Source organism: Cellulomonas fimi, assembly GCF_028583725.1.
Taxonomy (GTDB): Bacteria; Actinomycetota; Actinomycetes; order Actinomycetales; family Cellulomonadaceae; genus Cellulomonas; species Cellulomonas fimi_B.
Window position 1 is genome coordinate 979,387 of record NZ_CP110680.1, and the last position, 224,978, is coordinate 1,204,364.

The following is a 224,978-nucleotide window of genomic DNA, read 5'->3' on the forward strand; positions in this document are numbered from 1 at the left end:
CCTGTCCGGTACCCGTCCGAGGGGTCCGGACGCCTGCTCGTCCCGCATCCTTCCTACGGGTCCGGGCGCCCGCCCGCGCGTCACCGGTCGAGACGCCTGCGGGGGCGACGGCAGCACGCGATCGACCTCGTCGGCACGCTGCACGACACGGCCGCCCGGCTGCGCAGCGGTGCGCCGCCCGCGACGGCCTGGTCGGGCGCCCTCGGGCGACCGGCCGTGCGCGACGTGCCGACGGTCCATGACCTTCTCGGGCCGGGCACGCCGCGCCGCGAGGACGTCGCACGGGCGACCGCCGTCGTCGCGGCAGCACGGCTGGCCGCCGACCTCGGAGCCCCGCTCGCCGACGTGCTGGAGGGGGTCGCGGCAGCCGTCGCCGCGGACGAGGAGCACGGCGCCGACGTCGCGGCCGCGCTCGCGGGACCCCGAGCGACCGCGCGCGTGCTGCTGGTCCTCCCGGTCGCCGGGGTGCTGCTCGGTGCGCTCCTCGGCGCCGACCCCGTGGGTGTCGTGACGGGCGGCGGCGTCGGGACGTGGTCCGCGGTGCTCGGGGTGATCCTGCTGCTCGTCGGCCGGTGGTGGACCGCTCGACTGCTCGCCCGCACCGCGGGTGCGGGACGGACGCCCGCATGAGGTACCTCGCGCTCGCCGCCGTCCTGATCGTCGCTGTCTGCGGGAGCGCCGCCCGGGCGAGGCTGCGTGCGCTCGCGCGCCCGGCGGACGGTCCGCCGGGGCCGGGGCCGGGGCCGGGGCCGGGGCCGGGGCCGGGGGGCGGGCCAGGGCTAGGGCCGAGGTCGAGGCTCGGGCCGGGGCGGGGGATGGGGTCAAGTCCGGGGCGGGGGCCGTCGCCCGGCCGTCGTCGCCGGGGCCGCGGGCCGGCGACGAGCGGGAACGGCTCGGAACACACTCGCGTCGCGCGCGGTCAGGGTGTCGACCGCCGCGTTGGCGGAGGGGCCGCCGACGTCCGTGGCCGCACCGTCGTGCCGTTCGCACGCCCGGACGCCCCCGTGGAGGTCGACGCGGTACTGGTGCTCGCGCTCGTCGAGGCGGCGCTCACGACGGGCACCGCCATCTCCACGGCGCTCGGGGCCGTCGGGCGCGCGACCGGGGGCACGTCGGGTGCCGCGCTCGAACGTGCTGGATCGGCGCTCGTGCTCGGAGCCGCCTGGTCGACCGCCTGGGCGGGGGCACCACCGTCGGTCCGGCCCGTGCGGGACGCGCTCGAGAGCGCGTGGACCGCGGGCGCACCACCCGTCCCCGGGCTTCGTGCGCGGGCGGACCGGCTGCGCCGGGAGCGCCGACGCGCGGTGCGGACCGCAGCAGCGCGTCTCGCCGTCCACCTCGTGCTGCCGCTCGGCGCGTGCTTCCTCCCCGCGTTCGTGCTGGTGGGGCTCGTGCCGATCGTGCTGTCGCTCGCGGGCGGACTCGTCGTGCTCCCCTGAGGGACGATCGTGCGGTCGCCGTCGCTGCGGGCCGGTCTAGAAGTGCACCACCCACATCACCTGGTCCGCGCAGCCGGCTGGCACCTGCGCGAGCCAGCTCGTGTCCTGCCCGCCGAGCTCGCCGCCGCGCCACTGCACGCGGTCGCCCAGCCGGTACCGCTGCCCGCCCACGACGAGCTCGTCGTCCTCCCACCGCGCGCCGACCGGCAGGACCGGGACCACGACCGACGCGGGCTCGTCCAGCCGGACGACGACGCACCCGTCGGTCCGGTCCAGCACGCCCGCGAGCTGGGCGTCGTCGCCGCCCTCGCCCTCAGGCTCGTAGAGCGCGACGTCGGTCGCGGACGTCGTCGGCGATCCGGACGCGTCGGCGCACGCACCGGTGACCACCGCGAGCGCGAGCGTGACCGGCACGAGGAGACCGCGGCGTGGCACCTCAGCAACCTCCTCCTCCAGCAAGCGGCGCTGGCCCTCGCGCGCTGCCGCTGCTCGGCCGAAGCGTCCCAGCGGTCTGCGCCCGCGTCCATCCCTCGGTGGGTGGACGAGACGACGGCGCGGCCGGCGCCTGTCGTCCTCCCGCCCGCGCACCGCCACCGTCTGCTGCCCGGCGGGCGTCGCCATGCGGTGCGTAGGTGTCGGGTGGGCGTCGGCACGCGGTGCGCGGGTGCCGGGTGGGCGTCGCCACGCGGCGCGCAGGTGTCGGGCGCGCAGGTGCCGGGCGCGTGGCGACGCGGCGCGCAGGTGCACGGCCGCCCGGGGTCCGAGGTGGCGCAGGAGTGTCTCGATGTATGCGGGGTGCGCGCAGCCCGAGGACAGCGAGCCGTCCACAGCCGCGCGTGCGGGCGTGTCCGTCCACGACATCTCGGGCCGCGCCCCTGGCGGGCCGCGCCACGGTCCAGCGTGGGCACCGCCGCAGGGTGCGGCGAGCGGGCCCACCCGGCCCGACGACGAGAGGACGGCTCACATGACGACGACCACGGCCACGAGCGCGGGCAGCGCGTCGGACGGCACGGACACGACGGCAGCCCTGCCGGGGCGGTCGGGCGCGGGCCCCGTCCCCGGGAGGCGGCGCCTCGTGGCAGCCCGGGCGCGACAGCGTGTCCGGGCGTGCGGTCGGCTGGGCGCGACGGTGTCACGCCGCGTGCGGGAGGTCGGGGTGGACGCCGGCATGGCGACCGCCGAGTACGCGATCGTGACGTTGGCGGCGGTGGGCTTCGCGGGTCTGCTGGTCGTGATTCTCAAGGGCGGTGAGGTGAAGAGCCTGCTCACCGGCATCGTCCGGCAGGCGCTGTCGCAGTGACCGGGCGCGCATCGCCCGTGGGCGACTGCCGGTGCCGGCGTCGTCGTCGACCGGCACCCGCGCGGCACACCGGGGTGTCGTCCGCGGGGAGCACGGGTCCGTCTGCGTCGCCGCAGGCGCGGGTCGGGAGGGCTGGGCCCGTGCGATCGGCTCGCGCCGACACGGCCGTGCCCGTGCCGGGCGGCGGAGCTGCCGCGGGCGGAGCCGTGCGGGACGGTGGCGTCGACGCCCTCGGCGCGGTGCGGAACGGTGGCGTCGACGCCCTCGGCGCGGCGCGGGACGGTGGCGTCGTCACCGCCGGCGCGGTGCGGAACAGTGGCGTCGACGCCCTCGGCGCGGCGCGGGACGGTGGCGTCGTCACCGCCGGCGCGGTGCGGAACGGTGGCGTCGACGCCCTCGGCGCGGCGCGGGACGGTGGCGTCGTCACCGCCGGCGCGGTGCGGAACGGTGGCGTCGACGCCCTCGGCGCGGCGCAGGACGGTGGCGTCGTCACCGCCGGCGCGGTGCGGAACGGTGGCGTCGACGCCCTCGGCGCGGCGCAGGACGGTGGCGTCGTCACCGCCGGCGCGGCGCGGGACGGTCGAGTCGACACCCTCGGTGCCGTGCGTGACGGTGGCGTCGACAGCCCCGGTGGGGCGCGGGACGCCGGGAGCGTCACCGCCGAGCTCGCGATCGGGCTGCCCGTCGTCGTGCTGCTCCTCGTCGTGGTGCTGGCCGTCGTCGGTGCCGGGCTGACGCGCGCGCAGTGCCTCGACGGAGCGCGCGCCGGCGCTCGCGCGCTCGCGCTCGGGGAGTCACCCGCCGACGCCGCCGCGACGGCGCGACGGGTCGCGGGCGACGGCGCGCGCGTCCGGACGACCCACGACGGCGACTGGGTGACGGTCGTCGTCGAGGCGCAGGTCCCGGTCGGCGGGCTGCGGCTGGGGCCGCTGGAGGCGCGCGGGTCGGCGACCGCGCGGGTCGAGCCGTGAGGTCACCGGCTCACGTCGAGCGACGCGACGACGCGATGCCGACGGGCGGGCGGCGGCACGGTGGCGGCCCGGTGCGTCGACGACCGCACGGTGACGACGGGGCCGTCACGGTTGTGCTGGCGGCGGTCGTCGCCGTCGCGCTCGTCCTGGCGGCTGTGCTGGGGGCCGTGGCGTCGGCGCACACGGGTCGGCTGCGTGCGCAGACGGTGGCCGACCTGGCCGCCCTCGCCGCGGCGGAGGAGGTGCGACGCGGCGGAGACGCCTGCGCGACGGCGCGTCAGGTCGCCGCGCGCAACGGTGCGCGGGTCGTGGCGTGCTCCACGGAGGGGAGCGGTGTGGTCCGCGTCGACGCGGTCGTCCGGACGGGTGCCGGCGACGCCGTCGCGACGGCGTGGGCCGGACCTCGTCCTCGCGGTGCCCGATGAGCGTGTCAGCCCGGCTGGGGTGCGTGCGCGAGCACCACGTCGAGCAGCCGCACGGCAGCCGCCTTGTCGAGCGGGTTGTTCGCGTTGCCGCACTTCGGCGACTGCACGCACGCGGGGCAGCCGCTCGGGCACGGGCACGACGCGATGGCGTCGCGCGTCGCCCGGAGCCACGTGGCCGCGACGCGGAAGCCGTGCTCCGCGAACCCGGCGCCACCGGGGTAGGCGTCGTGCACGAAGACCGTGGCGTGCCCCGTGTCGGCGTGCAGGGCCGTGGACAGGCCGCCGAGGTCCCACCGGTCGCACGTCGCGAGGAGCGGCAGGAGCCCGATCGACGCGTGCTCCGCGGCGTGCAGGGCCCCGGGCGCCGCCTCGACCGTGACACCGGCGGCCTCCAGGACGTCGGCGGGTGCGGTCCACCAGGCGGCGGCGGTCCGCAGCGTGCGGGGCGGCAGGTCGAGGTCCGTGGAGCCGAGCACCTGGAGGTCGGGGATGCGTTTGCGCTGGTAGCCGAGGACCTGGGTCGTGACGTCGACGGCCCCGAACCCCCACGTGACCGGCCCCCACGACGTCTCCTCGTCGACCGAGACGATCTCCGTGGAGGTGACCCACCGCGCCCACGTCCCGTAGTCCACGTCGCGGCGGGTGACGAGCGCGACGCCGTCCTCCAGGTGCAGCTCGTCGACGACGAACGTCGCCCCCTGGTGCACGTAGACCGCGCCGTCGTGCACGGTCGCGTCCGCCGACGCCGCGTCGACGGTCCCGAGCAGCCGGCCCGTGACCGACTCGACGACGCGGACGGGGTCGCCGCCCGAGCCGCGAAGGTCGGTCAGGCGGGTCGCCGGCTCGGCGTGCGTCCAGTACCAGCCCGACGGGCGGCGGCGCAGCGCCCCGCGCTCGACGAGCTCGGCCAGCAGGACGGGTGCGGACGCCCCGAACACGTCGAGCTCCTCGGCGCGCAGCGGGATCTCCGCGGCCGCGGCGCACAGGTGCGGCGCCAGGACGTACGGGTTCCCGGTGTCGAACACGGTCGCCTCGACAGGAGTGTCGAAGATCGCCTCGGGGTGGTGGACGAGGAACGTGTCGAGCGGGTCCTCGCGCGCGACGAGCGCGACCAGCCCGTCGGCGCCGGCGCGGCCCGCTCGTCCCGCCTGCTGCCACAGCGACACCCGCGTGCCCGGCCAGCCCGCGACGAGCACCGCGTCGAGCCCGGAGATGTCGATGCCCAGCTCGAGCGCGTTGGTCGTCGCCAGCGCGCGCAGGTCGCCGGAGCGGATCGCGCGTTCCAGGCCACGGCGCTCCTCCGGCAGGTAGCCGCCGCGGTAGGCGGACACGGCGCGCGCCAGGTCGGGGTCGACGTCACGCAGGTGGTCCCGCGTCGCCGCGGCGACCGACTCGGCCGCCCGCCGCGACCGGGTGAACGCGAGCGTGCGCGCGCCGGCGACGACGAGGTCCGTCAGGAGGTCGGCCACCTCCGCGGTCGCGGTGCGGCGAGGCCCGTCGTGCGGCTCGGTCACCACGCGCTCGCCCGTCCCGGACGGTCCGGACGCCGACGGGTCGACGACCGCGTCGGCCGTCTGCGCACGCGCCTCGACGTGCGACACCGCGGGCGAGACGACGACGGCCGGTCCGCCGGCGTCGCCGGCCGGCCAGACCTCCGTGGGGGCGGCGGGGTCGTCGACGGTCCACGGGTCGTCCGGTGCGGGCGGGCCGGGAGCGTCGGGGCGGACGGCACCTCCGGGCGGGCCGACCGGAGTCGCCCACGGGTCCTCGTCGGGCAGCAGGTCGCTCCACGGTGCGTCGCCACCGGGGAGCAGCGGCGGCTGCCACAGCACGAACGTCTTGCGACCGGCCGGCGACGCGTCCTCGGTGACCGCGGTGACGTCCTCGGCGGGCACCCCGACGAGGCGCGCGGCGCTCACCGCGGGGTCGGCGGTCGTGGCCGACGCGAGGAGGAACACGGGGGAGGCGCCGTACGAGCGCGCGACGCGTTGCAGCCGTCGGAGCACCAGGCCGACGTGCGCGCCGAACACGCCGCGGAACGCGTGGCACTCGTCGACGACCACGTACCGCAGCGCGCCCAGCAGGCGCGCCCACCGGCGGTGCTGCGGGAGCAGCGCGAAGTGCACGAAGTCGGGGTTCGTGAGGACCACGTCGGCGTGCTCCTGGACCCAGCGCCGCTCGTCGAGCGACGTGTCACCGTCCGCGGTCGCGACGCGCACGTCGCGCAGGCCCGCGGCGCCGAGCAGCGCGTCGAGTGCGGCGAGCTGCCCTGCCGCGAGGGCCTTCGTCGGGCACAGGTAGAGGGTGGTCGCGCGCCGGGCGACGGTCTCGATGCGACCCGGGTCGAGCGTGCTCGCCGCGCTCGCGCCGCGGGCGGCCGTCAGCGCGGGCAACCAGAAGGCGAGCGACTTGCCCGAGCCGGTCGACGTGGAGAGCACCGTGTGCCGTCCGGCCCACGCCGCGTCGGCCGCGACCGCCTGGTGCGCCCACGGCTGCTCGACGCCGAGCTGCCGGTACCCCCGGACGACGTCCGCGTCGGCCCACGCCGGCCACGGCGCACGGACGCCCTCACGGGCGGGGAGATGGCGGACGTGCGTGAGGCGGTCCGCTCGCCGTCCTCCGGCGAGCAGCGCGTCGAGCAGCTCACCGGTCCGGACCACCGGCCCATCCTCGCACCCGCGGAGGGCGCACCGGACGGCCGGGAGCGGCGTGCGGCGAGGCCGGCCGCGGACGACGACGCGCGATCGGTGGGATCGCCGCGCGACCGACGCCGGACGGCCGGCGAGGCGGGTCGCCGCAGCCGCGAGGACGCCCGCACCGACCGGCGGCCGGGACCGCACGGCGACTGCGGGACGCGCTGTGCCTGCGGGACGCGCTGCGCGTGCGGGACGCGCTGCGCCTGCGGGACGCGCTGCGCCTGCGGGACGCGCTGCGGGACGCGCTGTGCCTGCGGGACCGCACGGCGACTGCGGGACGTGCTGCGCCTGGGGGACGCGCTGCACCGGCGGCCGCGCTGCGCGCCGACTCCCGCGGTCGCGGGGGAGGATCGGCGGTATGGGTGCGCGCATCGACCTCAACTGCGACCTCGGCGAAGGCCTCGACGACTGGGTGCCCGGCGTCGCGGGGCTCGAGTCGCGCCTGCTGGACGTCGTCACCAGCGCCAACGTCGCGTGCGGGTTCCACGCGGGCGACGAGCGGGTCATGGCCGCCGTGTGCAGGGCGGCGGCCGAGCGGGGCGTCGCCGTCGGTGCTCAGGTGTCGTACCGCGACCGGGAGGGCTTCGGGCGACGGTTCCTCGACGTCCCGCCCGACGTCCTGCGGGCCGACGTCCTCGAGCAGGTGCGGGCGCTGCGCCGGGCGGCGGCGGCCTCGGGGGCGCGGCTCTCCTACGTCAAGCCGCACGGCGCGCTCTACAACGCGGTCGTGCACCACGCGGAGCAGGCCGCGGCGGTCGTGGACGCGGTGGTCGAGTCCGGCGGCGACGACCCGCTGCCCGTCGTCGGGCTGCCGGGGGCCGTCGTGCTCGACCTCGCGCGCGACCGCGGGCTGCGAGCGGTGGCGGAGGCGTTCGCGGACCGCGGCTACCGCGCCGACGGCACGCTCGTGCCCCGCAGCGAGCCCGGGGCGCTCGTCGTCGAGCCCGACGAGGTCGTGCAGCGCGTGCTGTCGATGGCGGTGCGGCGACAGGTCGTGGCGGTGGACGGGGCGGTCGTGCCGGTCGACGCCGAGTCGGTGTGCGTGCACTCGGACACCCCGGGGGCCACCGTGCTCGCGGCGGCCGTGCGGCGTGCGCTCGACGACGCGGGCGTCGCCGTCGGGCCGTTCGTCTGACGCTCGCGGTCGTCGGGGGCAGGATCGGCGCATGACTACCGCGCTGCACGTCGTGCCGTTCGGCGACGACGCGCTGCTCGTCGAGGTCGCGGACCTCGCCGCGGTGCGCCGGCTGGACGACGCGCTGCGCCGCGCCCGCGAGGGGGCCGGGGGCCGCACCGACGCCACGGCGGGTGCGGCCGACCGGGGGTCGGCGGCGGGGGCGGCCGACCGGGGGTCGGGGGACACGTCCGGCGGGTCGTCGGTGTGGCGCACGGTCGTCGACCAGGTGCCCGCGGCGACGACGGTGCTGCTGCGGACCGCGCCGGGCGCGGACCTCGCGGCGCTCGCGGCGGCGGTGCGGCGGGTCGGGTCGGACGCCGGTGCTGTCGACGTCGCCGGTGGCGCCGCGGCGACGGAGGTCGTCGAGCTGCCCGCGGTCTACGACGGCGCGGACCTCGCGGAGGTCGCGGCGATGGCCGGGCTCACCGTCGACGAGGTCGTCGAGCGGCACAGCACGGCGACGTACACGGTCGCGTTCGGCGGGTTCATGCCGGGCTTCGCGTACCTCGTGGGGCTGGACCCGGTGCTGCGGGTGCCGCGTCGGGCGACGCCGCGCGAACGGGTCCCGCGCGGGGCGCTCGCGGTGGCGGACGAGTTCACCGCCGTGTACCCGGCGGCGACGCCCGGCGGGTGGCGGCTGCTGGGACGGTGCGACGTGCCGCTCTTCGACGTGACCCGCACCCCGCCGGCGCTGCTCGCGCCCGGCACCCGCGTGCGGTTCGTGCGTGCGCCCGCGCCGGAGCCCGACGCATGACGGGGGGCACCGACGGCTCGCCGACGCTGGAGGTCGTCGACCCCGGGGTCCTCACGCTCGTGCAGGACCTCGGCCGGCCGGGGTGGGCGCACGTGGGCGTCGGGCGGTCGGGGGCGGCGGACGCGGCGGCGCTGCGGCTGGCGAACCGGCTCGTCGCGAACCCCGACGGCGCCGCGGGTCTGGAGCTGCTCATGGGTGGCCTGCGGGTGCGGGCGCGCGGGCCGGTGACGGTGGCGCTGGCCGGTGCTCCGGCGCCGGCGTGGGTCGGGGGCGTCCGGGTCGGGATGCACGCGCCCGTCGAGGTGCCGGACGGTGCGGAGGTGCGGGTCGGCCCGCCGGTGCGCGGCCTGCGGACGTACCTGGCGGTGCGCGGCGGGCTGGACGTCGTCCCGGTGCTCGGGTCGCGGGCGACGGACCGGCTGGGCGGGATCGGTCCGGCGCCGCTCGCGGCGGGCGACGTGCTGCCGGTGGGGCCGCCGCCGTCGGAGGGGCCGCCCGTCGACGTCGCGGCGGTGCGCCCGTGGCCGGAGGGTCCGCGGCGGCTCCCGGTCGTCCCGGGTCCGCACGCGGACTGGTTCGACGGCGGGATCGACGCGGTGTGCGGCGCGGACGGCTTCCGGGTGACGCCGTCGTCGGACCGGGTGGCGTTGCGGCTGGACGGTCCCCGGGTCGTGCGCGTCCCGGCCCGGGAGGGTGCGGAGCTGCCGTCGCTGGGGCTGGTGCCCGGAGCGGTGCAGGTGCCGCCGGACGGGCTTCCGGTGGTGTTCGGCGTCGACCACCCGGTGACGGGCGGGTACCCGGTGGTGGCGGTCGTGCGGGCGTCGGCTCTGGGGGTGGTGGCGCAGGTGCGACCGGGCGAGCCGGTCCGGTTCGTCCGGGCCTGACGGGTTCGCCCGGACACGCCGCGACGGCTGCCGCGAGCGACACGCCGGAGGGTGCGGACGGGCTCGCGCGCGACACGCCGCGCGACCGGGCGAGTTTTGCGCGCGGCGCTCCGTGCCGCCTCGCACAGGCGGGACCTAGGTCCCCCGCGAGACCCTGCGTCGGGCATAGAACTGCCACATCTAGTCCTCCGGGGACGCCGCGACCACAAGATGTGGGGTCGCAGAGGCGGGAGGGCGACACGGACGAAGGGGATACCGCACATGACCGAGCAGGTCGTCGTCGAGGTCGGCTCGTCGATCGACGAGTACCTCGACCGCCGCGACTGGCGCGTCAACGCCAACGCCAACCAGGGCTACTCGCTGGGTGGGCTCATCCTCAACACGGCTGGCAAGGTCGTCGCGAACTACTGGCTGAGCCACGTCTACCCGGCCGAGGTGGGTCGGGCGCACCGCGAGGGCGACCTGCACATCCACGACCTCGACATGCTGTCGGGCTACTGCGCGGGGTGGTCGCTGCGGACCCTCCTGCAGGAGGGCCTCAACGGCGTGCCGGGCAAGGTCGACGCGCGCCCGCCGAAGCACTTCGGGTCGGCGATCGGCCAGATCGTGAACTTCCTCGGCACCATGCAGAACGAGTGGGCGGGTGCGCAGGCGTTCTCGTCGTTCGACACCTACATGGCGCCGTACGTGCGGCTCGACGGCCTCACGTACGAGCAGGTCCGGCAGGGGGTCCAGGAGCTCGTCTACAACCTCAACGTGCCGTCGCGCTGGGGCACCCAGACGCCGTTCACGAACCTCACGTTCGACTGGACGTGCCCGGAGGACCTGCGCGAGCAGGTGCCGTTCGTCGCGGGCGAGCCGTGCGACTTCACGTACGGCGACCTCCAGCACGAGATGGACCTCATCAACCAGGCGTACATCGAGGTCATGACGGAGGGCGACGCGAGCGGGCGCGTCTTCACGTTCCCGATCCCGACGTACAACATCACGCACGACTTCGACTGGGAGAGCCCCAACGCGGACCGCCTGTTCGCGATGACGGCGAAGTACGGGCTGCCGTACTTCCAGAACTTCCTCAACTCCGAGATGAACCCGGGCGACGTGCGGTCGATGTGCTGCCGGCTGCAGCTCGACCTGCGCGAGCTGCTCAAGCGCGGCAACGGCCTGTTCGGGTCCGCGGAGCAGACGGGCTCGCTCGGCGTCGTGACGATCAACTGCGCGCGGCTCGGCTTCCTCAACCCGGGCGACGAGCACGGCCTGTTCGACGCGCTGTCGCAGCTGCTCGACCTGGCGCGCACGTCGCTCGAGCTCAAGCGCACGGTCATCCAGAAGTACATCGACGAGGGCCTGTTCCCGTACACGAAGCGGTACCTCGGGACGCTTGACAACCACTTCTCGACGATCGGCGTCAACGGCCTCAACGAGATGGTCCGCAACTTCACGGGCGACGAGTTCGACCTGACCGACCCGCGCGGGCACGCGCTCGTCGTCCGGGTGCTCGACTTCGTCCGCGCGCGGATGGTCCGGTACCAGGAGGAGACCGGCCACCTCTACAACCTGGAGGCGACGCCCGCGGAGGGCACGACGTACCGGTTCGCCAAGGAGGACCGCCGCCGGTTCCACGGCATCCTGCAGGCCGGCACGGACGACCACCCGTACTACACGAACTCGTCGCAGCTCCCCGTCGGCTTCACGGACGACCCGTTCGAGGCGCTCGCGCGGCAGGACGACCTGCAGACCAAGTACACGGGCGGCACCGTCCTGCACCTGTACATGAGCGAGCGCCTGTCGACCCCGGAGGCCGCGCGCGAGCTGGTGAAGCGGTCGCTGTCGACGTTCCGTCTGCCGTACCTCACGGTCACGCCGACGTTCTCCGTCTGCACGCGGCACGGCTACCTGTCGGGCGAGCACCCGACGTGCCCGCGCTGCGCCGACGAGGGGTACGGCGAGGTCGTGTGCGAGGTGTGGACGCGCGTCATGGGCTACCACCGGCCCGTGAGCTCGTTCAACATCGGCAAGAAGGGCGAGCACATGGAGCGCACCCCGTTCCAGGAGCGCGCTCTCGCGACGGCCGGCGCGGAGCAGCGGGCCTGATGACGGACCGCACGACGACGGCGGCGGCGGACGGGCTCGCGATCGCGGGCCTGACGCCGCTGTCGTCGTGCGACTGGCCGGGGAGGCTGGTCGCCACCGCGTTCCTGCAGGGCTGCCCGTGGCGCTGCACGTACTGCCACAACTCCTCGATCCTCGACCCGCGCACCCCGGGCGTGGTGCCGTGGTCCGACGTGCGCGACCTGCTCGCACGACGCCGGGGGCTGCTCGACGGTCTCGTCTTCTCGGGCGGTGAGCCGACCCGGCAGGCCGGGCTCGTCGACGCCGCGCGCGAGGTGCGCGCCGACGGGTTCGCCGTCGGCCTGCACACCGGCGGCGCCTACCCCCGCCGGCTCGAGGCGCTGCTGCCGCACGTCGACTGGGTCGGGTTCGACGTCAAGGCCCCTGCCCGGCTCTACCGGGCGATCACCCGGGCCGGTGGTCCGACGGCGAGCGCCGACGCGACGTTCGCGTCGCTGCGCCTGGTGCTCGACGCGGGTGTCGACGTGCAGGTCCGCACGACCGTCGACCCGACGGTCCTCACGACCGCGGACGTCGACGAGCTCACCGCGACGCTCGCCGGTCTCGGCGTGCGCGACCACGTCCTGCAGGAGGTCCGGCCCGACGGCACGACCGACGAGTACCGCCAGGCGCTCGCGACCGCCCGACGGGTCGCCGCGACCGCCTGATCCCGGGCTCCGTGGGACGTCCCGCGCAGGCTGACACGATTCAGGACGCACCTCCGTCGTCGAAGCGCGTCGAATTCCGCCGCCCGGGTGAAAACACGCCGCTCGCTGCGCTCGTCCCGGACCTGTCGGGAATGTTTGAATTTCCGACGAGGGACGGGGGAGCACGGGTGCGCGTGACCAGCAGGGACGTGGGGACGCGGACGGTCGTGGAGGTCGACGGCGAGGTCGACGTGTCCACGGCCGACGCGCTGCGCGAGTGCGTCCACGACCTGCTCGACCGCGACCGCACCGACCTCGTCGTCGACCTCGGGCACGTCACCTTCATGGACTCGACGGGTCTCGGCGTGCTCGTCGGGTCGCTCAAGAAGGTGCGGCTCCTCGGCGGACGCCTCCAGCTCGTCATCTCCACCGAGCGGGTCGAGCAGCTCTTCCGCATCACCGCGCTCCTGCCCGTGTTCACGGTGCACGGCACGCTCGACGACGCGCTCGCGGACGACTCGGTCGCCTGAACGCGCGCGGACACGTCCCGGCCGGCCGCGCGGTCCCTCCACCGCGCGACCGGCGGGCGGTCAGCGAGGGTGCACGAGGTAGTGGACCGTGTCGACGCCGTCGACCTGCGACGCCTTGACCTCCACCGTCCAGTCCGGCAGGCGCGTCCCGAAGAACGCCGACCCCGGCCCGCTGAGCCGGTCTCCCGCGGACGGGTCGAGCAGGACGGCGGCCTGCCACACCCGGTCGTCGGCCGACGAGGCCAGCTCGACGAACCAGCCCCCGTCGTCGAGGCGACGGACCTCGAGCAGGCGGCCCGGCACCAGCGGCACGTCGTCGGGGAAGTCGGCGGGCAGGCCGGCCACGACCGGCCGCTCGACGACCTCCACCGTCCACGGCCCGGCGACCGACGCGACGGGGGCCGTGAGCGGTCCGGCGTCCGGCGCGACGTACACCTCGTAGTCGCCCGGGGGCAGCGGGTGCCCACCCGGCCGGCCCGGCACGTCGCAGGTGACGAGCGGGACCTGCACCGGGTCCCAGCCGGTGGGCGAGTAGGGGATCCCGGCCGTGGCGGCCGCCGCGAGCGACGTCCCGACGACCGTCCCGTCGTGCGCGACGACGACCCGCACGAACGGCGGCGTCTCGACGTCGGGGAGCGGCACGACCGGGTACGCCTCCGGGTCCACGACGTCGCCGAACTGCGGCCACAGCCACAGCGTCGGCCCCAGGACGTGCGTGAGCGGCGTGCTCCGCGGCCCGACGGCCGTCCAGCTCGCCGCGTCGCCGCGGTCGTCGCTCAGCGCAGCGAGCGCCAGGTCGTCCTCGGTGCGGAGGTCCCGCAGGTCGGCGGTGTCCGAGCCGCAGGTCCCCGCCGGCGCGCCCGGCACGGCCGGCGGCAGGACGTCCGGGTCGCGCCCGGCGACCTGCACGGCCCCCAGGGTGACGGCACCGGCGGCGCCGACCCCGACCGCGCCACGCGTGACCCGGCGGGCCGCGCGACGGTGCCGCGCGCGCGTCCGGACGCGCGTCATGTCGAACGCCGCCGGGACCCCGGCCGGTTCGCCGTCGATCGTGGCGTGCAGCGTGCGGGACAGGTCGGTGCTCATCGTGCCTCCCGGGTTCTCACGAGCTCGATGTCGGTGGTGCGGTCGGCGCCGACCGGGCCGAGGACCCCTTCGAGGGCGTCCATGGCGTCGGAGAGGTACCGCTTGACGGTGCCGTCGGCGACGCCGAGCGTGCGGGCGATCTCCGCGACGGTCAGGTCGTCGTAGAAGCGCAGGACGACGCACGCCCGCAGCCGCGGCGACAGCGTGGCGAGCGCGGCCTCGACGCTCGCGCGCTCGACGGCGGACGTCTCGGGCGACTCGACGCGCTCGCCGCGGGCGACGAGGTGCCGGACGCTGCGCCACCGGGTGCTGCGGCGGTGCCCGTCGAGGAGCTCGGACAGGATCGCGCGGCGCACGTACGCCTCGGCGGCGACCGCGTCGCGCAACGGGCGCGTCCGGCCGAAGCAGCGGACGAGCGCCTCCTGCACGAGGTCCTCCGCCGACCGCCGGTCGCCCGTGAGGTACGTCGCGTACCGCACGAGCGCGTGCCCGCGCACCTGCACCAGGTCGTCGAGGACCTGTTCCCACGCCGCCATGCGTCGCCTCCCGTCCGATCGTCGCGCACAGGACGCTCGGGGGGCCGAGAACGTTGGGTGGGAGCCGGAGACGCGCGCGGTGGGACGGTCGGCCGAGCGGGCGGAACCCCCGGACGGCCGACCGCCGGACGCGTCAGCGGGGGCGCACCTCGTAGACGAGGGTCGTCGCGTCACCCTGCTCGCCCGGGGTGACCTCGACGGACCAGCCGGGGACCTCCACCCCGGTGCCGAACGGGTCGAGGTACTCCTCCCGCGCGCCGTCGACGCCCGTCAGGAGCGCGTTCGCCACGACGAGCCGGTCGACGCCCGTGACCTCCGCCTCGACGGTCCAGCCGCCGGCGGCGTCGCCGTCGACCGACAGGAGGTGGCCGGGGGGCATCGGGACGGCGTCGACGGGGAAGTCGTCGGGCAGTCCGGGGACCACGCTCGCGTGCGGGGGGACGGTGAGGGTCCACGGTCCCGCGGCGCCCGTGAGCGGCTCGCGGTCGCGCACGACGAACAGGTCGTAGGTCCCCGAGGGCAGCGGCTCCCCGCCGTCGTCGGCGCCGTCGACGGCGCACGTGACGAGGTCGAGCCGCACCTCCTCGGTCAGCAGGCCGCTCGTCGCCCGTGCCCACCGGGCGGCGGCGTCGGACGTCCCCGCCGCGGGCAGGACGGTCGTCGCGACGACCCGGTCGTCGTGCGTGACGAGCACCCGGAGCCGCGCGACCTCCGGCGTCGGCGGCGGGACCTCACCCCGGGCGAGCGCCTCGTCGACGGTCGCCCGGAAGCCGGCGATGATCCGCGCGCGCTCGTCGAGCTCGTCCTGGGTGACGTCCTCGCCCGCCTCGCGCGCCGCGACGAGCTCGGCGTAGCCCTGCTCCAGGACCGCGAGGGTGTCCTGCGCGGACGAGAGCTCCGTCGCGTGCGCGCCGGCGCCGTCCTCGGGGAGCGCGCTCACGGCCTGGACGTACACCTCGCGCCCGACGTAGGTCCCCAGGTCGCCCGGCCGGGGCATCGGCCAGCCCTCGAACGCGCTCCCGGGGGACGACCACGACGACGGCGCGAGCCCCAGCGTCGGGTCGGGTGCTCCGCGCACCGCCGTGACGTCCGACCCGCACTCGCCGGGAGCCGCGTCGGGGTCGGTCGGCAGCACGACGCGGTCGTCACGCGTCGACGCGAGCGAGGCCGCCGCGAGCGCGACGGCACCGGCGGCGCCGACGCCGACCGCTCCGCGTGCACCGAGGTGCACCGCGCGGCGGCGCCGCGCGCGCGACCGCACCCGCGCCACGTCCACGGGCGGCGGACCTTCCGGCCGCGCGCCGTCGACCACGTCGTGCAGGGCGGTGCCCAGGTCGATGCTCATCACGCCTCCTCCACGGCGACGGTCTCGCGCGGGTGACCGGACGACACCGGCCCCAGCACGTCCTCGAGCTGCCCGACGGCGTCGGACAGGTACCGCTTCACGGTGCCCTCGGCGACCCCGAGGCGGCGGGCGATCTCCGGCACGGTCAGGTCGTCGTAGTACCGCAGCACGACGCACGCCCGCAGCCGGGGCCGGAGCGTCGCGAGCGCGGCCTCGACGCTCACCCGGTCCACGGTCGCGGCCTCGGGCCCGTCGACCTGGTCGCGCCGCGCGGCGAGGTGGCGGACGGCCGCCCATCGCGCGCTCCGGCGGTGGCGGTCCAGGAACACCGACAGGATCGCGCGGCGGACGTACGTCTCCGCGGCGACGACGTCGCGCAGCGGTCGCGCCTGGCCGAAGCAGCGCACGAGCGCGTCCTGCAGCACGTCCTCGGCGTCGCGCCGGTCGCCCGTCAGCAGCGCGGCGTACCGCGCCAGGGCGTGCCCGCGGACCTGCACGAGGTCGTCGAGCACCTGGTCCCACGCCGCCATCGAGCCTCCTGTCCCACGTCGTCATGGTCCAGGACGCGGCAGGTGCGCGGATCGTTGGTCACCCGGTCGGTCGGCCGCGCGGTCCCTCCACCCGCGGCCGACCGACCAGGGGGTCAGGCGGGCGTGAGGCGGTAGACGAGCGTGTCCCGACCGTCGGGGTGCTGCGACGGGGCGACGCGCACGGTCCAGGCGCCGTCGGTGCTCGGTCGCTCGACGGGCGTGGTGGTGTCGTCGAGCGGGCGGGCTCCGGGCACCTCGGGGAGGAGCTCCAGGGCGCGCGTGAGCCGGTCGTCGCCGTCGACGGCGACCTCGAGGGACCAGCCCCCGTCCGCTTCGCGGGTCGCCTCGACGACCGTCCCGCCGGGCATGGGCACGGCGGCCGACGGGAAGTCGTCCGGGAGCGCCGAGACCCCGTCGACCGCGGGCAGCAGCTCGACCTGCCACGGGCCGGCGACGTCGAGCAGGGACTGGTCGGGTCGCAGCACCCCGGGGGCGGCGTACAGCGCGTAGGTGCCGGGTGCGGGCGTGCCGCCGTCACAGGACTCGACGGCGGTGGCGACCGACGAGCCGGTCACCGACACGTCGCCGTCCCACAGGTCGCTCTGTCGCATGGCCGTGGTCCACCAGGAGATGTTCGCGCTGTCGGGCGCGAGGTCGTTCGTCTGCGCCCACCCGACGACGACGCCGTCCGACGCGAGCAGCAGCCGCGCCGACGGGACGTCGGACGAGTGGCCGCCGGACGCGGTGGTGAGCGCGAGCAGCTCGAGCGTGCGGCCCCCGAACCGGCCGAGGGTGGAGCCGAGCTGCTGGTCGCCGCCGGCGGCGAACGCGTCGAGCGCGGCGACGGCGTCGCCGGGGCCGACGAGCGTGTAAGTCGTGTCGGGGTGGGCGGTCGCGTAGGTCTCGACGTCGAGCCCGCACCCGCCGAACCCGCCCGTGGGGCTGCCTGCGGGAGCGGCGGGGGAGCTGTCGGGCTGCCCGAGGGTCGTGGTCGCGAGGGCGACGGCTCCCGCCGCCCCGACGCCCACCGCGGCCCGCGTCCCGGTGCGGACGGCGCGGCGACGGCGGATGCGGCCGACCAGGTCGTCGGACGTGAACGGCGACGCGTCGCCGCCGCCGTCGATCGCGCGGTGCAGGTCCGTGCGCAGGTGGGTGCTCATCGTGCGCTCCTCTCGGGGGTGGTGCCGACCAGGTGGATGTCGTCGTCCGCGTCGGCGAGCGGGCCGAGCAGTCGCTCGAGCCGCTCGGTCGCCTCGGACAGGTAGCGCTTGACGGTGCCGTCGGCGAGACCGAGCGTGCGCGCGATCTCGGGGACGGTGAGGTCGTCGTAGAACCGCAGGACGACGACGGCGCGCTGGCGCGGCGCGAGGGTCGCGACGGCGGACTGCACGTCGAGCCGCGCGGCGCTCGTCGGCTCGGGGCCGGGCTCGTCGTCGGCGCGGGCCAGCAGGTGCCGGACGGCGCCCCAGCGCCGGCGGCGGCGGTGCTCCTCGACGAAGAGCGTGAGGATCGTCCGGCGCACGTACGCTTCGGCGGCGTGCGCCTCGCGCAGCGCGTACTGCCGGCTGAAGCAGCGCACGACGGCGTCCTGCACGAGGTCCTCGCCGCTGCGGGCGTCGCCCGTGAGCATCGTGGCGTAGCGGACGAGCGCGGCACCGCGGGTGCGGATCAGCTCGTCGAGCACCTGTTCCCAGGCGGGCATCGGACCTCCCTGTCGTGGCCGTCATGGTGCACGACGGTCGGGGAGCCCCGGATCGTTGTGGCGGCGCTCCCGGTGTGGCGTCCAGGGGCGTCGTCAGGGGGGTGGGACGGCCCGTGCGTACCGCGCGGACAGGACGCGGAGGTGCTCGACGAGACCGGCTGGCTCGTCGACGTGGAAGTCGAGCCCGAGCATCCCGATCCAGACGGCGACGACCTCGACGCTGTCGCCGCCCGTGACGAGCACGCTCCTGCCGTCGTCGGTGGCCTCGACGGTGCCGACGGTGGGGTTGATGCGGGCGAGGACCTCGTCGGGCGGCGCGTCGACGGTGATCCGCGCGTGCACGGCCCACCCGGTGCGCGCGACCTCGCGCACGGTGAACTCGGTGACGTCCTCGGGGAAGGCGCTGGGCGTGAAGCGGCGACCGCCCGGCGTGCGCAGCGTGAGCCAGTCGACGCGGTACGGCGCCCACGTGCCCGTGGCGGGTGCGCGTGCGACGAGGAACCAGCGGCGCTGCCAGGCGACGAGCCGGTAGGGCTCGAGCTCGACGGGCTCGTCGCGGTAGAAGGCGCGCAGGCCCTGGTGGTCGCGCACGGCGTCGGCGAGCGCGGCGAGGGTGGCGGTGTCGACGACGGGGTCCTCGACGTTGGAGTCGGTGTTCTCCGGTCCGCTGGTGCTCGCGTCGCGGATCGCGGCGAGCCTGCGGCGCAGCCGGTCGGGCATGACCTGCTCGAGCTTCGTGAGGGCGGAGCGCGCGGGCTCCTCGATCCCGGCGGTCGCGGTCGTGCGGCGCAGCCCGACGGCGACCGCGACGGCCTCGGCGTCGTCGAGCAGGAGCGGGGGCAGGCGCGCACCGGCGCCCAGGCGGTAGCGCCCCCCGGGTCCGCGGACCGCGTCGACGGGGTAGCCGAGCTCGCGCAGACGCGTGACGTCATTGCGCACGGTGCGGTCGGTGACGTCGAGGCGCGCAGCGAGCTCGGCGCCCGACCAGTCGGGGCGGGACTGGAGCAGGCCGAGCAGCGTGAGCAGCCGGGCGGAGGTCGTGGCCATGTGCCCTCCTGGGCGGCGTGCGAGGCGGATCAGGAGAGGTCCGAGGTCGGCCGCAAGAAGCGGAAAGAACCGTTCCGGAACGCTGCCTAGCGTGAGGGTACCGAGCAGGGCGACGAGCCCGCTCACGGACCCGCGGAGAAGACCATGAACGCCACCTCGCTCACGATCCGCCCCTTCGTCGTCCACGTCCCCGACGCCGACCTCGACGACCTGCGCGAGCGGCTCGCCCGCACCCGGTTCGCGCCCGCGGCACCCGAGGACTCGTGGGAGTACGGCACGCCGCAGTCCTACCTGCGGGACATGGTCGCGCGCTGGACCACGTTCGACTGGCGGGCCGTCGAGGACCGGCTGAACGCGTACCCCGGGTTCGTCACCGAGGTCGACGGCCAGCCGCTGCACTTCCTGCACGTCCGCTCGGCGCACGCCGACGCGACGCCGCTGCTGCTCGCGCACACCTACCCGGGGTCGGTGCTCGACTTCCTCGACATGATCGACGCGCTCGTCGACCCGGTCGCGCACGGCGGCAGCGCGCAGGACGCGTTCCACCTCGTGATCCCGTCGATGCCCGGCTTCGGCTTCTCGACGCCGCTCGTCGGCGCCGGCTGGACGATGGCGCGGGTCGCGCGCACGTACGACACCCTCATGCGCGGGCTCGGGTACGACTCCTACGGGGTGCACGGCAGCGACGGTGGCGCGATGGTCGGGCGCGAGCTCGCGATCCTCGACCCCGAGGGGTTCCTCGGCGCGCACGTGCTGCAGCTGTTCTCGTTCCCGACCGGCGCGCCCGGCGAGATGGACGGGTTCGGGCCCAAGGAGTACGCCGCGCTCGGGCACATGCAGTGGTTCCAGTCCGTCGGCGCGTACAACACGATGAACGCGTCGCGCCCGCAGACGGTCGCCGCCGGCCTGGCCGACTCGCCCGTCGCGACGCTCGCCTACCACGAGCTGTTCGAGAGCTTCGGCAACGGCACGTCGCTCGTCACCGCCGACCAGGTGCTCGCGCAGGCCAGCCTCTACTGGCTCACGAACACCTACGCCACGGCCGCGCGGTACCACTACGCCGAGCAGCGGTCCGGCGCCGAGCCGGTCGTCAGCACGGGCCGCATCGGCGTCGCGGTGTTCAAGGACGACTTCCAGACGATCCGCAGCCTCGCCGAGCGGGACAACGCGCGGATCGAGCACTGGTCCGAGCACCCGCGCGGCGGGCACTACGCGGCGCTCGAGGTCCCGCAGGACGTCGTCGCCGACCTGCGTGTCTTCTTCGGCTGAGCCCCGCGTGCCGCAGGGGCGGCGGTCCGCGTCGAGCGGCCGCCGCCCGCTGCCGTGTCAGGGCACGTCGACGCGCCGGCCCGACAGCCCGGCGAGCGTCGCCGCCGTGCGTGCCTGCTTCACGCGGTACATCGCCGCGTCCGCGTCCCGCATGACGTCGTCCGCGGTCCCCGGCACCCGCGCGCTCGTCGCGATGCCGATGCTCACGCCGACCTGCACCGACGTCCCGCCCACGGCGAGCGGCTCGAGCAGCGCGCGGCTCAGGCGTTCGGCGACCCGGGTCGCGTCGGTGGTCGACGACATGCCGTCGAGGAGCACGACGAACTCGTCACCGCCGAGCCGCGCAGCGAGGTCGTTGGCGCGCACGGCACGGCTGATCCGCCCCGCGACCGCCACCAGCACCTGGTCGCCGACGGCGTGACCGAGCGAGTCGTTGACCTCCTTGAACCCGTCCAGGTCGAGGAACAGCACGCCGAAGTGGTAGTGCGTGTGGTGCTGAGCGCGGCTCACGCAGCGCTGCAGCTGCTCGGTGAACAGCGCCCGGTTCGCCAGCCCCGTGAGCGGGTCGTGCAGCGCCGCGCGACGCAGCCGTTCCTCGGTGTCGCGCAGCTCGAGCGCGACCGTGAGCAGCGCGGTGCACTGGTACGGGCTCTCGCGGCCGTTCTCGACGCCCGTCTGCAGCGGACCGACGAACGTGAGCAGACCCCAGTCGCTGTCGTTGACCTTGGCGGGCACGACGAGCACGACGTCCTCGGGCTCGCGCGCGAGCGCGATCACGTCGCGCGGGGGGAACGACCGGACGGTCGTGCGGCGGACGACGGCGCCCGACGGGGCGGTCCGCACCGCGTCGCCGTCAGGGGCGCGCTCGTACGTCCCCGTGACCCGCAGCAGCCGCTCGTCGGCGTCCGTCGACGACCGCTCGTCCGTCGCCCACAGGCCGAGGCAGCCCGCGCGCGCGAACGTGTGCCGCATCCAGCGCAGCGCGGCCGGGTCCTCGTCGGGCGTGTGGAGCAGGTCCATCGTCAGCTCGTAGTGCATCGCGACGGTCCGGCCGAGCGCGCGCGCCCCGGCGAACGCGCGCTGCCGCGCCGACTGCGACGAGGCGTCCTCGGCCGGTCCGGCGGGCGCGCCCGTGCCGACGGGACACCCGCACGACTCCCGGGGGACGAACGTGGTCGGCACGCGCAGGGTCTCGTCGTCGCGTCGGCCACCGTCGCGGCGGTCGCGCAGAAGCTCGACCGCGGCCGCGCCCATCGCCTCCATCGGTTGCGCGACCGACGCGAGGCTCGGCGACTCGTAGGCGGCGCGGTCGATGTCGTCGAAGCCGACGACGGCCTGGTCACGCGGCACGACCCGCCCCGCCTCCCGGAGCACCCGGACCAGACCGATCGCGTTGAGGTCCGTTCCGCACACGACCGCCGTCGACGGCAGACCCGCCGCGAGCAGCGCGCGACCGGCCGCTTCGCCGCCCTCCTCCAGGTTGTCGGACGTGTCGACCACGAGGTCGTCGTCGGGCTCGATGCCCGCGGCCCGCAGACCCTCCTGGTACCCGGCGAACCGCTCGGCGACGTCCGGGACGTCGCGGAACCCGGCGAACGCGATCCGGGTGTGCCCGTGCTCCACGAGGTGCGCGACGGCCGCCGCCACGCCCGCCGCGTTGTCCGCGCGCACCGACGGCAGCCCCGGGAGCGAGTGCCCGACGAGGACCACGTCGGTGGCCGTCGCGCCCAGGTCCCGGACGTAGCGGTCCGCGACCGCGCCGACCGGCACCACGAACCCGTCGGCGTGGTCGTGGGCCACCGGCGGCAGGGCGTCGGGGATCGTGTGGGCGTCGGTCCGGAACGACGCCGCGTCGAGCGTCTGGACGACCAGCAGCCGGCTCGACGTGCGGCGCGCGCCGCGCTGCATGCCGTTGAGCAGCCGGCCGTAGAACGGCCCGCCGATGAACGGCGACAGCACCGCGACGAGCGGCTCCCCGGAGAGTCGGCCGCCGTCGCCGTCCTCGCGCTCGCCTGCCATCCGTGCCGCCGCTCGTCGTCGCCCCGTCGCGCTGTCGCCCGTGCGTATCGGTCGCCCGGGGCACGTGCTGAGGCACGGGCCGCGCCGCCACCCGCCCGGCGCAGCGACGCCCCGGACGGACCGGGGCGCCGCGACGTCGCGCGGTGCGCCCGGTCAGCGCACGACGACCTCGAACCCGTCGCCGACGACGGCGACCCACTCGCCGCGCGGCGTCAGGCCGGTCGCGGGCGTCCACGTCGAGGACACGACGCCGTGCGCGACCGGATGGACGGTGTAGGTGCCGGCCGGGAGCGGCTCGCCGGGTGTGAAGTCGTCGGGCGAGCAGGCGGTCAGCGTGGCCGCGACGCCGGCCGGCGACGCGGTGGCCGTGCCGAGGTCGACCACCGCCGTCATCCCGTCACGGAGCACGAGCGTGGAGCCGACGACAACCCCGTCCCTGCTCACGACCAGGACGGTCTCCCGCGGCGAGAAACGGACCCGTCCCTCGCCGTCGTACCGCAGCCACGCCTCGAGGGCGATCTCGTCCCCGACGGCGACCGTCGCGGGCGGTCCCGAGGCGGTCTCCAGCCGCAGCCCGCCGGGCGACGCGGTCGTCGGCGCGGGGTCGCCGCACGTCGGCACCTGGCCGGCCGTCCACGGCGCGACGGCAGGAGCGGGCGTCGCCGCGGTCGGCGCGCGGTCCGAGACCGTGAACGGCACGGGCTCGCCGCGCGCGACGAGCCACCGCAGGCCCTCCTGCTCGACGTACTCGGTCGGGGTCATGTCGCCGTACAGCTCCGCGGGCAGCTCGGAGGTCCCGAGGTCGACGACGGGTGTCCAGGCCACGAGCTCGTAGTCGCCGGGCGGGAGCGCGCTGCCGACCGACGCGGTCGTGCCGGTGCCCGGGTCGCACACGACGAGCGCGACGTCGCCGTGGTACGGCACGACGTCGGCGCTCTCCGACCACACGGGGTCGAGCGCGACACCGAGGTCGGTCCCGCGGTAGAGGTCGACGCCGCCCGCGACGACGACACCGTCGCGGAGCACCGACAGGCGCGGTCCCGCCGCGTCGAAGCCGACGATCGTGGACGTGACCTCCGGGGCCAGCAGCCACGCGCTGACGCGCAGCGCGTCGCCCGCAGCGACGACGGCGGCGTCGAGCGGGTCCGCCTCCCCGTCCCCGAGCTCGGCGTGCGTGCGCCACGTCGCGGCGAACCCGCCCTCGGCGGGCGCGTCGGCGAGCGCCCCGCACGCGCCGAAGGGCGCGGTCGGGTCACCCGGCGGCAGCACCACGGAGGTGGTCGTCGGCGCCGGCTCTGGGCTCGTGCTCGCGCTCGGGCCGGGTGACGAGGTGGGCGACGGCGTCTGGGCCGGCGGAGGCGGTGTCGGGAGGCGGCTCGCGAGCGCGGCGCCCGCCGCGAGGACGACCGCCGCGGTGGCCGACGCGGCGGCGACGGCGGCCGCCCTGACCCGCCGCCGGCGCCGCGTCCGGCCGGTGAGCGCGGCGACGTCGAGGCCACCGTCGGGGACGGCCGTGCTGTGCCGGGCCGCCAGGTCGTGCAGGTCGTGGAAGAGGTCGCGGGTCATCGCCGGACTCCCTTCGCGATCGTCGGGACGTCGTCGAGCAGGTCAGGCTGCGGGCCGAGGAGCGGTTCGAGACGTCGTCGCGCGTCCGACAGGTACCGCTTGACGGCGCCGTCGGACACGCCGAGGCGGTGCCCGATCTCCGGGAGCGTCAGGTCGTCGTAGAAGCGCAGGACGACGCAGGCGCGCTCGCGCGGGGACAGCGCGTCGAGGGCGGCGGCGACGTCGGCGCGGTCCCCGGCGGCCGACGTCTCGTCGGATGCGTACGCACCGGTCGCGACCAGGTGCACCACCTGGTCGAGGCGCCGGCGGCGCCGCCAGCCGTCGAGGTAGGCGTTGAGGATCGCGCGACGGACGTACGCCTCGACCTCGTCGACCGGGCCGCGCCGGTGCCGGGTGAACGCGTTGACGAGCGCGTCCTGCACGAGGTCCTGCGCGGCGTGCAGATCACCGGTGAGCAGGCGCGCGTACGCGACGAGCGCGCCGCCGCGCTCCGCGACCACGCGACCGAGCTCGTCCTCCCACGTCACCGGTGCGCCTCCGTCCCTCGTCGATGCCTCATGACCGTCCTGACGTACGGGACATCGGAACGGTTGGGGTCGGGCTGCAACCCGGTGTCCACCTCCCGGTGCGATCCAGGTCACATCGCGTGGCTAGACTCTGCGGGTCCGGCGGCAACGGGGCCGACCGGACATGCGTGGTCGAAGGGGCGGCCGCGCGGCACCATCCGGGGAGGATGCATGGTCGAGCTCGGTTCCACGAGCATCACGATCGTCGTGGTCATCGCAGCGGTCGCGGTCGCGTCACTGATCGTCGCCGCGGTGCTGCGCCGTCAGGTGCTCGCGGCCGGTGAGGGTACGGCCTCCATGCGCGAGATCGCGCGCGCGGTCCAGGAGGGGGCGTCGGCGTACCTGAGCCGGCAGTTCCGCACCCTGGCCATCTTCGCGGTCGTCGTCTGCGCCCTGCTGTTCCTGCTGCCGGGCGACTCCGGCGTCAAGGTCGGGCGGTCCATCTTCTTCCTGGTCGGCGCGGTGTTCTCCGCGGCGATCGGCTTCCTGGGCATGTGGCTCGCGACGCGCGCGAACCTGCGCGTCGCCGCGGCCGCGTCCCAGCCGGGCGGCCGGGCCGAGGGCGCGCGCATCGCGTTCCGCACCGGCGGGGTCGTCGGGATGAGCGTCGTCGGGCTCGGCCTGCTCGGTGCGGCGGCGGTCGTGCTGCTGTACCGCGGCGAGGCGCCCGGCGTGCTGGAGGGCTTCGGCTTCGGCGCCGCGCTGCTCGCGATGTTCATGCGTGTCGGCGGCGGCATCTTCACCAAGGCCGCCGACGTCGGCGCCGACCTCGTCGGCAAGGTCGAGCAGGGCATCCCCGAGGACGATCCGCGCAACGCCGCGACCATCGCGGACAACGTCGGCGACAACGTCGGCGACTGCGCGGGCATGGCCGCCGACCTGTTCGAGTCGTACGCCGTGACGCTCGTGGCCGCGCTCATCCTCGGCAAGGCCGCGTTCGGTGAGCACGGCCTCGTCTTCCCGCTCATCGTGACGACCGTCGGCGCGCTCGTCGCGGCGCTGGGCGTCGCGATCACGCGGGTCCGCGGCAACGAGAGCGGCCTCACCGCGATCAACCGCGGCTTCTACATCTCGGCGCTCGTGGGCGTCGCGCTCGCCGCGGTGGCGGCGTTCGTCTACCTGCCGTCGTCCTTCGCCGACTTCACCGGCGGGACCGCGGGGCTCGAGACGCACGCCGGCGACCCGCGCCTCATCGCGTCGGCCGCCGTCGCGATCGGCGTCGTCCTCGCCGGGATCATCCTGTGGGTCACCGGCTACTTCACCGGCACGACGAGCAAGCCCACGTTGCACGTCGCCAAGACGACCCTCACCGGTGCGGCGACCGTCGTCCTGTCGGGCATCGGCGTCGGGTTCGAGTCCGCCGTCTACACCGCGGGCATCATCGCGGCCGCGATCTGCGGCGTGTTCCTCATCGCCGGCGGCAACGTCGCGCTCGCGCTGTTCCTCATCGCGCTCGCGGGCTGCGGCCTGCTGACCACCGTCGGCGTCATCGTCGCGATGGACACGTTCGGGCCGGTCAGCGACAACGCGCAGGGCATCGCCGAGATGTCGGGCGACGTGACGCCCGAGGGCGCGCAGATCCTCACCGACCTCGACGCGGTCGGGAACACGACGAAGGCCGTCACCAAGGGCATCGCGATCGCGACGGCCGTGCTCGCGGCGACCGCGCTGTTCGGGTCGTACGCGGACGCGGTCCGGACCGCGCTGAACGACATCTCCGGGTCGGTCGGGAACGATATCGTCGCCGCGATGCTGTCGTACGACATCATCAGCCCGGTCACGCTCGTCGGCGTGATCCTCGGTGGCGCGACCGTCTTCCTGTTCTCCGGCCTGGCGATCGACGCCGTGACCCGCGCCGCGGGCGCGATCGTCTTCGAGGTGCGCCGCCAGTTCCGCGACTTCCCCGGCATCATGACCGGCGAGACGCGGCCCGAGTACGGCAAGGTCGTCGACATCTGCACGCGCGACTCGCTGCGCGAGCTCGCCACCCCGGGTCTGCTCGCGGCGTTCGCGCCGATCGCCGTCGGCTTCGGCCTCGGCGTCGGGCCGCTCGCCGGGTTCCTCGCCGGGGCCATCGGCTCCGGTGTCCTCATGGCCGTGTTCCTCGCGAACGCGGGCGGCACGTGGGACAACGCGAAGAAGATCGTCGAGGACGGGCACTACGGCGGCAAGGGGTCCGACGCGCACGCCGCGGCCGTCATCGGCGACACCGTGGGCGACCCGTTCAAGGACACCGCCGGCCCGGCGATCAACCCGCTCATCAAGGTCATGAACCTCGTGTCGGTGCTCATCGCCCCGGCGGTGGTCGTCATCTCGGTCGGCGACGACGCGAACCACGTCGCCCGCCTGTCCATCGCGGTCGTCGCGGCGCTCATCGCGTTCGGTGCCGTGATCGCGTCCCGCCTGCGGGCCGCACGCGTGGACCGCGAGGAGACCGTCGCGCACGAGGCGGAGCGCGCCCTGGCCCGCTGACCCCGCACCACCCGGACGCCGTCCGTCCCCTCGTGGGGCGGGCGGCGTCCGGCGTCCGGGTTGAGCGCGCGTGCCCGGACGTCCATGCTCGTCGGGCACGCGAGGGCCGCCGGCGGAGGCGGCGCGCGACGACGAGCAGGAGGCAGCGTGGCGCAGGTGGTGGTCCTCGTCGGACGCGACCGGTACGGCGACCCGTGGCACGACCACGCGGCGACGTCGGACGCGGTCGCGACGCTCCTGCGGGCCGAGGGCCACGACGTCGCCGTGCGCAGCGTCTTCCCGGACGCGCTCGACGGCGTCGACCGCCCCGACCTGCTCGTCGTCAACTGCGGTCAGGGGCCGCTCGACCCCGCGGCCGCGGAGGAGTGGCGGGGTTTCCACGACCGGCGCGCCGCGCTCGTCGACGGCGGCACCGCGGTGCTGGGCCTGCACCAGGCGGCGAACACGTTCAACGACGACCCGCGCTGGGCGGCGACGCTCGGCGGCCGGTGGGACGACGACGTGTCCTGGCACCCGCCGCTCGACGAGGCGCGGTTCCGGGTCGTCGACCGAGCGCACCCGGTCACCGACGGGCTCGACGAGGTCGTGGCCCCCGACGAGCGGTACGCGGACCTCGTCGTGTCCGGCGACGTGCGCGTGCTGCTCGTCGCCGACGTCCCGGACGGCGACGGCGCGACGCGCCCCCACCCGGTCGTGTGGGTCGCGGGCGGTGCGGGACGCGTCGTGTACGACGCGCTCGGCCACGACGTGCGCTCGTACGCCTCGCCGTCGCGGCGCGCGCTGCTGCGACGTGAGGTCGCGTGGCTGCTCGACGCGTGATGCGCTGGTCGCCGTGACGCTGCGCGTGATGTCCTACAACGTCAAGGGCCTCCAGCTCGACGGCCGGGCCGTCGCGGCGGTCGTCCGTGCGGAGGCGCCGGACGTGCTGGCGGTGCAGGAGCCCCCGCGCGGGCTGCTCGGCCGGTGGCGGCTGCACCGGTTCGCGCGACGGGCCGGCCTGCGGGTGGTCGTCGGCGGGCGGGGCGCCCGGACGACGTCGTTGCTCGTCGCCCGCGGCACGGCCGTGACGCACGCGCACGCGCTCGCACTGCCATGGCAGGCGGGCACGGTCCGGCGCGGGGTCGCGCTCGCCCGGGTCGGCGGGGTCGTGGTCGTCGCGGTCCACCTCTCGCTGGACCGGGCCGAGCGGCTGCGGCACCTCGACGTGCTCGACACGCACCTCGCGCGGGCCCCGCGGCCGCTCGTCGTGGTGGGCGACCTCAACGAGCCGCCGGGCGGCCCGACGTGGCGCCGGCTGCTCGACGCCGTCGTGGAGGGGACGGCGCGGACCGTCCTCGGGGGGCTGCTCGACGCCGCCCCCGACGGCCCGCCCACCTACCCGGCCGTCGACGCACGCCATCGCATCGACGTCCTGCTGCACGACCCCGCGCTGCGCGTCGTGGACGCACGCGTGCGCGACGACGCGCTCGTGCACGCGGCCAGCGACCACCGGCCGCTCGTCGTGGACCTCGCGCTCGGCCCGGACGCGGCGGCGCGGGCGGGCGCGGACGGTCAGCGCGGGTCGACGTAGAGCTCGACGTCCGCGGGTCGCAGCACGTCGGTGGTCGTCGCCCACCCCGACGCGTGCACCGTCGCGACCGTGCCGAGGTACTCCGGGGTGGGGGCGGGCCGCGCGTGGCACACGACGTGCAGGTCGGGGTCGAACGGGTCGCCCGCCTGCACGGGGAGCTCGCGGATCCCGACCGCCGCCAGCACCCGCCGCAGCTGCAGCGCGGCCTCGTCGGTGGTGAGCAGGTCGGCGAGCCCGAGCAGCTCCTCGACGGCGGCGTCGTCGAGCTGCGGCCACTGCCCGGCGGCGTGCGCGCGCTCGGCCGCGTGCGCCCGCTCCGCCGCGAGCGCGCGCTCGACCGCGAGCGCCTGCCCGACCTGCAGGGCGGGCTCGACGGCCCGCGCCTGCTCCTGCGCCCACGCGCGCTCGTCCTCGAGGGTCTTCTCGGCGGCCTTCAGCGACGCCCACGCCTGCTTGAGGCGTGCCGTCGTGAAGCGGTCGTGGCGGCGGGCGCGGCGACGGCCGACGAGCGCGGTCAGCGTGACGAGCGCGAGGAACCCGGCGACGGCCCACGGCAGCCACACGGGGGCCGCCTCGGCCCAGGCGGTGACGTCGGACCACGACGGCAGCCCGCCGACGGAGAGGTCTGCTGCGCGCGATCGTGCGCCCAGCGCGAGTTCGAGTGCCATGCTGCCGACGTACCTTCTGCGTGCGACGGTCCCGGGCGGGGGACAGGGGCGGAGCGGCCCCAGGGCGTCATCGTGGCGCACAATCCGGCAGACCGGGACGGATCGGTCGTGGCGCGCCTCGGACGGCGCAGGAGGACCGCTCGTTCGGGTGACACGTGCCGTGCACGGTCGCGCGGGTCGACGTGTCCGGCGCCGCGGGCGCGAGGCGCGGCACGGGCGTCCGGGCGGGGAGAATCGAGGGCATGAGCGTCGCCGTCCCGCAGCCGGACCCCGCCCTCCTCGACCACCTGCGCGACGACCTGCGCGCCGCGTCTTTCACGGTCGGCGCGGTCGAGGCCCTGCTCGGCCCGGTCGCCGCGGCCGCCCTGCACCGCGAGGAGCCCGTGCCCGCGCTGCGCGCGACGGCCGTGTCCGACGAGCCCGTCGCGACGCTGGTGCGGGCGTTCCTGCTCGGCTGCCGGGTCCGCCGGGGAGCGCTGGACCGCGCGCTGCCGACGCTGGGGTCGCGCGGGGCGCACGCGCTCGGACTCGTCGACGCGACCGGTGCGGCGCCTGACGACGACGTGCGGGCGCTCGTCGACCTGCGCCCGTACGCGGCGTCCGACGGGTCGGGCGACGTCGACTGGTGGGTCGCGTCCGACCTCGGCGAGCTCGCGACGGGGACGGCGCTGCGGACCGACCACGTCCTGGGCGTCGGCGGTGCGTCGACGACGCTCGCGCAGGTCACCGTCCGGTCGCCGCGTCGGCGCGTGCTCGACCTCGGCACCGGCTGCGGGGTGCAGGCGCTGCACGCGACGCGCCACGCCGACGCGGTCGTCGGCACGGACATCTCCCGGCGCGCGCTCGCGTTCGCGCGGTTCAACGCGGCCCTCGCGGGCGTCGGCGACCGGGTCGCACTGCGCGCGGGGTCGATGCTCGAGCCCGTCGCGGGGGAGCGGTTCGACCTCGTCGTGAGCAACCCGCCGTTCGTCATCACGCCCCGGTCCGCCGACGTGCCGGCCTACGAGTACCGCGACGGCGGGCGGGCCGGGGACGCGATCGTGCGCGAGCTCGTCGAGGGCGTCGGCGACGTCCTCGAGCCCGGCGGGGTCGCGCAGCTGCTCGGCAACTGGGAGGTGCGGCGCGGCGAGTCGTGGGACGAGCGCATCGGTGCGTGGGTCGACGCGTCCGGGCTGGACGCGTGGGTCGTGCAGCGCGAGCTCCAGGATCCCGCGCAGTACGCCGAGACGTGGATCCGCGACGGCGGCACGACCCCCGACCGCGACCGTGACGCGTGGTCGGCGCGGTACGGCGCGTGGCTCGACGACTTCGCGAGCCGCGACGTCGAGGCCGTGGGCTTCGGGATCGTGACGCTCCGGCGTCCGCTCGACGGTGCCGACCGGTCCTTGCGTCGCCTGGAGGAGGTCACCGGGACCGTCGCGCAGCCCCTCGGACCCGTGATCGGCGCCGCGCTCGACGCGCACGACTGGCTCGCCGGCCGCACCGACGCGGACCTGGCCGACGCCCGCCTGGTCGTCGCGCCCGACGTCACCGAGGAGCGCTACCTCACGCCCGGCGACGCCGACCCGCAGGTCGTCCTGCTGCGGCAGGGCGGCGGGTTCGGGCGCACGGTGCAGGCGGGCACCGCGCTCGCGGGGTTCGTCGGCGTGTGCGACGGCGAGCTCACCGTCGGCCAGATCGTGAACGCCCTCGGCGCGCTGCTCGACGTCGGCGCCGACGCGGTCGCGGCGGACGTCCTGCCGTCGGTGCGGGGACTCGTGACGGACGGCCTGCTCGTCCCGGCGTGACCCGCGCGCGGCGCGGGCCGGCCACCCCGGGTGCGGGTGACCGGCCCCCGGCCGGGTGTCGCGTCCGTCAGCGGAGCTCGACGTCGTCGATCACGTGCGTGCCCGCGTTGAAGTAGAGGTTCACGCGCTTGACGTCGGACAGGAGCGCGCCGCACTCGGCGGTCAGGGTCGTCAGGTCGACGACGAGCGGGTCGTCCCCGGTCCGCGGCCCGGAGACCCAGCCGACCTGCGCCGTCTCGCACCACTGCCACGACGACCCGAGCTGGATCGCGGCCTTGGTGTCGAACCCGGTCGTCGAGACGACGTCGAGCGCGAGGGCCGTGCGCCCGGTCCAGTCGGCGACGGACGGGGTGAACGAGAACCACCCGCCGTCGGGAGCGACCGCCTCGATGGCGAGCGCCCCGCCGGACGCCGTCGCCGACCCCGGACCGTTGTCGAGCGGCCCCCAGCCCTGCGCGCCGTCGGCGAAGTCCGAGAGCACCACGGGCTCGAGCGGCGACGGGAGCGCGTCGAACCGGTAGAGGTACCGGGCGACGTCCTGCCGCTGCACGGGCTTGAGCACCCCGAACGTGTACGGGGAGGCGGGGTCGATGACGCCGACCTCGGTCGCCCACGTGATCGCGGTCCGGTACGGGTGCCACGTCGGGACGTCGCGGAACGCCGCGGTGCCCTCGGGCTCGGGTGAGCCGGCGAGCCGCCAGAGGAGCTCCGCGGACGACGACCGGTCGAGCGGCGCGTTCGGCAGGAAGAGGAGCCCGTCGTCGACGAGGCCCTCCGCGACGAGCCACTCGACCGCGGTGTACGAGGCGTTGCTCTTCTTGACGTCGAGGAACGACGGCTTCGCGGGCGGCGTGAACGACGCCTTCTCGTACGCGTAGAGCAGCCGGGCCGCGTCGCCGCGCTTGACGACCTTCGTCGGCTTGAACGTCCCGTCCGGGTAGCCGTCGTCGAGACCCTGGGCGTGCAGCCAGAGGATCTCGGTCTCGTACGGGTGGCCCTTCGGGACGTCGGAGAACAGCGGCGGCGGCTCGACGCCGGGCAGGGCCGCGATGTCGTCGACCACGATCGACCCGGACGCGGCGCCGCCGTCGACGCTGTTGACGTAGATGTTGAACGACGTCAGGGCCTGGAGGTCGGCGTCGGAGATCCGCCGGTCGGCGTGCGCGGTGTCCCACGGTGCCGGTCGCCAGTCGACGAACGGGATCGTGACGCGCTGCGGCTCGTCGCCCGCGAGCGACGGGTACGCCTCGTAGGCGACGCCGCCGGCGTTGAGCTGGAGCACCATCTTGTTGTTCGACCCGTCGGGGTCGACCCAGATCGCGAGCTCGTTGAAGTCCGACCAGTCGCCGCTGATCTGCTTGCCCAGGCCCGTGTAGGTCTGGGTCGCGAAGTCGTAGTCGAGCCGCAGCGCCTTCGCGCCGCCCCCGACCGACCCGGTCTCGAGCGAGATCGTGTTCGCGCCGTAGGTGACGTACTCGGCGCGCAGCGCGGTGTCGTCGCCGTAGCCCTCGAAGTCGTCGACGACGCCGGGCGCGAACGTCGGCTTCGGTCCGAGGACGACCTGGTTCGTGACGTCGAGCGTCCCGCCGCCGCCGGCGGGCGTCGCCGTCGCCGACACGGTGTAGGTGCTGTTGTCGAGCTGCGCGGCGGTCGGCGACCACGGCGCGCTCCACCAGAGCGACCCGTCGTACGTGAGGTCGAGCGTGTCGACGACCGTGCCGCCCTTGGCGACCTCGACGGTGACGGACGTGGCCTCGGCGTTGGTGACGCGGACGCGCACGGTCGACGGCGACGTGGCGACGCGCGCGGCGTCGGCGGGCGACGCGATGTGCACGACGGGCTGCGCGGGTGCGGCGTCGACCGTCCGGTCGAACGCGCCGGAGACCTCGGACGCGAACAGCGTGAACGGGTCGGCCGCGTACGCCTGGAAGTCCTCCAGCAGCGCGTCCCCGGGCACGGGCACGAAGTGCTGACCGGCGTCGAAGTTGGCCCACGTCTCCATGTAGGCGTTGCGGCTCGCGACCGGGTCGGCCTTGATCGCGGCGAGCACCTTGGTGAACCACTGCGCGGGCGACGAGCCGTTCGTACCGACGCCGCCCGTCACGCCGAACTCGGTGAACGCGGAGATCTTGCCCTTCTCGTCCGCGATCTCGGCGATCATCCGCAGGTCCGCGACGAGGCCCGTGAGGAACGCGTCGGACGCGGTGTTGTCGTACGTGTCGAGCCCGAGCACGTCGACGAACTGGTCGCCCGGGTAGGTGCGCAGGTAGACGTCACGGTTGCCGCCGAACCCGCCGCCGGGACCCCATGCGTACAGGAAGTTGCTCACGCCCTTGACGTCGCGCAGGTACTCGACGGTGAACCGGTAGAGCTCCTGGTACTCGCCCGGCGAGCCGAAGGCCGCGCCCCACCAGAACCACGAGCCCGCGTTCTCGTGCCACGGCCGGAAGATGATCGGGATGAGGTCGCCCTCGGCGTCGCGCGACTGGTCCGCGAGCTCGGCGATGTCGTCGAGGTAGGCGACGAGGTCGGCGTGGTGCGAGCCGCCGGGCAGGACGGCCCGCAGCGTGTCGCCCGAGGTGTCGTAGAACGACCCGCCCGTCACGAAGTTCTCGACGTGCGCGCTCACGGTGTTGATCCCGCCGAGCGCGTCGGCCTTCGCGATGTAGTCGGCCATGACCGCGATGTTCTGGTCGCGCGTGTTCTCGGCGACGCCGGGCCGCTCCTTGCCCTCGATGATGAGGGTGTCCCAGCCGAAGACGGCGGGGAAGTCGCCCGTGACGTTCTTGACGTCCGAGGTCGTGCCGTCGGTCGGGCCGGTCGTGAGGCCGAACGACGTCGTGTGCTGGTGGCCGAACAGGATGCCGTCGCCACGGACGTCGTCGAGGTAGGAGAAGAGGGACCGGGTCTCGGCGGTCGCGCCGGTGTCGACGATGTGCACGGTGTCGTCGGCGGGTGCCGCCGGTGCGGGCGGGGCTGACTGGGCGGGGAGCGCGGACAGCCCGGTCACGGCGAGCGCCGCGGCCGTGGCGGCCAGGGTGCGGGCCGCCGACCGTCCGCGCGCGCGGCGCGGCAGGCTGCGGTTCGTCATTGAACCTCCAGGTGACGGTCGGGCCGAGCACCGGTGCTCGACCCTCCAGGGGCCGCGGCCGTCGCGAACCGGACGAGCGCGGACAGACTTCGTCAAGTTACCAAACTTAGTCGGAGCGGCCTAGACCGGACGGGCGCCGACCCGCGCCGCCTAAGCGATTCGCCGCCGCCGAGGGGCCGCCGGCGGGTGCACAGGTCGTGCACAGCCTCGCGACAGGTCGGCGCCAGGACCCGTCCCTAGCGTCGCCAGCGCCAACCCCGACACACGAAGGACACCCGCATGCTGCGCGCCTGGAGAGGGACCCGTCGGTGGGTCCGGGTCCTCGTCGTCGCGCTCGCCGTCGCAGCGGTCGCCACCGGCACCTGGTGGTTCACGCTCCGCGACGCGAGCAGCGCCGCCGCCGAGGAACCCGTGACCCGCACGGTCACCGCGAGCCTCACGACGATGGAGAAGACCGTCGACGGGACCGGCACGCTGACGCCGGCCGTGCAGGAGGACGTGTCCTTCGCGGTGAGCGGCACGGTCACCTCGGTCGCGGTCGCGCAGGGCCAGACCGTCACCGCGGGGCAGACGCTCGCGACCGTCGACACGCTGCGCCTCGACGCGGACCTGCTCGCGGCGAAGGCCACGCTCGCGACCGCGCAGGCCCGCCTCGACGACGCGCAGGACGCCGACGACGGCACGTCGACGTCCGACGCCCAGATCGCGTCCGCGCAGGCGCAGGTCGAGGTCGCGCAGGCACAGGTCGACGACGCGCAGGCCGCGCTCGCGGACGCGACGCTCGTCGCGCCGGTCGGCGGCCTGCTGACGGCCGTGAACCTCGAGGTCGGGGACGCGGTCGCCGGAGGCGGTGACACCGGTGCGACGAGCCCGCAGGGCGGCGACACCACGTCGACCGCGCAGTTCACGATCGTCGGGACGGACGCGTGGCAGGTCGAGATCGGGGTCTCCGACGCGGACGTCGCGCTCGTGGAGGTCGGCGACCAGGCCGAGCTCACGGTGGACGGCGCCGACGGCACCGTCTTCGGGACGGTCGCGTCCGTCGGCCTGCTGTCGACGAGCGAGGACGGCGTCCCGTCGTATCCCGTGACGATCGACGTCACCGGCGACCAGGACGGGTTGCACGACGGCGTCTCCGCGGACGTCAGCATCGTCTACGAGCGTCGCACCGACGTCCTGACGGTCCCGAGCATGGCGGTGTCGACCGTCGACGTGCAGACCGTCGTGACGAAGGTCCAGGCCGACGGGACGCAGGTCGAGACGCCCGTGACGACCGGCGAGACCTCCGACAACCTCACCGAGATCACCGACGGCCTGGCCGAGGGCGACTCCGTGGTGCTCGCGGTGCTCACTCCCCGCGCGACGCAGGACGGCGGCGGTCAGCAGTCGTTCCCCGTGCCCGGCGAGGGCGACATGGTCTTCCAGGGCGGCCCGGGCGGCGTCGCCCCCGGCGGCGGCACGTTCCAGGGCGGGCCGATGCAGGGCGGCGGCAATGGCTGAGCCCACGACGCTGGCGGCGCCCCGGCCCGCGGGCGCGGACACGCCGGCCCCCGTCATCGAGCTCGCGGGCGTCCGCAAGACCTACCGCACCGGCACCGTCGAGTTCGAGGCGCTGCGGGGCGTCGACCTGCGCATCGACGCGGGCGAGTACGTCGCCGTCATGGGCCCGTCGGGCTCCGGCAAGTCGACGCTCATGCACATCCTCGGCTGCCTCGACGTCGCGACCGAGGGCACCTACCGGCTCGCGGGCGAGGACGTCGGCGACCTCGACGAGGTCGACCTCGCGGACATCCGCAACCGGCGCATCGGCTTCGTGTTCCAGCAGTTCCACCTGCTGCCGTCGCTGTCGGCCTGGCGGAACGTCGAGCTGCCGCTCGTCTACGGGCAGGTCGGGGCGGCCGTCCGGCGCGACCGCGCGGTCGCCGCGATGCAGCGCGTAGGGCTCGGCGACCGGCTCGACAACCGCCCGGGCGAGCTGTCCGGGGGCCAGCAGCAGCGCGTCGCCGTCGCGCGCGCGCTCGTCGGCGAGCCCGACCTGCTGCTCGCCGACGAGCCGACCGGCAACCTCGACTCCGTCTCGACGCGCGACGTGCTCGCGCTGTTCGACGAGCTGCACGCGCAGGGCCGCACGATCGTCCTCATCACGCACGAGGAGGAGGTCGCGCAGCGCGCCGAGCGCGTCGTGCGCGTCCTGGACGGGCTGGTCCGCACCGGCGCCGGGGGTGCGCGGTGACCTGGACCGAGACCCTGCGCACCGGCTGGTCCGCGATCCGCACGCACGTCATGCGGTCGACCCTCACGGTGCTCGGCATCCTCATCGGGATCGCCGCCGTGATCCTCACCGTCGGTCTCGGCCTCGGCACGCAGAAGGACGTGTCCGCGCAGATCAGCGCGCTCGGCAGCAACCTGCTCATCGTCCGCCCGGGGTCGTCGACCGACGCCTCCGGCATGCGCGGCGGGTTCGGCACCGGCACGACCCTGACCCGCGCCGACGCCGAGGCGCTCGCGTCCGACGTGAACGCGCCCGACGTCTCGGGCGTCGCCGCCGAGAAGTCGTCGGGCGCGTCGGTCGAGGCCGGTGACACCAACTGGACCACGCAGGTCGTCGGCACGACGACGTCGTGGCTCGACGTGCGCGGCCGTGAGGTCGCGTCGGGCGAGTTCTTCACCGCCGACGACGAGGAGGACGGCGCCGCGGTCGTCGTGCTCGGCCCCGAGACCGCGACCGAGCTGTTCGGCACGACGCGCGTCGTCGGGCAGACCGTGACCGTGAACGGGACGGACCTGCAGGTCGTCGGGGTCCTGGCGGCCGCCGGCGCGAGCGGGGACAGCGACCTCGACGACGTCGCCGTCGTGCCGATGTCGACCGCGGCCGACACGCTGTTCGGCGGGACCGACCGCAACGCGGTCTCGACGATCTACCTGCAGGCCGCGTCGGCCGACCGGCTCGGCGCCGCCTACCAGGAGGCCGAGCAGACGCTGCTCAACCTGCACGGCATCACCGACGCCGACTCCGCGGACTTCACGATCAACAGCCAGGACGCGCTCGTGTCGACCGCGACCGCCGTCTACCGGACGCTCACCGTCCTGCTCACCGGGATCGCCGCGCTGTCCCTGCTGGTCGGCGGCATCGGCGTCATGAACATCATGCTCGTGTCCGTCACCGAGCGGACCCGCGAGATCGGCCTGCGCAAGGCCCTCGGGGCGCCGCCGTGGGCGATCCGGCGGCAGTTCCTCGTCGAGGCCGGGGTCCTCGGGCTCGGCGGCGGGATCCTCGGCGCCGTCCTCGGGATCGTCGGCGCGCACGTCCTGCCGGGGCTGCTCGACACGTCCGTCGTGGTGTCCGGCGCCGCCGTCGCCGGGTCGATCGTCGTCGCGCTCGCCATCGGGCTCGTGTTCGGCGTGTACCCCGCGACGCGCGCCGCGCGGCTCGCCCCCATCGACGCCCTCCGGGCGGAGTGACCGTGCCCAGCCGCCCCCGCCCACCCGCCGTCCCACCCACGACCCGGCACGCCGTCCGGCCCGCCGTCCGCGCCGCCGAAGGAGCCCTCGTCATGACCGCTACCGCGCTCGACCACCGCGACCGCCCCGCACCCGGCCGGGCCGCGCGTCCCGAGCATCCCGCGACGGCCCGTCGCCGGACCGCGCTCGCGCTGCCCGCCGTCGGCCTCGTCGTCCTCCTCGCCGCGTGCTCCGGTGCGGCGGGTGACGTGGGCGCCGACTCGTCCGCGAGCGCGCCCGCCGACGGCGGTGGTGGTGGACCGCAGGGCCAGCGCATCGACGACCCCGGCCGCGTGGTCGGCGAGATCGTCGCCGTCGACACCGCGCTCATGCAGGTCCGCGCCACCGACGAGCAGACCGCCGTCACCTGGTCCGGCACGACCACCTTCACGCAGACCGTCGCCGGCACGCTCGCCGACGTGACCGTCGGGTCGTGCGTCGTCGCGGTCGCGACCCCGACCGGCGACACGTCGGCCACGGACGGCACGTCGGACGCGCCGCTGGACGCCACGACCGTCACCATCACCGCGGCCGCCGACGACGGCACGTGCGGCGTGGGTGGGTTCGGGGGACCGGGTGGTCGGGGCGGCGGCACGCCCGGAGGCGCGCCCACGGAGCTGCCGACCGACCTCCCGTCCGGAGCCCCGTGGGGCGGCGACGGCGAGCGCCCCGACGGCGCGCCGACCGACCTGCCCTCGGGGGCCCCGACGACGCGGGCGTTCGGCGGCGTCGTGAGCGGGCAGGTCACGGCCGTCTCGGGCACGACGCTCACGGTGTCCGTCACGTCCGGACCGGGGGCGTCCGACGACGACGGCTCGTCCGGCGAGCCCGTCGACCGGCAGGTCCTCGTCTCCGACGCCACGACGTACACGCGCACCGTGGACGCCGACGCGTCCGCGCTCACGGTCGGTCGCTGTGCCTCGGTCCGTGGCGACGCCGACGACAGCGGCAAGGTCGCCGCGACGTCCGTGCAGGTCAGCGACCCCACCGACGGCGGCTGCTCGTCCGCCCTCGGCGGCATGGTGGTGCGCGGCGGCCCCGGCGGCATGCCGGGCGCGCCCGCCCAGGACGAGGACGGCACCGATGCGTGACGCCACCCGACCGGCCGGCGACGCCGCCGTGCCGGGCGTCGACACCGCGCCGCGTCCGTCGCTCGCACGGTCCGCCCGTCGTCGTGCCCGCCGCCGCACCGTCGCGCTCGCGACCGCCGGAGCCGCCGTGCTCTGCGGCGTCGGCGGGGGAGTGGCCCTCGCGCTGGGCGGCGACGGCACCGGGCGGTACCGCACCGCGACGGCCGAGACCGCGTCCGTCGAGCAGTCCGTCGACGCCGTCGGCTCCGTCGCGTCGGCCACGCGACGCGACGCGTCGTTCTCCGTCGCGGGCACGGTCGCGACCGTCGACGTCGCCGTCGGAGAGCAGGTCGCCGCGGGCCAGACGCTCGCCACGCTCGACACGGCCTCGCTCCAGGAGGCGGTCGGCGACGCCGAGGCCTCGCTCGCGGACGCGCAGGACCAGCTCGACACGGACCTGGCGTCGCAGACGTCGCCCAGCACGGACGAGACCGCCGCCCCCTCCGGCGCGACCTCCCCCACCGGCACGGTCACGCCGTCCCCGTCGACGGACCCGACGGACGACTCGTCCGCGACCCGCCCCGACGGCTCGGACACCTCCGCCGACCCGGCGGTGCAGGCCGCCGTCGCCGCCGTGCGCACGGCACAGGAGGACCTGCTCGCGCAGGCCGTGGCCGCGCACGACGCGCTCGCCGCGAGCAGCAGCAGCGTGGAGGCGTCGCGGGCGGCGTGCACCGCGTTCCTCGACCTGGTCGCGGACGACGAGGAGCCGCAGCCCACGCCGTCGACGCCGACCGAGCCGCCGACCGAGCCGTCGACCGACCCGACCGGCGCGGCGACCGGCGAGCAGGTCGTGCCGGAGCCGGTGACGGACGTCGTCGCCGACGACGAGGACGGCGACGACACCGCCGTCACGGCCGCGCTAGCGGCCTGCCAGGACGCGATCTCCGGGACGCTCGACGCGCAGGAGGCGACCGACGCCGCCCAGCAGGCGCTGACGGCGCTCGCGACGAGGCTCGACGAGGCGGTCGCCCGGCTGCGGGAGGTCGTGACGCAGGCGCTCGCTGGCCAGGGGACGACGGGTGAGCCGACGGACGCGGGCCCGACCACGGGCGGCACCGTCGACAGCGCGCGCGACACGACCGGCACGACGGGCACGAGCACTCCGGGCACGACGGCCACCGACCCCTCGGTCACCTCGGACACCCGCCCCGACGGTTCCGACACGACGAGCGGCGTCGCGTCGGCGGCGACGATCCTCGCGGACCAGGCGGCGGTCGCCGCCGCGCAGGCGGAGGTCGCCGTCGCGCAGGCTGCGCTCCCGTTCGGCACGCTGACGAGCCCGATCGCGGGCACGGTCGCGGCGGTCTCCCTCGCGCCGGGCGACACGGTCGGCGCGTCGTCGTCGACCGCGGTCGTGACGGTCCTCGCCGGCGACGGCCACACGGTGACGACGACCGTCGGCCTCGCGGACATCGACCTCGTCTCCGTGGGTCAGACCGCCACCGTGACGACGCCGAGCACCGACGCGCGTCTCACGGGCACGGTCAGCAGCATCGGCGTCCTCGACGTGTCGACCACGTCGGAGCCGTCCTACACGGTCGAGATCGCGCTCGACGCGACGCAGGAGCGCCTGTTCGACGGCGCGTCGGCGCAGGTCGTCGTGCAGGTGGCAGGCGTCGACGACGTGCTGACCGTCCCGACCTCCGCGGTCCGCACGGCCGACGGCGCGACGACGGTCCAGGTCCTCGACGGCGACGCCCCGAGCACCGCCGAGGTCGAGGTCGGCGCCGTCGGGGCGGAGCGCACCGAGATCCTCTCGGGCCTGTCGGAGGGTGACGAGGTCGTCCTCGCGGACCTCGACCAGCCGGTCGAGGGCGCGTCGGGCAGCACGTCGACGGGCCTGTCGGGCCTCGGCGACGACCAGCGTGGCCCGGTCGTCCTGCAGGGCGGCCCTCCGGCGGGCTTCCAGGGCGGCCCCCCGTCGACCCGCACCGGCGGCTGACCGCCGACCACCGCGCCGACGAGGGTGCGAGCCGTCACGGTCGTCGTGGCGGCGAGGCCCCGCGTCGCGCCCGCACAGGACGCACGGCTCGTCGTTGCGCCCGCGGACCGAGCGTCGATCGGGGGCGGCGACGAGGGCGCGCCGCGGGCGTCGGTAGGCTCGCCGCGTCGCCCGACGTCGGGCGCGAGGGAGGACGACGATGACGGACGCAGCGGGCGGCACCCCGCGAGTGGCGGTCATGGGCGGCGGCGTGATGGGCGAGGCGCTCCTCGGCGCCCTGCTCACCGCGGGCTGGACGCCCGAGCAGGTGGAGATCACGGAGCAGGCGACGGCGCGCGCGGACGAGCTCGCGGGCCGGTACGCGGTACGGACAGGGGCGTCGAACGCGGACGCGGCGGCACGCGCGGACGTCGTGCTGATCGCGGTGAAGCCGAACGTCGTCGGCGCGGTGCTCGACGAGATCGCGTCGGCGCTGCCCGGGGGCGCGCTCGTCGTGTCGGTCGCGGCCGGCCTCCCGATCGCGTTCTACGAGCAGCGGCTGCCGGTCGGCACGCCCGTGGTCCGCGTCATGCCCAACACCCCGGCGGTCGTCGGCAAGGGCGCGAGCGCGGTCGCGGGCGGCGCGCACGCGACCGAGGACCACCTGGTCCTCGTCGAGAAGCTGCTCGCGGCGACGGGCCTCGTGGTGCGCGTGGCGGAGAAGGACCTCGACGCGGTGACCGCGATCTCGGGCTCGGGCCCCGCGTACGCGTTCTACCTGGTCGACGCGATGGCCGAGGCGGGCGTGCTGCTCGGGCTGACGCGCGACCTCGCGACGCGGCTCGCGGTCGCGACGGTCGAGGGCGCGGCGGCGCTCGCGGCGCAGTCGGGCGACCATCCGGTGGTGCTGCGGGAGCGCGTGTCGTCGCCGGGCGGGACGACCGTCGCGGCCGTCGCGGAGCTCGACGCGCACGGCGTCCGGGCGGGCGTGGTCGCGGCCGCACGGGCCGCGGCGGAGCGGTCGCGGGAGCTCGGCGCGCAGTACGCGGGCTGACCGCGCGCGGCACGCCCGTGCGCGGGCGGAGTCGGGCGCGTGAGCCTCTCGGGCTCCGAAACGAGTCGGCGACGGGACACCCTCCGACAGGGCGCCGGGCCGCCTGCACCGGGCCGGATCAGCCTGCCGACGGGGCGTGAGGGCGGCCACAGGGGCGTCCTCGACTATCGAAACATGGGCGCGACGAGGCGGGTCGTCGCGATCGGGCCTCCCGGGAGCCGGTGAGGCGGTAGGACTGACGGGACGGACGTCGCACGGCGACGGACGACGTGCGGGGACGGACCCCGGACGAGCACGGGAAGACGAGGCGCGGTGGCCGAGATCGGGACGGACGGGGCGCCGAGCCGCCCCGCCGCTGCGCGCAACGGGACGACGAGCCGTCCACCCGCGATGAGCGACGTCGCCGCGCTCGCCGGGGTGTCGCACCAGACGGTGTCGCGCGTGCTCAACGACCACCCGTCGGTGCGTCCGGAGACGCGGGACCGGGTGCTCGCGGCGATCGCGGAGCTCGGGTACCGGCGCAACAGCGCGGCCCGCGCGCTCGTGACGCGCCGCACGGGCACGGTCGGCGTCGTGACGCCCGCGACGGCGCTCTACGGTCCGACGAGCACGCTGGTCGGCGTCGAGGAGGCGGCGCGCGTCGCGGGCTGGTTCGTGTCCGTGGCGACGCTGCGGCAGTTCGACGGAGACGCGATGCACCGCGCGTTCGAGCACTTCCTCGGGCAGGGCGTCGACGGCGTGGCCATCATCGCGCCGACCGTGCAGGCGGTCGACGTGCTGGCGGCGCTCGACTCGCCGGTGCCGGTCGTCGTGGTGTCGTCGGCGGCGGACGTGCCCTCCGAGCCGCACCTGCACGCGGTCGGCGTGGACCAGCAGCAGGGCGCCCGGCTCGCGACCGCGCACCTGATCGACGCGGGCCGCACGGGCGTGCTGCACGTGGCGGGTCCGCAGGACTGGTTCGACGCGCAGGACCGGCTCGTCGGGTGGCGTGCGGAGTGCGCGGCCGCGGGGGTACCGGTCGACGAGCCCGTCGTGGTGGGCTGGGCGGCGTCGGACGGCTACGACGTGGGGCGGCGTCTGGTCCGCGAGGGGCTGCCCGACGCGGTGTTCGCGGCGAACGACCAGCTCGCGCTCGGGCTGCTGCACGCGTTCTGGGAGGCGGGCGTGCGCGTGCCGGAGGACGTCGCGCTGGTCGGTTTCGACGACGAGGTCGGGTCGGCGCACTACGTGCCGCCGCTGACGACGGTGCGGCAGGACTTCTCGGCCCTCGGGGCGCTCGCGATCGACACGCTCGAGACGGCGATGACGGGCGGGGAACCGGGGCACCGGCTGATCCCGGCGGAGCTCGTGGTGCGGGCGAGCAGCGGTGCCCGTGGGTGACACGGCGAGGCGGCGGGCGTCGTCCGACCCGTGCGGGTCGGGCCTCGGGAGGCTGCGCGTCTGGGACCTCGGGGCTGGACCCCCCACCCGATGTGAGCGCTAACATTGGCTCACGCACCGCGATCTGACGGTGTGCGAGCGAGGGGTGCCGGCACGCCGTCGGCACCCGCCACCAGCGACGAAGGAGCCGCGACGATGGTCGACCCCGCCCAGGCACGAGACGCGATCAGCGCAGGCGAGACGACCCTCGGCATCGAGCTCGGCTCCACGCGCATCAAGGCGTGCCTCGTCGCCGCCGACGGCACGGTCCTCGCGACCGGCAGCCACGCGTGGGAGAACCAGTTCGTCGACCGCACGTGGACGTACTCGCTCGACGCCGTCTGGACCGGTCTGCAGGAGTCCGTCGCGGCGCTGCTCGCGGACGCCGAGGAGAAGCACGGCGTGCGGCCGACGGCCCTGCGCGCGCTCGGCGTCTCCGCGATGATGCACGGCTACCTCGCGTTCGACGCCGACGGCGAGCTGCTCGTCCCGTTCCGCACGTGGCGCAACACGTCGACCGAGGCCGCGGCCACCGAGCTCACCGGCCTGTTCGGCCACAACATCCCGCTGCGCTGGTCGATCGCGCACCTGTACCAGGCCGTGCTCGACGCCGAGCCGCACGTCCCGCAGGTCGCGTTCGTGACGACGCTCGCCGGGTACGTGCACTGGAAGCTCACCGGCAGCCGGGTGCTCGGCGTCGGCGACGCGTCGGGCGTCTTCCCGATCGACCCCGCGACGCGCGACTACGACGCACGCATGCTCGCCCAGTTCGACGACCTCGTCGCGGAGCGCCAGCCGGGGCTGCGCCTGGCCGACGTGCTGCCCGAGGTGCTCGTCGCCGGGCAGGAGGCGGGCCGCCTCACCGACGAGGGCGCCGCGCTGCTCGACCCGTCCGGCACGCTGCACGCGGGCGTCGCGTGCTGCCCGCCCGAGGGCGACGCGGGCACGGGCATGGTCGCGACGAACGCCGTCGCCCCGCGCACCGGCAACGTCAGCGTCGGGACCAGCATCTTCGCGATGATCGTGCTCGAGAAGGCCCTCGAGCGCGTGCACACCGAGATCGACCTCGTGACGACGCCCGCGGGCGACCTCGTCGCGATGGTGCACTGCAACAACGGCGCGAGCGAGCTCGGCGCGTGGGCCGAGGTGTTCCGCCAGTTCGCCGTCGCGTCCGGCCACGACACCGACGCCGACGCGGTCTTCGGCACGTTCCTGCGCGCGGCGCTCGACGGCGACGCCGACGGCGGCGGCCTGCTCGCCTACAACTTCCTGTCGGGCGAGCCGATCGCCGGGCTCGTCGAGGGGCGCCCGCTCGTCGTCCGCACGCCCGACAGCCGGCTCACGCTCGCGAACGTCGCGCGCACGCAGGTCTACGGCGCGTTCGGCACCCTGAGCCTCGGCATGCGGCTGCTCGCGGAGGAGGGCGTCGAGGTCGACGCGCTGTTCGCGCACGGTGGTCTGTTCCGCACCGCGGGCGTCGCGCAGCGGCTCCTCGCCGCGGCCGTGGACGCGCCCGTCGCCGTCGGGGACACCGCGAGCGAGGGCGGCGCCTGGGGGATCGCGGTCCTCGCCGCGTACCTCGACGCGTCCGACGAGCTCGACCTCGGCGCGTACCTGAGCACGCGGATCTTCGCCGACGCGAAGGTCGACGTCGTCGAGCCCGACGCCGACGACGTGCGCGGGTTCAACGCCTACCTCGAGCGCTACACGGCGGGCCTGGCGATCGCCCAGGCGGCCGCCACGGCGGTCTGACGGGCGCGCCGCCGGTCCCACGAACCCGCACGAGCCCGGCCCGACGACGAGCCCCGCACGACGACGAGCCCCGCACAACGACGAGCAGCACGACGAACCGCACGACGACGAGACACGGAGCGAGACCCGCATGACGACACCCCTGGACGCCTACCCCGACGACGTGCGCGCCGCCGTCGCCGCCACGCGCGAGGTCGTCGCGCGCCTGCACGCCGAGCTGCCGCGCTGGGGGCTCGTCGTGTGGACCGCGGGCAACGTCTCGCAGCGCGTCGTCGTCGACCCAGCGGGCCCGAGCGCGCGCGACCTGTTCGTCATCAAGCCGTCGGGCGTGACGTACGACGAGCTCACGCCCGAGTCGATGGTCGTCTGCGACCTCGACGGGAACCTCGTCGACGGCACGCGGGCCCCCTCGTCCGACACCGCCGCGCACGCGTACGTCTACACCCACATGAGCGAGGTCGGCGGCGTCGTGCACACCCACTCGACCTACGCGACGGCGTGGGCCGCACGCGCCGAGCCGGTGCCGTGCGTGCTGACGATGATGGCCGACGAGTTCGGCGGCGACATCCCGATCGGCCCGTTCGCGCTCATCGGCGACGACTCCATCGGCCGCGGCATAGTCGAGACCCTGCGCGAGTCGCGCAGCCCCGCGGTGCTCATGCGCAACCACGGCCCGTTCACGATCGGCCGTGACGCGAAGGCCGCCGTCAAGGCCGCGGTCATGGTCGAGGAGGTCGCGCGCACCGTGCACATCTCCCGTCAGCTCGGCGAGCCGCTGCCCATCGCGCAGGAGCACGTCGACTCGCTGTACGACCGCTACCAGAACGTCTACGGCCAGGGCACCGCCGCCCCCGCCGCCGGCACCACCACCGACACCGAGCAGGAGAACGCCCGATGACCAAGCCGTACGCCGACCGCGAGATCTGGTTCCTCACCGGCAGCCAGGACCTCTACGGCGAGGAGACGCTGCGCCAGGTCGCGGAGCAGTCGCAGGAGGTCGCGCGCCTGCTGCAGGACTCCGACGAGGTCCCCGCGACGGTCGTCTGGAAGCCCGTCCTCAAGGACTCCGCCGCGATCCGCCGCGCCGCGCTCGACGCGAACGCCGCCGACAACGTGCTCGGCGTCGTCGTCTGGATGCACACGTTCTCCCCGGCGAAGATGTGGATCGCGGGCCTCGACGCCCTGCGCAAGCCGCTCTTGCACCTGCACACGCAGGCCGACGTGGAGCTGCCGTGGGACACCATCGACATGGACTTCATGAACCTCAACCAGGCCGCCCACGGCGACCGTGAGTTCGGGTACATGGCGACGCGCCTCGGCACCGCGCGCAAGACCGTCGTCGGGCACGCGTCGAACCCCGCCGTCCGTGCGTCGATCGGCACGTGGGTGCGCGCCGCCGCGGGCTGGGCCGCGACGCACGAGCTCCGTCTCGTCCGGTTCGGCGACAACATGCGCAACGTCGCCGTCACCGAGGGCGACAAGACCGAGGCCGAGCTGCGCTTCGGCGTCTCCGTCAACACGTGGGGCGTGAACGAGCTGGTCGCCGCGGTCGAGGCCGTCGACGACGCCGCGGTCGACGCGCTCGTCGCCGAGTACGAGGACCTGTACGACGTCGTCCCGTCGCTGCGTCGCGGTGGCGACCAGCACGAGTCGCTGCGCTACGGCGCGCGTCAGGAGATCGCGCTGCGCACGTTCCTCGAGTCCGTCGGCGCCAAGGCGTTCACGACGAACTTCGAGGACCTCGGCGCCCTGCGCCAGCTGCCCGGGCTCGCCGTCCAGCGGCTCATGGCCGACGGCTACGGCTTCGGCGCCGAGGGCGACTGGAAGACTGCCGTCCTCGTGCGCGCGGCCAAGGTCATGGGCCAGGGCCTGCCCGGCGGCGCCTCGCTCATGGAGGACTACACCTACGACCTCACGCCCGGCGACGAGCGCATCCTCGGCGCCCACATGCTCGAGATCTGCCCGACGCTCACCACCTCGAAGCCGACGCTCGAGATCCACCCGCTCGGCATCGGTGGCAAGGAGGACCCCGTCCGCCTGGTGTTCGACACCGACCCGGGCGTCGGCGTCGTCGTCTCGCTCGCCGATATGCGCGACCGGTTCCGCCTCACCGCCAACGTCGTCGACATCGTGCCGCCGACCGCCGCGCTCCCGAACCTCCCGGTGGCCCGCGCCGTCTGGCAGCCCCGCCCCGACTTCCGCACCTCCGCCGAGGCGTGGCTGACCGCGGGCGGCGCGCACCACACGGTGCTGTCCACGGCCGTCGGCATCGAGGTGTTCGAGGACTTCGCCGAGATCGCCCGCACCGAGCTGCTCGTCATCGACGAGTCCACGACCCGCCGCGGCTTCCGCGAGCAGGTCCGCTGGAACCAGGCCTACTGGCGGCTCGCCCAGGGCCTGTAGACCGCGGTCCGCGGCTCCGCACCGCGCACCGCTCCCGGCGTCGCACCGGCGCCTCCCGGACGGGTCCGACCCTCGTGGTCGGGCCCGTCCGTGGCGTCCGGCCGGCGGAATGCCGCACCCACGCCGCGCGTTGTCGCGGAGGACCCACCGCGAGGCGTCTGCGGTGGTCGCGAGGAGGGACGGACGATGAGCGAGGCACCCGGCACGACGACGGCGGTCGACCTGGACGACCCGCGCACCCTCATCGAGTTCAGCGTCCTGCTCGCCAACGGCCGCCTCGCCGGCCGGAAGTTCGCGTCGCGCGCCGACGCCGAGGCCTGGGCCCGGCCCGACGAGGGCGACGAGGTCGTCGAGTACAACCTCGTCTGCGAGTGCGCCGTCTGACCTGATCCCACCGGCGACGCGGGCCGATCGGCCGTTCCCGCGCCGTCACGCATGGCCTGGCGTCGGCGCTCCGCTGGTCCGAACGGGTGACGCCTCCGGCGCGTCCCCGCGCGCGTCTCGTCGCCGAGCGACGGCGGTCGGAACCGTGCCGACCTGCGCCGACGCCGCGGGCGGGCCGGCGGTCGCGCAGTCGCTCCCGCGCCCACGGCCGGACCGTACTGCGGTTGCTGGGCGCAACCGGTGTTCGTACGGTCGGTCGCACGGAGAAGTTGCTCAGGGGGAGTGACGACGATGTCGACGACTCGCAGCGGTGCGACGGCCACAGGAGCCACGTGGCTCCTGCGCGGCCTCCTCGCACTCGTCGGCCTCGCCCTCGTCGTCCTCGTGCAAGCGGTCGTGTCAGCACCGCGCGCTCATGCCGCCGAACCGTCGTCCCCTGACGTCGTCGCCGATCAAGCCGCGGCGGCCGGCGGTGCGCCGACCGGGCTCGCGGGGGTCCTACCCGCGCTGGTCGAGGACGTCGTGACGCCCGTCGCGCAGCCCGTCGTGGAGAGCGTGGTGGCGCCCGATGCGCAGCCTGTCGTGGAGCGGGTCGTGGCGCCGGTCGCGCAGCCTGTCGTGGAGCGGGTCGTGGCGCCGGTGGCGCAGCCCGCGGTGGAGGCCGTCGTCGCACCGGTGGCGCCCCCGACCGACCAGGTCACCGCGCCCGTCGCCGTAACCGTCGTCGCACCCGTCGCCGACGCGCTCGCGCCGACGGTCGACGCCGTCGACACGGCCGTCGCACCGTTGCGGCCCGCGGTCGGGGACCTCGCACCGGTCCTCGACGGGCTGACGCCGCTCGCGGGCCCGCTCGCCCGCACACTCGGACCGCTCGTCGACGTCGTCGCACCCGTCGGTGCGGCGCTCGCGCCCGTCACCGACCGCCTGGACGTCCTCGACCCCGTCGTCGACCGCCTGCGTCCCGTCATCGGGCCCGCCGTCCCGGGAGTCGCCGCTCCCGACGGCCGCGCGACCGGGGGCGCGCCGCCCGCGTCGACGGTCCCCGTGCCCGCGCCCCTCGCGACCGTCGGCCTCGCCGGCCGTGCGGCCCCGGTCGACGCCTCGACCGGTTTCACGCGGGCCGGCGTCGCTGTGCCCGCGGGCCCGTCGACAGGCCCGGCGGTGACCGACCCCTCGACCGGCACGCCGGTGCCGCTCGACCCGGCCGGCCCCGGCCTGCCGGACGCACCCGGCGGTGCGCCGACCACGCCCGCCGGCGCGTCCGGTCCGCGCGGCGGGGACGCCCCGGCGGTGCTCGCCGGCGCCTCGCACCGGCCCGGCGCCGGGCGCTGCGTCCTCGGCGGCACGCTCGCTGTGCCCGCGACCCCGCCCGCCGACGAGGTCCCCAGCTCTCCCGCCTGACGGGGGACCGGCCGCGCACGTCGCGGCACGCGTCCACGGCCCGCACGGGCCACCCGTATCAGCACGGAGGAGCACCACCATGCACACGTTCGTCCGTCGAGCGCTGCAGACAGCGCTCGTGAGCGGCGGCATCGTCGTCGCCGGGGCCGGCCTGGCCCATGCTGCCGAACCACCCGCCTCACCCCTCACCCTGACCGTCGACGTGGACCTCGGCGGTGACGCCGGGCTTCTCGGGCTCGCCCCCGACGGCGGCACGCTCGTCCACGCGCCGATCACCGCGCCGGTCGACGTCTCCGGCATCGCCGTAGGCGTTGGCGGCGATGCCACGTCGTCCGGCGCGGCGCCGGCCGCCGGATCGACGCCGGCCGCCGGGTCGACGTCGGCCTCGTCGGGGCCGTCCACGTCGGGGTCGGTCGTCGACGCGCCCGTCGTCGCGCCCGTCTCCGTCGAGTCCGTCGCGGTCGGCCTCCTGGGCGACGCGACCGTGACCGACCACGCGTCCGCGGCACCGACACCCGGGGCGGCCCCGGCGACCTCCGGTGACGCGGGCCTCGTGTCTGCGCCGATCACCGCCCCGGTGCACGTCTCCGGCGTCGCGGTGGGCGTCCTCGGTGACGCCGTCGTCACGTCGCCCGGAGCGACGACGGGATCGGGCGGCTCCCGTCCGGACCCGGAGGGTGACGACGAGACCCTCGTCGCGGTTCCGGTCACCGCGCCGATCACGGTGTCCGGGCTCGCGCTCGGGGTCCTCGGCGACGCCGCTGTCGACGACGTGCCGGGGCCCGCCACGTCGAGCACGTCCTTGGCACCCGCTCCGGACGCTCTCGTCAGCGCGCCGGTGACGGTGCCGGTCGACGTGTCGGGGGTCGCGCTCGGCGTGCTGGGGGACGCGGCGGTCGAGGGTGCGTCGGCGGGTTCCTCGACGGGTCCGGGGTCGGTCGGGGCGACGTCGGACGACGCCCTGGTTTCCGTCCCCGTGACCGTGCCGGTCGACGCCTCGGGGGTCGCCGTCGGCATCGGCGGTGACGCGACCGCTGGTGTGGCAGCCGGGTCGGCGCCGGGCACGGTGCCGGGCTCGACCGGCTCGACCGGCTCGACGGGCTCGAACGGGTCGGTGTCCGGCGGCGGCACGGTCGGCACGGGCGGCAGCGCGGTGGGGACGTTGCCGACCGTCGCCGGCGGCGGGGCGACGGTCGCGGCCCCGGCGTCCACGGCCATCGGTGCTGGATCGGCCTCCTCGGCGACGAGCAGCCCGGCTGCCGTGGCGGCGTCCGGAGCGCGATCGGCTCCGGTGGTTGCCGCCGCCGGCGTGCCGTCCGCGCTCGCCGCGACGGGAGTCTCCCCGTGGCTAGGCGGTCTCGCCGCGGTCGCCCTGCTCGGCGTCGGCCTGACCCTGCGTCGGGCCGCGACGTCGTCGACCCGCGGTCACGGCCGCCGAGAGCTGCTCGACCACGTGCCGACGCAGCGTCAGGCGCCACCGACGCGGTGAGCCAGAGCTCGTGGGGCGGCCGGAGGACGGTCGCCCCACGGGTGTGCCCCGACCCGTGCCGACGCGTGGCCGGACCGCTGTCGCTCCCGTCGGCCGACCGCGTGCCGCTCGGCGCCGGCGATCTGCCGCCGCGTTCGCGCTCGCCGGGGCGCGGCTGTCCCGGGTGGACCGCCGGACGGTCCACGGTGGGTGCCCGGGTAACGTCACGGCCCGTGACCACGACGCTCTCGGGTGGCGCCGTCCTGCGCCCCGCCCGCCCCGGTGACGAGCCCGGCATCCTCGCCTGCATCCGCGAGCTCGCGGAGTACGAGCGCGAGCCCGACGCGGTCGAGACGACCGAGGCCGACCTGACGGCCGCGCTCTTCGGCGCGCACCCGGCGGTGTTCGCGCACGTCGTCGAGCGGGGCGGCGCGGTCGTCGGGATCTCGGTGTGGTTCCTCAGCTACTCGACGTGGACCGGCCGCCACGGCATCTACCTCGAGGACCTGTACGTGCGCGCCGACCAGCGTGGCCACGGCTACGGGCAGGCGCTGCTGCGCAACCTCGCGGCGATCGCGGTCGAGCGCGGCTACGCCCGGGTCGACTGGGCGGTGCTCGACTGGAACGCGCCGTCGATCGCGTTCTACCGCTCGCTCGGCGCGTTCCCGATGGACGACTGGACGGGCTACCGCCTCACGGGCGACGCCCTCGTCACGACGGCGCAGGTCCGGCCGCGCACATAGGCCGTCGAACATCTGCGTAGCGTCAGGTGCGAGCCGAGCCGCGCCCCCCGGGGCTGCCGTGGCCTCTGGCGGCGGTTGGGCGACGGGCGGCGGCCGATGCCGCCAGCGCGATCTGTGGATAAGTGCCCTGCGGCCGGCCACATGGGATGCTCGGCTGCATGGTGGGTTGCTGATGGCCAAGTCGCCGCCGACGGACGGCGTCCGCGAGCTTCCCACCGAGGTCGGGAAGCCGCTCTACGACGCGGCAGCCAGAGCGCATGCGGAACACAAGGCGTTGTGGTCATGCGTCGTGGTCGTAGCCGTCTTCGTCGGCGCTCCGATCAAGGCGGCGCATCGCCCGACCAATGTGGATCGCGTGTCGACCGACGAACTGCTCGCGGCGGTCGAGAGCCTGGGCTGGCGACTTGAGAACATCGATCACGTCTACGTGCAGACGACGACGTCGACCAACGGTGGATTCGCTGGAGTGTCGGTGGCGGGTGTTTCAGGGCACATCGAAGCGCACTACCTGTTCCGCCGAGCCAGCCGGTAACTCCGATTCCTACGAGCACCGGGCGATCCGTACGCTCGCGAGCGGCGCACCGGCCGGGCCATCGCGAGGCGCTCAACTCAGCAGCCGGGCCTTCGGCCGCCCCGGTCTGGACACGCTCAACGTACTGCTGAGCGCATGTCTGGCTGGGGGCACGGAGAAGGAGCGGCCCGCACGGTTCTGTCAAGACGTGGCGTGGAGGGAATCCTTGCGGCTGTGCCGGCCGAGGCCGGCGCCAGGAGGGAGGACTGAGCGGTCAGCGCCCACTCAACCGGCAATCGGCGGACACCACCATGCGACCACCCGACGGGCAGCGCAGGCCTCGGTCACAGGGATTCGAAGCCCGATCACGCCATCAGCCGCTCGCGCCGCGGCGACCCGCCAGGACAGCAACGCCGTGACAACCGCTGCGGCGTCGTCTCGCCGCGATCCTTCGCTGTCTCCGCTCGTGACGAGGAATCGCCGCGATACGACCGCCATGACGCGAGGCTGGTCGCGACTACGGTGGCGCACGTGGGCTCATCGTCTGACGTGCCAATTGAGTCGGCGTTCGCGGCCGCCCTGGACGAGCGGCGCCGCAACACCGATGAGGGCCCGCTTCCACACCTCCTCGAGCTCCAGCGCCGTGCGACCGAAGAGGTCTTCGTCTTCGCTCTGCGGTGGACCACGAGCAAGGATCCCGAGGAGCGCGAACTCGGCATCGACGTCGTGCGCGAGTTGGGGCCCGCCGACACCGACGGTCGGCGTCCGTTCAGCGACCGTGCCATCCCGCACCTGCTCGCGATGCTCCGCGCTGAGGACGATCCGGTCATCGAGCGCCGTCTGCTCCAAGCGGTGGCCTTCAACGGCGCCACGGAGGCGCTCGGAGAGTTCCTCGACCGGGCCGATCACCCCGACGACGGCGTGAGAAGGACGATCGCCTTCCTCCTGCCCGGCCTGACCGACGCCGACGCGCCGGACCCGGACGCGCTGGACGCGTTGGCGCGTCTGACCCGCGACGTCGACGCCGACGTCCGGTACTACTCCCTCTACGCGCTCGTGGCCGAGGAAGGCTTCACCGTCGACGTCACACGCGCCGTCGGTGCGGCACGTCGACTCGTCGACGATCCGGATCCGCAGGTCCGCGACCTGGCCCGCGCCCACAGCGGCGAACGCGTCCTCACGCCGTTCGGCCCGCTCGCACTGAGCCTGACCACCGGGTCGGCGGCTCTCGGTGTGCCGACGGCGAGGTCGGTCCTGACATCAGGTGCGCGCTCGGCGCGGTGGGAGGTGGCCGGCGGTCTGACGGTGGAGACGCTCGTGGTGCCGTACGCCTATGAGAACGCCCTGCTCGAGCACCCCCGGTGCAGCTGCTGGGGGGTCGAGTGGCGGTTGCATGCGACGAGCGACACCGCCCCGATCACGATCGCGGCTCACCTCCCCGACTCAGTCGCGGGCAGCCGCGGGGGTGGGTGGCATCTCGCGACCGTGGAGTTCGAGAACGACAACTATCACCTCGCGATCGGTGGTCCTGCCGACGACGCGCTCGATGACGAGCTCGAGGCAGGGCTCCACGCGCCGTCCTGGCGAGGTCAGTTCGCTTCGGATGCCGCGCGCGCGGAGGTGGCGCGACAGGCTCCGCATGGACTCACCTGGCACCTTCCGCGCCTGCTCGCTGGCGAGAGCGCCACCACGCACGTCGCTGTCGCATGGACCGTCGCGGGCCCAGCGGAGGCTGGCGACGCCACTGCCTGGGCCGTCGACATCACGCGGACGCGCCTGCGCGAGCACGCCGGCATCCCCACCGGTTCCACACAGCACTCCCGGCACCGACGCGGTCCGGCGCCCCGACGCAGCCAGTCAGCCCCGGACGCAGACCCAGTGGTCACCTCCTCGGCCTCCGACGACGTACCCGGGTCGAGCGCCCAGCTCGAACGGGGAGACAGGGCCTAGCTGTACTGACCCGCAGCGTTGTTGACGCGGTCGATGGGTCGTAGGCCGCCGATGCCGAGGTGGGGTCGGTCCAGGTTGTAGCGGTCGAGCCAGTCGGGCAAGACGGCGGCGCGTTCGGCATTGGTGGTGAAGACGCGTGAGTATGCCCACTCGGCGGCGAGGGTGCGGTTGAGTCGCTCGACCTTGCCGTTGGTCCACGGGCAGTAGGGCCGGATCAGCTTCAGGCGGATGCCGAGTTGCTCGGCCGTCTCGAGGAAGTCCCGGGAGATTCGGTAGTTCCTGGCGTTGTCGCTGATCACGCGCTCGACCGTGATGCCGTGAGAGGCGTAGAACGCCGCTGCACGGGTCAGGAACCCTGCGCAGGTCGTGCCTTTCTCGTCGTTGTGGATCTCGGCGTAGGCCAGCCGGGAGTGGTCGTCGATCGCGGTGTGGATGTAGTCGTAGCCGACCCCGCGGCGGCGGTCTCGTCGACCGTCGGCTCGGCCCAGTGCCCGATGCCCGCCGCCGTCCGGGATGCGCCCGAGCTTCTTGACGTCGATGTGGACCAGCGAGCCGGGATAGGCGTGCTCGTAGCGGTGCGGTGAGCGCCGCGAGGCACGAATCGGCAGGCCGGTCAGGGGGTCGCACTCGCGCAGCAGGGGTGCGCCGTGACGGGCCAGGACGCGCCCGACCGTGGAGGCGGGAAGACCCAGGTGATAGCCGATCCAGACCGGCCCTCGCCGCGAGAGCATCCGAGCGATCCGCACCCGGGTCTCCACGCATGCGGGCGTGCGACGCGGATGGGTGCGTGCGCAGCTCGGCCGGTCCACCAGGCCTGCGCGGCCCTCGATCCGAAATCGGCGCCACCACCGCCACGCGGTCGTGCGCGAGACGCCCATCTCGGCGGCGACGTGGGCGACCGGGCGGCCAGCCGCGATGCGCTGGACCATCACGAACCTGCCGGCAGGTGTCAGCCGGGCATTAGCGTGAGACACGAGAGACCTCCGTGGTCCGAGTCGGTTCCTAGACAGCTCCAACTCGACCCGGAGGTCTCTCGCTACGTCAACAACGGTCTTGGTCAGTACACCTAGCGGAGCCAGCCACTTGGCGACGCTCTTACTCTGGGCTGGTGCAGCCCGCCCCCAGGAGCGAGCCCGAGCGCGGGCGTCACCCCGACCCCAGCGCTTCGTCCTCCAGCGCATCGCGCCCGCGCGGGCGGCGACCCGCCGGCGAGGACACACGCGGGGCGATCGTCGTGGCGGCGCGCGCGGAGTTCGCCGAGAAGGGGTTCGACGCCGCGAGCGTGCGCTCGGTGGCACGGCGGGCGGGCGTCGACCCGGCGCTCGTGCGGCACTACTTCGGCGACAAGGCGGCGCTGTTCGCGGCCGGCGTGATCCCGCAGGGCGTCGACCCCGGACGCGTCGCGGCCGGGCTCGTCGCCGACGGCGTCGGCGGGTTGGGCGAGCGGCTGCTGCGGACGGTGCTGGGCGTGTGGGACTCCGACGACGGGGTGACGTTCCGGGCGGTGTTCTCGGCGATCGGCTCGGAGGACGTCCCGCCGCACCTCGTCATGGGCTACGTCGGTCGGGAGGTGTTCGCGCAGGTCGCGCAGGTCCTGCCCGGCCCGGACCAGGCGCTGCGGGTCTCGCTCGTCGCGTCGCACGTCGTCGGGGTGCTCGTCGCGCGGCACGTGCTGGGCGTGGAGCCGGTGGCGTCGCTCGACGTGGACCGCCTCGCGGCGCTCGTCGGGCCGACGCTGCAGCGGTACCTGGTCGACCCGCTGCCTGACGCGTAGGTTCCGCTCGTGCTGCCCGACATCCCCACCCTGGCCGCGAGGCTGCGCGCCGCGGGCTGCGTGTTCGCCGAGGACGAGGCCCGCCTGCTGCTCGACGCGACGTCCGACCCGCCCGTGCTCGAGGCGATGGTGGCGCGTCGGGCCGCCGGGGAGCCGCTCGAGCAGGTCGTCGGGTGGGCGGAGTTCTGCGGGCTGCGCGTGGCGGTCGCGCCGACGGTGTTCGTGCCGCGCCGCCGCACGGAGCTGCTGGTGCGTGAGGCCGTGGCGCTCGCCCCGGCGCGCGACGCGGTCGTGGTCGACCTGTGCTGCGGCACCGGTGCCGTGGGTCTCGCGGTGGTGTCGTCGCTGGTGGACGGGGTCCTCGTCGCGGCCGACGTGGACCCCACGGCGGTCGCCGTCGCGCGCCGCAACCTCGACCCGGTCGGCGGGGTCGCGCTGCTCGGCGACCTCGACGCGCCGCTGCCGGACCACCTGCGCGGCTCGGTCGACGTGCTGACCGCGAACGCCCCGTACGTGCCGTCCGACGAGGTGCGGCTCATGCCGCCGGAGGCCCGGGACCACGAGGCGCTCGTCGCCCTGGACGGGGGCGTGGACGGGCTCGACGTGCAGCGGCGGGTCGCGTCGGCGGCACCGCGCTGGCTGCGTCCCGGCGGCCACCTGCTGATCGAGACGAGCGAGCGTCAGGCGCCTGCGACCGCGGCGGCGATGTCGTCGGCCGGGCTGGTGCCGCGGGTCGTCGAGGACGACGACCTCGGGGCGACGGTCGTCATCGGCCAGTGGCTGGGTCCGCTGCACGACTGACGGCGACCGCCCACGCGACGAGCGGCACCTGCAGCGGCAGCCGTCCCCACGCGACGACGGGCGTGCGCGACCAGCGCCGCGCGCCCCGGTGCGAGCGGACGGCCATCGTGACGTTCCCCGGGAAGACGCCGACCAGCAGCGCTGTCGACGCGAGACCGCCGACGCGGCGCGTGGCGGGCAGGACGAGCGCGGCCGCGCACGCGAGCTCCGCGACCCCGCTGCCGAGCACCCACGGCTGCGGATCGCCCAGCGCACGGGGGATCAGCGACGTGAAGATCGCGGGTCGGCGCAGGTGCAGGACGCCCGCGGTGCCGAGGACGGCGGCGAGCGCGAGGGCGGGTCCGTGACGGCGGACCGGGTCGGGGAGCACGCCTCACCCTAGGAGCGAGGCCGACGCACGGCACCCGCGCGGCCGGCGCGCGTCCGTCGGCGGCGGGTCGCGCTGTCGGTGCGGCTCGCTACTGTCGCGCCATGACGACGTCGTCGAGCGCGTCCCCGTCCCCGCTGCCGTTCGCCGAGGTGATCCGGGAGGAGTCCGCCCGCGCCGCCGACGCGCTGGCCGCCGCGCCGCCCGACGCGCGCGTCCCCGCGTGCCCGGACTGGTCGGCGGCCGACCTCGCGTACCACCTGGGCGAGACGCAGGACTTCTGGTCGAGGATCGTCGGCCTCGCCGCGCCGGACGCGGTGGTGGACGTGGGCGGCGACCCGCCGGGCGGCTTCGACGGCCCGGAGCGCGAGCCGGACGACGCGCTCGTGCCGTTCCTGCGCACGCGGACCGGGGCACTTCTCGACGCGTTCGCGGGGCACGACCCGTCGGAGCGCTGCTGGTCGTGGTCGCCGAACGGCGGCGACGTCGCGTGGGCGCTGCGGCGGCAGGCGCACGAGGCGCTGGTGCACCGGGTGGACGCGGAGCAGGTCGCGGGGCTCCCGGTGACGGACCCGGCCGTCGAGGTGGCGGCCGACGGGGTCGACGAGATGCTCGCGGTCATGATGAGCGGGCTGCCGCCGTGGGCGACGTTCACGCCGGACGACGCGGGCCGGGTCCTGGTCGTCGCGTCGGACGCCGGGCGCTCGTGGTTGGTCGAGCTCGGCCGCTTCACGGGGACGTCGCCGCGGACGGGGAACACGTACGACCTGGACGCGGGTGAGCTGGTGGCGCGCGACGTCACGGCCGGCGACGCGCAGGTCGCCGTCACGCTCACGGGCTCGGCGTGGGACCTGGACCGCTGGCTGTGGGGCCGTGGCCCGCTGGACGCCGTCACGGTCGAGGGGGAGCGCGCCGTGGTCGACCGGTTGCGGGCCGTGCTCGTCGAGTCGAGCCAGTGAGGGCCTTGTCCTGAGCCGCCGCGAGGAGCACAATTCCTCACATGGGGAATAACGCACCGGCGATCGAGGTCGTCGCCCTGCGTGTCGTCCGCGGCGGGCGGCCCGTGATCGCGTCGCTCGACCTCACCGTGCCGCGGCGCCAGGTCGTCGGGCTGCTCGGTCCGAGCGGCAGCGGCAAGACGACGCTCATGCGGGCGGTCGTCGGCGCGCAGGTGGTCGCGGGCGGCGAGGTGCGCGTGTTCGGCGAGCCGGCCGGCACGCCCGCGCTGCGCCGCCGGATCGGCTACGTGACCCAGGCGCCGAGCGTCTACGCCGACCTCACCGTCACCGAGAACCTCCGGTACGCCGCCGCGATCCTCGGGCTGGGGCAGCGCGAGGTGGACCGCGCGCTCGACGAGGTCGACCTGGCGGCGCACGCGAAGCAGTCGATCGGCACCCTGTCCGGCGGCGAGCGGTCGCGCGTGTCCCTCGCGGTCGCGCTGCTCGGCCACCCCGACCTGCTGGTCCTCGACGAGCCGACCGTCGGCCTCGACCCCGTGCTGCGTCGCGACCTGTGGGACCTGTTCGGGCGCCTCCGCGACGCGGGAGCGAGCCTGCTCGTGTCGAGCCACGTCATGGACGAGGCCGTCCGCTGCGACCGTTTGGTCCTCATGCGCGAGGGCGACGTGCTCGCCGACGCCACGCTGCCCGAGCTGCTCGCACGCACCGGCGCCACGGACGCGGAGGGTGCGTTCCTCGCGCTCGTCGACGCGGCGAACGCGGCGCACGTCGCCGGCCAGCCCGGGGCGGCCGGTGCCGGGGGCCGGCACGCGAGGCCCGGCGGGACGCCGGGCGACGGCACGGACGCCGGCTCGAGGAGGTCGTCGTGAGCCCCCGCCTGACGGCCGCGACCGCGCAGCGCGTCCTCACCCAGCTGCGCCACGACCACCGCACGATCGCGCTGGTCCTGGTGCTCCCGTGCCTCCTCATCGGGCTGATCGCGTGGATGTTCGACGGCACGCCCGTCCTCGACCAGTTCGGGCCGCTGCTCGTCGGGCTGTTCCCGCTGCTCGTGATGTTCCTCGTGACGAGCGTCGCGACGCTGCGGGAGCGCACGTCCGGCACGCTCGAGCGGCTCATGACGCTCCCGATCGGCCGCGCCGACGTCGTCGTCGGGTACGCGATCGCGTTCGCGGTGCTCGCGTCGGTGCAGGCGCTCGTCGTGGTCGGCTTCGCGGTCGGGGTGTGCGGCATGGACGTGGCCGGGCCGATCGGCCTGGTGATCCTCGTCGCGGTGCTCGACGCGGTGCTCGGCTGCGCGCTGGGTCTCGGCGCGTCGGCCCTCGCCCGGACGGAGTTCCAGGCCGTGCAGCTGATGCCGGCGGTGATCTTCCCGCAGATCATCACGTGCGGGCTGCTCATGCCCCGCGACGAGATGCCGCAGCTGCTCGAGTGGCTGTCGCGCGTCTTCCCGCTCACGTACGCGCTGGACGCGATGCAGAAGCTCGCGGCCGGGTCCGGCTGGGCGGACGTCCGCGGTGACGTGGGCGTCGTGGCGCTCTTCATCGTCGGCGCGCTGGTCGTGGGCGCGTCGACCCTCCGCCGCCGCACGCCCTGACGTCGTCGAACGCGCGATCGGCGACCATGCCCGGTGGCGACACGGCGCTGACGGCGCGCTCGTAGGGCGGCCCGGCGCGGCGCGGCCGTGGGAGCGCGACCGTCTCTGAATCGTCATAATCCTGTGATCCACGCCACTTGACTACGTAGTCATCCAGTGGTTTGACTACGTAGTCATCGGGCAGAGCCGACCGAAGGGACAACGCCGTGGCCGTGGAGCGAGCAGTCGTCGCGATGGACGTCGCGCGCGCCGCCGGCGTCTCGCAGAAGACCGTGAGCCGCGTCATCAACGGCGACCCCCACGTCCGCCCGGAGGTCCGCGACCGCGTCCGGCAGGCCGCCGCGACCCTCGGCTACCGGCCCAACCGCGCCGCCCGCCAGCTCGTCTCGGGGCGCAGCAGGACGATCGGCGTGCTGTCCGTCGGCTCCACCGACTTCGGGCCCGCGTCGATCATGGTCGGCATCGAGCGGGCGATCCGCGAGGCCGGCTACGCGATGTCGGTCGTCAACACGCTCGAGGGCGACCCGGAGAGCATCACGGGCTCGCTGCTGGACCTCGTCGAGCAGGGCGTCGACGGCATCGCGGTCAACGAGCCCGTCGGCGTCTTCACGCTCGACGCCGCCCAGGTCGGCGACCTGCCGATCCTCAGCCTCTCGGGCCGGTACGGCATCTCCACCAACGAGCTCATGGTCGACGCGGACCAGTCGGGCGGCGGCTTCGCCGCGACCGAGCACCTCCTGGCGCTCGGCCACCGCACGGTCCACCACGTCGCCGGCCCGGCCGGGTGGCGGTCGGCGGGCCTGCGCGCGGACGGCTGGCGGCAGACGCTCGCCGCCGCGGGCGCGCCCGTCCCCGAGGTCCTGCACGGGGACTGGAGCGCACCGTCGGGCTACGCCGTCGGGCAGCGCCTCGCCGCCGACCCCGATGTCACCGCCGTCTTCGTCGCGAACGACCACATGGCGATCGGCGTCCTGCGCGCGTTCGCCGACGCGGGACGCGACGTCCCCGGCGACGTGTCCGTCGTCGGCTTCGACGACATCCCTGAGGCCGCCTACCTGACGCGCGCCCTCACCACGATCCGCCAGGACCTCACGCACCTGGCCTCGTTCGGCGTCCGGCTCCTGGTCGACGCCGTCGAGAACCCGCGACGGCAGGACCGTCGCGAGGACGTCCCGGTCGAGCTCGTGGTCCGGGAGACGACAGCAGCACCCCGCGGGCGGGGCTGACGAGGCCCCACCCGCACCACCGGCCCACCAGGCCGTCCCGGGCGTCCCGCGACCGATCGCAGCGGGACGCACGCACCGACCGGACCAGCACGACCTTCACGAAGGAGTGGAGCATGTCGAGGACGATCACGTGGCGGCGCAAGGCCGCCGGGCTCACCGCGGGCGTCGCCGTGGCGGCGCTCGCCCTCACCGCCTGCAGCAGCGGCGGCGGGAGCGACGGCGGCGGCGAGACGACCGGTCCCGTCAGCCAGGCCGACATCGACGAGGCCATGACGACGCCGACCAAGCTGACCTTCTGGACGTGGGTCCCCGACATCGAGAAGGAGGTGAAGCTCTTCGAGGACGCCTACCCGGCGATCGACGTCGAGGTCGTCAACGTCGGCCAGGGCGCCGACCACTACCAGAAGCTGCGCAGCGCCCTGAAGGCGGGCGAGGGCGCGCCGGACGTCGCGCAGGTCGAGTTCCAGCACCTGTCGTCGTTCGCGCTGGGCGACAACCTGCTCGACCTCACGCCGTACATGCCCGAGGACATCGGCGACGACTACGTCCCGTGGGTGTGGGAACAGGTCAAGTCCACCGACGGCGAGAAGGTCTGGGGCGTCCCGCAGGACTCGGGCCCGATGGGCCTGCTGTACCGCGAGGACCTGCTCACGCAGCACGGCATCGAGGTCCCGACGACGTGGGACGCGTTCGCCCAGGCGGCGACCGACCTGCACGCGAAGGACCCGAACCTCTACCTGACGAACCTGCCGGGCAACGACATGGGCCAGTTCACCGCGCTGCTGTGGCAGGCCGGTGCGCGTCCGTTCGGGTGGGACGGCAAGGAGACGGTGACGATCGACCTGATGTCCGACGAGGCCACGCAGGTCGCGCAGTACTGGGGTGACCTCGTCGCCGCCGACGCGGTGTCGGTCGACCCGGACTTCACGGACGCCTGGTACCAGGGGCTCGCCAACGGCAAGTACGCGTCGTGGGTGGCCGCCGCGTGGGGACCGGTGTTCCTGCAGGGCACGGCCGCCAACACGTCCGGCCTGTGGCGGGCGTCGACGATCCCGCAGTGGGAGGACGGCGCGAACGTGTCCGCCAACTGGGGCGGCTCGTCGGACGCCGTGCTCGCGTCCACCAAGAACCCGATCGCCGCGTCGCAGCTCGCGCTGTGGATCAACCACGACAAGGCGTCGGCGATGACGATGGCGACCGAGCAGTTCCTGTTCCCGACGACGACCGAGGTCCTCGAGGACCCGGCGTTCGCGGACCAGCAGGCCGAGTTCTACGGCGGCCAGGAGGTCAACAAGCTGTTCGCGGAGATCTCCTCGACGGTCGAGCCGGACTTCGGCTGGCTGCCGTTCATGGACTACGCCTACTCCGCCGGTGAGGAGACCGTCGGCAAGGCCATCGCGGACAAGACCGACCTGGTCGAGGCCATGCAGGCGTGGCAGGACAAGCTCACGACCTACGCCGAGCAGCAGGGCTTCACCGTCGCCGACTGAGGGACCGCCGGTCCCGCGGCACTCCGCAGGCCGCGGGACCGGCACCCCCCACCGACCCCGGGAGACACCGATGACCGACGTCGTCACGCCCGAGCGCACCCTCGCGCAGCCCCGGAAGCACCGGCACTCGTCGCCGATGCGCCGCAAGCAGAACGCCACCGCGTACCTGCTCATCGCGCCGTTCGTCGCGATCTTCGTCCTGTTCCTCGTCACGCCGCTCGTCTACGCGGGCTACCTCAGCCTGTTCCGCGAGCAGCTCGTCGGCGGCACCGCCTTCGTCGGGCTCGAGAACTACACCCGCGCGCTGTCCGACCCGTCGTTCCTGTCGGGCGTCGGGCGCATGACGCTCTTCCTGCTCATCCAGGTGCCGGTCATGCTCGGCCTGTCGCTGCTGTTCGCGCTCCTGCTCGACGCGGGCGTGCTGTACCTGCAGCGGTTCATCCGGCTCGGCATCTTCGTGCCGTACGCGGTGCCCGGCGTCGTCGCGGCGCTCATGTGGGGCTACCTCTACGGCCCCGACTTCGGGCCTGCCGCGCAGATCGCCGACGCGGTCGGCGTCGCGGCGCCGCCCTTCCTGTCAGCCGACTGGATGCTGTTCTCGATCATGAACATCGTCACGTGGGAGTTCGTCGGCTACAACATGATCATCATCTACGCCGCGCTGCGGGCGATCCCCGCGGAGCTGTACGACGCGGCGTCCGTCGACGGGGCCGGCGCGGTCCGCACCGCGTGGAGCATCAAGATCCCGGCCGTGCGCCCGGCGCTCCTGCTGACGCTGATCTTCTCCGTGATCGGCACGTTCCAGCTCTTCACCGAGCCGAACCTGCTGCAGTCGCTCGCGCCCAACGTGATCGGCACCGACTACACACCGAACCTCTACGCGTACAACCTCTCGTTCATCAACCGTGACCTGAACTACGCCGCGGCGATCGCCTTCGTGCTGGGCATCGTCATCATGATCGTCTCCTACGTGGTGCAGCTGTCGGCGCAGCGCAGGGAGCGCAAGGAGCGTGCCCGATGACCACGACGACGATCAGCACCCCCGCGGACCGCCGCGCGTCCGGGCCCGCCGAGCCGGCCGCCCCGCGCAGCCGTCGCCGCCGCGCGTACTCGAGCGACCAGCCCCGCCGCAGCCCGCTGCTGACGGTGCTCATGCTGCTCGCCCTGGTGTACTTCCTGCTGCCGCTGTTCTGGCTGGTGGTCGCGTCGACCAAGTCGAACGCCGACCTGTTCTCCTCGTTCGGGCTGTGGTTCGCGCAGTCGATGTCCCTGTGGGAGAACATCCAGGCCGTGTTCACGGCGCAGGACGGCGTGTACCTGCTGTGGATGCGCAACACCGTGGTCTACGCGGGCACCGCCGCCGTCGGCGCCGCGTTCCTCGCGACGGCCGCCGGGTACGCGTTCGCGAAGTACCGGTTCCCCGGCAGCAACGCGATCTTCAGCGGCATCCTCGGGTCGATCATGATCCCGACGACGGCCCTGGCGATCCCGACGTACCTGCTGTTCGCCAAGGCCGGCCTGACGAACACGCCGTGGGCGGTCATCCTGCCCTCGCTCGTCAGCCCGTTCGGGGTGTTCCTCATGCGGGTCTACGCGGCCGACGCGGTCGACGACACGCTCATCGAGGCGGCCCGCGTCGACGGTGCCGGCGAGCTGCGGATCTTCTTCCAGGTCGCGCTGCGGCTGCTGGTCCCGGGTCTCGTGACGGTCCTGCTGTTCACGCTCGTGGCGACGTGGAACAACTACTTCCTGCCGCTCATCGTGCTCAACAGCCCGGACCTGTTCCCGCTGACCGTGGGCCTCGCGCAGTGGCAGGCCACCGCCGCGGGCGGATCCGGCTCGCGGCCCCTGTTCTCCAGCGTGATCACCGGGTCGCTCATCTCGATCATCCCGCTGATCGTCGCGTTCCTGTTCCTGCAGCGGTACTGGCAGTCCGGGCTCGCGACGGGCTCCGTCAAGGGCTGACGCGCCCATCTGTTCCTGCCGCCCGGCCGGCGCGGCACCCCTGATCCACCGGTACACCCGGCTGAGGAGACCTCATGTCCGTGCAGCACGACCGCGTCCGCTTCGGCGCCGCGTACTACCACGAGTACCACGGCCCCGGCGCCGACCCGACGCCCGGCGACCTCAAGCGCGACCTCGACCTCATGGCCGCCGCCGGGTTCACGGTGATCCGCGTCGGCGAGTCGGTCTGGTCCACCTGGGAGCCGTCCGACGGGCGGTTCGACCTCGACTGGCTCGAGCCGGTGCTCGACGGCGCGCACGAGCGCGGCATCGACGTCGTGCTCGGCACCCCGACGTACGCCGTGCCGCCGTGGCTGGTCCGCCGCTACCCGGAGATCGCGGGGGAGTTCGCGACGGGCCGGCCGATGGGCTGGGGCGCGCGGCAGGAGGTCGACTTCACGCACCCGGTGTTCCGCTGGTACGCCGAGCGCGTCCTGCGCCGGATCGTCGAGCGCTACCGCGACCACCCGGCCGTCGTCGGGTACCAGGTCGACAACGAGCCCGGCCTGCACCTGCTGCACAACCGCGGGATCTTCGAGCGCTTCGTCGACCACCTGAAGGACACGTACGGCGACGTCGAGACGCTCAACCGCGAGTGGGGCCTCGTCTACTGGTCGCACCGCCTCTCGACGTGGGCGGACCTGTGGACGCCCGACGGCAACGCGCAGCCGCAGTACGACCTCGCGTGGCGGCGGTTCCAGGCATCGCTGACGACGGAGATGATCGACTGGCAGGCCCAGGCGGTCCGCGCGCTCGCGCGCCCCGACCAGTGGGTGACCACGTGCATCGCCTACGAGCGGCCCGCCCTGGAGGACGCCGACCTCGCGTCGGTCCTCGACGTGACCAGCGGCAACGCGTATTACACGATGCAGGACGGCCTCGCGCACCCGTCGGCGGCGGTCGTGCCGCAGTCGTGGACCGCGACGGGGACGTGGGCGCTGTTCCAGGTAGCCGACGTCATGTGGTCCTCGCGCGACGAGCCGTTTCTCGTCACCGAGACCGATGCGCAGGCCATCGGCGGCCCGTCGACCAACCTGCCCGCCTACCCGGGGCAGTGGCGGCAGGCCGCGTGGGCGCTCGTGACCCGCGGCGCGCGCATGGTCGAGTACTGGCACTGGCGCACGCTCCACTACGGCGCCGAGACGTACTGGGGCGGCGTGCTGCCGCACAGCGGCGTGCCCGGCCGGGCGTACCGCGAGCTGGCCGTGCTCGGGGCGGAGCTCGGACGCGTCGGCGGGCTGCTCGCCGACGCGACGCCCGACGCCGACCTAGCGATCTGGCACCACGGCGCGAGCCGCTGGGCGCTCGCGGGCCAGCCCCCGCTGCAGACGGCGTCCGGTGAGGGCGACCCGCTGTCGTACCCGCGGATCGTGGCGTCGTTCTACCGGGGCGCGTTCGACGCGGGCCTGCAGGTGCGCGTCGTGCGACCGCAGCACCTGGGCACGGAGGACCCGGCGGCCGTCGCCGCGCGTCTCCCGGTGCTCGTCGCCGCCGGGTTCTACGCCGCGTCCGACGACGAGCTCGACTGGCTGCGGCGGTACGCCCGCGCGGGCGGGCACCTCGTCGTCGGGCCGCGCACCGGCTACGCCGACACCGAGGCGCGCGCCCGGGCGACCGTCCAGCCCGGCGGCCTGTCGGAGGCCGCGGGCGCCTGGTACGACGAGATCGCCAACCTCCCGACGCCGGTCCCGGTCGTCGCCGCCCCCGGCTCCCCGCTGACCCTGGACGACGACGCGACGGCGACGGCGTGGGCGGAGTCCCTGACCCCCGGCACGCCGCCCGAAGGCGACCTCACGGCCGCGGCGGGGGACGGGGAGGCCGACGTGCTCGCGCGGTACGTGCACCCGCACCACGGGGCGTGGGCCGCCGCCACGACGCGCGCGTACGGCGAGGGGCGCGTGACCGTCGTCGGGACCGTGCCGGGCGCGTCGTTCGCCCGGTCGCTGGCCCGCTGGCTCGTGCCGACGCCGCTCGCCGGCTGGTCGGACCTGCCGCCGAGCGTCACGGTGCACACCTCGACGACGGCCGACGGCCGGCGCGTGCACGTGCTGCACAACTGGTCGTGGGACGCGGTCGACGTCGTCGCCCCGGCCGACCTCGACGTGCTCGTCGCCGCGCGCGGCGACCGCCCCGCCGACCCGCCCCCGCCCGACGAGCCAGGAGGCCCGCTCGACGCGGGCGCCACCGTGACGCTCGGTGCGTGGGACGTGCTCGTGGCGGTGACCCGATGAGCGCGCGCTGGCCCACCGACGGCCTCGCGTTCGGCGGCGACTACAACCCGGAGCAGTGGCCCGAGGCGGTCTGGCACGAGGACGTCGCGCTCATGCGCGAGGCGGGGGTCAACCTCGTGTCCGTCGGGATCTTCTCCTGGGGCGAGCTCGAGCCCGAGGAGGGGGTCTACCGGTTCGAGTGGCTGGACCGCGTGCTCGACCTGCTGCACGAGAACGGCATCGGGGTCGACCTCGCGACGCCCAGCGCGGCACCGCCGGTGTGGCTCCATCTGAAGCACCCGGAGATGCTGCCGGTCGACGCGGACGGCCTGCGCTACACGCAGGGGAGCCGCGAGTCGTGGTGCCCGAGCAGCCCGGTGCTGCGCGAGCACGCGCTGCGGATCGCGCGCGTGCTGGCCGAGCGGTACGGGCAGCACCCCGCGGTGCGGATGTGGCACGTGTCGAACGAGCTCGCGTGCCACAACGGGCGCTGCTACTGCGACGTGTCCGCGGCCGCGTTCCGCGACTGGCTGCGCACGCGCTACTCCGACGACGTCGACGCGCTCAACGCGGCGTGGGGCACGGCGTTCTGGGGTCAGCGGTACGCGTCGTTCGACCAGGTGCTCCCGCCGCGGCGCACGACGACGATCCCGAACCCGGGGCAGCGGCTCGACTTCGAGCGGTTCTCGTCCGACGCGTTCGTCGACCACCTCGCCGCGGAGGCCGCCGTCCTGCGCGAGGTCACGCCGCACCTGCCGGTCACGACCAACTACATGGTGATGGGCGAGTTCCACCAGCTCGACTACGCGGCCACGACACCGCTGGTCGACCTGGTCTCGAACGACCACTACCTGTGGGCGGCCGACCCGGACGGCTGGGCGGAGCTCGCGTTCAGCGCCGACCGCGTGCGCGGGCTCGCCGGGGGTGAGCCGTGGCTCGTCATGGAGCACTCGACGAGCGCGGTGAACTGGCAGCCCCGCAACCTCGCGAAGAACCCCGGCCAGCTGCTGCGGAACTCGTTGCAGCACGTCGCACGCGGCGCCGACGGCGCGCTGTTCTTCCAGTGGCGGCAGTCCCGCGCAGGCGCCGAGAAGTACCACTCCGGGATGGTGCCGCACGCCGGCCGCGACTCGGCGCTGTTCCGCGACGTCGTCGACCTGGGCGCCACGCTCGGCCGGCTCGCGGAGGTGCGGGGGAGCGTCGTCGAGAAGGCGCGCGTCGCCCTGCTGTGGGACACGCAGGCGTGGTGGGCGTCCGAGCTGGAGGCGCACCCGACCGTCGACGTCCGCTACCTCGACCAGGCGCGGCGCCTGCACCGCGCGCTGCTCGACGCGGCCGTCCCCGTCGACGTCCTGCCCGCGACGACGGCTGCCCAGAACGGGCTCGACGGGTACGACGTCGTCCTCGTGCCGACGCTCTACCTGGCGCCGGACGGGCTGTCGGAGCGGCTGGAGGCGGTCGCTGCCCGCGGCGGCCAGGTCGTCGTGACCTACTTCTCGGGCATCGTCGACGAGCACGACCGCGTGCTGCTCGGCGGCTACCCGGGCGCGTTCCGGGACCTCCTGGGCGTGCGCGGCGAGGAGTTCGCACCGCTCGCGGAGGGGGCGCACGTCACGCTCGACGACGGGTCCGTCGGCGAGGTGTGGTCCGAGCGCATGACCGTGCCCGACGCGACGGTCGTGGCGTCGTTCGCCGACGGGCCGTCGGCCGGGTTCCCGGCGATCACGCGGCGCGACGTGGGCGACGGCGCCGCCTGGTACGTCGCGACCCGCCTCGACCCGGCGTCGACGTCGGCGCTGCTCGACAGGGTGCTCGGCGCCGCAGGTGTCGAGCCGCTGGTCCGCGACCTGCCCGCGGGTGTCGAGGTGGTCCGGCGCGTCGGCGCCGACGCGGCGTGGCTGTTCGCGATCAACCACACCGACGCCGACGTGCGTGTCGACGCGCCAGGGAAGGACCTCGTGGCGGGCGGCGAACGGACGGCGGGCGCGATCGTGCCGGCGCGCGGCGCGGTCGTCCTGCGGCAGGCGCGGTGACCTCGCTCCGATCAGCCGGACGGCACGAGGTCAGCGTCGGCACCGACCTCCTTCACGCCGGTGGGGCATGCGGAGTCCTCCATGCGGACGAGCGGGGACGCGTGCCGGTCCGCGGTCACCTCCAGGCAGATGACCACGTACTCGACGTTCGACAGCCACCCGGCGAGGACCTCGACCTCCTGGCCGACGACGTGGGTGCGCCACGCGACGCGCCCGTCGCCGGACCCGCTCACTTCGTCCTCGCGGCCGCGGTCGACCAGCGTCAGCATGGCTGCCTCGAACTCGGCGTCGGGCTGGTCGCGCGCCCGTGCAGCCGCACCCGTCAGCTCGCGAAGGCGGGCGTCCGCCTGGGCGAGCGCGTCGCGGCGGGCGGACGCCTCCAGCGTGTCCGGGCGTTCGTCGTGGACCGTCCGCCAGGCGAGCAGGCCTCCGACGACGCACACGACGACGCCGACCGCCACGGCGATCAGCGAGCGTCGACTGCGCCGACGACGCGAGCCGGCGGCCGCGTCGTCGGCCACCACCGCGGTCACGGCGTGGTCGCGCTGAGCGTGTGCGTCATCGCCTGACCATAGGCGACGTTGCCGTCCGCGTTCGGGTGCAGGGTCTGCGCCGCGCTCATCCGGACCTCGTCCGGTCGAGGGTGTCGAGGACCGGGCCGTTGATGAGCGGGGCAGCGCTGCAGACTTCGCGGTTGCGGGCGAGTGTCCACCCTCACGGGCGATCGCCCGTGAGGGCCCTGCTCGACGATCTCAGGGCATCGGTGTGGCCGACCGTCGCCCACGATCGGTTCGGACGTGACCGGATCGCAACAAAAGGGGTGCCCCACGTGCCCGATGTGAACGCTAACATCGCGCTTGACCGAGGGGTCCGGTTCGCACCGAGGGGTGCACGCCGCCCCGCCCGGCAGTGCCGGGCGTGCACGACCGCGGTCCGGCCAGCGTCGGCCGGACCGGGGGTGAGGTGGGTTTCTCGAGGAGGAGAAGCATGGCCAGCACGACGTTCCACAAGCGCGCGATCACGGCCGGGCTCGCCGCCCTGGTGCTCGGCCTGTCGGCCTGCGCCGGCGGCGACGGTGACAGCGGCGGCGACGAGACCGCAGGCGGCGACGGTGGGGGCGACCTCATCTCCGTCGGCTTCGCCCAGGTCGGTGCCGAGTCCGGGTGGCGCACCGCCAACACGACGTCCATCAAGGACGCGCTGACGAAGGAGGAGGGCTTCGACCTCAAGTTCTCCGACGCCCAGCAGAAGCAGGAGAACCAGATCCAGGCGATCCGCTCCTACATCGCGCAGGGTGTCGACTACATCGCGTTCTCGCCCGTCGTCGAGTCCGGCTGGGACGCCGTGCTCGAGGAGGCCAAGACCGCGAACATCCCCGTGATCCTCACGGACCGCGCCGTCGACACCGAGGACGAGTCGCTCTACGTGACGTTCATCGGGTCCGACTTCGTCGAGGAGGGGCGCCGGATCGGCAAGTACGTGTCCGACACCCTCGCGACCGAGCCGATCAAGGTCGTCGAGCTCCAGGGCACGACGGGCTCGGCGCCGGCGATCGACCGCAAGACCGGCTTCGAGGAGGCCACGGCGGACAACCCGAACGTCGAGATCATCGCCTCGCAGACCGGCAACTTCACGCGCGCCGAGGGCAAGACGGTCATGGAGGGCTTCCTCCAGGCGTACCCGGACATCGACGTCGTCTACGCGCACAACGACGACATGGGCCTCGGGGCGATCGAGGCGATCGAGGCCGCGGGCAAGGTCCCGGGCCAGGACATCAAGGTCGTGACGATCGACGGCGTCAAGGACGGCATGACGGCGCTCGCCGAGGGCAAGATCACGTACATCGTCGAGTGCAACCCGCTGCTCGGCCCCGACCTCGCCGAGATCATCAAGACGCTCGACTCGGGCGGCACGGTCGAGAAGCGCATCGTCACGAAGGACGAGGAGTTCGACCAGGAGGGCGCCAAGGCGGTGCTGGCCGACCGCAAGTACTGACGGACGTCCACCGCCCGCTCCCGGGACACGGCCCTGCCCGTGCCCCGGGAGCGGGTGCCGCACGCCGGTACCGTGAAGACGCAACCGGCAGGTAGAGAGGTCGACGATGACCGACACCCAGACGGCGACCGCCACCGCGACGCTCGACGCGCCGCGCCCGGTCGTGACGATGACAGGGATCTCCATCGGCTTCCCGGGCGTCAAGGCGCTCGACGGCGTGGACTTCCGGCTGTTCCCCGGCGAGGTGCACGCCCTCATGGGCGAGAACGGCGCCGGCAAGTCCACGCTCATCAAGGCGCTCACCGGCGTGTACCAGGTCGACGCGGGCACCGTCCTCGTCGACGGCGAGCCGGTGACGTTCACCGGGCCGGCGCAGGCGCAGGCCGCGGGCATCAGCACCGTGTACCAAGAGGTGAACCTCTGCGAGAACCTCTCGGTCGCGGAGAACATCATGCTCGGCCACGAGGTCCGCCGGTTCGGCGTCGTCGACTGGCCCGCGACGCGCCGCGAGGCGCGCAAGCACCTCGCCACGCTCAACCTCGACGTCGACCCGCGCTCGCAGCTCTCGTCCCACTCGCTCGCGGTGCAGCAGCTCGTCGCGATCTCGCGGGCGATGGTCGTCGACGCGCGCGTCCTCATCCTCGACGAGCCGACGTCGAGCCTCGACGCCGACGAGGTCGCCCGGCTGTTCGACGTCGTGCGCGCGCTGCGCGACCGCGGCGTCGCGATCCTGTTCGTCTCGCACTTCCTCGAGCAGGTGTACGCGCTGTCCGACCGCATGACGGTCCTGCGCAACGGCACGCTCGTCGGGGAGTACCGCACGGCCGACCTGCCGCGCGTCGAGCTCGTGCAGAAGATGATCGGCCGGTCGCTCGAGGTGCTCGAGCGGCTCGAGGAGTCGCCCAAGCCCGTGATCGCGGCGCGTGACGACACCCGCCCGTACCTCCAGGCGATCGGCCTGGGCCGCAAGGGGTCGATCGAGCCGTTCGACCTCGACGTGTACGCGGGCGAGGTCGTCGGCCTCGCGGGGCTGCTCGGGTCCGGCCGCACCGAGCTCGCGCGGCTGCTGTACGGCGCCGACCACGCCGACCGCGGCGAGCTGCGCGTCGAGGACCGCCCCGCCCGGCTGCGCACCCCGCGCGCGGCGCTCGCCCGCAAGATCGTCTACTCGTCCGAGAGCCGCAAGACCGAGGGGATCATCGCCGACCTCACGGTGCGCGAGAACATCGTCCTCGGCATCCAGGCCCAGCGCGGCTGGGTCCGGCGCGTGCCCAAGAAGAAGGCCGACGAGGTCGTCGACCGGTACGTCGAGGCGCTCGGCATCCGGCCCGCCAACCCGGACGCGCTCGCGGGCAACCTGTCCGGCGGCAACCAGCAGAAGGTGCTGCTGGCCCGGTGGCTCGCCACGCAGCCGAGGCTCCTGCTGCTCGACGAGCCGACGCGCGGCATCGACGTCGGCGCGAAGGCTGAGATCCAGCGGCTCGTCGCCGACCTCGCGTCCCAGGGCATGGCGGTCGTGTTCATCTCCGCCGAGCTCGAGGAGGTGCTGCGCCTGTCGCACCGGATCGCGGTCCTGCGCGACCGGCGCAAGGTCGCCGAGCTCGTCAACACCGACGACGTCACGACCGACGACGTCGTCGACCTCATCGCGAGCGGCAGCGCCACCGAGCCGCCCGACGACGGCCCCCCGGAGACGAGCACCGAGGACGTCCAGCTCTTCACGAAGGGGGACCGCGCATGAGCGTCGTGCAGTCCGTCGTGCGGCACCGGCTGTTCTGGCCGATCGTCGCGCTCGTCGTCCTGGTCGTCGCGAGCACGCTCAAGTCGCCGACGTTCCTCGACATCACCGTCCGCGACGGTCACCTCTTCGGGGGGCCCGTCGACATCCTGCGCCGCAGCAGCGTCCTGCTGCTCGTCGCGCTGGGCATGACGCTCGTGATCGCGACGCGGGGCATCGACCTGTCCGTCGGCGCGGTCATGGCGATCGCGGGGGCCGTCGCGCTCACGCAGATCGCGGCGTCGCCCGACCCCGGCTCGGTCGCGACGGTGGCCGCCGCGATCGGCACGGCGCTCGTGATCGCGCTGCTCATCGGCCTGTTCAACGGGTTCCTGGTGGCCGTGGTGGGCATCCAACCGATCATCGCGACGCTCGTGCTCATGACGGCCGGCCGCGGCATCGCGATGCTCATCACGGGCGGCAACATCACGACGGTCACGAGCCAGCCGTACAAGACGCTCGCGTCGGGCTACTGGCTCTCGCTGCCCGTCGCGGCGATCATCGCGGGCGTCGTCTTCGCGGCGACCGCCCTCGTCACGCGCCGCACGGCGCTCGGCGTGCTCATCGAGTCGGTCGGCATCAACCCGTCGGCCTCGCGGCTCGCGGGCGTGCGCGCCCGGACGATCATCTGGACGGTCTACGTCGTCTGCGCGCTGTTCGCGTGCCTGGCCGGGTTCATCCGGTCCGCCGACACGATGGCCGCCGACGCGAACAACATCGGCCTGTTCATCGAGCTCGACGCGATCCTCGCGGTGGTCATCGGCGGCACGTCGCTCGCGGGCGGGAAGTTCTCGCTCACGGGCACGCTCGTCGGGACGCTCGTCATCACGACGCTCACCCTGTCCATCACCATCCTCGGCATCCCGGCCAACGCGGTGTCGCTGTTCAAGGCCCTCGTCGTCATCGCGGTCTGCCTGCTGCAGTCCCCGGTCGTGCAGCACCGGATGCGTGCCCGCCGACGTCGTACGGCCTCCGTCCCGGTGGAGGTGCCGGCGTGATGTCCACCGACCAGCTCACCCGCCGTCTCCGCGGCCGCACGACCGACCCGGGCGAGGCGCCCACGACCCGGCGCTGGCGGCTCGACGACCGGTACCTGCCGGTCATCGGCACCGTCGTCGTGCTCGTCGTCATGCTCGTCGTCGCGGGCTCGCGCTACGACAACTTCCTCACCGGGCGGGTCATGGCGAACCTGCTCATCAACAACTCGTTCCTGGTCGTCCTCGCGGTCGGCATGACGTTCGTCATCCTCACGGGCGGCATCGACCTGTCCGTCGGGGCGGTCGTCGCGCTGTCGAGCATCGTCGCCGCCTGGATGCTCACCAACGGCTGGGACGCGGTGGTCGCGATCCCCGCGGCGATCCTCACGGGCACGCTCATCGGGCTCGCGGTCGGCGTCATGGTGCACGTGTTCGAGATCCAACCCTTCATCGCGACGCTCGCCGCGATGTTCCTCGCGCGCGGCCTGTGCTACCTCGTCGCGCCCGAGTCGATCCCGATCGCGGACCCGACGATCGTCGCGCTCGCCCGCACGCGCTGGGGCCCCGAGGACGGCTTCGTCCTCACGCCGTCCGGGCTCATCGCGCTGGTCGTCGTGGCGGTCGCGTTCGTGCTGCTGCACTACACGCGGTTCGGTCGCACGGTGTACGCGATCGGCGGCGGCGAGCAGTCGGCGCGGCTCATGGGTCTGCCCGTCGCGCGCACCAAGGTGCTCGTCTACGTCATCAGCGGCACGTGCGCGGGTCTCGGCGGGCTGCTGTTCGCGATCTTCTCCCGGTCCGGCTACGCGCTCACGGGCGTCGGGATGGAGCTCGACGCGATCGCGGCGGTCGTCATCGGCGGCACGCTGCTCACCGGCGGGTCGGGCTTCGTGCTCGGGTCCGTGCTGGGCGTGCTCGTGCTCGGGCTCATCCAGACGGCCATCACCTTCGAGGGCACGCTCTCGTCGTGGTGGACGAAGATCGTCATCGGCGGGCTGCTGCTCGTCTTCGTCGTCCTCCAGCGCCTGCTCGCGCTGCGGCGCACCTGACGCGGCGGCCGGTGGTCCGCGGCGGGGCGCACCGCCGCGGACCACCGGCCTGCCCCCGGCGCCGGTCCGGCAGCGCCGGTCCTGCGCGCCGCTGAGACGGCGCTGCCGGCACGTCGGCGCCGGTCGCTACCCTCGCGACCATGCCCGGGACCGACCTCATCGCCCAGCGCCTCGTGAGCGCGGGCTACGACGACGTCACCGACGTCACCCTGCTCGACGGCGGGCTGATCGCCGTCGCCGGTCTCGCGCAGCGCACGTCGGGGACTCCCGTGTTCGCCAAGACGCTCGAGACCGCGGGCGGCGACGGCATGTTCGACGCCGAGGCGGAGGGCCTGCGCGTCCTGCGCGAGCGCGGCGGGCTGCGGACGCCGGACGTCCTGCACGCCGGCGCGGACCTGCTGGTCCTCGAGGCCCTCGCGCCGCGCGTCGACACGCCCGACCTCTGGGAGCGGCTCGCGCACGCGGTCGCCCACCTGCACACGTCCACGACGGGCGACCGGTTCGGCTGGCACCGCGACAACTTCCTCGGCCGCATGCGGCAGGACAACACGTGGGAGGACGACGGGTTCGAGTTCTTCGCCCGACGACGCCTCCTTCGGTGGCTGCCCGAGCCGCGCGTGCAGGCCGCGTTCGACGAGCAGGACCGCCGCGCGCTCGAGCTCCTGTGCGACCGCCTTCCCGAGCTGCTGCCGCCCGCGCCGCCGTGCCTGACCCACGGCGACCTCTGGTCGGCCAACGTCATCGCGACGCCCGACGGCGCGCCCGCGCTGATCGACCCCGCGGTGTCGATGACCTGGGCCGAGGTCGACGTCGCGATGCTGTGGAGCGAGCCCCGCCCGCCGGAGTCCGACCGGTTCTTCGACGTCTACGCCGAGGTCGTCGGCCTCGACGCCGGCTGGAAGGACCGCATGCCGCTGCTGTTCCTGCGGCAGGAGCTCGCGCTGGTCGCGATGTTCGACCACGACTGGGGCGCCGCCGAGCGCGTCCGTGCGCTCCTCGCCCCGTACCGCCGCCGCCTGCCGTCCCGCGTCGCGCCCGCCCCGGCCGACGCGCCCGCCGCCCCCTGACCGTCCCGCCCGACCCCGGAGAACCATGCCCCCGGTCTCGTACGTCCTGTTCCCCGGACGCCACCACCTCGTCACGCGCTTCCAGGTCGACTACCTGCGCTCGCTCCTGTCCGGCGACGAGGTCGACGACGCGGGCCGCCCGATCGACGTGGCGCCGGACGCCGAGGTCGTGTGGGCCGTGACCTCGGCGACGCACACCGGCACGCGTCGCAACCCGCTGCCCGCGCACCGCCGCGAGTCCCTCGTCGAGCGCGTGAGCGTCGCCGCCGACCTGCCCTCGGTCGTCGCCCCGGTGGCGGACGTCCCGCCCTCGGACCGCTTCGCCACGACGGTCCTCGCGTCGGTCGAGCTCAGCACGTCCCGCCGCCTCACGCCGCAGGACACCGTGGTCGCGTGCTCGACGCCCGAGGTCGCCGCGCTGTACGCGAGCGCGGGATTCCGGATCGCCCCGGTCGAGGCCGGTGCCACGCCCGCGCCGCCGCGGCCCTGGGACGTGCTCGAGCTCCTCGTCGCGGGCGACGCGTCGTGGCGCGACCTCGCGCACGCGCAGACCGTCGCGTTCTACGACCGCTACCGGCTCGTCGACCAGATCCGCCTGGTGCACACCGACCCGACGGTCGGCTCCGAGGGGGACCTGACCGAGACGCGCGACTACCGGACGTACACCGCGGCGTTCGACGACGCGTCCGACCGCAAGTGGGCGCAGGTCGCGCCGCACGTCGTGCCCGGCCGGGTCGTCGACCTCGGCTGCGCCGCCGGCGGCCTGCTGGAGCGCGCCGCCCGCGACCCCCGCCTCGTCGAGTCCGACCTGTACGGCGTCGACGTGTCCCGCCACCTCGTCGCGGAGGCGGAGCATCGCAAGGCGCAGGGCGTGTTCGCGAACCCCAACGTGTTCTTCGCGCAGCGCAACCTGCTGCGCTCGTCCGTGTTCCCGGAGGCGTCGGTCAACACCACGACGACGATCGCGCTCACGCACGAGATCGCGTCGTACGGCGACGGCGTCGCCGACCTGCGGCTTCTCGCCGAGCGGATCTTCCGGCACACCGCTCCGGGCGGCGTGTGGATCAACAGCGACGTGCTCGGCCCGGACGACGGCGACCGGCTCGTCGACCTGGTGCTCGACGGCCCCGTGCGCCCCGACCGTGCCGTCGCCGCGGACCTGTCCGGGCTGGCGCGCACGCAGGTGCACGACCACGTCGAGGCGCTCACGCCCGCGGAGCGCTTCGTGCAGTTCGCGCACGACTTCCCGGCCCTGTCGGGTGCCGACCTCGCGGTGAAGTCGACCGACCTGAGCGGCCCGCGGGCCACGGTCACGCTTCCCCTGCGCGGGGCGATGGAGTTCCTCACGACGCGCGACTACGTCGACTCCTGGCTGTCGGAGTGCCACGAGCGGTTCTGCGACATGGCGTGGTCCGACTGGGTCGACCTGCTCACCGACGTCGGCTTCGAGGTCGCCGTCGGCTCCGCGCCGTGGACCAACGACTGGCTCGTCGAGAACCGCCTGTCCGTGGGGGCGGCGCTGCGTGACCCGGCGACGGGCGACCCGGTCCCGTGGCCGGTCACGCACCTCCTGATGGTCGCCCGCAAGCCCCGCTGACCGGCACCGACGCGAGGTCCGGCTCACCGCGGGTCACGCGAGGTCCTAGGGGCGGGCCGCGAAGCGCTCCAGGAGCTCGGCGTGGCCCGACACGATGATGATGTCGTTCTGCGAGATGCGGGTCTCGGGCGTCGCGTAGACGAAGTCGATGCCGGGGCTCTTCACGCCGATGACGGTGACGCCGTAGCGCTCGCGGATGTTCGACTGCGCGAGCGTGAACCCCTGCGTCTCCTTCGGCGGGCGCATCTTCACGACCGTGAACCCGTCCTCGACCTCGATGTAGTCGAGCAGCTTCCCGGACACGAGGTGCGCGACACGCGACCCGGCGTCGGCCTCGGGGAGGATCACGTGGTGCGCGCCGATGCGCTGGAGGATGCGCGCGTGCTCGGCGGAGATCGCCTTGGCCCAGATCTGCGGGATCCCCATGTCGACGAGGTTCCCGGCGATGAGCACGGACGCCTCGATGTAGGACCCGACGCCGACGACCGCGACGGGGAACTCGCGCGCGCCGAGCTGCTCGAGCGCCTCGGGGTTGGTCGCGTCGGCCTCGACGAGCGCGACGCGGCCGGCCCACTGGGCGACGAGCTCGGGGTCCCTCTCGACGGCGAGCACGTCCTGCCCGAGCCGGTCGAGGGTCGCGGCGATCGCGGACCCGAACCGGCCGAGCCCGATGACGAGCACGCCCGCGTCCTTCTTGGGGGTGCGGGGCGCGTTGCGCGTGGTGGTCGACGTGTCGCGCAGCTTCTCAGCCAATGATCGGCCTCTCTTCCGGTAGCCGGATCACCCGACGACGGTTGCGCAGCGCGAGGGCTGCCGCAAGCGTCATCGTGCCGGTCCGGCCGATGAACATGAGCACGGTGAGGACGTACTTCCCCGAGTCGGGCAGGTGGGGCGTCAGACCGGTCGACAGACCGCACGTCGCGAACGCGGAGATGACCTCGAACAGGACGACGTCGAGGGTCTCGCCGGTCATCGCGAGCAGCAGCAGCGACGAGATGAGGACGAACGTCGCGGACACGAGCGAGACGGCGATCGCGACCTGCAGCGCCTCGCGGGGGATGCGCCGGCCGAACGCCTCGACGTCCCGGTCGCCGCGCGCCTCGGCGACGATCGCGAGCAGCATGACCGCGAGCGTCGTCACCTTGATGCCGCCCGCGGTCGACGCGGAGCCGCCACCGGCGAACATGAGGGCGTCCATGAGGAGCCAGGTGCCCTCGTGCATCTGCCCGACGTCGACCGTCGAGAACCCGCCCGACCGCGGCATGACACCGGCGAACAGCGACGCGAGGAACGTGCCGGCCCAGTCGAGCGGCTTGAACGTCTCCGGGTTCGTCCACTCGAACGCGGCGACGAGGACGGACCCGGCGACGACGAGCGCGAGCGACGTCGTGATCGTCAGCTTGGAGTGCAGGTTCCAGCGCCGGGGCTCGCGCAGGTGCCCGATGATGTTGAGGATCACGGGGAACCCGAGGGACCCGACGAACACGCCGACGATGATCGGCATGAGCACCCACCAGTCCGACACGTAGGGGTTGAGCCCCTCGGGGGTGGGCACGAACCCGGCGTTGTTGAACGACGAGATGCCGTAGAAGATCGAGTGCCACGCGGCCTCGCCCCAGTCCTCCTCGTACATGTGGAAGCGGGGGAGCAGGATCAGCGCGATCGCGACCTCGAACGCGGTCGACGTGATGATGACCGTGTTGACCAGCGAGCCGACCTCGCCGAGCCGCGTGAACTTGGTCTCCGAGGACACGAGCAGCCGCTGCGTGAGCCCGAGGCGCCGGCTCACGGCGAGCCCGAGCAGCGACGCGAGCGTCATGACGCCCAGGCCGCCGATCTTGATCGCGACGAGGATGACGACGAGCCCCCACGTCGACCAGTACTCGCCGGTCGGCACCACGACGAGACCGGTCACGGTCGTGGCGGACGTCGCGGTGAAGAGCGCGTCGACGAACGGCGCCGGCTCGCCGGACACGGTGGCCCACGGCGCGAGCAGCAGCAGCGTGATGAGGGCGATCACGGAGCCGAACACGCCGAGCGCGAGCCGGGCCGGGGACTGACGGGCGGCGCGGTCGACGAGCTCGCGCGCGTGCCATCTCACGCCCGGGCCGCCCCGCGCCATCGCACCTCCACCTCGTGCCACCGGCGCCTGCCGGACGGGCCAACTCTGGCACGCCCGACGCCGCACCTCGACACGTGCCCGTCCGGGAGGGTGGTGTCGTCCGCCGGTGCACCCCGCTCGGGGGACGTGGCGGGTCGGATCGACACGGACGGGGGCCGGGTGCGACGGTGTCCGCATGACGTCGCGGGGGCTGCACCCACCCGTCCGGGCACGGGTGGTGTGGTCCGCCGACATGCTCGCGTACGACTTCGGCCACGGGCACCCGATGACGTCGGAGCGCGTCGAGCTGACGATCCGCCTCGCGGAGGAGCTCGGCCTGCTCGACGGTCCCGACGTGGCCCTCGTCGACGCCCCGCCCGCCGCGGACGCGCTGCTCCTGACGGTGCACGACGCGGACTACGTCGAGGCGGTCAAGGCGGCGTCGGAGCACGGCACGCGGGACCCGCTGCGCGGCCTCGGCACGACCGACGACCCCGTCTTCCCGCGCATGCACGAGGCCGCCGCCCGCGTCGTGACGGGCACCGTGGACTCGGCGCTCGCGGTGTGGGAGGGCCGGGCGGAGCACGCGGTCAACGTCACGGGCGGTCTGCACCACGCGATGCCGGGCGCGGCGTCGGGCTTCTGCGTCTACAACGACGCGGCGGTCGCGATCCGGTCGCTGCTGGCCGCGGGCGCGACACGCGTGGCGTACGTCGACGTCGACGCGCACCACGGCGACGGCGTGCAGACGGTGTTCTGGGACGACCCCCGGGTGCTGACGATCTCGGTGCACGAGACCGGCGCGGGGCTGTTCCCGGGCACGGGGTTCGCGCGGGAGATCGGCGGCGCGGACGCGATGGGGTCGGTGGTCAACGTCGCGCTGCCCGCGGGGACGGGCGACACGGGCTGGCTGCGCGCGATCGAGGCGGTGGTGCCGGCGGCGGTGCGCGAGTTCCGGCCGGACGTCCTCGTCACGCAGCACGGCTGCGACTCCCACCTGCTGGACCCGCTGACCCACCTGCGCGTGTCGGTCGACGGGCAGCGTGCCGCGGCCGAGCTGCTGCACGACCTGGCGCACGAGGTCGCGGGCGGCCGGTGGGTCGCGCTCGGCGGCGGCGGGTACGCGGTGCTCGACGTCGTGCCGCGGTCGTGGACGCACCTGCTCGGCATCGCGGCGCACCGGCCGGTCGCGCCGGAGGTCGACGTGCCGCTGTCGTGGCGCGAGCTCGTCCGCGACCGTTACGGCCGGCTTGGACCCGAGCGGATGACGGACGGACGGCCGGTGCGCACCCGCCCGTGGTCCGCGGGCTACGACCCCGCCGACGACGTGGACCGGGCGATCCGGGCGACGCGGGCCGCCGTCTTCCCGTGCTGGGGTCTGGACCCGGACCTCGACTGAGCCGACCGGGTGGGGACCGGACGGGGGAGTCCCACGCGTCTCCTCTTTCACACCAGTCCCAGGCGGCACTATCGTGGTCCGGCACCCGAGAGGGGAGCGCGAGAGCCCGGCGCGCCGCCGGCAGGACGAGAAGAGCCGAGCATGAGCGACCAGCCGGGCCGCACGCGATTCCTCACCGTGGTCGAGGTCGCCGACGTCATGCGCGTCTCCAAGATGACCGTCTACCGGCTGCTGCACTCGGGTGAGCTCCCCGCGGTCCGTGTCGGTCGCTCGTTCCGCGTCCCGCAGGACGCGCTCGACCACTACCTGCGCACGGCGCGTGTCGAGCCGGAGCAGCAGGACCACGGCCGCCTCTCGTCCTGACCGCACGGACCCGGCGGGACCGCGCGTCGCGTCGAGGGCCGTCGATCGCGTAAGGTAGGGCCTCGGACTTTCCCGTGCGTGGGCTCGCGGCCGTTGGCCGATGGACGGCACCGCGCGTCGATCGACCACCAGCAGGGCCCGTGCCGGGCCCACACCCGGAAGTGAGTTGAGGACCCATGGGCTCCGTCATCAAGAAGCGCCGCAAGCGGATGGCCAAGAAGAAGCACCGCAAGCTGCTGCGCAAGACGCGTCACCAGCGTCGCAACAAGAAGTGACCTGTCGCCGGCGTCGCCCTCCCGGGGCGTCGTCGGTGCGACCGGCCTGACGGCCGGACATCCTCGGGCCCGGCACGTGCCGGGCCCGACGTGTGTCCCGACCTGCGCCAGGACGTTCGTACAACGATGTACGATGGTCGGTGCGCAGGTGTCGCAGGGGACTGCGCGCGTCGCTCTGCCACTATCGGTGAGGCGAGGTCGGCGGGTGCACGGGAGGCAGGCATGAGCAGGCGCAGCGGTGCGGTCACGATGCACGACGTCGCGGCGCGCGCGGGCGTGTCGATCAAGACCGTCTCGAACGTCCTCAACGGGTACCAGTACATCCGCCCTGCCACCAAGGAGAAGGTCGAGACGGCGATCGCCGACCTCGGCTACCAGGTCAACCTCACCGCGCGGAACCTGCGCCGCGGCCGCACCGGCCTCATCGGGCTCGCCGTCCCCGAGCTGTCGCTTCCGTACTTCGCCGAGCTCGCCGACTCCGTCATCCGCGCCGCCGAGGCGCGCGGCCTCACCGTGCTCATCGAGCAGACCGGCTCGGTGCGCGAGCGCGAGCTCGAGGTCCTCACCGGCCAGCGCCGCCACCTCACCGACGGGCTGATCTTCTCCCCCCTCGAGCTCGGCCCCCAGGACGTCGACGCCCTCAAGGTCGACTACCCGATGGTCCTGCTCGGCGAGCGCATCTTCGGCGGCCCGGCGGACCACGTGACCATGAGCAACGTGGACGGCGCCAAGGCCGCCGTCCAGCACCTGCTCGACCAGGGCCGTCGCCGCATCGCCGTGGTCGGCGCGCACGAGGGCGAGGCCGTCGGCTCCGCCGCACTGCGCATGCAGGGCTATCGCGAGGCGCTCGAGGACGCCGGGCTGGGCGTCGATCCTGCGCTCATCGGCGAGGCCGGGCTGTGGCACCGCGCCACGGGGGCCGAGGCCATGCACCGGCTGCTCGACTCGGGCGTCGAGATCGACGCCGTCTTCGGCCTCAACGACGCGCTCGCGCTCGGCGCGCTGCACGCCCTGCACGCGCGCCGGGTCGACGTGCCCGGGCGGATCGCCGTGATCGGCTGGGACGACATCGAGGAGACCGCCTACTCGTCGCCCACGCTGTCGACCGTCTCGCCCGGGCGCGAGCAGATCGCGCGCACCGCCGTCGACCTGCTGCTCGCACGGATCGACGACCCCGACTCCGAGCGTCCGTACGAGCGGGTGATCGCCGACTTCACGATCGTCGGCCGCGAGTCGACCCTCGGCGACGCCGCCCCCGGGATCACCGCCTCGTCCACCGCCGGACGCTGAGCGGACGACCGCCGGGCGACGTCAGCCCGTGCCGAGACGCGCGGTGTCGTGCGCAGCAGGCTCGACAGTGTCGCCCGCCGGCCGACCGGCCTGGCGGGACGCGAGCCGGCGGTCGTCGAGCGCCAGGACGAGCGCGGCCGCGCTGGCCACGGCGCCCATCGCGGGGACGGTGCCCACGCCCCACGACGCGAGCAGACGCCCGCCGACGAACGCGCCGGTGGCGATCCCCACGTTGAAGGCGACGCTGACCGACGCCATGGCGATGTCCGTGTTGCCGGGGGCGAGCTGCAGCCCGCGGTGCAGGAGCGTCGCGCCCAGCGCCCCGAAGCACCCGCCGCACAACGCGACGGAGGCCACCACCAGCGGGACGCGGTCGCCGAGCGCCCACAGCCCGAGCTGAGCCACGCAGAGCCCGACGAGGACGACGACGAGGCACTCCCACGCGCGACGGTCCAGGAACCGGCCGACGAGCATCGTCCCGACGACCCCGGAGGCGCCCGACACCGCGAGGACGAGGCTCAGGGACGACTCCGGGAGCCCTGCGTGGTCGAGCACGTACGGCGCGAGGTAGGTCAGGACGCCGATGCCTCCTGCGACGGCGACCCCCGTCGTCGCGAGGAGCAGGGCGAACCGTGGCCTGCTCGGCGTGAGTCCCCGCGCCGCGCCACCGGCCTCCGGCGGGTAGCTCGGCAGGAGCGCCAGGACGCCGAACGCCAGCACGACGCTGACGCACCCCAGGATCGCGAACGCGACCCGCCACTGCGTCTGCTGGGCGACCCACGTGCCGAGCGGCACCCCGAGGACCGGCCCGAGCGAGCTCCCGACGGCGAGCCGTGCAACCGTCCGGCCCCGCACCTGCGGCGGGAACAGCCCGGTGGCCGCGGCGGCGGCGACCGACCAGAACAGCGCGTGGGTCAGGCCGGACAGCAGCCGTGCCGCCGTCAGCACCGCGAACGTCGGCGCGACGGCGGCGAGGAGCGTGGCGACGCTGAACACCCCGAGCGTGACGGTGAGCAGCCCCCGTCGAGGGACCCGCGAGGTGAGGCGCGTGAGAGGCAGCGAGAACACGACGACCACGAGGGCGTACGCGGTCACGAGCTGCCCCGTCGTGGAGACGGACGTCCGCAGCCCGTCGGAGATCATCGTGAGCAGCCCGCTCGGCAGCGTCTCCGTGGTGACGAAGCAGAACGCGCCGGCCGCGAGGACGGTGAGCGCGGCGAGCGCGCGACGGGGGGAGACCTGCGCGGCTGCGCCTGGCGCGGGAGAGGGCGGCATCGTGCTCCTCGGTCCGGCCGGCGCTGGCCGGCGGCGACGGTGGTCGGGTCAGCGGACGGGCTCCAGCGCGCGCGCCCGGCGCAGCGCCCGGCCCCACCAGAGCAGCTGGTCGAGCACGGTCTTCGCGGCGGCCTCGTGGCGTTCCGGCTCGACCAGGGAGCCGGACGCGTCGAAACGCTCCCACACGCCGGAGAACACGATCGCCTCCCGGATCGTCGTCACCTGGAGCTCGGCGAACACCGGCCGGAGCTGCTCGACGGACCGCGCGCCGCCGGCGAGCCCTCCGTAGGACACGAAGGCCAGCGGCTTCGCCGCCCACTCGTCGAGCACGGCGTCGACGGCGATCTTGAGGTAGCCCGGGTATCCGTGGTTGTACTCGGGCGTGACGAGCACGAACGCGTCGGCGGCGCCGATCCGGTCCCGCAGCCGGTCCGTGTCCCCGGAGCCGTCGAGCGTCACCGGGAGAGAGAAGTCCGCGAGGTCGACGACGTCGAGCTCGATGCCGCCGTGCGCCTCGATGCGCTCGCGGCTCCACGCGGCGACGACCGGGGCGAACCGCTCGGCGCGCACGCTGGCGATGATCAGTGCGACCTTCAGGTCGGTCGGCGCGTCGTCCATGTGTCCCCCGGCGTTGGTGTGCGGTGCGGTCTCAGTGCGCCGACGGACCGGTGCTGGACCGGACGACGAGCTCGGTCGGGAGGGTGACGCGGGTGTCGGAGACCTCTGGGTCGAGGAGCATCCGGGCCATCACGGCGCCCTTCTCGCGCACCGGCTGGCGCACCGTCGTGATGCCCCCGGCGGCCGCGTCCAGGATGTCGTCGAAACCGGTGACGGACACGTCGGTACCGGGCACGAGGCCGCGGGCGCGCAGTGCGTCCACGACCCCGAGGGCCAGCACGTCGGTCGTCGCCGCGACGGCGGTCGGGCGCGGGCTGGTCGCGAGGGCGGTCTCCGCTGCCCGCCGGCCGCTCTCACGCGTGTTCTGCCCGGCGGACACGACTGCGAGGTCGGCCTCCTCGCCGAGCCCGGCCCGGAGTCCGTGCGCGCGCAGGCGGGCGTACGGAAACAGCCGGGGGGCCTCCGGGGAGACGAGGACCGGGTTGCCGTCGTCCATGCTGTCCGCGACGACGACGACGCGACGGTGCCCGAGCGCCCGCAGGTGGGCGCCGACCCGGAGCGCGGCGTCGTGGTCGTCCACGAGGACGCACCGGCCGCCGTCGTCGACGGTCGACACGACGGGGATGCCGCGCTCGGCGAGCACCCGCAGCACCGGGTGGCTCTCGTGCACGCCGTCGGCGAGGGCACCGTCGAGCGCGGCCTGCCGCACGTTCTGGACGAGCCGCAGCTCCTCGTCGCGCGAGTACGTCCGCGACACCGAGTGCGGACCGACGGGCATGAGCAGCACGTTCGTCCTGGCCTCGGTGGCGACCTGGGCGACCCCCGTGAGCAGCTCGGTGCAGTAGGGGTCGGAGAACGCGTACGTGAGGTCCTGGGCGAAGAGCACGCCGATCGACCCGGTGCGCCGGCTGCGCAGCGAGCTGGCGACGGGGTCGGGACCTGCGTAGCCCATCTGCGCGGCGAGGTCGAGGATCCGCTCGCGGAGCGCGGGGGAGAGCTGGTCGGGGCGGTGGTACGCGTTGGAGATCGTCGAGGGCGAGACGCCCGCGGCGGCGGCCACCGACTTCAGGCTGGGCTTCGTCGCCACGACCTCCCCCTTCTGGATCGTTCTAGTCGCCGTGTGTCTAGATCGTTCCAGAAGCCGGATCGGTGCGTCAAGACGCGTCCGGGTCCGCCGGCCGGGCGTGACGTCGTCGAGCGCCTACGACGGCGTGACGCTCCGACCGCGCCTCACGGTCCGGTGAGCCCCTGTCGGACCTGGACCGCGGTGAGGTGATCGTCGACGAAGGTCAGCTCGGCGAGCCACGAGACCGAGACCCATGGCACCCGCCCGCGTCCCTGCGCCCGGCACGTCATCAGCCCGTCGCTCCCGTCCGAGCACTCCAGGCCGGCGTCGGAGGTGATGACTCTCGCGTCCGTCAGCGACGTGCCCAGGGGCAGGCGCGCACGAAGTGCGGCCTCCGCTTCCTCGGCGGACCGGACCGCCTTCCAGCGGATGGGCGCCGTCACAGGATCGTTCCCCAGCCGGGCGCGACCCAGACGGGCTTGGCCTGCGGGACGCCGGCCGTGCTCAGGATCGTCCGGGCCACCGAGTTGCTGTTCGGGCCCGTCGGTTGGTACGGGATCGATGCCCCGTCGATTCGCGCCAGATCGGTACGGAACGTCGCGTCCTTGCCGATCGCCGCCGGTCCTTCCATGACGCGTTCTGACGGTGCGCCTGGTGCCCAGTCCACCGTTCCGGGCTGGTATCGACCGTGCTGGGTCACGATGCGGCCGAAACCGGCAGCGCCGCCGGCCCGCTCCGGTCCGCCACGGAAGTAGTAGGGCGTGGCGTGCTCGTCGGTGTAGACGACGAACAGGTGGTACACGGGGAGGCCTCGCAGACCGGTGATCTTCGTGGCGCGGACATCGATCTGCGCGGCCGGGGCGACCCCCGACTCGATGTCACCGCCCTCCGGGCCTGGGACACCTGCCACGGCACCCGCGTCCTGCGGGCCGGGGCCGTCCGCTGCCTCCTCGCTGACCGGCGAGGAGCGCTGGGCGACGACAGATGCGACGGCGCGGTTGCCGGCCTGCCGTTGCAGTCGGAGCAGGGCGTGCTCGGCATCCCCGCGTGAGCTCGTGCGATGGACCGGGACGGACCTGCCTGCTGCCGTCGCCGCGGACTCCAGACGCTCCATGCTCCATGTCTAGCCGGGGAACAAGGGTCACCGGCAGCCCTTTCGAGCAGCATCTGAGGGCAGTCGGCCGTCCGCGCCAGGACGTGACCGGCTCGTCAGGCGGAGCGGGCGTCCAGGGTGTCGAGGCGGCGGTCGACCAGCCAGCCACCGGCGAGCAGCGGCAGCGCGATCCCGACGAGCGGGCCGAGCACCGGCAGCGCGAGCACGGACAGGGTGACGGCGGCCAGCACCACGAGGACCGCGACGGCCGTGCCGGGGGACAGCAGCGGGAAGAGGGCGACGAAGCGCCACGTCCGGCCGGGCGGCTCGTCGTAGCGCCGGACGACGGCGACGAGCGTGAGCAGCGCGACGGAGAACCACGCGCCGAGCGCGAGCACCCCGGCGGCGAGGACGGCGGCCGCCGGCCCTTCGACGACGCGCACGACGGCCGCGTCGACGGACAGGAGCGCGCCGATCGGCCAGACGGGCGCGCCCAGCAGGTTGGCGCGTCGCCAGCCGGAACGGTACGTGGACCAGAAGTCGTGCCACAGGTGCTCGGACGGCGAGCCGTCGGCGAGCCGGGCGAGCAGGCGGCCGCCCGCGTCGAGCGCGGGGAGCAGGCCGAGGACGACCAGGCCCGCGAGCGTGCCGAGCAGGACCAGGGCGTTGACGCCGACGACGTGCGTGACGACGCGCAGGACGCCCATGACGCGGCCGGCCCAGCCGCCGACCTCGCCGGACGAGCCGTCCGTCGACCCCGCGGAGCGCCCCGCGGGGTCGACGGGTCCGGAGGTCGTGCCCGCCGGACCCGTGGCGTCGTCCCGCGGCAGCGCGGTGAGCGCGCGGCGGGCCTCGGCGTCGCGGTCGTCGACGGGCACGACGGTCATCATGCCGTCCGGGTCCCGAACACCGTCCGGCCGGTGTCGTCGGTCGCGGCGAACGACAGCGCGGCCCGGCCGCGCACGGCGTCCCACGACGGGAAGACCACGGCGTGCAGCGGTGCGTCGGGCTCCGCGAGCGGCCAGGTGCCGACGAACCGGCCGGCGCCGAGCGCCCGCACACCGGCGAACGCGTCGGGCGTCGCCTCGACGACGTGCGACGCCGTGACGCCGCTCGCGGCGGACTGCGCGAACGTCACGACCTCCCACGTGCCGACCAGGTCGGCGACGTCGGACGGCCACGAGGACTCGTCGTTCGACTCGGTCGGGCCCGCCCACGGCTGGGGCGACACGAGCGGCCAGCCGTCGTCGGTCCACACGAGCCGGCGGACCTGCACCTCGTGCCGGGTCGGGTCGTCGCCGTCGCGCACGTGGTGCACGAGCAGCTGCACGTCGCCGTCGGTGAGGACCGAGGCGTGCCCGGGGGCGAGCCAGGTCCGCCCGCCGTCGAACCGGTGGCCGGCCAGCACGGGGGTGCCGACGGTCGCGGGGTCGGCGTCGAGGTCCCGCAGGTCGCGGCCCGCGCGGTCGACGTACGGGCCGGTCACCGCGGACGAGACGCCGACGCGCACGTGGTAGGTCGAGAACAGCGAGTCGTAGGAGACGACGAGCGCCCACCCGCCCCCGGGCCGCGGCAGGACGAACGCGCCCTCGATCGCGCCCTCGACGGACCGTGCCCGTCGTGCGACGAGCCAGCCGGGACCCCACGCGGGGCGGCCCGGTCCGGGGGAGTCGAGCGCGCCGCCCGTCGCGGGGTCGAGCTCGAGCACGTGGATGCCGCCGAAGAACGAGCCGTAGACCATCCAGTGCCGGTCGCCGTCGACGACGACGTTCGCGTCGATCGCGTTCGGGCCGTCGGCGTCGTGTCGCGACGTGACGACGAGGCCCCGGTCCTCCCAGGGGCCGGACGGGTGCGGCGCGACCGCCAGACCGATCGCGGACGTGCGCGAGCCGAACGTCGACGCCGACCAGTACATGCGCCACTCGTCGCCGACCCGCACGACCTCGGGCGCCCACAGGCCCTCGGCCCCGGTCCACGCGGCGCCGTCGGACGGCACGCCGGGCAGCGCCCAGCCGTGGAACTCCCACGTCACGAGGTCGGTCGAGCGGCGGACCTGCACACCGGCCCGGACCGGGCCCTCGCTGAACGCGTCGGTCGAGAACAGCCAGTAGGTGCCGTCGTCGTCGCGGACCGCGGTCGGGTCGTGCGCGTGCCGCCCGCCCCACGCGCTGGTGTCGGGGACCGCGGGGTCCACGGCAGGGTCTCCGAGGAGCGTCACGGCTCAGCCCTTCGTGCCGGTGAGGGCGACGGACTCGATGATCTGCCGCTGGAAGATGAGGAACACGATCAGGATCGGCAGCAGGGCCACGAACGACGCCGCCATGATCAGCGGGTAGTCCCGCTGCGTGGCGAACTCGACGTTGAGGTTGGCGATGACGACCTGCAGCGTCTGCCGCTCCGGGGTGTTCAGGTAGAGGATCGGCGCGAGGTAGTCGTTCCAGATCGTCATGAACCAGAGGATGAACTGGGCGGCGATCGCGGGCCGGATCATCGGCAGGATCATGATGCGGAAGATCTGCGGGTAGGACGCGCCGTCGATCTTCGCGGCCTCGATCATCGAGTTCGGGACGGACTCGAGGTACTGCCGCAGGAAGAAGATCATGATGATGTTGCCGAACAGCAGCGGCACGATCAGCGGCAGCAGGGTGTCGACCCAGTGCAGCCGGGAGAACATGACGAACTGCGGGATCATGATCGTCGGGTAGGGCACCATCAGGCCCGACAGCAGGCCGATGAAGATCGCGTTCTTGTACGGCAGCCGCAGCTTCGCGAGCGCGAAGGCGGCGAGCGCGGAGGTGAACGAGCCGACGACGGTCACCGTGCCGGCCACGATGAGGCTGTTCATGAAGCCCGACAGGATCGGCGCCTCGGTCCACATCCGGACGTACGTGTCCCACTGCGGCGCGTCGGGGATCCAGACGGGCGGCAGCGCGAAGACCTCGGCCTTCGTCTTGAGCGACGTCGAGAGCATCCAGACCAGCGGCGCGAGCATCGCGGCCGAGCCGAGGACGAGGATGACGAAGGTGATCGCGTCGGCCGTGCGGCGCGAGCGCGTGCGGCTGGTCGGGGTGCGGCCCTCGGGCTTCGCGGCGGCCGGACGCGCGAGCGGGGGCAGGGTGGTCTGAGTCATGGCGTGTCTCCTGCCCTCAGTCGATGGCGAAGCTGTTGCGCCGGTTGAGGCGGAACTGGATGAGGGTGATGACGAGGACGAGGATCCCCAGCACGATCGACATGGCCGTCGCGTAGCCCATCTGCTGGTACTTGAACGCCTTGCGGACGATGTACCAGACGACGGACGCGGAGCTGAACTCGGGGCCGCCGGTGGGGGTCATGATGTTGATCTCGGTGAAGATCTGCGACCCGGCGATGACGTTCGTGACGACGAGGAAGAACGTCACGGGACGGACCATCGGCATGATGATCGACCGGAACCGCTGGAAGGCGTTCGCGCCGTCGAGGGCGGCGGCCTCCAGCAGCGACGCGGGCACCGACTGGATCGCGGCCAGGTAGAGCAGCGTCGAGTACCCGAGGCCCTTCCAGATCGCCATGATGATGATTGCGGGCTTCACGGTGGCGGTGTTCTGCAGCCAGTCCGGGCCTTGGATCCCGAACCACGCGAGCACCTGGTTCACGAGGCCGAAGTCGCCGTTGTAGGCGAACTGCCACACGATCGCGATGGCCGCGAGCGACGAGATCACGGGCACGTAGTAGATGGTCCGGAACGCGGTGCGGCCGGGGATCCGACGGTTGAGCGCGAGCGCGAGCAGCAGCGAGAGCGCGAGGCCGATCGGGATGCCGATCATGTAGAAGAACGTGTTGAACAGCGCCTTGTGGAAGTACTCGTCGGAGATCAGGTCGACGTAGTTCTCCAGCCCGACGAACCGCATCGGGCCCAGGCCGTTCCAGCTCGTCAGCGACGCGTACACCGCGAAGCCGATCGGGTACAGCGTGAAGAGCAGGTAGCCGAGGACCGGGGCGGCGACGAAGACGGCTGCCCACCGGTGCTCGGCGCGGTGCAGGCGCAGGATGTCGCGCTTCGAGCGCGTCGCGGGTGCGGGGGAGGCGGCCGTGCCGGGCGCCTCGGGCGGGGTGTCGACGGTCGCGGTGCGCGGCATCCCAAGCTCCTTCTCGTTCCGGGTGTCCCCGCCGCCCGGCGGAGCGGCGTCGGGCGGCGGGGACGGGTGGGGCAGGATCAGCCGGCCTGCTCGGCGTTCGCGATGGACTCGTCGAGGAGCGCCTGCATCTTCGGCTGCACCTCGGCCAGGTAGTCGGCGGCCGTCTGCTTGCCGTCGAGCACGGGCTGGATGTTCGTCCAGAGCTCGTCGTACCACTCGGCGCCGTAGGTGAACGCGGCGGGCATGGCACGGCCGTAGTCCTGCGCGATGTCCAGGAACTCCTGGCGGTTCGCGGGCTCGGCGCCCTCCTCGGCGGCCCACTCCTGGGCGACGTCGATGAGGTTGGGGATCTGGATGTTCGCGTCGACCAGCGTCTGCTGCGCCTCGGGGTCGGCGCTCAGGTAGGTCACGAGCTTCGCGGCGTCGTCCGGGTGCTTCGACGTCGCGGAGACACCGATGCCGAGCGAGCCGATCCACGTGGCCGGGCCGGCGTCACCGACGGTCGGCCAGGGGATCAGGTCGTAGTCGAAGTCCAGGTCGTTGTAGACCGAGACGTCCCACGGGCCGACCGGGAAGAACGCGATCTCACCGGCCATCCAGCGCTGGTAGGTGTCCAGCGTGGCGGCGTCGGACGCCGACGGTGTGACCTTCTCGACGTTGGTGAGGTCCGCGAACTTCTGCAGCGCCTCGGCGAACTCGGGGGTGTCGACGGTGACCTTCGTGTGGTCCTCGTTCGTCCAGTCGCCGCCGTTGCTCCACACCATCGACTGCAGGTTCCACTGCACGTTGAGGCCGGTACCCCACTGGTCGAGCGTGCCGTCGCCGTTCTTGTCGACCGTGAGCTGCTTGCTGATGTCGACGAACTGGTCCCACGTGAGCGGGGTGTCCTTGTCGGGCAGCGGGATCCCCGCGGCCTCGAGCATCGTCTTGTTGTAGCCGAACGAGAACGGGCCGATGTCCTTCGGCAGGCCGTAGAGCGCGCCGTCGGGCGTGCCCTGGACCTCGCCGTCGAAGCGGTAGGAGTTGACGCCGTACTCCCAGATGTTCGAGAGGTCGACGTCGCTGTTCTCCACCTGGTCGGTGATGTCGAGGAGGACGCCGGAGGCGACGTAGGACTGCAGGCTGGCCTGCTCGATGTAGAAGACGTCCGGCACGTTGTTGCCGGCGACCGCGGCCTGCAGCTTTGTCGCGTACTGGTCCGCGTCGGTGACGATGACCTTGACCTTGACCCCGGTGTCCTCGGTGTACTTCTTGATGGCGGCCTCGTAGGCGGACTTCTCGTCCGGGCCCCCACGGAACATGAACGTGATGGTCTTGTCGCCGCCGTCACCGCTGGCGTCGCCGCCCCCGCTGCACGCCGTCAGCGCGAGGGTCCCGGCCACGGCGAACGCCGCCGCGGCGAGGAGCTTCCTCCTGGTGGTCATCTGCCTGCCTCCCGTTTCCCGAGGATCGGTGAGGTCGTTGCCGTCGTCGGGACCGCGTCCGCCGGTGGGCGGGGCGCCGGAGCGGCTGCGGTCCGTCGTGGTCGTCGTTGACCTCTGTTCGCTTGTCCCAACGTCGTTCCTACAACGTTGATCTACAACGTTGCACAACATCGCACGAAGGTCGGCGTGCGGTCAAGCCACGAACCGGTAACGGTCGTCGGCGTCGTGCGGCCGGACGCGTCCGGAGCTGTTTGACGCCCCCAGGGGTGCCCGTGCACACTGCCGTCTACAACGATGTAGAACAGTCGACCACAGGAGCTCGCATGTTCCCCGTCCGTCTCACCCTCGACCCGGCCTTCACCGTCGGTCCCGTCCGCCGGCGCACCTTCGGGTCGTTCGTCGAGCACCTGGGCCGCTGCGTCTACACGGGCATCCACGACCCCGCGCACCCCACCGCCGACGCCGACGGCTTCCGCAAGGACGTCCTCGAGCTCACGCGCGAGCTCGGGGTCTCGACCGTGCGCTACCCCGGCGGCAACTTCGTCTCCGGCTACCGCTGGGAGGACGGCGTCGGACCCGTCGAGCAGCGCCCCGCGCGCCTCGACCCGGCCTGGCACTCGCTCGAGCCGAACACCGTCGGCGTCGACGAGTTCATGCGCTGGGCCGCGCTCGCCGAGGTCGAGCCGATGATGGCCGTCAACCTCGGCACGCGCGGCGTGCAGGAGGCCCTCGACCTGCTCGACTACTGCAACGGCACCGCGCCGACGTACTGGGCGGACCAGCGCCGGGCCAACGGTGCCGCGGACCCGTACGGCATCCGCATGTGGTGCCTGGGGAACGAGATGGACGGGCCCTGGCAGATCGGGTCCAAGACCGCGCACGAGTACGGGCGCCTCGCCGCCGAGACCGGCCGGGCCATGAAGATGGTCGACCCGACGCTCGAGCTCGTCGCGTGCGGCTCGTCGGGCGTCGTCATGCCGACCTTCGGCGAGTGGGAGCGCATCGTGCTCTCCGAGGCGTACGAGCAGGTCGACTACGTCTCCGCCCACGCGTACTACTGGGAGGAGGACGGCGACCTCGGGTCCTTCCTCGCGTCCGCCACGGACATGGACCACTTCGTCGAGTCCGTCACCGCGACCGCCGACGCCGTCCGGGCGCACAAGAAGGTGTCCAAGCGCATCCACATCTCGTTCGACGAGTGGAACGTCTGGTACCAGAAGCGCGCCGAGTCGAAGCCGCCCACCGGCGACGACTGGCCGATCGCTCCCGTCCTCCTGGAGGACCGCTACAACGTCGCCGACGCGGTCGTCGTCGGGAACCTGCTCATCTCGCTGCTGCGGCACACCGACCGCGTGCACGCCGCGTCGCTCGCGCAGCTCGTCAACGTCATCGCGCCGATCATGACCGAGCCCGGCGGCCGGTCCTGGAAGCAGACGATCTTCCACCCCTTCGCGCAGGCGTCCCGGTACGCCGCGGGCGACGTGCTGCAGGTCGCGATCGAGGCCCCGGCGTACGAGACCGCCCGCTACGGGGACGCCGCACTCGTCGACGCCGTCGCCACGCGCGACCCCGAGACCGGCGCGACGACGCTGTTCGCCGTCAACCGGTCGCTCACCGAGCCCGCGCTGCTCGAGGTCGACACCCGGTCGCTGCCCGGCCTGCGCGTGCTCGACGCGTCCACGCTCTCCAACCCCGACCACACGTGGGCAGCGACCGCCGACGACGACACGTCCGTCGCACCGCGCGCCAACACGACCGCCGAGATCCGCGACGGGCGCCTGGTCGTGCAGGTGCCGCCCGTGTCGTGGAACGTCGTCCGCCTCGGCGCCTGACGTGACCGGCACCGGTCCGTCACCCGTCGCCCCGCCCGTGCCCGCACCCGCGCCCGCGGGCACGGGCGGCCGGCGGCGGGGCCGCGCCCTCGTGGCCGGTCTCGTCGTCGGCGCGCTCCTCGTGGGTGCGGGCGTCGCGTGGTGGCTGTGGCCCGAGCCGGCCGTCGCGGCGACCGACCTCGAACCGTCGGGCGACCTGCGCGCGCACGACCCGGCGCTCGTCGTCGGCGACGAGGGCGAGCCCTGGTACGTCTTCAACACCGGCGACGTGCGGCAGGGGCTCGGCGCCCCGCAGATCCGCCGCTCGCTCGACGAGGGCCGCACCTGGGAGGAGGTCGGCACCGTGTGGGACGCGTCGACCCGGCCCGACTGGGCCTACGAGGCCGTGCCGGGCGTGCAGAACTTCTGGGCGCCCGAGGTCCTCGAGCACGACGGCACCTGGTACCTCTACTACTCCGCGTCGACGTTCGGCTCCAACCGCTCCGCGATCGGCCTGACGACCAACACGACGCTCGACCCCGACGACCCGGACTACCGGTGGGTCGACCAGGGGCTCGTGTGGGCGTCGACGCCGGGGGAGACCGACTACAACGCGATCGACCCCGGTGTCCTCGTCGACGACGACGGCCGGGGGTGGATGGCGTTCGGGTCGTTCTGGGGCGGGATCCAGCTCGTCGAGCTGTCGTTCCCGTCGGGCATGCCCGTCGACCGCGACGCCGAGCCCGTGGTGCTGGCGAGCCGCACCGGCGCGCCCAACCCCATCGAGGCGCCCTACCTCGTGCACCGCGACGGCTGGTACTACCTGTTCTTCTCGCGCGACTTCTGCTGCCAGGGCACGGACTCGACGTACAACATGGCCGTCGGGCGCTCGCGCTCGGTCGAGGGGCCGTACGTCGACCGGGACGGTACCGACCTCGTCGACGACGGCGGCACCCCGCTGCTCGCGACGACCGGCGACATGATCGGCCCCGGCGGGCAGTCGGTCTCGCGGGGCGTGCTCGCGTTCCACTGGTACGACGGCGCCTCGGGCGGCGGCATCACGCTCGGGCTGCGCGAGCTCGGCTGGGACGACGAGGGCTGGCCCGTCGCGACGACCGCGGAGGAGCAGGCGGCCGCGCACGCGGGCTGACGGCACCTGACGCGCGTGCCGCGGGAGCCCGGAGGTGGCCGCCCGCCGCACGCGCGTCGCGGGGCGTCAGTGGTGGTGGGCGTGCCGCCCCAGCTCCGTGACGGGCGTCGCTCCCGGACGCGTCCACTGCGGTGTCGGGCGGCTCGCGTCCCAGTCCTCCCGGCCGTCGGCGGTCGTCCGCCAGTACCAGCACGGCCCGTGGCCCTGCGGCCAGCCGTCGGGCGTGTCCTGCCACGACTCGCGCCGGCCGTACGGGGTCAGGTCGAGCAGCGCGAACACCGGGTTGGCGATCTCGACGCCGCGGCCCGTCGACGTGTACGTGAGGAACACGCGGTCGCCGTCGCGCAGGAACGTCGTGAGGCGCCCCATGTCCTCGCCGACCGGCCACGCGACGCCGCGCACCGAGTACCAGGGCTCGGTGTAGCCCATGAACTCCCGGTACGGCGGCACCTCGTCCCACGGGCCTTCGGTGAGCACCGCGAACGCCACACCGGCCGCGCGCAGGTAGACGCTGTCGCGCAGCGCCCACGCCGAGACCGTGCAGCCCTCGCACTGTCCCTGGAAGGGCGCGCCGTCGTGCCACATGTGCTGGTAGACGAGCAGCTCGTCACGGCCCTGGAACACCTCGACGAACGGCACCGGCCCCTCCGCGCCGACGACCTCGACCGCACCGTCGATCTCCACCATCGGCAGGCGGCGGCGCTCCGCGGCGAGCGCGTCCGCGGCGTGCGTGTGCGCCTTCTCGCGGACCAGCAGGGCGTCGCGCGCCTCCTGCCAGGTCGCCAGGTCGACGACGGGCGGGCGGCCCGTGCCGGTCGTCGTGCCCTGCGTCGCGCTCGTCATGGCGTCTCCCGTCGTGCCGCGGCCGGACGTGGGTCGTCCGGCGGGTCGCTACGGGGGCGGACCGGCAGCGCGGCCGGAACTCATCGGGTGCGTCAGTCGAGGCAGAACTCGTTGCCCTCGACGTCCTGCATGACCAGGCACGACTCGTCGAACCCGTCGGCGAGCATGAGCCGGACCTTGCGCCCGCCGAGCGCCGTGAGCCGGGCGCACTCCGCCTCGAGCGCCGCGACGCGCTCGTCGCCGACCAGCCCCGTGCCGACCCGCACGTCGAGGTGCACGCGGTTCTTCACGACCTTGCCCTCGGGCACCTTCTGGAAGAACAGCCGCGGCCCGGCGCCCGTCGGGTCGACGATCGCGAACGCGGCGTCCCGGCGCTCGGGCGGCAACGACTCGACGAACGCGTCCCACGAGTCGAAGCCCGCGGGCGGCGGTGGGACCACGTAGCCCAGCACCTCGCACCAGAAGCGGGCGACGCGCTCCGGCTCGGCGCAGTCGAACGTGACCTGAACCTGCCTGACCTGTGCCATCGGCCCAGGCTAGGGGCGGCCGCCCGTCAGAGCGCGCGCTCCAGCACGAAGTCGTCCTCGACCCGCGAGCCCACCGTGAAGTGCTTGGTCCCGACGACCGCGAACCCCGACCGCTCGTAGAACGCGCGCGCCCGGCCGTTCTGCTGGTTGACGCCGAGCCACATGCCCGCCGCCCCGCGCCGGCGGCCCTCGTCGAGCGACGCCGCCATGAGCGCGTGCGCGATCCCGGCGCCGTGGTGGTCGGGGTGCACGTAGCACTTCGACAGCTCGATCGTCGGGCGCACCGTGAGCGCCGCGCGCACGTCCTCGTCGGTCGGGTCGCCGTCGACGAGCATCGTGTACCCGGTCAGCGTGCCGTCGTCGTCCGCGACGAGCACCGCGCGCCCGCGGTCCACCACGTACTCCGTGAACCGCTCCGGCGAGAGCACCCGCCCGATGAACTCCTGCTGGTCCGCGGGCGTCGACCCGGGCGGGCACGCGAGCGGGAAGGTCAGCGCCGCGAGCGCGGCGAGCGCGTCGACGTCGTCGGGCGTGGCGGGGCGGACGGGCATGCGCGCCAGCATAGGCAGCGGGCGGCGACGGCCGGACGGCGTCCCGACGGGCCGGCGGCGGCGGGCGCGACGGCGGACCGGGTCAGGAGCCGCGCAGGGAGCGGCGCACGGCGCGGACGACGAGGCCCACGGCCCAGGCCAGCCCGGCGAGGCTGGCGGCGTTGATGCTGCGGCGCGCGGTCCGGCCGCGGCTGCTGCGGAACTCGCGCACGGGCCAGCCGACCGACGCGGCGTGCCGGCGCAGGCGGCGGTCCGGGTTGATCGCGCACGGGTGGCCGACCTCGGACAGGATCGCGACGTCGTTCGTCGAGTCGCCGTACGCGTAGGAGGCTGACAGGTCGATGTGGTCCCGCTCGGCGAGCGCCCGGACCGCGTCGGCCTTCGCCTGCCCGTGCAGCAGGTCGCCGACGAGCCGCCCGGTGTAGAACCCGTCGTCGTGCTCCGCGACGGTCCCGAGCGCCCCGGTCACGCCGAGCCGTCGCGCGATGACCTCGCCGATCTCGACGGGCGTGGCGGTGACGAGCCACACCTCGTGCCCGGCGGCGATGTGGTCGTCGAGCAGCCGCTGCGTGCCGGGGTAGATGCGCAGGCAGAGGACCTCGTCGTAGACGTCCTCGGCGATCGCGGTGACCTCGGCGACCGAGTGCCCGCGCATGATCTCGAGCGCGCGTGAGCGCACCTCGTCGATCTGCTGCTTGTTCTCGCCGAACGCCAGGTACCGCGCCTGGTGCACGCCGAACCGCACGATGTCGCGCTTGCGGAAGAACCCCCGCCGGTACAGGCCGACCGCGAGGTGGAACGCGGACGCGCCGCGGATGATCGTGTTGTCGACGTCGAAGAACGCGCCCGCGCGGACCTCGGTCGACCCCGGCTCGGCGGCGGCGACCGGGACGTCCGCCGGAGCGCCGGCGACACCGGCCTCCGCGATCGCGCGCGCGGCGGGGGAGGGATCGCGGACCGGACGCACCCCGCCACTCTACTGAGACGTACGCCACCCCCGCCCCACCCGCCCGCCCGCCCACCCCTCGCCCGGCACCGACCGACCCAGCCGGTCGCGGTGGTCGGGAGGCGCACCCGCGATCGCGCCGGTCGCCTAGCGTGGGGCTGTGGGAGACGCGAGGGTCGTGCTGTTCGGGCGGGCGGGGTGCCATCTGTGCGAGGACGCGCGCGCGGTGGTCGCGGACGTGTGCGGCCGGACGGGCGACACGTGGGTCGAGGTCGACGTCGACGACCCGCAGGGCGCGGGCGAGGGCCGTGACCTGGTCGGCGAGCTCGGCGAGCTGGTGCCGGTCGTCCAGGTCGACGGCGTGACGCAGGGGTACTGGCGGATCGACGCGCGACACCTCGAGCGGGCCCTTTCCCGCCCCCGCGCCACGCCCTAACCTGTCCTGCACGGTCCGACCCCGGACCGTTCGGGGGCTTGCGGGAGTCGACGTGGACACGCACGGCACGACGCCCCGGGCGCGCGGTGCGGCGACGGAGCCGACGGCGCCCGGTGCGGGGCGCGCACGCACGGTGCCGCCGGCGACGGTGGCGCGACTGCCGGGGTACCTGCGCGCGCTGCACGCGCTCGCGGCCGAGGGGGCGGTGCTGACGTCGTCGGACGAGCTCGCGGCGCGCGCGGGCGTGGGGTCGGCGCAGCTGCGCAAGGACCTGTCGTTCCTGGGCTCGTACGGGCGGCGCGGCGTGGGGTACGACGTGGCGCACCTGTCGGAGCAGGTCGAGGTGGTGCTGGGTCTGACGACGCAGCGTCGCGTCGTGATCGTGGGCGTCGGCAACCTGGGGCACGCGCTCGCGAACTACTCGGGGTTCGCGGAGCGGGGGTTCGCGGTCGTGGGGCTCGTGGACGCGGACCCGGCCGTCGTGGGGACGACGGTGGCGGGGCTCGTGGTGCAGCCGTTCGACGACCTGCACGCGCTGGTCCGGGCGAACGGGGTGTCGATCGGGGTGATCGCGACGCCGGCCGCGGGCGCGCAGGCGGTGTGCGACGCGCTCGTCGAGGCCGGCGTGGTGGGGATCCTGACGTTCGCGCCGCGGGCGCTGCACGTGCCGGCCCACGTCGACGTCCGCGCGGTGGACGTGGCCTCCGAGCTGCAGATCCTCGCGTTCCACGACCACCGCCGCACGGGGACCTGGGAGGCGTGACGGCCCGGGCGCCGCACACGACGGAGCCCCGCCGACCCGGGTGGGGTGGCGGGGCTCCGTGCGGGGGTCCCGGGGTGCGGGACGGGGCTCAGCCCTGGCGGATGGCCGAGACGTCGAGCGCGATGACGACCTTGTCGGCGACCAGGACGCCGCCGGCCTCGAGGGCCGCGTTCCAGGTGAGGCCGAAGTCCTTGCGCGAGATCGTGACGGTGGCCTCGAACCCGGCGCGCGTGTTGCCGAACGGGTCGACCGCGGTGCCGTTGAACTCGGTGGCGAGCTCGACGGACTGCGTCACGCCGTGGATGGTGAGGTCGCCGACGATGACGTAGTCGCTGCCAGCGCCGCGGATCTCGGTCGAGACGAAGGTCCACTGGCCGAACTTCTCGACGTCGAAGAAGTCGCCCGACTTGAGGTGGCCGTCGCGGTTCGCGTCGCCCGTGGAGACGGTGGCGGGGTCGAGCGTGACGGAGACCGAGGTGTCCGCGAGGGTCTCGCCGACGGTGATGGTGCCCTCGGAGACGGCGACCGAGCCGCGGACCTTGGAGATGCCGGCGTGACGGACCGTGAAGGAGGCCTCGGTGTGGGAGGCGTCGACCGCCCAGGTGCCCGTGGTGAGGCCGGCGGGAAGGGCGGTGGTGGCGGTGGCGGTCATGGGGAGCTCCTCAGTTGTTGAACGGTCAACCACTCTCGTTAGTTGACGATTGAACTACACTCGTCGGCAGAGCGCAACACATGTCCGGGATGGAGAACGTGATGAGCACCACCGAGCCCGCGCCGCGCAGCGGCTGGCTCACCGCCGAGCAGCAGGTCCACTGGCGGTCCTTCCGGTCCGGCGTCGCCCGCCTGACCGCCGTCCTCGAGCACGAGCTCGAGGCGCGCACCGGCCTGTCCACGCACGAGTACGAGGTGCTCGTCCGCCTGTCCGAGCAGCCCGGCCGCACCATGCGCATGTCCGAGCTGGCCGACGGCGTCGTGCACTCGCGCAGCCGCCTCACGCACACGATCCGCCGCATGGAGGACGCCGGCCTCGTCCGCCGCGCCCCCTGCGCCGAGGACGCGCGCGGCGTCAACGCGACCATGACCGAGGCCGGCTGGCAGCGGCTCGTGAACGCGGCGCCCGAGCACGTGCAGTCCGTGCGCGACCACCTCGTCGACGTCCTCACGCCCGAGCAGTTCGCCGCCCTCGGCGACGCGATGCAGGTCGTCGCGGACCGCATCGTCGGGGGCGGGTGCGACGACGACCCGGGTGTCCCGTGTCACGTCGCCTGACGGCCCGATCCGTCCGGGGCACCCAGCCAGGTTTGCGACACTGACCCCTATGGTCGCCACCACCGTCCACCTGCTGCGCCACGGCGAGGTGCACAACCCCGAGGGCGTGCTGTACGGGCGCCTGCCGGGCTACCACCTCTCCGAGCGCGGGCACGCGATGGCGCGCGCCGTCGCCGACGCCCTCGCCGGTGAGCCCGCGACGGCGGGCGGACCGGCCCGGCCGCGGCACGACGTCGTCACCGTGATCGCGTCCCCGCTGCAGCGCGCGCAGGAGACGGCCGCGCCGATCGCCGCCGCCTTCGGGGTGGAGGTCGGCGTCGACGAGCGGCTCATCGAGGCCGCCAACCACTTCCAGGGCAAGACCTTCGGCGTCGGCGACGGGTCGCTCCGTCACCCCGAGCACTGGCCCTACCTGCGCAACCCGTTCAAGCCGTCGTGGGGCGAGCCGTACCAGGAGCAGGTCGACCGCATGCTCGCGGCCGTCGCCGACGCGCGCCGCCAGGCCCGCGGTCACGAGGCCGTGCTCGTCAGCCACCAGCTGCCCGTGTGGGTCACACGCCTCGCGCTCGAGAACCGCCGGCTGTGGCACGACCCGCGTCGCCGCCAGTGCAGCCTCGCCTCGCTGACCACCCTGCGCTACGAGGACGACCGCCTCGTCGGCGTCGGGTACTCCGAGCCCGCCGCCGCGCTGCTGCCCGGTGCGTCGCAGGTGGCGGGCGCATGACCGTGCGCCGACACCCGCGTCCCGCCCGTCGGGCCCGCGCGTTCGCGCGCACCGCGGCCGCGGTGGCCGTCGTCGCCGCGCTCGCCGCCGGCTGCACGTCGCAGCCCGACGACGACACCCCCGCCGACGTCGTCGACCAGGGCTACCAGTCCGGCGACGGCAGCGCGACGACGTGGCCCGCCGCGGACCGCAAGGGCCCGGTCGAGATCGCGGGCACCGCCTACGACGGCAGCGCGCAGGCGGTCGCGGACTGGCGCGGCGACGTCGTCGTCCTCAACACCTGGTACGCCAACTGCCCGCCGTGCCGCGCCGAGGCGCCCGACCTCGTCGAGCTCGCGAACGACTACGCCGACGACGGCGTGCGCGTGCTCGGCATCAACGGGACGGACGCCGCGGGCGCCGCGGAGGCGTTCCAGCGCCAGTTCGACGTGCCCTACCCGAGCATCGAGGACACGGACGGCACGGCGATCGCCGCGCTGCAGGGCGTCGTCCCGGTGAACGCCGTCCCGACGACGATCCTGCTCGACCGCGACGGCAAGGTCGCCGCACGCATCCTCGGCCTGGCCGAGGCGTCGACGCTGCGCACGCTCGTCGACGACCTCCTCGCCGAGCAGCCGGAGGGCGCCGCGCCGTGACCGCCGCCGTCGTCCCCGCCCTCGCCGCCGGCGTGCCCGTCCCGGCGGACGTCGGCGACGTCTTCGGCCAGGCGGTCGTGTCGGGCTCGCTGCTGCTCGCGGTGCCGGTCGCGCTGCTCGCAGGGCTCGTGTCCTTCGCGTCGCCCTGCGTCCTGCCGCTCGTCCCGGGCTACCTCGGCTTCCTCGGCGGCATGTCCGGCGCCGGGGCGTCGCGCTCGGGCCGGGCGGACGCGACGGCGGCGGTCGCCGGCACGGGCACGACGACCGCGGCCACCGAGGCGGGCACCGACGCCGGCGGGACCGCCCGCACGGCCACGACGACCGCGGCGCGCGTCGCCCCCGCCCGCTCGCGCGTGCTGCTCGGCGTCGGCCTGTTCGTCGCCGGGTTCACCGCCGTCTTCGTGGCGTACGGCGCGCTCGCGGGCTCGCTCGGCGGCCTGCTGCTGCGCTGGCAGGACCCGGTGACGCGCGTGCTCGGTCTGGTCGTCATCGTGATGGGCATGGGGTTCCTGGGCCTCATCCCGTTCCTGCAGAACGAGCGCCGCCTCCACCTCGCCCCGCGCGCGGGGCTGTGGGGCGCCCCGCTGCTGGGCGTGACGTTCGGCCTCGGGTGGACCCCCTGCATCGGCCCGACGCTCGCCGCGATCCTCACGCTGTCCCTCGACGGCGGCTCGGCCGGACGCGGTGCGCTGCTCGCGGTCGCGTTCTGCGTCGGCCTCGGGCTGCCGTTCCTGCTGGTCGCGCTCGGGCTCGAGAGCAGCAGCCGCATGGTCGGCTTCCTGCGTCGGCACCGGCTCGCGATCATGCGCGTCGGCGGCGCGATGCTCGTCGTCCTCGGCCTCGCGCTCGTCACGGGCGTGTGGGGCACGTGGGCGTCCTGGCTGCAGGGCGTCCTCACCGGCTACGACCCCTTCGTCCCGGTGGTGTGACGTGACGACCTACCGCCCCGAGGGCCTCGACGACGCGTTCACGCAGCCGACCGACGCGACGGAACCGGCCGCCGACGCGACCGCCGGCCCCGTCCAGCTGCCGACGCTCGGCTTCACCGGCTGGGTCCGCTGGGCGTGGCGCCAGCTCACGAGCATGCGCGTCGCGCTGCTGCTGCTCATGCTGCTCGCCGTCGCCGCGGTGCCCGGCACGCTGTTCCCGCAGCGCGCGCAGGACCCGGCGAAGGTCGCGCAGTACCTGCTCGACCACCCGACGACGGGCCCGTGGCTCGACCGGCTCGGCTTCTTCGGCGTGTACTCGTCGGTCTGGTTCTCGGCGATCTACCTGCTGCTGTTCGTGTCGCTCGTCGGCTGCATCCTGCCGCGCACCACGGTGCACCTCGCGGGGGTCCGCGGCCGCCCGCCGCGCACGCCGCGCCGCCTGGGCCGGTTCCCCGCGCAGGGCGGCGGGACGACGGACGACGACGCGCGCACCGTCGCCGAGCGCGCCGCGGCGACCATGCGCCGCGGCTGGTCGTGGCTGCCGTTCGTGCCGACGTACCGCGTCGACGTGCACGACGAGGGCGGCGGCACGTGGTCGGCCGCGGGGGAGCGCGGGTACCTGCGCGAGACCGGCAACCTGGTGTTCCACCTCGCGCTCGTCGGGCTCCTCGTGTCCGTCGCGACGGGTCAGCTGCTGCACTACCGCGGCCAGGCGATCGTCGTGCAGGGCCGTGGGTTCGCGAACGCGCAGGTCGACTACGACACGTTCGAGAACGGGACGGGCTTCGACCCGTCGACGCTCGTGCCGTTCACGCTGCGGCTCGACGAGTTCGACGCGCGGTTCGACCCCGAGACGCTGCAGTCCCGCGACTTCACCGCGCACGTCACGCTGACCGAGCCGGGCGAGGAGCCGCAGGAGCGGACCATCAAGGTCAACCACCCGCTCACGGCGGGCGGCGCGAAGGTGTATCTGCAGGGCAACGGGTACGCGCCCGAGCTCACGGTCCGCGACGCGGCCGGCGAGGTCGCGTTCGCGGGTGCCGTGCCGTTCCTCCCGCAGGACGAGGTCTACACGTCGCGCGGCGTCGTCAAGGTGCCCGACGTGTCCGGCGACCAGGAGCAGGTCGGCATCGTCGGCTACCTCCTGCCCACGGCGAGCCAGGTCTCCGACACCCTGTACCGCTCGACGGACCCGCAGCCGGGCGACCCGCTGCTGGTGCTGTCGGTGTGGTCCGGCAACCTGGGGCTGGACACGGGCGTGCCGCAGAACGTCTACGAGCTCGACGAGTCCCGCATGGAGCAGGCCGTCGACGCCGACGGGAGCGCCGTGACGCTGTACGTCCGCCCGGGCGAGACGGTCGAGCTGCCCGACGGCCTCGGCACCCTCACGTTCGACGGCCTCCCGCGGTTCGTCGCGCTCGACCTCCGGCACGACCCCGCGCTGGCCTTCGTGCTCGTGTTCTCGCTGCTCGCGTTCGCGGGCCTCGCGGCCAGCCTGTTCGCGCCCCGCCGCCGCGTGTGGGTACGTGCCACGCCCGGGGCCGGCGACGACGCGGGCCGTACAGTGGTCACCGCAGCCGGTCTGGCCCGCGGGGACGACGTCGGTCTCCAGCCCGAGCTCGACCGCCTGCTGGCCGCCACGCTGCCGCCCGTCCCGACCCGACCGCAGGCACCCGACGCCCCGGCTCCCGCCGGCCCGGGAGCCGTCCCGCCCAGCCCGTCCGCCCCGACCGTCCCCCGAGGAAGCGCGACATGACCACCGGTGACATCTCCACGCTGCTCGTGTGGGCCGCGACGACCGCGCTCACGATCGCGCTGATCGCGTACGCCGCGGACCTCGCGCGCATCGCCGACGCGACGCAGCGCCGTACGGCGGCCCAGGCCGAGGCGCGGACCGCGGTCGCCGCAGGCGGCGGCTCGGTGGCCGTCGCCGTGGCGCCCCCGGCCGCGCCGGCGGGCTCGGCGAAGGCCGAGGGCATCGCGCGCTCGACGACCTACCTCGGGATCGCGCTGCTGTTCGCCGGCATCGTCCTGCGCGGGGTCGCCGCAGGCCGGTGGCCGACGGCGAACATGTACGAGTTCACGATCGTCGGCGTCTTCGTCGCCGTGACGGTCCACGCGGTCGTGCAGCGTCGCCGCGTCATCGCGTTCCTCGGCGTGCTCGTCACGGGCATCGCCGTCCTCGCGCTCGCGCTCGCGCTCAACGTGTTCTACATCCAGGCCGACGCGGTCCAGCCCGCCCTGCAGTCCTACTGGCTCATCCTCCACGTCGGCGTCGCGATCATCGCGACCGGCATCTTCACCGTCGCGTTCGCCGCGTCGGCGCTGCAGATCGTCGCGGACGTCCGCGCCTCCGGCCCGAAGCCCGTCGACGCGCCCCGTGCCTGGACCGACGGGATGCGCCGCGCCGTCGTCGGCCCGAGGTTCGCGTGGGTCGACCAGGTGCCGGCACCGCGCGAGCTCGAGGCGCTCGCGTTCCGCCTCAACGCGCTCGGCTTCGTGCTGTGGACGTTCACGCTCATCGGCGGCGCCATCTGGGCGGAGCACGCGTGGGGCCGGTACTGGGGCTGGGACCCCAAGGAGGTCGGCACGTTCGTCGCGTGGGTCGTCTACGCGGCCTACCTGCACGCCCGCACGACCCGCGGCTGGAGCGGGCGTCGCGCGGCGTACTTCGTGTTCGTCGGTTACGCCGTCGTGATCGCCAACTTCACCGTCGTGAACCTGGTCTTCAGCGGCAAGCACTCCTACTCGGGCCTCTGACGCGGCCGACCGTGGGGACCGCGCCGCGCTGGCTCCGACGGTACGTCGACGGTGAGCACGACGCGGTCTGGCACGAGCTGCGACAGCTCGGCGCGCGGGTCCGCGAGGCCCCGTACGCGTCCGAGGCCCAGGCGGTGTGCGACGAGATGGCGCGCCGGGCGCGGCACAACGTCGAGGTCCTCGTCGACCGTCTGACGGACCAGGGCTACCGGTTCCACGAGAACGACGACGGGCAGGCCGCCGTCGGGCCGCTCGCCCGCCCCGCTCCCGACGCGGACGAGTACGTCGCCTGGCTGGAGCAGACCTTCGGCGCGGTGCCGATGGTCCTTTCCTCGTGGGTCCGCGTCGTCGGCGACGTCTGGCTGGTCGGGACGCACCCGGCATGGGAGACGTCGGCGGCCGGCGACCCGCTCGTGGTCGAGATCGCCGGGACGCGGTACCCCGGGAGCGACGTGCGCGCCTTCCTGCTGGACGAGCGGGAGCAGTGGCGGGAGTACGCGGACGGCGCGCCGTTCCAGCTGCCGATCGCGCCGGACCACCTGCACAAGGACAACGTCAGCGGCGGTCCGCCCTACGGCGTCGTGCTGCCGGACGCCTGCGCGGACGCGCACGTCGTGACCGACGTGGGGATGCCGTTCGTCTCCTACCTGCGGCGCGTGTTCGACCACGGCGGGTTCCCGCGGTGGACCGGCGACGAACGTCAGGGAGCCGTGACCCGGTCGCTGGCCGCCGGCCTGCGACCGATCTGACCCGGGTCCTCGCCGCACGAGTGCGCGCGGGGCGTCGCCGTGCCGCGCGGGCGGCGTCAGGACGTGGGGGAGCCGTCGCCCGTGCCCTGCTCACGGCGGCGGCGGTCCTCGTCGAGCTTGCGCAGGAAATCGGGGTCGTCGTCGGGTGCGACCGGTCCCGTGCGGCGGCGCGGCGTCCACGTCGACCCCCCGGACGCCGGTGAGCCGCCGCCCGCCTGACGGGCTGCCGCACGGCGGCCGCGGCTCACGAGGATCCAGATGATCGCGCCCAGCACGGGCACGAGGACGACGAGCGCCATCCACAGCAGCGGGTGCACGCCGAGCCGCTCCTCGTCGGAGCTGCGGGAGATGTCGAGCACGCTCCACACGACGAGGCCGACCACGATCACGAACGCGAGGTAGCGGGCCATCCACCCACCCTAGGCGCGGAGCGGCCCCGGTGCCGTCCTAGGCTGGTGGGGTGCCCGTCGCGCTCTACACCCTGTACCGGTTGCTGCTGTTCGCCGCGTTCCTCGGCCTGCTCTGGGTCGCGGGGATGCGGTCCTGGCTGGCGGTGATCGCTGCGGCGCTGCTCGCGTGGATGGCCGGGTACGTGCTGCTGCGCACGCCGCGCGACGCGGCGGTCGCCTGGATCGCGGCGCGCGAGCAGCAGCGCGCCAGGTCCGGCGCGAAGGCCCGTTCCCGGGCCGAGCAGGACGCCGACGTCGAGGACGCGGCCGTGGACGCGGCGGGCGGGACGCCCGCCGACGACGACCCGGCGGGCGGTCCGAGACCGGCCTGACGCCGCCGGGTCAGATCGCGAGCCCGAGCCCGAGCAGCACGCCGAACGCGAGCTCGAGCATCCCGGTGCCCGCGAGCACCGGGACCAGGGCGCGCCCGCGGGCGCCGAGCAGGACGACACCGGCGAGGACGCCCGCGGGTGCGAACAGCAGCCCCACCATGAGCGCCCACGGCGCGACGACCGCGCACGCGACGCCGAGCGCGACCGGCAGCAGCACGAACGCGGCGTAGACGCGGCGCGCCTTGTGCTCCCCGAGCCGCACCGCGAGGGTCCGCTTGCCGACGAGCGCGTCCGTGGGGACGTCGCGCAGGTTGTTCGCCATGAGCAGCGCGCACGCGAGCAGCCCGACCGCCACGGCGCCGACCCACGCGGTCCACGGCAGCTCCAGCGCCTGCGTCCACGTCGTGCCGAGCACGGCGACGAGGCCGAAGAACACGAACACGCCGACCTCGCCGAGCCCGCGGTACCCGTACGGGGAGCGCCCGCCGGTGTACGTCCAGGCGGCGGCGATCGCGAACGCCCCGACGGCGAGCAGGAACCACTGCGACGTGACGACCACGAGCGCGAGGCCCAGCAGGCCCGCGACGGCGAACGCACCGAACGCCGCCCCCCGGACCGCTCGGGGGCTCGCGGTGCCGGACGCGGTCAGGCGCAGCGGGCCGACGCGGTCGACGTCGGTGCCGCGGATGCCGTCGGAGTAGTCGTTGGCGTAGTTGACGCCCACCTGCAGTGCGAGCGCGACGCCGAGCGCGAGCAGCGCACGCCCGAGGTCCGCCTCGTCGAGCTGCGCGGCAGCACCCGTGCCGACCAGCACCGGCGCGGCCGCCGCCGGCAGCGTCCTGAGCCGGGCTCCGGCCACCCACTCGCGTGCGGTCGTCACGCGCCGCTCCTTCCGGTCGGTGCGGGCGGGGCGCCCGCGTCGTCGTGCACGCCCGGCCGGGTCGTGCGGTCTCGTGCGGTCGGGCGGTCGGTGCGCAGCGTCTGCGCCGCCAGCCGGGTGACGGCCGTGCGGTCCACCTTGCCGGGGCCGCGCAGGGGCAGCGCGGGGACGGTCACGAGGTGGCGCGGCGCGCTGGGCGCCCCCAGCCGGCTCGCGACGGCGTCGCGGACCCGGTCCAACGTCGGTGCGCCCGCCGGACGCGGCACGACGACCGCGACGACGGCCTGCCCCCACTCGGCGTCGGGCACACCGACGACGCACACCTCGTGGACCCCGTCGAGGCCGCCCAGCACCGCCTCGACGGCCGCGGGGGCGACCTTCGCACCACCGGTGACGAGCACGTCGTCGGCGCGACCCAGCACCGTCAGCACGCCGTCGTCGAGCCGTCCGAGGTCGCTGGTCCGCAGCGCGCGGGCCCCGTCGGGGAGAGTCGTGAAGGCGTCGGCGTCGAGGTCGGGGCGGTCGCGGTAGCCCTCGGCGAGCACGGACCCGGACAGCAGCACGCGGCCGGCGTCGTCGAGCGCGACGGTGACGCCGTCGAGCGGGAGGCCGTCGTACACGCAGCCGCCGCACGTCTCGGTCATGCCGTACGTGGTCACGACCTGCACGCCTGCGGCGCGGGCGCGGGCGAGCACGTCGGGCGCCGTCGCCGCACCGCCGAGCAGCACCGCGTCGAACGTGGCGAGCGCGGCGGTCGCGGCCGGGTCGTCGAGGAGCCGCACGAGCTGCGTCGGCACGAGCGACGTGTACCGGCGGTCGGTCGCGGCGAAGCCCCTGACGGCGTCGACGACGGCGGCGGGACGGAACGGCCCGGGTGCGACGGCCACGGGAGCCGTCCCCGCGAGCACCGAGCGGACGAGCACCTGGAGCCCGGCGACGTGGTGCGTCGGCAACGCGAGCAGCCAGCGTCCGGGCCCGCCGAGCCGGCGCTCGGTCGCGGCGGCCGACGCGCGCAGCGCCGCGGCGGTGAGCAGGACCTCGCGCGGCTCGCCGGTGGACCCGGACGTCCGGACGACGACCGCGACGCCGTCGTCGACGGCCGCGCCGGGACCGGCAGCGGGTGCGGACGCCTGCTGCGCGCGGTCGGGGCCGTCCGCCTCGACCGGGCCGGCACCCGACGGTCCGCCGGGGTGCCCGCCGGGAGCGACGGGCCGGACGGCGGGGCCGGTGCCGTCGAGCGCCCCGGCCAGCGCGTCGAGCAGCGCGTGCGCGGGCACGTCGCGCAGGAGCCGGGTCACGCGCCCCAGCCTAGGCGCCCGCCGTGCGGGTGCCCGACGCGCGGCCCGGACGCACGGCCCCGGGCGCACGGCTCCGGCAACTAGAGTGACCGCGGTCCGCCCCCGAAGGAGCCCTCCGTGCCTCACGCCCCCGCCCGCCCGACGCTGCGCCTCGGCGCCGTCCTCGTCGTCGCGGTGCTCGCCGTCGGCGCCTGCGCGTCCGGCCCGACCGCGCCCGAGCGCACGACGCTCACGCAGGAGCCCGCCGTCGAGGTCGCGAAGGCCGCACCGCCCGCGGTCGTCGTGCCGCCCCGCTGGCCGCTCACGGGCGAGACCGCCGACGCGGTCGTCGACCGGCCGGCGATCGCGGTGAAGATCGAGAACCCGCGCGAGGTGCGACCGCAGACGGGTCTCGACCAGGCCGACGTCGTCTGGGAGCAGGTCGTCGAGGGCGGCATCACGCGGTTCGTCGCCGTCTACCACTCGCAGGTCCCGGAGGAGGTCGGCCCGATCCGGTCGATCCGGCCGATGGACCCGGCGATCGCCGCGCCGCTGCACGGCGTCGTCGCGTTCTCCGGGGGCCAGCAGGCGTTCGTGCGCGAGCTCGGGCAGTCGGGCGTGCAGATCATGAGCCAGGACGGCGGCGCGGCGGGCTTCTACCGCAAGAAGGGCGTGAAGCCCGCACCGCACAACGTGTACGGCACCCCGGCGACGTGGTGGGAGAACGCCGACGCGGGGCACCGCGCGTCCCCGCCCGCGCAGTTCACGTTCGCGCGTCGCGCCGAGCAGGCGACGGTCCTCACGGCGGGAACGCCCGCGACGCTCCTCGACCTGCGGCTGTCGGGGTACTCGCACCCCCGCTGGTCGTTCGACACCGCGAGCGGCACGTGGCTGCGGTCCGAGGGGGACACGCCCGCGACCGCGCGCTCGGGCGCCCGGCTCGCGGCCCGCAACGTCGTCGCGCTGCGCGTCCAGCTCGTCGACTCGGGCACCAGGGACCCGGCGGGCAACCCGGTGCCGGAGACGGTGCTGGTCGGGACCGGCTCGGGCACCGTCGTCAGCGGCGGCAAGGCGCTCGAGGTGACGTGGTCGAAGCCGGCGACGGACGCCGTGCTCGCGCTGACCGGCCCCGACGGCGCGCCTGTCAGCCTCGCTCCCGGCGTGACGTGGGTCGAGCTCGTCCCCGCGGCGTCGGGCAGCGTCACCGTCTCCTGACGCGGCACCCGCGTCCCGGTGCGCCGCCCGGGGGATCGTCGGGCGGATGACGGGGCACGCCCGCCGGGCTCAGGAACGTGCACGACGCTCCGTGACACAGTGGTCCGCGTGACGAGGACGACGCGGAGCGCGACGACGACCGGACGTGGACGACGCGGGAGCGCGCTGCGGTGGGGTCTGCCGCTCGTCGGTGCGATGCTCGCGCTCGCGGCCTGCGGCACGTCCGCCGAGCAGACGCCCCCGCCGACACCCGTCACCGAGCGCCCGGCGATCGAGCCCGACAAGGGCGCCGCGCCGGCCCCGGTGGTGCCCCCGACGTGGCCGCTGACCGGCGTGCCGGGCGAGCCCGCGCAGCGTCCGGCGCTGGGCGTGAAGATCGAGAACACGGCGGTCGCGCGGCCGCAGACCGGCCTCGAGCAGGCGGACGTCGTGTGGGAGACGATCGTCGAGTTCGACGTGTCCCGGCTGATCGCGGTCTACCACTCGCAGGTGCCGGCGGAGGTCGGGCCGATCCGGTCGGTGCGCCCGATGGACCCGGTGATCCTCGCGCCGACGCACGGCCTGCTCGTCTTCTCGGGCGGGCAGCCGGGCATCCTCGCGCTGGTCAAGGACAGCGGGTTGCAGATGATCTCGCACGACGCGGGCGCCGACGGGCTGTACCGCACGCGCGACCGCGCCGCGCCGCACAACGTCTACGGCACCCCGGAGGTGTTCTGGGCGCAGGCCGACGCGGCCCACCAGGCCCCGCCGGGGGAGCAGTTCACGTTCGCGCGCAGCGCCGACCGGGCGGCGGCGGTGGCCGGGGGCACGCCGGCAACGGTGCTGGACTTCCGGCTGTCGGCCGCGTCGAACCCGCGCTGGTCGTGGGACGCGGGCTCGGGTACGTGGCTGCGGTCGGAGGGGCAGACGCCCGCGACCGCGCGCACGGGTGCGCGGCTGTCGGCGGTGAACGTCGTGTCGATCACCGCGGCCCACCCGAACACGCAGTTCGGTGCCCAGGGCGGCGCCCCGGTGCCGACGTACGAGCTCGTCGGGTCCGGCGACGGCGTGGTCGCGACGGGCGGGAAGACGGTCGCGGTGCGGTGGCAGAAGGACGCGCAGGACGCCCCGATGCGCCTGTTCCTGCCCGATGGCCGCCCCGCCGACCTGGCGCCCGGCAACACGTGGGTCGAGCTCGTGCCGGCCGGCTCGGGGTCGCTGACCGTTGGCTGAGTCCGCCGGAGGGAGGGCCGCCGCGCACCGGGGTCAGCCCGTGGGCGGAACGTTGTCCCCCCACGGGTGGGTTTCCTGCCGGCGGGTTCCCGACGTGAGGGCGACGCGCGCGTGGGGGTCGCGCCGACAGGCTTGTCGGCATGGCCACCGAACACCTGCCCGCCCGTGAGCACAGCACCTCGTCGCTCGGCGCCGTCGTGACGTCGGTCGTGATCCTCGTGGGTCTCGTCGTGGGCGCGTCGCTCGCGATCAGCCAGGTCGTCGACCTGGCGGCGTGGGCGTTCGGACGCCAGTGAGCGCCGGCTCCCGCGCGTCTGCTGACGGGGTGGAGGGACCTCGTCAGTAGGCGTACGGGAAGCCGGACCAGTCGGGATCGCGCCTTTGGAGGAAGGCGTCGCGTCCCTCGACGGCCTCGTCGGTCATGTAGGCGAGCCGGGTGGCCTCCCCGGCGAACACCTGCTGACCGGCGAGGCCGTCGTCCGCCAGGTTGAAGGCGAACTTGAGCATCCGGATCGCCTGCGGCGACTTGGTCGCGACGACCCGGGCGTACTCGAGTCCGGCCTCCTCGAGCGCGTCGTGCGGCACGACGTCGTTGACCGCACCCCACGCGTACGCCTCGTCCGCCGAGTACTCGCGCGCGAGGAAGAAGATCTCGCGCGCGCGCTTCTGCCCGACCTGCCGCGCGAGCAGCGCGGACCCGTAGCCGCCGTCGAACGAGCCGACGTTGGCGTCGGTCTGCATGAACCGGCCGTGCTCGCGGCTCGCGATCGTGAGGTCGGCGACGACGTGCAGCGAGTGCCCGCCGCCCGCGGCCCACCCGCCGACGAGCGCGACGACGACCTTGGGCATGGTGCGGATGAGCCGCTGGACCTCGAGGATGTGCAGCCGTCCGGCGCGTGCGGGGTCGACGGCCTCGGCGGTGTCGCCGTCCGCGTAGCGGTAGCCGTCGCGGCCGCGGATGCGCTGGTCGCCGCCCGAGCAGAAGGCCCACCCGCCGTCGCGCGGGCTCGGCCCGTTGCCGGTGAGCAGGACGGTCCCGACGTCGGACGTCGTCCGCGCGTGGTCGAGCACGCGGTACAGCTCGTCGACGGTGTGCGGGCGGAACGCGTTGCGGACCTCCGGCCGGTCGAACGCGACCCGGACGACGGGCAGGTCCCGCCCCGTGGCACCGGCGGCGCGCTGCTCGGCGTCGGGCCGGGCGTAGCCGCGGTGGTACGTGAGGTCGGTGAGGTCCTCGAAGCCCTCGACGGTCCGCCACCGGCGGGGGTCGAACGTCGTGGAGACGGGATCGGGCAGCGGGGGCTCGGCGGTCGGGGAGGCGTGGCTCACGACGTCACCCTAGTTCCCGACGATTCTGGTACGGTCGTACTAGAACGTGCGCGGGACGGCGGACCTGACACCCGGCGCGCACGCCCCGCCGACGACGGCGGGACCGCACGGAGGTGCTCTTCCCCATGGCCTGGATCGTCCTCGTCCTGTCCGGCGTGCTCGAGGCGGGCTGGGCGCTCGCGCTCAAGCAGTCGAGCGGCTTCACCAAGCTCTGGCCCAGCGTCTGGTTCGTCGTGCTCGCCGCCGCGTCGTTCGCCGGCCTGAGCTTCGCGCTGCGCTCGCTCCCCGTCGGGATCGCCTACGGCGTGTGGGTCGGCGTCGGCGCCGCGACCACCGCGGTGGCCGCCGCGGTCATGCTGCACGAGCGGATGTCGGTGCTCACCGTCGTCTCGCTCGTCCTCATCGTCGCGGGCGTCGTCGGGCTCCAGCTGTCCGGCAGCAGCAGCCACGCGTGACCCGCACGACCAAGGGCGCGCGACGCCGCGACGAGCTCGCCGCCGCGGCGGCCGACGTCGTGCTGCGCGAGGGTCCGGGCGCCCTCACGCACCGCCGGGTCGCCGCAGCGGCCGGCGCGTCGCTGTCCGCGACGACCTACTACTTCGCGGACCTCGACGAGCTCGCGGCCGCTGCCGGGACCGTGCTCGCCCGGTCCTGGGCGCAGAACGCGGCCGCCGTGCTCGCGTCGCTCGACGTCAGGCAGGCCGCGGACGCCGACGCCGACGCCGACGTGCCGGGCGTGCCCGCCCGCGGCCGCGCCGCCGCTGCCGACGCGGTCGTCGCCGCCGTCCTGCCCCCGGGCGACGACGACGCCGTGCGCGCGCAGTACGAGCACCTGCTCGGGTCCGGTCGCAACCGCGCGCTCGCGCACGCCTTCGCCGACGGGCGCGCCGAGGTCGACGACGTCGTCGCGCGCGTCCTCGCCGCCGTCGGGCTCGACCTGGCCCCCGACGTGGCGGTCGCGCTCGTCGACGGGGCCGTGGTCAGCGCGCTCTCGGAGGACCGGCCGGTCCGGCCCGCCGCACGGGCCCTGCTGCTCGCGGTCGTCGGCTGACGCGCGGTCCCGGGCCGGCGGGGACCACGCGGGGCCGTCGTACGCTGGCCCGATGCCCGTCACGCCGTCCCCGGTCGTCTGGTCCGTGCCGATGCGGACCCGCTTCCGTGGCCTGACCAGCCGCGACGGGGTCCTCGTCCGCGGCGACGCCGGCTGGGGCGAGTTCAGCCCGTTCTGGGACTACGACGCCGCCGAGTCCGCCGCCTGGTGGCGCGCCGCGCGCGAGGCCGCCGACGAGGGCTGGCCCGACCCGGTGCGCACGAGCGTCCCGGTCAACGTCACCGTGCCGGCCGTCGACGCCGAGACCGCGCACCGCCTCGTGCGCGCGTCGGGGGGCTGCCGCACGGCCAAGGTCAAGGTCGCCGAGCCGGGGCAGTCGGAGGCCGACGAGGTCGCGCGGCTCGAGGCGGTCCGTGACGCGCTCGGCCCGGGCGGCGCGATCCGCGTCGACGCCAACGCCGCGTGGGACGTCGACACCGCCGCCGCCCGGCTCGCGGTGCTCGACCGCGCCGCGGGCGGGCTGGAGTACGCCGAGCAGCCGGTGCCGACCGTGGAGGACCTCGCCGCGCTGCGGCGTCGCACGACCGTCCCGATCGCCGCCGACGAGTCCGTCCGGCGCGCGACGGACCCGCTCGCCGTGGCGCGCGCGGGCGCCGCGGACGTGCTCGTGCTCAAGGTCCAGCCGCTCGGCGGCGTGCGCGCGTCCCTGCGGATCGCGCACGAGTGCGGGCTGCCCGTCGTGGTGTCGTCCGCGCTCGAGTCGTCGGTCGGGCTCGCGGCGGGCGTCGCGCTCGCGGCCGCGCTGCCCGAGCTGCCCTACGCGTGCGGCCTCGCGACGGCGCAGCTGCTCACCGCCGACGTCGTCGTCGACCCGCTGCTGCCCGTCGACGGCGCGATCCCCGTACGACGCCCGGTCCCCGACGAGCGGCTGCTCGCCGCGCACGCGGCGGACGCGGCGCTGACCGCGCGCTGGCTGCGCCGGCTCGACGACGTCCTGGCGGTCGCCGGGTCCGGCGGCTCCGCGGGTGACCCGACCGGCTCCGGTGCGGCGTGGACGGCATGATGTCCGACGTGACGACGCAGCCGCCCGACGCGAGCCCGGCCACCACGGCGGCGCGCGTGCTCGTGCAGGCGCTCGCCACCCTCGGCGTGCGGGACGTCGTGCTCGCCCCCGGGTCGCGCAGCGCACCCCTCGCGTACGCCCTCGCGGACGCCGCCCGCCCCGACGGGGAGCGCCCCGCCGGTGCCCCCGCGGTCCGCCTGCACGTCCGCGTCGACGAGCGGTCGGCGGGGTTCCTCGCGCTCGGGCTGGCCCGTGCCGCCGCGCACGACGAGCACGGCGGGCCCCGGCCCGTCGCCGTCGTCACCACGTCGGGCACGGCCGTCGCGAACCTGCACCCCGCGGTCCTCGAGGCCCACCACGCCGGGGTCCCGCTGCTGCTGCTCACGGCCGACCGACCGCACGAGCTGCGCGGCACCGGCGCCAACCAGACGACCGTGCAGCCGGGGATCTTCGGCCCGGCCGTGCGCCTCGCCGCCGACGTCCCTGCTCCCGTCGGGCTGCCCGACGAGGCACGCGACCTGCGGCACCTCGTGTCGCGCGCGGTCGCCGCGGCCACCGGCGCGCGCACGGGCGACTCGGGGCCGGTGCACCTCGACCTCGCCTACCGCGAACCCCTCGTCCCGCCGCCCGGGCCGTGGCCCGAGCCGTCGGCGGTCGGGCTGGGCAACGTGCAGGCGCGCACCGCGGGCGCGCCCGGGACGGCGACCGCCGCGCTCTCCGCGGTGGTCGACTCACGCGCCGCCGCGGCGACCCCGGCGTCCGGTCCCGGCGGCACCGGGCCGGGCGGCCGACGCCGGGGTGCCGTCCCGACGGTCGTCGTCGCCGGGGACGGCGCCGGGCCGGTGGCCCGCCGGGTCGCGGAGGCGTGCGGCTGGCCCCTGCTCGCCGAGCCGTCGTCGGGCGCGCGCGGCGGACCGAACGCGATCGCCGCGTACCGGCTCCTGCTCGCCGACCCGCGGCTCGGCGGCGCGGTCCGGCGCGTCGTCGTGCTCGGCCGCCCCACCCTGTCCCGCCCGGTGCAGCGGCTGCTCGGCCGCCCGGACGTCGAGGTCGTCGTCGTCGCGCCGCAGGGCGGCGCCTGGCCCGATGCCGCGCGCAACGCCGCCGACGTGCTCACCGAGGTACCGACGCGCATGCTGCGCGGACGCCTGCACGCGCCCGCGGGCTGGCTCGAGGCGTGGCAGACGGCCGGGAAGGCCGCCGACGCCGCCGTGGACGCGCTGCTCGACGGACCGGGCGAGCGGGACGCGCGCCGCTCGCGCAGCGGCACGCGCGTCACCGGTCCCGCCCTCGCCCGTGCCGTCGCGGGCGTGCTGCAGCCCCACGACGTCCTCGTCGTCGGCTCGTCCAACCCCGTCCGCGACCTCGACCTCGTCGCGCGCTGGGACACCGCCCCGCTCGTGCTCGCGAACCGCGGCCTCGCGGGCATCGACGGCACGCTCTCGACGGCCGCGGGCGTCGCGCTCGGGCTGCCGCGCCGCAACGTCCGGGCCCTCGTGGGCGACCTGACGTTCCTGCACGACGTCGGCGGGCTGCTGCGCGGGCCGCTCGAACCCGTCGTCGACCTGCAGGTCGTCGTCGCGAACGACGACGGCGGCTCGATCTTCGCGACGCTCGAGCCGGGCGAGCCCGACCGCGCCGCCGTGTTCGAGCGCGTGTTCGCGACCCCGCACGGGGTCGACGTGGCGGCGCTCTGCGCGGGCTATGGCGTCCGGCACACCCGCGTCGTCGACGCCGAGGGCCTGCTGCCGGCGCTCGCGGCGCCGGGGCCCGGGCTCAGCGTGGTCGAGGTGCGCGTCGACCGGACGGGGCGCCGCGCGCTGGGCGAGCGTCTCGCGGCGGACGTCGTGCGCGCGGTCGACGGTGCGCTCGGCTGACCTTCCTGCCGGGCGCATGAGGAACTGACAGCAAGTTCCCAGGTTCGTCTGAGCCTCCCTCCAGCGCGACGTCCTTTCATGGATCTCGACCAAGGAGGGACCCACATGACGACCACCCCGGAGCACGGCTCGGGCGACACCCACCCGCAGGCGCAGCCGACGCAGCCGATCCCGCCGATCGGCGCGACGCAGCCCCTGCCCACGCAGCCGGCCCACCCGACCAACCCCTTCACCGCCCCGCACCCCGCCGCGCCCGGCGAGGTGCACGCGCAGGAGCAGGCGCGCCGCCAGGCCGCGCACGAGGAGGCGGTCCGGGCGCGCGCCGAGCGCGACGCCGCGTACCACGCGCAGTGGACCGCGGCGCAGCAGGCGGCCGCGCAGCACGCCGCCGCGCAGTCGTTCGGCCAGCACCCGACGCAGCAGCACCCGACGCAGCAGCACCCCGCCCAGCAGCAGCCGGTCCCGCCGAACGCCCCGCAGGCCGCGGCGCACCAGCCGCAGGCCGTGCACCCGGCTCCGTACGGCCCGGTCCGCACCGCCCCCGCGGGTGCGGGCGTCCCGCCGTACGGCCCGACCGCGACGCACCCCGGCGGCACGGGCCCGCGCAAGCGCCGCACGTGGGTCCCGGTCGTGTCCGCCGCCGCGGTCGCCGCGGTCCTCGGCGTCGCCGCGACCGGCGCCGCCTTCACGCTCGGCGACGAGCGCGCGGACGGCACCCGGCCCGCCTCGCTCGCCGAGATCGGCCGCGACTCGACCGACACGGTCCCCGTCGCGGGCTCCACGAACGACGCGCCCGACTGGCAGGCCGTCGCACAGGCCGTCGCGCCGTCCGTCGTCGCGATCGAGGTCAGCACGGGCCAGGGCGGCGCCCAGGGCTCGGGCGTGATCGTCGACGACCAGGGTCACATCGTGACGAACAACCACGTCGTCGCCGGCGCCGCGGGCAAGGTCCAGGTCACGCTGACCGACGGCCGGCTGTTCGAGGCGACCGTCGTCGGCACGGACCCCACGACCGACCTCGCGGTGATCAAGCTCGACGACGCGCCCGACGACCTCGTCGCGGCCGCGCTCGGCGACTCCTCCAAGGTGGAGGTCGGCCAGTCCGTCATGGCCGTCGGCAACCCGCTGGGCCTCGCCAACACCGTGACGACCGGCATCGTCTCGGCGGTCGACCGCCCGGTGTCCACGTCCGCGGAGGACGGCAGCCAGGCGACGGTCACCAACGCGATCCAGATCGACGCGGCGGTCAACCCCGGCAACTCCGGCGGTCCGCTGTTCGACGCGCAGGGCCGGGTCATCGGCATCAACTCGTCCATCGCGACGATGTCGCAGCAGTCCGGCTCGATCGGCCTCGGCTTCGCGATCCCCGTCGACCTGGTGAAGAACATCGCCACGCAGCTCATCGACGACGGCACCGCGGAGCACGCGTTCCTCGGCGTCAGCCTGTCCGACGGCACGGCGACGGCCGACGGCGTGACCCGCCGCGGCGCGGTCGTCGAGGAGGTCAGCCCCGACTCGCCCGCGTCGAAGGCGGGCCTCGAGGTGCAGGACGTCGTCGTCGCGATCGACGGCAAGGCCGTCGGTGGCGCCGAGTCCCTCACCGCGTACGTCCGGGCGCTCGCGTCGGGCGACGAGGCGACGCTCACCGTCGTCCGCGACGGCAGGACGTCGGACGTCGACGTGACGCTCGCCGCCCGGCAGGAGACGGCCCCGAGCCCGCAGGACCAGCAGGGCGGCCAGGGCCAGGGCGGCGGCCAGGGTCAGGGCCAGGACCCGCAGGGCCCCGGCGGCCTCCCGGGCGGGATGACGCCCGAGGACCTCTGGAAGTGGTTCCAGGGCCAGGACCAGGGCTGACACCCCGACCCGCACGGGTCACCGCGTCACGGCCGCGTCCCCCCGCTCGTGACGGCGCCCGTGCGACGCCGGGGGTCGCCCTCCCCGGCGGCCCCCGTGCCCGCGGTCACGCGACCGCGTCGACGCCCCCGGCCCACGGACGGCCGGGGGCGTCGTGCTGCCCGCGGGCTGCCCGGGTCGGGAGGGGTTCAGGCGTCGCGACCGAGCGCGTCGCGCATCGGCACGAGCTTCGCCTCGGACTCGGCGAGCTCGGCGGCCGGGTCGGACGCGGCGACGATGCCGCAGCCGGCGAACAGCCGGACGGACCGGGGGTCCTGCGCGTCGACCTGCGCCGACCGCAGCGCGATGCCCCACTCGCCGTCGCCGTCGGCGCCCATCCACCCGACCGGCCCGGCGTACCGGCCCCGGTCCATGCCCTCGACGCGGGCGATGAGCGCGCGCGCCGCGGTCGTCGGGGTCCCGCACACGGCGGCGGTGGGGTGCAGCGCGGCGGCCAGCGCGAGCGACGACGGGTGCGCGGCGTCACCGGCGGGCGCGGTGAGCACACCGGTCACGTCGGACGCGAGGTGCAGGACGTTCGGCAGGTGCAGCACGAACGGCACGTCGGGCACGTTGGTCGACGAGCAGAACGGCTCCAGGGCCCGGGCCACGGACGACACCGCGTACTCGTGCTCCTCGAGGTCCTTGGAGGAGTGCGCCAGGATCGCGGCGCGCGCCATGTCGGCGGCGTCGTCGCCCGTGCGGCGGATCGTCCCGGCGAGCACGCGCGACGTGACGAGGCCCTTCTCGGACCGGACGAGCAGCTCGGGCGTCGCGCCCATGAGCCCGTCGACGCTGAACGTCCAGCAGGACGGGTAGCGCCGCGCGAGCCGCTGCAGCGCCCACCGCACGTCGACGGGGTGCTGCGACCGGGCGCGCACGTCGCGCGCGAGGACGACCTTCTCGACCTCGCCCGCACGGATCGCGGCGACCCCGGCGGCGACCACGTCGCGCCAGTCGTCGGCCGCGACGGCCCCGTCGCGGTACTCCACGTCGCCGGGGGCGACGGGCGGCACGCGCGGGCCGAGGACGTCGGCGAGCGTGGGCGCGGCGCCGAGGCGCGGTCCCGCGGTGATCGTGGTGAGCCAGGTGCGCCCGCCGCGACGGCCGACGACGACGCGCGGCACGACGACGACGCCGCCCGCGGGGGAGTCGTCGTCGAACGCGAACGACGCGAACGCGACCGGTCCGGTGCCGGGCACGCGCACCTCGTCGCGGACCACCGCGTGCGCGAGGACCGTGCGCCACGCCTCCTCGGCGCGCGCGAACCGGTCGGCGCCGGTCACCTCGACGCGCAGCGTCTCGCCCCACGCCACGATCCCGTCGCCGCGCCGCACCCACGCGAGGGGCGCGTCGGAGGGCAGCAGGTCCAGCAGGTCCGCGGGGTCGGGGGTGCCGGCGTCCGCGTCGTGCGGCCGGCCGAGGTCGTCGAGGGGGACCGTCCGCACCACGAGCGGCTGGGGGACCGCGTCCGCGGGCGCGGCGGTCTGCGTGGTCATCACGTCCAGGGTAGGCGTCGGCACGGGTGCTGCTCGTCGGCGGCGGTGTGACGTACGCGGCACCCGCGTGCGGCGCGGCGCGCGGGACGCGGCTCGTCGGGCGACGGCGGACCTGCGACGATGGGCGCCATGTCCCGTGCCTCGCTCGAGAAGGACCCCCGCGACGTCGCGCGCATGTTCGACGCGGTCGCGCACCGCTACGACGTCACGAACGACGTCATCTCGCTCGGCCAGGACCGGGCGTGGCGCAAGGCGACGCTCGCGGCCCTGGCCGCGCAGCCGGGGGAGACGGTGCTCGACCTCGCGGCCGGGACGGGCACGTCGGCGGAGCCGCTCGCGGACGCGGGCGTGCGGGTCGTCGCGTGCGACCTGTCCATGGGCATGCTGGAGGTCGGCAAGCGCCGCCGCCCGGACCTGGCGTTCGTCGCGGGCGACGCGCTGCACCTGCCGTTCGCGGACGCGTCGTTCGACGCCGTGACCATGTCGTTCGGGTTGCGCAACGTGTCCGACGTGCCGGCGGCCCTCGAGGAGCTGCTCCGCGTCACGAAGCCCGGCGGGCGGCTCGTGGTGTGCGAGTTCTCGACGCCCACGTGGAAGCCGTTCCGCACGGTCTACTCGAACTACCTCATGCGTGCGCTGCCGCCGGTCGCGCGGGCCGTCTCCAAGGAGCCGGAGGCGTACACCTACCTCGCGGAGTCCATCCGCGAGTGGCCGGACCAGCGTGCGCTGGGGCTCATGGTCAAGCGCGCGGGCTGGGACCACGTGGCGTTCCGGAACCTGTCCGGGGGGATCGTCGCGCTGCACCGCGGGACCCGTCCGGAGTGATCCGGTGGCGTCGCGCGACCGGGTGACGGCGGCGGCCTGGCAGGTCGCGAGCGCCGTGGTCGATTCTCACGGCCCGCGGGCGGCCGTCCGGCGCGCCCGGAACGCCCCGGTCGCTGCCGCGTCGACGCGGAGCCGCAGGCCAGGAGCCCTTCTCCACGTCGTCTCCACAGGTTAGGCACACCTTCGGAGACACCGTCAGAAGCCGTGGTTACACTCGCGCTGATCGCACGTGAACATCGTCACAAGTGGGGAGCCGCTCGTGGTGGGGACGACGACGGATGACGCGGACGTCATCGTCGTGGGTGCGGGGCCGGCCGGCTCCAGCGCCGCGTTCCACTGTGCCTCCGCGGGCCTCGACGTGCTGCTGCTCGAGAAGGCGGCGTTCCCGCGCGACAAGGTCTGCGGCGACGGCCTGACGCCGCGCGCGGTCGCCGAGCTCGTGCGCATGGGGCTGCCGCTGCGCGAGCAGGACGGCTGGATCCGCAACCGCGGGCTCCGCGTGCTCGGCGGCGGCCACCGCCTCGAGCTGCCGTGGCCCGAGCTGTCGTCGTACCCGTCGTACGGGCTCGCGAAGTCGCGCATGTCGCTCGACCACACGCTCGCGTCGCACGCCCGCGCGGCCGGCGCGAAGCTCGTCGAGCGGACGTCCGTCACGGGCCCGGTGCGCGACGAGCGGACCCGTCGCGTCGTGGGCGTCACGGCCCGCCCGGTCGACGACTCGGGGCACCGCACGGGGGACGAGGTCGTCTACCGCGCGCCCGTCGTCATCGCGGCCGACGGCGTCTCGACGCGCCTCGCCACGTCCGCGGGCCGCACCAAGCGCGACGACCGCCCGATGGGCGTCGCCGTCCGCACCTACTTCCGCACGCCGCGCCACGACGACCCGTGGATGGAGAGCCACCTCGAGCTCTGGGACGGCGAGCCCGGTCGCTCGAACCTCATGCCGGGCTACGGCTGGATCTTCTCCCTCGGCGACGGCACCGCCAACGTCGGCCTCGGCTCGGTGAGCTCGACGGCCGCCGCGACGAAGGTCGACTACAAGGCGCTGTTCGCCGCGTGGATGCGCAACGCGCCCGCCGAGTGGGAGTTCACGCCCGAGAACCAGGTCGGCCCGGTCCGCGGCGCCGCGCTCCCGATGGGCTTCAACCGCGGGCCGCTCTACGGCGACGGCCTCATGCTCGCGGGCGACTCCGCGGGCATGATCAGCCCGTTCAACGGCGAGGGCATCGCGTACGGCCTGCAGGCCGGCCGGGTCGCCGCCGACGCGATCGCCCAGGGGCTCGCGCGCGGGACGGCAGCGGGCCGCGAGCGCGCGTTCGCGACGTACCAGCGCCGCATGAAGGACGACCTCGGCGGGTACTACACGCTGGGTCGCGTGTTCGTCCGGCTCATCGAGCACCCCGAGGTCATGCGGGTCTGCACCCGCTACGGCCTGCCGAGGCCGCTGCTCATGAAGTTCGTGCTCAAGCTCCTGTCCGACTGCTACGAACCCCGTGGCGGTGACATGGTGGACCGGGTGATCGCCGGCCTGGCGAGGATCGCCCCCGCCGCATGACCTGTCCGCCCCGCACCCGCCCCCGGCTCGGCCTCGACGAAGAGGAGTGACGTCCTGATGGACAACCCGTACGCCCCGCTGCTCGTCCTCATGGGCATCGCGGCCGTGCTCGCGCTCGGCGGTGTCGGCGCCAGCGCGATCCTCGGACCGAAGCGCTACAACCGCGCGAAGCTGGAGGCGTACGAGTGCGGCATCGAGCCGACGCCGCACGCCATCGGCGGCGGCCGGTTCCCCATCAAGTACTACCTGGTGGCGATGACGTTCATCGTCTTCGACATCGAGGTCGTCTTCCTCTACCCGTGGGCCGTCGCGTTCGGCGACCTCGCGGTGTTCGGGCTCGTCGCGATGCTCGTGTTCCTGGTGCTCATCACGGTGCCGTTCGTCTACGAGTGGCGGCGCGGGGGCTTCGAGTGGGACTGACGTCACGGACGGGGGCGCGACGGCCGGGGCAGGCTCCCCGGGGCGCGCGCACAGGCAGGGCCACAGGCACCACAGCACGGCGACGGACGGAGGGCTGACGCATGGGGATCGAAGAGGCTCCCTCGGGATTCCTGCTGACGACGGTCGAGGACCTGGTCGGCTACTTCCGCAAGGGTTCGCTGTGGCCGGTGACGTTCGGCCTCGCGTGCTGTGCGATCGAGATGATGGCCGCGGGCGCCCCGCGGTACGACCTGTCGCGGTTCGGCATGGAGGTGTTCCGCGCGTCGCCGCGCCAGGCCGACCTCATGATCGTCGCGGGCCGCGTCAGCCAGAAGATGGCGCCCGTCGTGCGGCAGGTCTACGACCAGATGTCGGCGCCGAAGTGGGTGCTGTCGATGGGCGTGTGCGCCTCGTCGGGCGGCATGTTCAACAACTACGCGATCGTCCAGGGCGTCGACCACGTCGTGCCGGTGGACATCTACCTGCCGGGCTGCCCGCCGCGACCCGAGATGCTCATCAACGCGATCCTCACGCTGCACGAGCAGATCCAGAACGAGCCGCTCGGCGTGAACCGTCGTGAGGCCGCGGCCGCCGCCGAGGCCGCCGCGCTCGCGGCGACCCCCACCTCGCACATGACGGGCCTGCTGCGATGACCGACGAGACGAAGGACGCCGCAGCGGCCGCGAAGCCGGGCGACGCGGGCACCGGGGCCCAGGCGACCAGCGAGGCCGCGCTCGAGGCCGGCGGGCAGAACGTCCCGGCGAGCCCGCGCACGCCGCTCGAGGTCGTCGACGTCCGGCACGGCATGTTCGGCGCGCACGGGACGGGCGACACCTCGGGGTACGGCGGTCTCGTCGTCCCGGTCGTGCTGCCCGGGCCGAGCGAGCGGCCGTACGGCGGCTGGTTCGACGAGGTCGTCGACGTGCTGACCGAGGTCCTCGACGAGAACGGCACGGGCTTCGCGAACGCCGTGGAGTCGGTGGTCGTGGACCGCGAGGAGCTCACGCTGCACGTCGCGCGCGAGCACGTCGTCGCGGTCGCGAGCGCGCTGCGCGACGACCCGGACCTGCGGTTCGAGCTCAGCCTCGGCGTGAGCGGCGTGCACTACCCGCACGAGACGGGCCGCGAGCTGCACGCCGTCTACCACGTGGTGTCGGTGACCCACGGGCGTCGCCTGCGGTTCGAGGTCACGGCGCCCGACGCCGACCCGCACATCCCGTCGACGACGTCCGTCTACCCGGCCAACGACTGGCACGAGCGCGAGACGTACGACTTCTTCGGCATCGTCTTCGACGGCCACCCCGGCCTCGCGCGCATCGAGATGCCCGACGACTGGCCGGGCCACCCGCAGCGCAAGGACTACCCCCTCGGCGGCATCCCGGTCGAGTACAAGGGCGCGACCGTGCCGCCCCCGGACCAGCGGAGGTCCTACTCATGAGCACCCCCCACGCGACCGCGCACCTGGTCGACGACGACACGACGGGCGTCCCGACGTTCGAGGCGTCCGGCGGCGACTGGTCGGACATCGCCGAGGAGGCGGCGCGCCTCGGCGAGGAGCGCATCGTCGTCAACATGGGCCCGCAGCACCCGTCGACGCACGGCGTGCTCCGGCTCATGCTCGAGATCGACGGCGAGACGGTGACCGAGGCCCGCGCGGGCATCGGCTACCTGCACACGGGCATCGAGAAGAACATGGAGTACCGCACCTGGACCCAGGGCGTGACCTTCTGCACGCGCATGGACTACGTCGCGCCGCTGTTCCAGGAGGCCGCGTACTGCCTGGCGGTCGAGAAGCTGCTCGGCATCACGGACGACGTGCCCGAGCGCGCGACGGTCATCCGCGTCCTGCTCATGGAGCTCAACCGCATCGCGTCGCACCTCGTGTGCCTCGCGACGGGCGGCAACGAGCTCGGGGCGACGACGATCATGACCGTGGGCTTCACGGCCCGCGAGGAGGTCCTGCGGATCTTCGAGCTCATCACGGGCCTGCGCATGAACCACGCGTTCATCCGCCCCGGCGGCGTCGCGCAGGACATCCCGCCCGGCGCGATCGACACGATCCGTGAGGCGCTCACCACGATGCGCCACTACTTCACGCAGCTCGAAGACCTCATGATGGCGAACCCGATCCTCCACCTGCGCCTCAAGGAGGTCGGCTACCTCGGGCTGTCGGGCTGCATGGCGCTCGGGATCACCGGTCCGGTGCTGCGCTCCGCCGGCCTGCCGTACGACGTCCGCAAGGCGGCGCCGTACTGCGGCTACGAGACGTACGACTTCGACGTCCCGGTCGCGACCGAGGCGGACTCGTGGTCGCGCGTCGTCCTCCGCATGGAGGAGTGCTACCAGTCGATGAAGATCATCGAGCAGACGCTGGACCGGCTCCAGAAGATGGGCCCGGGGCCCGTCATGGTCGGCGACAAGAAGATCGCCTGGCCCGCGCAGCTCGCGATCGGGTCGGACGGCATGGGCAACTCGCTCGACCACATCAAGGAGATCATGGGCACCTCGATGGAGGCCCTGATCCACCACTTCAAGCTCGTCACCGAGGGCTTCCGCGTCCCGGCGGGCCAGGTGTTCCAGACCGTCGAGCACCCGCGCGGCGAGCTCGGCGTGCACCTCGTCTCCGACGGCGGCACGCGGCCGTACCGGGCCCACTTCCGGGACCCGTCGTTCAACAACCTGCAGGCCGTGTCGATCATGTGCGAGGGCGGGCAGGTGGCCGACGTGGTCGTCGCCGTCGCGTCGCTCGACCCGGTGCTCGGAGGGGTGGACCGCTGATGTCGGTCGAGGAGATCGGGGGCGCCCGCGTCCCGGGCGCGACGCACCGCACGTCGTTCGACGACGAGACGCGTGCGCGGCTGTCCGCGGACGCGGCGGTCATCAAGGCCCGCTACCCGCAGGAGCGCTCGGCGCTGCTGCCCCTGCTGCACCTCGTGCAGTCGGAGGACGGGTACGTGAGCCCGCGCGGCATCGCGTTCTGCGCGGCCGAGCTCGGGCTGACGACGGCCGAGGTCAGCGCGGTCGCGACGTTCTACACGCAGTACAAGCGGCACCCCAACGGCGACTACACGGTCGGGGTGTGCACGAACACGCTGTGCGCGGTCATGGGCGGCGACGCGATCTGGGAGGAGCTCTCCGACCACCTCGGCGTCGGCCACGACGAGACGACCGAGGACGGCGCGATCACCCTCGAGCGCGTCGAGTGCAACGCGGCCTGCGACTACGCGCCCGTCGTGATGGTCAACTGGGAGTTCTTCGACAACCAGACGCCGGACTCGGCGCGCGACGTCGTCGAGGCGCTGCGTGCGGGGACCCCCGTCGCACCGACCCGCGGTGCCGACCACGTCTGCACGTTCAAGGAGATGAGCCGCGTGCTCGCGGGCTTCTCCGACGGGCGCGCCGACGAGGGCGTGGGCGCAGGCCCGGCGACGCTGCGCGGCATCGAGCTCGCGCGGCAGGAGGGCTGGACCGCCCCGGCGTTCACCGACGAGGAGCGCACGCGCGCCGCCGAGCAGGCCCGGACTCCGGCGCGGGGCACCCCGCGTGCCGCGGCACCCGGAGCACCGGCGGGCGAGCGTCCCGCGTCCGCGGCCGAGCCCACCCCGGCGGGGACGCCCGCGCCGGGCGGCGAGCAGTCGAGCGCCGAGCGCCCGCCCGTGAGCGAGGGCGACGTCTCGGCCGAGCAGGAGCAGCGCAAGCAGTCCTCCGACGACGCGAAGGAGTCGTGATGGCGACGACCCTGGCCCCGGTCCTCACGGACACCTGGGACGCGGACCGGTCCTGGACGCTCGCCGCCTACGAGCGCGCGGGCGGCTACCGAGGCCTGCGCCGCGCGCTCGGCATGCAGGCGGCGGACGTCGTGACGATGGTCAAGGACTCCGGTCTGCGCGGCCGTGGCGGCGCCGGCTTCCCGACGGGCATGAAGTGGGGCTTCCTGCCCGCGCCCGACGGCGGCCCGCGCTACCTCGTGGTCAACGCGGACGAGTCCGAGCCGGGGACCTGCAAGGACATCCCGCTCATGATGGCCAGCCCGCAGCACCTCATCGAGGGCATGATCATCACGAGCTACGCGATCGGCTGCCACCACGCGTTCCTGTACGTGCGCGGCGAGGTCCTGCACGTGTACCGGCGGCTGCTGCGCGCGATCGAGGAGGCCCGCGCGGCGGGCTACCTGGGCTCGAACATCCTCGGTTCCGGGTTCGACCTCGAGATCACGCTGCACTCGGGTGCGGGTGCGTACATCTGCGGCGAGGAGACGGCGCTGCTCGACTCGCTCGAGGGCCTGCGCGGCCAGCCGCGGCTCAAGCCCCCGTTCCCCGCGGTCGCGGGCCTGTACGCGCGCCCGACGGTCGTGAACAACGTCGAGTCGATCGCGTCGGTGCCGGGCATCGTGCGCGGCGGCGCGGACTGGTTCAAGGGCATGGGCACGGAGCGCTCGACGGGCCACGGCCTGTTCAGCCTCTCGGGGCACGTCACGCGTCCCGGCCAGTACGAGGCGCCGCTCGGGATCACGCTGCGGGAGCTGCTCGACATGGCGGGCGGCATCCGCGAGGGCCACCAGCTGAAGTTCTGGACGCCCGGCGGGTCGTCGACGCCGCTGTTCACGGCCGAGCACCTCGACGTGCCGCTCGACTACGAGTCGGTCGGCGCCGCGGGGTCGATGCTCGGCACGCGTGCGCTGCAGATCTTCGACGAGACGACCTCGGTCGTGCGCGCGGTGACGCGTTGGACGGAGTTCTACAAGCACGAGTCGTGCGGCAAGTGCACCCCGTGCCGCGAGGGCACGTACTGGCTGGTCCAGGTCCTCAAGCGCATCGAGGCCGGTCAGGGCACCCACGCCGACATCGACCTGCTGCTCGACCTGTGCGACAACATCCTCGGGCGCGCGTTCTGCGCGCTCGGCGACGGCGCGACGAGCCCCATCACGTCGGCCGTGCAGTACTTCCGGGAGGAGTTCGAGGCGGGCACCCACACGCCCGCCGACGTCCTGTTCCCGCCCGAGCACAGCTCGCTGTTCACCTACGCCCCCCGGCGCGACCGGGCGGCCCTCGCGGGGGTGCACGCATGACCATCACGTCCTCCGGCCCGACGACGGCGACCCCGCTCGTCCCGGCCGCACCGGCGCCTGCCGCGCCCGAGCCGACGGACACGGTGACGTTCGAGATCGACGGGATCGAGACGACGGTGCCCAAGGGCACGCTCGTCATCCGCGCCGCCGAGCAGGTCGGCATCCAGATCCCGCGGTTCTGCGACCACCCGCTGCTCGCGCCGGCCGGCGCGTGCCGCCAGTGCCTCGTCGAGGTGTGGGCCCCGGGTCGCGACGGCAACCTCGCGAAGATGCCCAAGCCCCAGGCGTCGTGCACGCTCGAGGCCACGCCGGGCATGCAGGTCAAGACGCAGCACACGTCGCCCGAGGCCGACAAGGCGCAGCACGGCGTCATGGAGCTGCTGCTCGTCAACCACCCGCTCGACTGCCCGGTGTGCGACAAGGGCGGCGAGTGCCCGCTGCAGAACCAGGCGATGTCGAACGGCCGCGCGACGACGCGCTTCGTCGACGTCAAGCGCACGTTCCCGAAGCCCATCGCGATCTCGACGCAGATCCTGCTCGACCGTGAGCGCTGCGTCCTGTGCCAGCGCTGCACGCGGTTCTCGGAGGAGATCGCGGGCGACGTGTGGATCGACCTGCAGAAGCGCGGCGCGCAGCAGCAGATCGGCACGTTCGACACCGACGTCCTCGGGTTCGCGGGCGACACCCCGGTGGGCGCGGCGACGCAGGACACGTCGGGCCGCCCGTTCGCGTCCTACTTCTCCGGCAACACGGTGCAGATCTGCCCGGTCGGCGCCCTGACGAGCGCGGCGTACCGGTTCCGGTCGCGCCCGTTCGACCTGGTCTCGACGCCCGGGATCGCGGAGCACGACTCCCAGGGCTCGGCGATTCGCGTCGACCACCGCCGCGGCGTCGTGCTGCGGCGCCTCGCGGGCGACGACCCGGTGGTCAACCAGGAGTGGATCACCGACAAGGACCGCTTCGCGTTCACGTGGCAGTCCGCGCCGGACCGCATCACGACCCCGCTCGTCCGTAACGCGGCCGGTGAGCTCGAGCCCGCGTCGTGGATCGAGGCGCTCGACGTCGCGGCCGCGGGCCTGCGCGCGGCGCAGACGCCGTCCGACCCGCGGGAGACGGCGGCCGGGCTCGCCGCCCTCCCGGGTGGCCGCCTCACGCTCGAGGACGCGTACGCGTGGTCGAAGTTCGCGCGCGTCGCGCTCGGCACCAACGACGTCGACGGCCGCGCCCGCCCGCACTCCGCGGAGGAGGAGGCGTTCCTCGGCCACCACGTCGCGGGCCGCACGCTCGAGGTCACGTTCGGCGACCTCGTCGCGGCGCCCGCCGTGCTGCTCGTCGGGCTCGAGCTCGAGGAGGAGGCCGGCATCGCGTTCCTGCGGGTCCGCGAGCAGGTCGTCAAGAAGCGCACGCGCGTGCTGTCCGTCGCGCCGCTCGCAAGCCGCGGGCTCGAGCGGCTCTCCGGCACGCTGCTCGCGGCCGCCCCGGGCACCGAGGCGGAGGTGCTCGACGGGATCCACGCGGGCGCCGACGACGTGCTCGGCGACGCCGCGGCCGCGCTGGCTGCCGAGGGTGCCGTGGTGCTCGTGGGCGAGCGGCTCGCGTCGTCCCCGGGCGCGTACTCGGCCGCGCTGCGGCTCGCGGCCCGGACCGGCGCCCGCCTGGCGTGGGTGCCGCGTCGCGTCGGCGAGCGGGCCGCGGTCGAGACGGGCCTGCTGCCGAGCCTGCTGCCGGGCGGTCGCCCGGTCGCCGACTCGGGGGCGCGCGTCGACATCGCCGCCGTCTGGGGCGTCGAGCACCTGCCCGCCGAGCCCGGCCGGTCCGCGACCGAGATCCTCGCCGCGGCCCGCGCCGGCCTGCTCGGCGGGCTCGTCGTCGGCGGCGTCGAGCCGGCCGACCTGCCCGACCCGGCGATCGCCCGCGAGGCGCTCGACCGCGTGCCGTTCCTCGTGTCGCTCGAGGTGCGCCGCTCCGAGGTCACGGACCGCGCCGACGTGGTCCTGCCGGTCGCGCCGCCCGTCGAGAAGCCCGGCACGTTCGTCACCTGGGAGGGACGCCCGCGCCCCTTCACGCAGGCGCTCACGTCGCACTTCCTGCCCGACCACCGCGTCCTCGACCGGCTCGCCGACGCGCTCGGCGTCGAGCTCGGCACCGGGTCGCTCACGGCCGTGCACGCCGAGCTCGACCAGCTCGGCGGCTGGGACGGCGCCCGCGTCGACGCACCGTCCGTGCCCGCCGCGGAGCCGCCCGCCGTCGCCGCCGGGACCGCGGTCCTCGCGACGTGGCACCAGCTCCTCGACGACGGCCGCCTGCAGAGCGGCGAGCCGTTCCTCGCGGGCACGGCCAAGCGTCCGGTCGCGCGCGTCTCGGCGGCCACCGCCGCGTCGGTGGGCGTCACCGACGGGGGAGCGATCGCCGTGTCCACCGACGCCGGCACGATCACGCTGCCCGTCGTCGTCACCGACATGCCGGACCTCGTCGTCTGGCTCCCGACGAACGCGCCCGGCAGCGCCGTGCGCGACACGCTGCACGCCGACGCGGGCGACCTCGTCCGGATCGCCGCCGCGCCGGGTGAGGTCACCCGGGAGGAGACCGGCACCGGGCAGGATGCCGGTCGCAGTGCCCACGAGGAGGTCGGCGCATGACCCTGCAGCTCGCGGTCGACGGCACCACCGCCGTCGCGGCCGACTTCAGCAACGACAACTTCTGGATCTGGCTGCTCAAGGCCGTCGCGATCGTCGTCTTCCTGCTGACGAGCGTGCTGTTCGCGATCTGGTTCGAGCGCAAGGTCGTCGCGCGCATGCAGGTGCGGCCCGGGCCGAACGTGCACGGCCCGTTCGGCCTGCTCCAGTCGCTCGCCGACGCGATGAAGCTCCTGTTCAAGGAGGACGTCACCGTCAAGGCGGCCGACAAGCTCGTCTACATCGTCGCGCCGATGATCGCGGTGTTCTGCTCGCTGCTGACGTTCGCGGTCATCCCGTTCGGGCCGTCGGTCAGCATGTTCGGGATCGTCACGCCGCTGCAGCTCACCGACTTCCCGGTCGCGGTGCTGTACATCCTCGCGTGCGCGTCCGTCGGCGTGTACGGCATCGTGCTCGGCGGCTGGTCGTCCGGCTCGACGTACCCGCTTCTCGGCGCGGTCCGCTCGACGGCCCAGGTCATCTCCTACGAGCTCGCGATGGGCCTGTCGCTCGTCAGCGTCTTCATCCTCGCGGGGTCGATGTCGACGTCGGAGATCGTGAGCTCGCAGACGCAGGTCTGGTGGTTCCTGCCGCTGCTGCCCGCCTTCGTCCTCTACATCGTGTCGATGGTCGGCGAGACGAACCGCCTGCCGTTCGACCTCCCCGAGGCCGAGGGGGAGCTCGTCTCCGGCTACATGACCGAGTACTCGTCGATGAAGTTCGCGTGGTTCTTCCTCGCGGAGTACATCAACATGCTCAACGTCTCGGCCGTCGCGACGACGCTGTTCCTCGGCGGCTGGCGCGCCCCGTTCATCCCGGCGGACCACTTCCTGCAGACCGGCTGGTGGCCGATCCTGTGGTTCCTCGCCAAGCTCTGGGCGCTCATGTTCGTGTTCGTCTGGATCCGCGGCTCGGTGCTGCGCTTCCGGTACGACCAGTTCATGAAGCTCGGGTGGAAGGTGCTCATCCCGGCCGCGCTCGTGTGGGTCGTGTGCGTCGCGGTCGTGCAGGGCGTCCGGCAGTTCTCGGGCCTCGACCTGCGGACGCTGCTGTTCGTCCTCGCGGGGATCGTCGTGCTCGGCCTGCTCGTGTCGTTCGCGATCCCCGAGCGCAAGAAGCCCGCCGAACCGCCGAAGCCGTCCGGCCCGCAGCCGTTCGACCCCTACGCGGGCGGCTACCCCGTCCCGCCGCTGCCCGGCCAGGTGCTGCCGCCGTCGCCGCGCAAGCAGCGCACGGCCGCGCAGGCGGGCACGACCGACGTCCCCCAGGTCACGCAGGAGGTGCACGGTGGCTGACCAGCGCAAGCCCACCGGCAAGGCGGGCAAGCCCGGCGCGGAGCCGACCGCCGCCCGACCCGCCCAGGCGAAGCCCGCCGGCGCCGAGCCCGGCCGCACGGTCGCGCCGCGCCCGCGCGGCGGCGAGGTCGCGACGCCCGAGACCGAGGGCTACACCTCGCTCATCGAGCCCCGCACGGGCCTCGCCGAGGTGCTGGCACCCGTCGGCGGGTTCGGCGTCACGCTGTCGAACATGTTCCGCCCGACGGTCACGGAGCAGTACCCGTCGGAGAAGGTCCCCGCCAAGCCGCGGTACCACGGCCGCCACCAGCTCAACCGGTACGCCGACGGTCTCGAGAAGTGCATCGGCTGCGAGCTGTGCGCGTGGGCGTGCCCCGCGGACGCCATCTACGTCGAGGGCGCCGACAACACCCCGGACGCGCAGTTCAGCCCGGGGGAGCGGTACGGCCGCGTCTACCAGATCAACTACCTGCGCTGCATCTTCTGCGGGCTGTGCATCGAGGCGTGCCCGACGCGCGCGCTCACGATGACCAACGAGTACGAGCTCGCCGGGCCGACGCGCGCCGGGATGATCTGGGAGAAGCAGGACCTGCTCGCGCCGCTGCGCCAGGGCATGCTCTCCGCACCGCACCCGATGGTCGAGGGCACGAGCGACACCGAGTACTACCAGGGCAAGGTCACCGGCCCGGACGACGCGCAGCGCGCGTGGGTCGCCGAGCACCGCCCCGACGACCCGACGCTGCCCGGCGGCGCGGGCGTCGAGGCCGCGAACGTGCCCGGACCGACCGCCGCGGCGCAGGCCGCGCTCGCCGCCGCCGCGACCAAGCAGGGCTCCCGATGAGCGCGCTCCTCGGGCACGCGCTCAGCGCGGCACCGCTCGGCACGGCCGCGCTCGACGGCGGTGAGGCCGGCACCGGCGAGGCGGTCCTGTTCTGGGTGCTCGGTCCGATCATGGTGCTCGCCGCGCTCGGGCTGCTGTTCGCCCGGAAGGCCGTGCACGCGGCGATGTCGGTCGTCGTCGTGATGGTCTCGCTCGCGTTCCTGTACGTCGCGCAGGACGCGGTGTTCCTCGGTGTCGTGCAGGTCGTGGTCTACACGGGCGCCGTCATGATGCTGTTCCTGTTCGTGCTCATGCTCGTCGGCGTCGACGCGTCCGACTCGCTCGTCGAGACGATCCGCGGCCAGCGCTGGATCGGCGTGCTCGCCGGCGTCGGCCTGGGCATCGTGCTCGCGGGCGTCGTCGGCCGCGCCACGTACGGCCCGGCCCAGGGGCTCGACGCGGCGAACGAGGCGTCGAACCCGGTCGCGATCGCGCACGTCGTGTTCGGCGAGTACGTGCTCGCGTTCGAGGTCGTCGGTGCGTTGCTGGTCACGGCCGCGCTCGGCGCGCTCGTCTACACGCACCGTGCCCGGCTCGTCGCGCGCGTCGGCCAGAAGGAGCGCGCGGACGCGCGCGTCGCGGCCGGCGCCCACCCCGTGTCGCTGCCGGCGCCGGGCGTGTACGCGCGGCACAACGCCATGGACGTCCCCGCGCTCGGGCCCGACGGCCGGCCGATCGAGGAGTCCGTGCCCCGCGTGCTGCGCGTGCGCGGCCAGGAGGCCGACGCCGCGGAGTTCGCCGCGCGCATCGAGCGGGTGCAGGCGGGCCGACTGGCCGGCGGACGGTTCGCGTCGGACGACCCGGCGACCGGTGACGGCCCCACGCCGCCGCCCGCCGCGGACCCCGACGGCGCACGGGTCGGCGTGCCCGACCTGGACGCGGCCGTGAGCGACAGCGGCCAGGACGGACCGTCGACCGGACCCCGCGGGGTCGTCGGACAGGAGGACCAGGCGTGAGCCTCACCCACTACCTCGTCCTCGCCACGATCCTGTTCACGATCGGGGCGACGACGGTGCTGCTGCGGCGCAACGCGATCATCGTGTTCATGGGCGTCGAGCTCATGCTCAACGCGACGAACCTGATGCTCGTGACCTTCTCCCGGATCCACGGCGCGCTGACGGGCCAGGTCCTGGCGTTCTTCGTCATGGTCGTCGCCGCCGCGGAGGTCGTCGTCGGCCTCGCGATCATCGTCGCGATCTTCCGTACCCGGCGCTCGGCCTCGGTCGACGACGTGAACCTGCTCAAGAGCTGAGGGGCGGCCCGTGCACACCCTGACCACCCTCGCCGCGGCGCTGCCGGCCGAGTCGGTCGGCCACACCAGCGAGACGGTGACCGCCGGCGTGTTCCTCGTCGGCCCGCTGCTCATCGGGCTGCCGCTGCTGTCCGCCGCGGTCCTGCTGCTGCTCGGCCGCCGGGCGGACCGCTGGGGCCACTGGCTCGGCGTCCTCGCCTCGGCGGGCGCGTTCGTCGCCGGCGCCGTCGCGTTCCTCGCGCTGCTGGGCCGCCCCGCGGACCAGCGTGTCGTCGTCGTCGACCTCGGCCGCTGGCTCGACGCGGGAGCGTTCCACGTCGACGCGGGCTTCCGGCTGGACCCGCTGTCGCTGACGTTCGTGCTCCTCGTGACGTTCGTCGGCACGCTCATCCACGTCTACTCCGTGGCCTACATGGAGCACGACGACGCGCGCCGCCGGTTCTTCGCGTACCTCAACCTGTTCGTCGCGGCGATGCTGCTGCTCGTCCTCGCCGACTCCTACCTGCTGCTGTTCGTCGGGTGGGAGGGCGTCGGTCTCGCGTCGTACCTGCTCATCGGCTTCTGGAACCACCGCACGCCGTACGCGGTCGCCGCCAAGAAGGCGTTCGTCGCGAACCGCGTCGGCGACATCGGCCTGATCGTCGCGATGGGGATCATGGTCGCCCAGTTCGGGGCGCTCGACTTCGGCACCGTCGTCGGTGGCGCGTCCGAGCTGTCCGAGGGCACCGCGACCGCGATCGGCCTCATGCTGCTGCTCGCCGCGTGCGGCAAGTCGGCGCAGTTCCCGCTGCAGTCCTGGCTCGGGGACGCGATGGCCGGCCCGACGCCGGTGTCGGCGCTCATCCACGCCGCCACGATGGTCACCGCGGGCGTGTACCTGATCGTCCGCAGCGGCGCGATCTTCGACGCGGCGCCCACGGCACAGCTCGTCGTCGTGGTGGTCGGCGCGATCACCTTGCTGTTCGGGGCGATCGTCGGCTGCGCGAAGGACGACATCAAGAAGGCCCTGGCGGCCTCGACGATGTCGCAGATCGGCTACATGGTGCTCGCCGCCGGCCTCGGCCCGGTCGGCTACGCGTTCGCGATCTTCCACCTCGTCACCCACGGCTTCTTCAAGGCCGGGATGTTCCTCGGTGCCGGGTCGGTCATGCACGCGATGGACGACCAGGTCGACATGCGGCGCTTCGGCGGCCTCGCGCGCTACATGGTCATCACGTGGCTGACCTTCGGGGCGGGCTGGCTCGCGATCCTCGGGATCCCGCCGTTCTCCGGGTTCTTCAGCAAGGACAAGATCATCGAGGCCGCGTTCGTCCCCGTCGACGGCCAGCCGTGGCGCGCCTGGGTGTTCGGCACCGTCGCGCTGCTGGGCGCGGGCATCACCGCGTTCTACATGTCCCGGCTGTTCTTCATGACGTTCGAGGGCCAGCGGCGCTGGTCGGAGAAGGCCGACGGGTCGGCGCAGCACCCGCACGAGGCGCCCCGCCTCATGACGTGGCCCATGATCATCCTGGCCGTCGGGTCGGTCGGGCTCGGCGGGTTCCTCGCGCTCGGCGGACGCTTCGTCACCTGGCTCGAGCCCGTCACGGGGCACGTCGAGCACGAGGAGCCGGTGCTCCCCGCGTGGGTCCTCATCGCGCTGACGCTCGCCGTCGTCGTGCTCGGCCTCGTGCTCGCGTGGCGCCGTTACGCGGTGTCGCAGGTCCCGGTCGTCCCGCCGCTCGGCACCGCGCTCACCCGTGCGGCCCGCGTCGACCTGTACCAGGACTCGGTCAACGACGCCCTGCTCGTCGAGCCCGGCCAGCACCTCACCCGGTCGCTCGTGTTCGCCGACCGTGCGGTCGTCGACGGCACCGTCACCGGCGTCGGCCGCGCGACGGTCGGCCTCGGCGACCTCGCCCGCCGGGTCCAGACCGGCTACGTCCGCTCCTACGCCGCGACGACCGTGATCGGCCTGATCGTGCTCGTCGTCGCCGTCCTGGTCACCCAGAGCTGAGGGAGAGCCCCCACCGATGTCGACCTCCTTCCCCTGGCTGACCGCGCTGGTCGTGCTGCCCGTCCTCGGAGCGGTCGCCCTCTGGGCGCTGCCCGCGGGCTGGCGCGGCCGGACCCGCACGGTGGCGCTCGGGTTCGCGATCGCCGAGCTCGTCCTCGCCGTCGGCGCGCTGCTCGCGTTCGACACCGCGGACGCCGCCGTCCACCAGCTCACCGAGACGTACTCCTGGATCCCCGCGCTCGGCGTCTCGTACGCCGTGGGGGTCGACGGCGTCGGGCTCGTCCTCGTGCTCATGTCGGTCGTGCTCGTGCCGCTCGTCGTCCTGGCGGCGTGGCGCGAGCAGGGCTCGCTGACGGCACCGACGGACCGGCTCCGGCAGTACCTCGCGCTCGTCCTGCTGCTCGAGGCGTTCATCGTCCTCGTGTTCGCCGCGCGCGACGTGTTCCTGTTCTACGTCGTCTTCGAGGCGATGCTCATCCCCGTCTACTTCATGATCGGGATGTTCGGCGGGGAGCAGCGCCGATACGCCGCCGTGAAGTTCCTGCTGTACTCGCTCGCGGGCGGGCTCGTCATGCTGGTCGGCGTCATCGCGCTGTACCTCAACGGGCCGCGCGGCGCGGACGGCTTCCTCACCGAGAACCTCACCGGGCTGTCGCTCGACCCGACGCTCGAGAAGTGGCTCTTCCTCGCCTTCTTCCTCGCGTTCGCGATCAAGGCGCCGATGTTCCCGGTGCACACCTGGCTGCCCGACGCGGCACAGCAGGCCCCCGCCGGGACGTCGACGCTGCTCGTCGGCGTGCTCGACAAGGTCGGCACGTTCGGGATGCTCACGCTCTGCCTGCCGCTGTTCCCCGACGCGTCCCGCTGGGCGGCGCCGGTGGTCATCGTGCTCGCGGTCGTGTCGATCCTCTACGGCGCGCTGCTCGCGATCGGGCAGAAGGACCTCATGCGCCTCGTCGCGTACACGTCGGTGTCGCACTTCGGCTTCATCGTCCTGGGCATCTTCGCGTTCTCGTCGACGTCGATCGCGGGCTCGTCGTTCTACATGGTCAACCACGGCCTCTCGACGGGCGGGCTCTTCCTGGTCGTCGGGTTCCTCGCCGCCCGTCGCGGCTCGCAGCAGATCGCCGACTTCGGCGGCCTGCAGAAGGTCGTCCCGGTGCTCGCGGGCACGTTCCTCGTCATCGGCCTGTCGGCGCTGTCGCTGCCCGGCCTGTCGACGTTCGTCAGCGAGTTCCTCGTCCTCGTGGGCACGTTCACCCGGCACCCCGCGGCGGCGGTCGTCGCCTCGCTCGGCGTGGTCCTCGCCGCGATCTACGTGCTGTGGACGTACCAGCGCGTGTTCACCGGCCCGGTGCGCGAGGAGCTCGCGGCCACCCCCGACCTCGACGGGCGCGAGCGGTGGGTCGTCGGCCCGCTCATCGCGCTCATGCTCGTCTTCGGCTTCATGCCCGGCCCGGCGCTCGACCTCGTCCGGCCGCCCGCCGACGTCACGCTCCAGCAGGTCGGCGTCGAGCCGTACGTCGCTCCCCACGGCGCCCAGGAAGGGACCGACAAGTGAACGCGTTCACCGCGCCCGAGATCCCGTGGTCGCTGCTGAGCCCGGCGCTCATCGTCCTGCTCGCCGCGGTCGCGGGCGTGCTGGTCGAGGCGTTCGTCCCGGCCCGCGTGCGGCGGCCCGTGCAGGTCACGCTCGGTCTGGCCGCCCCCGCGGCGGCCCTGATCGCCGTCGCGGCGCTGTGGTCCGGCGTCGCGTCCGACGGCGGCACGGCCGTGCTCGGCGGCTCGCTCGTCGTCGACGGCCCGACCCTCGTGCTCCAGGGGACGATCGCGCTGCTCGCGCTGCTGTCGATCCTCGTCGTCGCGGACCGCACCGACACGGGCGAGGACGCGTTCGCGCCGTCCGCCGCGGCCGTGCCGAGCTCGGACTACGAGGAGCTCGCGCGTCGCCGCGGCCTGCAGCAGACCGAGGTCTACCCGCTGCTGCTCTTCGCGGTCGGGGGCATGCTCATCTTCCCCGCCGCGGGCGACCTGCTGACGCTGTTCGTCGCGCTCGAGGTGCTGTCGCTGCCGCTCTACCTGCTCACCGGCATGGCCCGGCGGCGGCGCCTGCTCTCGCAGGAGGCGGCGATGAAGTACTTCCTGCTCGGCGCGTTCGCGTCCGCGATCATGCTCTTCGGCATCGCGCTGCTGTACGGCTACTCGGGCTCGCTGCGGTACTCGGATATCGCGGAGCAGACGCTCCAGGTGACGGGGGTCGACGGCCTGCTGCTCGTCGGCGCGGTCCTCGTGCTCACGGGCCTGCTGTTCAAGGTCGGCGCCGTCCCGTTCCACACCTGGACGCCCGACGTCTACCAGGGCGCACCGACGCCCATCACCGGCTTCATGGCCGCGTGCACCAAGGTCGCCGCGTTCGGCGCGCTCCTGCGCATCGTCTACGTCGTGCTGCCGGACCTCGAGTGGGACCTGTCGGTGGTGCTCTGGACCGTCGCGATCGCGACCATGGTCGTCGGCACCGTCGCCGCGCTCGTGCAGACCGACATCAAGCGGATCCTCGCGTACTCGTCGATCGCGCACGCGGGCTTCATCCTCACGGGCATCGTGGCGCTCGACGAGTCCGCGATCCCGGCGGTGCTGTTCTACCTGCTGGCCTATGGCGCGGCGACGATCGGCGCGTTCGGCATCGTCTGGCTGGTGCGCGAGCGCGCGGCCGGCACCGGCGACGAGCCGGGTCCGGTGCTCGGCGAGGCGACGCGGCTGTCGCAGTGGGCGGGTCTCGGCCGCACGAACCCCGTGCTGGCCGTGACGTTCGCGCTGTTCCTGCTGTCGTTCGCGGGCATCCCGCTGACCGCCGGCTTCATCGGGAAGTTCGCGGTCTTCTCGGCGGCCGTCGAGGGCGGGGCGTGGCCGCTCGCCGTGGTCGGCGTGCTGTCGTCCGCCGCGGCCGCGTTCTTCTACGTCCGGATCATCGTGCTCATGTTCTTCGGCGGCGCCGGTGACGGCGGTGCGGACGACGCGACCGGGGCCGCACCCGCGGCCGTGGCCGACGCGCCCGTCGAGGCGCCGACGCCCGCCGGGACCACCGCGACGGCGACGCTCGTCGAGAAGTCGGCCGCCACGACCACGACGGTCGTCGGCAGCGAGGGGTTCGCGGTCGTCGCCGTCGCCGTGTGCGCGGTGCTCACCGTGGCGCTCGGCATCGTGCCGTCGCCGGTGCTCGACCTCATCGGCGACGTGGCGCAGCTGCTGCCGTGACGCTCCCCGCGAGGCTGTCCGACGCACCCTCGCGGGGAAGATAGGTTCGTGCCGTGACCACGACGACCGCCATCGCTCTGGCGGACCCTGCTCTGAGCGCCCGCCTCACCGACCGGCTGGCGCTCGTCGAGGAACGCCTGCGGGACGCCGTCACGCACGCCGACCAGCTCGCCGACGACGCCTCGCGGCACCTCGTCAACGCGGGCGGGAAGCGGCTGCGGCCGTTGCTCACGCTGCTCACCGCCGAGCTCGGCGACGGCGCGCGGCGCGAGGTCGTCGACGCGGCGACGGTCGTCGAGCTCACGCACCTCGCGACGCTGTACCACGACGACGTCATGGACTCGGCCCCGCTGCGCCGCGGGGCCCCCAGCGCGCACGAGGTGTGGGGCAACTCGGTCGCGATCCTCACGGGCGACCTGCTGTTCGCCCGCGCGTCGGCGACCGTGGCCGGGCTCGGGCCGGACGCCGTCCGCATCCAGGCGGCGACGTTCGAGCGCCTGTGCCTGGGCCAGCTCCACGAGACCGTCGGACCGCGTCCCGACGAAGACCCGGTCGAGCACTACCTGCAGGTCCTCGCCGACAAGACCGCGTCGCTCGTCGCGACGTCCGCCCGGTTCGGTGCGATGTTCGCCGGCTGCCGCCCCGACGTGGTCCGCACGGTCACCGCCTTCGGCGAGAAGATCGGCGTCGCGTTCCAGCTCGCCGACGACGTCATCGACCTCACGTCCGACGGCGCCGTCACCGGCAAGACCCCCGGCACCGACCTGCGCGAGCGCGTCCCGACGATGCCCGCGCTGCTGCTGCGCGCGCGTGCTGCGGCGCCCGACGCGTCGCCGGAGGACGTCGCGCTCGTGGCGCAGCTCGACGCGGACCTGTCGGGGGACGACGCCCTGGCGGCGGCCGTCGCGGCGCTGCGCGCGCACCCGGTGGTCGAGGAGACCCGGTCGCGGGCCGTCTCGCTCGCGCAGGAGGCCGTCGCCGAGCTCGCACCCCTGCCCGACGGTCCCGTGCAGGACGCGCTCGTCGCGTTCGCCGACGCGCTGGTGGACCGCGCGTCCTGAGCCGCGTCGACGCGTCCGCGCCCGCGCCGGTTGCGGCGGCCGCTCGCCCGCTGGGCCGTCCGGGGAGACCTGACGGGACATGCGGGACGTCCACGCCCACCGTCCGCACGATCTGGCAGCATGTCGGCGCGCGGACCCGCCCGAGGCCGCGACGGAGGTCACCGTGAGCACACCCCCGGTCGAGCCGCAGCGGCCTGCCGCCGCGCGCGGGACGGCGCGCCGGTCGGTCGCCGGCGGCGTGCCCGTCGCCCCCGACGAGGTCGCGCCCGTCGGACGCCGGTTCCTCGCGTACGTGGTCGACGGCGCCGTGCTCGGGGCGGTCTACGGCATCGGCACGGCGGTGGCCCTCGCGGCGGGCGCGGCGGACGGGCCGACGCCGCTCGCCTTCCTGCCGCTCGTGCTCGCGCTCCTCGTCGGCCTCGGCCAGTGGGGTGCGGAGGCGATCACCGGCGCGACCGTCGGGGGCGCGGCGCTGGGCATCCGGACGGTCGCCGTCCGGACCGGCCTCCCGGCGGGTCTGCTGGCGATCCTGCTGCGCAACCTCGTCGTGGCGGCGGGGGCGCTGGCGTGCCTCGTCGGTCAGGTCGTGGTGGTCGTGTCGGGGGTCTGGGACCGCGAGCCCGCGCAGCGGGGGTGGCACGACAAGGCCGCGGGCACGCTCGTCGTGCGGGCCGGTGCGCTGCGCCCGGCCGGTGCGGGACGCGGACGGCGGACGGCCGACGCGTCGCACCGGCCGCACGTCGACGCCCGGTCGGCCTGGGAGACGGCGGTCGCCCGTAGCGTGGACCCGGGCCGTCCGGTGCCGCCCGTCCCGGCCGACCCGACCGCCCCCGCGGCAGCGGAGCCTCCGCAGGCCCCGCCGCTCGCACCACCGCCGCCGTCCGCGCCGACGGGTGAGGTCGCGACGCCGCCCCGGCCCGCGTTCGTCGACGGCCCGCCGCCGACCGCCGTCGTGCCGGTCGTCCCGCCGCCCGCGCCGCTCGGCGGCGGCCTCGTCGACGTCCCCGCGGGGATCGCGGACGCCCCCCGACGCGACCCGCGCACGGGCGGTCCCGTCATCGACGCCGTGCCGGGCGGACCCGGCCCGGCCGCGCCGCCCTCGACGTCCCCGGGCCTGGTCGAGGTGCCGCCGGCGTTCACCGGCGCGGTCCCGCTCGTGCCGGTCGCACGGCGGCCCGGCCTGGGGCCCGTCGGGCAGCCGGGCGACGCGGAGCCCACGCGCCGGCGGGACGAGGTCGAGCCCGCCGTCGCGCCGGTCGAGGGCCCCGGGGACGCGGAGCCCACGCGCCGGCGGGACGAGGTCGAGCCCGCCGTCGCGCCGGTCGAGGGCCCCGGGGACGTCGAGCACACGCGTCTGCGGGACGCGGGCGGGGTCGGCTCCACCTCGGGAGGGCTCGGCGACCTCGAGCACACCCGACTGCGGGGCGACGCGCCCGGTCCACGCGAGCAGGGCGGGACGGGCGTGCTGCGGCTGGTGTTCGACACGGGCCAGCGGGTCGTCGTCGAGGGCGACGGGCTGGTCGGCCGCGACCCGTCGGACGCCGGCGCCACCCACGTGGTCGCCGTGGACGACCCGCAGCGGTCGGTGTCGAAGGTCCACCTCGCGTTCGGCCCCGTGGACGGTGGTCGGCTCTGGGTGGTCGACCGCGGCTCGACGAACGGCACGTTCCTCGTCGGCCCCGACGGCCGTGGTGCCGCGCTCGCGGCGGGCGCGCGTGCGGTCGTGGAGGCGGGCTGGACGATCCGCTTCGGGCAGCGCACGGTGCGCGTCGAGCGCGTCTGACCGCCGCGGACGCGCGCACGTGCGGACCGGGGGGCCGGGCCGGCACCTGGGGCGTTCCCGACGAACGGCACCGTCGCACGCCCGGCGCGCCGTAGCATGAGCGCGGCGGTCGCTGGCCGCCCTCCCGACGGCGGGCCATCGCCGAGGAGCGAACCCGCTGTGAGGTGGACGTGACGGCGCCGTCGGACGAGTCGGTGCAGCCGGCCGTGGCCGGCGTCCGGGTCGACGTGGGCGTCGCGACGGACCGCGGTCGCCGCGACTCCAACGAGGACGCGTCGCTCGCGTCGGGCGGCGTGTACGTCGTCGCGGACGGCATGGGCGGGCACGAGGCGGGCGAGGTCGCGAGCAGCCTGGCGGTCGAGTCCCTGCGGCCGCTGGTCGGGACGGCGCCCGACGTCGCGACGGTGTCGCGCACGTTGCGCGACGCGCACGCCCGCGTACGGGACCTGCCGTCGTCGTCGTCCCGCCGGCCGGGCACGACGATCACGGGCGTGATCCTCACGGAGCACGAGGACGTGCCGTGCTGGGTCGTGCTCAACGTCGGCGACTCGCGCACCTACCGGATGATCGGCGGGGTGCTGGAGCAGGTCACGGCGGACCACTCGGAGATCGCGGAGCTCGTCGCGAGCGGGCTCGTCCCGGCGGACGCGGCGGCCCGCCACCCGCGCCGGCACGTCGTCACGCGCGTCCTCGGCGGCGGTGCGTCGGACGTCGACCCGGACGTGTGGTTGTTCCCGGTGAGCCCGGGCGACCGCATGGTCGTGTGCTCCGACGGCCTGACGGACGAGCTGACGGACCGCCGGATCGAGGTCGAGCTGCGCGCGGCGGGCTCGGCGCAGGAGGCCGCGGACCGGCTGGTCGCGGCGGCGCTCGCGGCCGGCGGGCGCGACAACGTGACGGTCGTCGTGGTGGACGCCACGGTGCCGCGCCGCTGAGCGGCGGTCAGGCGCGCGCTGCGTGCCTGCGCGGGTGCAGCCGGTGGCGCAGCCCGTCGACGGTCAGCAGGGCGAGCGCGACCCACACCAGCGCGAACCCCCACCACCGGGCGACGGGCATCTGCTCGTGCAGCACGACGACGCCGATGAGGAACTGCAGCATCGGGGCGAGGTACTGCAGGAGGCCGACGACGCTGAGCGGGAGGCGGCGTGCGGCGGAGTTGAACAGCAGGAGCGGCACGGCGGTGACGACGCCGGAGGACACGAGCGCGACGGCGTGCCACGGCCCGTACGCGGCGAACGTGCCGGTGCCGTCGACGCCGAGGACGACGAGGTACCCGAGCGCGAGCGGGGCGAGCAGGAGCGTCTCGGCGGCCATGCCGGGGACGGCGGCCACGCTCCGGCCGACGCGGTTCTTGAGCAGGCCGTAGAACCCGAAGCTGAGGGCGAGCGTGAGGGCGATCCACGGGAGCTGCCCGTAGCCGGCGGTGATGACGACGACGGCGAGCGCGCCGAACCCGAGCGCGACCCACTGGGCGGTCCGGAGCCGTTCGCGCAGCACGAGGACCGCGAGGGCGACCGTGACGAGCGGGTTGATGAAGTAGCCGAGGGCGGCGTCGACGACGCGGTCGGTGAGCACGCCGAACACGAACACGAGCCAGTTGACGGCGAGGAGCACGGCGGCGACGGCGAGCAGGCCGAGCGTGCGACGGTCGCGCAGGGCCGCGACGAAGCCCGGCCACGTGCGGGTCACGAGCAGGAGCGCGAGGCAGAACAGCAGCGACCAGACGACCCGGTGGGCGATGATCTCGACGGCGCCGGCGGGCTGGAGCAGCGGGAAGTACAGGGGCAGGACGCCCCACAGCGCGTAGGCGGTGATCCCGGCGGCGAGCCCGCCGCGTGCGGCGGGGGTGCTCGGCGCGGCGGTGGACGGTGCGGCGGTGGACGGCGAGGCGGTGGGCGGCGTGCTCGCGGCGGGGGAGTCGGGGGCGGCGTCGGGGGTCGTCGCGGCGGGGAGGGGACCCGCTGCGTTGGGTGTTCGGGGCACCTGTCGAGCGTAAGCGCTCCGCTCCGGCGCCAAACCGGACGCTTGTCTTGCATCATGGACCCGCGGTCCAGATCGTGAAACGGGTGAGGCGACCCTCACCCCCCGACCTAGACTGTTCGCCGCACGGCCGCGTCGGCATGCCCGCTGCGTCCCGGTAACGTCCACCGCTGGACCCACCCGTCCGCGGTGCGGACGACCGCTCCCCGATCGGAAGGCGAACCGTCCCGTGAGCACCCCGACCCTGCGCGTCGCCGTCGTCGGCGCCGGACCGGCCGGCATCTACGCCGCCGACATCCTGTCGAAGACGGACCTCGACGTCAGCATCGACCTGTTCGAGCGCCTGCCCGCGCCGTTCGGCCTGGTGCGCTACGGCGTCGCGCCGGACCACCCGCGCATCAAGCAGATCATCGTGGCGCTGCACAAGGTGCTCGAGCGCGGCGACATCCGCCTCCTCGCGAACGTCGACTACGGCACCGACCTGAAGCTCGACGACCTGCGCCAGTTCTACGACGCGGTGATCTTCTCGACCGGCTCGATCCGCGACGCCGCGCTCCCGATCCCCGGCATCGACCTCGACGGCTCGTACGGCGCCGCGGACTTCGTGTCCTGGTACGACGGCCACCCCGACGTCCCGCGCACGTGGCCGCTCGAGGCGCAGCACGTCGCCGTGCTCGGCGCCGGCAACGTCGCGCTCGACGTCGCGCGCATCCTCGCCAAGCACGCGGACGACCTGCTGCCGACCGAGGTGCCGGCCAACGTCTACGACATCCTCAAGGCGTCGCCCGTCACCGACGTGCACGTCTTCGCGCGCCGCGGCCCGGCACAGGTGAAGTTCTCGCCGCTGGAGCTGCGCGAGCTCGGACACGTGCCGGACGTCGACGTCATCGTCTACCCCGAGGACTTCGAGTTCGACGAGGGCTCGATGGCCGCGATCCACTCCTCGAACCAGACCAAGCAGGTCGTCAAGACCCTCACGGACTGGACGCTCAAGGAGCCCGAGGAGCTCACGGCGAGCCGCCGCATCCACCTGCACTTCCTGCACAAGCCGGTCGAGGTGCTGGGCGAGGACGGCAAGGTCGTCGGGCTGCGCACCGAGCGCACCGCGCTCAACGGCGACGGCAACGTCACGGGCACGGGCCAGACGCACGACTGGCCGGTCCAGGCCGTCTACCGGGCTGTCGGCTACTTCGGGTCGCCGCTCGTCGACATCCCGTTCGACGACGTCGCGGGCGTCATCCCGAACCGCGAGGGTCGCGTCGTGGACGTCGACGGCGAGCACATCCCGGGCGTCTACGCGACGGGCTGGATCAAGCGCGGCCCGGTCGGCCTCATCGGCCACACCAAGTCCGACGCGTCGGAGACGATCCGCCACCTCGGCGAGGACGTCGCGGCCGGCGGTGACGCGTTCTACACCGCGTCCGAGCGTGAGCCGAAGGCCGTCGACGAGTTCCTCGCCGCGCGCGGCGTCGACGTCGTCACGTGGACCGGCTGGGAGCTGCTCGACGCGTGGGAGAAGTCCCTCGGCGAGCCGCACGGCCGTGAGCGCGTCAAGGTCGTCCCGCGCGAGGACATGGTCGCGATCTCGCTCGGCCGCAGCCTGCCGACCGCCTGACCGCACGCAGCACGTCACGAGGCCCGGCCCCCGCGAGGGGTGCCGGGCCTCGTCGCGTCGACGGCGGGTCTCCGGCGCGATGACGCTCGTGGCCGGCGTGTCGGCCGCGGTGCCGGGGCGTCACGCGTGCAGCCGGCGCAGGAACTCGCGCGTCCGCTCCTCCTGCGGGTCGCCCAGCACCTGCGCGGCGGTCCCGCGCTCGTGCACCCGCCCGGCGTGCAGGAAGCACACCTCGTCCGCGACCTCGCGCGCGAACCCCATCTCGTGCGTCGCGACGACCATCGTGAGCCCGGTCGACTTGAGCTCGACGAGCAGGTCGAGCACCTCGCCGACGAGCTCGGGGTCGAGTGCGCTGGTGACCTCGTCGAGCAGCATGACGGCGGGCCTGCCGAGCAGCGCGCGGGCGATCGCGACGCGCTGCTGCTGCCCGCCGGACAGCTCGTCGGGGAACGCGCGCGCCTTGTCGGCGAGGCCGACGCGCTCCAGGACGGCCATCGCCTCGGACTCGGCCTGGGCGCGCGGGGTGCGGTGCACGAGCCGCGGCGCGAGCGTGACGTTGTCGAGCACGCGCAGGTGCGGGAAGAGGTTGTACGACTGGAACACCATGCCGATGCGGGCGCGCACGGCGTTCGCGTCGAGCCGCGGGTCGGTGATGTCCTGCCCCTCGAGCTCGATGACGCCGTCGTCGACGTCCTCGAGCAGGTCGACGCACCGCAGCAGGGTGGACTTGCCGGAGCCGGACGCGCCGATGAGGACCACGACGCGGTGCGCCTCGACGTCGAGCGACAGGTCGTCGAGCACGACGTGCGCGCCGAACGCCTTGCGCAGCCCGCGCACGCGCAGCAGGGGAGCGTCGGTCATCGCAGCGCCCCGCCGCCCGCGAGCGCCCCTTGCGCGCCGAGCCAGCCGGAGCGGCGAGCGAGGACGTCGGTGAACCGCGTGAGGGGGATCGTCAGGAGCACGAACAGGACGCCCGCGACGACGTACGGCGTGAAGTTGGCGTAGCGCGCGGTCTCGATCTGCGCGGCGCGGACCGCGTCGATCGCGCCGAGGATCGAGATGAGCCCGGAGTCCTTCGACAGCGCGACGAGGTCGTTGAGCAGCGGCGGCACGACGCGGCGGACGGCCTGCGGGAGCACGACGTGCCGCATCGCCTGGCCGCGCGTGAGCCCGAGCGAGCGGGCGGCGGCGACCTGCGACGGGTGCACGGACTCGATGCCGGCGCGGAACACCTCGGCGACGTACGCGGAGTACGTGAGGACGAGTGCGAGCCCGCCGAGCACGACGGCGGACGTCGGGACGCCCTGCAGCCGCAGGCCCGGCAGGCCGAACCCGACGAGCAGCAGCACGAGGATGAGCGGCAGCCCGCGGAACACGTCGACGTACCCGGTCGCGAGCGCGCGCAGCGGGAAGAAGACCGGGCCGCGCAGCGTGCGCGCGAGCGCGAGGCCGAGCGCGACGACGACGATGACGACCGCGCAGACGGCCATGACGCGGATGTTCAGCCACAGCCCTTCGAGCACCGCGGGCAGCGACGCGCGCGCGACCTCGGGGTCGAAGAACGAGGCCTTGACCCGCGGCCACCCGGGCGACGAGACGAGCCCGAGCACCGCGACGGCGGTCAGCGCGACCGTCGAGACGATCGCGACCGCGGTCGAGCGGCGCGCCCGCGAGCGCCGGTAGGCGTCGCGGGCGCGCTGGTGCTCCGACGGCTCCCAGGCGACCGGGGCCGCCGCCGCTCCGGTCGTCACTTCAGGACGGGGGCGCCCGCGGCGTCGGTCAGCCACTGCGCCTCGAGCTCGGCGAGCGTGCCGTCCTCGCGCAGCGCGTCGACCGCGGCGGACACGTCGGCGGTCAGCGGGCTCTCGAGGTCGAGGACGAGGCCGAACTGGTCGCCGCCCGCGCTGCCCGGGAGCTGCCCGACGAGCACGCCGCCGTCGAGCTCGGCCGCGGTGATGTAGAGGGCGGTCGGCAGGTCGACGACGATCGCGTCGACGAGGCCCGACGTGAGCGCCTGCTTCACCTGGTCGTTGTCGTTGAACGGCGAGACCGGGGTGGTCGGGGCGATGGTGTTCTGCGCGGCGGTCAGGCTGGTCGAGCCGACCATCGCGCCGATCCGCACGTCCTTGAGGTCGGCGAGAGCGGCCGCGTCGGCGGCGGGGGAGCCCTCGAGCGTCACGACGGCCTGCGTCGTCTCGTAGTACGGGGAGGAGAACGCGAGGTTCTTCCTGCGCTCGTCGCTGATGGACACCTGGTTGATCGCGAAGTCGTAGCTCTTCGCGCCCGGCGCGATGATCTGGTCGAAGCTCGCGACGGTCCACTCGACGGTGTCGGCGTCGTAGCCGAGCTGCTCGGCGACCGCGTACGCGACCGCCGACTCGAAGCCCTCACCGCTGCTGGGGTCGTTGTCGACGACCCACGGCTCGTAGGCCGGGTCGGACGTGGCGATCGTCAGCACGCCGTCCTGCACGGTGGCGAGCCCGTCGGCGGTCGACGTCGCGTCGCCGGTCGGCTCGTCGTCGACCGGGGCACAGGCTGCGACCGCGAGCGTGGCGACGACGGCGGCGGTCAGGGCGGTCCAGCGGGCTGTGCGCATCACGGGCTCCGGGGCTCAGGAGGGGTGGTGGGTGCGTCGTCGGCGTCGTCGGCGGGACGTGGAGCACACAATACGAGGGAACCCGCGGGTCACGGCCCGCGTTGGTCGGGTGCGAGACGCGGGAAGGAACGGGTGCGCGCGATGGGACACCAGCACTTCAACGGGCTGAAGACGGCGGCGCTGTTCGGGGCCCTGTGGGCGGTGCTGCTCGGCATCGGGTGGCTGCTCGGCGGCGGGACGCCGAAGTACCTCCTGATCTTCGCGGGCCTGGGCCTCGTGATGACCGCGTACTCGTACTGGAACTCGGACAAGATCGCGATCCGTGCGATGCGGGCGCGACCGGTCAGCGAGATCGAGCAGCCCGCGATGTACCGCATCGTCCGCGAGCTCTCCACGCAGGCCCGGCAGCCGATGCCGCGGCTGTACGTGTCGCCGACGGCCGCGCCGAACGCGTTCGCGACGGGCCGCAACCCGCAGAACGCGGCCGTGTGCTGCACCGAGGGCATCCTGCACCTGCTCGACGAGCGCGAGCTGCGCGGCGTCCTGGGCCATGAGCTCATGCACGTCTACAACCGCGACATCCTCACGTCGTCGGTCGCGGCGGCCGTCGCGGGCGTCGTCACGTCGCTCGCCCAGCTCGCGCTGTTCTTCGGCGGCGGCTCCGACCGCGACCGCGGCGGCAACCCGCTCGCGGGGCTGCTGCTGGCCCTGCTCGCCCCTCTCGCTGCGACGCTCATCCAGCTCGCCATCAGCCGCACGCGCGAGTACGACGCCGACGAGGACGGCGCACGCCTCACCGGGGACCCGCTGGCGCTCGCGTCGGCGCTGCGCAAGCTCGAGTCCGGCACCAAGGCGCGCCCGCTGCCGCAGGACCGCGAGCTCGTCGACGTGTCCCACCTGATGATCGCGAACCCGTTCTCCGGCCAGGGCCTGGCCCGCATGTTCGCGACGCACCCTCCGATGGCGGAGCGCATCGCGCGGCTCGAGAAGCAGGCGGGCACGACGGGCGGCATCACGCGGTACTGACCGCACCGGTCTCTCCTCGCGGACACCGATGTTCGCGAATCGGGACGAATCCCTAGAATCTGCCCGGCGACGGGGCACGGTGTCACGCGCGGACGAGGGGGCGACGTGACGCAGGACCGGTACGACGTCGTGGTGGTGGGTGCCGGGGCGACGGGCTCCGCGACCGCATGGGCGCTCGCGCGGCGCGGCCGCCGGGTGCTGCTGCTGGATCGTGCGCAGGAGCCGCCCGCGCAGGGCCGTGACGTCGTCCGCCCGGGGCACGCCGACGTCGCGCGCTGCCGCCTGGCCCTGCTGAGCCACCAGTGGTGGAACGTCCTCGAGCACGAGGCCGGCGAGCGCCTGGTGGACCCGACCGGCTGCGTCGAGCACGGTCCCGTGGAGGCGCTGCGGCCGCTCGTGGAGACGCTGCTCGTCACGTCGGTGCCGTTCGAGTACCTCACCGGCCCGGAGGCGGAGCAGCGCTGGCCGGGCATGCGGTTCGACGACCGGGCCGTCGTCCAGCCGGCCGCGGGCGTCGCCGACGTGGCCGCGACGCAGGCGGCGCTGCGCCGGCAGGCGGTCTCGCACGGCGCGGACCTCGCGCTCGGTGCCGACGTGCGGCGCGTCGAGGTCCGGGAGGACGGCGCACGCGTGCACGTCGCCGACGGTGACCACGTGGACGCGCCGGTCGTCGTCGTGTGCGCGGGGGCGGCGTCCGCGGGACTGCTGGACGGCGTCGTCGCCCTGCCGCCCGCGCTGGTGGTCCGGGAGACCCGTCTCCGGGGCGACCGGGTGGAAGCGCTCCCGCCGAGCAGCCGCGCCTGGCCCGCGTTCGTGCACCGCGCCGACCCCGTCGCGCACCGCTCGGCGCGCGGCGACCTCGGGCCCGACGACGGCTACCCGGCGCTGAGCGTGCGCGGAGAGCCCACCGATGACGGTGTCGTGCTGGTCCACCGGACCGAGCCGGCGCCGGCCGCCGCGGGGAACGCCGGCGCGGACGCCGTGGCGACGGAGCTCGCCCGGTACGTCGCCCAGTGCCTTCCCGGGGTCGCGGTCGACGCCGCCGGGCCGTGGGTGACCGAGCGCGCCGCCGGGCCGCTCGTGCTCGACCGGGTGGGTCGCGTCGTGCTGGCGCTCGGCACGGGCCTGCACGGCGTCGCCCTCGCGCCGGGCTCCGGCCAGGTCCTCGCGGACCTCGTCGAGGACGGGCTCGGCGTGCCGCGCCAGGTCGGCGCCGACGACGACGAGCTCGACCGCAGCCGCTTCTCGCTCGCGGCGCTCGGCGCCGCCGTCTGAGGCGGCTGGACGCCACGCCCGGGCCCGCACCGCACGCGTTCGCGCCGCCGGCCCTGGCGAGCGTGGACGCTCAGGCCGCGATGCCGCCGACCACGACAGCGCACACCCACGCGACGAGGACGGTCGCACCGGGCGTCAGGACCAGGCGAGGGCCGGGCGTCGCGGGTGCCGCCGGGCGGCCCGCACGGAGGCGCTCGGCCGCGTCCGTCGCGTCCGCCGTGCCGACCAGCAACGGCCCCAGGTCGGGGACCGCCGGCACGAGCAACGCGTCGACCGGCCGCACGAGCCGCAGCACCAGGCCGTCGCCGTCGGTGACGACGCGGTCGAGCCGGTCCCACGGCACGAGCTCGCTGAGCACGGCACCTCGCACGCGGACGCCCGCCGGGGTGAGCAGCAGCCGTGCCTGTGCGAGCGTGGCCCACGAGTAGCCCCAGAGCACAGCGGGCGCGAGTCCGACGAGCACGCCCAGCGGTGCCACCCCGACGAGCCACCACGAGGCGGCGCCCACGAGCAGGGTCGCCGGCCACGGGAGCCAGCGACCGGTCGAGCGCGCCGCACGGGCTGCCCGGTCGCGGACCGAGCGTCGAGGCGCGTCCGTGCTCGTCGCGTGCGTCGACGCGGTGGGCCGGTCGCCGGCGGGGAACCGCCCGAGTGCCCCGAGGGCGGCGGTGCGCCGATGGTCCGCCGGTGCCGCGCGGCCCGGCGCCGTGCCGCCGAACGTGCGCCAACGCCACGACAGGGCGACGGCGGCGACGTCGCGCGTCGGCCGGTCCGACACCAGCACGAGCCCGTCGTCGGTGCGGACGACGACGTCGTCCCCCAGGGCTCCGAGCCCGTGCACGTCGACGGCGACCGGTCCGGGCAGGACCTGCCACGGCTCGGCGGCTGCGGCGGCCACCCGGTCGGCACCGAGCTCGAGGAGCTCGGCGTCGCTCATCGCGGCGACCCGCTCGGCGGCGAGCGCGTCCTCGTCGACCGCACGGTCCGGGACGTGGCCCCACACGTCGTGCCCCCACGGGTCGTCGTCCCACGCACCGTGGTCCGCGAGGGCGTCGCCGGACTCGTCCCCGCCCGGGGCGGCGCCGTCGTCGCCCTCGACCCAGACGGGCCGGAGGGAGACGCGGGTGATCGTGGGGGTCGCGCCCTCGACCGGGACGAGGTCGACCCACGCGCCACCGACCGGCACCGCGACGAGCCGTGCCACGGGTCCGCCTGCCGTCAGGCCGTCGACGAGCCGTCGACGGCGCGCACGCTCGGCGCTCAGCAGCACGACGGCCGCGGTGGCGCCCGCCCCCGCGAGGAACAGCGGGCCGGACGGGTCGAAGGGGTCCGCGACGAGCTCGGCACGTGAGCCGTCCGGGGACACGCGGACGGCGAGCTCGTCCCCGACCTCGGGGCTCAGCACCGGCGTCGAGACGGTGACCGACCCGTCGCCGACGCGCACCGTCGCGTGCAGCGCGTCCGGGCTGACAGCGGTGACGGTCCCGGTCCGCGTCACCGCCGTGGCGCGGAAGTCCTCGGTGGCGCGGGCGTCCGCCCACCACCACGGCAGCGCGCCGGCGGTGACCGCCGCTCCGACCAGTCCGAGCACGAGCGCGACCCGACGGCGTCGCGCGACGAGACCGTGCGCCTCGGCGGGGACGGGGAACGGGACCGGCGCGTGCCAGGACGACGCCTCGACCCTCTGGCGCAACGCCCCCACCGTGTCCGCGCCCGCGAGCAGGGCCAGCGCGACGGTCAGCACGGCCCAGGCGGTCGCGTGGACGTCGGTCACGGCCGTCATGAGCGCGCTCGCGACGGTGGCCCACCGGATGGCGACGTGAGGACGGGCCACGAGCAGCGCGAGACTCACGATCGTCGCGCCCTGGGCGACCGACCCGAGGTCCCAGCGCAGGTCTCGGCCGTGGGGCGCGGAGGTCGTGCCGGTCACGGCCGTCGCCACGAGGACCGTCCCGAGCAGCAGCGGTGCCAGCAGCGTCAGCGTGCGCCGGGGGAGCCGTCGCGTCCACGCCCGGGCGCGGACGGGGTCGGGCCGGATCGGCGGCGGGCGCTCGGGCACGGCGGAAGGCTACGTCCCGCCGGCCGCACCGCGAGGTCGCCGGCGGCGATCGGGTGACCCGCCCGCCGCCGGCGACGGGCTCAGCGGTAGTTGACGAACTGGAGGGCGGCGTCGACGTCGGCGCCCTTGAGGAGCGCGATGACGGCCTGCAGGTCGTCGCGGCTCTTGCCCGTGACGCGCAGCTCGTCGCCCTGGATCTGCGTCTTGACGTTCTTCGGGCCCTCGTCGCGCACGATCTTCGCGAGCTTCTTCGCGACCTCGCTCGACAGGCCCTCCTTGATCGCGCCCGCGAGGCGGTACTCCTTGCCCGACGGCTTGGGTTCCCGGTCGCCGACGTCGAGCGACTTGAGCGAGATCCCGCGCTTGATGAGCTTCGACTCGAACACGTCGAGGACCGCGAGCACCCGCTCGGCGGAGTTGGCGACCATGAGGACCGACTCGCCGCTCCACGTGATCGACGCCCCGACGCCCTTGAAGTCGTACCGCTGGGCGATCTCCTTCGCCGCCTGGTTCAGCGCGTTGTCGACCTCCTGGCGGTCGACCTTGCTGACGACGTCGAACGACGACTCGCTCGCCATGTGCTCTCCTCCTGCCGCCCCGGGCGTCCGCCGGGGCTCGTCTGTCGCCGCACCCGTCGGGCGTCGGCCGTCCGTCCCGGGGACCGTTTCGTCAGCACCCCCGGGGAGTTGCTATCCTTCCACCCGCGCGCTGCTCGCGGCGGCCGGCCTCCGGGTCGACCCCGCACGGCGAGCGATCCCTGGCGGGTTACCCGAGCGGCCAAAGGGGGCTGACTGTAAATCAGCTGGCACAGCCTACGGGGGTTCGAATCCCTCACCCGCCACGGTGCGAGAGCCCGGACTGCGACTGCGGTCCGGGCTCTCGTCGTCTGCCGCCACGTCGCCACGTCGCCCGTCCGTCCGTCGCCCTGCCGTCCCGGGCCTGGCGTCCGCGCGAGACGCCGTGCGTCAACGACGACGGCGGGGCGCCCGGGTGGGCACCCCGCCGGTCGAGGCGAGCGGGCAGCGACGTCAGGAGGACGTCGCGCAGGTGTAGGTGCCCTCGGTGACGGACACGGTCGCGCCTTCGTAGAGGGTGTCGAAGGTGCCGGCGTCCTCGGCGGACGCGAACGCGACTCCGACACCGAGGGGGTCGGCGAACCCGGTGAGCCCGCCGAGGAGCTCCTCGGCGCCGCTCTGGCAGGCAGGGTCCCAGGGGAGCGTGGTGTAGCCGGCGGCGGCGAGCGCGTCGATCGTCGGCTGGAGCTTCTCGGGCCCTTCGGCGGAGTCGGCGACGTCGGTCCAGACGACGAAGAACGAGTCCTCGGTCGTGGCGGGGTCGATCGACGCGGGCCATGCGAGCGTGGGCGCGGTGCCGTCCGCGTCGGCGTCGGGCGTCGTGTCGTCGTCGGAACCGGTGCACGCCGCGGTGCCGAGGGTGACCGCGGCGGCGAGCAGGAGGGCAGCGGCGGTGCTGCGGGGTGTTCGGCGCATGGGCGGGATCCTCACACGGGACAAACCGCCCAGGCGACGAGGTGAATCGTTTAGGCCCCGGCGCTGCGTCGACCGTGCGGATCGCACGACGGCGGGCGCCGCGTCGGGCGTCCGGGCAGGTGGGCCGGGGTGGCGGCGGGCCGCGTGGCCGCCGTCACCGGACTGGATTTCGCAGCCGGGCACTCGCCCGTGTAGCCTTGCACGCGCTGCCCCGATAGCTCAGTCGGCAGAGCGTCTCCATGGTAAGGAGAAGGTCAAGGGTTCGATTCCCTTTCGGGGCTCTGTGGTGTGTCCGGGGCCGTGGTTCATTCCGCGGCCTCGGGGCATCCGAGGCGGGGTAGCTCAGCTGGTCAGAGCGCACGACTCATAATCGTGAGGTCGCGGGTTCAAGCCCCGCTCCCGCTACAGCCAGTGTGACCCAGGCGGCGCGTCGGTCGGCGCGTCGGGACAGCAGATTGCAGGCGCCCCCCGCGGCGCGAGGAGACAAGATCATGGCCAGCAAGAGCGCGGACGTCCGCCCGAAGATCACGCTCGCCTGCACGGAGTGCAAGGAGCGGAACTACATCACGAAGAAGAACCGTCGGAACGACCCCGACCGGCTCGAGATGAAGAAGTACTGCCCGCGCGACAACCGGCACACGGTCCACCGCGAGACCCGCTGAGCCGCGCCCCACGGGGCCGCAGGACTCCAGGCACGCCCCCGGCTCCCCGCCGGCGGGCGTGCTTGTGCTTTGAAGGCCGACACGGCCGACGCGACGGACGACAGGAGCACCGAGGATGCCGGTCGACACCGGGTACGCCGGGCGCGAGTACGCGCCGAACGCGCCGTACGAGGTCGGGCGCGAGAAGCTGCGCGAGTTCGCCGCCGCCGTGGGCGCGACGCACCCCGCGCACACCGACCCGGAGGCCGCGCGAGCGCTCGGTCACCCCGACGTCATCGCGCCGCCGACGTTCGCCGTCGTGGTCGCGCAGCGCGCCGAGGCCCAGCTCTTCGAGGACCCGGCCGCGGGCATCGACTTCAGCCGCGTCGTGCACGCCGACGAGCGGTTCACGCACCACCGGCCGATCCATGCCGGCGACCGGCTCGTCACGGTCCTGCACGTCGACGCGATCGTCGAGCGCGCCGGTCTCGCCATGATCACCACGCGCGCCGAGATCGCGGCCGAGGACGGCGAGGCCGTCGCGACCGTCGTCTCGACGCTGGCCGTCCGCGGGGAGGACGCATGACTACGCCCGTGCTCGCCGAGCTGACCGTCGGCCAGGAGCTCGCGCGCCGCGAGGTCACCGTCGACCGCGCGCGCCTCGTCCGGTACGCGGGTGCCAGCGGCGACTTCAACCCGATCCACTGGAACGAGCGCGTCGCGACCGCCGTCGGCCTGCCGGGTGTCATCGCGCACGGCATGTGGACGATGGGCGCCGCGGGCAGCGTCGTCGCCGACTGGGCGGGCGACCCGGGTGCGGTCGTCGACTACCAGGTGCGGTTCACGCGGCCCGTGCCGGTGCCCGACCCGGGCGCGGCGACCGTCGAGGTCGTCGCCGTGGTGGGCGCGCTCGACGCCGACGCGGGCACGGTGCGCGTCGACCTCACGGTGAGCGTCGACGGCGTCCGCGTGCTCGGCAAGGCGCAGGCGGTCGTCCGGCTCGCCTGACGCGACGGTCCTCGCTCGCCCGCACAGGTTCTCGCCCGGTCGGACGCCGCGACGCGTCGCCCGCGCGGGCGACGTCGCCGTGGTCCCGAGCGTGACGCGAGCGCGTGATTCGTCCGGCTTCTTCCTTTCCGTCCGGCCGCTCCCTACGGTGTACCCGGGCCGCATCGTCGCGGCCCGACGCCCACAGAGGAGAGAGCACCGATGCACACGACGACGGAGTCTGGGGCGCGGGTCTCGCGCCGCACGTTCCTCGCACTGACCGGCGCGGGGGTCGCCGCCGGCGTGGCGGTCGCCACGGCCCCCGGCGCCGCGGCCGCTGCTGGTGGACACGTGTCAACGGGACGCGGTCACGCGCACGGGCCGTCCGCACAGCGCGCCGCGGTCGGGTTCCTGCAGGCCGCGACCGACGCCTACCCGACGGTCAACACCGGCGCACGGCTCGCGCAGAGCTACGGCGACGAGCTCGGCCTGTTCAGCACGGCCTTCGTCTACGACAACGCGCTCGCGATCATCGCCCTGCTCGCCGACGGGCGCCGGTCGAGCGAGCAGACGGCACGCGTCCTGGGCGACGGCCTGCTCTACGCGCAGGACCACGACCCGGGTTACACGGACGGGCGCCTGCGGCAGGGCTACAACGTGGGGCCCTACACGTTCTACGACGGCAACCCGCAGCCGTACGGTTTCGTCCTGCCTGACGGCGCGGCCAACATCGGCTGGCAGTTCGGTTTCCTCGGCACGGCGGTCGGCGACATGGCGTGGCCCGGCATCGCGCTCCTGCACCTGTACGACCGCACGCGCGACCGCCGGTACCTCGCCGGCGCCGTGCGGATCGGGGAGTGGATCACGACCAACACGTGGCGCACGACGGGCCTCGGGGGCTTCTCGTTCGGCGTCAACGGTGCCAACGCGCCCGTGCCCAACGGGTCGACCGAGCACAACATCGACTGCACGGCGTTCTTCTCGATGCTCCGCAAGGTGACTCGTGACAACCGCTGGAAGGCGGCCGCCGAGCACGCGCGCGCGTTCGTCGACGCGATGTGGGAGCCGTCGGGCGGGTTCTTCTGGACCGGCACCAACGACGGCGTCGAGATCAACCGGTTCCCCGTCCCGCTCGACACCGTGACCTGGGCGTGGCTCGCGACCCGCGACCGCACGTTCAAGCGCGGTCTCGACTGGGCGGGCACCGCGCTCGCGGTCACCGACGACGCCACGGCGGCGACGTCGCAGCTGCCCGACGGCGAGCGCCTCTCGGGCGTGACGTTCAGCACCGCGAGCCCGGAGTCGACCGCGCAGTACAACGGGATCACCGTGCACCCGCAGGGCGTGTGGCTCGAGGGCACCGGGCAGCTCGCGACCGCGCTGATCGACCGCAACGGGCGCGGCGACGCGAAGGCGGCCGAGCGCCTGCTGGTGCAGATCCGGCACGCGCAGGACGTCCTCGGCGTCGGCCAGCACCTCGGTGGCGTGGTCGTCGACGGCGGGGTCGTCGCGGCGTCGAGCCTGCTCGACACCGGCTTCGGGTTCGGGTACTTCCAGGTGCAGCACGTCGGCGCGACGTCGTGGTTCGTCTACGCCGCGACGCGCTCCAACCCGCTCGACTGGCTGAAGCGCAGCTGACGCGGGCGCCGCGCCCCGGTCGTCCCCGGCGGAGGTGGGCGACCGGGGCGCGGTGCGTCCCGGGTGGGGGCCGCACGCACGACCGTCGGGACGGCGCCCGTCAGGCCGGGGCGGGGCCGGTCGTCGTGCCGATGCGGAGCGTGACGCCGAGCTCGCGGTAGGGCGGCGTCTCGCCCGCGAGCAGGTCCTCGACCGCGTGCCCGACGGCGGCGCCCTTCTCCGCGAGCGGCTGCACGACCGACGTCAGCACGTCGGGCGCGAGCCAGGGGAGGTCGAGCCCGTCGAAGCCGGCGACGGACACGTCCTCGGGCACGCGCAGGCCGAGCTCGCGCGCCGCGAGCACGACGCCCGACGCGAGCAGGTCGGACTGGCAGACCACGGCGGTCGGCCGGTCGTCGCCGGAGAGCAGCGCGAAGCCGGCGGTCTTGCCGTGCTCGACGAGCGAGGCGGGCGTCTCGTAGATCGCGACGGGAGTCACGCCCGCGTCGGTGACGCCCGCGAGGCGTCGGCGGGTGATCTCCCAGTCGATCCGGGAGAGCCGGTCGGCGTCGACGACGCCGTCGCGGCGGTCGCGGTCGAACGGGAGCGTGACCACGGCGATCCGCTCGTGCCCGAGGCCGAGGAGGTGCTGCGTCGCCTCGGTCATGCCGTGCCGGTCGTCGATGCCGACGGTGGTCACGCCCTCCTGGCGGCGGCCCTCGACGACGACCGTGCGGATGCCGCGGCGCTGGAGCGCGGCGAGCGTGGGGTTGTCGGTCGTCCCGCCCCACATGAGCACGGCGACGTCCATCGCGGCGGACTCGACCAGGGGGTCGACGGGCGGCTCGGTGGGGTCGCTCGGACCGGGGATGAGCAGCACGCCGAGCCCGAGCGAGCCGAGCGTGCCGACGAGCCCGTCGAGCACCTGGATCGAGACGGGGTCGCGGAAGGAGCGCTTGAGCGCGTCGCCGACGACGACGCCGACGATGCCGGACCGCCCGCGGCGGAGCTGGCGGCCCAGCGGGTTGGGGCCGGCGTAGTCGAGCTCGACGGCGGCGTCGAGCACGCGCTGCCGGGTCGCGGCGGCGATGGGTCCCGCGCCCGAGAACGCGAGCGAGGCCGTCGAGACGGAGACCTTGGCGGCCGCGGCGACGTCCGCGAGGGTCGGGCGTGGGCGGGGCAGGGGTCCACCTCCGGGTCGGCGCACCGGGCCCGGCGGGCCGTGCGGGACGGGCCGGGGCGGGTGCGACGGGGCACGGCGGCGCGGGTGCGCGGACGTGTTTGACGCGACCGCCAGCGTACCCGCAGAATGACACGTCCCCTCAAATCGATTCGACCGTCCCGCGAGAAGCGATCGAATCGATTCGAACACGTCGTCCGAACCCGTGCCCGGAGCCCCACCGTGTCCCACCCCGCCCCCGCCGGGCAGACCCCCTCGACCGCACCCCCCTCGTCGCCGCCCCGCACGCCCGACGCCCGCCGGCTCGCCCGCGCGCGCTGGCTCCTCATGGGCCTGTTCGCGCTCACCGGAATCACGTTCTCGAGCTGGCTCGCGCGCATCCCCGCGGTGCGCGACGCGCTCGACCTGTCCACCGCCGAGCTCGGCGGCATGCTCCTCGTCGGCTCGCTGGGCGCGCTCGTCACCGTCACCGCCGCCGGCGTCGTCGTGCAGCGGTTCGGCAGCCGCGTCGGCATCGTCGCGTCGACCGCCGCGCTCTCGGTCGGGTACGTCCTCATGGGCGTCGGGCCCGCCGTCGGGTCCGTCCCGGTCCTCGCCGTCGGCATCTTCCTCAACGGGGTGGCCGTCGCGCTCGGCAACGTCCCGCTCAACGTCGAGTCCGGCCGTGTCGAGCGCGCCATGGGCCGCACCGTGATCCCGCAGTTCCACGCCGCGTTCTCGATCGGCGCCGTCACCGGGTCCGGCCTCGGCGCCGTCGCCGCCGCGCTCGGCGTGCCCGTCGTCGTGCAGTTCTCCGCCGTCGCCGCGCTCGCGGTCGTGTGGCGCCTCGCCTCGCTGCGCGGCGTCGTGCTCGACGCCACCCCCGACGACCGCCGCACGTCGCGCCCGGCACGCGACGATGCCGCGCTCGCCGTGCCTGCGACGGGGCCTGCGGCCGGGGCGCCCGCGCCCGCCGGCCGCCGGCGCCGCATCGCGACCGCGCTCGACTCGTGGCGCGAGCCCCGCACGCTGCTGATCGGTGTCGTCATCATGGCCGCCGCGCTCTCCGAGGGGTCGGCCAACGACTGGCTGTCGCTCGCGGTCGTCGACGGGTTCGGCCGCAGCGAGGCCGTCGGCGGCGCGATGCTCGGCGTGTTCGTCGGCGCCATGACGGTCGTCCGGCTGCTCGGCACGCGCCTCATCGACTCCTTCGGCCGCGTGGCCGTGCTCCGGGTGTCGGGGGTCGTCTCGCTCGGCGGCCTCCTGCTCTTCGGCCTCGCGCCGACGCTCGAGCTCGCCGTCGTCGGCATCGTCGGCTGGGGCTTCGGCGCCGCGCTCGCGGTGCCCGTCGGCATCGCGGCCGCGTCCGACGACCCGCTGCGGTCCGCCGGACGCGTCGCCGTCGTCTCCTCGTTCGCCTCGGTCGCGTCGCTCGCGGCGCCGCCGCTGCTCGGGATCGCCGCGGAGTCGATGGGGGCGCGGCACGCGCTGCTCCTGATCGGTGTCGCGATGGTCGCGAGCGTCCTGCTCGCCGCGCGCGTGGCACCCGAGACCGACGCCGCCCGCCCGTCCGAGCCGGCCGCGGTGCCGGCGTCCGCCGCACCGACCGGCGAGCCGGTCACGCCAGGCACCCCGGCGCACGGCCGGGTGGCCGACGCGGACCCCGACCCGCTCGCCGCCCTCGCGGCGCACCGCGCGGAGCAGCCCGCGCTCGCCCGCCCGCACGCCGCCCGCCGGCACCTGGTCCGGGCGCACGCCGCCCGCGCCGGTGCGGCGGTCCGCGCGGGCGCCACGACCCTCCGCGTGCGCGCGACCGCGCGCGCACGTGCCACCACGAGCAGGAACGGGCACGATCGATGACGGCACCGCGCACCGGAGGAACGATGTCCGACACCCCGACCCAGCCCGACCTGCGCGTCCGGCGGGCGTCGCTGGCCGTCCTCGCGGTCTTCGTCCTCAACGGGTTCAACTTCGCGACGTGGGCGTCGCGGCTGCCCGCGATCCGCGACGGCCTCGACTTCTCGCCCGAGAAGATGGGCCTGCTGCTGCTCGTCGGCGCGGTCGGGTCGCTCGTCGCGCTGCCGCTGTCCGGCATGGTCGTCGAGCGGCTCGGCGCACGCACCACCGTGCTCGGGTTCGCGGTCCTCAACGGGGTCGGCCTGACCATCGCGGCGCTCGGCGTCGCCGCCGGGCAGGTCTGGGTCGTCGTCGTCGGCATGGTGCTCTACGGCGTCGGGACGGGCGTGTGGGACGCGGCGATGAACCTCGAGGGCGCGGCCGTCGAGCAGGAGCTCGGCCGCACCGTCATGCCGCGGTACCACGCCGGCTTCTCGTTCGGCACCGTGGGCGCCGCCGGCGTCTCCGCGCTGGCCGCGGCGCTGCACGTGCCCGTCGCGGTGCACGTCCCGATCGCGGTCACCGTGTCCGTCGTCGTCGTCGCCTTCGCGGTCCGCGCGTTCCTCCCGGCCGGCGCGGAGCACCCGCACGCCGTCACCGACGACGCCGCCCCGCGCGGCGCCCGCGGCGCTCTCGCCGCGTGGCTCGAGCCGCGCACGCTGCTCATCGGCCTCGTCGTGCTCGCCGCCGCGCTCACCGAGGGATCCGCGAACGACTGGGTCAGCCTCGCGGTCGTCGACGGCTTCGACACCTCGCACGCGCTCGGTGCGCTCGCGTTCGGCGTCTTCGTCGGCGCGATGACGAGCATGCGCTGGTTCGGCACCGCGCTGCTCGACCGGTACGGCCGCGTCGTCGTGCTGCGGCTGTGCGCCGTGCTCGCGATCGTCGGGCTCCTCACCTTCGCCCTCGCCGGCCAGCTGTGGCTCGCGCTCGTCGGCGTCGTCGCGTGGGGCGCGGGTGCCGCGCTCGGCTTCCCCGTCGGCATGAGCGCCGCGTCCGACGACCCGCTGCGTGCCGCCCCGCGCGTCAGCGTCGTGTCGACCATCGGCTACAGCGCGTTCCTCGCCGGCCCGCCGCTGCTCGGGCTGCTCGCACAGCACGTGGGGTACCGCAACGCGCTCCTGGTGATCCTCGTGCCCGTGGTCCTCGGCCTGCTCGTCGTCAACGCGGCCGCTCCGCTCGCCCGCCCGGGAGCCGTGGAGCCCGCCGACGCCCAGCGTCCGGACGCCGCGGTCTAGCCTGGGCGACGTGCAGCACGTGACGACCCCGACGACCACCCCCGCGCTCGCCGACCTCACGACCCTGCGGGTCGGGGGACCGGCCGCGCGCTACGTCGAGACCACGACCGAGGCCGAGCTCGTCGACGCCGTGCGCGCCGCGGACGACGCGGGCGAGCCGCTGCTCGTCGTCGGCGGCGGGTCGAACCTGCTCGTCGCCGACGCGGGTTTCGACGGAGTCGTCGTGCGCGACGTCCGCACGGGCATCGACGTGCCGGACCACTCGGCGTGCGCGGGCGTCACGTACACCGTCCCCGCGGGCACCCCGTGGGACGAGGTCGTCGAGCACGCCGTCACGCACCGGCTCGTCGGCCTCGAGGCGCTGTCCGGCATCCCGGGTTCGACCGGCGCGACCCCCGTGCAGAACGTCGGCGCCTACGGCCAGGAGGTGTCGGAGACCATCGCGACCGTCCGGGTGTGGGACCGCGGGCGGGGCAAGGTCCGGACGCTGCCCCTCGTCGACCTCCGCTTCGGCTACCGCACGTCGCTGCTCAAGCGCTCGATGCGCCCGACCGCCGCCGACCCCGAGGACCCGCGCGCGCCCTGGGGGCCGACGCCCCGGTACGTCGTCCTCGACGTGACCTTCCAGCTGCGTCAGGGCACGCTCGCCCAGGCCGTCCGCTACCCCGAGCTCGCGCGCACGCTCGGCGTCGCCGTGGGGGAGCGCGCGCCGATCCTCGACGTCCGGGCCGCCGTGCTCGAGCTCCGCGGACGCAAGGGCATGGTCCTCGACGCCGCCGACCACGACACGTGGAGCGCGGGGTCGTTCTTCACCAACCCGATCCTGGAGCCCGCGGCCGCCGCGGCGCTCCCCGCCGACGCGCCCCGCTTCCCCGCGGGGGACGGCGCGACCAAGACGAGCGCCGCCTGGCTGATCGAGCACGCCGGGTTCGCGCGCGGCCACGCCGGTCCGGGCGCCGCCGCGCTGTCCGGCAAGCACACGCTCGCGCTCACCAACCGGGGCGGCGCGACGGCCGACGAGCTCGTCGCGCTCGCCCGCGAGATCCGCGACGGCGTCCGCGCGGCGTTCGGCGTCGAGCTCGAGCCCGAGCCCGTGCTGGTGGGCCTCAGCCTCTGACGCGCACGGGGCGCCGCTCCCGCGGGCGGGTACCACTGACGGCCGGCGTCAGCCTCGGACGTCGACGGGCGCACTCCCCGCGACCGCCGCGGCCCGCGGGTCCGCGGCGTCGTCGCCCGCCAGCCACGCGTCGACCCCGGCGAGCAGCCGCCCCCGCACGCCGTCCGACGCGCGGCTCGCGAGGATCGAGGACCGCGCCAGCGCCGCGACCTCGGCGTCGGAGAAGCCGTGCACCGTGCGCGTCGCCTCGTACTGCGCGACCAGCCGCGACCGGAACAGCAGCGGGTCGTCGGCCCCGAGCGCGACGCGCGCCCCCGCCTCGACGAGCGCGCGCAGCGGCACGTCGCCGTCCGACCCGTAGACGCCGAGCGACACGTTCGACGCCGGGCACACCTCGAGCGCGACGCCCTCGTCGACGACCCGGTCCAGCACCCGCGGGTCCTCCGCGCTGCGCACGCCGTGCCCGAGCCGGTCGGGGCGCAGCGCGTCGAGCACCTCCTCGACGTGCGCCGGCCCGAGCAGCTCGCCGCCGTGCGGCACCGCCGCGAGCCCCGCGCGGCGGGCGATCGCGAACGCCGGGCCGAACGCGCCCGTGTCGCCGCGGCGCTCGTCGTTCGACAGCCCGAAGCCGACCACCTCGCCGGACCCGTCGCCCGCGTGCCGGACGGAAAGCCGGGCGAGCGTGCGCGCGTCCAGCGGGTGCCGCATGCGCGACGCCGCGACGACCACGCCCACGTCGACGCCCGCCGCCGCACCCGCCCGGCGCGCCTCGTCCAGCACGATCTCCAGCGCGGGCGTCAGACCGCCGACGAACGGCGCGTACGACGTCGGGTCGACCTGGATCTCCAGCCGCCCCGACCCCTCCGCGGCGTCGTCCTCGACGGCCTCCCGGACGACCCGGCGCATGTCGTCCTCGCTGCGCACGCACGCGCGCGCCGCGTCGTACAGCCGCTGGAACCGGAACCAGCCGCGCTCGTCGGCCGGCACGTGCAGCGGGTCGTCGTCGAGCAGCGCCGCCGGCAGGCGGATCCCGTGCCGCTCGGCCAGGTCCGCGAGCGTGCTCGGCCGCATCGAGCCCGTGAAGTGCAGGTGCAGGTGCGCCTTCGGCAGGAGGGCCAGGTCACGCATCGGCACAGTGTGCCAGCCGCGCCCGGGTGGGCCCGCGTCAGACCGCCGCGGTCGCGTCGACGAGCCGGTACCCGACGCCGCGCACCGTGTCGAAGTGCTCCGCCCCGACCTTGCGCCGCAGGTACCGCACGTACACGTCGACGACGTTCGAGCCCGGGTCGAAGTCGTAACCCCACACGTCCGACAGCAGGCGCTCGCGGGTCAGCACGTCGCCGGGGTTGCGCAGGAACGTCTCGGCGAGCGCGAACTCGCGTGCGGACAGCTCGACCTCCTGGTCCCGCACGCGGATCCGGCGGGTGCGCAGGTCGAGCTGCAGCGGCCCGTGCGTGAGCACCGTGACGTCGCCCGAGGGCTGCGGCTGCTGGCGCAGGCGCAGCCGCACCCGGGCCAGCAGCTCCTCGAACCGGAACGGCTTCGCCATGTAGTCGTCGGCCCCGGACTCCAGGCCCGTGACCGTGTCGGTCACCGACGACCGCGCCGTGAGCACGATGACGGGGAGCGAGTGCCCGGCCTCGCGCAGCCGGCGCAGCACCTGGAAGCCGTCGAGGTCGGGCAGGCCCAGGTCGAGGATCACGAGGTCGACGCCACCCGCACGGACCCGGCCGAGGGCGTCGTCCCCCGTCGTGACGGCCGTGGCCTCGTACCCCGCGGTGCGCAGGCCCTTGGCGACGAAGGCGGCGATCCGCTCCTCGTCCTCCGCGATGAGGATGTGGGTCATCAGTGCTGCTCCGCGAGGTCGGGGACGGATGTCGTGGTGTCGCCGTCGACCAGGTCGACCGCGGGGACGTCGAGCACGAACACGGCGCCGCGGCTCCCCGGACCGGGCGGCCGCTCGACGCCCACCGTGCCGTGGTGCGCCTGGGCGATCGCGGCCACGATGGGCAGGCCGAGACCCGCACCGTTCGGCGACCGGTCCGCCTGGCCGCGGTGGAACCGCTCGAAGATCCGCCGCTCCTCCGACGCGGGCACGCCCGGTCCCTCGTCACGGACCCAGAGCACGAGGCGGTCGCCGACGACCTCGGAGCCGATCCAGACCGTCGAGCCCGGCGGGGAGAAGCGGTACGCGTTCGCGAGGAGCTGCAGCCACGCCTGCGTGATGCGCTGCTCGTCGAGGCTCACGGTGACGTCGGCGCGCGACGTCACGACCCAGCGCCGGTCGCCGAGCCCCCGGGCCTTCTCGTGCACGTCGTCGGTGAGGCGACCGACGTCGGTCGGGGCGAGCCGCACGAAGTCGGGCCGCTCGGCCGTGGCCAGGATCATGAGGTCGTCGACGAGGCGGTGCATGCGGTCGAGCTCGTCGAGCGCGAGGGACTGGGTCGCGCGCACGTCCTCCGGGTCGTCGGGGTCGAGCAGCTCGAGGTGCCCGCGCACGATCGTGAGCGGCGTGCGCAGCTCGTGCCCGACGTCGTCCAGCAGCTCGCGCTGTGACCCGAACGCGCGCTCCAGGCGGTCGAGCATCGCGTTCACCGTGTGCGCGAGGTCGCCGAGGTCGTCATTGCTGCTGACGTTGATGCGCTCCGACAGGTCGGACTCGGTCACGCGTCGCGCGGTATCGCGCAGGAGCCGCAGCGGGTGCAGCAGCCGCCCGACGACGAACCACGCGACGACCGAGATGCCGAGCAGCGCGACGATGCCGACCGCCGAGTACGTGAGGAACGTCGTCTGCAGCGTGCGCATCTCCGCGCTGCGGTCGAACGCGACGACGAACAGCCCGAGCGCCGGGTCGTGGTCGACGCGCACCGGCGCGGCCATGAGCCGGTACTCGGTGACACTCGTGCGCACCGTCTGGACGGTCGGCGTGCTCGTGGAGAGCGAGAGCCGGCTGAGGTGGTCGATGAGCTCCTCGTCGGCGTCGAGCTGGATCGCGTGCGTCTCGCGCGCGGCCGTCCAGCTCAGCCGCCCGGACAGGAGCGTGATGACGCCCTCGTTCTTGCCGGGCACGCGGTTGCGGACGGCGACCTTGAGCACCCGGCTCACCGAGTCGAACCGCTGCCCGGTGGCCGGGTCGGGCTCTTCCTGGACGCCGCGGAGCGCGGTCAGCGCCCGGGCGAGGGAGTTGTCGATGCGGGCGTCGGTCTCGCGCGACTGCAGCCAGAAGGCGGTCGCCCCGGCGACGAGGACCGTCAGCGCCGACAGCACGATGACGGCGGTGAGGATCCGGACCCGGACGGTGAGGTGCGCGGCGGTGAGCGGCGCCGCGGGAGCGCTCCCGCGCGCGGTGCGTGGCTCGTCCGGACGCATGGCGGACAGTATGGACCGGCGTCCGCTCGCGGTGCAGCACCGGACCAGCCGCGTCACGAGCACGTGTGACGAGGAGGAACGGTCGCAGACGGCCGCCCGCGACCCGGAGGGACCGGTGCCGTCAGCCCCGCGGAGGGGCCGGGGTCACTCCGCCTCGCCCAGCAGCCGCTGGATGCGCGACACGCCCTCGACGAGGTCGGCGTCCGCAAGCGCGTACGACAGGCGCAGGAACCCGCTCGGCCCGAACGCCTCGCCGGGCACGACCGCGACCTCGACCTCGTCGAGGATGAGGCTCGCGAGCTCGGCCGACGTGCGCGGGGTGACACCACGGATCGTGCACCCGAGCAGGCCCTCGACCGACGGGTAGGCGTAGAACGCGCCCTGCGGCGCGGGCACCTCGACGCCGTCGATCGCGCCGAGCATCTCGACGATCGTGCGACGGCGGCGGTCGAACGCGGTGCGCATCTCCTCGACCGCGGCGAGGTCGCCCGTGAGCGCCGTGATCGCGGCGCGCTGCGAGACGTTCGCGACGTTCGACGTCAGGTGTGACTGGAGGTTCGTCGCGGCGGCGATGACGTCGCGCGGGCCGATCATCCAGCCCACCCGCCAGCCGGTCATCGCGTAGGTCTTGGCGACGCCGTTGAGCACGACGCAGGTGTCCGCGAGCTCGGGCACGACGCGCACGATCGGCGTGAACACCGCGTGGTCGTACGTGAGGTGCTCGTAGATCTCGTCGGTGACGACCCAGACGCCGTGCTCGAGCGCCCAGCGGCCGATCTCGGCGGTCTGCTCGGGGGAGTAGACGGCGCCGGTCGGGTTGGACGGCGAGTTGAAGAGCAGGACCTTGGTGCGCGGCGTCCGCGCGGCCTCGAGCTGCTCGACGGTGACCAGGTACCCCTGGTCGACGCCGGCGAAGACCTCGACGGGGACGCCGCCCGCGAGCCGGATCGCCTCGGGGTAGGTGGTCCAGTACGGCGCGGGCAGGAGCACCTCGTCGCCCGGGTCGAGCAGCGCGGCGAACGACTGGTAGACCGCCTGCTTCCCACCGTTCGTGACGAGGACCTCGGCCGGGCTGACCTCGTAGCCGGAGTCGCGCAGCGTCTTCGCGGCGATCGCCTCACGCAGCGCGGGCAGCCCCGCGGCGGGTGTGTACCGGTGGTTCGCGGGGTCCTGCGCGGCGGCGACGGCGGCGTCGACGATGTAGGCCGGCGTCGGGAAGTCGGGCTCGCCCGCGCCGAACCCGACGACGGGCCGACCGGCGGCCTTGAGCGCCTTGGCCTTGGCGTCGACCGCGAGGGTCGCGGACTCGGCGATGGCGGCGACCCGGGCGGACACGCGGGCGCGGGGAGTGGTCTGCTCGCTCACGGCCCCCATAGTGGCAGAGGTCACGCGACGCCTGCCCGGCCTTTCGACCCGTGGCGCGCCGCGCGCGGACGCCCGCCGACCGGGCTGCGAGGGCCGCCCGCGGACGTGGTTCGACCCATCCGGTCGCGTCGCGTACAGTGGACCCCCGGCGGTTGACCTTCGCCATGATGAGCCGCGCCCTCGCGTGTCTAGACATGAGGGTGTGGACGTGATGGAGCTGGCCTGGCCGCCGTAGGGCAGTGGCGCAATTGGTAGCGCAGCGGTCTCCAAAACCGCAGGTTGCAGGTTCGAGTCCTGTCTGCCCTGCGCACGCGTACCGGCTCCCGGCCGGGCGCGAGCAGGATCGCCGGACGGTCCGGCGCGTCGCGTCAGCCGTCCCACCGCCGGGCCGCACGGTCCCGGTGGCCACCACGAGACACAGGGGCCAGACGTGAGCGAAACCGCACCGGCCGCGGCGTCCGACGCCGGGGGCCCGGCGACCGCCCGCGAGCCCAAGTCCGTCAAGGGCGAGAAGAAGCGCGGGCTGTTCGCCCGCATCGCGCTCTTCTGGCGCCAGGTGGTCGCCGAGCTCAAGAAGGTCGTCCGACCGACGCGCTCCGACCTCATCACGTACACGACGGTCGTCCTCGTGTTCGTGGCGGTCGTGATGGCGTTCGTGACGGTCGTCGACCTCGGCATCGGCCGGCTGACGTTCTGGGTGTTCGGGGGCTGAGCGCCCGCGGCCACGCCGGCCGCCCCACGGTGGCGAGGACACTCGCCACCCGCACGCACCCCACGCGGGAGAAAGCAGGTTCGCACGTGTCGCAGGAGTCGCAGGAGCCCACCGGCGCCGAGACGGAGCTCGAGGACGCCCTGGCGTCGGTCGAGGCGGTCGAGGGCGCCGCGGGCGACGAGCTCGCTCCGGCCGACGACGCGTCGACCGACGAGGTCGCCGAGGTCGAGGACGAGGCCGCCGAGGTCGAGGAGTCGGCCGAGGACGCCGAGCCCGACCCCGACGAGGACCCCGTCGCCGCCTTCAAGGCGCAGCTGCGCAGCCAGCCGGGCGACTGGTACGTCATCCACTCGTACGCGGGCTACGAGAACCGCGTGAAGGCGAACCTCGAGAACCGCACGCAGAGCCTCAACATGGAGGACTTCATCTACCAGGTGGAGGTCCCCATGGAGGAGGTCGTCGAGATCAAGAACGCGCAGCGCAAGGTCGTCAAGCGCGTCCGGATCCCCGGCTACGTCCTCGTCCGCATGGAGATGACCGACGAGTCGTGGGGCGCCGTCCGGCACACCCCGGGCGTCACGTCGTTCGTGGGCCACACCCACCAGCCGGTGCCGCTGACGCTCGACGAGGTCTTCTCGATGCTCTCGCCGTCGCTGACGCCGAAGGCGCCCGCCACGGCGGCCGCGGCCACCAAGAGCACCTCGCAGATCCAGGTCGACTTCACGGTCGGCGAGTCGGTCACCGTCACGGACGGCCCGTTCGACACGCTGCCGGCGACGATCTCCGAGATCAACGCCGAGAACCAGAAGCTCAAGGTGCTCGTCTCGATCTTCGGCCGGGAGACCCCGGTCGAGCTGTCGTTCAGCCAGGTCGCCAAGATCTGACGCTGACGCTGCCGCCCCGCCACCGTGGGGCGGCACTGCAACCGGGTCATCGCCCACGGCGTCGGCCCACGAACCAGAGAGGGACGGCTTCATGCCCCCCAAGAAGAAGGTCACCGGCCTCATCAAGCTCCAGATCAACGCCGGTGCGGCCACGCCCGCCCCGCCGATCGGCCCCGCGCTCGGTCAGCACGGCGTGAACATCATGGAGTTCTGCAAGGCCTACAACGCGGCGACCGAGTCGCAGCGCGGCAACGTCATCCCCGTCGAGATCACGGTGTACGAGGACCGCTCGTTCACCTTCATCACGAAGACGCCGCCGGCCGCCGAGCTCATCAAGAAGGCCGCCGGGGTCGCCAAGGGCTCCCCGACGCCGCACACCGTGAAGGTCGCGACCCTCACGTCGGCCCAGGTCCGCGAGATCGCGAGCACCAAGCTCGAGGACCTCAACGCGAACGACCTCGAGGCCGCCGAGAAGATCATCGCCGGCACGGCCCGCTCGATGGGCATCCGCGTCGAGGGCTGACGCCCTCACCGCCCGCCGGCGGGTGACGTCGGCGGGCACCACCTCGACGTGAGACCTCATGTCGAGGACGAAGTGCAGTGGCAGGGCCTGTGCGGCCCGACGGACCACGACTGCTGAGAAGAGAGAAGCAGATGGCGAAGCACAGCAAGGCGTACCGCAACGCCGCCGAGAAGATCGAGGCGGGCAAGGTCTACAGCCCGCTCGAGGCCGTCCGGCTGGCGCAGGCGACGTCGACGACCAAGTACGACGCGACCGTCGAGGTGGTCTTCCGCCTCGGTGTCGACCCCCGCAAGGCGGACCAGATGGTCCGTGGCACCGTGAACCTGCCGCACGGCACCGGCAAGACGGCCCGCGTGCTCGTCTTCGCGACCGGTGAGCGCGCCGAGCAGGCCCGCGCCGCGGGCGCCGACGAGGTCGGTGGCGACGAGCTGATCGAGAAGGTGGCCGCCGGCTACACCGACTTCGACTCGGCCGTGGCGACCCCGGACCTCATGGGCAAGGTCGGCCGTCTGGGCAAGGTCCTGGGCCCCCGTGGTCTCATGCCGAACCCGAAGACCGGCACCGTGACGATGGACGTGGCCAAGGCCGTGTCCGACATCAAGGGCGGCAAGATCGAGTTCCGCGTGGACCGTCACGCGAACCTGCACTTCATCATCGGCAAGACGTCGTTCTCCGACGTCAACCTGGTGGAGAACTACGCCGCGGCGCTGGAGGAGATCCTGCGTCTCAAGCCGTCCGCGTCGAAGGGCCGCTACATCACCAAGGCGACCATCTCGACGACGAACGGCCCCGGGATCCTGCTCGACCAGAACAAGACCCGGAACCTGACGGTCGAGGACGACGCCGCCTGAGGCTCGCCCCCACGCACGAACGGCGAAGGCCCGGTCCCCCCTGCGGATCGGGCCTTCGCCGTTCTCGTTCCCTGCTGCCGCCCCGCGTCTCGCCCGCCCCGTGCTCGCGCTGAGCTACCACGCGTGCGTCGTCTCGGCACGTGCCCGGCCGGGCTCCGAGGACTCCGATCGGTGCGCCGGCGCGAGCCGGGTCAGGACCGGCGGGTGGCGGCCGGTGCGGTGCGGGTGCGCCCGACGAGCTCCAGCGGCCGCGACCACAGGCCCGACAGCCACGCGCGCTCGTCGTCGGTCGGCTCGCGGTCGAGCGTGAGCTGGGCCGTCCACTCGACCGCCGAGGCGAGCGTCCGGGCGACCGCCGTCGCACGGCTCGGCAGCGCGTCGCCGCCGAGCTCGCGGTACTGGTGCGCGAACGTCGCGACCGGGTCGAGGTGCCACGCCGGGTCGAGCGCCGGACCGAGCGCGAGGGCGAGCCAGTCGAGCGCGGTCGCGACGTCCCACCGGGGGTCGCCGCAACCGCTGCGACCGTTCCGCGCGGGCGGGAGCGGACCGTCCGGGGTGTCCCGCTCGGCGCCGACGAGCACAGCGCGGACGCTGCCGCGGGTGCGCGTGACGACGACCTCGTCGCCGGTCGGGTCGCCGTGCACCCACTGGACCGTGAGCCAGGACCGCCTTGTCTCGTCCACGGCGCGCCGGATGCCCGGGTGCGCGCGGACGGCCCACACCAGGCCCGTGTCGCCCGGCAGGGCGTCGAGCCAGTCGGGCAGGGGCTCGGTGAGCACCCACGGCAGCTCGGCGACGGGTGTCGTCGGGGTCAGCGGGGTGCGGTGCAGCCGGACGAGCGCCGCCGCCCACGCGGCGAGCAGCTCGCGCAGGTCGACGCGCAGCGACGGCAGCGCGCCGTGCGCGTGCATCTGCTCGGCCAGGTCCTCGAGCTCGCGGACGAGCGACCGGGCTCCGGTGCCGGGCGCCTGCGTCGGGACGGGGACGTCGGCGTGCCGGCCGGTCGCGCCCGGGTGGACCGGCTCGTCGACGTCGGGTCCGAGACCGACGACCTCGGGAGACCGCCCGACGGCGGCGTGCCGGCCCGCGGACGGCCGGAGCGCGATGACGCGTGCCGTCGGCTGACGGTCGACTCCTTCTGCCAGGACGCTCATGTCGGGCGGTCTCCTCGTGGTCTCGGTGGGGTCGTCAGCGGGCGCGGCCGCGGACGATCGCGGTGACGTAGCCGGCCCAGAACGCCTCACGCTGCCGGCGGGCGGCCGCGGCGCGGACGCGGGCGAGCGCGATCGCGGCGTTCTGCGGTCCGTGGAGCCGCGCGTAGGCCTGCGCGAGCGCCTCGGTGAACGGCTCGGTGAAGGGCTCCGTGAACGGTTCCGTGAACGGGTTGGCCCCGAGCGCCTCGGTGAACGGCTCGGTGAACGGCTCCGTGAAGGGCTCCGTGAACGGTTCCGTGAACGGCTCGGTGAACGGTTCGGTGAAGGGCTCGGTGAACGGGTTGGCCCCGAGCGCCTCGGTGAAGGGCTCCGTGAACGGGTTGGCTCCGAGCGCCTCGGTGAAGGGTTCCGTGAACGGCTCGGTGAACGGCTCGGTGAACGGTTCGGTGAAGGGCTCGGTGAACGGGTTGGCCCCGAGCGCCTCGGTGAAGGGCTCGGTGAAGGGCTCCGTGAACGGTTCGGTGAAGGGCTCGGTGAACGGGTTCGCCGTGAGCGCCTCGGTGAACGGCTCCGTGAAGGGCTCGGTGAAGGGCTCCGTGAACGGCTCGGTGAACGGCTGGGCCGCCGCACCGAGGCGGTGCTCCCGCACCCCGGCCGCTGATCCGGCCCCCTGCTCGCCGCGCGCCGGACCCGCCGGGGTGCCGGTCGCCGCGGCAGGCTCCGCGCCCGGCCGGCCCGTGGGTGAGCCCGGCGTGCCCGCGGCGGGGCCGCCCGGGTTCTGCGGGCCGACGGCGCGGCGCCGGCGCGGACGCCGGTAGGCGGCGGACACCGGCGGGAAGAGCCCGCCGGACGACTGCTGCTGCGCGGCCCGCAGCTGTGCGGCGCGCCGCGCGAGCGCGGCCTGCCGGGCGCGAGCGGCACGGACCGAGGCAGGCGTCGCGACGTCCACGCCGAGCGTCGACAGGACCGCGTCGACGGGGTTGGCGACGGAGTAGGACCCGTCGTGCTCGCCGGCCCACAGGAGCCCGACGACCTTGCCGTCCTCGTCGACGACGGCGGACCCGGAGTCGCCGCCCGCGGAGAACGACGTCTGCCCCTCGGCAGGCTCGATGCGGATCTGGTCGCGCAGCGTGCGCCATCCGATGCCCGGGCCGAAGTCGACGGACGTGGTGAAGTCGGTCGAGACGACGCGTCCGGTGCGCAGGCCCGTCGTGCGGCCGTGCTTGCGGACCTCGGACCCCTCGACGGCGGCCGCGGAGCCGGTCACGGGCCCGATGCCGACGATGCCGGGCAGCCAGGCCGCCCCGGGGGCGATCGCGACGACGGCCGCGTCGATCCGGTCGGTGAGGGTGCCGCGCACGAGCGCGCCGAACTGGTCGTGGCGCGAGGCGCCGTCGGCGAGCGACGGCTGCACCCAGCGGCTGCCGACGTCCTCGAGCCCGTCGCCGGCGGCGACGTGCCAGTTGGTCAGGGCCAGCGCGCGGCCGGTGTGCCGCTCGACGACGACGACGCCGAGCGTGCCGTTGACGGACCGCAGCTCGGCGGACGTCGCGCTCTGGATGGTCACGGGGTCGACCGGACCGATGCTGATGCCACCGGCGAGCGGGCGGACGCGGCCGCGCATGAGCGTGGTGACGTCCTCGACGGCGGGTGCCTCGTGGTGGAGGACGACGCGGTGCTCGACGACGTCGGTGGGGATGCCGTCGATGGTGGCGGGGATGCGCTGCGCGTCGTCGAGGTCGGCCGCGTCGAGCTTGCGGGTGACGTGGACGACGATGGCCTGCCGCCCGGTGGGCTGTCCGTCGGACCACTTCTCGCCGATGTCGACGCCGACCACGCCCGGGCGGGCGATGAGCGAGTCCTCGTGGCTGCGCTTCGTCGGGCGGATCTGCTCCCGGCTGAGGGGCTCGGGCGCGCTGTCCTGCTCGGTCATGTCGTGCGTCTCCTCGGTTCTCGAAGTCCACGGTCCCGGCCCGGTCCGTGCCGTCACCGCGGGGGGCGGGCCGGACGGAGGGAGGTCGGGCGGGTGCTGGCGAGGAGCGCCCGCGGCCTGCCCAGATACACGTCCGGCGAAGAAATCTTGGAGCAGGTGTATCTGGCGGCGGCAGCCCCGCTCCTGACGGTCGACCCCGGCACGGGGGAGCGGGCGCTCGCAGGCGCGCGGGACCGGAGCGCACCGGGCCCGCGGCGGAGCCGGTCACCCGTCCGTGTCGTCCTTGTCGGGGTTGTCCGGGCCGCCCTACTGTGTCAGGGGCGCGGCCGCCCGACGAGGCCAGCCTGTGAGGGGTCCATGATGAGTGACGACCTGGTGGAGCCGGTGGACGCCGCGCTCCGCGAGGGGGAAGGGCTGGCCGACCAGGCCGCCCGGGCCGTGGTCGCGTACCGCGACGGTGACAGGGCGCCGCTCGCGGCGCTCGTGCACGTGATGACGCCCCTGCTGTGGCACACGGTCCGCGCCCAGGGCGTGGCTTCGGAGCAGGCGCAGGACATCGTGCAGAACGTCTGGCTGACCCTCGTGCGTGACATCGAGTCGATCCGCGACCCGCGGGCGACGCTGCAGTGGATGCTCGTCACCGCGAAGCGGGCGGCGTGGCGTGCGGTGCGGCGCACCCGGGAGGACCTCGTGCGGCACGAGCAGGACGAGCACGTCACCGACTGGCTGTCGGCTCCGGCGGAGGACCGGCCGGACACCGTGGCGGTGCGGTCGGAGCGCGACCGGGTGCTGTGGGAGCACGTCGGCACGCTGCCGGACCGCTGCCGCCGGCTCCTGGGGCTGGTCGCGCTGGTCGACCGGCCGGACTACACGGTCGTCTCCCGGGCGCTCGGGATGCCGGTCGGGAGCATCGGCCCCACGCGTGGCCGCTGTCTCGCGAAGCTCCGCCTCGCCCTCTCCAACGACCCCGCCTGGAGCATGTCATGAGCACCGACGAGAGCACCCTCGCCCTGGTCGCCGCGGGTTCGCTGGACGTGGCCGACGTCGAGATCCTGCAGCAGCTCGCGTCGCTGGTCGGCGCCTCGGACCCGGTCCCTGCGGGGCTGGTGGACCGCATCGGCATGGCGCTGACGATCGAGGCGCTGCACGCGGAGCTCGCGGAGCTCCACCTCGTCGGCGAGCCCGCGCTCGCGGTCCGCGCGGACGAGGCGAGCATCGAGGCCGGCACCATCACGTTCACGACGGACGTGCTCACGGTGATGATCTCCGTGCACCCGGAGGCGGACCGCGTGCGGGTGGACGGCTGGGCGGCGCCGGCGAGCGAGCTGTCGGTCGAGCTGCACCAGTCGGGCGACGTGACGACGGTGACGTCGGACACGGACGGCCGCTTCTCGTTCTCGGACGTCGAACGGGGCCCCGCGCGCCTCGTCCTGCGACGCCCGGAGGAGCCGCAGGTACCCATCGTGACCCCGCAGATCGAGCTCTAGGGCACAGATGTCGGACCCGGGCGGCCCGGCGGCCGCCGGGCCGCTCACCGTCGGCGTCCTCGCCGAGGCGCTGGTGCGCGCCGAGACCGAGAACGCCGAGGGTCGTCCGACCCGCGCCCGGCGCCGCCTCCGACCGCTCCTGCGGGACCTGGAGGCGCTGCCGGGTGCGCCGGACGTCGTGCGGCTGCGCGCCCGGGCGCTCGTCGAGCTCGCGAAGGCGGACTTCGAGACGCGGGGTGCCCCGGGTCCGGCGCTGGACGAGCTGGACGCGATGCTGGTCGAGCACGAGAAGGACCCGTCGCGCGGCTGGGCGGGCCTGGTGCCCGCGGTCGCGGGGCTGCGCGGGCTGCTCGCGCTGCGGGCGGGGCGTCAGCACGAGGCGCTGCACTGGCTGGACGAGGCCGTCGCGTCCATCGACGACGCCGACCCGATCGACGCGTGCCGCGTGCTGCTGAACCGCGGTGTCCTGCACTCGGACATGCACCATGTCGCGCTGTCGCGGGCGGACTACGCGGAGTGCGCGCGCCGGTCGCGCCGGGCGGGCTTCGAGCTGCTGACGTTCAAGGCCGAGCACAACCTCGGCTACCTGGACTTCGTCGCCGGGAACCTGCCGGACGCGCTCGCGCGCATGGAGGCCGCGGCCCGGATCCTGCCGGGCCCGCCGCGTCCGACGGCCCTGCTCGACCGGGCCCGCGTCCTGCTGGAGGCGGGCCTGGTCGGCGTCGCGGACCAGACGCTCGCCGAGGCGGCCGAGGCGTTCGAGCAGCACCGGCGCGTGCGGGACGTCGCGGAGTGCGAGCTGGGGCGGGCGGAGTGCGCGCTGCTGCGCGGCGACGTCGCGGCGGCCCGCCGGTTCGCCGCGTCGGCCGAGCGCCGGTTCCGGCGGCGCCGCGAGGACGCGTGGGTCGTGCGGGCCGCGCTGCTGGGGCTGCAGGTGGACGCGGTCGCGTACGCGCAGGCGCCCGCCGACGCGGGGACGCGGGCGCTGTGGGCGGGGCTGTCGCGCCGCGCGGGCCGCCTGGAGGCGATGTGCCGGGCGACGGGCCGCACGGCGTGGGAGGTCGGCGCGGCCTACGTCCGGATCGAGGCGGACCTGGCGCGCGGGGCGCTCGACGACCCGGACGCGCTGCTCGAGCAGCTCGGCACGGTGCGGGGGAGCGACCCGGTCGCGGTCCGGCTGCACGGCCGCTGGATCCGCGCGAAGCTCGCGCAGGCGGCGGGCGACCGGGCGCGCGCGGCGAGGTTCGTGCACGCGGGCCAGCGCGACCTGGCGCTGCACCGGTCGCGGTTCGGGTCGCTCGACCTGCGCACGGCGGGCGCGGTGCACGGGCGGGCGCTCGCGTCGCTCGACGTCGAGCTCGCGCTCTCGACGGGTCGCGCGTCGGCGCTGCTCGACGCCGCCGAGCGGATCCGCGCGGTGATCGGCGGGACGCCGCGGGTCAACCCGCCGAGCGACCCGGACTCGGCGGCGCTGCTCTCGCAGCTGCGCCGGCTCATCGACGACAGCCGCGGCGTCATCGGCCGGGCCAGCGCCGACCCGCAGCGGTCGCGCGCGTTCCGGGAGGCGCAGCGGCTCAAGCACGAGATCCTGGCCCGGTCGTGGCACGAACGGGGGCAGGCGGGCGACGAGCGCCCCGGCCGGGCGTCGGAGGCGCGCCGGCTCCTCGCGGACCGCCCGCACTCGGCGCTCGTGGACATCGGCGTGCACCGGGGTGAGCTGCTCGCGGTCGCCGTGACGGCGCACCGGACGGAGCTGCACCGGCTGGGGCCGGCCGCGAGCCTGTCGGAGCTGGTGCAGCGCGTGCACGCCGATCTCGAGGTCACCGCGAACCCGCTGGTCCCGACCGAGCTGCGGGCGGTCGCGCAGCGCGCGCTGCGGCGCGGCATGCAGGCGATCGAGGCACGCCTCGCCCCGCTGCTGGGCGCCCCGGACGAGCTCGTCGTGGTCGCGACGGGTTGGCTGGCCGCGCTGCCATGGTCGATGCTCGCCGCTCGGGCGGGCCGGCCGACGGTCGTCGCGCCGTCGGTGCACCACTGGGTCCGCTACGCCGGGACGGTCGGCGCGCTCTCGGGCCGGGTCGCGGCCGCGGCCGGTCCGGGGCTGCGGCACGCCGACGACGAGGTGCGCGAGGTCGCGGCGCTGTGGCCGGACGGGGAGGCCGTGGTCGGTGCCGACGCGACGGTCGCGCGCATGATCGCGCTGCTGGGCTCACCGGGGGTCGTGCACCTGGCCGCACACGGTCGGCACGAGCCCGACAACCCGTTGTTCTCGTCGGTGCGGCTGGCCGACGGCCCGCTGTTCGCGCACGAGCTCGACGCCGGGTCGCAGACCCCGGACGTGGTGATCCTGTCGAGCTGCGAGGTCGGGCGGGCGTCGGTGCGGGCGGGCGGCGAGGCGCTGGGCATGGCGAGCGTCCTGCTGCGGCGGGGCGTCGGCTGCGTCGTCGCGGCGATCGCGCCGCTGCCGGACGAGACGGCGAGGCGCGTGATGACCCGCACGCACGTGCTGCTGCGCGAGGGGCACCCGGTGGCGCGCGCGGTGGCGACCGCGATGGCGGAGGACGCCGAGCGCACGGGGACCGTCGCACCGCTCATGTGCTTCGGCGCCCCGGTGTGACGCACGGGGTGTGACGGACGCGATTTGGGTGGCGCGCCCGGCGTGCCGTACTCTTGACGCGCCCAAGACCGCCGGTCGTCGGCGTCGCGCTCTGCGACCTCGACCGAAGTCCCGCAGCAGCGGAGGCCAGCGCAGGTGAGAGTTCCCCGACGGACCGGCCCCGCCGCGTCCTGACGCCGAGCCCCGCGCCTGCGCGGGGCTCTTTCGTTGTTCGGGGCGCAGACCGGTGGCACCACCATCGGAAGGATTGCCATGGCGAGGCCGGACAAGGCAGCCGCTGTCGCAGAGCTCACGGACCGGTTCCGTGAGTCGAACGCGGCCGTGCTGACCGAGTACCGCGGGCTCACCGTCGCGCAGCTCAAGCGGCTGCGCAAGGCGCTCGGCGGTAACGCAACCTACGCCGTGGTGAAGAACACGCTGACCGCGATCGCGGCCAAGGAAGCCGGTCTGACTGGCCTCGACGACGCGCTCAAGGGCCCGTCGGCGATCGCCTTCGTCACCGGCGACCCGGTCGAGGCCGCGAAGGGTCTGCGTGACTTCGCCAAGGCGAACCCCGCGCTGGTCATCAAGGGCGGTGTCCTCGACGGACGCGCCCTGACCGCCGCGGAGGTCACCAAGCTCGCGGACCTCGAGTCCCGCGAGGTGCTCCTGGCCAAGGCGGCCGGTGCGATGAAGGCCAAGCTCTACCAGGCTGCCTACGTCTTCACCGCGAACACCGCCCAGGCCGCTCGTGTCATCGATGCCCTGCGCCAGAAGCAGGAGTCGGAAGGCGCTGCCGCCTGACCGTCCGGGTCCTCCGGGCGGCCACGCGTCGCGCACACCCCCACATCTGCTTCGGCAGCCGCACCGGCTGACCGGGCACCAGACGAAAGGAACGCCATCATGGCGAAGCTCAGCACCGAGGAGCTCATCGAGCAGTTCAAGGGCCTCACCCTCATCGAGCTCTCCGAGTTCGTGAAGGCCTTCGAGGAGGTCTTCGAGGTCACCGCCGCCGCTCCCGTCGCCGTCGCCGCGGCCCCCGCCGCCGGTGGCGCGGGCGCCGAGGCCGAGGCCGAGGAGGAGAAGGACTCGTTCGACGTCGTCCTCGAGGCGGCCGGCGACAAGAAGATCCAGGTCATCAAGGAGGTGCGCGCCCTCACGTCGCTCGGCCTCAAGGAGGCCAAGGACCTGGTGGACGAGGCCCCCAAGGCCGTCCTGGAGGGTGTCAACAAGGAGGCCGCCGAGAAGGCCAAGGCGCAGCTCGAGGGCGCCGGCGCCACGGTCACCCTCAAGTGATCTGACTCCGGCCCGGTCCCGCGGACCGCGTGCCGGAGGCGCTCCGCACGGAGGCCGCATCCCGCGAGGGGTGCGGCCTCCGTCGTGTGCGAGGGGCGGTGCGTGGCGCGGTGCGGGGCATGGTCCGGAAGGCGCTGCGACCTGCTCCGCTTTCGCGGTCAGGGTGACGTGTGCCACCATGTGCCGCGACGACAGCGTGGTCGTCGACGCGGGCGAGTCGCCCGCGTGAGCGAGAAGCCGGGACGGCGTCGACGACGACGCGGGACCCGGCCGACGCCGGGTGGACTTTCCCATGCCGGTTGAGTATGCTAGCGCTTTGCGCTGGCCTGTGCCCGCGATCCCGTATAACCCGAGCCCTGGACGTCGTACGTGCGCGACGTGCCGTGGCTCGCACGGCCGGGGGATCGCGCCCCGCCTGACCTGCGCAGCGTGCACACGATCCGCAGGGAAGGACCCCTCTTGGCTGCCTCGCGCACCCCTTCTGCACCGACCGCTGACGCCATCGCGAACCGCACCGCATCCCGTCGCATCTCCTTCGCCAAGATCCACGAGCCGCTCGAGGTCCCCGACCTGCTCGGCCTGCAGACCGAGAGCTTCGACTGGCTGCTCGGCAACGAGCGCTGGCAGGCCCGCGTGGCCGCCGCGCTGGAGAACGGTCGTCAGGACGTCCCCGAGACCGCGGGTCTCGAGGAGATCTTCGAGGAGATCTCGCCGATCGAGGACTTCGGCGGCTCCATGTCCCTCTCGTTCCGCGAGCACCGCTTCGAGCCGCCGAAGTACACGGCCGAGGAGTGCAAGGAGAAGGACTTCACGTACGCGGCGCCGCTGTTCGTCACCGCCGAGTTCGTCAACTACACGACGGGCGAGATCAAGAGCCAGACGGTCTTCATGGGCGACTTCCCGCTCATGACGGAGCGCGGCACCTTCATCATCAACGGCACCGAGCGCGTCGTCGTCTCGCAGCTCGTCCGCTCGCCGGGCGTGTACTTCGAGCGCATGGCCGACAAGACGTCCGACAAGGACATCCTCACGGCCAAGGTCATCCCGAGCCGCGGTGCGTGGCTCGAGTTCGAGATCGACAAGCGCGACAACGTCGGCGTGCGCGTCGACCGCAAGCGCAAGCAGAACGCGACCGTCCTGCTCAAGGCGCTCGGCATGTCCGAGGCGGAGATCCGCGAGGAGTTCGCCGCGTACCCGGCCGTCATCGAGACGCTCGAGAAGGACCACGTCCAGACGCAGGACGAGGCGCTGCTCGACCTCTACCGCAAGATCCGCCCGGGCGAGCCGCCGACCGTCGAGGCCGGCCGCGCGCTCATCGAGAACTTCTACTTCAACCCGAAGCGCTACGACCTCGCCAAGGTCGGCCGCTACAAGCTGAACAAGAAGCTCGGCCAGGACGCGCCGCTCGCGGACTCGGTCCTGTCGCTCGCGGACGTCGTCGCGACGATCAAGTACCTCGCGTCGCTGCACATCGACCTGCAGACGCTGCCCGGCACGCGGGCCGGCGAGGCGATCGAGGTCCGCGTCGAGACGGACGACATCGACCACTTCGGCAACCGTCGCATCCGCGCGGTCGGCGAGCTCATCCAGAACCAGGTCCGCACGGGCCTGTCCCGGATGGAGCGCGTCGTGCGCGAGCGCATGACGACGCAGGACGTCGAGGCGATCACGCCGCAGACGCTCATCAACATCCGTCCCGTCGTCGCCTCCATCAAGGAGTTCTTCGGGACGAGCCAGCTGTCGCAGTTCATGGACCAGAACAACCCGCTCGCGGGCCTGACGCACAAGCGTCGTCTGTCGGCCCTCGGCCCGGGCGGTCTGTCGCGCGACCGCGCCGGCATGGAGGTCCGTGACGTCCACCCGTCGCACTACGGCCGCATGTGCCCGATCGAGACCCCTGAGGGTCCGAACATCGGTCTCATCGGCTCGCTCGCGTCGTTCGGGCGGATCAACCCGTTCGGCTTCGTCGAGACGCCGTACCGCAAGGTCGTCGACGGCCGCGTCACGGACGAGGTGCACTACCTCACCGCCGACGACGAGGACCGTCACGTCATCGCGCAGGCCAACGCGCCGCTGCTCGCCGACGGCACCTTCGAGGAGGACCGCGTCCTGGTCCGCGTCAAGGGTGGCGAGATCGAGTACGTGACCGGTGTGACGGTCGACTACATGGACGTCTCCCCGCGCCAGATGGTGTCGGTCGCGACGGCCCTCATCCCGTTCCTCGAGCACGACGACGCCAACCGCGCGCTCATGGGCGCGAACATGCAGCGCCAGGCCGTGCCGCTCGTCCGCTCCGAGGCGCCGCTCGTCGGCACCGGCATGGAGCGTCGTGCGGCTGTCGACGCCGGCGACGTCATCGTCGCGACGAAGCCGGGTGTCGTCACGGAGGTGTCGGCGGACCTCATCGTCGTCGCCAACGACGACGCGACCACGTCGACCTACCGCGTGGCGAAGTTCCGCCGCTCGAACCAGGGCACGTCGTACAACCAGCGCGTGCTGGTCGACCAGGGCGCGCGCGTCGAGGTCGGCTCGGTGCTCGCCGACGGCCCGGCGACGGACGAGGGCGAGCTCGCGCTCGGCCGCAACCTGCTCGTCGCGTTCATGTCGTGGGAGGGTCACAACTACGAGGACGCGATCATCCTGTCGCAGCGCCTCGTGCAGGACGACGTCCTGTCCTCGATCCACATCGAGGAGCACGAGGTCGACGCGCGTGACACCAAGCTCGGCCCCGAGGAGATCACGCGGGACATCCCGAACGTCTCCGAGGAGGTCCTGGCCGACCTCGACGAGCGCGGCATCATCCGCATCGGCGCCGAGGTCGCGGCGGGCGACATCCTCGTCGGCAAGGTGACCCCCAAGGGCGAGACCGAGCTGACCCCCGAGGAGCGCCTGCTCCGCGCGATCTTCGGCGAGAAGGCGCGCGAGGTCCGCGACACGTCGCTCAAGGTGCCCCACGGCGAGTCGGGCACGGTCATCGAGGTGCGCACGTTCAGCCGGGAGGACGGCGACGAGCTGCCCGCCGGCGTGAACGAGCTGGTCCGCGTGTACATCGCGCAGCGCCGCAAGATCACGGACGGCGACAAGCTCGCCGGCCGTCACGGCAACAAGGGCGTCATCTCGAAGATCCTCCCTGTCGAGGACATGCCGTTCCTCGCGGACGGCACGCCGGTCGACGTCGTGCTGAACCCGCTGGGCGTCCCCGGTCGTATGAACGTCGGGCAGGTCCTCGAGACGCACCTCGGGTGGGTCGCGAAGCAGGGCTGGGACATCGAGCTCGCCGAGGGCGACGTCTCCTGGAAGGAGCACGTCCCCGCGGTCGCCGCGTCGTCGCCGGCCGGCAACCCGGTCGCGACGCCCGTCTTCGACGGCGTCCCGGAGGAGACCCTGACCGGTCTGCTCGGCTCGACGCTGCCGAACCGGGACGGTGTCCGCACCGTCCAGCAGGACGGCAAGGCGCGCCTGTTCGACGGCCGCTCCGGCGAGCCGTTCCCGGACCCGGTCGCGGTCGGCTACATGTACATCCTCAAGCTGCACCACCTGGTCGACGACAAGATCCACGCCCGCTCGACCGGCCCGTACTCGATGATCACGCAGCAGCCGCTGGGTGGTAAGGCGCAGTTCGGCGGTCAGCGGTTCGGCGAGATGGAGGTGTGGGCACTGGAGGCGTACGGCGCCGCCTACACGCTGCAGGAGCTCCTCACCATCAAGTCCGACGACGTGCCCGGCCGCGTCAAGGTGTACGAGGCGATCGTCAAGGGCGAGAACATCCCCGACTCGGGCATCCCGGAGTCCTTCAAGGTCCTCCTCAAGGAGATGCAGTCGCTCTGCCTGAACGTCGAGGTGCTGTCGTCCGACGGCGTGTCGATCGACATGAAGGAGAACGACGACGAGGTCTACCGCGCCGCGGAGGAGCTCGGCATCGACCTGTCGCGTCGCCCCAACGCCAGCAGCATCGAAGAGATCTGACGCCGAGCCTGTCGCGGGCGGCCCTGCCGCCCGCGACAGCGCCCGCACCCCCTTGCACCATTCCGTCCGCCGGGCCTCCTGAAGGACCCGGCAAGCGAAGGAAGTAGGACCCCTTGCTCGACGTCAACGTCTTCGACGAGCTGCGTATCGGCCTGGCCACGGCCGACGACATCCGTGCGTGGTCGCACGGCGAGGTGAAGAAGCCCGAGACCATCAACTACCGGACCCTGAAGCCGGAGAAGGATGGCCTGTTCTGCGAGAAGATCTTCGGTCCCACCCGGGACTGGGAGTGCTACTGCGGCAAGTACAAGCGCGTCCGCTTCAAGGGCATCATCTGCGAGCGCTGCGGTGTCGAGGTCACGCGCTCCAAGGTGCGCCGTGAGCGCATGGGCCACATCGAGCTCGCCGCCCCGGTGACGCACATCTGGTTCTTCAAGGGTGTGCCGTCGCGTCTGGGCTACCTGCTCGACCTGGCGCCCAAGGACCTCGAGAAGGTCATCTACTTCGCGGCCTACATGATCACGTGGGTCGACGAGGAGGGCCGTCACGAGGACCTCCCCAACCTCCAGAACGAGATCGACCTGGAGAAGAAGGAGATCGCGGACCGCCGCGACAACGACATCAACGCCCGCGCGCTCAAGCTCGAGCAGGACCTCGCCGAGCTCGAGGCCGAGGGCGGCAAGGCCGACGCGCGCCGCAAGGTCCGCGACTCGGCCGAGCGCGAGATGGCCCAGATCCGCAAGCGCGCGGACGCGGACCTCGAGCGCCTCGAGAACGTGTGGGACCGGTTCAAGAACCTCAAGGTCGCGGACCTCGAGGGCGACGAGCTGCTCTACCGCCAGCTGCAGGACCGCTACGGCAACTACTTCGAGGGCTCGATGGGCGCCGCGGCGATCCAGAAGCGTCTCGAGGCGTTCGACCTGGAGGCGGAGTCCGACAACCTGCGCGAGATCATCAAGACGGGCAAGGGCCAGCGCAAGACGCGTGCCCTCAAGCGTCTGAAGGTCGTCAACGCGTTCCTCACGACGAACAACTCGCCGACGGGCATGGTCCTCGACGCGGTGCCGGTCATCCCGCCGGACCTGCGCCCGATGGTCCAGCTCGACGGTGGCCGCTTCGCCACGTCGGACCTGAACGACCTGTACCGCCGCGTCATCAACCGGAACAACCGCCTCAAGCGGCTCCTGGACCTGGGCGCGCCGGAGATCATCGTCAACAACGAGAAGCGGATGCTCCAGGAGGCCGTGGACTCGCTGTTCGACAACGGCCGTCGTGGTCGCCCGGTGACGGGCCCCGGCAACCGTCCGCTGAAGTCGATCTCCGACATGCTCAAGGGCAAGCAGGGCCGGTTCCGCCAGAACCTGCTCGGCAAGCGCGTCGACTACTCGGGCCGTTCGGTCATCGTCGTCGGCCCGCAGCTCAAGCTGCACCAGTGCGGCCTGCCGAAGCAGATGGCGCTCGAGCTCTTCAAGCCGTTCGTCATGAAGCGGCTCGTGGACCTCAACCACGCGCAGAACATCAAGTCGGCCAAGCGCATGGTCGAGCGCGCCCGCCCGGTCGTGTGGGACGTGCTCGAGGAGGTCATCACCGAGCACCCGGTGCTGCTGAACCGTGCGCCCACGCTGCACCGTCTGGGCATCCAGGCGTTCGAGCCGCAGCTCGTCGAGGGCAAGGCGATCCACCTGCACCCGCTCGTCTGCGCCGCGTTCAACGCGGACTTCGACGGTGACCAGATGGCCGTCCACCTGCCCCTGAGCGCGGAGGCGCAGGCCGAGGCCCGCATCCTCATGCTCTCGAGCAACAACATCCTGAAGCCGTCCGACGGCCGCCCCGTGACCATGCCCTCGCAGGACATGATCATCGGCCTCTTCCACCTGACCTCCGACAAGGAGGACGCGGAGGGTGCCGGCCGGGCGTTCAGCTCGGTGTCCGAGGCGATCATGGCCTTCGACCAGGGGACGCTCGACCTCAACGCGGTCGTGAAGATCCGGTTCGACGACCTGGTGCTGTCGGAGGAGGACGCCCCCGAGGGCTGGTCCGAGGGCGACACGCTGCTGTTCGAGACGACGCTCGGCCGTGCGCTCTTCAACGAGCTGCTGCCGGTCGACTACCCGTACGAGAACGGTGTGGTCGACAAGAAGCGCCTCTCGGCGATCGTCAACGACCTCGCCGAGCGCTACCCGAAGGTCGCCGTCGCGGCGTCCCTCGACGCGCTCAAGGAGGCCGGCTTCCGCTGGGCGACGCGCTCCGGCGTGACGATCTCGATCTCCGACGTCGCGACCCCGGCCGCGAAGAAGGACATCCTCGAGGAGCACGAGGCGCGGGCCGCCAAGGTCCAGGGCCAGTACGACAAGGGTCTGATCACCGACGACGAGCGCCGTCAGGAGCTCATCGAGATCTGGACCCAGGCCACGGACAAGGTCGCCAAGGCGATGCAGGAGAACTTCCCTGCCCGCAACACGGTGTACCGCATGGTCGGTTCGGGCGCGCGCGGCAACTGGATGCAGGTCCGGCAGATCGCCGGTATGCGTGGTCTGGTCGCCAACCCGAAGGGCGAGATCATCCCGCGCCCGATCAAGGCGAACTACCGCGAGGGCCTGTCCGTCCTCGAGTACTTCATCGCGACGCACGGCGCCCGCAAGGGTCTGGCGGACACCGCTCTGCGGACCGCCGACTCGGGCTACCTGACGCGTCGTCTGGTGGACGTCTCGCAGGACGTCATCGTCCGCGAGGAGGACTGCGGCACCGAGCGTGGCCTGACGATGCCGATCGGCGTCCCGGGCACCGAAGGGCTGCGTCGTCACGACAAGGTCGAGACCTCCGTCTACTCGCGCACGCTGGCGACGGACATCGAGGTCGACGGCGAGCTCATCGGCCACGCCGGTGACGACGTCGGCGACGTGCTGCTGGACCGCCTGCTCGAGTCGGGTGTCGACACGCTCAAGATCCGGTCGGTGCTCACGTGCGAGTCCCGCGTCGGCACGTGCGCCAAGTGCTACGGCCGCTCGCTGGCCACCGGCAAGCTCGTCGACATCGGCGAGGCCGTCGGCATCATCGCGGCCCAGTCGATCGGTGAGCCCGGCACCCAGCTGACGATGCGCACGTTCCACACCGGTGGTGTGGCCTCGGCGGACGACATCACGCAGGGTCTGCCGCGTGTCCAGGAGCTCTTCGAGGCCCGCACCCCCAAGGGTGAGGCGCCCATCGCGGAGTTCTCGGGCCGCATCGCGATCGAGGAGGGTGACCGCTCGCGGCGCATCGTCCTCACGCCGGACGACGGCTCGGAGGAGATCGCCTACCCGATCACGAAGCGCTCGCGCCTGCTGGTGAACGACGGCGACCACGTCGCGGTCGGCACCCAGCTGGTCCAGGGTGCGGTCGACCCGAAGAAGGTGCTGCGCATCCTCGGCCCGCGTGCCACGCAGAAGCACCTGGTCGACGAGGTGCAGGAGGTCTACCGCTCGCAGGGCGTGGACATCCACGACAAGCACATCGAGGTCATCGTGCGGCAGATGCTGCGGCGCGTGACGGTCCTCGACTCCGGCACCACGGACCTGCTGCCCGGCGAGCTCGCCGAGCGCGGCCGGTTCGAGGACGCGAACCGCAAGGCCGTGTCCGAGGGTGGCCAGCCGGCGTCGGGTCGTCCCGAGCTCATGGGCATCACGAAGGCGTCGCTCGCGACGGACTCGTGGCTGTCGGCGGCCTCCTTCCAGGAGACGACGCGCGTCCTCACCGAGGCCGCGATGTCGGGTCGGTCCGACCCGCTCCTGGGCCTCAAGGAGAACGTCATCCTCGGCAAGCTCATCCCCGCCGGCACGGGCCTGCCCCGCTACCGGAACATCACGGTGGAGCCGACCGAGGAGGCGAAGGCCGAGCTGTACCCGACCTTCGGCTACGACGAGATCGACTTCCCCGCCCTGGGCCTCGGCTCGGGCGAGGCGATCCCGCTCGAGGACATCGACTTCGGCGACTTCCGCTGAGGTCAGCACCTCTCCGACCCGAGGGGGTCCGCCGTCCGCGGCGGGCCCCCTCGGGCGTCCGGGCCGCCGGGTGCGGGGGAGAGCGCGACGCGCGCGGCGCCGCTTCCACGGGTAGCGTGACGGTGAGCGCCGTCTCTTTGACGCTCCCGTGGGGGCCCAGGTAACGTAGGACACCGTGCCCGCGCCGTCGGGCCCTCATGCGTGCACCCGGACGTGCCCTCGCTGACGCGGGGGAGCGGGCCAGGAGCACCGGGTGGTTCCCCTCCACCGCGTCACCTCCGTCACGGAACACCGGACGGGAAGCGCCGCGGAAGGCCGGGGCGACACGCCCGGGCGCGGGGGTCGGTGCGGGACTCAAGACCCCGGGAAGTAGTCGCGCGACGGGCGACGACCCCCCACCTGCCGGCCGTCCAGGGTGACGGGTCCGGTCGACCAGAGCTCATCCAACAGACGGAGACGTAGTGCCTACGATCCAGCAGCTGGTCCGCAAGGGCCGGCAGGCGAAGACGAACAAGTCGAAGACGCCCGCCCTCAAGGGCTCCCCCCAGCGGCGCGGTGTGTGCACCCGCGTCTACACCACGACCCCGAAGAAGCCGAACTCGGCCCTCCGCAAGGTGGCCCGCGTCCGTCTCTCGAGCCAGGTCGAGGTCACCGCGTACATCCCCGGCGTCGGCCACAACCTGCAGGAGCACTCGATCGTGCTCGTCCGCGGCGGCCGTGTGAAGGACCTCCCGGGTGTCCGGTACAAGATCGTCCGTGGTGCCCTCGACACGCAGGGCGTCAAGAACCGCAAGCAGGCGCGTAGCCGCTACGGCGCGAAGAAGGTGGGCTGATGCCTCGTAAGGGTCCGGCCCCGAAGCGGCCGCTGATCTCCGACCCGGTCTACGGGTCGCCGGTCGTCACGCAGCTGATCAACAAGGTCCTCCTCGACGGCAAGAAGTCCGTCGCGGAGTCGATCGTCTACGGCGCGCTCGAGGGCGTGCGCGAGAAGACGCAGGGCGACCCGGTCGTCGTGCTCAAGCGCGCGCTCGACAACGTGCGCCCCTCGCTCGAGGTCCGCTCGCGCCGCGTCGGCGGTGCCACGTACCAGGTCCCGGTCGAGGTGCGCCCCGTGCGCCAGACGACCCTGGCCCTGCGCTGGCTCACCGACTACTCGCGCGCCCGTCGCGAGAAGACGATGACCGAGCGCCTCATGAACGAGATCCTCGACGCCTCGAACGGCCTCGGTGCCGCGGTCAAGCGCCGCGAGGACATGCACAAGATGGCCGAGTCGAACAAGGCCTTCGCGCACTACCGCTGGTAATCCCAGCCGGTCGCCGCGCCCCGTCCGTGCTGCTCAGCAGGCGCGGGCGGGGCGGCGGCACCACCACAAGCCAACCGACAAGGGGCAACTCACGTGGCACTGGACGTGCTCACGGACCTGACGAAGGTCCGCAACATCGGCATCATGGCGCACATCGATGCCGGCAAGACCACCACCACCGAGCGGATCCTGTTCTACACCGGGGTCAACTACAAGATCGGTGAGACGCACGACGGCGCGTCGACGATGGACTGGATGGAGCAGGAGCAGGAGCGCGGCATCACGATCACGTCCGCCGCGACGACCTGCTACTGGAAGAACAACCAGATCAACATCATCGACACGCCCGGCCACGTGGACTTCACGGTCGAGGTCGAGCGCTCGCTGCGCGTCCTCGACGGTGCGGTCGCCGTGTTCGACGGCAAGGAGGGCGTCGAGCCCCAGTCGGAGACGGTCTGGCGCCAGGCGGACAAGTACGACGTCCCGCGCATCTGCTTCGTCAACAAGATGGACAAGCTCGGCGCGGACTTCTACTTCACGGTCGACACGATCGTGAACCGCCTCAAGGCGAAGCCGCTCGTCATCCAGCTGCCCATCGGCTCCGAGAACGACTTCATCGGCGTCGTGGACCTCGTCGAGATGCGCGCCCTGGTGTGGCGCGGCGAGACGGCCCTCGGCGAGAAGTACGAGATCGAGGAGATCCCGGCCGACCTGCAGGAGAAGGCGGAGGAGTACCGCGCCGCGCTCCTCGAGTCCGTCGCCGAGACCGACGACGAGCTGCTCGAGAAGTTCCTCGGTGGCGAGGAGCTGACGGTCGCCGAGATCAAGGCCGGCATCCGCAAGCTCACGGTCGCCTCGGAGGCCTACCCGGTCCTCTGCGGCTCGGCGTTCAAGAACAAGGGCGTCCAGCCCATGCTCGACGCCGTCATCGACTACCTGCCGACGCCGCTCGACGTGCCGGCCGTCCAGGGCCACGACGCCAAGGACGCCGAGATCGTCATCGAGCGTCACCCGGACGCGACGGAGCCGTTCTCGGCCCTCGCGTTCAAGGTCGCCGCGCACCCGTTCTTCGGCAAGCTGACCTACGTCCGCGTGTACTCGGGCAAGGTCTCGCAGGGCGCCCAGGTGCTCAACTCGACCAAGGGCAAGAAGGAGCGCATCGGGAAGCTCTTCCAGATGCACTCCAACAAGGAGAACCCGGTCGAGGACGCGACCGCGGGCCACATCTACGCGTTCATCGGCCTCAAGGACGTCACCACCGGTGACACCCTGACGGACCCGTCGGCGCCCGTGGTCCTCGAGTCGATGACCTTCCCGGAGCCCGTCATCGACGTGGCGATCGAGCCGAAGACGAAGGGTGACCAGGAGAAGCTCTCCACGGCCATCCAGAAGCTCGCCGAGGAGGACCCGACCTTCCGGGTCAAGCTCGACGAGGAGACCGGCCAGACCGTCATCGGCGGTATGGGCGAGCTCCACCTCGACATCCTCGTCGACCGCATGCGTCGCGAGTTCAAGGTCGAGGCGAACGTCGGCAAGCCGCAGGTCGCGTACCGCGAGACGATCCGTCGCTCGGTCGAGAAGATCGACTACACGCACAAGAAGCAGACCGGTGGCTCGGGCCAGTACGCGAAGGTCCAGATGACCTTCGAGCCGCTGGACCCCGCCGAGGGCGAGCTGTACGAGTTCGAGAACAAGGTCACCGGTGGCCGCATCCCTCGCGAGTACATCCCGTCGGTCGACGCCGGTATCCAGAGCGCGATGCAGCTCGGCGTCCTGGCGGGCTTCCCGCTCGTGGGCGTCAAGGCGATCCTGCTCGACGGCGCGTCGCACGACGTCGACTCCTCGGAGATGGCGTTCAAGATCGCCGGCTCGATGATCCTCAAGGAAGCGGTCCGCAAGGCCGACCCGGTCCTCCTGGAGCCGGTCATGGCCGTCGAGGTCCGCACCCCCGAGGACTACATGGGTGACGTCATCGGCGACATCAACTCGCGCCGCGGCATGATCCAGTCCATGGAGGACGCGACGGGCGTGAAGGTGATCCGCGCCCAGGTTCCTCTCTCCGAGATGTTCGGGTACGTCGGTGACCTGCGGTCGAAGACCCAGGGTCGCGCGGTGTACTCGATGCAGTTCGACAGCTACGCCGAGGTTCCTCGGAACGTTGCCGACGAGATCATCAAGAAGACCCGGGGCGAGTAGTCCCACAGGTCGAACCCTGTAGTTCCATCACACAAACCGACCCGTAGGACCGCACGCCTCGCGTCTACCCTCCCGGTAGCCGCAGACGGGCACTCTCTACCAAGTCCTGAGGAGGACACCCAGTGGGCAAGGCGAAGTTCGAGCGGACCAAGCCGCACGTCAACATCGGGACCATCGGTCACGTCGACCACGGCAAGACGACGCTGACCGCCGCGATCTCGAAGGTGCTGCACGACAAGTACCCGGACCTGAACCCCTTCACGCCGTTCGACGAGATCGACAAGGCGCCGGAGGAGAAGCAGCGCGGTATCACGATCAACATCGCGCACGTCGAGTACCAGACGGAGAAGCGCCACTACGCGCACGTCGACGCGCCGGGTCACGCCGACTACATCAAGAACATGATCACGGGTGCGGCGCAGATGGACGGCGCCATCCTCGTGGTCGCCGCGACGGACGGCCCGATGGCCCAGACGCGTGAGCACGTCCTGCTCGCCCGTCAGGTCGGCGTGCCCTACCTGCTCGTGGCGCTGAACAAGTCCGACGTCGTCGACGACGAGGAGATCCTCGAGCTCGTCGAGGTCGAGGTGCGCGAGCTCCTCTCCTCGCAGGGCTTCGCGGGCGACGACGTGCCGGTCGTGCGCGTCTCCGGCCTCAAGGCGCTCGAGGGCGACCCGGTCTGGGTCAAGTCCGTCGAGGACCTGCTGGACGCGGTCGACGAGAACGTCCCGGACCCGGTCCGTGACATCGACAAGCCGTTCCTCATGCCGATCGAGGACGTCTTCACGATCACCGGTCGTGGCACCGTCGTCACCGGCCGTGTCGAGCGCGGTCAGCTCAAGGTGAACGAGGAGGTGGAGATCGTCGGTATCAAGGAGAAGGCGATCAAGACCACGGTCACCGGCGTCGAGATGTTCCGCAAGCTGCTCGACTACGCCGAGGCCGGCGAGAACGTCGGTCTGCTCCTGCGCGGCACGAAGCGCGAGGAGGTCGAGCGCGGCCAGGTCGTCGTGAAGCCGGGTTCGATCACCCCGCACACCGAGTTCGAGGGCCAGGTCTACATCCTGGCCAAGGACGAGGGCGGCCGTCACAACCCGTTCTACGGCAACTACCGTCCGCAGTTCTACTTCCGGACGACGGACGTCACCGGTGTCATCACGCTGCCCGAGGGCACCGAGATGGTCATGCCCGGTGACAACACCGAGATCCACGTGAACCTCATCCAGCCCATCGCCATGGAGGAGGGCCTCGGCTTCGCCATCCGCGAGGGTGGCCGCACCGTCGGCTCGGGCCGGGTCACGAAGATCCTCAAGTGATCACCGCCCTTCGGGGCTAGATCGCTGAACGCAGGGCCCGGGAGCTTCGGCTCCCGGGCCCTGCGTCGTCCCACCAGCCGGCGCGCCGGCAGGTGGCCGACCGTTCCGTCGAAGCCTCGCCGATCCCGGCGCGCGGACCGGGCGGTGGCTCGGTACGGTCGCCGCCATGCCTGCGGACAGCGACCGACCCCAGCCGGACCGGCAGCAGCCCCGCGGCGACCGTGCGCGCTCGGAGGGAGCGGTGGACGCGTCCGACGGTCGTCCTGCGAGCAGCCGGTCGGCCGTCCCGCTCCGCACATGGCTGCTGGTCGGCGTGGCGCTCGTCGTCGGGGCGCTCGTCCTGGTGGTGACGCAGGGCCCGTTGCGCTCCGACCCGTGGCCGTGGGGAGGGCCCGGTCGTGGGCCGGACCCGGACCGCACGGTCGGGCTGGCGCGAGGCGGCGCGGACTCCGCGCGACTCGTCGTGACGGGCGACGTGTCGACGCTCACCGTGCGCGCCGACGCACCGCGCTCCGACCTCGTCGTCGTGGAGCCGGCGGGCGCGGACCGGCCCGCGACGGTCGACGGCCCGGACGACGCCCCCGTGGTGACCCTGGGCGGTGGTGCGGTCGTGGTCCGGGTCGCCGCCGACGTCCGCTGGGAGGTCGAGGTCCGCAGCGGGGCGTCGCGCGTCACGACGGACCTCGCGGCGACGGAGGTCGGCGCGGTCGTGCTGGCCGCAGGCGCCGACGTGGTCGAGCTGACCCTTCCCGCTCCCGACGGCCGGGTCGTCGTGGACCAGCGCGCGGGCGCGGGGAGCCTGGTCGTGCACGTGCCGCAGGACGTCGGCGTGCGCGCGCTCGTCACGTCGGGTGCCGGCTCGGCGACGGTCGACGGCCAGACGACGGACGGCCTCGGCGCGGGCGCCGAGGTCAGCACCGTCGGGTTCGACCCGGGCGCGCCGCACTACGAGGTGCGCGTCGGCGGGGGCGTGGGCTCGCTGACGGTCGAACGGCGTTGACCCGGCGCGGACGACCGCTGACCCGGCGCGGACGACCGCGTCGGCCGGGCGGGTGGTGTGCGTCCGGGCACCGCCCGTGCGCGTCCCCGTCGACCTAGGCTCGCGCGCATGACCCTCCCGCCCGCGGTGCGCCGGCTCACCGACGTCGCGACGGACGCCGCGCGCGCGGTGGTGGCGGACCGGGTCGCGCCGTCGCTCCCCGTCGGTCACCCGTGGCGGTCGTGGTCGGGCCTCGACGCGGGCGGACCGCGACCGTGGCCGTCCGCGATGACGTCGCCGGCGTGCCTCGTGTCGGTCGCCGCCGCCGTCGGGCCGGCCCTCGACGTCTTCGCCGGCGTCGCCGCGGCCGCCGGGCTGCGGGTCGAGCGGACCGCCGGAGCGGGCGGGGTCCCGGTGTGCACGGTGCGTGGGCCGCGTGCGTCGGTGGGTGGCGTCCTCGGGGAGGTCGCGCTGGCCGCCGTGGTCGCGGCCGAGCTGCCCGTGCCGTTCGTGGCGACGGCGGTGCACGTGCGGGGACACGCGGTCGACGGGTCCACGTGCGTCCTGCGCGTCGAGGTCGAGGACCACGACGCGGAGCGGGACGGCTTCCGCCGGCGGTTCGTCGACGTGCTCGAGCGCTTCGTCGAGGCGTCGGCGGCCCACGGCGTGCGGGTCGAGGTGTCGCCGTGGGAGGACCGGCGTCCGCCGACGGTCGTGCACGTCGGCCGGCGCCCCCGGGGACCGGTCCCGCGCTGACGTCGAGCGCCGGGAGCCCGGCGTGCCGCGTGGTCGCGGTGCGGTTGTGGGGGAGCGCACAGGACAGCGGGATTGGAGTATCGGGCGTCCGTCTGGCAGACTAGTCAAGTTGCCCGCTGGGGGTGGTGTGCCTACGTGCGCCCGACCGGCTGGGCAGGTAGACGTGGAGAGCGTCCGGACCCCGGGGTCACCCGGCGGTGGACGCTCGACTACAACCACCGACCTCGTGCCGGGAACGGTACGCAGCGCAGAGGCCTGTCGCGTGAAGCGACACGCCCGAGTGCGGGGGTCGGACGGACCGGTTCGAAGAGAGAGAAGTAGACGACGCCATGGCGGGACAGAAGATCCGCATCCGGCTCAAGTCCTACGACCACGAGGTCATCGACAGCTCGGCGCGCAAGATCGTCGACACGGTGACTCGCGCTGGTGCGTCGGTCGTGGGTCCGGTGCCGCTGCCGACGGAGAAGAACGTCTTCTGCGTCATCCGGTCGCCCCACAAGTACAAGGACAGCCGCGAGCACTTCGAGATGCGCACGCACAAGCGGCTCATCGACATCATCGACCCCACGCCGAAGGCCGTCGACTCGCTCATGCGTCTCGACCTGCCCGCGGACGTGAACATCGAGATCAAGCTCTGACGCTGGGAAGGAACTGATCTTCATGGTTACCCAGCAGAACGCGCGCCCCGTCACGGCGCTGCTCGGCACCAAGCTCGGCATGACGCAGCTCTGGGACGACAACGGTCGTCTCGTGCCCGTCACCGTGGTTGCGGTCGGCACCAACGTCGTGACGCAGGTCCGCTCCGCTGAGACCGACGGTTACGCCGCTGTGCAGCTCGCCTTCGGCGAGGTCAAGCCGACCAAGGTCACCAAGCCGCTCAAGGGCCACTTCGAGAAGGCCGGCGTGACGCCGCGCCGGCACGTGGCCGAGATCCGCACGTCGGACGCCGCCGAGTTCACGCTCGGCCAGGAGCTCACCGCCGCCCTCTTCGAGGCCGGCCAGCTCGTCGACGTCGTCGGGACGACCAAGGGCAAGGGCACCGCCGGTGTCATGAAGCGCCACGGCTTCGCCGGCGTGAGCGCGTCCCACGGTTCGCACCGCAACCACCGCAAGCCGGGCTCGATCGGTGGCGCGTCGACGCCGTCGCGCGTGTTCAAGGGCCTGCGCATGGCCGGTCGGATGGGCAACGCCCGTCAGACCACCCAGAACCTGACCGTGCACGCGGTCGACGCCGAGCGGGGCCTCCTGCTCGTCAAGGGTGCCGTCCCCGGCCCCAAGGGTGGCGTCGTCGTCGTGCGTTCCGCTGTGAAGGGTGCGTGACCTCCATGAGCGACACGCTGACGGTCGACGTCCTCGACCCGCAGGGCAAGAAGGCCGGCACGGCCGACCTGCCCGCGGACGTCTTCGACGTGCAGACCAACGTCCCGCTGATCCACCAGGTCGTCGTCGCGCAGCTCGCGGCGGCTCGCCAGGGCACGCACGACACCAAGTCGCGCGGCGAGGTCCGTGGTGGCGGCAAGAAGCCGTACAAGCAGAAGGGCACCGGTCGCGCCCGCCAGGGTTCGACGCGTGCTCCGCAGTTCGCCGGTGGTGGCGTCGTCCACGGCCCCACGCCGCGTGACTACAGCCAGCGCACCCCGAAGAAGATGAAGGCCGCGGCGCTCCGCGGTGCTCTCTCGGACCGCGCCCGCGCCGGCCGCGTGCACGTCGTCTCGGGCTTCGCCCCGGGCACGGCGCCGTCGACGAAGTCCGCTCTCGCCGTCCTCGACAACCTGTCGGGCCGCAAGAACGTGCTGGTCGTCGTCGAGCGTCAGGACGAGATCACGTGGAAGTCGCTGCGGAACGTCGAGCGGGTGCACCTGCTGGTCGCGGACCAGCTCAACACCTACGACGTGCTGATCTCTGACGACGTCGTGTTCACGCAGGGCGCTCTCGACGCGTTCCTGGCCGGCCCCGCCAAGGGTGCCAAGGCCGTGGCGAGCGAGTCCGAGGCCGCCGAGGAGGAGACCAAGTGACCACCGTCGGCAAGGACCCCCGCGACATCCTGATCGCGCCGGTCGTGTCCGAGAAGAGCTACGGCCTTCTGGACGAGGGGAAGTACACCTTCCTCGTCGACCCGCGCGCCAACAAGACCGAGATCAAGATCGCCGTCGAGCAGGTGTTCGGCGTGAAGGTCGACTCGGTCAACACCGCGAACCGTCAGGGCAAGGCCCGTCGGACCCGGTTCGGCATCGGCCGCCGCAAGGACACGAAGCGTGCGATCGTCACCCTCCGCGAGGGCACGATCGACATCTTCGGCGGACCGGTCGGCTGAGCGGCCCGGAAGGATCTGAGGACTCATGGGAATCCGTAAGTACAAGCCGACGACGCCGGGCCGCCGTGGCTCGTCGGTCGCCGACTTCGTCGAGATCACGCGCTCCACGCCGGAGAAGTCGCTGGTCCGCCCGCTGCACAAGACGGGTGGCCGCAACTCCACCGGTCGTGTGACCACGCGCCACCAGGGTGGCGGTCACAAGCGTGCGTACCGCGTCATCGACTTCCGTCGTCACGATAAGGACGGCGTGCCGGCGAAGGTCGCTCACATCGAGTACGACCCCAACCGCACGGCCCGTATCGCGCTCCTGCACTACGCGGACGGCGAGAAGCGCTACATCATCGCGCCGAACAAGCTGTCGCAGGGTGACGTCATCGAGAACGGCCCCGGCGCCGACATCAAGCCCGGCAACAACCTGCCGCTGCGCAACATCCCGACCGGTACGGTCATCCATGCCATCGAGCTGCGGCCCGGCGGCGGTGCGAAGATCGCGCGCTCGGCCGGTGCGTCCGTGCAGCTCGTCGCGAAGGACGGCCCGTACGCGCAGCTGCGCATGCCGTCCGGCGAGATCCGCAACGTCGACCTGCGCTGCCGCGCCACGGTCGGCGAGGTCGGCAACGCCGAGCAGTCGAACATCAACTGGGGCAAGGCCGGCCGCATGCGGTGGAAGGGCAAGCGCCCCACCGTCCGTGGTGTCGCCATGAACCCGATCGACCACCCGCACGGTGGTGGTGAGGGCAAGACCTCCGGTGGTCGCCACCCGGTGAGCCCCTGGGGCCAGCCCGAGGGTCGTACCCGCCGTCCGAACAAGCCGAGCGACAAGCTCATCGTGCGCCGTCGGCGCACCGGCAAGAAGCGCTGATAGGAGCCCGAGATGCCTCGCAGCCTCAAGAAGGGCCCGTTCGTCGACGGCCACCTCCAGAAGAAGGTCGACGCGCAGAACGAGGCCGGAAGCAAGAACGTCATCAAGACGTGGTCCCGCCGTTCGGTCATCACCCCGGACTTCCTGGGTCACACGTTCGCGGTGCACGACGGGCGCAAGCACGCGCCGGTCTTCGTCACGGAGTCGATGGTCGGGCACAAGCTCGGCGAGTTCGCCCCGACGCGCACGTTCCGCGGCCACGAGAAGGACGACCGGAAGGGCCGTCGCCGCTGACCTCGGTCAGCTGGTGACGCCCTGACGGCAGAGACAAGAAGGCAGGACAGCAATGGAAGCCAAGGCGAAGGCGCGGTTCGTCCGCGTCACGCCCCAGAAGGCCCGGCGCGTCGTGGACCTCATCCGTGGCAAGCAGGCCGGCGAGGCCGTGGCGGTGCTGAAGTTCGCGCCGCAGGCGGCCGCGGAGCCCGTCCTCAAGACGGTGCAGTCGGCGATCGCGAACGCGGTCGAGGGGGCGAAGCGCAACAGCGAGCGGCTCGACGAGGCGAACCTCTACGTCTCCGAGGTGTTCGTCGACGAGGGCCCGACGCTCAAGCGGTTCCGTCCGCGGGCGCAGGGTCGTGCCAGCCAGATCCTCAAGCGCACGAGCCACATCACCGTGGTCGTCGCTGAGCGCGAGACGAAGGGACGGACCCGATAGTGGGACAGAAGGTCAACCCGCTCGGGTACCGCCTGGGCATCACGACGGACCACCGGTCGCGCTGGTTCGCGGACTCGACGAAGCCGGGTCAGCGCTACCGCGACTACGTCCGCGAGGACGTGCAGATCCGCAAGCTCATGAGCACGGGTCTCGAGCGCGCCGGCATCGCGAAGGTCGAGATCGAGCGCACGCGTGACCGCGTCCGCGTCGACATCCACACCGCCCGCCCGGGCATCGTCATCGGGCGTCGTGGCGCGGAGGCCGACCGCATCCGCGGCGAGCTCGAGAAGCTCACGGGCAAGCAGGTCCAGCTCAACATCCTCGAGGTCAAGAACGCCGAGATCGAGGCCCAGCTGGTCGCCCAGGGCATCGCCGAGCAGCTCGCGAGCCGTGTCTCGTTCCGCCGCGCGATGCGCAAGGGCATCCAGTCGGCGCAGCGCGCCGGCGCCAAGGGCATCCGCGTGCAGGTCTCCGGCCGCCTCGGCGGCGCGGAGATGAGCCGCACGGAGTTCTACCGCGAGGGTCGTGTGCCGCTGCACACGCTCCGCGCGAACATCGACTACGGCTTCTTCGAGGCCCGCACGACCTTCGGCCGCATCGGCGTGAAGGTCTGGGTCTACAAGGGCGACGTCACCGAGAAGGAGTTCGCCCGCGAGCAGGCGACCCAGGCCCCGCGCCCGGCCCGTGGCCCGCGCGGTGACCGTGGCGAGCGTGGCGACCGCGGCCCCCGTGGCGGCGGCCGTCGCGAGCAGCGCACCTCGGACGCCCCTGTCGAGGCCCCCGCGACCGAGGCCGCTCCCGCGGCGGAGACCTCGGCTGAGACCGGAACGGAGGCCTGAGCCGTGCTCATCCCGCGCCGACTCAAGCACCGCAAGCAGCACCACCCCGGCCGCTCCGGCGCGTCGACCGGTGGCACCAAGATCTCGTTCGGCGAGTACGGCATCCAGGCTCTCGAGCCCGCCTACGTCACGAACCGGCAGATCGAGGCTGCGCGTATCGCCATGACCCGCCACATCAAGCGTGGTGGGAAGGTCTGGATCAACATCTACCCGGACCGTCCCCTCACGAAGAAGCCCGCCGAGACCCGCATGGGTTCCGGCAAGGGCTCGCCCGAGTGGTGGATCGCCAACGTCAAGCCCGGCCGAGTGATGTTCGAGCTCGCCGGCGTCCCGGAGCCGCTGGCTCGTGAGGCCATGCGCCGCGCCCAGCACAAGCTCCCGATGAAGACCCGTTTCGTGGTTCGCGAGGGTGGTAACTGATGGCTATCGGAACCAAGGACCTGGCTCCCACGGAGCTGGACGCCTTCGACGACGAGAAGCTGGTCGCCGAGCTGAAGAAGGCCAAGGAGGAGCTCTTCAACCTCCGCTTCCAGTCCGCGACCGGTCAGCTCGAGAGCCACGGCCGTCTGAAGGCCGTCCGCCGCGACATCGCCCGGATCTACACGATCCTGCGCGAGCGCGAGCTCGGCATCCGTACCGCTCCGACCGCGAGCGAGTGAGGGCAGCATGAACGAGAAGAGCACCACCGCCACGGCGGAGCACCGCGCGTACCGCAAGACGCGCCGCGGCTACGTCGTGAGCGACAAGATGGACAAGACCGTCGTGGTCGAGGTCGAGGACCGGGTCAAGCACCCGCTCTACGGCAAGGTCATCCGGCGGACCAGCAAGGTCAAGGCGCACGACGAGCAGGGCTCGGCGGGCGTGGGTGACCTCGTCCTCATCATGGAGACCCGCCCGCTGTCCGCGACCAAGCGGTGGCGCCTGGTGGAGATCCTCGAGAAGGCCAAGTAAGCAGCAGCACCCAAGTTGCCCACGGGCGGCGGGGGTGACCCCGTCAGGGAGCACCCCCGCCGCGACGTGTGCATCACGGCAACTACGTCAGGCCAGGCTCGGCGACCAGCTCGACCGAGAACCCGCCGGACGACAGGAGTAGGCAATGATCCAGCAGGAGTCGCGACTGCGTGTCGCCGACAACACGGGTGCCAAGGAGATCCTCTGCATCCGCGTTCTCGGTGGTTCCGGCCGTCGCTACGCAGGCATCGGTGACGTCATCGTCGCCACCGTCAAGGACGCGATCCCCGGCGGCAACGTCAAGAAGGGCGACGTCGTCAAGGCCGTCATCGTGCGCACCCGCAAGGAGCGCCGCCGTCCGGACGGCTCGTACATCAAGTTCGACGAGAACGCCGCCGTGATCCTCAAGAACGACGGGGAGCCCCGTGGGACGCGCATCTTCGGCCCCGTGGGCCGCGAGCTGCGCGACAAGAAGTTCATGAAGATCATCTCGCTGGCGCCGGAGGTGCTCTGACCATGGCGAAGATCAAGAAGGGCGACCTCGTCCTCGTCATCTCGGGGCGCGACAAGGGCAAGCAGGGCCGCGTGCTCGAGGTGCTCACCGAGACGCAGCGCGTCGTCGTCGAGGGCGTGCAGCGCGTGCAGAAGCACGTCAAGGCCGGCCAGACGCAGCGTGGCACCCGCACGGGTGGCATCGAGACCGTCGAGGCCCCCATCCACATCAGCAACGTGATGCTCGTCGACCCGGAGACCAAGAAGGGCACCCGGGTGGGCTACCGCACCGAGCAGGTCGAGCGTGACGGCCGCACGCGGAACGTCCGTGTCCGCGTCGCCAAGCGTTCCGGTAAGGACATCTGATGACCGAGATCACCGCTCCGGCCCAGCCGCGTCTGAAGACCCGCTACGCCGAGGAGATCAAGCCGGCGCTCAACACGCAGTTCGCGTACGAGAACATCAACCAGGTCCCGCGCCTGGTGAAGGTCGTCGTGAACATGGGTGTCGGCGACGCCGCCAAGGACTCCAAGCTCATCGAGGGCGCGATCCGCGACCTGACCCAGATCACGGGTCAGAAGCCGCAGGTCACCAAGGCCCGCAAGTCCATCGCGCAGTTCAAGCTGCGCGAGGGCATGCCGATCGGCGCGCACGTCACGCTGCGCGGCGACCGTGCCTGGGAGTTCCTGGACCGCCTGCTCTCGACGGCGCTTCCCCGTATCCGTGACTTCCGCGGCCTGTCGGCGACGCAGTTCGACGGCAACGGCAACTACACGTTCGGCCTCACGGAACAGTCGATGTTCCACGAGATCGACCAGGACCGGATCGACCGTGTCCGCGGCATGGACATCACGATCGTCACGACGGCGAACAACGACGACGAGGGTCGCGCCTTCCTCAAGCTCCTCGGCTTCCCGTTCAAGGAGAACTGACCATGGCGAAGACCGCTCTGATCAACAAGGCTGCCGCCAAGCCCAAGTTCGCGGTGCGTGCGTACACGCGCTGCCAGCGCTGCGGCCGTCCGCACTCGGTGTACCGCAAGTTCGGCCTGTGCCGGATCTGCGTGCGGGAGATGGCCCACCGCGGCGAGCTCCCCGGCGTCACCAAGAGCAGCTGGTAAGACCCCCAGTAGGAACGATCGTCGGTAGGTCCCGGGCCCGCGTCTCGCGGGTCCGGGATACCCCGGCGAGAAAGGGCTGAAGCCCGATGACCATGACCGACCCCATCGCAGACTTCCTCACGCGTCTGCGCAACGCGAACTCGGCGCACCACGACACGGTGTCGATCCCGTTCTCGAAGCTCAAGTCGCACGTCGCGGAGATCCTGCAGGCCGAGGGCTACATCCAGGGCTGGACCGTCGAGGACGCCCCCGTGGGCAAGAACCTCGTCGTGACCCTGAAGTACGGCCCCAACCGCGAGCGTGCGCTCGCCGGCCTGAAGCGCGTGTCCAAGCCGGGCCTGCGCGTGTACGCGAAGTCCACCAACCTGCCCAAGGTGCTCGGCGGCCTGGGCGTGGCGATCCTCTCCACGTCCTCGGGTCTCCTCACCGACAAGCAGGCCGCCAAGAAGGGCGTGGGTGGGGAAGTCCTCGCCTACGTCTGGTAATCGAGACCCGGAAGGAGAACGCCAATGTCTCGTATCGGCAGGATCCCCGTTTCGGTCCCGACCGGCGTGGACGTCAACATCGACGGTGCCGTGGTGACGGTGAAGGGCCCCAAGGGCACCCTCTCGCACACGGTCGCCGCACCCCTCGAGGTCGCGCGTGACGAGGCCGGTGCCCTCGTGGTCACCCGCCCGAACGACGAGCGCCTCTCGCGCTCGCTGCACGGCCTGACCCGCACGCTCCTGGCGAACCTCGTCACCGGCGTGACCGAGGGCTACGTCAAGAAGCTCGAGATCGTCGGCACCGGTTACCGCGTGACCGCGAAGGGCTCGGACCTCGAGTTCGCGCTCGGCTTCAGCCACCCGGTCGTCGTCACGCCGCCGGAGGGCATCACCTTCGTCGTCGAGGCCCCGACCCGCTTCTCGGTGCAGGGCATCGACAAGCAGCAGGTCGGCGAGGTCGCCGCGAACATCCGCAAGATCCGCAAGCCCGAGCCGTACAAGGGCAAGGGCGTGCGGTACGCGGGCGAGAACGTGCGCCGCAAGGTCGGAAAGGCTGGGAAGTAAGCCATGGCGATCAGCATCAAGGGCAAGGGCAAGACGATCGCCCGCCAGCGCCGGCACCTGCGCCTGCGCAAGAAGGTCGTGGGCTCGGCTGCTCGGCCGCGCCTCGTCGTCACCCGCTCCGCCCGTCACATCACGGCCCAGGTCGTGGACGACGGCATCGGCCAGACCATCGCGTCGGCGTCGACCCTCGAGGTCGACCTGCGCGGGGCCGAGGGCGACAAGTCCGCCAAGGCCCGCAAGGTCGGCGAGCTCGTCGCCGAGCGCGCGAAGGCCAAGGGCATCGACGCGGTCGTCTTCGACCGCGGCGGCAACAAGTACCACGGCCGGGTGGCCGCGGTCGCCGACGGTGCCCGCGAGGGTGGTCTGAAGCTGTGACGACGTACACCGGGAAGAAGAGGACTCACTGATGGCTGCTCCTGCACGCAGCAACACCGGTGCCCAGGGCGGCACCGGCGGCGACCGCCGCGACGGCGGCCGTCGTGACGGTGGACGTCGTCAGGACGCCGCCGAGAAGAGCCAGTTCGTCGAGCGCGTCGTGACGATCAACCGCGTCGCCAAGGTCGTCAAGGGTGGCCGCCGCTTCAGCTTCACCGCGCTCGTCGTGGTGGGCGACGGTGACGGCACCGTCGGCGTCGGCTACGGCAAGGCCAAGGAGGTGCCCGCGGCGATCGCCAAGGGTGTCGAGGAGGCGAAGAAGAACTTCTTCCGCGTCCCCCGCATCCAGGGCACCATCCCGCACCCCATCACGGGTGAGGCCGCCGCCGGTGTCGTGTTCCTGCGTCCGGCGTCGCCGGGTACCGGCGTGATCGCCGGTGGTCCGGTCCGCGCCGTCCTGGAGTGCGCCGGCATCCACGACGTCCTGAGCAAGTCGCTCGGCTCGTCGAACGCGATCAACATCGTCCACGCGACCGTCGCGGCCCTCCGTGGCCTCGAGCAGCCGGAGGCCGTGGCCGCGCGCCGTGGTCTGCCGGTCGAGCACGTCGTCCCGGCCGCCCTCCTGCGGGCCCAGGCCGAGGGCCGTGCGGCCGCCGCGGAGAAGGTGGGTGCGTGATGGCTCGTCTCAAGGTGACCCAGAAGAAGTCGGGCATCGGTGGCAAGCAGAACCAGCGCGACACGCTGCGCACCCTGGGCCTCAAGCGGATCGGCGACGTCGTCGTCAAGGAGGACCGCCCTGAGATCCGCGGCATGGTCCAGACCGTGCGGCACCTCGTCGCGGTCGAAGAGGTGGAGTGAGCATGGCTGACGAGAAGAAGGAGACCGAGGAGGTGACGGCCCCCAAGGCCGCCGCCAAGAAGGCTCCCGCCAAGAAGGCCGCCGACGCGGCTGCCGAGGCTCCGAAGAAGACGACGAAGGCGAAGGCCGACAAGGCCGAGACCGCCTCCGCCGCCGCGGAGAAGCCGGCTGCCGAGAAGAAGGCGCCCGCGAAGAAGGCCGCCGCCGCTCCGGCGAAGGCCAAGGTCGAGAAGTCCGACGCGGCCGTCAAGGCCGCCGAGGCAGCCGCCCAGCCCGGCGCCGGTGGCACCCTCAAGGTGCACCACCTGCGTCCGGCCCCGGGCGCCAAGACCGCCAAGACCCGCGTGGGTCGTGGTGAGGCGTCCAAGGGCAAGACGGCCGGTCGTGGCACCAAGGGCACCAAGGCCCGGTACCAGGTCCCGGCCGCCTTCGAGGGCGGGCAGATGCCGATGCACATGCGTCTGCCGAAGCTCCGTGGCTTCAAGAACCCGTTCCGCACCGAGTACCAGGTCGTCAACCTGGACAAGCTCTCGGCGCTCTACCCGGACGGTGGCGACGTGACGGTCGCCGACCTGGTCGCGAAGGGTGCGGTCCGCAAGGGCCAGCCCGTCAAGGTGCTCGGCACCGGCGAGCTCACGGTCAAGGTCTCCGTGGCCGTGGACGCCTACTCGGCGTCCGCCAAGGAGAAGATCGTGGCTGCCGGCGGCTCCGTCGCGCAGGACTGAACGCCGGACGAGGCCGGTGGGATCTCACTTCCCACCGGCCTCGTTCCGTTTGTCGTCGGGCATCCGTTAGGGTGCCTCGTTGCCCCGCGTCGTGGCGGGGTTCGCGGCCCGGGACAGTCCGGTCGCACGAGACGCCGCCGCTAGGCGGCCCAGGAGGACCAGGTGCTCAGCGCATTCGTCCGGGCGTTCAGGACGCCCGACCTGCGGCGCAAGCTGCTCTTCACGATCGGGATCATGGTCGTCTTCCGGATCGGCTCGTTCCTGCCGACCCCGGGCGTCAGCTATCCCAACGTGCAGGTCTGCATCGACCAGACGCAGGGCGCGAACGACCTGATCGGGATCGTGAACCTGTTCAGCGGGGGAGCGCTCCTGCAGCTCTCCGTCTTCGCGCTGGGGATCATGCCGTACATCACGGCGAGCATCATCATCCAGCTGCTGCGCGTGGTGATCCCCAAGTTCGAGGAGCTGCACCGCGAGGGCCAGTCCGGCACCGCGAAGCTCACGCAGTACACCCGGTACCTGACGATCGCCCTCGCGGTCCTCCAGTCGACGACGATCATCACGATCGCGCGCAGCGGCCAGCTGTTCCAGGGCTGCACCGTCGACGTCATCCCGGACGACAGCTGGGTGACGCTGCTCATCATGGTCATCACCATGACCGCGGGCACCGGCCTCATCATGTGGCTCGGCGAGCTCATCACCGAGCGCGGTGTCGGCAACGGCATGTCGCTCCTCATCTTCACGTCGATCGCCGCGAGCTTCCCCGGCGCGATGTGGTCGATCGCCGGCGGTGCCGGCGGTGGCGCGAAGTTCGTCGCGGTCCTCGCCGTCGTGGTGCTCGTCATCGCGCTCGTCGTCTTCGTCGAGCAGTCGCAGCGCCGCATCCCGGTGCAGTACGCCAAGCGCATGGTCGGTCGCCGCATGTACGGCGGCTCGAGCACCTACATCCCGATCAAGATCAACATGGCCGGTGTCATCCCGGTGATCTTCGCGTCGTCGCTGCTCGCCGTCCCGGGCCTCATCGCCCAGTTCGGCGACCCGACCGCGGGCTGGGTGCAGTGGGTGTCCCGCTACATCGCGGACCCGGCGTCGCCGTGGCACATCGCGATCTACGTGCTGCTGATCATCTTCTTCTGCTACTTCTACACGGCGATCACGTTCAACCCGGACGAGGTCGCGGACAACATGAAGAAGTACGGCGGCTTCATCCCCGGCATCCGCGCCGGTCGGCCGACCGCCGAGTACCTCGACTACGTCATCACGCGGATCACGGCGCCGGGCTCGATCTACCTCGCCCTCGTCGCGCTGATCCCGACCATCGTCTTCATCGCCCTCGACGTGAGCACGAACATCCCGTTCGGCGGCTCGTCGATCCTCATCGTCGTCGGTGTGGGCCTGGAGACCGTCAAGCAGATCGAGTCGCAGCTCCAGCAGCGGCACTACGAAGGGTTCCTGCGGTGAGCGCACGCCTCGTCCTCCTCGGCCCGCCCGGTGCGGGCAAGGGCACCCAGGCGGCCCGGCTCGGGGAGCGCCTCGGCGTCCCCGCGATCTCGACGGGCGACATCTTCCGCGCCAACATCAAGGGCGGCACGGAGCTCGGCAAGAAGGTCCAGGCGATCACCGCGTCAGGCGCGCTCGTGCCGGACGAGCTGACGAACGACCTCGTGCGCGACCGCCTGGCGCAGGACGACGTCGTCGAGGGCTTCCTCCTCGACGGGTACCCGCGCAACGTGGCCCAGGTCGCGGCGCTCGACGAGATCCTGGGCGACCGCGCCGTGGACCTCGCGGTCGAGATCACCGCCGACCCCGACGTCGTCGTGGGCCGTCTGCTCAAGCGTGCCGAGATCGAGGGCCGCGAGGACGACACCGAGGACGTCATCCGCCACCGGCTCGACGTGTACGCCGAGCAGACCGCCCCGATCTCGGCGGTGTACGCCGAGCGCGGGCTGCTGGTCCAGGTCGACGGCATCGGCGAGGTCGACGAGGTGACCGAGCGGCTCGTCGCCGCGATCGGCTCGCTCGCCCGCTGACGCGGGACCAGGTGGGTGGCCGTGTTCGGTCGTGAGCGCATCGAGTACAAGACCCCGGACCAGGTCCGGGTCATGCGGCGCGCCGGCCTCGTCGTCGCGGACGCCCTCGCGGCGGTGCGGGAGCGGGTCGCCCCCGGGGTGACGACCGCCGACCTCGACGCCGTGGCGGCCGCGGTGATCGTGGACGCCGGTGCGACGCCGTCGTTCCTCGGCTACCACGGGTACCCCGCGACGCTCTGCGTCTCCGTGAACGACGAGGTCGTGCACGGGATCCCCGGTGCACGCGTGCTGGAGCCCGGCGACGTCGTGTCCGTCGACTGCGGGGCCGTCGTCGACGGCTGGCACGGCGACTCCGCGATCACGGTGGTGCTCGAGGGCGGTGAGCAGGCCGACGTCGATCTCGCGGAGACGACGCGTGCGGCGATGTGGGCCGGCATCGCGGCGCTCGCATCGGCCGAGCGGCTCGGCGCCGTCGGCGAGGCGGTCGAGGAGGTCGTCGACGCCGCGCTCGAGGCCGGGCTGAACGACGGCCGGCGGTACGGGGTCGTCGAGGAGTACGTGGGCCACGGCATCGGCACGGCCATGCACCAGCCGCCGGACGTCCTCAACTACCGCGCCCGGGACCGGGGTCCGCGGGTCCGGCCCGGCCTCTGCGTCGCGATCGAGCCGATGGTGGTGCGCGGGCAGCGCTTCACGCAGGTGCTCGACGACGACTGGACCGTCGTGACCGTCGACGGTTCGCGTGCGTCGCACTGGGAGCACACCGTCGCCGTGCTCGAGGACGGCATCTGGGTGCTGACGGAGCCCGACGGGGGAGCGGCCGAGCTGGCCGCGCTCGGCGTCGAGGTGTCCCCGCTCGCCTGAGCCCGGCGCTGCCGACTCCCTGCCCGTCGCATCCCCCGCGTCGGCACACCCCCGCTCGTACGGTCGCGGGGAAGCGCTACCACACGATCGGGTGAACACGTGTCCAGTTTCCCGTCCGAATGCGCCCGACCTGGGTAAACGGCCCCACAGCGTCCGGTTTGTCGGATAGTGTGCGCGCGGCGGGATCGTCCTCCCGCCAGGACCGTTCTCGCACCTCGTCGCGCGCCCGCGGCGAGGTGCTCGCGTGCGGTCCGTCGGACACGCAGGCGTGTGCCCCCTCGTCATGCCTGCCGCACACGATGGGTTGGTCCCTATGCAGCGCAGCAGTCGTCCGTCCCTCCGGTCCCACGCGCGACGGGCCGCCGTCGTCGGGACGGCCGTTCTCGCGGCCGGCCTGCTCGCGGCGTCACCGGCCGCGGCGACCGGCGGTTCCGGGCACGGGGGGTCGCACGGCGGCTCCCACGGCGGCGGTGGGCACGGCGGTGGCTGGTGGAGCAAGCCCAAGCCGGCCCCGAGCTCGACCGCGGGCACGACGCCGACGCCGATGCAGTCGGCCCAGCCGAAGCCGACGCGCGGCGGTCAGACGACGACGGCCGCGTACGTCTACCTCAAGAAGGACGCCAAGGCGCCCGCGTCGTGGTGGAACTCGACGCAGCAGTACCTCGTCGCGACGTGGGACGGCGCGCAGTGGCGCAACATCACCTGGGACCAGATCCGAGACGCCGTCCCGTTCGAGGTCTGCGGGCCCGGCTGGGGCGTGCAGGAGGACGCCGCGTACGGCGGCCCGCAGGTGTTCACCGACTCGGACGCCCCGCACTATCCGGACGGCGTCCTGAAGTGGACCGACGAGGGCGGACCGCTGTTCGCGGCGGACCACTGGGACCTCGAGGAGCAGGTCGGCACCGTCCCGGCGTGCGCTCCGACGTACCCGACGCCCACGCAGACCGCCACCCCCACACCGACGGCGACGCCCTCCGCCACGCCGACCGTGACCCCCGAGGCGCCGACGCCGACGCCCGCACCGACCGACGTGGTCGACGACGACGTGACGCCCACGCCCAGTGCGACGTCCACGCCGGTCGTGACGCCGGTGCCGACGCCCTCGACGACGTCGGAGGTGCTCGCGGCCGCACCGACGCCCACGCCGACCGTCCGCTCCGAGGTGCTCGCCGCGGGCGCGCTCGCGACCACCGGTTCGACTGTGCTCCCGCTCGCGATCGGTGCGGGCGTGCTGGTCGCCGCCGGCGGCGTGCTGCTGGCCCTGCGGAACCGTCGCCGCCCGGCCACCGGGTCGGACGCCTGACGCAGCACCACACGGGCCGCTGACGGCCCGTGACGAGGCCGCCGGACCTGGCGACCGTCCCCACGCAGCACGGGGACGCAGGTCCGGCGGTTTCGTCCTGTGCGGCCGATGCCGTAACATAGTCCGTTGGGTGTGTGCGCCCAGTTGGCTGACAGTCGTCCCGCGATCGGATGTCTCGTGATCGTGGGTTCGCTGCCGGCCGTCGCGCCACGGCCGTCCTGTCGTCCTCGACGCGGGAGGGCCTCGGTGCGGTCCGGGCTCTTCGCACTCTCCACGAACGCCGGTCCCGCTCCCGCACGCGCGGGGGCCACGGCCGACGTGGGCTGATCAAGACCAGGACCGACAGTTAGCGGAGGACATGGCGAAGAAGGACGGTGTCATCGAGATCGAGGGCAGCGTCGTGGAGGCTCTGCCGAACGCGATGTTCCGCGTGGAGCTCACGAACGGCCACAAGGTGCTCGCCCACATCTCGGGCAAGATGCGTCAGCACTACATCCGGATCCTCCCCGAGGACCGGGTGGTCGTCGAGCTGAGCCCGTACGACCTGTCCCGCGGTCGGATCGTCTACCGCTACAAGTAACCACCACTCGAACACGCCGTCACGCCCCGGGGGAGCCCGTGGGTCAGCGGCGGCGGAGGAATCAACGCGATGAAGGTCAAGCCCAGCGTCAAGAAGATCTGCGACAAGTGCAAGGTGATCCGCCGGCACGGTCGCGTCCAGGTGATCTGCGAGAACCTGCGCCACAAGCAGCGCCAGGGCTGACGCCCTGACGGTGCACCCACGGGTCCGTCCCGCGGAGCACGTCGAGCAGCACCACCGGTCCCGCACGGGACCATCGGCCCCGGGCAGGGGCCGGCAAGCGCACCGCCACTCCGGACGGTGCCGGGCAGCAGCCCGGTCCGGACCGGCGAACCCTCGGTCGGAGGCCGGGGCCCGCAGCACGCGGGAAGGCGGTGCGGAAGACCTCCGACGCAGTTCAGGAGCCACCAGGCACATGGCACGTCTCATCGGCGTCGACCTCCCCCGCGAGAAGCGGCTGGAGATCGCGCTCACCTACATCTACGGGGTCGGTCGCACGCGCGCCCAGCAGACCCTCGCCGCCACGGGCATCAGCCCCGACGTCCGCGTGAAGGACCTCGGGGACACCGAGCTCGTCGCGCTGCGTGACTACCTCGAGGGCAACTTCAAGCTCGAGGGTGACCTCCGCCGTGAGGTCGCCGCGGACATCCGCCGCAAGGTCGAGATCGGCTGCTACGAGGGCCTCCGCCACCGCCGTGGCCTTCCCGTGCGCGGTCAGCGCACGAAGACCAACGCGCGCACCCGCAAGGGCCCGAAGCGCACCGTCGCCGGCAAGAAGAAGGCCGGGCGCAAGTAACCCGCACGTCCCGCGAGGACCGCGCCCACGGCGCGAGGTCCCGGGACGTCGGCACACGCAGCCTGACGACCACGAGAGAAGAAGCAGATGCCTCCCAAGACCCGTAGTTCCGTGCGCAAGCCGCGCCGCAAGGAGAAGAAGAACGTCTCCCACGGCCAGGCGCACATCAAGAGCACGTTCAACAACACGATCGTCTCCATCACGGACCCGTCCGGCGCCGTGATCGCCTGGGCGTCGTCCGGCCAGGTGGGCTTCAAGGGCTCGCGCAAGTCGACCCCGTTCGCCGCGCAGCTCGCCGCCGAGGCCGCCGCGCGTCGTGCCCAGGAGCACGGCATGCGCAAGGTCGACGTCTTCGTCAAGGGCCCGGGCTCGGGCCGCGAGACCGCGATCCGCTCGCTGCAGGCGACCGGCCTCGAGGTCGGCTCGATCCAGGACGTGACGCCCCAGGCGCACAACGGCTGCCGTCCGCCGAAGCGCCGCCGCGTCTGACCCTCGGCTCGGCCGTGGCCGGTGCTCGCGTCGTCGACGCACCGGCCACGGCTCCGCTCGTCAACCCGGTCATGCGGACCGAGGCATGGCCGTCACGCAGGACTGCGGAGCGTCATATGGCGGACGCCCGCTGAGAGGAAACCCACCGTGCTCATCGCACAGCGCCCCACCCTGACCGAAGAGGTCATCTCGGAGAACCGGTCGCGGTTCTCCATCGAGCCGCTCGAGCCCGGCTTCGGCTACACGCTCGGCAACTCGCTCCGCCGGACGCTGCTGTCCTCCATCCCCGGTGCCGCCGTCACGTCCATCCGGATCGACGGCGTGCTGCACGAGTTCTCCACCGTGCCGGGTGTCAAGGAGGACGTCACCGAGATCATCCTCAACATCAAGAACCTCGTCGTCTCCTCGGAGAACGACGAGCCGGTCGTGATGTACCTGCGCAAGCAGGGGTCGGGTGTCGTCACCGCCGCGGACATCGTGCCGCCGGCCGGGGTCGAGGTGCACAACCCCGACCTGCACCTGGCGACGCTGAACGACAAGGGCAAGCTGGAGATCGAGCTCACGGTCGAGCGCGGCCGCGGCTACGTCTCCGCCGCCCAGAACAAGTCGTTCGACGCCGAGATCGGCCGCATCCCGGTCGACTCGATCTACTCGCCGGTCCTCAAGGTGACCTACAAGGTCGAGGCGACGCGTGTCGAGCAGCGGACCGACTTCGACAAGCTCGTCGTCGACGTCGAGACCAAGGCCGCGATCAGCCCGCGCGACGCGCTCGCGTCCGCCGGCAAGACGCTCGTCGAGCTGTTCGGCCTGGCCCGGGAGCTCAACGTCGAGGCGGAGGGCATCGAGATCGGCCCGTCGCCGACCGACGCCGCGCTCGCCGCGGACCTCGCGCTGCCGATCGAGGACCTGCAGCTGACGATCCGCTCGTACAACTGCCTCAAGCGTGAGGGCATCCACTCCGTGGGTGAGCTCGTGGCGCGCAGCGAGGCCGACCTCCTGGACATCCGCAACTTCGGTGCGAAGTCCATCACCGAGGTCAAGGAGAAGCTGGCCGAGCTCGGCCTGACGCTCAAGGACAGCCCGCTCGACTTCGACCCGTCCGCGTCGGCCTTCTACGGCGACGACGAGGGCGACTTCGTCGAGGACGAGCAGTACTGACGCCGGGGAACGCGCGCCGGGCCTGAACGGTCCGGTGCGCGTCGCCGATCACTGGAACTCAAGGAGTAGATCATGCCCACGCCCACCAAGGGTCCCCGGCTCGGTGGCGGACCGGCGCACGAGCGTCTGATCCTCGCGAACCTCGCGACGCAGCTGTTCGAGCACAAGCGGATCACGACGACCGAGGCCAAGGCCAAGCGCCTGCGCCCGCTCGCCGAGCGCCTCATCACGTTCGCCAAGCGCGGTGACCTGCACGCCCGCCGCCGTGTCCTGACGGTCGTCAAGGACAAGGGTGTCGTGCACACCCTGTTCACCGAGATCGCCCCGGCCGTCGCCGAGCGTCAGGGTGGCTACACGCGCATCACGAAGATCGGTCCGCGCAAGGGCGACAACGCGCCCATGGCCGTGATCGAGCTGGTGCTCGAGCCGCTGTCGCCGAAGCAGGCCGTCGTCAAGGAGGCCACGAAGGCCACCGCGAAGGCCGCGCCGAAGGCGGAGAAGAAGGCCGACGAGGCCCCCGCCGCCGAGGCGACCGAGGCTCCGGCCGAGGAGACCACGGACGCGACCGAGGGCGACGCCGACAAGGCCTGACCCTCCCGCAGCACGCACGACGGGCCCGGAACCGCACAGGTTCCGGGCCCGTCGTCGTCGTGGCGCGTCGGCGCGGCCGCGGGCGGTCGCACCTCCCGGGCGGGCGGAGGCGGTGTCGGGTCGGTGCGCGCGCTGCGGTCAGCGCGCCTGCGCACCGTCGACGAGATCGGCGAAGACGTCGTGCCTGAGGCGCCACGCGGTGCGGTCAGTGCTCCTGCGCACCGGCGACGAGGTCGGCGAGGACGTCGTGCCGGAGGCGCGGCGCGCCGGTGGGCCCGACCTCCGTGACCGCGCGCAGCGCGCCGTCGGGGCCCCGGTGGTGCACGTGCGGGCTCGTCGGGACCAGGCCGTCCGGTCGCGCGCGTGCGGCCCAGTCGAGCATCCCGCGCGCCGCGGCGAGGATCCCGCCTCCCGTGACGACGTGCACGGCGAGTGCGTGGCCGTGCGGGACGGCGACGAGCGTGCCGAGGGCGCGACCGCCGGCGGCCGCGTGGGGGAGCCGGTCGAGCAGGTCGTCGAGGACGTGCAGCCGGCTCGGCGCGAGGGGGTCGGCCGTCGTCAGGACGTGGACGTCGGCGCCGCCGCGGTACCCCACGACGTGGTGCTGGGGTGGGTCGAGCAGCCGGACGCCCGCGACGGCCTCCGCGTGGACGCCGTCCCACCCGCCGTGCGGCCCGAGGTCGGTGACGACGCGCGCCTCGCCGTCGACGACGAGGAGCGCGCACGCCTGCAGGTGCGGGCCCATCGCAGGCCCCGCGGCGGGTGCGAGGACGCCCGCACGGACGACCCCGGCGACGAGGCGCCGTTCCACGGCGGCGAGCGGCGACGCGGGGGCCGCAGGCACGTGCTGCCCGTCCGTCGCGAACCCGGCCACGGCCGCCGTCACCAGCCGCTCCACGACGTCGACGCGGGCCGCAGGCGGGAGGGCGTGCACGGCGGCGACGACCGCGCGCAGGTCGACCGTCGCCCCGGCGCGCGTGGTCACCGCGTCGGGCGCGTGCTGCGCGGTGTCCTGGCCGAGACTGCGGAGCCGGGACGTCACGAGGACGCGGACCGCGAGGGCCTCGCCGCGGGACAGGGGAGGCAGCCACGGGTCGGGGTCGTGCCGCGCGCCGTCGGGCGGCAGGTCGAGGTACCCGGTGGCCGGTGGGGCGACGGGCGCCGGGGTGCGACGACGGAAGAGGGGTGGCACGGGCCTCACGCTAGGTCCCGTCCGAGGCTGTGACCTGGGACCCCACCGGTCGGAGCATCCGTCGCCGTGGTGCGCAGCGGGGGCGGGTCGCCGTAGTGTCGACGCATGGGGCTGCCGGTCGTCCTGGTGCACGGGATGCGGACGTCGCGCACGATGTGGCGCGCCCAGGTCGACGCGCTCGAGCGCGCGGGCCACGTCGCGGTCGCGGTCGACCTGCCGGGGCACGGCGAGCGGGCCGGAGAGCCGTTCCTGCTCGACGAGGCGGTCGCGACGGTGCGGCGGGCCGTCGACGGCGTCGGGGGTCGCGCGCTGGTCGTCGGCTTGTCGCTCGGCGGGTACGTCGGGATCGCGCACGCGGCGCGCCACCCGGACCAGGTCGCCGGGCTGGTCGCCGCCGGGTGCTCGTCGCGGCCTCGCCGGCTGCTCGTCGGGGGGTGGTCGCTCGCGGCGCGGGGGATCGTCCGGCTGCCGGACCACGGCGCGGGTCTCAACGCGTTCATGGTGCGCCGGTTCCTGCCCGCGCAGGGTGCGGTCGACATCGGTGCGGGCGGGTTCGCGCTGCTCGTCACCGAGGAGGTGCTGCGCGAGGTGGCGCGGTCGTCCCCGGTCGACGACCTGGCCCGCATCCAGGCGCCGGTGTGGCTGGTCAACGGCCGGTTCGACCACTTCCGCGGCGACGAGCGGCTGTTCCTGCGCGCGTGCCGCGACGGCCGGCTCGTGGTGGTGCCCGGTGCGACGCACCTCGTGAGCGTCGTGGCGCCGGAGCGGTTCTCGCGCGTCGTGCTGGAGGCGCTCGACGAGGTCGAACGGCGTCCGGCGGGCGCGGTCGCGCCGGCCGGCGAGGTGCCGATGACGCGCTGAGCGGGCGCGGTTCAGTCGTGGCGCGGCTCAGTCGTGGAGCGTCCAGGCGCGCACACCGCCGACGATGCCTGCTTGGTTGGGCACGACGACGACGTCGTCGCCGAGCCGCTCGAGGACCTGCGGCGTCACCTGGCGCGCGTTGCCGCCGCCGAGGTAGAGGCGGTCCCAGAGGAACACGGGGCGCAGGCCCTCGACGACCCGGCGCACGCGCCGGGACCACAGGCCGTCGCCGAGCCGCGCGCGCTCGACCTGGCCGACGTACGCGTCGTACGTCGTGCCCCAGCGCACGGGTGCGTGCGACAGCTCCAGGTGCGGCGCGAGGACGCCACCGTCGAACAGCGCGGAGCCCAGCCCGGTGCCGAGCGTGAGGACGAGCTCGACGCCGGTCCCGGAGACCACGCCGGCACCGTGCACCTCCGCGTCGTTGAGGACGAGCGTCGGGACGCCGAGCCGTTCCTGCAGCGCGGCGCGGATGTCGCACCCCGCCCAGGCCTCGACGAGCGCGGGGTCGACGGTCGTGCGCGGGCCCGAGCGCGTCACGTAGTGCGGCGTGGCGACGACCACGCCGTGCCGGATCATGCCGGGCATGCCGACGGTCGCGCGGTCGGCGGCGGGCAGGTCCGCGCCGATCGCGGCGATCGTCTCGACCAGGCGCGACGGCGGCAGCGGGTAGGGCGTCGGGACCCGGACAGCGGGCGCGTGGAGCGTGCCGGCGGCGTCGAGCACGGACGCCTTGATCCCGCCGCCGCCGCAGTCGACGGCGAGCGTGAACGGGTGGGCGGGCGGCGTCGGCACGCAGTCACGCTAGCCCCGGCGCCGGGCGCACGGCGCGCCGGCCGGTCCGGTGCCGCCGACTAGCGTGGTGCCCCGTGACCGCGCCCGCGACCGACCCGACCGCCGCCCCGACCGCCGAGCCGGGCGTCGGGCTGTCCACCGACCCGGGCGTCGACCCGACCGTGCGGCCGGGCGTCGACCGCGCCGGCGCGGCGGCGGGCGCCACCCGGCTGCGGCTCGACCTGGCGTACGACGGCACGGGCTTCAGCGGGTGGGCGCGCCAGCCCGCGCTGCGCACGGTGCAGGGCGTGCTGGAGGACGCGCTGGCGGTCGTGCTGCGCACGGCCGCGCACGGCGTCCCGGCGCCGCACGTGACGGTCGCGGGGCGCACGGACGCGGGCGTGCACGCGCGCGGCCAGGTGGCCCACGTCGACGTCGACGCGACGGTGCTGGAGGGGGCGCGCGGCCGGTCGGCGCCGACGGCCGAGGCCGCGCTGGTCTCGCGGCTCGCGGGCGTGCTGCCCCCCGACCTCGTGGTGCACCGCGTGACGGTCGCGCCGGACGGGTTCGACGCGCGGTTCTCGGCGCTGCGCCGCCGCTACGCCTACCGGATCTGCGACGACTCCGGCGCACGCGACCCGCTGAGCCGCGCGCACGTGCTGTGGCACCGGCGGCCGCTGGACGTCGAGACGATGGACGCGGCGGCGGGCTCCATGGTCGGGCGCCACGACTTCGCGGCCTACTGCAAGCCGCGCGAGGGCGCGACGACGATCCGCACGCTCGAGCGCTTCTCGTGGTCCCGGCCGGCGGACGGCGCCGAGGCCGGGCTGGTCGTGGCGACCGTGCAGGCGGACGCGTTCTGCCACTCGATGGTCCGCGCGCTCGTGGGCGCGTGCGTCGCCGTGGGGGAGGGGCGCCGCCCGGTCGGGTGGGCCGCGGAGCTGCTCGCGGGGCGTCGTCGGGACGCGGGCGCGCACGTGGTCGCGGCGCACGGCCTCACGCTCGAGGAGGTCGGCTACCCCGCGGAGGACGAGCTCGCGGCGCGCGCGGTGCGGACCCGCGCGCGCCGCGAGGCGCACGACGTCGACCCGACGCCGGGGTGCTGCTGAGGCGCCTCAGGGGCGGTCGTCGTCCTCGTCCTGGTAGTACCGGTCGTCGACGTACTCCTCCTCGATGAGGTGCACGGCGGCCTCCTCGGCGCTCGCGGCACCACCGGAGACGCCCGCGTCGACCGCGAACGTGTCGTTGACCCCGGACTCGACGGCGTCGTCGTCGGCGACGAGGCGACCGGCGCGGAGCTCCTCGCGGTCACCGGTGACGCGCGGACGCGCCTCCCAGACCTCGGGCTCCTCCTGCTCGATCCGCTGGTCGATCGTCTCGCGGTGCTCCTCCTCCCAGTGGGTCTCCCCGTAGTGGGTGGAGCGGGGTCGGTCGCGCTCGGGCGGGGTGTAGCCCTCGTCGAGGTGGTCGTCGACGCCTCGCTCGACGAGGGTGTCCTCGCCGGGGAGCTGGTCGGTGTCGCCCTCGCTGCCGAGCGCGGCATCGGTCCGGGTGGCAGGTGTCTCGTCGCTCATGGTCCGACCCTCGCACCGGCCGCGACGCCGCGCCAGGGGACGCGGCCGGAATGCGGTTCGGCGGTGACGCGCGGGGCGGTCAGACTGTGCGGCATGGGTCATCTCGACATCGGCGGCATCGGCTACGTGCTGCCCGACGGGCGTCCGCTGCTCGACGACGTCACGTTCCGCGTCGGCGAGGGGGCGCGCGTGGCGCTCGTCGGGCCGAACGGGGTGGGCAAGTCGACGTTGCTGCGGATCGTGGCGGGCGACGAGCAGCCGCACGCCGGGTCGGTGCAGCGCAGCGGCGGGCTGGGCGTCATGCGGCAGGACGTGGGCCGGATCGACGACGACCGGTCGGTGCGGGATCTGCTCGCGTCGCTCGCGCCGGCCGCGGTGCGGGACGCGGCGGTCGAGCTCGCCGCCGCCGAGCTGGGGATCATGGAGGTCGACGACGAGCCCGCGCAGCTGCGGTACGCGCAGGCGCTCGTCGACTGGGCCGACGTCGGCGGCTACGAGGCCGAGGCGGGCTGGGACCGCGTGACGGACGCGGTGCTGTCGGTGCCGTTCGAGCGTGCGCAGCACCGTGAGGTCCGGACGCTGTCGGGCGGCGAGCAGAAGCGCCTGGTGCTGGAGGCGCTCCTGCGCGGCCCGGACGAGGTGCTGCTCCTCGACGAGCCGGACAACGCGCTCGACGTGCCGACGAAGCGGTGGCTGGAGGACCGCCTGGTCGCGTCGTCGAAGTCGGTGCTGCTGGTGAGCCACGACCGGGAGCTGCTCGCGCGGGTGGCGACGCACGTCGCGACGCTCGAGCCGACGGCGGTCGGCGCGTCGGTGTGGGTGCACGGCGGCGGGTTCGCGACGTACCACCAGGCACGCGAGGACCGGCGGTCGCGGCTCGAGGAGCTCATGCGGCGCTGGGAGGAGGAGCACGCGAAGCTGCGCGAGCTGGTGCTGACGCTCAAGACGAAGGCGGCGTTCAACGACGGGCTCGCGTCGCGGTACCAGGCGGCGCAGACGCGGCTGCGCAAGTTCGAGGAGGCCGGGCCGCCGATGGTGAAGGTGCGGGAGCAGTCCGTGCGGGTGCGGCTGCGGGGCGGGCGCACGGCGAAGCGCGCGGTGGTCGCGACCGGTCTGGAGCTCACGGGGCTGATGAAGCCGTTCGACCTCGAGGTGTGGTTCGGCGAGCGCGTCGCGGTCCTCGGGTCGAACGGGTCCGGGAAGTCGCACTTCCTGCGGCTGCTCGCGGCCGGCGGCTCGGACCCGGGCCCGGAGCACGAGCCCGCGGGGGAGACCGCGGTGGCACCCGTCCGGCACACGGGGACGGTGGTGCTCGGGTCGCGCGTGCGGCCGGGGTGGTTCGCGCAGAACCACGCGCACCCGGAGCTCGTGGGGCGGACCCTGCTCGAGATCCTGCACCGCGGCGACGCGCACCGGTCGGGCCTCGGACGTGAGCAGGCGAGCCGTGCGCTCGACCGGTACGAGCTCGTGGAGCAGGCGGAGCAGACGTACGAGACGCTCTCGGGCGGGCAGCAGGCGCGGCTGCAGATCCTGCTGCTCGAGCTCGGCGGCGCGACGCTGCTGCTGCTCGACGAGCCGACGGACAACCTCGACCTGCACTCGGCGGAGGCGCTGGAGGCGGGGCTCGCCGCGTTCGAGGGGACGGTGCTCGCCGTCACGCACGACCGGTGGTTCACCCGGACGTTCGACCGCTTCCTGGTGTTCGCGGCGGACGGGTCGGTCGTCGAGACCCCGGAGCCGGTGTGGGACACCGCGCGGGTGGAGCGCGCGCGCTGACGGCGGGGTGGTGAGCGCTTCCCCCGACGGGCGTCGACCGGTCGGCCCAGCGGCCGTCACCCGGTTGCCGTACGACCTTGGACGTCCGTCCTGCGTTTCGACGTTTCTCACCCGCCCGGGCGGGTGGGTGCGGCGCACAATGACGCCATGTCGAACACGAGCGTCCCGTGGGTGCACCGCCCTGCGCGGGTCGACGACGCGGCCGCGCTCGGCACCCTCGCCGAGTGGCTCTCGCACGTCCAGCTGACCGACACGGACGACCAGGAGGAGCTCGAGCGGTGCGCGCAGGCGCTGGAGCGCATCGCGCTCGCGTCGGGCGTGCTCATGCGTCAGCTCGGCGACCTGTCGCTCGACCGCTGCGACTTCAGCGACCACCTGCTCGCCGACGAGCGGCACCGGGTGGCCGAGGCGCAGCGCGCGGCGCTGCAGGACGCGCTCGGCACGCTCGTCGACCGGGCGCGTGCCCGTCGCGGGCGGTACGCGAACGTCGTGCCCGTCGCGGACCTGCAGCCGCTGCTGCCCAGCCACCGCCAGCCGCCGCGCGCGGACGCGTAGGCCCGCCGGCAGGCGCCCGTGCCGGTCGCGGCTCAGCCGCCGACGACCAGCAGCACGGCGAGCGTCGCCATGACGGCCGCGACGACACCGTCGAGCACCTGCCAGGCGCGCGGCCGCGCGAACAGCGGCTGCAGCCGTCCGGCGCCGAAGCCGAGCGCCGTGAACCACACGACGCTCGCGGTGATCGCGCCGGCGCCGAACGCCCAGCCGCCCGCGGCCGGATGCTGCTGCGCGAGACCGCCGAGCAGCACGACGGTGTCGAGGTAGACGTGCGGGTTGAGGAACGTGAGCGCGAGGCACGTGAGGAGCACCGCGGAGCGGCGCGCGGGGCCGTCGGTCGCGGGGTCGAGGTGCTGCGGGCGGGCGACCCGTCGCGCGGCGCCGACCGCGAGGACGAGCAGGAAGGCCGCGCCCGCGTACCGGAGGACGCGCAGGACGGCCGGGCGGTCGTCGACGAGCGCCCCGAGACCGGCGATCCCGGCGGCGACGAGCAGCGCGTCCGCACCGGCGCACACCGCCACGACGGGGAGCACGTGCTCGCGGCGCAGACCCTGGCGCAGGACGAAGGCGTTCTGCGCGCCGATGGCGACGATGAGCGACAGGGCGCTGAGGAAGCCGGTGAGGACCGCGGGGAGCATGCCTCGACGCTAGGTCGGGACGGCATGTGAAAACCAGTTCAGGTTTCTGTCGGATGGTTAGCATCGCTTCATGACGTTCGACGCCGAGCACCTGCGCACGCTGGCCGCGGTCGTCGACGAGGGCAGCTTCGACGCAGCCGCCCGGTCGCTGCACGTGACCCCGTCGGCCGTGAGCCAGCGGATCAAGGCGCTCGAGCAGCAGGTCGGCGGCGTCGTGGTGCAGCGCACGCGCCCGTGCCTCCCGACCGCCGCGGGGGAGGTCCTGGTCCGGCTCGCCGGCCAGGTCGACGTGCTCGCGCGTGACGCGCTCGCCGAGCTCGGCGCGGTCGCGGGGGAGCAGCCGGGCGGCCGGCGCCGGCTCGCGGTCGCGGTCAACGCCGACTCGCTGTCGACCTGGTTCCCCGCGGCGCTCGCGGGGCTGCCCGACGACGTGCTCGTCGACCTGCGCCGCGAGGACCAGGACCTGTCGGCGCAGCTGTTGCGTGACGGCACGGTCGCGGCCGCGGTCACGGCGGAGCGGCGCGCCGTCCAGGGGTGCCGCGTCCGCCCGCTGGGCGCGATGCGGTACGTCGCGCTGGCGGCCCCGCGTGTCCGGGACCGGTGGTTCGCCGACCGCGACGCGGCGCCCGCGTCGCTCGCGGAGACGTTCGGGCGCGTGCCGGCGGTCGCGTTCAACCGCGCCGACGGGCTTCAGCATGCGTTCGTGCACCAGGTCGCCGGTGCGCGGGTCCCGCTTCCGCTGCACTTCGCGCCCGAGCAGGGGGCGTTCGTCGCGCTGCTGCGCGCGGGCCTCGGCTGGGGCATGGTGCCGGAGCAGGCGGCGACGGCCGAGCGCGCCGCGGGTGCGCTGGTCGACGTGGCGCCCGGCCGGTGGCTCGACGTGCCGCTGTTCTGGCAGCACTGGGCGCTGCGGACGCCGATGCTCGACGACCTCACCGACCGGGTGCTGCGGGCGGCACGCGTGCTCCACCGGGGATGACCCGCGGTTCGGGGGAGCGTGGCGGCGGCGGGTCGACGGTGTGGCGCAGTCGACGCCACCTGTTTTGACCGTCCCTCCGGCCCGCAGGTAGTCTTGTGCGTTGTTGTGCGTCCCCTGTCGCGCGCCCGGACTTCTCACCTGAGCGCTGCGGTGGCGTCCCGGTGCGGTTCCCACTCGCCGGAGGGATGCTCCGACAGCCCTCCACGGCGCCGCTCGCGCGACGACCGTGACATGCAGACACAACGAACGAAGGCTTACGACCCGTGCGTACGTACACCCCGAAGCCCGGCGACGTCGAGCGGACCTGGTACGTCATCGACGCGACCGATGTCGTCCTCGGCCGCCTGGCCACCCACGTGGCCACGCTGCTGCGCGGCAAGCACAAGGCCACCTTTGCTCCGCACGTCGACGGCGGCGACTTCGTCATCGTCATCAACGCGGACAAGGTCGCCCTCACCGGCAACAAGCGCGAGACCAAGCTCGCCTACCGCCACTCGGGTTACCCGGGTGGTCTGCGGGCGACGCGGTACAGCGAGCTCCTCGAGAAGCACCCGGAGCGCGCGATCGAGAAGGCCGTCCGCGGCATGCTCCCCAAGAGCTCGCTCGCTGCCAAGCAGCTCGGCAAGCTCAAGGTCTACGCCGGTGGCGAGCACCCCCACGCCGCCCAGCAGCCGAAGCCGTTCGAGATCACCCAGGTCGCGCAGCAGGCCTGACGGCCGCCGCGCGTAAGAGAAGACAGGAACCGAGGACACCAGTGGCAGAGACCACGGTCGACATCGACCTCGAGGGCGACGAGACGCCCACCAGCTACACCAGCGAGACGGCGGCCCCCCAGGGTCGCGGTCAGTCCATCACGGCCCCCGGCCAGGCCCTCGGCCGCCGCAAGGAGGCCATCGCCCGCGTGCGCCTGGTGCCCGGCACCGGCCAGTGGAAGATCAACGGGCGCACGCTCGAGGACTACTTCCCGAACAAGGTGCACCAGCAGCTCGTCAACTCGCCGCTGAAGCTCGTGGACGTCGAGGGTCGCTTCGACGTCGTCGCGCGCATCACCGGCGGTGGCGTCTCCGGCCAGGCCGGCGCGCTGCGCCTGGGCATCGCCCGCGCGCTCAACGCGATCGACGCCGAGCACAACCGCCCGGCCCTCAAGAAGGCCGGCTTCCTGACGCGTGACGCCCGTGTGGTCGAGCGTAAGAAGGCCGGTCTCAAGAAGGCCCGCAAGGCTCCGCAGTACTCGAAGCGCTGATCTCAGCGCCTCACCCGATGGCCCCGTCGGTCGGAAGACCTGCGGGGCCATCGGTGTCTGCGGGATCGTGAGCACGGCAGGACAGACGGCGGGGACGCAGGGGCGCGCCGACGACGTCGCGTGACAAGGAGTTGCAGAGATGGCCCGACTGTTCGGCACCGACGGGGTGCGAGGACTGGCGAACCGGGACGTGACGGCCGAGCTCGCGCTCGACCTGTCCGTCGCCGCGGCGCACGTGCTGGGTGCGAGCGGCGCGTTCGAGGGGCACCGGCCGCGCGCGGTCGTCGGCCGCGACTCCCGGGCGTCGGGCGAGTTCCTCGCCGCCGCCGTCGCCGCCGGTCTGGCCTCGGCAGGGGTCGACGTCGTCAACGTCGGCGTGCTGCCCACGCCGGCCGTCGCGTACCTCACCGCGGACCTCGGCGTCGACCTCGGCGTCGTCCTCTCCGCGTCGCACAACCCCATGCCCGACAACGGCATCAAGTTCCTCGCGCGCGGCGGGCACAAGCTCGACGACGATCTCGAGCGCGCGATCGAGGCGCGCATGGGCGAGGAGTGGGACCGCCCGACGGGCGCCGCCGTGGGGCGCATCCGCCTCGACACGGGCCGCGCGGGCGACGACTACGTCGACCACCTCGTCTCGACGATCCGCCCGTCGCTCGGCCACCTCCGCATCGCCGTCGACTGCGCGAACGGCGCGGCCAGCGAGGTCGGTCCCGCGGCGCTCCGGCAGGCCGGCGCCGACGTCGTCGTCATCAACGCCTCGCCCGACGGCCGGAACATCAACGAGAAGTGCGGCTCGACGCACCCCGAGCAGCTGCTCGCCGCGGTCGTCGCGTCCGAGGCCGACCTCGGCGTCGCGTTCGACGGCGACGCCGACCGGTGCCTCGCGGTCGACGCCGACGGCAACCTCGTCGACGGCGACCAGATCATGGGCGTCCTCGCGCTCGCCATGCGTGACGCGGGCACCCTCACCGACGACACGCTCGTCACGACCGTCATGAGCAACCTCGGCCTGCGGCTCGCGATGCGCGATCGCGGCGTCCGCACCGTCGAGACCGCGGTCGGCGACCGCTACGTGCTCGAGGCGATGCGGTCCGGCGGGTACGCGCTCGGCGGCGAGCAGTCGGGTCACATCATCATGGCCGCGCACGCCACGACCGGTGACGGCGTCCTCACGGCGCTGCAGCTCGCGGCGCGGGTCGCCGAGACCGGCGAGCCGCTGGCCAAGCTCGCGGGCGTGGTGCAGCGGCTGCCGCAGACGCTCGTCAACGTGTCCGGCGTCGACAAGGGCCGCGCCGGCACCGACGAGCCGCTGCTGGACGCGGTGCGTGCCGCCGAGGCACGGCTGGGCGACACGGGTCGCGTGCTGCTGCGCCCGTCGGGCACCGAGCCGCTCGTGCGCGTCATGGTCGAGGCCGCGACGCAGACCGAGGCCGACGGCGTGGCGCGCGAGCTCGCCGACGTCGTCTCCGCGCGGCTCGCCCTGTGAGCACCACCGGGTCGGCGCGGCAGCGGGACGCCGCCCTGCGTGACCTGGTCCTGCGGCTCCTCGACGCCGCCCACGGCACCGGCACCGTGCCGATCGTGCAGGCCGGCCACCCGGTGCTGCGCGCCCAGGCGCTGCCGTACGACGGCCAGCTCGCGGACGACGAGCTCGAGTCGCTCGTGCACGTCATGCGCGCGACGATGCACGCCGCCCCCGGCGTCGGGCTCGCGGCGCCGCAGATCGGGCTGCCCGTCGCCGTGGCGGTGATCGAGGACTCCGGACCGCCCGACGGCGACGTCGGTCAGGTCCGCGAGCGGTCGCCGCTCGAGTTCCGCGTCCTCGTGAACCCGCGCTACGCGCCCGTCGACGACGAGCGCGTCGCGTTCTACGAGGGCTGCCTCAGCGTCGTCGGCTACCAGGCCGTCGTGGCCCGGCCGCGCCACGTGCACCTGGTCGGCGCCGACGAGCGTGGCCGGCCGATCGACGAGGTCGTGTCCGGCTGGCCCGCGCGGATCGTCCAGCACGAGACCGACCACCTCGGCGGCGTGCTCTACCTCGACCGCGCCGAGCTGCGCTCGCTCTCGGCCGCGGACGCGCTCGGTCTGCGCTGGGCGAGCGAGCCGCGTCCGGAGACGGCGGCGCGCGCGCTCGGCTTCGACCTCGGCGCCGTGCCCGAGGACGGTGCACCGGACGACGGCGACGCGCCCACGGACGACGCGGCGCGCGAGGGCCGTCCGGCGGACGGCGGGCAGCGCGACGTCGGTCCCGCTCCGGCGGCTCCTCGCGTCGGCGCCCACGCCGCAGCGGCGGACGCGGACGCCGACGGGCCGTCCGACGACGGCGTCCCGGTCGCCGACCCGGACGAGGCGGCGGACGTCGACGCTCCGGCGAGCAGGTCCGTGGCCCTCGACGCGGCCGAGTCCGGGCACGACGTGGACGCGACGCCGGGCCCGGACCGGGTCGCGGAGCCCCGCGCGACGTCCTGACCGCGTCCACCGGCGCGCGGCGGAGGCGCCGTCGAGCGGCCCTCCCCCCACGGGGGGAGGCGGTCGTCGCCGGCCTGCACCCGACGGCTCGTTCGGGGTGACCTCAGGGATGATCCGGGGGTGTCCCCTATATCGGCGGCGCCGTCAGGGTCCTACCGTGGGAGTCACGACGCCGATCCGCAGGTCGGCGCCCGACGACCTGGAGGACGCGTGGAGGCATGGGTGCTGGCCCTGGTGGGCTCACCGTGGGTCTTCGTCGTGCTGTACCTCTTCGCGACGATCGACGGGTTCTTCCCGCCCATCCCCAGCGAGTCGATCGTCATCGCGCTGGCCGCCCTCGCCGTCGCGCAGGGGGAGCCGAGCCTGCCCCTCGTGATCCTGGTCGCCGCGGCGGGCGCGTTCACGGGTGACCAGATCGCGTACCAGATCGGCACGAAGGTCAAGGTGCGCGAGGTGCGCTTCCTGCGCTCGGCGCGCGCACAGGCCGCGATCGACTGGGCGGAACGCGCGCTGGAGCACCGGGGTGCGTCGTTCATCATCGCGGCCCGGTACATCCCCGTGGGACGCGTCGCCGTCAACATGACCGCGGGTGCGCTCGGCTACAGCAGGCGCCGGTTCAGCGCGCTCGCGGCGCTCGCCGCGATCACGTGGGGCATCTACTCGTCGGCGATCGGCATCGGCGCGGCGGCGTGGCTGGGCCACAACCCGATCCTCGCGGTCGTCGTGGGCGTGATCGGCGGCATCCTGCTCGGCATCGTCATCGACTGGGTGCTGCGCCGGTACCACACGCTCGCCCAGCGCCGTCGGGAGCGCGTGCACCACGCGCCGGCCGTCCCGCTGCGCGGCGTCGACGCCTCGACGCACCGGCGCGCCGTGGCCGAGGACGACGCCGTCGCCTGACCGCCGGGTCACGGTCTGCTCACGATCCGACCGCGCCTGCTAACGATCCGGTGTCGACCGCGCCGAGCGCGCGCGAGCGTGCCTACGCTCGTCTCGGGTCGACAGGGGAGTCGGCACTCCCCGCGACCCGTGTGGCCCTCACGGCCTGCTGTCCGTGGGGCCACGCGACAGGGGGCAGACATGGCAGGGGCACAGCACGACAGACCCGCGTACCCGGAACCGGGACGGTGGTGGGCGCGCGGCGCGCGCCTCGTCGCGCCCGCCCTGCTGCTCGCGGCGGTCGCCGGCTGCGCGGGCGCACCGACGGTGACGCGGCAGCCGGAGGCGCGCGTCGCGGTCCAGGCCGACTGCCTCGACCCGCAGGTCGTGCGCGAGCTCGGGCTCGTGCTGGACGACGCGATGGCGTCGGCGCCCGCGACGGGGACCGCAGCGACGCCCGGCGCGGTCCCGGAGGACTTCGCGCCCGCGAGCGTCCTCGTCTGCTCGGCGTCCGGCACGCTCAAGTCGGCGTCGGGCACCTGGGCCGCGGTCACGGAGA

General features: G+C 73.9%; 219 protein-coding genes and 4 tRNA genes (2 of these 223 only partly in view). 165 read left to right on the forward strand and 58 right to left on the reverse strand.

The annotated features are described in order from the left end of the window. Both OOT42_RS04460 and OOT42_RS04465 read left to right on the forward strand, forming a co-directional pair. Positions 1-630, forward strand: the 3' portion of a protein-coding gene (locus OOT42_RS04460) for a hypothetical protein (protein WP_273653748.1). The gene continues 246 nt to the left of window position 1, outside the view; only the last 630 of its 876 coding nucleotides appear in the window; its start codon lies beyond the left edge, outside the window; the stop codon is at positions 628-630. A 374-nt stretch (positions 631-1,004) separates the two neighbouring features. Next, positions 1,005-1,439, forward strand: a complete 435-nt coding sequence (locus OOT42_RS04465) for a type II secretion system F family protein (protein WP_273653749.1) — start codon at positions 1,005-1,007, stop codon at positions 1,437-1,439. 36 nt (positions 1,440-1,475) lie between these two features. Here the strand turns inward: OOT42_RS04465 and OOT42_RS04470 are convergent, their stop codons facing one another. Next, positions 1,476-1,874, reverse strand: coding sequence for a hypothetical protein (locus tag OOT42_RS04470; RefSeq protein ID WP_273653750.1), 399 nt, complete (start codon positions 1,872-1,874; stop codon positions 1,476-1,478). Positions 1,875-2,403: 529 nt separating this feature from the next. Here OOT42_RS04470 and OOT42_RS04475 point away from each other — a divergent pair. From OOT42_RS04475 to OOT42_RS04485, 3 genes are all read left to right on the forward strand, one after another. After that, positions 2,404-2,739, forward strand: coding sequence for a DUF4244 domain-containing protein (locus OOT42_RS04475; RefSeq protein ID WP_273653751.1), 336 nt, complete (start codon positions 2,404-2,406; stop codon positions 2,737-2,739). A 140-nt stretch (positions 2,740-2,879) separates the two neighbouring features. Next, entirely contained in the window at positions 2,880-3,710 is an 831-nt protein-coding gene (locus tag OOT42_RS04480) for a TadE family type IV pilus minor pilin (protein ID WP_273653752.1), read from the forward strand. A 35-nt stretch (positions 3,711-3,745) separates the two neighbouring features. Beyond that, the gene (locus OOT42_RS04485; RefSeq protein WP_273654777.1) at positions 3,746-4,135 is read left to right on the forward strand and encodes an Rv3654c family TadE-like protein; all 390 of its coding nucleotides are present in this window, start codon (positions 3,746-3,748) and stop codon (positions 4,133-4,135) included. Positions 4,136-4,140: 5 nt separating this feature from the next. On the opposite strand, the gene OOT42_RS04490 is transcribed toward OOT42_RS04485, so the two are convergent. Then, on the reverse strand, positions 4,141-6,795 hold the full coding sequence (locus OOT42_RS04490; protein ID WP_273653753.1) for a DEAD/DEAH box helicase: 2,655 nt from the start codon (positions 6,793-6,795) through the stop codon (positions 4,141-4,143). 394 nt (positions 6,796-7,189) lie between these two features. Here OOT42_RS04490 and OOT42_RS04495 point away from each other — a divergent pair, with 394 nt between their 5' ends. The 6 genes from OOT42_RS04495 (at position 7,190) to OOT42_RS04520 (ending at position 12,935) form a co-directional block, all read left to right on the forward strand. Next, positions 7,190-7,966 (forward strand): LamB/YcsF family protein, encoded by a 777-nt coding sequence (locus OOT42_RS04495; protein WP_273653754.1) that lies wholly within the window; start codon positions 7,190-7,192, stop codon positions 7,964-7,966. Between the two features lie 31 nt (positions 7,967-7,997). Then, positions 7,998-8,762 (forward strand): 5-oxoprolinase subunit B family protein, encoded by a 765-nt coding sequence (locus OOT42_RS04500; RefSeq protein ID WP_273653755.1) that lies wholly within the window; start codon positions 7,998-8,000, stop codon positions 8,760-8,762. Then, positions 8,759-9,646 (forward strand): biotin-dependent carboxyltransferase family protein, encoded by an 888-nt coding sequence (locus tag OOT42_RS04505; protein ID WP_273653756.1) that lies wholly within the window; start codon positions 8,759-8,761, stop codon positions 9,644-9,646. Before OOT42_RS04500 ends, OOT42_RS04505 begins: the two co-directional genes overlap by 4 nt. 261 nt (positions 9,647-9,907) lie before the next feature. After that, the gene (locus OOT42_RS04510) at positions 9,908-11,740 is read left to right on the forward strand and encodes a ribonucleoside triphosphate reductase (RefSeq protein WP_273653757.1); all 1,833 of its coding nucleotides are present in this window, start codon (positions 9,908-9,910) and stop codon (positions 11,738-11,740) included. Continuing rightward, entirely contained in the window at positions 11,740-12,426 is a 687-nt protein-coding gene (locus OOT42_RS04515; protein WP_273653758.1) for an anaerobic ribonucleoside-triphosphate reductase activating protein, read from the forward strand. The genes OOT42_RS04510 and OOT42_RS04515 overlap by 1 nt, the downstream gene beginning before the upstream one ends. 131 nt (positions 12,427-12,557) lie before the next feature. After that, positions 12,558-12,935 carry an STAS domain-containing protein gene (locus tag OOT42_RS04520; protein WP_337251887.1) on the forward strand — a complete coding sequence of 126 codons (378 nt, stop codon included), beginning with the start codon at positions 12,558-12,560 and terminating at the stop codon, positions 12,933-12,935. 60 nt (positions 12,936-12,995) lie between these two features. On the opposite strand, the gene OOT42_RS04525 is transcribed toward OOT42_RS04520, so the two are convergent. The 7 genes from OOT42_RS04525 to OOT42_RS04555 form a co-directional block, all read right to left on the reverse strand. Continuing rightward, on the reverse strand, positions 12,996-14,021 hold the full coding sequence (locus OOT42_RS04525) for a hypothetical protein (RefSeq protein WP_273653760.1): 1,026 nt from the start codon (positions 14,019-14,021) through the stop codon (positions 12,996-12,998). Next, positions 14,018-14,557, reverse strand: a complete 540-nt coding sequence (locus OOT42_RS04530; protein WP_273653761.1) for an RNA polymerase sigma factor — start codon at positions 14,555-14,557, stop codon at positions 14,018-14,020. The genes OOT42_RS04525 and OOT42_RS04530 overlap by 4 nt, the downstream gene beginning before the upstream one ends. Positions 14,558-14,690: 133 nt before the next feature. Then, entirely contained in the window at positions 14,691-15,902 is a 1,212-nt protein-coding gene (locus OOT42_RS04535; RefSeq protein WP_273653762.1) for a hypothetical protein, read from the reverse strand. Beyond that, positions 15,902-16,432 carry an RNA polymerase sigma factor gene (locus OOT42_RS04540; RefSeq protein ID WP_273653763.1) on the reverse strand — a complete coding sequence of 177 codons (531 nt, stop codon included), beginning with the start codon at positions 16,430-16,432 and terminating at the stop codon, positions 15,902-15,904. The genes OOT42_RS04535 and OOT42_RS04540 overlap by 1 nt, the downstream gene beginning before the upstream one ends. A 113-nt stretch (positions 16,433-16,545) precedes the next feature. After that, positions 16,546-17,592, reverse strand: coding sequence for a hypothetical protein (locus OOT42_RS04545; protein WP_273653764.1), 1,047 nt, complete (start codon positions 17,590-17,592; stop codon positions 16,546-16,548). Then, complete coding sequence (locus OOT42_RS04550) at positions 17,589-18,134, reverse strand: sigma-70 family RNA polymerase sigma factor (protein WP_273653765.1); 546 nt, start codon at positions 18,132-18,134, stop codon at positions 17,589-17,591. The genes OOT42_RS04545 and OOT42_RS04550 overlap by 4 nt, the downstream gene beginning before the upstream one ends. Before the next feature lie 93 nt (positions 18,135-18,227). Further along, entirely contained in the window at positions 18,228-19,181 is a 954-nt protein-coding gene (locus tag OOT42_RS04555; RefSeq protein WP_273653766.1) for a helix-turn-helix transcriptional regulator, read from the reverse strand. 144 nt (positions 19,182-19,325) lie between these two features. On the opposite strand from OOT42_RS04555, the gene OOT42_RS04560 reads away from it, so the two are divergent. Further along, positions 19,326-20,450: an epoxide hydrolase family protein gene (locus OOT42_RS04560; protein WP_273653767.1), complete on the forward strand. Its 1,125-nt coding sequence runs from the start codon at positions 19,326-19,328 to the stop codon at positions 20,448-20,450. A gap of 57 nt (positions 20,451-20,507) precedes the next feature. Here OOT42_RS04560 and OOT42_RS04565 read toward each other — a convergent pair whose 3' ends face one another. The 3 genes from OOT42_RS04565 to OOT42_RS04575 form a co-directional block, all read right to left on the reverse strand. Beyond that, positions 20,508-22,469, reverse strand: a complete 1,962-nt coding sequence (locus tag OOT42_RS04565) for a GGDEF domain-containing protein (protein ID WP_273653768.1) — start codon at positions 22,467-22,469, stop codon at positions 20,508-20,510. 153 nt (positions 22,470-22,622) lie between these two features. Next, entirely contained in the window at positions 22,623-24,035 is a 1,413-nt protein-coding gene (locus OOT42_RS04570) for a hypothetical protein (protein WP_273653769.1), read from the reverse strand. Then, positions 24,032-24,562, reverse strand: coding sequence for a sigma-70 family RNA polymerase sigma factor (locus OOT42_RS04575; protein WP_273653770.1), 531 nt, complete (start codon positions 24,560-24,562; stop codon positions 24,032-24,034). The genes OOT42_RS04570 and OOT42_RS04575 overlap by 4 nt, the downstream gene beginning before the upstream one ends. Before the next feature lie 210 nt (positions 24,563-24,772). On the opposite strand from OOT42_RS04575, the gene OOT42_RS04580 reads away from it, so the two are divergent. The 3 genes from OOT42_RS04580 to OOT42_RS04590 all read left to right on the forward strand — a co-directional run bounded on the left by OOT42_RS04580 (position 24,773) and on the right by OOT42_RS04590 (position 28,643). Then, on the forward strand, positions 24,773-27,073 hold the full coding sequence (locus tag OOT42_RS04580; protein ID WP_273653771.1) for a sodium-translocating pyrophosphatase: 2,301 nt from the start codon (positions 24,773-24,775) through the stop codon (positions 27,071-27,073). Between the two features lie 147 nt (positions 27,074-27,220). Continuing rightward, a complete protein-coding gene (locus OOT42_RS04585) occupies positions 27,221-27,892 on the forward strand; it encodes a ThuA domain-containing protein (protein WP_273653772.1) in 672 nt (223 codons plus the stop codon). A 13-nt stretch (positions 27,893-27,905) separates the two neighbouring features. Continuing rightward, positions 27,906-28,643 (forward strand): endonuclease/exonuclease/phosphatase family protein, encoded by a 738-nt coding sequence (locus tag OOT42_RS04590; protein WP_273653773.1) that lies wholly within the window; start codon positions 27,906-27,908, stop codon positions 28,641-28,643. On the opposite strand, the gene grpE is transcribed toward OOT42_RS04590, so the two are convergent. Next, positions 28,625-29,311: a nucleotide exchange factor GrpE gene (gene grpE, locus OOT42_RS04595; protein WP_273653774.1), complete on the reverse strand. Its 687-nt coding sequence runs from the start codon at positions 29,309-29,311 to the stop codon at positions 28,625-28,627. The genes OOT42_RS04590 and grpE overlap by 19 nt on opposite strands. A gap of 242 nt (positions 29,312-29,553) precedes the next feature. Between grpE and OOT42_RS04600 the strand changes: the two genes are divergently transcribed. Further along, positions 29,554-31,098: a DUF7059 domain-containing protein gene (locus tag OOT42_RS04600; protein WP_273653775.1), complete on the forward strand. Its 1,545-nt coding sequence runs from the start codon at positions 29,554-29,556 to the stop codon at positions 31,096-31,098. Between the two features lie 67 nt (positions 31,099-31,165). Here OOT42_RS04600 and OOT42_RS04605 read toward each other — a convergent pair whose 3' ends face one another. Continuing rightward, positions 31,166-34,189 (reverse strand): glycosyl hydrolase, encoded by a 3,024-nt coding sequence (locus tag OOT42_RS04605; protein WP_273653776.1) that lies wholly within the window; start codon positions 34,187-34,189, stop codon positions 31,166-31,168. A 279-nt stretch (positions 34,190-34,468) separates the two neighbouring features. Here OOT42_RS04605 and OOT42_RS04610 point away from each other — a divergent pair, with 279 nt between their 5' ends. The 16 genes from OOT42_RS04610 to OOT42_RS04685 all read left to right on the forward strand — a co-directional run bounded on the left by OOT42_RS04610 (position 34,469) and on the right by OOT42_RS04685 (position 53,829). Beyond that, on the forward strand, positions 34,469-35,689 hold the full coding sequence (locus tag OOT42_RS04610; protein ID WP_273653777.1) for an efflux RND transporter periplasmic adaptor subunit: 1,221 nt from the start codon (positions 34,469-34,471) through the stop codon (positions 35,687-35,689). Continuing rightward, positions 35,682-36,422 carry an ABC transporter ATP-binding protein gene (locus OOT42_RS04615; RefSeq protein WP_273653778.1) on the forward strand — a complete coding sequence of 247 codons (741 nt, stop codon included), beginning with the start codon at positions 35,682-35,684 and terminating at the stop codon, positions 36,420-36,422. Before OOT42_RS04610 ends, OOT42_RS04615 begins: the two co-directional genes overlap by 8 nt. After that, positions 36,419-37,651 (forward strand): ABC transporter permease, encoded by a 1,233-nt coding sequence (locus OOT42_RS04620; RefSeq protein WP_273653779.1) that lies wholly within the window; start codon positions 36,419-36,421, stop codon positions 37,649-37,651. The genes OOT42_RS04615 and OOT42_RS04620 overlap by 4 nt, the downstream gene beginning before the upstream one ends. A gap of 92 nt (positions 37,652-37,743) precedes the next feature. Then, a complete protein-coding gene (locus tag OOT42_RS04625; protein ID WP_273653780.1) occupies positions 37,744-38,781 on the forward strand; it encodes a hypothetical protein in 1,038 nt (345 codons plus the stop codon). Then, positions 38,774-40,765: an HlyD family efflux transporter periplasmic adaptor subunit gene (locus OOT42_RS04630; RefSeq protein ID WP_273653781.1), complete on the forward strand. Its 1,992-nt coding sequence runs from the start codon at positions 38,774-38,776 to the stop codon at positions 40,763-40,765. Before OOT42_RS04625 ends, OOT42_RS04630 begins: the two co-directional genes overlap by 8 nt. Positions 40,766-40,964: 199 nt before the next feature. Then, positions 40,965-41,798, forward strand: a complete 834-nt coding sequence (proC, locus tag OOT42_RS04635; RefSeq protein WP_273653782.1) for a pyrroline-5-carboxylate reductase — start codon at positions 40,965-40,967, stop codon at positions 41,796-41,798. Between the two features lie 390 nt (positions 41,799-42,188). Further along, complete coding sequence (locus tag OOT42_RS04640) at positions 42,189-43,178, forward strand: LacI family DNA-binding transcriptional regulator (protein ID WP_273654778.1); 990 nt, start codon at positions 42,189-42,191, stop codon at positions 43,176-43,178. A gap of 195 nt (positions 43,179-43,373) precedes the next feature. Further along, positions 43,374-44,969 (forward strand): xylulokinase, encoded by a 1,596-nt coding sequence (locus OOT42_RS04645; RefSeq protein WP_273653783.1) that lies wholly within the window; start codon positions 43,374-43,376, stop codon positions 44,967-44,969. Positions 44,970-45,099: 130 nt separating this feature from the next. Then, entirely contained in the window at positions 45,100-45,867 is a 768-nt protein-coding gene (locus tag OOT42_RS04650) for an L-ribulose-5-phosphate 4-epimerase (RefSeq protein ID WP_273653784.1), read from the forward strand. Next, positions 45,864-47,372 (forward strand): L-arabinose isomerase, encoded by a 1,509-nt coding sequence (gene araA, locus OOT42_RS04655; RefSeq protein WP_273653785.1) that lies wholly within the window; start codon positions 45,864-45,866, stop codon positions 47,370-47,372. The genes OOT42_RS04650 and araA overlap by 4 nt, the downstream gene beginning before the upstream one ends. A gap of 186 nt (positions 47,373-47,558) precedes the next feature. Continuing rightward, on the forward strand, positions 47,559-47,756 hold the full coding sequence (locus OOT42_RS04660) for a hypothetical protein (RefSeq protein WP_273653786.1): 198 nt from the start codon (positions 47,559-47,561) through the stop codon (positions 47,754-47,756). A 291-nt stretch (positions 47,757-48,047) separates the two neighbouring features. Then, positions 48,048-49,157 (forward strand): hypothetical protein, encoded by a 1,110-nt coding sequence (locus OOT42_RS04665; protein WP_273653787.1) that lies wholly within the window; start codon positions 48,048-48,050, stop codon positions 49,155-49,157. Between the two features lie 79 nt (positions 49,158-49,236). Continuing rightward, a complete protein-coding gene (locus OOT42_RS04670) occupies positions 49,237-50,646 on the forward strand; it encodes a hypothetical protein (RefSeq protein WP_273653788.1) in 1,410 nt (469 codons plus the stop codon). Positions 50,647-50,858: 212 nt separating this feature from the next. Continuing rightward, positions 50,859-51,368: a GNAT family N-acetyltransferase gene (locus OOT42_RS04675; RefSeq protein ID WP_273653789.1), complete on the forward strand. Its 510-nt coding sequence runs from the start codon at positions 50,859-50,861 to the stop codon at positions 51,366-51,368. 172 nt (positions 51,369-51,540) lie between these two features. Beyond that, positions 51,541-51,900: a hypothetical protein gene (locus OOT42_RS04680; protein ID WP_273653790.1), complete on the forward strand. Its 360-nt coding sequence runs from the start codon at positions 51,541-51,543 to the stop codon at positions 51,898-51,900. 510 nt (positions 51,901-52,410) lie between these two features. Further along, complete coding sequence (locus tag OOT42_RS04685; protein WP_273653791.1) at positions 52,411-53,829, forward strand: HEAT repeat domain-containing protein; 1,419 nt, start codon at positions 52,411-52,413, stop codon at positions 53,827-53,829. On the opposite strand, the gene OOT42_RS04690 is transcribed toward OOT42_RS04685, so the two are convergent. Further along, positions 53,826-54,803: an IS481 family transposase gene (locus tag OOT42_RS04690; protein WP_273652808.1), complete on the reverse strand. Its 978-nt coding sequence runs from the start codon at positions 54,801-54,803 to the stop codon at positions 53,826-53,828. The genes OOT42_RS04685 and OOT42_RS04690 overlap by 4 nt on opposite strands. A gap of 260 nt (positions 54,804-55,063) precedes the next feature. Here OOT42_RS04690 and OOT42_RS04695 point away from each other — a divergent pair, with 260 nt between their 5' ends. Next, positions 55,064-55,603 (forward strand): TetR family transcriptional regulator, encoded by a 540-nt coding sequence (locus OOT42_RS04695; RefSeq protein ID WP_273653792.1) that lies wholly within the window; start codon positions 55,064-55,066, stop codon positions 55,601-55,603. A 9-nt stretch (positions 55,604-55,612) separates the two neighbouring features. Then, entirely contained in the window at positions 55,613-56,404 is a 792-nt protein-coding gene (locus tag OOT42_RS04700; RefSeq protein WP_273653793.1) for a putative protein N(5)-glutamine methyltransferase, read from the forward strand. On the opposite strand, the gene OOT42_RS04705 is transcribed toward OOT42_RS04700, so the two are convergent. Beyond that, a complete protein-coding gene (locus tag OOT42_RS04705) occupies positions 56,370-56,774 on the reverse strand; it encodes a DoxX family protein (protein ID WP_273653794.1) in 405 nt (134 codons plus the stop codon). The two genes, OOT42_RS04700 and OOT42_RS04705, sit on opposite strands and share 35 nt — an antisense overlap. A 101-nt stretch (positions 56,775-56,875) precedes the next feature. On the opposite strand from OOT42_RS04705, the gene OOT42_RS04710 reads away from it, so the two are divergent. From OOT42_RS04710 to OOT42_RS04750, 9 genes are all read left to right on the forward strand, one after another. Continuing rightward, a complete protein-coding gene (locus OOT42_RS04710) occupies positions 56,876-57,730 on the forward strand; it encodes a maleylpyruvate isomerase family mycothiol-dependent enzyme (protein ID WP_273653795.1) in 855 nt (284 codons plus the stop codon). 41 nt (positions 57,731-57,771) lie between these two features. Beyond that, positions 57,772-58,599 (forward strand): ABC transporter ATP-binding protein, encoded by an 828-nt coding sequence (locus tag OOT42_RS04715; RefSeq protein ID WP_273653796.1) that lies wholly within the window; start codon positions 57,772-57,774, stop codon positions 58,597-58,599. Continuing rightward, positions 58,596-59,327 carry an ABC transporter permease gene (locus tag OOT42_RS04720; protein WP_272729142.1) on the forward strand — a complete coding sequence of 244 codons (732 nt, stop codon included), beginning with the start codon at positions 58,596-58,598 and terminating at the stop codon, positions 59,325-59,327. Before OOT42_RS04715 ends, OOT42_RS04720 begins: the two co-directional genes overlap by 4 nt. 206 nt (positions 59,328-59,533) lie before the next feature. Beyond that, on the forward strand, positions 59,534-60,553 hold the full coding sequence (locus tag OOT42_RS04725) for a LacI family DNA-binding transcriptional regulator (RefSeq protein ID WP_273653797.1): 1,020 nt from the start codon (positions 59,534-59,536) through the stop codon (positions 60,551-60,553). A 113-nt stretch (positions 60,554-60,666) separates the two neighbouring features. Beyond that, complete coding sequence (locus OOT42_RS04730) at positions 60,667-62,043, forward strand: extracellular solute-binding protein (protein WP_273653798.1); 1,377 nt, start codon at positions 60,667-60,669, stop codon at positions 62,041-62,043. Positions 62,044-62,113: 70 nt separating this feature from the next. Then, on the forward strand, positions 62,114-63,064 hold the full coding sequence (locus OOT42_RS04735) for a carbohydrate ABC transporter permease (RefSeq protein ID WP_273653799.1): 951 nt from the start codon (positions 62,114-62,116) through the stop codon (positions 63,062-63,064). Beyond that, positions 63,061-64,008 carry a carbohydrate ABC transporter permease gene (locus OOT42_RS04740; RefSeq protein ID WP_273653800.1) on the forward strand — a complete coding sequence of 316 codons (948 nt, stop codon included), beginning with the start codon at positions 63,061-63,063 and terminating at the stop codon, positions 64,006-64,008. The genes OOT42_RS04735 and OOT42_RS04740 overlap by 4 nt, the downstream gene beginning before the upstream one ends. Before the next feature lie 74 nt (positions 64,009-64,082). Continuing rightward, positions 64,083-66,278 (forward strand): beta-galactosidase, encoded by a 2,196-nt coding sequence (locus OOT42_RS04745; protein WP_273653801.1) that lies wholly within the window; start codon positions 64,083-64,085, stop codon positions 66,276-66,278. Further along, positions 66,275-68,290, forward strand: a complete 2,016-nt coding sequence (locus tag OOT42_RS04750; protein WP_273653802.1) for a beta-galactosidase — start codon at positions 66,275-66,277, stop codon at positions 68,288-68,290. Before OOT42_RS04745 ends, OOT42_RS04750 begins: the two co-directional genes overlap by 4 nt. 11 nt (positions 68,291-68,301) lie before the next feature. On the opposite strand, the gene OOT42_RS04755 is transcribed toward OOT42_RS04750, so the two are convergent. Beyond that, a complete protein-coding gene (locus tag OOT42_RS04755; RefSeq protein WP_273653803.1) occupies positions 68,302-68,823 on the reverse strand; it encodes a hypothetical protein in 522 nt (173 codons plus the stop codon). 454 nt (positions 68,824-69,277) lie between these two features. On the opposite strand from OOT42_RS04755, the gene OOT42_RS04760 reads away from it, so the two are divergent. The 6 genes from OOT42_RS04760 to OOT42_RS04785 all read left to right on the forward strand — a co-directional run bounded on the left by OOT42_RS04760 (position 69,278) and on the right by OOT42_RS04785 (position 76,752). Beyond that, entirely contained in the window at positions 69,278-70,285 is a 1,008-nt protein-coding gene (locus tag OOT42_RS04760) for an ABC transporter substrate-binding protein (RefSeq protein WP_273653804.1), read from the forward strand. A 106-nt stretch (positions 70,286-70,391) separates the two neighbouring features. Then, on the forward strand, positions 70,392-72,026 hold the full coding sequence (locus OOT42_RS04765) for a sugar ABC transporter ATP-binding protein (protein ID WP_273653805.1): 1,635 nt from the start codon (positions 70,392-70,394) through the stop codon (positions 72,024-72,026). Beyond that, positions 72,023-73,060: an ABC transporter permease gene (locus OOT42_RS04770; protein ID WP_273653806.1), complete on the forward strand. Its 1,038-nt coding sequence runs from the start codon at positions 72,023-72,025 to the stop codon at positions 73,058-73,060. The genes OOT42_RS04765 and OOT42_RS04770 overlap by 4 nt, the downstream gene beginning before the upstream one ends. Next, positions 73,060-74,088: a galactofuranose ABC transporter, permease protein YjfF gene (gene yjfF / locus OOT42_RS04775; protein WP_273653807.1), complete on the forward strand. Its 1,029-nt coding sequence runs from the start codon at positions 73,060-73,062 to the stop codon at positions 74,086-74,088. The genes OOT42_RS04770 and yjfF overlap by 1 nt, the downstream gene beginning before the upstream one ends. A 140-nt stretch (positions 74,089-74,228) precedes the next feature. Next, positions 74,229-75,155, forward strand: a complete 927-nt coding sequence (locus tag OOT42_RS04780) for a fructosamine kinase family protein (RefSeq protein WP_273653808.1) — start codon at positions 74,229-74,231, stop codon at positions 75,153-75,155. A gap of 25 nt (positions 75,156-75,180) precedes the next feature. After that, positions 75,181-76,752, forward strand: a complete 1,572-nt coding sequence (locus OOT42_RS04785; RefSeq protein WP_273653809.1) for a class I SAM-dependent methyltransferase — start codon at positions 75,181-75,183, stop codon at positions 76,750-76,752. 45 nt (positions 76,753-76,797) lie between these two features. Here OOT42_RS04785 and OOT42_RS04790 read toward each other — a convergent pair whose 3' ends face one another. Both OOT42_RS04790 and OOT42_RS04795 read right to left on the reverse strand, forming a co-directional pair. After that, positions 76,798-77,505 (reverse strand): potassium channel family protein, encoded by a 708-nt coding sequence (locus OOT42_RS04790; RefSeq protein ID WP_273653810.1) that lies wholly within the window; start codon positions 77,503-77,505, stop codon positions 76,798-76,800. Further along, positions 77,498-78,874 (reverse strand): TrkH family potassium uptake protein, encoded by a 1,377-nt coding sequence (locus OOT42_RS04795; protein WP_273653811.1) that lies wholly within the window; start codon positions 78,872-78,874, stop codon positions 77,498-77,500. The genes OOT42_RS04790 and OOT42_RS04795 overlap by 8 nt, the downstream gene beginning before the upstream one ends. A gap of 175 nt (positions 78,875-79,049) precedes the next feature. Here OOT42_RS04795 and OOT42_RS04800 point away from each other — a divergent pair, with 175 nt between their 5' ends. The 4 genes from OOT42_RS04800 to OOT42_RS04815 all read left to right on the forward strand — a co-directional run bounded on the left by OOT42_RS04800 (position 79,050) and on the right by OOT42_RS04815 (position 82,180). Continuing rightward, entirely contained in the window at positions 79,050-80,252 is a 1,203-nt protein-coding gene (locus OOT42_RS04800) for an acetoin utilization protein AcuC (RefSeq protein WP_273653812.1), read from the forward strand. Positions 80,253-80,393: 141 nt separating this feature from the next. Next, on the forward strand, positions 80,394-80,615 hold the full coding sequence (locus tag OOT42_RS04805; RefSeq protein WP_124343403.1) for a helix-turn-helix domain-containing protein: 222 nt from the start codon (positions 80,394-80,396) through the stop codon (positions 80,613-80,615). Positions 80,616-80,791: 176 nt separating this feature from the next. Further along, positions 80,792-80,890, forward strand: a complete 99-nt coding sequence (locus OOT42_RS04810; RefSeq protein ID WP_003792170.1) for a 30S ribosomal protein bS22 — start codon at positions 80,792-80,794, stop codon at positions 80,888-80,890. A gap of 222 nt (positions 80,891-81,112) precedes the next feature. Continuing rightward, the gene (locus OOT42_RS04815) at positions 81,113-82,180 is read left to right on the forward strand and encodes a LacI family DNA-binding transcriptional regulator (RefSeq protein WP_273653813.1); all 1,068 of its coding nucleotides are present in this window, start codon (positions 81,113-81,115) and stop codon (positions 82,178-82,180) included. 21 nt (positions 82,181-82,201) lie between these two features. Here OOT42_RS04815 and OOT42_RS04820 read toward each other — a convergent pair whose 3' ends face one another. From OOT42_RS04820 to OOT42_RS04865, 10 genes are all read right to left on the reverse strand, one after another. Further along, positions 82,202-83,455 carry an MFS transporter gene (locus OOT42_RS04820; protein WP_273653814.1) on the reverse strand — a complete coding sequence of 418 codons (1,254 nt, stop codon included), beginning with the start codon at positions 83,453-83,455 and terminating at the stop codon, positions 82,202-82,204. A 48-nt stretch (positions 83,456-83,503) separates the two neighbouring features. Next, positions 83,504-84,073 carry an NADPH-dependent FMN reductase gene (locus OOT42_RS04825; protein ID WP_273653815.1) on the reverse strand — a complete coding sequence of 190 codons (570 nt, stop codon included), beginning with the start codon at positions 84,071-84,073 and terminating at the stop codon, positions 83,504-83,506. Between the two features lie 31 nt (positions 84,074-84,104). After that, positions 84,105-85,160 (reverse strand): LacI family DNA-binding transcriptional regulator, encoded by a 1,056-nt coding sequence (locus OOT42_RS04830; RefSeq protein WP_273653816.1) that lies wholly within the window; start codon positions 85,158-85,160, stop codon positions 84,105-84,107. 143 nt (positions 85,161-85,303) lie between these two features. Continuing rightward, complete coding sequence (locus tag OOT42_RS04835; RefSeq protein WP_273653817.1) at positions 85,304-85,582, reverse strand: hypothetical protein; 279 nt, start codon at positions 85,580-85,582, stop codon at positions 85,304-85,306. Then, positions 85,579-86,253, reverse strand: coding sequence for a hypothetical protein (locus OOT42_RS04840; RefSeq protein WP_273653818.1), 675 nt, complete (start codon positions 86,251-86,253; stop codon positions 85,579-85,581). Before OOT42_RS04840 ends, OOT42_RS04835 begins: the two co-directional genes overlap by 4 nt. A gap of 95 nt (positions 86,254-86,348) precedes the next feature. Next, positions 86,349-87,110: a YesL family protein gene (locus tag OOT42_RS04845; protein ID WP_273653819.1), complete on the reverse strand. Its 762-nt coding sequence runs from the start codon at positions 87,108-87,110 to the stop codon at positions 86,349-86,351. Between the two features lie 8 nt (positions 87,111-87,118). After that, entirely contained in the window at positions 87,119-88,450 is a 1,332-nt protein-coding gene (locus OOT42_RS04850; protein WP_273653820.1) for an arabinan endo-1,5-alpha-L-arabinosidase, read from the reverse strand. Between the two features lie 3 nt (positions 88,451-88,453). After that, positions 88,454-89,362, reverse strand: a complete 909-nt coding sequence (locus OOT42_RS04855; protein WP_124342058.1) for a carbohydrate ABC transporter permease — start codon at positions 89,360-89,362, stop codon at positions 88,454-88,456. Positions 89,363-89,378: 16 nt separating this feature from the next. Next, on the reverse strand, positions 89,379-90,347 hold the full coding sequence (locus tag OOT42_RS04860; RefSeq protein ID WP_273653821.1) for a carbohydrate ABC transporter permease: 969 nt from the start codon (positions 90,345-90,347) through the stop codon (positions 89,379-89,381). A 77-nt stretch (positions 90,348-90,424) separates the two neighbouring features. Then, positions 90,425-91,771 (reverse strand): ABC transporter substrate-binding protein, encoded by a 1,347-nt coding sequence (locus tag OOT42_RS04865; protein WP_273653822.1) that lies wholly within the window; start codon positions 91,769-91,771, stop codon positions 90,425-90,427. 323 nt (positions 91,772-92,094) lie between these two features. On the opposite strand from OOT42_RS04865, the gene OOT42_RS04870 reads away from it, so the two are divergent. Together OOT42_RS04870 and OOT42_RS04875 are read left to right on the forward strand one after the other, a co-directional pair. Next, positions 92,095-93,603, forward strand: a complete 1,509-nt coding sequence (locus OOT42_RS04870; protein WP_273653823.1) for an alpha-N-arabinofuranosidase — start codon at positions 92,095-92,097, stop codon at positions 93,601-93,603. 1 nt (position 93,604) lies between these two features. Then, a complete protein-coding gene (locus OOT42_RS04875; protein WP_273653824.1) occupies positions 93,605-94,732 on the forward strand; it encodes an arabinan endo-1,5-alpha-L-arabinosidase in 1,128 nt (375 codons plus the stop codon). Between the two features lie 66 nt (positions 94,733-94,798). Here the strand turns inward: OOT42_RS04875 and OOT42_RS04880 are convergent, their stop codons facing one another. From OOT42_RS04880 to OOT42_RS04895, 4 genes are all read right to left on the reverse strand, one after another. Next, positions 94,799-95,575, reverse strand: a complete 777-nt coding sequence (locus OOT42_RS04880; protein ID WP_273653825.1) for a DUF899 family protein — start codon at positions 95,573-95,575, stop codon at positions 94,799-94,801. A gap of 92 nt (positions 95,576-95,667) precedes the next feature. Next, positions 95,668-96,102: a VOC family protein gene (locus tag OOT42_RS04885; RefSeq protein ID WP_273653826.1), complete on the reverse strand. Its 435-nt coding sequence runs from the start codon at positions 96,100-96,102 to the stop codon at positions 95,668-95,670. 26 nt (positions 96,103-96,128) lie between these two features. Continuing rightward, complete coding sequence (locus tag OOT42_RS04890; protein ID WP_273653827.1) at positions 96,129-96,653, reverse strand: GNAT family N-acetyltransferase; 525 nt, start codon at positions 96,651-96,653, stop codon at positions 96,129-96,131. A gap of 82 nt (positions 96,654-96,735) precedes the next feature. After that, the gene (locus OOT42_RS04895; protein WP_273653828.1) at positions 96,736-97,620 is read right to left on the reverse strand and encodes an HAD family hydrolase; all 885 of its coding nucleotides are present in this window, start codon (positions 97,618-97,620) and stop codon (positions 96,736-96,738) included. Between the two features lie 139 nt (positions 97,621-97,759). Between OOT42_RS04895 and OOT42_RS04900 the strand changes: the two genes are divergently transcribed. Beyond that, complete coding sequence (locus OOT42_RS04900) at positions 97,760-98,035, forward strand: glutaredoxin family protein (RefSeq protein WP_273653829.1); 276 nt, start codon at positions 97,760-97,762, stop codon at positions 98,033-98,035. 52 nt (positions 98,036-98,087) lie between these two features. After that, positions 98,088-98,798 (forward strand): redox-sensing transcriptional repressor Rex, encoded by a 711-nt coding sequence (locus OOT42_RS04905; RefSeq protein ID WP_273653830.1) that lies wholly within the window; start codon positions 98,088-98,090, stop codon positions 98,796-98,798. A gap of 88 nt (positions 98,799-98,886) precedes the next feature. On the opposite strand, the gene OOT42_RS04910 is transcribed toward OOT42_RS04905, so the two are convergent. After that, positions 98,887-99,450 (reverse strand): YceI family protein, encoded by a 564-nt coding sequence (locus OOT42_RS04910; RefSeq protein ID WP_273653831.1) that lies wholly within the window; start codon positions 99,448-99,450, stop codon positions 98,887-98,889. 101 nt (positions 99,451-99,551) lie between these two features. Between OOT42_RS04910 and OOT42_RS04915 the strand changes: the two genes are divergently transcribed. The 7 genes from OOT42_RS04915 to OOT42_RS04945 are packed head-to-tail and all read left to right on the forward strand — an operon-like array spanning position 99,552 to position 105,864. Then, positions 99,552-100,067 carry a MarR family winged helix-turn-helix transcriptional regulator gene (locus OOT42_RS04915; protein ID WP_273653832.1) on the forward strand — a complete coding sequence of 172 codons (516 nt, stop codon included), beginning with the start codon at positions 99,552-99,554 and terminating at the stop codon, positions 100,065-100,067. Positions 100,068-100,116: 49 nt separating this feature from the next. Beyond that, the gene (locus OOT42_RS04920; protein ID WP_273653833.1) at positions 100,117-100,791 is read left to right on the forward strand and encodes a histidine phosphatase family protein; all 675 of its coding nucleotides are present in this window, start codon (positions 100,117-100,119) and stop codon (positions 100,789-100,791) included. Then, entirely contained in the window at positions 100,788-101,426 is a 639-nt protein-coding gene (locus tag OOT42_RS04925; protein WP_273653834.1) for a TlpA family protein disulfide reductase, read from the forward strand. Before OOT42_RS04920 ends, OOT42_RS04925 begins: the two co-directional genes overlap by 4 nt. Then, the gene (locus OOT42_RS04930) at positions 101,423-102,355 is read left to right on the forward strand and encodes a cytochrome c biogenesis CcdA family protein (RefSeq protein WP_423775960.1); all 933 of its coding nucleotides are present in this window, start codon (positions 101,423-101,425) and stop codon (positions 102,353-102,355) included. The genes OOT42_RS04925 and OOT42_RS04930 overlap by 4 nt, the downstream gene beginning before the upstream one ends. A gap of 1 nt (position 102,356) precedes the next feature. Beyond that, positions 102,357-104,111: a cytochrome c biogenesis protein ResB gene (resB, locus tag OOT42_RS04935; RefSeq protein ID WP_273653835.1), complete on the forward strand. Its 1,755-nt coding sequence runs from the start codon at positions 102,357-102,359 to the stop codon at positions 104,109-104,111. Further along, a complete protein-coding gene (ccsB, locus tag OOT42_RS04940; protein ID WP_273653836.1) occupies positions 104,108-105,115 on the forward strand; it encodes a c-type cytochrome biogenesis protein CcsB in 1,008 nt (335 codons plus the stop codon). Before resB ends, ccsB begins: the two co-directional genes overlap by 4 nt. An 11-nt stretch (positions 105,116-105,126) precedes the next feature. Further along, positions 105,127-105,864: a hypothetical protein gene (locus OOT42_RS04945; protein WP_273653837.1), complete on the forward strand. Its 738-nt coding sequence runs from the start codon at positions 105,127-105,129 to the stop codon at positions 105,862-105,864. A 56-nt stretch (positions 105,865-105,920) separates the two neighbouring features. On the opposite strand, the gene OOT42_RS04950 is transcribed toward OOT42_RS04945, so the two are convergent. Beyond that, positions 105,921-106,274 carry a PLDc N-terminal domain-containing protein gene (locus tag OOT42_RS04950; protein ID WP_273653838.1) on the reverse strand — a complete coding sequence of 118 codons (354 nt, stop codon included), beginning with the start codon at positions 106,272-106,274 and terminating at the stop codon, positions 105,921-105,923. Positions 106,275-106,324: 50 nt separating this feature from the next. Here OOT42_RS04950 and OOT42_RS04955 point away from each other — a divergent pair, with 50 nt between their 5' ends. After that, positions 106,325-106,645, forward strand: coding sequence for a DUF4229 domain-containing protein (locus OOT42_RS04955; protein WP_273653839.1), 321 nt, complete (start codon positions 106,325-106,327; stop codon positions 106,643-106,645). Positions 106,646-106,655: 10 nt separating this feature from the next. On the opposite strand, the gene OOT42_RS04960 is transcribed toward OOT42_RS04955, so the two are convergent. Beyond that, the gene (locus OOT42_RS04960; RefSeq protein ID WP_273653840.1) at positions 106,656-107,525 is read right to left on the reverse strand and encodes a 1,4-dihydroxy-2-naphthoate polyprenyltransferase; all 870 of its coding nucleotides are present in this window, start codon (positions 107,523-107,525) and stop codon (positions 106,656-106,658) included. Further along, entirely contained in the window at positions 107,522-108,823 is a 1,302-nt protein-coding gene (gene menE, locus OOT42_RS04965; protein WP_273653841.1) for an o-succinylbenzoate--CoA ligase, read from the reverse strand. Before menE ends, OOT42_RS04960 begins: the two co-directional genes overlap by 4 nt. Before the next feature lie 117 nt (positions 108,824-108,940). Between menE and OOT42_RS04970 the strand changes: the two genes are divergently transcribed. The 3 genes from OOT42_RS04970 (at position 108,941) to OOT42_RS04980 (ending at position 111,525) form a co-directional block, all read left to right on the forward strand. Then, positions 108,941-110,017 carry a DUF3048 domain-containing protein gene (locus OOT42_RS04970; RefSeq protein WP_273653842.1) on the forward strand — a complete coding sequence of 359 codons (1,077 nt, stop codon included), beginning with the start codon at positions 108,941-108,943 and terminating at the stop codon, positions 110,015-110,017. Positions 110,018-110,125: 108 nt separating this feature from the next. Next, positions 110,126-111,229, forward strand: coding sequence for a DUF3048 domain-containing protein (locus tag OOT42_RS04975; RefSeq protein WP_273653843.1), 1,104 nt, complete (start codon positions 110,126-110,128; stop codon positions 111,227-111,229). Positions 111,230-111,369: 140 nt separating this feature from the next. Beyond that, entirely contained in the window at positions 111,370-111,525 is a 156-nt protein-coding gene (locus OOT42_RS04980) for a hypothetical protein (protein WP_273653844.1), read from the forward strand. A gap of 43 nt (positions 111,526-111,568) precedes the next feature. On the opposite strand, the gene OOT42_RS04985 is transcribed toward OOT42_RS04980, so the two are convergent. Further along, the gene (locus OOT42_RS04985) at positions 111,569-112,558 is read right to left on the reverse strand and encodes a 1,4-dihydroxy-2-naphthoyl-CoA synthase (RefSeq protein ID WP_273653845.1); all 990 of its coding nucleotides are present in this window, start codon (positions 112,556-112,558) and stop codon (positions 111,569-111,571) included. Positions 112,559-112,683: 125 nt separating this feature from the next. Between OOT42_RS04985 and OOT42_RS04990 the strand changes: the two genes are divergently transcribed. The 5 genes from OOT42_RS04990 (at position 112,684) to OOT42_RS05010 (ending at position 118,403) form a co-directional block, all read left to right on the forward strand. After that, entirely contained in the window at positions 112,684-113,013 is a 330-nt protein-coding gene (locus OOT42_RS04990; protein ID WP_273653846.1) for a DMT family transporter, read from the forward strand. Next, entirely contained in the window at positions 113,010-113,609 is a 600-nt protein-coding gene (locus tag OOT42_RS04995; protein ID WP_273653847.1) for a hypothetical protein, read from the forward strand. The genes OOT42_RS04990 and OOT42_RS04995 overlap by 4 nt, the downstream gene beginning before the upstream one ends. A 52-nt stretch (positions 113,610-113,661) precedes the next feature. Then, positions 113,662-114,672 carry an o-succinylbenzoate synthase gene (locus tag OOT42_RS05000; protein WP_273653848.1) on the forward strand — a complete coding sequence of 337 codons (1,011 nt, stop codon included), beginning with the start codon at positions 113,662-113,664 and terminating at the stop codon, positions 114,670-114,672. Beyond that, positions 114,672-116,549 carry a 2-succinyl-5-enolpyruvyl-6-hydroxy-3-cyclohexene-1-carboxylic-acid synthase gene (gene menD, locus OOT42_RS05005; protein ID WP_423776003.1) on the forward strand — a complete coding sequence of 626 codons (1,878 nt, stop codon included), beginning with the start codon at positions 114,672-114,674 and terminating at the stop codon, positions 116,547-116,549. The genes OOT42_RS05000 and menD overlap by 1 nt, the downstream gene beginning before the upstream one ends. A gap of 105 nt (positions 116,550-116,654) precedes the next feature. Then, the gene (locus OOT42_RS05010) at positions 116,655-118,403 is read left to right on the forward strand and encodes a S1C family serine protease (RefSeq protein ID WP_273653850.1); all 1,749 of its coding nucleotides are present in this window, start codon (positions 116,655-116,657) and stop codon (positions 118,401-118,403) included. Positions 118,404-118,591: 188 nt separating this feature from the next. On the opposite strand, the gene OOT42_RS05015 is transcribed toward OOT42_RS05010, so the two are convergent. Next, positions 118,592-119,941: an isochorismate synthase gene (locus OOT42_RS05015; protein WP_273653851.1), complete on the reverse strand. Its 1,350-nt coding sequence runs from the start codon at positions 119,939-119,941 to the stop codon at positions 118,592-118,594. A gap of 129 nt (positions 119,942-120,070) precedes the next feature. On the opposite strand from OOT42_RS05015, the gene OOT42_RS05020 reads away from it, so the two are divergent. The 19 genes from OOT42_RS05020 (at position 120,071) to OOT42_RS05110 (ending at position 142,938) form a co-directional block, all read left to right on the forward strand. After that, positions 120,071-120,766 (forward strand): demethylmenaquinone methyltransferase, encoded by a 696-nt coding sequence (locus OOT42_RS05020; protein ID WP_273653852.1) that lies wholly within the window; start codon positions 120,071-120,073, stop codon positions 120,764-120,766. Positions 120,767-120,995: 229 nt separating this feature from the next. Beyond that, positions 120,996-122,321, forward strand: a complete 1,326-nt coding sequence (locus OOT42_RS05025) for a geranylgeranyl reductase family protein (protein ID WP_423775961.1) — start codon at positions 120,996-120,998, stop codon at positions 122,319-122,321. 57 nt (positions 122,322-122,378) lie between these two features. Next, positions 122,379-122,741, forward strand: coding sequence for an NADH-quinone oxidoreductase subunit A (locus tag OOT42_RS05030; protein WP_124344447.1), 363 nt, complete (start codon positions 122,379-122,381; stop codon positions 122,739-122,741). 101 nt (positions 122,742-122,842) lie between these two features. Next, a complete protein-coding gene (locus OOT42_RS05035) occupies positions 122,843-123,394 on the forward strand; it encodes a NuoB/complex I 20 kDa subunit family protein (protein WP_124344448.1) in 552 nt (183 codons plus the stop codon). Beyond that, positions 123,391-124,179, forward strand: coding sequence for an NADH-quinone oxidoreductase subunit C (locus OOT42_RS05040; protein ID WP_273653853.1), 789 nt, complete (start codon positions 123,391-123,393; stop codon positions 124,177-124,179). The genes OOT42_RS05035 and OOT42_RS05040 overlap by 4 nt, the downstream gene beginning before the upstream one ends. Continuing rightward, on the forward strand, positions 124,176-125,519 hold the full coding sequence (locus tag OOT42_RS05045) for an NADH-quinone oxidoreductase subunit D (protein WP_273653854.1): 1,344 nt from the start codon (positions 124,176-124,178) through the stop codon (positions 125,517-125,519). The genes OOT42_RS05040 and OOT42_RS05045 overlap by 4 nt, the downstream gene beginning before the upstream one ends. Then, positions 125,519-126,469 (forward strand): NADH-quinone oxidoreductase subunit NuoE, encoded by a 951-nt coding sequence (gene nuoE / locus OOT42_RS05050; RefSeq protein ID WP_273653855.1) that lies wholly within the window; start codon positions 125,519-125,521, stop codon positions 126,467-126,469. The genes OOT42_RS05045 and nuoE overlap by 1 nt, the downstream gene beginning before the upstream one ends. After that, positions 126,469-127,809: an NADH-quinone oxidoreductase subunit NuoF gene (gene nuoF, locus OOT42_RS05055; protein ID WP_273653856.1), complete on the forward strand. Its 1,341-nt coding sequence runs from the start codon at positions 126,469-126,471 to the stop codon at positions 127,807-127,809. Before nuoE ends, nuoF begins: the two co-directional genes overlap by 1 nt. Then, positions 127,806-130,448, forward strand: a complete 2,643-nt coding sequence (locus tag OOT42_RS05060; protein ID WP_273653857.1) for an NADH-quinone oxidoreductase subunit G — start codon at positions 127,806-127,808, stop codon at positions 130,446-130,448. The genes nuoF and OOT42_RS05060 overlap by 4 nt, the downstream gene beginning before the upstream one ends. Then, positions 130,445-131,779: an NADH-quinone oxidoreductase subunit NuoH gene (nuoH, locus tag OOT42_RS05065; protein WP_273653858.1), complete on the forward strand. Its 1,335-nt coding sequence runs from the start codon at positions 130,445-130,447 to the stop codon at positions 131,777-131,779. The genes OOT42_RS05060 and nuoH overlap by 4 nt, the downstream gene beginning before the upstream one ends. A 163-nt stretch (positions 131,780-131,942) precedes the next feature. Beyond that, on the forward strand, positions 131,943-132,620 hold the full coding sequence (gene nuoI, locus OOT42_RS05070; protein ID WP_273654781.1) for an NADH-quinone oxidoreductase subunit NuoI: 678 nt from the start codon (positions 131,943-131,945) through the stop codon (positions 132,618-132,620). After that, entirely contained in the window at positions 132,617-133,615 is a 999-nt protein-coding gene (locus OOT42_RS05075; RefSeq protein WP_273653859.1) for an NADH-quinone oxidoreductase subunit J, read from the forward strand. The genes nuoI and OOT42_RS05075 overlap by 4 nt, the downstream gene beginning before the upstream one ends. Next, positions 133,612-133,911: an NADH-quinone oxidoreductase subunit NuoK gene (gene nuoK, locus OOT42_RS05080; RefSeq protein ID WP_273653860.1), complete on the forward strand. Its 300-nt coding sequence runs from the start codon at positions 133,612-133,614 to the stop codon at positions 133,909-133,911. Before OOT42_RS05075 ends, nuoK begins: the two co-directional genes overlap by 4 nt. Before the next feature lie 10 nt (positions 133,912-133,921). Continuing rightward, positions 133,922-135,904: an NADH-quinone oxidoreductase subunit L gene (nuoL, locus tag OOT42_RS05085; protein ID WP_273653861.1), complete on the forward strand. Its 1,983-nt coding sequence runs from the start codon at positions 133,922-133,924 to the stop codon at positions 135,902-135,904. Positions 135,905-135,920: 16 nt separating this feature from the next. Then, entirely contained in the window at positions 135,921-137,465 is a 1,545-nt protein-coding gene (locus OOT42_RS05090) for an NADH-quinone oxidoreductase subunit M (RefSeq protein ID WP_273653862.1), read from the forward strand. Further along, a complete protein-coding gene (gene nuoN / locus OOT42_RS05095; RefSeq protein ID WP_273653863.1) occupies positions 137,462-139,159 on the forward strand; it encodes an NADH-quinone oxidoreductase subunit NuoN in 1,698 nt (565 codons plus the stop codon). Before OOT42_RS05090 ends, nuoN begins: the two co-directional genes overlap by 4 nt. Positions 139,160-139,212: 53 nt before the next feature. Next, positions 139,213-140,220: a polyprenyl synthetase family protein gene (locus tag OOT42_RS05100; protein WP_273653864.1), complete on the forward strand. Its 1,008-nt coding sequence runs from the start codon at positions 139,213-139,215 to the stop codon at positions 140,218-140,220. 163 nt (positions 140,221-140,383) lie between these two features. Further along, a complete protein-coding gene (locus OOT42_RS05105; RefSeq protein ID WP_273653865.1) occupies positions 140,384-142,003 on the forward strand; it encodes an RDD family protein in 1,620 nt (539 codons plus the stop codon). Positions 142,004-142,173: 170 nt separating this feature from the next. Continuing rightward, on the forward strand, positions 142,174-142,938 hold the full coding sequence (locus OOT42_RS05110; RefSeq protein WP_273653866.1) for a PP2C family protein-serine/threonine phosphatase: 765 nt from the start codon (positions 142,174-142,176) through the stop codon (positions 142,936-142,938). A gap of 7 nt (positions 142,939-142,945) precedes the next feature. Here the strand turns inward: OOT42_RS05110 and rarD are convergent, their stop codons facing one another. Then, the gene (gene rarD, locus OOT42_RS05115; protein WP_423775962.1) at positions 142,946-143,986 is read right to left on the reverse strand and encodes an EamA family transporter RarD; all 1,041 of its coding nucleotides are present in this window, start codon (positions 143,984-143,986) and stop codon (positions 142,946-142,948) included. A gap of 226 nt (positions 143,987-144,212) precedes the next feature. Between rarD and OOT42_RS05120 the strand changes: the two genes are divergently transcribed. Next, positions 144,213-145,598, forward strand: coding sequence for an FAD-dependent oxidoreductase (locus tag OOT42_RS05120; protein WP_273653867.1), 1,386 nt, complete (start codon positions 144,213-144,215; stop codon positions 145,596-145,598). Positions 145,599-145,718: 120 nt separating this feature from the next. On the opposite strand, the gene OOT42_RS05125 is transcribed toward OOT42_RS05120, so the two are convergent. The 3 genes from OOT42_RS05125 to OOT42_RS05135 are packed head-to-tail and all read right to left on the reverse strand — an operon-like array spanning position 145,719 to position 148,194. Then, entirely contained in the window at positions 145,719-146,459 is a 741-nt protein-coding gene (locus OOT42_RS05125; RefSeq protein ID WP_273653868.1) for an amino acid ABC transporter ATP-binding protein, read from the reverse strand. Beyond that, positions 146,456-147,349, reverse strand: a complete 894-nt coding sequence (locus tag OOT42_RS05130; RefSeq protein WP_273653869.1) for an amino acid ABC transporter permease — start codon at positions 147,347-147,349, stop codon at positions 146,456-146,458. Before OOT42_RS05130 ends, OOT42_RS05125 begins: the two co-directional genes overlap by 4 nt. Beyond that, entirely contained in the window at positions 147,346-148,194 is an 849-nt protein-coding gene (locus OOT42_RS05135; RefSeq protein ID WP_273653870.1) for an ABC transporter substrate-binding protein, read from the reverse strand. The genes OOT42_RS05130 and OOT42_RS05135 overlap by 4 nt, the downstream gene beginning before the upstream one ends. A gap of 141 nt (positions 148,195-148,335) precedes the next feature. Here OOT42_RS05135 and htpX point away from each other — a divergent pair, with 141 nt between their 5' ends. Further along, complete coding sequence (gene htpX / locus OOT42_RS05140) at positions 148,336-149,220, forward strand: zinc metalloprotease HtpX (protein WP_273653871.1); 885 nt, start codon at positions 148,336-148,338, stop codon at positions 149,218-149,220. Between the two features lie 105 nt (positions 149,221-149,325). Beyond that, the gene (locus OOT42_RS05145; RefSeq protein ID WP_273653872.1) at positions 149,326-150,495 is read left to right on the forward strand and encodes an NAD(P)/FAD-dependent oxidoreductase; all 1,170 of its coding nucleotides are present in this window, start codon (positions 149,326-149,328) and stop codon (positions 150,493-150,495) included. A 70-nt stretch (positions 150,496-150,565) separates the two neighbouring features. On the opposite strand, the gene OOT42_RS05150 is transcribed toward OOT42_RS05145, so the two are convergent. Further along, the gene (locus tag OOT42_RS05150; RefSeq protein ID WP_273653873.1) at positions 150,566-152,554 is read right to left on the reverse strand and encodes a hypothetical protein; all 1,989 of its coding nucleotides are present in this window, start codon (positions 152,552-152,554) and stop codon (positions 150,566-150,568) included. Positions 152,555-152,634: 80 nt separating this feature from the next. Then, positions 152,635-153,132 (reverse strand): YajQ family cyclic di-GMP-binding protein, encoded by a 498-nt coding sequence (locus tag OOT42_RS05155; protein WP_272726756.1) that lies wholly within the window; start codon positions 153,130-153,132, stop codon positions 152,635-152,637. Positions 153,133-153,313: 181 nt separating this feature from the next. Here OOT42_RS05155 and OOT42_RS05160 point away from each other — a divergent pair. Further along, positions 153,314-153,395, forward strand: a tRNA-Tyr gene (locus OOT42_RS05160). A 187-nt stretch (positions 153,396-153,582) separates the two neighbouring features. On the opposite strand, the gene OOT42_RS05165 is transcribed toward OOT42_RS05160, so the two are convergent. Beyond that, the gene (locus OOT42_RS05165) at positions 153,583-154,044 is read right to left on the reverse strand and encodes a hypothetical protein (protein ID WP_273653874.1); all 462 of its coding nucleotides are present in this window, start codon (positions 154,042-154,044) and stop codon (positions 153,583-153,585) included. 208 nt (positions 154,045-154,252) lie between these two features. On the opposite strand from OOT42_RS05165, the gene OOT42_RS05170 reads away from it, so the two are divergent. The 6 genes from OOT42_RS05170 (at position 154,253) to OOT42_RS05195 (ending at position 157,310) form a co-directional block, all read left to right on the forward strand. Then, positions 154,253-154,325, forward strand: a tRNA-Thr gene (locus OOT42_RS05170). A gap of 50 nt (positions 154,326-154,375) precedes the next feature. After that, a tRNA-Met gene (locus OOT42_RS05175) sits at positions 154,376-154,449 on the forward strand. 86 nt (positions 154,450-154,535) lie between these two features. Further along, positions 154,536-154,706, forward strand: a complete 171-nt coding sequence (gene rpmG / locus OOT42_RS05180) for a 50S ribosomal protein L33 (RefSeq protein ID WP_124341451.1) — start codon at positions 154,536-154,538, stop codon at positions 154,704-154,706. Between the two features lie 115 nt (positions 154,707-154,821). Further along, on the forward strand, positions 154,822-155,271 hold the full coding sequence (locus OOT42_RS05185) for an FAS1-like dehydratase domain-containing protein (protein ID WP_273653875.1): 450 nt from the start codon (positions 154,822-154,824) through the stop codon (positions 155,269-155,271). Next, a complete protein-coding gene (locus tag OOT42_RS05190) occupies positions 155,268-155,693 on the forward strand; it encodes a MaoC family dehydratase (protein ID WP_273653876.1) in 426 nt (141 codons plus the stop codon). The genes OOT42_RS05185 and OOT42_RS05190 overlap by 4 nt, the downstream gene beginning before the upstream one ends. Before the next feature lie 330 nt (positions 155,694-156,023). Beyond that, positions 156,024-157,310, forward strand: coding sequence for a Tat pathway signal sequence domain protein (locus tag OOT42_RS05195; protein WP_273653877.1), 1,287 nt, complete (start codon positions 156,024-156,026; stop codon positions 157,308-157,310). A gap of 100 nt (positions 157,311-157,410) precedes the next feature. On the opposite strand, the gene OOT42_RS05200 is transcribed toward OOT42_RS05195, so the two are convergent. Then, positions 157,411-158,496, reverse strand: a complete 1,086-nt coding sequence (locus tag OOT42_RS05200) for a LacI family DNA-binding transcriptional regulator (protein WP_423775963.1) — start codon at positions 158,494-158,496, stop codon at positions 157,411-157,413. Between the two features lie 195 nt (positions 158,497-158,691). Here OOT42_RS05200 and OOT42_RS05205 point away from each other — a divergent pair, with 195 nt between their 5' ends. Genes OOT42_RS05205 through OOT42_RS05215 form a run of 3 tightly spaced genes read left to right on the forward strand, consistent with a single transcriptional unit; the run spans position 158,692 to position 162,699 of the window. Next, complete coding sequence (locus OOT42_RS05205; RefSeq protein WP_273653878.1) at positions 158,692-160,308, forward strand: MFS transporter; 1,617 nt, start codon at positions 158,692-158,694, stop codon at positions 160,306-160,308. A gap of 23 nt (positions 160,309-160,331) precedes the next feature. Next, positions 160,332-161,582 carry an MFS transporter gene (locus tag OOT42_RS05210; protein WP_273653879.1) on the forward strand — a complete coding sequence of 417 codons (1,251 nt, stop codon included), beginning with the start codon at positions 160,332-160,334 and terminating at the stop codon, positions 161,580-161,582. A 10-nt stretch (positions 161,583-161,592) separates the two neighbouring features. Beyond that, positions 161,593-162,699: a UDP-N-acetylmuramate dehydrogenase gene (locus OOT42_RS05215; protein WP_273653880.1), complete on the forward strand. Its 1,107-nt coding sequence runs from the start codon at positions 161,593-161,595 to the stop codon at positions 162,697-162,699. A 48-nt stretch (positions 162,700-162,747) separates the two neighbouring features. On the opposite strand, the gene OOT42_RS05220 is transcribed toward OOT42_RS05215, so the two are convergent. The 4 genes from OOT42_RS05220 to OOT42_RS05235 form a co-directional block, all read right to left on the reverse strand. After that, positions 162,748-163,827 (reverse strand): adenosine deaminase, encoded by a 1,080-nt coding sequence (locus OOT42_RS05220; RefSeq protein WP_273653881.1) that lies wholly within the window; start codon positions 163,825-163,827, stop codon positions 162,748-162,750. A 37-nt stretch (positions 163,828-163,864) separates the two neighbouring features. Then, a complete protein-coding gene (locus OOT42_RS05225) occupies positions 163,865-164,545 on the reverse strand; it encodes a response regulator transcription factor (protein WP_273653882.1) in 681 nt (226 codons plus the stop codon). Next, positions 164,545-166,068, reverse strand: a complete 1,524-nt coding sequence (locus OOT42_RS05230; protein WP_273653883.1) for a sensor histidine kinase — start codon at positions 166,066-166,068, stop codon at positions 164,545-164,547. The genes OOT42_RS05225 and OOT42_RS05230 overlap by 1 nt, the downstream gene beginning before the upstream one ends. A gap of 144 nt (positions 166,069-166,212) precedes the next feature. Further along, positions 166,213-167,442 (reverse strand): pyridoxal phosphate-dependent aminotransferase, encoded by a 1,230-nt coding sequence (locus OOT42_RS05235; RefSeq protein ID WP_273654784.1) that lies wholly within the window; start codon positions 167,440-167,442, stop codon positions 166,213-166,215. 224 nt (positions 167,443-167,666) lie between these two features. Between OOT42_RS05235 and OOT42_RS05240 the strand changes: the two genes are divergently transcribed. The 5 genes from OOT42_RS05240 to rplA all read left to right on the forward strand — a co-directional run bounded on the left by OOT42_RS05240 (position 167,667) and on the right by rplA (position 170,403). Continuing rightward, positions 167,667-167,739, forward strand: a tRNA-Trp gene (locus OOT42_RS05240). Between the two features lie 124 nt (positions 167,740-167,863). Then, the gene (gene secE / locus OOT42_RS05245) at positions 167,864-168,145 is read left to right on the forward strand and encodes a preprotein translocase subunit SecE (protein ID WP_124344592.1); all 282 of its coding nucleotides are present in this window, start codon (positions 167,864-167,866) and stop codon (positions 168,143-168,145) included. Positions 168,146-168,231: 86 nt separating this feature from the next. Further along, entirely contained in the window at positions 168,232-169,029 is a 798-nt protein-coding gene (gene nusG, locus OOT42_RS05250; RefSeq protein ID WP_273653884.1) for a transcription termination/antitermination protein NusG, read from the forward strand. 91 nt (positions 169,030-169,120) lie between these two features. Continuing rightward, positions 169,121-169,552, forward strand: coding sequence for a 50S ribosomal protein L11 (gene rplK, locus OOT42_RS05255; protein ID WP_273653885.1), 432 nt, complete (start codon positions 169,121-169,123; stop codon positions 169,550-169,552). Positions 169,553-169,683: 131 nt separating this feature from the next. Continuing rightward, on the forward strand, positions 169,684-170,403 hold the full coding sequence (gene rplA, locus OOT42_RS05260; RefSeq protein ID WP_168678456.1) for a 50S ribosomal protein L1: 720 nt from the start codon (positions 169,684-169,686) through the stop codon (positions 170,401-170,403). Between the two features lie 191 nt (positions 170,404-170,594). On the opposite strand, the gene OOT42_RS05265 is transcribed toward rplA, so the two are convergent. Together OOT42_RS05265 and OOT42_RS05270 are read right to left on the reverse strand one after the other, a co-directional pair. After that, positions 170,595-171,557: a hypothetical protein gene (locus OOT42_RS05265; RefSeq protein ID WP_273653886.1), complete on the reverse strand. Its 963-nt coding sequence runs from the start codon at positions 171,555-171,557 to the stop codon at positions 170,595-170,597. 34 nt (positions 171,558-171,591) lie between these two features. Beyond that, positions 171,592-173,490: a trypsin-like peptidase domain-containing protein gene (locus tag OOT42_RS05270; RefSeq protein WP_273653887.1), complete on the reverse strand. Its 1,899-nt coding sequence runs from the start codon at positions 173,488-173,490 to the stop codon at positions 171,592-171,594. A gap of 360 nt (positions 173,491-173,850) precedes the next feature. Here OOT42_RS05270 and OOT42_RS05275 point away from each other — a divergent pair, with 360 nt between their 5' ends. The 44 genes from OOT42_RS05275 to rplQ all read left to right on the forward strand — a co-directional run bounded on the left by OOT42_RS05275 (position 173,851) and on the right by rplQ (position 211,476). Beyond that, on the forward strand, positions 173,851-174,477 hold the full coding sequence (locus tag OOT42_RS05275; RefSeq protein ID WP_273653888.1) for an RNA polymerase sigma factor: 627 nt from the start codon (positions 173,851-173,853) through the stop codon (positions 174,475-174,477). Continuing rightward, complete coding sequence (locus tag OOT42_RS05280) at positions 174,474-174,977, forward strand: carboxypeptidase regulatory-like domain-containing protein (RefSeq protein WP_273653889.1); 504 nt, start codon at positions 174,474-174,476, stop codon at positions 174,975-174,977. Before OOT42_RS05275 ends, OOT42_RS05280 begins: the two co-directional genes overlap by 4 nt. A 7-nt stretch (positions 174,978-174,984) precedes the next feature. Beyond that, positions 174,985-177,594, forward strand: coding sequence for a CHAT domain-containing protein (locus OOT42_RS05285; RefSeq protein ID WP_273653890.1), 2,610 nt, complete (start codon positions 174,985-174,987; stop codon positions 177,592-177,594). 252 nt (positions 177,595-177,846) lie between these two features. Next, entirely contained in the window at positions 177,847-178,377 is a 531-nt protein-coding gene (rplJ, locus tag OOT42_RS05290) for a 50S ribosomal protein L10 (protein WP_124342753.1), read from the forward strand. A 99-nt stretch (positions 178,378-178,476) separates the two neighbouring features. After that, a complete protein-coding gene (rplL, locus tag OOT42_RS05295; RefSeq protein WP_273653891.1) occupies positions 178,477-178,869 on the forward strand; it encodes a 50S ribosomal protein L7/L12 in 393 nt (130 codons plus the stop codon). 459 nt (positions 178,870-179,328) lie between these two features. Next, on the forward strand, positions 179,329-182,835 hold the full coding sequence (rpoB, locus tag OOT42_RS05300) for a DNA-directed RNA polymerase subunit beta (protein WP_273653892.1): 3,507 nt from the start codon (positions 179,329-179,331) through the stop codon (positions 182,833-182,835). A gap of 113 nt (positions 182,836-182,948) precedes the next feature. Continuing rightward, entirely contained in the window at positions 182,949-186,815 is a 3,867-nt protein-coding gene (locus OOT42_RS05305) for a DNA-directed RNA polymerase subunit beta' (RefSeq protein ID WP_273653893.1), read from the forward strand. A gap of 461 nt (positions 186,816-187,276) precedes the next feature. Beyond that, on the forward strand, positions 187,277-187,648 hold the full coding sequence (gene rpsL / locus OOT42_RS05310; RefSeq protein ID WP_013770160.1) for a 30S ribosomal protein S12: 372 nt from the start codon (positions 187,277-187,279) through the stop codon (positions 187,646-187,648). Beyond that, positions 187,648-188,118, forward strand: coding sequence for a 30S ribosomal protein S7 (rpsG, locus tag OOT42_RS05315; RefSeq protein WP_013770161.1), 471 nt, complete (start codon positions 187,648-187,650; stop codon positions 188,116-188,118). The genes rpsL and rpsG overlap by 1 nt, the downstream gene beginning before the upstream one ends. A 93-nt stretch (positions 188,119-188,211) precedes the next feature. After that, positions 188,212-190,314, forward strand: coding sequence for an elongation factor G (gene fusA / locus OOT42_RS05320; protein ID WP_124342364.1), 2,103 nt, complete (start codon positions 188,212-188,214; stop codon positions 190,312-190,314). Between the two features lie 122 nt (positions 190,315-190,436). Next, entirely contained in the window at positions 190,437-191,630 is a 1,194-nt protein-coding gene (gene tuf / locus OOT42_RS05325; RefSeq protein ID WP_013770163.1) for an elongation factor Tu, read from the forward strand. Between the two features lie 166 nt (positions 191,631-191,796). Continuing rightward, positions 191,797-192,630: a hypothetical protein gene (locus tag OOT42_RS05330; RefSeq protein ID WP_273653894.1), complete on the forward strand. Its 834-nt coding sequence runs from the start codon at positions 191,797-191,799 to the stop codon at positions 192,628-192,630. 108 nt (positions 192,631-192,738) lie between these two features. Further along, positions 192,739-193,365 (forward strand): hypothetical protein, encoded by a 627-nt coding sequence (locus OOT42_RS05335; protein ID WP_273653895.1) that lies wholly within the window; start codon positions 192,739-192,741, stop codon positions 193,363-193,365. Positions 193,366-193,694: 329 nt separating this feature from the next. Next, on the forward strand, positions 193,695-194,003 hold the full coding sequence (rpsJ, locus tag OOT42_RS05340; RefSeq protein ID WP_013117879.1) for a 30S ribosomal protein S10: 309 nt from the start codon (positions 193,695-193,697) through the stop codon (positions 194,001-194,003). A gap of 22 nt (positions 194,004-194,025) precedes the next feature. After that, positions 194,026-194,685, forward strand: a complete 660-nt coding sequence (gene rplC / locus OOT42_RS05345) for a 50S ribosomal protein L3 (RefSeq protein WP_124342367.1) — start codon at positions 194,026-194,028, stop codon at positions 194,683-194,685. Positions 194,686-194,690: 5 nt separating this feature from the next. Beyond that, positions 194,691-195,380 (forward strand): 50S ribosomal protein L4, encoded by a 690-nt coding sequence (gene rplD / locus OOT42_RS05350; RefSeq protein ID WP_124342368.1) that lies wholly within the window; start codon positions 194,691-194,693, stop codon positions 195,378-195,380. Beyond that, positions 195,377-195,679, forward strand: coding sequence for a 50S ribosomal protein L23 (gene rplW, locus OOT42_RS05355; protein ID WP_124342369.1), 303 nt, complete (start codon positions 195,377-195,379; stop codon positions 195,677-195,679). The genes rplD and rplW overlap by 4 nt, the downstream gene beginning before the upstream one ends. Before the next feature lie 25 nt (positions 195,680-195,704). Further along, positions 195,705-196,541 carry a 50S ribosomal protein L2 gene (gene rplB, locus OOT42_RS05360; RefSeq protein WP_013770168.1) on the forward strand — a complete coding sequence of 279 codons (837 nt, stop codon included), beginning with the start codon at positions 195,705-195,707 and terminating at the stop codon, positions 196,539-196,541. A gap of 12 nt (positions 196,542-196,553) precedes the next feature. After that, positions 196,554-196,835, forward strand: a complete 282-nt coding sequence (gene rpsS / locus OOT42_RS05365; RefSeq protein ID WP_124342371.1) for a 30S ribosomal protein S19 — start codon at positions 196,554-196,556, stop codon at positions 196,833-196,835. A 52-nt stretch (positions 196,836-196,887) separates the two neighbouring features. After that, positions 196,888-197,256 carry a 50S ribosomal protein L22 gene (gene rplV / locus OOT42_RS05370; protein WP_124342372.1) on the forward strand — a complete coding sequence of 123 codons (369 nt, stop codon included), beginning with the start codon at positions 196,888-196,890 and terminating at the stop codon, positions 197,254-197,256. Next, positions 197,256-198,095: a 30S ribosomal protein S3 gene (gene rpsC, locus OOT42_RS05375; protein ID WP_168676978.1), complete on the forward strand. Its 840-nt coding sequence runs from the start codon at positions 197,256-197,258 to the stop codon at positions 198,093-198,095. Before rplV ends, rpsC begins: the two co-directional genes overlap by 1 nt. A 3-nt stretch (positions 198,096-198,098) precedes the next feature. After that, the gene (rplP, locus tag OOT42_RS05380) at positions 198,099-198,515 is read left to right on the forward strand and encodes a 50S ribosomal protein L16 (RefSeq protein ID WP_124342374.1); all 417 of its coding nucleotides are present in this window, start codon (positions 198,099-198,101) and stop codon (positions 198,513-198,515) included. Then, a complete protein-coding gene (gene rpmC / locus OOT42_RS05385; RefSeq protein WP_013882864.1) occupies positions 198,515-198,754 on the forward strand; it encodes a 50S ribosomal protein L29 in 240 nt (79 codons plus the stop codon). Before rplP ends, rpmC begins: the two co-directional genes overlap by 1 nt. Before the next feature lie 7 nt (positions 198,755-198,761). Then, positions 198,762-199,046: a 30S ribosomal protein S17 gene (rpsQ, locus tag OOT42_RS05390; protein WP_162352740.1), complete on the forward strand. Its 285-nt coding sequence runs from the start codon at positions 198,762-198,764 to the stop codon at positions 199,044-199,046. A 145-nt stretch (positions 199,047-199,191) separates the two neighbouring features. After that, the gene (gene rplN, locus OOT42_RS05395) at positions 199,192-199,560 is read left to right on the forward strand and encodes a 50S ribosomal protein L14 (protein WP_034625870.1); all 369 of its coding nucleotides are present in this window, start codon (positions 199,192-199,194) and stop codon (positions 199,558-199,560) included. A gap of 2 nt (positions 199,561-199,562) precedes the next feature. After that, positions 199,563-199,904: a 50S ribosomal protein L24 gene (gene rplX, locus OOT42_RS05400; RefSeq protein ID WP_124342375.1), complete on the forward strand. Its 342-nt coding sequence runs from the start codon at positions 199,563-199,565 to the stop codon at positions 199,902-199,904. Further along, positions 199,904-200,470: a 50S ribosomal protein L5 gene (rplE, locus tag OOT42_RS05405; protein ID WP_124342376.1), complete on the forward strand. Its 567-nt coding sequence runs from the start codon at positions 199,904-199,906 to the stop codon at positions 200,468-200,470. Before rplX ends, rplE begins: the two co-directional genes overlap by 1 nt. A gap of 2 nt (positions 200,471-200,472) precedes the next feature. Further along, positions 200,473-200,658: a type Z 30S ribosomal protein S14 gene (locus OOT42_RS05410; RefSeq protein WP_013770178.1), complete on the forward strand. Its 186-nt coding sequence runs from the start codon at positions 200,473-200,475 to the stop codon at positions 200,656-200,658. A gap of 86 nt (positions 200,659-200,744) precedes the next feature. After that, a complete protein-coding gene (gene rpsH, locus OOT42_RS05415; protein ID WP_013770179.1) occupies positions 200,745-201,143 on the forward strand; it encodes a 30S ribosomal protein S8 in 399 nt (132 codons plus the stop codon). Positions 201,144-201,167: 24 nt separating this feature from the next. Continuing rightward, complete coding sequence (gene rplF / locus OOT42_RS05420) at positions 201,168-201,707, forward strand: 50S ribosomal protein L6 (protein WP_124342377.1); 540 nt, start codon at positions 201,168-201,170, stop codon at positions 201,705-201,707. 3 nt (positions 201,708-201,710) lie between these two features. Next, positions 201,711-202,082, forward strand: a complete 372-nt coding sequence (gene rplR / locus OOT42_RS05425; protein WP_124342378.1) for a 50S ribosomal protein L18 — start codon at positions 201,711-201,713, stop codon at positions 202,080-202,082. A gap of 31 nt (positions 202,083-202,113) precedes the next feature. Further along, positions 202,114-202,758 carry a 30S ribosomal protein S5 gene (gene rpsE / locus OOT42_RS05430; RefSeq protein ID WP_162352739.1) on the forward strand — a complete coding sequence of 215 codons (645 nt, stop codon included), beginning with the start codon at positions 202,114-202,116 and terminating at the stop codon, positions 202,756-202,758. Beyond that, entirely contained in the window at positions 202,758-202,940 is a 183-nt protein-coding gene (gene rpmD / locus OOT42_RS05435; RefSeq protein WP_124342380.1) for a 50S ribosomal protein L30, read from the forward strand. The genes rpsE and rpmD overlap by 1 nt, the downstream gene beginning before the upstream one ends. A 2-nt stretch (positions 202,941-202,942) precedes the next feature. After that, on the forward strand, positions 202,943-203,665 hold the full coding sequence (rplO, locus tag OOT42_RS05440; protein ID WP_273653896.1) for a 50S ribosomal protein L15: 723 nt from the start codon (positions 202,943-202,945) through the stop codon (positions 203,663-203,665). A gap of 162 nt (positions 203,666-203,827) precedes the next feature. Continuing rightward, a complete protein-coding gene (secY, locus tag OOT42_RS05445; protein WP_168676974.1) occupies positions 203,828-205,126 on the forward strand; it encodes a preprotein translocase subunit SecY in 1,299 nt (432 codons plus the stop codon). Beyond that, complete coding sequence (locus tag OOT42_RS05450; protein WP_273653897.1) at positions 205,123-205,695, forward strand: adenylate kinase; 573 nt, start codon at positions 205,123-205,125, stop codon at positions 205,693-205,695. Before secY ends, OOT42_RS05450 begins: the two co-directional genes overlap by 4 nt. A 21-nt stretch (positions 205,696-205,716) precedes the next feature. Further along, complete coding sequence (gene map / locus OOT42_RS05455; protein WP_273653898.1) at positions 205,717-206,559, forward strand: type I methionyl aminopeptidase; 843 nt, start codon at positions 205,717-205,719, stop codon at positions 206,557-206,559. Between the two features lie 544 nt (positions 206,560-207,103). Next, positions 207,104-207,862: a hypothetical protein gene (locus OOT42_RS05460; RefSeq protein WP_273653899.1), complete on the forward strand. Its 759-nt coding sequence runs from the start codon at positions 207,104-207,106 to the stop codon at positions 207,860-207,862. Positions 207,863-208,220: 358 nt separating this feature from the next. Next, complete coding sequence (gene infA / locus OOT42_RS05465) at positions 208,221-208,442, forward strand: translation initiation factor IF-1 (RefSeq protein WP_013770189.1); 222 nt, start codon at positions 208,221-208,223, stop codon at positions 208,440-208,442. Positions 208,443-208,511: 69 nt separating this feature from the next. After that, the gene (rpmJ, locus tag OOT42_RS05470) at positions 208,512-208,625 is read left to right on the forward strand and encodes a 50S ribosomal protein L36 (RefSeq protein WP_013117849.1); all 114 of its coding nucleotides are present in this window, start codon (positions 208,512-208,514) and stop codon (positions 208,623-208,625) included. Between the two features lie 232 nt (positions 208,626-208,857). Continuing rightward, complete coding sequence (gene rpsM, locus OOT42_RS05475) at positions 208,858-209,238, forward strand: 30S ribosomal protein S13 (RefSeq protein WP_013770190.1); 381 nt, start codon at positions 208,858-208,860, stop codon at positions 209,236-209,238. An 87-nt stretch (positions 209,239-209,325) separates the two neighbouring features. Further along, on the forward strand, positions 209,326-209,727 hold the full coding sequence (rpsK, locus tag OOT42_RS05480; protein WP_013770191.1) for a 30S ribosomal protein S11: 402 nt from the start codon (positions 209,326-209,328) through the stop codon (positions 209,725-209,727). Between the two features lie 147 nt (positions 209,728-209,874). Continuing rightward, a complete protein-coding gene (locus tag OOT42_RS05485; RefSeq protein WP_124343449.1) occupies positions 209,875-210,885 on the forward strand; it encodes a DNA-directed RNA polymerase subunit alpha in 1,011 nt (336 codons plus the stop codon). A 72-nt stretch (positions 210,886-210,957) separates the two neighbouring features. Then, the gene (gene rplQ / locus OOT42_RS05490) at positions 210,958-211,476 is read left to right on the forward strand and encodes a 50S ribosomal protein L17 (protein WP_273653900.1); all 519 of its coding nucleotides are present in this window, start codon (positions 210,958-210,960) and stop codon (positions 211,474-211,476) included. A gap of 205 nt (positions 211,477-211,681) precedes the next feature. Here the strand turns inward: rplQ and OOT42_RS05495 are convergent, their stop codons facing one another. Continuing rightward, positions 211,682-212,668 (reverse strand): hypothetical protein, encoded by a 987-nt coding sequence (locus tag OOT42_RS05495; RefSeq protein WP_273653901.1) that lies wholly within the window; start codon positions 212,666-212,668, stop codon positions 211,682-211,684. 105 nt (positions 212,669-212,773) lie between these two features. Between OOT42_RS05495 and OOT42_RS05500 the strand changes: the two genes are divergently transcribed. Then, entirely contained in the window at positions 212,774-213,529 is a 756-nt protein-coding gene (locus OOT42_RS05500; RefSeq protein ID WP_273653902.1) for an alpha/beta fold hydrolase, read from the forward strand. A 27-nt stretch (positions 213,530-213,556) separates the two neighbouring features. Here OOT42_RS05500 and OOT42_RS05505 read toward each other — a convergent pair whose 3' ends face one another. Together OOT42_RS05505 and OOT42_RS20285 are read right to left on the reverse strand one after the other, a co-directional pair. Then, on the reverse strand, positions 213,557-214,324 hold the full coding sequence (locus OOT42_RS05505) for an ROK family protein (protein ID WP_273653903.1): 768 nt from the start codon (positions 214,322-214,324) through the stop codon (positions 213,557-213,559). Between the two features lie 4 nt (positions 214,325-214,328). Next, the gene (locus tag OOT42_RS20285; protein WP_423775964.1) at positions 214,329-214,601 is read right to left on the reverse strand and encodes a glycine zipper domain-containing protein; all 273 of its coding nucleotides are present in this window, start codon (positions 214,599-214,601) and stop codon (positions 214,329-214,331) included. Here OOT42_RS20285 and truA point away from each other — a divergent pair. After that, positions 214,486-215,412, forward strand: a complete 927-nt coding sequence (truA, locus tag OOT42_RS05510; protein ID WP_273654785.1) for a tRNA pseudouridine(38-40) synthase TruA — start codon at positions 214,486-214,488, stop codon at positions 215,410-215,412. The two genes, OOT42_RS20285 and truA, sit on opposite strands and share 116 nt — an antisense overlap. A 6-nt stretch (positions 215,413-215,418) precedes the next feature. On the opposite strand, the gene OOT42_RS05515 is transcribed toward truA, so the two are convergent. Continuing rightward, positions 215,419-215,877 carry a DUF5709 domain-containing protein gene (locus OOT42_RS05515; RefSeq protein WP_273653904.1) on the reverse strand — a complete coding sequence of 153 codons (459 nt, stop codon included), beginning with the start codon at positions 215,875-215,877 and terminating at the stop codon, positions 215,419-215,421. A gap of 93 nt (positions 215,878-215,970) precedes the next feature. Here OOT42_RS05515 and OOT42_RS05520 point away from each other — a divergent pair, with 93 nt between their 5' ends. Further along, positions 215,971-217,653, forward strand: coding sequence for an ABC-F family ATP-binding cassette domain-containing protein (locus OOT42_RS05520; protein ID WP_273653905.1), 1,683 nt, complete (start codon positions 215,971-215,973; stop codon positions 217,651-217,653). A 147-nt stretch (positions 217,654-217,800) separates the two neighbouring features. Beyond that, positions 217,801-218,208, forward strand: coding sequence for a hypothetical protein (locus OOT42_RS05525; protein WP_273653906.1), 408 nt, complete (start codon positions 217,801-217,803; stop codon positions 218,206-218,208). 32 nt (positions 218,209-218,240) lie between these two features. Here OOT42_RS05525 and OOT42_RS05530 read toward each other — a convergent pair whose 3' ends face one another. Then, positions 218,241-218,846: a LysE/ArgO family amino acid transporter gene (locus OOT42_RS05530; protein WP_273653907.1), complete on the reverse strand. Its 606-nt coding sequence runs from the start codon at positions 218,844-218,846 to the stop codon at positions 218,241-218,243. Positions 218,847-218,916: 70 nt separating this feature from the next. On the opposite strand from OOT42_RS05530, the gene OOT42_RS05535 reads away from it, so the two are divergent. From OOT42_RS05535 to OOT42_RS05565, 7 genes are all read left to right on the forward strand, one after another. Beyond that, positions 218,917-219,825 carry a LysR family transcriptional regulator ArgP gene (locus tag OOT42_RS05535; protein WP_273653908.1) on the forward strand — a complete coding sequence of 303 codons (909 nt, stop codon included), beginning with the start codon at positions 218,917-218,919 and terminating at the stop codon, positions 219,823-219,825. 263 nt (positions 219,826-220,088) lie between these two features. Then, the gene (gene rplM, locus OOT42_RS05540) at positions 220,089-220,538 is read left to right on the forward strand and encodes a 50S ribosomal protein L13 (protein WP_124343458.1); all 450 of its coding nucleotides are present in this window, start codon (positions 220,089-220,091) and stop codon (positions 220,536-220,538) included. Between the two features lie 41 nt (positions 220,539-220,579). Continuing rightward, positions 220,580-221,068, forward strand: coding sequence for a 30S ribosomal protein S9 (rpsI, locus tag OOT42_RS05545; RefSeq protein WP_162352728.1), 489 nt, complete (start codon positions 220,580-220,582; stop codon positions 221,066-221,068). A gap of 139 nt (positions 221,069-221,207) precedes the next feature. After that, positions 221,208-222,557, forward strand: a complete 1,350-nt coding sequence (gene glmM / locus OOT42_RS05550; protein ID WP_273653909.1) for a phosphoglucosamine mutase — start codon at positions 221,208-221,210, stop codon at positions 222,555-222,557. Then, positions 222,554-223,540, forward strand: a complete 987-nt coding sequence (locus tag OOT42_RS20225; protein WP_337251888.1) for a peptide deformylase — start codon at positions 222,554-222,556, stop codon at positions 223,538-223,540. Before glmM ends, OOT42_RS20225 begins: the two co-directional genes overlap by 4 nt. A 210-nt stretch (positions 223,541-223,750) precedes the next feature. Next, a complete protein-coding gene (locus tag OOT42_RS05560) occupies positions 223,751-224,440 on the forward strand; it encodes a DedA family protein (protein ID WP_273653910.1) in 690 nt (229 codons plus the stop codon). Between the two features lie 180 nt (positions 224,441-224,620). Further along, positions 224,621-224,978: the 5' portion of a hypothetical protein gene (locus OOT42_RS05565; RefSeq protein ID WP_273653911.1), read on the forward strand. The gene runs 272 nt beyond the window's last position; 358 of the gene's 630 nt are visible here — the first part of the coding sequence; the start codon lies at positions 224,621-224,623; its stop codon lies off the right edge, out of view.

What these genes read in the sequence shown, in the direction of transcription:
- OOT42_RS04475 (WP_273653751.1), top strand. Translation starts at nt 2,404, where the DNA reads ATGACGACGACCACGGCCACGAGCGCGGGCAGCGCGTCGGACGGCACG.
- OOT42_RS04485 (WP_273654777.1), top strand. Translation starts at nt 3,746, where the DNA reads ATGCCGACGGGCGGGCGGCGGCACGGTGGCGGCCCGGTGCGTCGACGA.
- OOT42_RS04495 (WP_273653754.1), top strand. Translation starts at nt 7,190, where the DNA reads ATGGGTGCGCGCATCGACCTCAACTGCGACCTCGGCGAAGGCCTCGAC.
- OOT42_RS04500 (WP_273653755.1), top strand. Translation starts at nt 7,998, where the DNA reads ATGACTACCGCGCTGCACGTCGTGCCGTTCGGCGACGACGCGCTGCTC.
- OOT42_RS04505 (WP_273653756.1), top strand. Translation starts at nt 8,759, where the DNA reads ATGACGGGGGGCACCGACGGCTCGCCGACGCTGGAGGTCGTCGACCCC.
- OOT42_RS04510 (WP_273653757.1), top strand. Translation starts at nt 9,908, where the DNA reads ATGACCGAGCAGGTCGTCGTCGAGGTCGGCTCGTCGATCGACGAGTAC.
- OOT42_RS04515 (WP_273653758.1), top strand. Translation starts at nt 11,740, where the DNA reads ATGACGGACCGCACGACGACGGCGGCGGCGGACGGGCTCGCGATCGCG.
- OOT42_RS04520 (WP_337251887.1), top strand. Translation starts at nt 12,558, where the DNA reads ATGTTTGAATTTCCGACGAGGGACGGGGGAGCACGGGTGCGCGTGACC.
- OOT42_RS04525 (WP_273653760.1), bottom strand. Translation starts at nt 14,021, where the DNA reads ATGAGCACCGACCTGTCCCGCACGCTGCACGCCACGATCGACGGCGAA.
- OOT42_RS04530 (WP_273653761.1), bottom strand. Translation starts at nt 14,557, where the DNA reads ATGGCGGCGTGGGAACAGGTCCTCGACGACCTGGTGCAGGTGCGCGGG.
- OOT42_RS04535 (WP_273653762.1), bottom strand. Translation starts at nt 15,902, where the DNA reads ATGAGCATCGACCTGGGCACCGCCCTGCACGACGTGGTCGACGGCGCG.
- OOT42_RS04540 (WP_273653763.1), bottom strand. Translation starts at nt 16,432, where the DNA reads ATGGCGGCGTGGGACCAGGTGCTCGACGACCTCGTGCAGGTCCGCGGG.
- OOT42_RS04545 (WP_273653764.1), bottom strand. Translation starts at nt 17,592, where the DNA reads ATGAGCACCCACCTGCGCACGGACCTGCACCGCGCGATCGACGGCGGC.
- OOT42_RS04550 (WP_273653765.1), bottom strand. Translation starts at nt 18,134, where the DNA reads ATGCCCGCCTGGGAACAGGTGCTCGACGAGCTGATCCGCACCCGCGGT.
- OOT42_RS04555 (WP_273653766.1), bottom strand. Translation starts at nt 19,181, where the DNA reads ATGGCCACGACCTCCGCCCGGCTGCTCACGCTGCTCGGCCTGCTCCAG.
- OOT42_RS04560 (WP_273653767.1), top strand. Translation starts at nt 19,326, where the DNA reads ATGAACGCCACCTCGCTCACGATCCGCCCCTTCGTCGTCCACGTCCCC.
- OOT42_RS04565 (WP_273653768.1), bottom strand. Translation starts at nt 22,469, where the DNA reads ATGGCAGGCGAGCGCGAGGACGGCGACGGCGGCCGACTCTCCGGGGAG.
- OOT42_RS04570 (WP_273653769.1), bottom strand. Translation starts at nt 24,035, where the DNA reads ATGACCCGCGACCTCTTCCACGACCTGCACGACCTGGCGGCCCGGCAC.
- OOT42_RS04580 (WP_273653771.1), top strand. Translation starts at nt 24,773, where the DNA reads ATGGTCGAGCTCGGTTCCACGAGCATCACGATCGTCGTGGTCATCGCA.
- grpE (WP_273653774.1), bottom strand. Translation starts at nt 29,311, where the DNA reads ATGGCACTCGAACTCGCGCTGGGCGCACGATCGCGCGCAGCAGACCTC.
- OOT42_RS04600 (WP_273653775.1), top strand. Translation starts at nt 29,554, where the DNA reads ATGAGCGTCGCCGTCCCGCAGCCGGACCCCGCCCTCCTCGACCACCTG.
- OOT42_RS04605 (WP_273653776.1), bottom strand. Translation starts at nt 34,189, where the DNA reads ATGACGAACCGCAGCCTGCCGCGCCGCGCGCGCGGACGGTCGGCGGCC.
- OOT42_RS04610 (WP_273653777.1), top strand. Translation starts at nt 34,469, where the DNA reads ATGCTGCGCGCCTGGAGAGGGACCCGTCGGTGGGTCCGGGTCCTCGTC.
- OOT42_RS04615 (WP_273653778.1), top strand. Translation starts at nt 35,682, where the DNA reads ATGGCTGAGCCCACGACGCTGGCGGCGCCCCGGCCCGCGGGCGCGGAC.
- OOT42_RS04625 (WP_273653780.1), top strand. Translation starts at nt 37,744, where the DNA reads ATGACCGCTACCGCGCTCGACCACCGCGACCGCCCCGCACCCGGCCGG.
- OOT42_RS04630 (WP_273653781.1), top strand. Translation starts at nt 38,774, where the DNA reads ATGCGTGACGCCACCCGACCGGCCGGCGACGCCGCCGTGCCGGGCGTC.
- proC (WP_273653782.1), top strand. Translation starts at nt 40,965, where the DNA reads ATGACGGACGCAGCGGGCGGCACCCCGCGAGTGGCGGTCATGGGCGGC.
- OOT42_RS04640 (WP_273654778.1), top strand. Translation starts at nt 42,189, where the DNA reads ATGAGCGACGTCGCCGCGCTCGCCGGGGTGTCGCACCAGACGGTGTCG.
- OOT42_RS04645 (WP_273653783.1), top strand. Translation starts at nt 43,374, where the DNA reads ATGGTCGACCCCGCCCAGGCACGAGACGCGATCAGCGCAGGCGAGACG.
- OOT42_RS04650 (WP_273653784.1), top strand. Translation starts at nt 45,100, where the DNA reads ATGACGACACCCCTGGACGCCTACCCCGACGACGTGCGCGCCGCCGTC.
- araA (WP_273653785.1), top strand. Translation starts at nt 45,864, where the DNA reads ATGACCAAGCCGTACGCCGACCGCGAGATCTGGTTCCTCACCGGCAGC.
- OOT42_RS04660 (WP_273653786.1), top strand. Translation starts at nt 47,559, where the DNA reads ATGAGCGAGGCACCCGGCACGACGACGGCGGTCGACCTGGACGACCCG.
- OOT42_RS04665 (WP_273653787.1), top strand. Translation starts at nt 48,048, where the DNA reads ATGTCGACGACTCGCAGCGGTGCGACGGCCACAGGAGCCACGTGGCTC.
- OOT42_RS04670 (WP_273653788.1), top strand. Translation starts at nt 49,237, where the DNA reads ATGCACACGTTCGTCCGTCGAGCGCTGCAGACAGCGCTCGTGAGCGGC.
- OOT42_RS04680 (WP_273653790.1), top strand. Translation starts at nt 51,541, where the DNA reads ATGGCCAAGTCGCCGCCGACGGACGGCGTCCGCGAGCTTCCCACCGAG.
- OOT42_RS04710 (WP_273653795.1), top strand. Translation starts at nt 56,876, where the DNA reads ATGACGACGTCGTCGAGCGCGTCCCCGTCCCCGCTGCCGTTCGCCGAG.
- OOT42_RS04715 (WP_273653796.1), top strand. Translation starts at nt 57,772, where the DNA reads ATGGGGAATAACGCACCGGCGATCGAGGTCGTCGCCCTGCGTGTCGTC.
- OOT42_RS04730 (WP_273653798.1), top strand. Translation starts at nt 60,667, where the DNA reads ATGTCGAGGACGATCACGTGGCGGCGCAAGGCCGCCGGGCTCACCGCG.
- OOT42_RS04735 (WP_273653799.1), top strand. Translation starts at nt 62,114, where the DNA reads ATGACCGACGTCGTCACGCCCGAGCGCACCCTCGCGCAGCCCCGGAAG.
- OOT42_RS04740 (WP_273653800.1), top strand. Translation starts at nt 63,061, where the DNA reads ATGACCACGACGACGATCAGCACCCCCGCGGACCGCCGCGCGTCCGGG.
- OOT42_RS04745 (WP_273653801.1), top strand. Translation starts at nt 64,083, where the DNA reads ATGTCCGTGCAGCACGACCGCGTCCGCTTCGGCGCCGCGTACTACCAC.
- OOT42_RS04750 (WP_273653802.1), top strand. Translation starts at nt 66,275, where the DNA reads ATGAGCGCGCGCTGGCCCACCGACGGCCTCGCGTTCGGCGGCGACTAC.
- OOT42_RS04760 (WP_273653804.1), top strand. Translation starts at nt 69,278, where the DNA reads ATGGCCAGCACGACGTTCCACAAGCGCGCGATCACGGCCGGGCTCGCC.
- OOT42_RS04765 (WP_273653805.1), top strand. Translation starts at nt 70,392, where the DNA reads ATGACCGACACCCAGACGGCGACCGCCACCGCGACGCTCGACGCGCCG.
- OOT42_RS04770 (WP_273653806.1), top strand. Translation starts at nt 72,023, where the DNA reads ATGAGCGTCGTGCAGTCCGTCGTGCGGCACCGGCTGTTCTGGCCGATC.
- yjfF (WP_273653807.1), top strand. Translation starts at nt 73,060, where the DNA reads ATGTCCACCGACCAGCTCACCCGCCGTCTCCGCGGCCGCACGACCGAC.
- OOT42_RS04780 (WP_273653808.1), top strand. Translation starts at nt 74,229, where the DNA reads ATGCCCGGGACCGACCTCATCGCCCAGCGCCTCGTGAGCGCGGGCTAC.
- OOT42_RS04785 (WP_273653809.1), top strand. Translation starts at nt 75,181, where the DNA reads ATGCCCCCGGTCTCGTACGTCCTGTTCCCCGGACGCCACCACCTCGTC.
- OOT42_RS04795 (WP_273653811.1), bottom strand. Translation starts at nt 78,874, where the DNA reads ATGGCGCGGGGCGGCCCGGGCGTGAGATGGCACGCGCGCGAGCTCGTC.
- OOT42_RS04800 (WP_273653812.1), top strand. Translation starts at nt 79,050, where the DNA reads ATGACGTCGCGGGGGCTGCACCCACCCGTCCGGGCACGGGTGGTGTGG.
- OOT42_RS04805 (WP_124343403.1), top strand. Translation starts at nt 80,394, where the DNA reads ATGAGCGACCAGCCGGGCCGCACGCGATTCCTCACCGTGGTCGAGGTC.
- OOT42_RS04810 (WP_003792170.1), top strand. Translation starts at nt 80,792, where the DNA reads ATGGGCTCCGTCATCAAGAAGCGCCGCAAGCGGATGGCCAAGAAGAAG.
- OOT42_RS04815 (WP_273653813.1), top strand. Translation starts at nt 81,113, where the DNA reads ATGAGCAGGCGCAGCGGTGCGGTCACGATGCACGACGTCGCGGCGCGC.
- OOT42_RS04820 (WP_273653814.1), bottom strand. Translation starts at nt 83,455, where the DNA reads ATGCCGCCCTCTCCCGCGCCAGGCGCAGCCGCGCAGGTCTCCCCCCGT.
- OOT42_RS04825 (WP_273653815.1), bottom strand. Translation starts at nt 84,073, where the DNA reads ATGGACGACGCGCCGACCGACCTGAAGGTCGCACTGATCATCGCCAGC.
- OOT42_RS04840 (WP_273653818.1), bottom strand. Translation starts at nt 86,253, where the DNA reads ATGGAGCGTCTGGAGTCCGCGGCGACGGCAGCAGGCAGGTCCGTCCCG.
- OOT42_RS04855 (WP_124342058.1), bottom strand. Translation starts at nt 89,362, where the DNA reads ATGACTCAGACCACCCTGCCCCCGCTCGCGCGTCCGGCCGCCGCGAAG.
- OOT42_RS04860 (WP_273653821.1), bottom strand. Translation starts at nt 90,347, where the DNA reads ATGCCGCGCACCGCGACCGTCGACACCCCGCCCGAGGCGCCCGGCACG.
- OOT42_RS04865 (WP_273653822.1), bottom strand. Translation starts at nt 91,771, where the DNA reads ATGACCACCAGGAGGAAGCTCCTCGCCGCGGCGGCGTTCGCCGTGGCC.
- OOT42_RS04870 (WP_273653823.1), top strand. Translation starts at nt 92,095, where the DNA reads ATGTTCCCCGTCCGTCTCACCCTCGACCCGGCCTTCACCGTCGGTCCC.
- OOT42_RS04880 (WP_273653825.1), bottom strand. Translation starts at nt 95,575, where the DNA reads ATGACGAGCGCGACGCAGGGCACGACGACCGGCACGGGCCGCCCGCCC.
- OOT42_RS04885 (WP_273653826.1), bottom strand. Translation starts at nt 96,102, where the DNA reads ATGGCACAGGTCAGGCAGGTTCAGGTCACGTTCGACTGCGCCGAGCCG.
- OOT42_RS04890 (WP_273653827.1), bottom strand. Translation starts at nt 96,653, where the DNA reads ATGCCCGTCCGCCCCGCCACGCCCGACGACGTCGACGCGCTCGCCGCG.
- OOT42_RS04910 (WP_273653831.1), bottom strand. Translation starts at nt 99,450, where the DNA reads ATGACCGCCACCGCCACCACCGCCCTTCCCGCCGGCCTCACCACGGGC.
- OOT42_RS04915 (WP_273653832.1), top strand. Translation starts at nt 99,552, where the DNA reads ATGAGCACCACCGAGCCCGCGCCGCGCAGCGGCTGGCTCACCGCCGAG.
- OOT42_RS04920 (WP_273653833.1), top strand. Translation starts at nt 100,117, where the DNA reads ATGGTCGCCACCACCGTCCACCTGCTGCGCCACGGCGAGGTGCACAAC.
- OOT42_RS04925 (WP_273653834.1), top strand. Translation starts at nt 100,788, where the DNA reads ATGACCGTGCGCCGACACCCGCGTCCCGCCCGTCGGGCCCGCGCGTTC.
- ccsB (WP_273653836.1), top strand. Translation starts at nt 104,108, where the DNA reads ATGACCACCGGTGACATCTCCACGCTGCTCGTGTGGGCCGCGACGACC.
- OOT42_RS04950 (WP_273653838.1), bottom strand. Translation starts at nt 106,274, where the DNA reads ATGGCCCGCTACCTCGCGTTCGTGATCGTGGTCGGCCTCGTCGTGTGG.
- OOT42_RS04980 (WP_273653844.1), top strand. Translation starts at nt 111,370, where the DNA reads ATGGCCACCGAACACCTGCCCGCCCGTGAGCACAGCACCTCGTCGCTC.
- OOT42_RS04990 (WP_273653846.1), top strand. Translation starts at nt 112,684, where the DNA reads ATGGCCTGGATCGTCCTCGTCCTGTCCGGCGTGCTCGAGGCGGGCTGG.
- OOT42_RS05000 (WP_273653848.1), top strand. Translation starts at nt 113,662, where the DNA reads ATGCCCGTCACGCCGTCCCCGGTCGTCTGGTCCGTGCCGATGCGGACC.
- menD (WP_423776003.1), top strand. Translation starts at nt 114,672, where the DNA reads ATGTCCGACGTGACGACGCAGCCGCCCGACGCGAGCCCGGCCACCACG.
- OOT42_RS05010 (WP_273653850.1), top strand. Translation starts at nt 116,655, where the DNA reads ATGACGACCACCCCGGAGCACGGCTCGGGCGACACCCACCCGCAGGCG.
- OOT42_RS05015 (WP_273653851.1), bottom strand. Translation starts at nt 119,941, where the DNA reads ATGACCACGCAGACCGCCGCGCCCGCGGACGCGGTCCCCCAGCCGCTC.
- OOT42_RS05020 (WP_273653852.1), top strand. Translation starts at nt 120,071, where the DNA reads ATGTCCCGTGCCTCGCTCGAGAAGGACCCCCGCGACGTCGCGCGCATG.
- OOT42_RS05030 (WP_124344447.1), top strand. Translation starts at nt 122,379, where the DNA reads ATGGACAACCCGTACGCCCCGCTGCTCGTCCTCATGGGCATCGCGGCC.
- OOT42_RS05035 (WP_124344448.1), top strand. Translation starts at nt 122,843, where the DNA reads ATGGGGATCGAAGAGGCTCCCTCGGGATTCCTGCTGACGACGGTCGAG.
- OOT42_RS05040 (WP_273653853.1), top strand. Translation starts at nt 123,391, where the DNA reads ATGACCGACGAGACGAAGGACGCCGCAGCGGCCGCGAAGCCGGGCGAC.
- OOT42_RS05045 (WP_273653854.1), top strand. Translation starts at nt 124,176, where the DNA reads ATGAGCACCCCCCACGCGACCGCGCACCTGGTCGACGACGACACGACG.
- nuoE (WP_273653855.1), top strand. Translation starts at nt 125,519, where the DNA reads ATGTCGGTCGAGGAGATCGGGGGCGCCCGCGTCCCGGGCGCGACGCAC.
- nuoF (WP_273653856.1), top strand. Translation starts at nt 126,469, where the DNA reads ATGGCGACGACCCTGGCCCCGGTCCTCACGGACACCTGGGACGCGGAC.
- OOT42_RS05060 (WP_273653857.1), top strand. Translation starts at nt 127,806, where the DNA reads ATGACCATCACGTCCTCCGGCCCGACGACGGCGACCCCGCTCGTCCCG.
- nuoH (WP_273653858.1), top strand. Translation starts at nt 130,445, where the DNA reads ATGACCCTGCAGCTCGCGGTCGACGGCACCACCGCCGTCGCGGCCGAC.
- OOT42_RS05075 (WP_273653859.1), top strand. Translation starts at nt 132,617, where the DNA reads ATGAGCGCGCTCCTCGGGCACGCGCTCAGCGCGGCACCGCTCGGCACG.
- OOT42_RS05090 (WP_273653862.1), top strand. Translation starts at nt 135,921, where the DNA reads ATGTCGACCTCCTTCCCCTGGCTGACCGCGCTGGTCGTGCTGCCCGTC.
- OOT42_RS05125 (WP_273653868.1), bottom strand. Translation starts at nt 146,459, where the DNA reads ATGACCGACGCTCCCCTGCTGCGCGTGCGCGGGCTGCGCAAGGCGTTC.
- OOT42_RS05135 (WP_273653870.1), bottom strand. Translation starts at nt 148,194, where the DNA reads ATGCGCACAGCCCGCTGGACCGCCCTGACCGCCGCCGTCGTCGCCACG.
- htpX (WP_273653871.1), top strand. Translation starts at nt 148,336, where the DNA reads ATGGGACACCAGCACTTCAACGGGCTGAAGACGGCGGCGCTGTTCGGG.
- OOT42_RS05155 (WP_272726756.1), bottom strand. Translation starts at nt 153,132, where the DNA reads ATGGCGAGCGAGTCGTCGTTCGACGTCGTCAGCAAGGTCGACCGCCAG.
- OOT42_RS05165 (WP_273653874.1), bottom strand. Translation starts at nt 154,044, where the DNA reads ATGCGCCGAACACCCCGCAGCACCGCCGCTGCCCTCCTGCTCGCCGCC.
- rpmG (WP_124341451.1), top strand. Translation starts at nt 154,536, where the DNA reads ATGGCCAGCAAGAGCGCGGACGTCCGCCCGAAGATCACGCTCGCCTGC.
- OOT42_RS05185 (WP_273653875.1), top strand. Translation starts at nt 154,822, where the DNA reads ATGCCGGTCGACACCGGGTACGCCGGGCGCGAGTACGCGCCGAACGCG.
- OOT42_RS05190 (WP_273653876.1), top strand. Translation starts at nt 155,268, where the DNA reads ATGACTACGCCCGTGCTCGCCGAGCTGACCGTCGGCCAGGAGCTCGCG.
- OOT42_RS05210 (WP_273653879.1), top strand. Translation starts at nt 160,332, where the DNA reads ATGTCCGACACCCCGACCCAGCCCGACCTGCGCGTCCGGCGGGCGTCG.
- OOT42_RS05220 (WP_273653881.1), bottom strand. Translation starts at nt 163,827, where the DNA reads ATGCGTGACCTGGCCCTCCTGCCGAAGGCGCACCTGCACCTGCACTTC.
- OOT42_RS05225 (WP_273653882.1), bottom strand. Translation starts at nt 164,545, where the DNA reads ATGACCCACATCCTCATCGCGGAGGACGAGGAGCGGATCGCCGCCTTC.
- OOT42_RS05230 (WP_273653883.1), bottom strand. Translation starts at nt 166,068, where the DNA reads ATGCGTCCGGACGAGCCACGCACCGCGCGCGGGAGCGCTCCCGCGGCG.
- OOT42_RS05235 (WP_273654784.1), bottom strand. Translation starts at nt 167,442, where the DNA reads ATGGGGGCCGTGAGCGAGCAGACCACTCCCCGCGCCCGCGTGTCCGCC.
- rplK (WP_273653885.1), top strand. Translation starts at nt 169,121, where the DNA reads ATGCCCCCCAAGAAGAAGGTCACCGGCCTCATCAAGCTCCAGATCAAC.
- rplA (WP_168678456.1), top strand. Translation starts at nt 169,684, where the DNA reads ATGGCGAAGCACAGCAAGGCGTACCGCAACGCCGCCGAGAAGATCGAG.
- OOT42_RS05265 (WP_273653886.1), bottom strand. Translation starts at nt 171,557, where the DNA reads ATGAGCGTCCTGGCAGAAGGAGTCGACCGTCAGCCGACGGCACGCGTC.
- OOT42_RS05270 (WP_273653887.1), bottom strand. Translation starts at nt 173,490, where the DNA reads ATGACCGAGCAGGACAGCGCGCCCGAGCCCCTCAGCCGGGAGCAGATC.
- OOT42_RS05275 (WP_273653888.1), top strand. Translation starts at nt 173,851, where the DNA reads ATGAGTGACGACCTGGTGGAGCCGGTGGACGCCGCGCTCCGCGAGGGG.
- OOT42_RS05280 (WP_273653889.1), top strand. Translation starts at nt 174,474, where the DNA reads ATGAGCACCGACGAGAGCACCCTCGCCCTGGTCGCCGCGGGTTCGCTG.
- OOT42_RS05285 (WP_273653890.1), top strand. Translation starts at nt 174,985, where the DNA reads ATGTCGGACCCGGGCGGCCCGGCGGCCGCCGGGCCGCTCACCGTCGGC.
- rplJ (WP_124342753.1), top strand. Translation starts at nt 177,847, where the DNA reads ATGGCGAGGCCGGACAAGGCAGCCGCTGTCGCAGAGCTCACGGACCGG.
- rplL (WP_273653891.1), top strand. Translation starts at nt 178,477, where the DNA reads ATGGCGAAGCTCAGCACCGAGGAGCTCATCGAGCAGTTCAAGGGCCTC.
- rpsG (WP_013770161.1), top strand. Translation starts at nt 187,648, where the DNA reads ATGCCTCGTAAGGGTCCGGCCCCGAAGCGGCCGCTGATCTCCGACCCG.
- OOT42_RS05330 (WP_273653894.1), top strand. Translation starts at nt 191,797, where the DNA reads ATGCCTGCGGACAGCGACCGACCCCAGCCGGACCGGCAGCAGCCCCGC.
- OOT42_RS05335 (WP_273653895.1), top strand. Translation starts at nt 192,739, where the DNA reads ATGACCCTCCCGCCCGCGGTGCGCCGGCTCACCGACGTCGCGACGGAC.
- rpsJ (WP_013117879.1), top strand. Translation starts at nt 193,695, where the DNA reads ATGGCGGGACAGAAGATCCGCATCCGGCTCAAGTCCTACGACCACGAG.
- rplC (WP_124342367.1), top strand. Translation starts at nt 194,026, where the DNA reads ATGGTTACCCAGCAGAACGCGCGCCCCGTCACGGCGCTGCTCGGCACC.
- rplD (WP_124342368.1), top strand. Translation starts at nt 194,691, where the DNA reads ATGAGCGACACGCTGACGGTCGACGTCCTCGACCCGCAGGGCAAGAAG.
- rplB (WP_013770168.1), top strand. Translation starts at nt 195,705, where the DNA reads ATGGGAATCCGTAAGTACAAGCCGACGACGCCGGGCCGCCGTGGCTCG.
- rpsS (WP_124342371.1), top strand. Translation starts at nt 196,554, where the DNA reads ATGCCTCGCAGCCTCAAGAAGGGCCCGTTCGTCGACGGCCACCTCCAG.
- rplV (WP_124342372.1), top strand. Translation starts at nt 196,888, where the DNA reads ATGGAAGCCAAGGCGAAGGCGCGGTTCGTCCGCGTCACGCCCCAGAAG.
- rpmC (WP_013882864.1), top strand. Translation starts at nt 198,515, where the DNA reads ATGGCTATCGGAACCAAGGACCTGGCTCCCACGGAGCTGGACGCCTTC.
- rpsQ (WP_162352740.1), top strand. Translation starts at nt 198,762, where the DNA reads ATGAACGAGAAGAGCACCACCGCCACGGCGGAGCACCGCGCGTACCGC.
- rplN (WP_034625870.1), top strand. Translation starts at nt 199,192, where the DNA reads ATGATCCAGCAGGAGTCGCGACTGCGTGTCGCCGACAACACGGGTGCC.
- rplX (WP_124342375.1), top strand. Translation starts at nt 199,563, where the DNA reads ATGGCGAAGATCAAGAAGGGCGACCTCGTCCTCGTCATCTCGGGGCGC.
- rplE (WP_124342376.1), top strand. Translation starts at nt 199,904, where the DNA reads ATGACCGAGATCACCGCTCCGGCCCAGCCGCGTCTGAAGACCCGCTAC.
- OOT42_RS05410 (WP_013770178.1), top strand. Translation starts at nt 200,473, where the DNA reads ATGGCGAAGACCGCTCTGATCAACAAGGCTGCCGCCAAGCCCAAGTTC.
- rpsH (WP_013770179.1), top strand. Translation starts at nt 200,745, where the DNA reads ATGACCATGACCGACCCCATCGCAGACTTCCTCACGCGTCTGCGCAAC.
- rplF (WP_124342377.1), top strand. Translation starts at nt 201,168, where the DNA reads ATGTCTCGTATCGGCAGGATCCCCGTTTCGGTCCCGACCGGCGTGGAC.
- rplR (WP_124342378.1), top strand. Translation starts at nt 201,711, where the DNA reads ATGGCGATCAGCATCAAGGGCAAGGGCAAGACGATCGCCCGCCAGCGC.
- rpsE (WP_162352739.1), top strand. Translation starts at nt 202,114, where the DNA reads ATGGCTGCTCCTGCACGCAGCAACACCGGTGCCCAGGGCGGCACCGGC.
- rpmD (WP_124342380.1), top strand. Translation starts at nt 202,758, where the DNA reads ATGGCTCGTCTCAAGGTGACCCAGAAGAAGTCGGGCATCGGTGGCAAG.
- rplO (WP_273653896.1), top strand. Translation starts at nt 202,943, where the DNA reads ATGGCTGACGAGAAGAAGGAGACCGAGGAGGTGACGGCCCCCAAGGCC.
- OOT42_RS05460 (WP_273653899.1), top strand. Translation starts at nt 207,104, where the DNA reads ATGCAGTCGGCCCAGCCGAAGCCGACGCGCGGCGGTCAGACGACGACG.
- infA (WP_013770189.1), top strand. Translation starts at nt 208,221, where the DNA reads ATGGCGAAGAAGGACGGTGTCATCGAGATCGAGGGCAGCGTCGTGGAG.
- rpmJ (WP_013117849.1), top strand. Translation starts at nt 208,512, where the DNA reads ATGAAGGTCAAGCCCAGCGTCAAGAAGATCTGCGACAAGTGCAAGGTG.
- rpsM (WP_013770190.1), top strand. Translation starts at nt 208,858, where the DNA reads ATGGCACGTCTCATCGGCGTCGACCTCCCCCGCGAGAAGCGGCTGGAG.
- rpsK (WP_013770191.1), top strand. Translation starts at nt 209,326, where the DNA reads ATGCCTCCCAAGACCCGTAGTTCCGTGCGCAAGCCGCGCCGCAAGGAG.
- rplQ (WP_273653900.1), top strand. Translation starts at nt 210,958, where the DNA reads ATGCCCACGCCCACCAAGGGTCCCCGGCTCGGTGGCGGACCGGCGCAC.
- OOT42_RS05500 (WP_273653902.1), top strand. Translation starts at nt 212,774, where the DNA reads ATGGGGCTGCCGGTCGTCCTGGTGCACGGGATGCGGACGTCGCGCACG.
- OOT42_RS05515 (WP_273653904.1), bottom strand. Translation starts at nt 215,877, where the DNA reads ATGAGCGACGAGACACCTGCCACCCGGACCGATGCCGCGCTCGGCAGC.
- OOT42_RS05520 (WP_273653905.1), top strand. Translation starts at nt 215,971, where the DNA reads ATGGGTCATCTCGACATCGGCGGCATCGGCTACGTGCTGCCCGACGGG.
- OOT42_RS05525 (WP_273653906.1), top strand. Translation starts at nt 217,801, where the DNA reads ATGTCGAACACGAGCGTCCCGTGGGTGCACCGCCCTGCGCGGGTCGAC.
- OOT42_RS05530 (WP_273653907.1), bottom strand. Translation starts at nt 218,846, where the DNA reads ATGCTCCCCGCGGTCCTCACCGGCTTCCTCAGCGCCCTGTCGCTCATC.
- OOT42_RS05535 (WP_273653908.1), top strand. Translation starts at nt 218,917, where the DNA reads ATGACGTTCGACGCCGAGCACCTGCGCACGCTGGCCGCGGTCGTCGAC.
- glmM (WP_273653909.1), top strand. Translation starts at nt 221,208, where the DNA reads ATGGCCCGACTGTTCGGCACCGACGGGGTGCGAGGACTGGCGAACCGG.